Source organism: Variovorax sp. PBS-H4 (assembly GCF_901827205.1).
Classification (GTDB): Bacteria; Pseudomonadota; Gammaproteobacteria; order Burkholderiales; family Burkholderiaceae_C; genus Variovorax.
Map to the genome: position 1 here is coordinate 2343514 of NZ_LR594675.1, position 230686 is coordinate 2574199.

184 protein-coding genes and 2 pseudogenes (2 of these 186 running past the window's edge) are annotated in these 230686 nt (G+C 68.5%); 99 read left to right on the plus strand and 87 right to left on the minus strand.

Annotation, left to right across the window (positions count from 1 at the left end; genetic code table 11):
- The 3 genes from E5CHR_RS11245 to E5CHR_RS11255 all read left to right on the plus strand — a co-directional run.
- A protein-coding gene (locus E5CHR_RS11245) for a Bug family tripartite tricarboxylate transporter substrate binding protein (RefSeq protein WP_162579746.1) crosses the window boundary here: on the plus strand, positions 1–256 show its end. 719 nt of this gene lie to the left of the window's left edge; the window shows 256 of its 975 coding nt (coding positions 720–975); its start codon lies beyond the left edge, outside the window; its stop codon occupies positions 254–256.
- Between the two features lie 163 nt (positions 257–419).
- The gene (locus tag E5CHR_RS11250; protein ID WP_443083113.1) at positions 420–1367 is read left to right on the plus strand and encodes a Bug family tripartite tricarboxylate transporter substrate binding protein; all 948 of its coding nucleotides are present in this window, start codon (positions 420–422) and stop codon (positions 1365–1367) included.
- Positions 1368–1494: 127 nt separating this feature from the next.
- Positions 1495–1908 carry a YbaN family protein gene (locus tag E5CHR_RS11255; RefSeq protein WP_162579748.1) on the plus strand — a complete coding sequence of 138 codons (414 nt, stop codon included), beginning with the start codon at positions 1495–1497 and terminating at the stop codon, positions 1906–1908.
- Positions 1909–2012: 104 nt separating this feature from the next.
- Here the strand turns inward: E5CHR_RS11255 and E5CHR_RS11260 are convergent, their stop codons facing one another.
- Together E5CHR_RS11260 and E5CHR_RS11265 are read right to left on the minus strand one after the other, a co-directional pair.
- Positions 2013–3461 (minus strand): amidase family protein, encoded by a 1449-nt coding sequence (locus tag E5CHR_RS11260; protein WP_162579749.1) that lies wholly within the window; start codon positions 3459–3461, stop codon positions 2013–2015.
- Positions 3448–4452, minus strand: coding sequence for a LysR substrate-binding domain-containing protein (locus E5CHR_RS11265; protein ID WP_162579750.1), 1005 nt, complete (start codon positions 4450–4452; stop codon positions 3448–3450). Before E5CHR_RS11265 ends, E5CHR_RS11260 begins: the two co-directional genes overlap by 14 nt.
- A 261-nt stretch (positions 4453–4713) precedes the next feature.
- On the opposite strand from E5CHR_RS11265, the gene E5CHR_RS11270 reads away from it, so the two are divergent.
- From E5CHR_RS11270 to E5CHR_RS11305, 8 genes are read left to right on the plus strand one after another with little or no spacing between them, the layout of a single operon-like run.
- Positions 4714–5100 carry a RidA family protein gene (locus E5CHR_RS11270; RefSeq protein WP_162579751.1) on the plus strand — a complete coding sequence of 129 codons (387 nt, stop codon included), beginning with the start codon at positions 4714–4716 and terminating at the stop codon, positions 5098–5100.
- A gap of 28 nt (positions 5101–5128) precedes the next feature.
- Entirely contained in the window at positions 5129–5578 is a 450-nt protein-coding gene (gloA, locus tag E5CHR_RS11275) for a lactoylglutathione lyase (protein ID WP_162579752.1), read from the plus strand.
- A 23-nt stretch (positions 5579–5601) separates the two neighbouring features.
- Entirely contained in the window at positions 5602–6615 is a 1014-nt protein-coding gene (locus E5CHR_RS11280) for a Rieske 2Fe-2S domain-containing protein (RefSeq protein ID WP_162579753.1), read from the plus strand.
- A gap of 33 nt (positions 6616–6648) precedes the next feature.
- Positions 6649–7695: an ABC transporter substrate-binding protein gene (locus E5CHR_RS11285; protein WP_162579754.1), complete on the plus strand. Its 1047-nt coding sequence runs from the start codon at positions 6649–6651 to the stop codon at positions 7693–7695.
- Positions 7692–8867, plus strand: a complete 1176-nt coding sequence (locus tag E5CHR_RS11290) for an ABC transporter ATP-binding protein (RefSeq protein WP_232062039.1) — start codon at positions 7692–7694, stop codon at positions 8865–8867. The genes E5CHR_RS11285 and E5CHR_RS11290 overlap by 4 nt, the downstream gene beginning before the upstream one ends.
- A gap of 33 nt (positions 8868–8900) precedes the next feature.
- On the plus strand, positions 8901–9905 hold the full coding sequence (locus E5CHR_RS11295; protein WP_162579755.1) for a Rieske 2Fe-2S domain-containing protein: 1005 nt from the start codon (positions 8901–8903) through the stop codon (positions 9903–9905).
- Positions 9906–9922: 17 nt separating this feature from the next.
- Entirely contained in the window at positions 9923–10813 is an 891-nt protein-coding gene (locus E5CHR_RS11300; RefSeq protein WP_162579756.1) for an ABC transporter permease, read from the plus strand.
- Between the two features lie 4 nt (positions 10814–10817).
- Positions 10818–11618, plus strand: a complete 801-nt coding sequence (locus E5CHR_RS11305) for an ABC transporter permease (protein ID WP_162579757.1) — start codon at positions 10818–10820, stop codon at positions 11616–11618.
- 30 nt (positions 11619–11648) lie between these two features.
- Here the strand turns inward: E5CHR_RS11305 and E5CHR_RS11310 are convergent, their stop codons facing one another.
- Together E5CHR_RS11310 and E5CHR_RS11315 are read right to left on the minus strand one after the other, a co-directional pair.
- Positions 11649–13070: an FAD-binding oxidoreductase gene (locus E5CHR_RS11310; RefSeq protein ID WP_162579758.1), complete on the minus strand. Its 1422-nt coding sequence runs from the start codon at positions 13068–13070 to the stop codon at positions 11649–11651.
- Positions 13071–13212: 142 nt separating this feature from the next.
- Positions 13213–16581 (minus strand): PAS domain-containing hybrid sensor histidine kinase/response regulator, encoded by a 3369-nt coding sequence (locus E5CHR_RS11315; RefSeq protein WP_162579759.1) that lies wholly within the window; start codon positions 16579–16581, stop codon positions 13213–13215.
- A gap of 214 nt (positions 16582–16795) precedes the next feature.
- On the opposite strand from E5CHR_RS11315, the gene E5CHR_RS11320 reads away from it, so the two are divergent.
- Entirely contained in the window at positions 16796–17077 is a 282-nt protein-coding gene (locus tag E5CHR_RS11320) for a hypothetical protein (RefSeq protein WP_162579760.1), read from the plus strand.
- An 84-nt stretch (positions 17078–17161) separates the two neighbouring features.
- Here E5CHR_RS11320 and E5CHR_RS11325 read toward each other — a convergent pair whose 3' ends face one another.
- Positions 17162–17566, minus strand: coding sequence for a hypothetical protein (locus E5CHR_RS11325; protein ID WP_232062040.1), 405 nt, complete (start codon positions 17564–17566; stop codon positions 17162–17164).
- 205 nt (positions 17567–17771) lie between these two features.
- Here E5CHR_RS11325 and E5CHR_RS11330 point away from each other — a divergent pair, with 205 nt between their 5' ends.
- The gene (locus tag E5CHR_RS11330; RefSeq protein ID WP_162579761.1) at positions 17772–18854 is read left to right on the plus strand and encodes an ATP-dependent DNA ligase; all 1083 of its coding nucleotides are present in this window, start codon (positions 17772–17774) and stop codon (positions 18852–18854) included.
- 78 nt (positions 18855–18932) lie between these two features.
- Positions 18933–20912 carry a hybrid sensor histidine kinase/response regulator gene (locus tag E5CHR_RS11335; RefSeq protein ID WP_162579762.1) on the plus strand — a complete coding sequence of 660 codons (1980 nt, stop codon included), beginning with the start codon at positions 18933–18935 and terminating at the stop codon, positions 20910–20912.
- A gap of 5 nt (positions 20913–20917) precedes the next feature.
- On the opposite strand, the gene E5CHR_RS11340 is transcribed toward E5CHR_RS11335, so the two are convergent.
- Complete coding sequence (locus tag E5CHR_RS11340; RefSeq protein WP_162579763.1) at positions 20918–21289, minus strand: response regulator; 372 nt, start codon at positions 21287–21289, stop codon at positions 20918–20920.
- Positions 21290–21710: 421 nt separating this feature from the next.
- On the opposite strand from E5CHR_RS11340, the gene E5CHR_RS11345 reads away from it, so the two are divergent.
- Genes E5CHR_RS11345 through E5CHR_RS11365 form a run of 5 tightly spaced genes read left to right on the plus strand, consistent with a single transcriptional unit; the run spans position 21711 to position 38763 of the window.
- Entirely contained in the window at positions 21711–32555 is a 10845-nt protein-coding gene (locus E5CHR_RS11345) for a cadherin-like domain-containing protein (protein WP_162579764.1), read from the plus strand.
- Positions 32556–32593: 38 nt separating this feature from the next.
- Positions 32594–34501, plus strand: a complete 1908-nt coding sequence (locus E5CHR_RS11350; RefSeq protein ID WP_162579765.1) for a TolC family protein — start codon at positions 32594–32596, stop codon at positions 34499–34501.
- Entirely contained in the window at positions 34498–35295 is a 798-nt protein-coding gene (locus tag E5CHR_RS11355) for an efflux RND transporter periplasmic adaptor subunit (RefSeq protein WP_162579766.1), read from the plus strand. The genes E5CHR_RS11350 and E5CHR_RS11355 overlap by 4 nt, the downstream gene beginning before the upstream one ends.
- A gap of 25 nt (positions 35296–35320) precedes the next feature.
- A complete protein-coding gene (locus tag E5CHR_RS11360; protein WP_162579767.1) occupies positions 35321–36673 on the plus strand; it encodes a biotin/lipoyl-binding protein in 1353 nt (450 codons plus the stop codon).
- Positions 36667–38763: an HlyD family efflux transporter periplasmic adaptor subunit gene (locus tag E5CHR_RS11365; protein WP_162579768.1), complete on the plus strand. Its 2097-nt coding sequence runs from the start codon at positions 36667–36669 to the stop codon at positions 38761–38763. Before E5CHR_RS11360 ends, E5CHR_RS11365 begins: the two co-directional genes overlap by 7 nt.
- A 48-nt stretch (positions 38764–38811) precedes the next feature.
- On the opposite strand, the gene E5CHR_RS11370 is transcribed toward E5CHR_RS11365, so the two are convergent.
- Both E5CHR_RS11370 and E5CHR_RS11375 read right to left on the minus strand, forming a co-directional pair.
- Positions 38812–39141 carry a hypothetical protein gene (locus E5CHR_RS11370; protein ID WP_162579769.1) on the minus strand — a complete coding sequence of 110 codons (330 nt, stop codon included), beginning with the start codon at positions 39139–39141 and terminating at the stop codon, positions 38812–38814.
- Positions 39138–39494 carry a hypothetical protein gene (locus tag E5CHR_RS11375; RefSeq protein ID WP_162579770.1) on the minus strand — a complete coding sequence of 119 codons (357 nt, stop codon included), beginning with the start codon at positions 39492–39494 and terminating at the stop codon, positions 39138–39140. Before E5CHR_RS11375 ends, E5CHR_RS11370 begins: the two co-directional genes overlap by 4 nt.
- A 323-nt stretch (positions 39495–39817) precedes the next feature.
- On the opposite strand from E5CHR_RS11375, the gene E5CHR_RS11380 reads away from it, so the two are divergent.
- Genes E5CHR_RS11380 through ftsH form a run of 4 tightly spaced genes read left to right on the plus strand, consistent with a single transcriptional unit; the run spans position 39818 to position 46703 of the window.
- Positions 39818–40534 carry a response regulator transcription factor gene (locus E5CHR_RS11380; RefSeq protein WP_162579771.1) on the plus strand — a complete coding sequence of 239 codons (717 nt, stop codon included), beginning with the start codon at positions 39818–39820 and terminating at the stop codon, positions 40532–40534.
- Positions 40524–42245, plus strand: a complete 1722-nt coding sequence (locus E5CHR_RS11385) for a FecR domain-containing protein (RefSeq protein ID WP_162579772.1) — start codon at positions 40524–40526, stop codon at positions 42243–42245. Before E5CHR_RS11380 ends, E5CHR_RS11385 begins: the two co-directional genes overlap by 11 nt.
- Positions 42246–42284: 39 nt before the next feature.
- Entirely contained in the window at positions 42285–44612 is a 2328-nt protein-coding gene (locus E5CHR_RS11390; RefSeq protein ID WP_162579773.1) for a CHASE2 domain-containing protein, read from the plus strand.
- A gap of 51 nt (positions 44613–44663) precedes the next feature.
- Positions 44664–46703, plus strand: a complete 2040-nt coding sequence (gene ftsH / locus E5CHR_RS11395; protein WP_162579774.1) for an ATP-dependent zinc metalloprotease FtsH — start codon at positions 44664–44666, stop codon at positions 46701–46703.
- Positions 46704–46840: 137 nt separating this feature from the next.
- Here the strand turns inward: ftsH and E5CHR_RS11400 are convergent, their stop codons facing one another.
- Complete coding sequence (locus E5CHR_RS11400) at positions 46841–47110, minus strand: GlsB/YeaQ/YmgE family stress response membrane protein (protein WP_162579775.1); 270 nt, start codon at positions 47108–47110, stop codon at positions 46841–46843.
- Positions 47111–47137: 27 nt separating this feature from the next.
- Positions 47138–47452: a hypothetical protein gene (locus E5CHR_RS11405; RefSeq protein WP_162579776.1), complete on the minus strand. Its 315-nt coding sequence runs from the start codon at positions 47450–47452 to the stop codon at positions 47138–47140.
- Between the two features lie 263 nt (positions 47453–47715).
- Between E5CHR_RS11405 and E5CHR_RS11410 the strand changes: the two genes are divergently transcribed.
- A complete protein-coding gene (locus E5CHR_RS11410; RefSeq protein WP_162579777.1) occupies positions 47716–47961 on the plus strand; it encodes a hypothetical protein in 246 nt (81 codons plus the stop codon).
- A 14-nt stretch (positions 47962–47975) separates the two neighbouring features.
- On the opposite strand, the gene E5CHR_RS11415 is transcribed toward E5CHR_RS11410, so the two are convergent.
- Complete coding sequence (locus E5CHR_RS11415) at positions 47976–49190, minus strand: MFS transporter (RefSeq protein WP_162579778.1); 1215 nt, start codon at positions 49188–49190, stop codon at positions 47976–47978.
- Positions 49191–49288: 98 nt separating this feature from the next.
- Between E5CHR_RS11415 and E5CHR_RS11420 the strand changes: the two genes are divergently transcribed.
- Positions 49289–49918 carry a TetR/AcrR family transcriptional regulator gene (locus E5CHR_RS11420; protein ID WP_162579779.1) on the plus strand — a complete coding sequence of 210 codons (630 nt, stop codon included), beginning with the start codon at positions 49289–49291 and terminating at the stop codon, positions 49916–49918.
- Here the strand turns inward: E5CHR_RS11420 and paoC are convergent.
- The 4 genes from paoC to E5CHR_RS11440 form a co-directional block, all read right to left on the minus strand.
- Positions 49867–52080 (minus strand): aldehyde oxidoreductase molybdenum-binding subunit PaoC, encoded by a 2214-nt coding sequence (paoC, locus tag E5CHR_RS11425; protein ID WP_162579780.1) that lies wholly within the window; start codon positions 52078–52080, stop codon positions 49867–49869. The two genes, E5CHR_RS11420 and paoC, sit on opposite strands and share 52 nt — an antisense overlap.
- Before the next feature lie 3 nt (positions 52081–52083).
- On the minus strand, positions 52084–53034 hold the full coding sequence (locus E5CHR_RS11430) for an FAD binding domain-containing protein (RefSeq protein WP_162579781.1): 951 nt from the start codon (positions 53032–53034) through the stop codon (positions 52084–52086).
- Positions 53031–53672 carry an aldehyde dehydrogenase iron-sulfur subunit PaoA gene (paoA, locus tag E5CHR_RS11435; protein ID WP_162579782.1) on the minus strand — a complete coding sequence of 214 codons (642 nt, stop codon included), beginning with the start codon at positions 53670–53672 and terminating at the stop codon, positions 53031–53033. Before paoA ends, E5CHR_RS11430 begins: the two co-directional genes overlap by 4 nt.
- Positions 53673–53797: 125 nt before the next feature.
- The gene (locus tag E5CHR_RS11440) at positions 53798–54790 is read right to left on the minus strand and encodes a GlxA family transcriptional regulator (RefSeq protein WP_162579783.1); all 993 of its coding nucleotides are present in this window, start codon (positions 54788–54790) and stop codon (positions 53798–53800) included.
- Between the two features lie 112 nt (positions 54791–54902).
- Between E5CHR_RS11440 and E5CHR_RS11445 the strand changes: the two genes are divergently transcribed.
- The 4 genes and pseudogenes from E5CHR_RS11445 to E5CHR_RS11455 all read left to right on the plus strand — a co-directional run bounded on the left by E5CHR_RS11445 (position 54903) and on the right by E5CHR_RS11455 (position 57681).
- Positions 54903–56093: an MFS transporter gene (locus tag E5CHR_RS11445; protein ID WP_162579784.1), complete on the plus strand. Its 1191-nt coding sequence runs from the start codon at positions 54903–54905 to the stop codon at positions 56091–56093.
- A gap of 43 nt (positions 56094–56136) precedes the next feature.
- Positions 56137–56256, plus strand: a pseudogene (locus tag E5CHR_RS31730) (cupin domain-containing protein); the annotation flags it as partial.
- A gap of 24 nt (positions 56257–56280) precedes the next feature.
- Positions 56281–56736, plus strand: coding sequence for a carboxymuconolactone decarboxylase family protein (locus E5CHR_RS11450; RefSeq protein WP_162579785.1), 456 nt, complete (start codon positions 56281–56283; stop codon positions 56734–56736).
- A gap of 75 nt (positions 56737–56811) precedes the next feature.
- Positions 56812–57681, plus strand: a complete 870-nt coding sequence (locus tag E5CHR_RS11455; protein ID WP_162579786.1) for an aldo/keto reductase — start codon at positions 56812–56814, stop codon at positions 57679–57681.
- 69 nt (positions 57682–57750) lie between these two features.
- On the opposite strand, the gene E5CHR_RS11460 is transcribed toward E5CHR_RS11455, so the two are convergent.
- Complete coding sequence (locus tag E5CHR_RS11460) at positions 57751–59235, minus strand: nucleobase:cation symporter-2 family protein (RefSeq protein ID WP_162579787.1); 1485 nt, start codon at positions 59233–59235, stop codon at positions 57751–57753.
- A gap of 745 nt (positions 59236–59980) precedes the next feature.
- Positions 59981–60892: a LysR family transcriptional regulator gene (locus E5CHR_RS11465; RefSeq protein WP_162579788.1), complete on the minus strand. Its 912-nt coding sequence runs from the start codon at positions 60890–60892 to the stop codon at positions 59981–59983.
- A 108-nt stretch (positions 60893–61000) separates the two neighbouring features.
- Between E5CHR_RS11465 and E5CHR_RS11470 the strand changes: the two genes are divergently transcribed.
- Genes E5CHR_RS11470 through E5CHR_RS11480 form a run of 3 tightly spaced genes read left to right on the plus strand, consistent with a single transcriptional unit; the run spans position 61001 to position 63782 of the window.
- Complete coding sequence (locus E5CHR_RS11470) at positions 61001–62386, plus strand: acyclic terpene utilization AtuA family protein (RefSeq protein WP_162579789.1); 1386 nt, start codon at positions 61001–61003, stop codon at positions 62384–62386.
- The gene (locus E5CHR_RS11475) at positions 62383–62757 is read left to right on the plus strand and encodes an AtuA-related protein (protein WP_162579790.1); all 375 of its coding nucleotides are present in this window, start codon (positions 62383–62385) and stop codon (positions 62755–62757) included. The genes E5CHR_RS11470 and E5CHR_RS11475 overlap by 4 nt, the downstream gene beginning before the upstream one ends.
- A gap of 53 nt (positions 62758–62810) precedes the next feature.
- Positions 62811–63782, plus strand: coding sequence for a Bug family tripartite tricarboxylate transporter substrate binding protein (locus E5CHR_RS11480; protein ID WP_162579791.1), 972 nt, complete (start codon positions 62811–62813; stop codon positions 63780–63782).
- 381 nt (positions 63783–64163) lie between these two features.
- On the opposite strand, the gene E5CHR_RS11485 is transcribed toward E5CHR_RS11480, so the two are convergent.
- A complete protein-coding gene (locus tag E5CHR_RS11485; protein WP_162579792.1) occupies positions 64164–65561 on the minus strand; it encodes an FAD-containing oxidoreductase in 1398 nt (465 codons plus the stop codon).
- 354 nt (positions 65562–65915) lie between these two features.
- Here E5CHR_RS11485 and E5CHR_RS11490 point away from each other — a divergent pair, with 354 nt between their 5' ends.
- The gene (locus E5CHR_RS11490; RefSeq protein WP_162579793.1) at positions 65916–67016 is read left to right on the plus strand and encodes a glycosyltransferase WbsX family protein; all 1101 of its coding nucleotides are present in this window, start codon (positions 65916–65918) and stop codon (positions 67014–67016) included.
- Positions 67017–67037: 21 nt separating this feature from the next.
- Here the strand turns inward: E5CHR_RS11490 and E5CHR_RS11495 are convergent, their stop codons facing one another.
- The 4 genes from E5CHR_RS11495 to E5CHR_RS11510 are packed head-to-tail and all read right to left on the minus strand — an operon-like array spanning position 67038 to position 71686.
- Positions 67038–68270 (minus strand): M20 family metallopeptidase, encoded by a 1233-nt coding sequence (locus E5CHR_RS11495; protein ID WP_162579794.1) that lies wholly within the window; start codon positions 68268–68270, stop codon positions 67038–67040.
- Positions 68267–70045 (minus strand): 2-oxo-4-hydroxy-4-carboxy-5-ureidoimidazoline decarboxylase, encoded by a 1779-nt coding sequence (gene uraD / locus E5CHR_RS11500; protein ID WP_162579795.1) that lies wholly within the window; start codon positions 70043–70045, stop codon positions 68267–68269. Before uraD ends, E5CHR_RS11495 begins: the two co-directional genes overlap by 4 nt.
- Position 70046: 1 nt before the next feature.
- The gene (gene puuE, locus E5CHR_RS11505; protein WP_162579796.1) at positions 70047–71000 is read right to left on the minus strand and encodes an allantoinase PuuE; all 954 of its coding nucleotides are present in this window, start codon (positions 70998–71000) and stop codon (positions 70047–70049) included.
- A gap of 8 nt (positions 71001–71008) precedes the next feature.
- The gene (locus tag E5CHR_RS11510) at positions 71009–71686 is read right to left on the minus strand and encodes a GntR family transcriptional regulator (RefSeq protein WP_162579797.1); all 678 of its coding nucleotides are present in this window, start codon (positions 71684–71686) and stop codon (positions 71009–71011) included.
- A gap of 93 nt (positions 71687–71779) precedes the next feature.
- Between E5CHR_RS11510 and uraH the strand changes: the two genes are divergently transcribed.
- Positions 71780–72142: a hydroxyisourate hydrolase gene (uraH, locus tag E5CHR_RS11515; RefSeq protein ID WP_162579798.1), complete on the plus strand. Its 363-nt coding sequence runs from the start codon at positions 71780–71782 to the stop codon at positions 72140–72142.
- Positions 72143–72308: 166 nt separating this feature from the next.
- Here the strand turns inward: uraH and E5CHR_RS11520 are convergent, their stop codons facing one another.
- Positions 72309–72821, minus strand: coding sequence for a hypothetical protein (locus E5CHR_RS11520; RefSeq protein ID WP_162579799.1), 513 nt, complete (start codon positions 72819–72821; stop codon positions 72309–72311).
- 53 nt (positions 72822–72874) lie between these two features.
- Between E5CHR_RS11520 and xdhC the strand changes: the two genes are divergently transcribed.
- The 3 genes from xdhC (at position 72875) to E5CHR_RS11535 (ending at position 76430) form a co-directional block, all read left to right on the plus strand.
- Positions 72875–73684 (plus strand): xanthine dehydrogenase accessory protein XdhC, encoded by an 810-nt coding sequence (xdhC, locus tag E5CHR_RS11525; RefSeq protein ID WP_162579800.1) that lies wholly within the window; start codon positions 72875–72877, stop codon positions 73682–73684.
- A 171-nt stretch (positions 73685–73855) separates the two neighbouring features.
- Positions 73856–75064 (plus strand): urate hydroxylase PuuD, encoded by a 1209-nt coding sequence (locus tag E5CHR_RS11530; RefSeq protein ID WP_162579801.1) that lies wholly within the window; start codon positions 73856–73858, stop codon positions 75062–75064.
- Positions 75065–75101: 37 nt separating this feature from the next.
- Complete coding sequence (locus E5CHR_RS11535) at positions 75102–76430, plus strand: glycerate kinase type-2 family protein (protein ID WP_162579802.1); 1329 nt, start codon at positions 75102–75104, stop codon at positions 76428–76430.
- On the opposite strand, the gene E5CHR_RS11540 is transcribed toward E5CHR_RS11535, so the two are convergent.
- Entirely contained in the window at positions 76425–77330 is a 906-nt protein-coding gene (locus E5CHR_RS11540) for a LysR family transcriptional regulator (protein WP_162579803.1), read from the minus strand. The two genes, E5CHR_RS11535 and E5CHR_RS11540, sit on opposite strands and share 6 nt — an antisense overlap.
- Positions 77331–77437: 107 nt before the next feature.
- Between E5CHR_RS11540 and E5CHR_RS11545 the strand changes: the two genes are divergently transcribed.
- From E5CHR_RS11545 to E5CHR_RS11565, 5 genes are read left to right on the plus strand one after another with little or no spacing between them, the layout of a single operon-like run.
- Positions 77438–78313, plus strand: a complete 876-nt coding sequence (locus E5CHR_RS11545) for an HpcH/HpaI aldolase/citrate lyase family protein (RefSeq protein ID WP_162579804.1) — start codon at positions 77438–77440, stop codon at positions 78311–78313.
- A 52-nt stretch (positions 78314–78365) separates the two neighbouring features.
- Positions 78366–79373, plus strand: a complete 1008-nt coding sequence (locus E5CHR_RS11550) for a tripartite tricarboxylate transporter substrate binding protein (protein WP_162579805.1) — start codon at positions 78366–78368, stop codon at positions 79371–79373.
- Positions 79373–80248, plus strand: a complete 876-nt coding sequence (locus E5CHR_RS11555) for an amidohydrolase family protein (RefSeq protein ID WP_162579806.1) — start codon at positions 79373–79375, stop codon at positions 80246–80248. The genes E5CHR_RS11550 and E5CHR_RS11555 overlap by 1 nt, the downstream gene beginning before the upstream one ends.
- A gap of 22 nt (positions 80249–80270) precedes the next feature.
- On the plus strand, positions 80271–81251 hold the full coding sequence (locus E5CHR_RS11560; protein ID WP_162579807.1) for a Bug family tripartite tricarboxylate transporter substrate binding protein: 981 nt from the start codon (positions 80271–80273) through the stop codon (positions 81249–81251).
- A 27-nt stretch (positions 81252–81278) separates the two neighbouring features.
- On the plus strand, positions 81279–82481 hold the full coding sequence (locus E5CHR_RS11565) for a CaiB/BaiF CoA transferase family protein (RefSeq protein WP_162579808.1): 1203 nt from the start codon (positions 81279–81281) through the stop codon (positions 82479–82481).
- Between the two features lie 18 nt (positions 82482–82499).
- Here E5CHR_RS11565 and E5CHR_RS11570 read toward each other — a convergent pair whose 3' ends face one another.
- Positions 82500–83201, minus strand: coding sequence for a TetR/AcrR family transcriptional regulator (locus E5CHR_RS11570; RefSeq protein ID WP_162579809.1), 702 nt, complete (start codon positions 83199–83201; stop codon positions 82500–82502).
- Positions 83202–83307: 106 nt separating this feature from the next.
- Between E5CHR_RS11570 and E5CHR_RS11575 the strand changes: the two genes are divergently transcribed.
- The 7 genes from E5CHR_RS11575 (at position 83308) to E5CHR_RS11605 (ending at position 91384) form a co-directional block, all read left to right on the plus strand.
- On the plus strand, positions 83308–84333 hold the full coding sequence (locus E5CHR_RS11575; RefSeq protein ID WP_162579810.1) for an HlyD family efflux transporter periplasmic adaptor subunit: 1026 nt from the start codon (positions 83308–83310) through the stop codon (positions 84331–84333).
- The gene (locus tag E5CHR_RS11580) at positions 84333–86087 is read left to right on the plus strand and encodes an ATP-binding cassette domain-containing protein (RefSeq protein ID WP_162579811.1); all 1755 of its coding nucleotides are present in this window, start codon (positions 84333–84335) and stop codon (positions 86085–86087) included. The genes E5CHR_RS11575 and E5CHR_RS11580 overlap by 1 nt, the downstream gene beginning before the upstream one ends.
- Complete coding sequence (locus tag E5CHR_RS11585) at positions 86084–87385, plus strand: ABC transporter permease (protein ID WP_162579812.1); 1302 nt, start codon at positions 86084–86086, stop codon at positions 87383–87385. The genes E5CHR_RS11580 and E5CHR_RS11585 overlap by 4 nt, the downstream gene beginning before the upstream one ends.
- Positions 87386–87395: 10 nt before the next feature.
- Entirely contained in the window at positions 87396–88526 is a 1131-nt protein-coding gene (locus E5CHR_RS11590) for an ABC transporter permease (protein ID WP_162579813.1), read from the plus strand.
- Between the two features lie 13 nt (positions 88527–88539).
- Entirely contained in the window at positions 88540–90051 is a 1512-nt protein-coding gene (locus E5CHR_RS11595) for an efflux transporter outer membrane subunit (RefSeq protein ID WP_162579814.1), read from the plus strand.
- 109 nt (positions 90052–90160) lie between these two features.
- Entirely contained in the window at positions 90161–90607 is a 447-nt protein-coding gene (locus tag E5CHR_RS11600; protein ID WP_162579815.1) for an SRPBCC family protein, read from the plus strand.
- A gap of 57 nt (positions 90608–90664) precedes the next feature.
- The gene (locus tag E5CHR_RS11605; protein ID WP_162579816.1) at positions 90665–91384 is read left to right on the plus strand and encodes an aspartyl/asparaginyl beta-hydroxylase domain-containing protein; all 720 of its coding nucleotides are present in this window, start codon (positions 90665–90667) and stop codon (positions 91382–91384) included.
- 12 nt (positions 91385–91396) lie between these two features.
- Here the strand turns inward: E5CHR_RS11605 and E5CHR_RS11610 are convergent, their stop codons facing one another.
- From E5CHR_RS11610 to E5CHR_RS11625, 4 genes are all read right to left on the minus strand, one after another.
- A complete protein-coding gene (locus E5CHR_RS11610) occupies positions 91397–91837 on the minus strand; it encodes a CBS domain-containing protein (RefSeq protein ID WP_162579817.1) in 441 nt (146 codons plus the stop codon).
- Positions 91838–91880: 43 nt separating this feature from the next.
- The gene (locus E5CHR_RS11615; protein WP_162579818.1) at positions 91881–92936 is read right to left on the minus strand and encodes a 2-oxoacid:ferredoxin oxidoreductase subunit beta; all 1056 of its coding nucleotides are present in this window, start codon (positions 92934–92936) and stop codon (positions 91881–91883) included.
- Positions 92933–94747 (minus strand): 2-oxoacid:acceptor oxidoreductase subunit alpha, encoded by a 1815-nt coding sequence (locus tag E5CHR_RS11620; protein WP_162583689.1) that lies wholly within the window; start codon positions 94745–94747, stop codon positions 92933–92935. Before E5CHR_RS11620 ends, E5CHR_RS11615 begins: the two co-directional genes overlap by 4 nt.
- 160 nt (positions 94748–94907) lie before the next feature.
- Positions 94908–96794: an FAD-dependent oxidoreductase gene (locus E5CHR_RS11625; RefSeq protein ID WP_162579819.1), complete on the minus strand. Its 1887-nt coding sequence runs from the start codon at positions 96792–96794 to the stop codon at positions 94908–94910.
- 327 nt (positions 96795–97121) lie between these two features.
- Between E5CHR_RS11625 and E5CHR_RS11630 the strand changes: the two genes are divergently transcribed.
- Positions 97122–97334: a hypothetical protein gene (locus E5CHR_RS11630; protein WP_162579820.1), complete on the plus strand. Its 213-nt coding sequence runs from the start codon at positions 97122–97124 to the stop codon at positions 97332–97334.
- 18 nt (positions 97335–97352) lie between these two features.
- On the opposite strand, the gene E5CHR_RS31970 is transcribed toward E5CHR_RS11630, so the two are convergent.
- Positions 97353–102596 (minus strand): autotransporter-associated beta strand repeat-containing protein, encoded by a 5244-nt coding sequence (locus E5CHR_RS31970; RefSeq protein ID WP_174255715.1) that lies wholly within the window; start codon positions 102594–102596, stop codon positions 97353–97355.
- A gap of 225 nt (positions 102597–102821) precedes the next feature.
- A complete protein-coding gene (locus E5CHR_RS11640) occupies positions 102822–103757 on the minus strand; it encodes a LysR family transcriptional regulator (RefSeq protein ID WP_162579821.1) in 936 nt (311 codons plus the stop codon).
- A 121-nt stretch (positions 103758–103878) separates the two neighbouring features.
- On the opposite strand from E5CHR_RS11640, the gene E5CHR_RS11645 reads away from it, so the two are divergent.
- The 4 genes from E5CHR_RS11645 to E5CHR_RS11660 are packed head-to-tail and all read left to right on the plus strand — an operon-like array spanning position 103879 to position 107426.
- Positions 103879–105039 carry a CaiB/BaiF CoA transferase family protein gene (locus E5CHR_RS11645; RefSeq protein ID WP_162579822.1) on the plus strand — a complete coding sequence of 387 codons (1161 nt, stop codon included), beginning with the start codon at positions 103879–103881 and terminating at the stop codon, positions 105037–105039.
- A 13-nt stretch (positions 105040–105052) separates the two neighbouring features.
- The gene (locus E5CHR_RS11650) at positions 105053–106042 is read left to right on the plus strand and encodes a hydroxymethylglutaryl-CoA lyase (protein ID WP_162579823.1); all 990 of its coding nucleotides are present in this window, start codon (positions 105053–105055) and stop codon (positions 106040–106042) included.
- Positions 106039–106419 carry a VOC family protein gene (locus E5CHR_RS11655; protein WP_162579824.1) on the plus strand — a complete coding sequence of 127 codons (381 nt, stop codon included), beginning with the start codon at positions 106039–106041 and terminating at the stop codon, positions 106417–106419. The genes E5CHR_RS11650 and E5CHR_RS11655 overlap by 4 nt, the downstream gene beginning before the upstream one ends.
- A 38-nt stretch (positions 106420–106457) precedes the next feature.
- Positions 106458–107426, plus strand: a complete 969-nt coding sequence (locus tag E5CHR_RS11660; protein ID WP_162579825.1) for a Bug family tripartite tricarboxylate transporter substrate binding protein — start codon at positions 106458–106460, stop codon at positions 107424–107426.
- Between the two features lie 21 nt (positions 107427–107447).
- Here the strand turns inward: E5CHR_RS11660 and E5CHR_RS11665 are convergent, their stop codons facing one another.
- Together E5CHR_RS11665 and E5CHR_RS11670 are read right to left on the minus strand one after the other, a co-directional pair.
- Positions 107448–107768 carry a hypothetical protein gene (locus E5CHR_RS11665; RefSeq protein ID WP_162579826.1) on the minus strand — a complete coding sequence of 107 codons (321 nt, stop codon included), beginning with the start codon at positions 107766–107768 and terminating at the stop codon, positions 107448–107450.
- A gap of 167 nt (positions 107769–107935) precedes the next feature.
- Positions 107936–109774: a tannase/feruloyl esterase family alpha/beta hydrolase gene (locus E5CHR_RS11670; RefSeq protein WP_162579827.1), complete on the minus strand. Its 1839-nt coding sequence runs from the start codon at positions 109772–109774 to the stop codon at positions 107936–107938.
- Between the two features lie 331 nt (positions 109775–110105).
- Here E5CHR_RS11670 and E5CHR_RS11675 point away from each other — a divergent pair, with 331 nt between their 5' ends.
- Positions 110106–112778 carry an excinuclease ABC subunit UvrA gene (locus E5CHR_RS11675; protein WP_162579828.1) on the plus strand — a complete coding sequence of 891 codons (2673 nt, stop codon included), beginning with the start codon at positions 110106–110108 and terminating at the stop codon, positions 112776–112778.
- A gap of 46 nt (positions 112779–112824) precedes the next feature.
- Here the strand turns inward: E5CHR_RS11675 and E5CHR_RS11680 are convergent, their stop codons facing one another.
- From E5CHR_RS11680 to E5CHR_RS11695, 4 genes are all read right to left on the minus strand, one after another.
- Positions 112825–113238 (minus strand): acyl-CoA thioesterase, encoded by a 414-nt coding sequence (locus E5CHR_RS11680; protein ID WP_162579829.1) that lies wholly within the window; start codon positions 113236–113238, stop codon positions 112825–112827.
- Positions 113239–113245: 7 nt separating this feature from the next.
- Positions 113246–114259 (minus strand): Bug family tripartite tricarboxylate transporter substrate binding protein, encoded by a 1014-nt coding sequence (locus tag E5CHR_RS11685; RefSeq protein WP_443083114.1) that lies wholly within the window; start codon positions 114257–114259, stop codon positions 113246–113248.
- A gap of 25 nt (positions 114260–114284) precedes the next feature.
- On the minus strand, positions 114285–115886 hold the full coding sequence (locus E5CHR_RS11690; protein ID WP_443083069.1) for an indolepyruvate oxidoreductase subunit beta family protein: 1602 nt from the start codon (positions 115884–115886) through the stop codon (positions 114285–114287).
- A 72-nt stretch (positions 115887–115958) separates the two neighbouring features.
- Positions 115959–118112 (minus strand): thiamine pyrophosphate-dependent enzyme, encoded by a 2154-nt coding sequence (locus E5CHR_RS11695; protein ID WP_162579831.1) that lies wholly within the window; start codon positions 118110–118112, stop codon positions 115959–115961.
- Between the two features lie 163 nt (positions 118113–118275).
- On the opposite strand from E5CHR_RS11695, the gene E5CHR_RS11700 reads away from it, so the two are divergent.
- The 11 genes from E5CHR_RS11700 to E5CHR_RS11750 all read left to right on the plus strand — a co-directional run bounded on the left by E5CHR_RS11700 (position 118276) and on the right by E5CHR_RS11750 (position 132903).
- A complete protein-coding gene (locus E5CHR_RS11700; protein WP_162579832.1) occupies positions 118276–119184 on the plus strand; it encodes a LysR family transcriptional regulator in 909 nt (302 codons plus the stop codon).
- Between the two features lie 123 nt (positions 119185–119307).
- Entirely contained in the window at positions 119308–120282 is a 975-nt protein-coding gene (locus E5CHR_RS11705; protein ID WP_162579833.1) for a FecR domain-containing protein, read from the plus strand.
- 61 nt (positions 120283–120343) lie between these two features.
- Positions 120344–121216 carry a c-type heme family protein gene (locus tag E5CHR_RS11710; protein ID WP_162579834.1) on the plus strand — a complete coding sequence of 291 codons (873 nt, stop codon included), beginning with the start codon at positions 120344–120346 and terminating at the stop codon, positions 121214–121216.
- Between the two features lie 14 nt (positions 121217–121230).
- A complete protein-coding gene (locus tag E5CHR_RS11715; protein WP_162579835.1) occupies positions 121231–122745 on the plus strand; it encodes a serine/threonine-protein kinase in 1515 nt (504 codons plus the stop codon).
- A gap of 5 nt (positions 122746–122750) precedes the next feature.
- Positions 122751–124079 carry a type VI secretion system-associated FHA domain protein TagH gene (tagH, locus tag E5CHR_RS11720; RefSeq protein WP_162579836.1) on the plus strand — a complete coding sequence of 443 codons (1329 nt, stop codon included), beginning with the start codon at positions 122751–122753 and terminating at the stop codon, positions 124077–124079.
- Positions 124061–124801, plus strand: coding sequence for a PP2C family protein-serine/threonine phosphatase (locus E5CHR_RS11725; protein ID WP_162579837.1), 741 nt, complete (start codon positions 124061–124063; stop codon positions 124799–124801). The genes tagH and E5CHR_RS11725 overlap by 19 nt, the downstream gene beginning before the upstream one ends.
- A 261-nt stretch (positions 124802–125062) precedes the next feature.
- A complete protein-coding gene (locus tag E5CHR_RS11730) occupies positions 125063–125266 on the plus strand; it encodes a hypothetical protein (protein ID WP_162577773.1) in 204 nt (67 codons plus the stop codon).
- A 69-nt stretch (positions 125267–125335) separates the two neighbouring features.
- Positions 125336–131629, plus strand: a complete 6294-nt coding sequence (locus tag E5CHR_RS11735) for an RHS repeat-associated core domain-containing protein (RefSeq protein WP_232062042.1) — start codon at positions 125336–125338, stop codon at positions 131627–131629.
- Positions 131626–131988, plus strand: a complete 363-nt coding sequence (locus E5CHR_RS11740; RefSeq protein ID WP_162579838.1) for a hypothetical protein — start codon at positions 131626–131628, stop codon at positions 131986–131988. Before E5CHR_RS11735 ends, E5CHR_RS11740 begins: the two co-directional genes overlap by 4 nt.
- 164 nt (positions 131989–132152) lie before the next feature.
- Complete coding sequence (locus E5CHR_RS11745; RefSeq protein WP_162579839.1) at positions 132153–132374, plus strand: DUF6984 family protein; 222 nt, start codon at positions 132153–132155, stop codon at positions 132372–132374.
- Positions 132375–132630: 256 nt separating this feature from the next.
- Positions 132631–132903, plus strand: coding sequence for an energy transducer TonB (locus tag E5CHR_RS11750; RefSeq protein WP_162579840.1), 273 nt, complete (start codon positions 132631–132633; stop codon positions 132901–132903).
- A gap of 114 nt (positions 132904–133017) precedes the next feature.
- Here the strand turns inward: E5CHR_RS11750 and tagF are convergent, their stop codons facing one another.
- The 11 genes from tagF to E5CHR_RS11805 all read right to left on the minus strand — a co-directional run bounded on the left by tagF (position 133018) and on the right by E5CHR_RS11805 (position 144727).
- On the minus strand, positions 133018–133593 hold the full coding sequence (gene tagF, locus E5CHR_RS11755) for a type VI secretion system-associated protein TagF (RefSeq protein ID WP_162579841.1): 576 nt from the start codon (positions 133591–133593) through the stop codon (positions 133018–133020).
- Positions 133587–136910 carry a type VI secretion system membrane subunit TssM gene (gene tssM / locus E5CHR_RS11760; RefSeq protein ID WP_162579842.1) on the minus strand — a complete coding sequence of 1108 codons (3324 nt, stop codon included), beginning with the start codon at positions 136908–136910 and terminating at the stop codon, positions 133587–133589. The genes tagF and tssM overlap by 7 nt, the downstream gene beginning before the upstream one ends.
- On the minus strand, positions 136907–138001 hold the full coding sequence (locus E5CHR_RS11765; RefSeq protein ID WP_162579843.1) for a DotU/TssL family secretion system protein: 1095 nt from the start codon (positions 137999–138001) through the stop codon (positions 136907–136909). The genes tssM and E5CHR_RS11765 overlap by 4 nt, the downstream gene beginning before the upstream one ends.
- Positions 137998–139191: a type VI secretion system lipoprotein TssJ gene (gene tssJ, locus E5CHR_RS11770; RefSeq protein WP_162579844.1), complete on the minus strand. Its 1194-nt coding sequence runs from the start codon at positions 139189–139191 to the stop codon at positions 137998–138000. Before tssJ ends, E5CHR_RS11765 begins: the two co-directional genes overlap by 4 nt.
- A 158-nt stretch (positions 139192–139349) precedes the next feature.
- Positions 139350–139970, minus strand: a complete 621-nt coding sequence (locus E5CHR_RS11775; RefSeq protein WP_162579845.1) for an OmpA family protein — start codon at positions 139968–139970, stop codon at positions 139350–139352.
- Positions 139971–140038: 68 nt separating this feature from the next.
- On the minus strand, positions 140039–140833 hold the full coding sequence (locus E5CHR_RS11780) for a GIN domain-containing protein (protein WP_162579846.1): 795 nt from the start codon (positions 140831–140833) through the stop codon (positions 140039–140041).
- Positions 140834–140860: 27 nt separating this feature from the next.
- A complete protein-coding gene (locus E5CHR_RS11785) occupies positions 140861–141295 on the minus strand; it encodes a hypothetical protein (RefSeq protein WP_162579847.1) in 435 nt (144 codons plus the stop codon).
- A complete protein-coding gene (locus E5CHR_RS11790) occupies positions 141279–142946 on the minus strand; it encodes a DUF4384 domain-containing protein (protein ID WP_162579848.1) in 1668 nt (555 codons plus the stop codon). Before E5CHR_RS11790 ends, E5CHR_RS11785 begins: the two co-directional genes overlap by 17 nt.
- Positions 142947–142975: 29 nt before the next feature.
- Positions 142976–143305, minus strand: a complete 330-nt coding sequence (locus E5CHR_RS11795; RefSeq protein ID WP_162579849.1) for a hypothetical protein — start codon at positions 143303–143305, stop codon at positions 142976–142978.
- A gap of 70 nt (positions 143306–143375) precedes the next feature.
- Positions 143376–143948 (minus strand): hypothetical protein, encoded by a 573-nt coding sequence (locus E5CHR_RS11800; protein ID WP_162579850.1) that lies wholly within the window; start codon positions 143946–143948, stop codon positions 143376–143378.
- A gap of 206 nt (positions 143949–144154) precedes the next feature.
- Positions 144155–144727 (minus strand): hypothetical protein, encoded by a 573-nt coding sequence (locus tag E5CHR_RS11805; RefSeq protein ID WP_162579851.1) that lies wholly within the window; start codon positions 144725–144727, stop codon positions 144155–144157.
- A gap of 180 nt (positions 144728–144907) precedes the next feature.
- Between E5CHR_RS11805 and E5CHR_RS11810 the strand changes: the two genes are divergently transcribed.
- Positions 144908–145867 carry an alpha/beta fold hydrolase gene (locus E5CHR_RS11810; RefSeq protein ID WP_162579852.1) on the plus strand — a complete coding sequence of 320 codons (960 nt, stop codon included), beginning with the start codon at positions 144908–144910 and terminating at the stop codon, positions 145865–145867.
- A 109-nt stretch (positions 145868–145976) separates the two neighbouring features.
- On the opposite strand, the gene E5CHR_RS11815 is transcribed toward E5CHR_RS11810, so the two are convergent.
- The 9 genes from E5CHR_RS11815 to E5CHR_RS11855 form a co-directional block, all read right to left on the minus strand.
- Complete coding sequence (locus E5CHR_RS11815; protein WP_162579853.1) at positions 145977–146828, minus strand: caspase family protein; 852 nt, start codon at positions 146826–146828, stop codon at positions 145977–145979.
- 5 nt (positions 146829–146833) lie between these two features.
- Positions 146834–147451 carry an anti-sigma factor family protein gene (locus E5CHR_RS11820; RefSeq protein WP_162579854.1) on the minus strand — a complete coding sequence of 206 codons (618 nt, stop codon included), beginning with the start codon at positions 147449–147451 and terminating at the stop codon, positions 146834–146836.
- A 78-nt stretch (positions 147452–147529) separates the two neighbouring features.
- Complete coding sequence (locus E5CHR_RS11825; protein WP_162574094.1) at positions 147530–148126, minus strand: RNA polymerase sigma factor; 597 nt, start codon at positions 148124–148126, stop codon at positions 147530–147532.
- A 67-nt stretch (positions 148127–148193) separates the two neighbouring features.
- The gene (locus E5CHR_RS11830; protein ID WP_162579855.1) at positions 148194–148982 is read right to left on the minus strand and encodes an IclR family transcriptional regulator; all 789 of its coding nucleotides are present in this window, start codon (positions 148980–148982) and stop codon (positions 148194–148196) included.
- Between the two features lie 73 nt (positions 148983–149055).
- Positions 149056–150033 (minus strand): D-2-hydroxyacid dehydrogenase family protein, encoded by a 978-nt coding sequence (locus tag E5CHR_RS11835; protein WP_162579856.1) that lies wholly within the window; start codon positions 150031–150033, stop codon positions 149056–149058.
- A 9-nt stretch (positions 150034–150042) separates the two neighbouring features.
- The gene (locus E5CHR_RS11840; RefSeq protein ID WP_162579857.1) at positions 150043–151032 is read right to left on the minus strand and encodes a Bug family tripartite tricarboxylate transporter substrate binding protein; all 990 of its coding nucleotides are present in this window, start codon (positions 151030–151032) and stop codon (positions 150043–150045) included.
- A gap of 30 nt (positions 151033–151062) precedes the next feature.
- On the minus strand, positions 151063–153156 hold the full coding sequence (locus E5CHR_RS11845) for an acetate--CoA ligase family protein (RefSeq protein WP_162579858.1): 2094 nt from the start codon (positions 153154–153156) through the stop codon (positions 151063–151065).
- The gene (locus tag E5CHR_RS11850) at positions 153153–153950 is read right to left on the minus strand and encodes an enoyl-CoA hydratase/isomerase family protein (RefSeq protein WP_162579859.1); all 798 of its coding nucleotides are present in this window, start codon (positions 153948–153950) and stop codon (positions 153153–153155) included. The genes E5CHR_RS11845 and E5CHR_RS11850 overlap by 4 nt, the downstream gene beginning before the upstream one ends.
- Before the next feature lie 13 nt (positions 153951–153963).
- The gene (locus E5CHR_RS11855) at positions 153964–154968 is read right to left on the minus strand and encodes a tripartite tricarboxylate transporter substrate binding protein (protein ID WP_162579860.1); all 1005 of its coding nucleotides are present in this window, start codon (positions 154966–154968) and stop codon (positions 153964–153966) included.
- A gap of 348 nt (positions 154969–155316) precedes the next feature.
- Between E5CHR_RS11855 and E5CHR_RS11860 the strand changes: the two genes are divergently transcribed.
- The 6 genes from E5CHR_RS11860 (at position 155317) to E5CHR_RS11885 (ending at position 169604) form a co-directional block, all read left to right on the plus strand.
- Positions 155317–157008: a ShlB/FhaC/HecB family hemolysin secretion/activation protein gene (locus tag E5CHR_RS11860; RefSeq protein ID WP_162579861.1), complete on the plus strand. Its 1692-nt coding sequence runs from the start codon at positions 155317–155319 to the stop codon at positions 157006–157008.
- A 25-nt stretch (positions 157009–157033) separates the two neighbouring features.
- Entirely contained in the window at positions 157034–166378 is a 9345-nt protein-coding gene (locus E5CHR_RS11865) for a two-partner secretion domain-containing protein (RefSeq protein WP_162579862.1), read from the plus strand.
- Positions 166375–166791 (plus strand): hypothetical protein, encoded by a 417-nt coding sequence (locus E5CHR_RS11870; protein WP_162579863.1) that lies wholly within the window; start codon positions 166375–166377, stop codon positions 166789–166791. The genes E5CHR_RS11865 and E5CHR_RS11870 overlap by 4 nt, the downstream gene beginning before the upstream one ends.
- 44 nt (positions 166792–166835) lie before the next feature.
- Positions 166836–168116 (plus strand): DUF637 domain-containing protein, encoded by a 1281-nt coding sequence (locus E5CHR_RS11875; RefSeq protein WP_162583693.1) that lies wholly within the window; start codon positions 166836–166838, stop codon positions 168114–168116.
- Positions 168113–169048 carry a PoNi-like cognate immunity protein gene (locus E5CHR_RS11880; protein ID WP_162579864.1) on the plus strand — a complete coding sequence of 312 codons (936 nt, stop codon included), beginning with the start codon at positions 168113–168115 and terminating at the stop codon, positions 169046–169048. Before E5CHR_RS11875 ends, E5CHR_RS11880 begins: the two co-directional genes overlap by 4 nt.
- 226 nt (positions 169049–169274) lie before the next feature.
- Positions 169275–169604, plus strand: a complete 330-nt coding sequence (locus E5CHR_RS11885; RefSeq protein ID WP_162579865.1) for a four-helix bundle copper-binding protein — start codon at positions 169275–169277, stop codon at positions 169602–169604.
- A gap of 50 nt (positions 169605–169654) precedes the next feature.
- On the opposite strand, the gene E5CHR_RS11890 is transcribed toward E5CHR_RS11885, so the two are convergent.
- From E5CHR_RS11890 to E5CHR_RS11905, 4 genes are all read right to left on the minus strand, one after another.
- A complete protein-coding gene (locus E5CHR_RS11890) occupies positions 169655–171853 on the minus strand; it encodes a heavy metal translocating P-type ATPase (protein ID WP_443083115.1) in 2199 nt (732 codons plus the stop codon).
- Positions 171854–171971: 118 nt separating this feature from the next.
- Positions 171972–172391: a Cu(I)-responsive transcriptional regulator gene (gene cueR, locus E5CHR_RS11895; RefSeq protein ID WP_162579867.1), complete on the minus strand. Its 420-nt coding sequence runs from the start codon at positions 172389–172391 to the stop codon at positions 171972–171974.
- An 88-nt stretch (positions 172392–172479) separates the two neighbouring features.
- On the minus strand, positions 172480–173754 hold the full coding sequence (locus E5CHR_RS11900; protein WP_162579868.1) for a c-type cytochrome: 1275 nt from the start codon (positions 173752–173754) through the stop codon (positions 172480–172482).
- Between the two features lie 4 nt (positions 173755–173758).
- A complete protein-coding gene (locus E5CHR_RS11905; RefSeq protein ID WP_443083070.1) occupies positions 173759–174487 on the minus strand; it encodes a c-type cytochrome in 729 nt (242 codons plus the stop codon).
- A 40-nt stretch (positions 174488–174527) separates the two neighbouring features.
- On the opposite strand from E5CHR_RS11905, the gene E5CHR_RS11910 reads away from it, so the two are divergent.
- Positions 174528–175175: a DUF1345 domain-containing protein gene (locus tag E5CHR_RS11910; protein WP_162579869.1), complete on the plus strand. Its 648-nt coding sequence runs from the start codon at positions 174528–174530 to the stop codon at positions 175173–175175.
- A gap of 59 nt (positions 175176–175234) precedes the next feature.
- Here the strand turns inward: E5CHR_RS11910 and E5CHR_RS11915 are convergent, their stop codons facing one another.
- The 3 genes from E5CHR_RS11915 to E5CHR_RS11925 form a co-directional block, all read right to left on the minus strand.
- Entirely contained in the window at positions 175235–176170 is a 936-nt protein-coding gene (locus tag E5CHR_RS11915; RefSeq protein WP_269474080.1) for a DMT family transporter, read from the minus strand.
- 68 nt (positions 176171–176238) lie between these two features.
- Positions 176239–176736: a methylated-DNA--[protein]-cysteine S-methyltransferase gene (locus E5CHR_RS11920; RefSeq protein WP_162579870.1), complete on the minus strand. Its 498-nt coding sequence runs from the start codon at positions 176734–176736 to the stop codon at positions 176239–176241.
- Between the two features lie 35 nt (positions 176737–176771).
- Positions 176772–178319, minus strand: coding sequence for a DNA-3-methyladenine glycosylase 2 family protein (locus E5CHR_RS11925; RefSeq protein ID WP_162579871.1), 1548 nt, complete (start codon positions 178317–178319; stop codon positions 176772–176774).
- 113 nt (positions 178320–178432) lie between these two features.
- Here E5CHR_RS11925 and E5CHR_RS11930 point away from each other — a divergent pair, with 113 nt between their 5' ends.
- Together E5CHR_RS11930 and E5CHR_RS11935 are read left to right on the plus strand one after the other, a co-directional pair.
- Positions 178433–179815: a phosphomannomutase/phosphoglucomutase gene (locus E5CHR_RS11930; protein ID WP_162579872.1), complete on the plus strand. Its 1383-nt coding sequence runs from the start codon at positions 178433–178435 to the stop codon at positions 179813–179815.
- Between the two features lie 23 nt (positions 179816–179838).
- Entirely contained in the window at positions 179839–181206 is a 1368-nt protein-coding gene (locus E5CHR_RS11935) for a 3-deoxy-D-manno-octulosonic acid transferase (protein WP_162583696.1), read from the plus strand.
- A gap of 14 nt (positions 181207–181220) precedes the next feature.
- Here E5CHR_RS11935 and E5CHR_RS11940 read toward each other — a convergent pair whose 3' ends face one another.
- On the minus strand, positions 181221–184205 hold the full coding sequence (locus E5CHR_RS11940) for a galactose oxidase-like domain-containing protein (RefSeq protein ID WP_197893854.1): 2985 nt from the start codon (positions 184203–184205) through the stop codon (positions 181221–181223).
- Between the two features lie 650 nt (positions 184206–184855).
- Between E5CHR_RS11940 and E5CHR_RS11945 the strand changes: the two genes are divergently transcribed.
- Positions 184856–185068, plus strand: a complete 213-nt coding sequence (locus E5CHR_RS11945) for a hypothetical protein (protein ID WP_162579873.1) — start codon at positions 184856–184858, stop codon at positions 185066–185068.
- On the opposite strand, the gene E5CHR_RS11950 is transcribed toward E5CHR_RS11945, so the two are convergent.
- From E5CHR_RS11950 to E5CHR_RS11975, 6 genes and pseudogenes are all read right to left on the minus strand, one after another.
- Positions 185058–186581, minus strand: coding sequence for a TolC family outer membrane protein (locus E5CHR_RS11950; protein WP_162579874.1), 1524 nt, complete (start codon positions 186579–186581; stop codon positions 185058–185060). The two genes, E5CHR_RS11945 and E5CHR_RS11950, sit on opposite strands and share 11 nt — an antisense overlap.
- Before the next feature lie 22 nt (positions 186582–186603).
- Positions 186604–186942, minus strand: coding sequence for a rhodanese-like domain-containing protein (locus E5CHR_RS11955; protein ID WP_162579875.1), 339 nt, complete (start codon positions 186940–186942; stop codon positions 186604–186606).
- Complete coding sequence (locus E5CHR_RS11960; RefSeq protein WP_162579876.1) at positions 186942–187625, minus strand: protein-L-isoaspartate O-methyltransferase family protein; 684 nt, start codon at positions 187623–187625, stop codon at positions 186942–186944. The genes E5CHR_RS11955 and E5CHR_RS11960 overlap by 1 nt, the downstream gene beginning before the upstream one ends.
- Before the next feature lie 40 nt (positions 187626–187665).
- Positions 187666–190994: pseudogene (locus E5CHR_RS11965) on the minus strand (efflux RND transporter permease subunit).
- A gap of 4 nt (positions 190995–190998) precedes the next feature.
- Positions 190999–192147 (minus strand): efflux RND transporter periplasmic adaptor subunit, encoded by a 1149-nt coding sequence (locus E5CHR_RS11970; protein ID WP_162579877.1) that lies wholly within the window; start codon positions 192145–192147, stop codon positions 190999–191001.
- Entirely contained in the window at positions 192144–192821 is a 678-nt protein-coding gene (locus tag E5CHR_RS11975; RefSeq protein ID WP_162579878.1) for a TetR/AcrR family transcriptional regulator, read from the minus strand. The genes E5CHR_RS11970 and E5CHR_RS11975 overlap by 4 nt, the downstream gene beginning before the upstream one ends.
- A 100-nt stretch (positions 192822–192921) precedes the next feature.
- Here E5CHR_RS11975 and msrA point away from each other — a divergent pair, with 100 nt between their 5' ends.
- The 3 genes from msrA to E5CHR_RS11990 all read left to right on the plus strand — a co-directional run bounded on the left by msrA (position 192922) and on the right by E5CHR_RS11990 (position 196056).
- Positions 192922–193476: a peptide-methionine (S)-S-oxide reductase MsrA gene (gene msrA / locus E5CHR_RS11980; RefSeq protein WP_162579879.1), complete on the plus strand. Its 555-nt coding sequence runs from the start codon at positions 192922–192924 to the stop codon at positions 193474–193476.
- Positions 193477–193496: 20 nt separating this feature from the next.
- Positions 193497–193871: a hypothetical protein gene (locus tag E5CHR_RS11985; protein WP_162579880.1), complete on the plus strand. Its 375-nt coding sequence runs from the start codon at positions 193497–193499 to the stop codon at positions 193869–193871.
- A gap of 79 nt (positions 193872–193950) precedes the next feature.
- Positions 193951–196056 (plus strand): TonB-dependent receptor, encoded by a 2106-nt coding sequence (locus E5CHR_RS11990; RefSeq protein WP_162579881.1) that lies wholly within the window; start codon positions 193951–193953, stop codon positions 196054–196056.
- A 56-nt stretch (positions 196057–196112) separates the two neighbouring features.
- On the opposite strand, the gene E5CHR_RS11995 is transcribed toward E5CHR_RS11990, so the two are convergent.
- Together E5CHR_RS11995 and E5CHR_RS12000 are read right to left on the minus strand one after the other, a co-directional pair.
- On the minus strand, positions 196113–197381 hold the full coding sequence (locus tag E5CHR_RS11995; protein WP_162579882.1) for an amino acid kinase family protein: 1269 nt from the start codon (positions 197379–197381) through the stop codon (positions 196113–196115).
- Positions 197382–197561: 180 nt separating this feature from the next.
- On the minus strand, positions 197562–198572 hold the full coding sequence (locus tag E5CHR_RS12000; RefSeq protein WP_162579883.1) for an aldo/keto reductase: 1011 nt from the start codon (positions 198570–198572) through the stop codon (positions 197562–197564).
- A 109-nt stretch (positions 198573–198681) separates the two neighbouring features.
- On the opposite strand from E5CHR_RS12000, the gene E5CHR_RS12005 reads away from it, so the two are divergent.
- A complete protein-coding gene (locus E5CHR_RS12005) occupies positions 198682–199629 on the plus strand; it encodes an AEC family transporter (protein WP_162579884.1) in 948 nt (315 codons plus the stop codon).
- A 61-nt stretch (positions 199630–199690) separates the two neighbouring features.
- Here the strand turns inward: E5CHR_RS12005 and pdxH are convergent, their stop codons facing one another.
- Positions 199691–200338, minus strand: coding sequence for a pyridoxamine 5'-phosphate oxidase (gene pdxH / locus E5CHR_RS12010; protein ID WP_162579885.1), 648 nt, complete (start codon positions 200336–200338; stop codon positions 199691–199693).
- Positions 200339–200379: 41 nt separating this feature from the next.
- Between pdxH and E5CHR_RS12015 the strand changes: the two genes are divergently transcribed.
- Entirely contained in the window at positions 200380–200946 is a 567-nt protein-coding gene (locus tag E5CHR_RS12015; protein WP_162579886.1) for a nucleotidyltransferase family protein, read from the plus strand.
- 7 nt (positions 200947–200953) lie between these two features.
- Here the strand turns inward: E5CHR_RS12015 and E5CHR_RS12020 are convergent, their stop codons facing one another.
- Together E5CHR_RS12020 and E5CHR_RS12025 are read right to left on the minus strand one after the other, a co-directional pair.
- Positions 200954–201493, minus strand: coding sequence for a superoxide dismutase family protein (locus E5CHR_RS12020; RefSeq protein ID WP_162579887.1), 540 nt, complete (start codon positions 201491–201493; stop codon positions 200954–200956).
- 2 nt (positions 201494–201495) lie between these two features.
- Complete coding sequence (locus E5CHR_RS12025) at positions 201496–202173, minus strand: gamma-glutamylcyclotransferase (RefSeq protein ID WP_162579888.1); 678 nt, start codon at positions 202171–202173, stop codon at positions 201496–201498.
- Positions 202174–202293: 120 nt separating this feature from the next.
- Here E5CHR_RS12025 and E5CHR_RS12030 point away from each other — a divergent pair, with 120 nt between their 5' ends.
- The 4 genes from E5CHR_RS12030 (at position 202294) to E5CHR_RS12045 (ending at position 206304) form a co-directional block, all read left to right on the plus strand.
- Complete coding sequence (locus E5CHR_RS12030) at positions 202294–202827, plus strand: OmpA family protein (RefSeq protein WP_162579889.1); 534 nt, start codon at positions 202294–202296, stop codon at positions 202825–202827.
- Between the two features lie 200 nt (positions 202828–203027).
- Complete coding sequence (locus E5CHR_RS12035; protein ID WP_162579890.1) at positions 203028–204947, plus strand: dihydroxy-acid dehydratase domain-containing protein; 1920 nt, start codon at positions 203028–203030, stop codon at positions 204945–204947.
- Positions 204938–205582 (plus strand): bifunctional 4-hydroxy-2-oxoglutarate aldolase/2-dehydro-3-deoxy-phosphogluconate aldolase, encoded by a 645-nt coding sequence (eda, locus tag E5CHR_RS12040; RefSeq protein ID WP_162579891.1) that lies wholly within the window; start codon positions 204938–204940, stop codon positions 205580–205582. Before E5CHR_RS12035 ends, eda begins: the two co-directional genes overlap by 10 nt.
- Positions 205579–206304 (plus strand): haloacid dehalogenase type II, encoded by a 726-nt coding sequence (locus tag E5CHR_RS12045; protein ID WP_162579892.1) that lies wholly within the window; start codon positions 205579–205581, stop codon positions 206302–206304. The genes eda and E5CHR_RS12045 overlap by 4 nt, the downstream gene beginning before the upstream one ends.
- A gap of 20 nt (positions 206305–206324) precedes the next feature.
- On the opposite strand, the gene gloA (E5CHR_RS12050) is transcribed toward E5CHR_RS12045, so the two are convergent.
- The 5 genes from gloA (E5CHR_RS12050) to E5CHR_RS12070 all read right to left on the minus strand — a co-directional run bounded on the left by gloA (E5CHR_RS12050) (position 206325) and on the right by E5CHR_RS12070 (position 211015).
- Positions 206325–206735: a lactoylglutathione lyase gene (gene gloA, locus E5CHR_RS12050; protein WP_162579893.1), complete on the minus strand. Its 411-nt coding sequence runs from the start codon at positions 206733–206735 to the stop codon at positions 206325–206327.
- 42 nt (positions 206736–206777) lie between these two features.
- The gene (locus E5CHR_RS12055) at positions 206778–207467 is read right to left on the minus strand and encodes a glutathione S-transferase family protein (protein WP_162579894.1); all 690 of its coding nucleotides are present in this window, start codon (positions 207465–207467) and stop codon (positions 206778–206780) included.
- Between the two features lie 98 nt (positions 207468–207565).
- Positions 207566–208240 carry an ABC transporter ATP-binding protein gene (locus E5CHR_RS12060; RefSeq protein WP_162579895.1) on the minus strand — a complete coding sequence of 225 codons (675 nt, stop codon included), beginning with the start codon at positions 208238–208240 and terminating at the stop codon, positions 207566–207568.
- The gene (locus E5CHR_RS12065; protein ID WP_162579896.1) at positions 208237–209877 is read right to left on the minus strand and encodes an ABC transporter permease; all 1641 of its coding nucleotides are present in this window, start codon (positions 209875–209877) and stop codon (positions 208237–208239) included. The genes E5CHR_RS12060 and E5CHR_RS12065 overlap by 4 nt, the downstream gene beginning before the upstream one ends.
- An 85-nt stretch (positions 209878–209962) precedes the next feature.
- A complete protein-coding gene (locus tag E5CHR_RS12070; protein ID WP_162579897.1) occupies positions 209963–211015 on the minus strand; it encodes a Fe(3+) ABC transporter substrate-binding protein in 1053 nt (350 codons plus the stop codon).
- 296 nt (positions 211016–211311) lie between these two features.
- Here E5CHR_RS12070 and E5CHR_RS12075 point away from each other — a divergent pair, with 296 nt between their 5' ends.
- The 6 genes from E5CHR_RS12075 (at position 211312) to E5CHR_RS12100 (ending at position 217372) form a co-directional block, all read left to right on the plus strand.
- A complete protein-coding gene (locus tag E5CHR_RS12075; protein WP_162579898.1) occupies positions 211312–212862 on the plus strand; it encodes a class I adenylate-forming enzyme family protein in 1551 nt (516 codons plus the stop codon).
- A gap of 127 nt (positions 212863–212989) precedes the next feature.
- Complete coding sequence (locus E5CHR_RS12080; RefSeq protein WP_162579899.1) at positions 212990–213943, plus strand: NAD(P)H-dependent flavin oxidoreductase; 954 nt, start codon at positions 212990–212992, stop codon at positions 213941–213943.
- 35 nt (positions 213944–213978) lie between these two features.
- Entirely contained in the window at positions 213979–214707 is a 729-nt protein-coding gene (locus E5CHR_RS12085; RefSeq protein WP_162579900.1) for an SDR family oxidoreductase, read from the plus strand.
- Positions 214708–214732: 25 nt separating this feature from the next.
- The gene (locus E5CHR_RS12090) at positions 214733–215353 is read left to right on the plus strand and encodes a 2-hydroxychromene-2-carboxylate isomerase (protein WP_162579901.1); all 621 of its coding nucleotides are present in this window, start codon (positions 214733–214735) and stop codon (positions 215351–215353) included.
- A gap of 16 nt (positions 215354–215369) precedes the next feature.
- Entirely contained in the window at positions 215370–216350 is a 981-nt protein-coding gene (locus tag E5CHR_RS12095; RefSeq protein ID WP_162579902.1) for a Bug family tripartite tricarboxylate transporter substrate binding protein, read from the plus strand.
- 32 nt (positions 216351–216382) lie between these two features.
- On the plus strand, positions 216383–217372 hold the full coding sequence (locus tag E5CHR_RS12100) for a Bug family tripartite tricarboxylate transporter substrate binding protein (protein WP_162579903.1): 990 nt from the start codon (positions 216383–216385) through the stop codon (positions 217370–217372).
- On the opposite strand, the gene E5CHR_RS12105 is transcribed toward E5CHR_RS12100, so the two are convergent.
- Positions 217373–218188 carry an IclR family transcriptional regulator gene (locus tag E5CHR_RS12105; RefSeq protein ID WP_162579904.1) on the minus strand — a complete coding sequence of 272 codons (816 nt, stop codon included), beginning with the start codon at positions 218186–218188 and terminating at the stop codon, positions 217373–217375.
- Positions 218189–218335: 147 nt separating this feature from the next.
- On the opposite strand from E5CHR_RS12105, the gene E5CHR_RS12110 reads away from it, so the two are divergent.
- Entirely contained in the window at positions 218336–219538 is a 1203-nt protein-coding gene (locus tag E5CHR_RS12110) for an iron-containing alcohol dehydrogenase (RefSeq protein WP_162579905.1), read from the plus strand.
- A gap of 6 nt (positions 219539–219544) precedes the next feature.
- Here E5CHR_RS12110 and E5CHR_RS12115 read toward each other — a convergent pair whose 3' ends face one another.
- On the minus strand, positions 219545–220084 hold the full coding sequence (locus tag E5CHR_RS12115) for a PaaI family thioesterase (RefSeq protein ID WP_162579906.1): 540 nt from the start codon (positions 220082–220084) through the stop codon (positions 219545–219547).
- 57 nt (positions 220085–220141) lie between these two features.
- Between E5CHR_RS12115 and E5CHR_RS12120 the strand changes: the two genes are divergently transcribed.
- Genes E5CHR_RS12120 through E5CHR_RS12135 form a run of 4 tightly spaced genes read left to right on the plus strand, consistent with a single transcriptional unit; the run spans position 220142 to position 224017 of the window.
- On the plus strand, positions 220142–220609 hold the full coding sequence (locus E5CHR_RS12120) for a MarR family winged helix-turn-helix transcriptional regulator (RefSeq protein WP_162579907.1): 468 nt from the start codon (positions 220142–220144) through the stop codon (positions 220607–220609).
- Complete coding sequence (locus E5CHR_RS12125) at positions 220602–221861, plus strand: MFS transporter (RefSeq protein WP_162579908.1); 1260 nt, start codon at positions 220602–220604, stop codon at positions 221859–221861. Before E5CHR_RS12120 ends, E5CHR_RS12125 begins: the two co-directional genes overlap by 8 nt.
- A gap of 13 nt (positions 221862–221874) precedes the next feature.
- Positions 221875–223278 carry an MATE family efflux transporter gene (locus E5CHR_RS12130; RefSeq protein WP_162579909.1) on the plus strand — a complete coding sequence of 468 codons (1404 nt, stop codon included), beginning with the start codon at positions 221875–221877 and terminating at the stop codon, positions 223276–223278.
- 37 nt (positions 223279–223315) lie between these two features.
- Entirely contained in the window at positions 223316–224017 is a 702-nt protein-coding gene (locus E5CHR_RS12135) for an SDR family oxidoreductase (protein WP_162579910.1), read from the plus strand.
- On the opposite strand, the gene E5CHR_RS12140 is transcribed toward E5CHR_RS12135, so the two are convergent.
- Genes E5CHR_RS12140 through E5CHR_RS12155 form a run of 4 tightly spaced genes read right to left on the minus strand, consistent with a single transcriptional unit; the run spans position 223999 to position 228118 of the window.
- A complete protein-coding gene (locus E5CHR_RS12140; RefSeq protein WP_162579911.1) occupies positions 223999–224766 on the minus strand; it encodes an aldolase in 768 nt (255 codons plus the stop codon). The two genes, E5CHR_RS12135 and E5CHR_RS12140, sit on opposite strands and share 19 nt — an antisense overlap.
- Positions 224767–224824: 58 nt before the next feature.
- On the minus strand, positions 224825–225466 hold the full coding sequence (locus tag E5CHR_RS12145) for a 2-dehydro-3-deoxy-6-phosphogalactonate aldolase (RefSeq protein WP_162579912.1): 642 nt from the start codon (positions 225464–225466) through the stop codon (positions 224825–224827).
- Complete coding sequence (locus E5CHR_RS12150; RefSeq protein ID WP_162579913.1) at positions 225463–226356, minus strand: 2-dehydro-3-deoxygalactonokinase; 894 nt, start codon at positions 226354–226356, stop codon at positions 225463–225465. The genes E5CHR_RS12145 and E5CHR_RS12150 overlap by 4 nt, the downstream gene beginning before the upstream one ends.
- Before the next feature lie 25 nt (positions 226357–226381).
- Positions 226382–228118, minus strand: coding sequence for an IlvD/Edd family dehydratase (locus tag E5CHR_RS12155; protein ID WP_162579914.1), 1737 nt, complete (start codon positions 228116–228118; stop codon positions 226382–226384).
- A 435-nt stretch (positions 228119–228553) separates the two neighbouring features.
- Between E5CHR_RS12155 and E5CHR_RS12160 the strand changes: the two genes are divergently transcribed.
- Together E5CHR_RS12160 and E5CHR_RS12165 are read left to right on the plus strand one after the other, a co-directional pair.
- The gene (locus E5CHR_RS12160; RefSeq protein WP_162579915.1) at positions 228554–229300 is read left to right on the plus strand and encodes a FadR/GntR family transcriptional regulator; all 747 of its coding nucleotides are present in this window, start codon (positions 228554–228556) and stop codon (positions 229298–229300) included.
- Between the two features lie 69 nt (positions 229301–229369).
- Positions 229370–230686, plus strand: the 5' portion of a protein-coding gene (locus E5CHR_RS12165) for an ABC transporter substrate-binding protein (protein WP_162579916.1). The gene runs 60 nt beyond the window's last position; only the first 1317 of its 1377 coding nucleotides appear in the window; the start codon lies at positions 229370–229372; its stop codon lies beyond the right edge, outside the window.

The window sequence follows — 230686 nt, forward strand, 5'->3', positions numbered from 1 at the left end:
GGAAAGCGGCCTTCGCAACTTCAACGCCATTTCGTGGATCGGCCTGCTGGCGCCTGCGGGTACGCCGCCCGACCTCGTCGAGCGCATCGCGGCGGACGTTCGTGCCGTGCTGTCCGACGATGCGGTGAAGGCCCGGTTCGCAGCGCTGGGCGGCGTTCCCCGCGCCACGTCTCCGCAAGAGTTCGCCAAGCTGATTGCCGATGACCGGGGCCGTTACGGCCAGATCGTTCGCACCCGCAACATCACGATCGACTGAGGGCACTGGCGACGGCCGGCGTCTTTGCACCGGGCCATATCGCCGCGCTGCCGCTCGATGTCCATGCGCTTCGTCGTTCGAGTCGGAACCCTACCGGATCTTTCCGTGCCTCATCATCAAAGTCGAGGAGACAACCGTGCTACGCATTTCAGTATCCAAGCTCCTGGCCGCAGCGCTCACCGTGGTGCTGGCGGGCAGCTCCGTCGCTGCCGACAGCTATCCCAGCCGTGCGGTCAAGATCATCGTGCCCGCGCCGCCGGGTGGTGCCATCGACATCCTGGCCCGCGTGGTCGGCAACAAGCTCTCCATCTCGATGGGTCAACCGGTCGTCATCGACAACCGGCCGGGCGCATCGAACAACCTGGGCACCGAGGTGCTCGCCAAGTCAGCGCCTGACGGCTACACCATCGGTATCGTCGGTGGCAGCCACACCATCAACAAGTACCTGTTCAAGAACCTGGGGTGGGACCCGGAGAAGAGTTTCGAGCCGATCGTCTACTCGCACGAGGTCCCGCTGGTCTTCGCTGTCTATCCCCAGATCCCGGCCACGACGCTGCCCGAACTCGTCACGTGGATGAAGGCCCATCCGGACCAGGCGAAGGTGGCAACTTCGGGCCGCGGCAGCGCCCAGGAAATGGCGGCGGAGCTGTTTCGGCTCGCGAGCGGTGTTCCCATGCTGATGGTCCCCTACAAGGGTTCGTCCGCGGCCCAACCGGATCTGCTGGCGGGGCGGACCATTCTGTACATCGACACCGTGAGCGCGATCCAGGCACAGGTGAAGGCCGGCTCCGTGCGTGGCGTGGCGGTGACTTCGCTCAAGCGGGCCTCTTCGCTTCCCGAGATCCCCACCGCCGACGAGCAAGGCCTCGCGGGCTACGAAGCCAACACGAACGGCGGCTTCCTCGCCCCGGCCGGCACACCGCAACCCATCCTCGCCAAGCTCAATGCCGAGATCAATGCCGCCCTCAACCTGCCCGACGTGCGCGAGAAGCTGAAAGCGGCCGGCATCGAAGTGCAGGGCGGGACAGCCCAGGCGTACGGGGCGCGAATGAAGGCCGACTTGATCAAATGGGGCAAAGTCGTTCGAGACGCCGGGATCCAGCCGGAGTGAGATCGCGAGCGGCAGGCCGTCATTTATGATCCCGCGGACCATTCACTTCGACGGCCCGGCGATTCCTCGATGCGCCGGGCGCGCTGTCGGATTCACTTCCGATCGACTCCAACTCCTGGCACCGGGCATGTCCTCTCCAAAAAAACCCAGGCGCCTGCGCTTTCGCCTGAGCCTGTCGGCCCGTGTTGCGCGCCTGCTGTGGCGGATGTTGGCCATCCTCTTCATGGTCCTGGGCGTGCTCGGGGTGCTTCTTCCGATCGTCCCGACGGTGCCCTTCCTGCTCGCCGCCGCGTGGGCGGCCGGCCGCGGCTGGCCGGCGCTGGAGCAATGGCTGCTCGGTCATCCGCGCTACGGCGAGCCTATCCGCCAATGGCGCAGTGGCGGCGTGGTTCCACGCCGCGCCAAGTGGGGCGCCACCCTGATGATGTTCTGCAGCGCCATCCTCCTGGCATTGACGCCAGCACCCCTGGCGTTGAAGGCCAGCGTGCCGGCAGTCATGGCGATGGTCGCGATCTGGCTCTGGAGCCGGCCGGAGAGCTGATCATCGCGGCGGGCATCGCGCCCGTGCTCGCGATCGCCGGCTGTTCTTCGCTTGTGCCGCAGGATCTCCGCGGCTTCTCCCCATTGAGCTGAGGCTACGCGGGCTCAGAGCACAAGCGACATCCGCAGGCCAAGCGCCAGCAAGGCCTCGTCGTCGCCTTGTCGCGCGGCAAGCTCGATGCCCACGGGCAAGCCGTCAACGCTGCACCCTGCCGGCAGCGCCAGTGCCGGGAGTCCCAGCGCCGCAGCGAAGCGCGCGTTGCGCGAGACGACGGCGCCGAGCGGCACCCGGGCGCCCAGATGGAGGATCGAATCGTCCGGTTCGCCGCGCGCCTGCGAAACCAAAGGCGCGGTCACCGGCGTGGTCGGATACGCGACGGCATCCAGCGCGTGGCCGTCCATCAGCGCCAGCCAGCGTTGCCCGAGCACGGCCAGATGCCGCCTCAGCGTCGCGGCTTCTGCGGCGGCCTGGTCGTTGTCGCCCGCCGCGTCGGCCACATAGATGGCGCGCACGTCGCGGCTGCGGATCGCCTCGACGAAGGCGTCGAACGGAATGTCGTGGCCGCGGGCCGCCAACCAGGCGCGCAGCTCGCTTCGGCGTTGCAGGCGCCCCAGCGAGATCTGCAAACGCACCGCTTCGCCGACCAGCGTACCGGCGTCGAACTCGACCAGTGCCGCGCCCGCTGCACGGAATCGCTCGAGTGCGCCGATGCACACGGCGTCGACGGCGGGCGCGAGCGCCTCCCACAGGCCGCCGCGCGGCACGCCGATGCGCAGCGTGCCGGCCTCCGGCGGCGGCCCGACCTTCTTCCTCGCGATCACTTCGTGCAGCAGGACGAGATCGTCGACGCTGCGCGCCATCGGTCCTGCGGTGTCGAACGCGGCGACCAGCGGCACGATGCCTTCGAGGGAATACGCCCTCCGCGGCCCGGTGGATGGCCGCAGGGCCGCGATGCCGCAGAAGGCGGCCGGCGTACGCAGGGAGCCGGAGGTGTCGGTGCCGAGCCCCGCCGGCGCCAGGCCTGCTGCGATCGCCGCTGCCGTGCCGCCGCTGGAGCCGCCCGGGATGCGATCGGTCGTTCGCGGATTGCCGACCCGGCCGAAGACCGGGTTGTTCGAGGTCGCGCCGGCGGCCAGTTCGTGCATGCTGGACTTGCCGAGCAGCAGGGCGCCGGCTTCTTCCAGCGCACGCCAGACGGGCGCCGGCCGGGGCGGCAGGTCGCGACGAAGCCAGGCATTGCCGGCTGAAGTCGGGAAGCCCGGCGTGTCGATGTTGTCCTTGACGACGAGCGGCAGGCCCGCGAGCCTGCCGGCCGGTTCACCGGCGGCCAGGGCGCGGTCGAGCTGGCGCGCCTGTTCGAGCAGGCGCGGCGTGGCTTGCCAGCTCAATGCGTTCAGGCTGTGTTGCGCTTCGCACCGCCCGAGGAGTTGCCGGCACCGGCTTTCTGCGGAGAAGCTCGAGGCGCCAGCCGGGATGCCGCGGCCATGGGCAGTCACGCCGTCGACCAGGGCGCGCGCCGAGTCCGGCACGCCGGCGTCGTCAATCTCCGGCAAGGCTCAGATCTTCGAGGGGCCGGCCTGCGGGCGCCCCCGCCGGGTTGCTGCTCCCGTCGGCGCCCGCGGCCTCGCGCTGCGCGCAGTCGAGCAGGAATTCGCGCAACGCCGCGATCTTCGGCAGCTTCGACTTCTCGACCGTGCTCACGACGAAGTAGGAGGACATGATCGGCTTGCTCCAGTCCTTGAACGGCGCCACGAGCCGGCCGGCGCGCAAATGGTCGCGCACCAGCATGCTGCGGCCCAGCACCAGCCCGCGCCCGGCAACGGCCGCGCGCAGGATCAGCAAGGGGTCGCTGAAGCAGGGCCCGCTGTGGATGCCCGAGCTGTCGAAGCCGGCTTCCTCGAGCCAGAGCTCCCAGGACATCCACGGCTCGTGCACCATGCGCTGCGAGGAGTTGAGCAGGGTAAAACGCGACAGGTCCTGCAAGCCGAGGCTGCCCGCGGGCTGATCGAGGATGGACGGGCTGCAGACCGGAAAGACGCGCTCCGTTGCCAGCAGGTCCGCCCTCAGGTCCGAGGCGAAGCCGGCACGGCCGAAGCGGATTGCGATGTCGACTTCGGAGTTGGCCAGGTCGACCATCTTGTAGTCGGTGAGCACCATCACGTCGATCTCTGGCCGGTGCCCGCGGAACGCCTCGAGCCGCGGCATCAGCCATTCCTGCGTGAACGAAGGCAGGGCGCTGATGACCAGCGTCTCCGCCGGCCGCGGCTGCGGACGCGGCAGCAGCGCCATGGCCGCTTCGAAGTGCTCGAAGCCGGCCACGATGCCGGGCAGGATGGTCTGGCCCAGGCGCGTCAGCACCAGTCCGCTGGGCGCCCGCTCGAACAGCAGGCCGCCGATGAATTCCTCCAGCATCTTCACCTGGTGGCTGACGGCCGTCTGCGTCACGCAGAGTTCCTGGGCGGCACGCCCGAAGCTGCCCAGTCGTGCGGACACTTCGAAGACCTTCAGCGCCTTCAGCGGCGGGAGCTGCTTTCGTTTTCGCATGGGATGGATCGCGGTTGTGGACATGGAACACGGCACGGCCGCCGCATGCCCCCGTTTTGGGGCGCTGCGGCCTCCGGAAGATAGCGCCGGCAGCGCCATTGCGAAATCCGGGCCAGCCCTTGGCGTCCGCAGCGAACGCAGCGGCCCCAAGTTTTCCGGGGGCCGAACCCAAGATTTATTCGTTTGCTCCCGGCGGCCCTTGCGGCAAATATCGGTGCCCATCGGATCTCGATGCACACACACCATCCAAAGGAAACAAGCATGAGCCTCATCAAAGTCAACCCGGCGTCCATGGGCGGCGAGCCCGGCACCTACAGCAACGGCCTGATGGCCGAGGCGCCGGCCCGGACCCTCTACATCGCCGGCCAGATCGGGATCGACGCCAAGGGCGTGGCATCGTCCGACTTCGGCGAGCAGTGCCGCCAGACGTGGTCGAACATCGAGGCCATCCTGGCCGAGGCGGGCATGGGCATCGAGAACATCGTCAAGACCACGATCTTCCTGGTCGATCGTGCCGACTATCCCGCGTTCGTCGAAGTGCGCAAGGGGGTGCTCAAGACGCACAAGCCGGCCTCCACGCTGGTCTACGTGTCGGGCCTGGTCAAGCCCGAGTGGAAGGTGGAGATCGAGGCCATCGCAGCGAAGTAGCGCCGCCCGGCCTGCCGCCCCCACGCCCATGGACTACGAACTGGCGCTCCACGAATCGCCCCAGCCGCGGCTCGACCCGAGCGAGCGGCCGACGCGGCTGCTGCACGTGATGCTGCGGGTGCGCAACCTGGCGCGCTCGATGGATTTCTACATCGGCGCGCTGGGGCTGCGGATGCTGCGCCGGCAGGACTACCCGAGCGGCCGCTTCACGCTGGTCTTCCTCGGCTACGGCGAGGAAGCCGCCCACACCGTGCTCGAGCTCACCCACAACTGGGACCAGGACGAGCCGTACGAACTCGGCACCGGCTACGGCCACATCGCGCTGGCGGTGAACGATGTCCACGCCGCCTGCGGGGAACTCGCCGAAGCCGGCGTGAAGATCACCCGGCCCCCGGGGCCGATGAAGCACAGCGACACGCTGATGGCCTTCATCGAGGACCCGGACGGCTACCGCATCGAACTGATCGGCTGCTCCTGACCGACGGCACGCCAAGGCACACGATGAACACCACCACCACGATCCCGCCCCCGCCCGCCGCCCGCGCCCGGCCCACGCCGCCGCGCGCCCTGGCGATCCCGAAGGAGGGCGAAGACGGCCTGTTCCGCCAGTCCTGGTATCCGCTGTGCCTGTCCAGCGAGGTGGCCCACGGGCAGGTGCTCGGCTGCAGCTTCCTCGACGGCAAGGTGGTCGCGTTCCGCGGCGACGACGGCGTGGTGCACGTGACCAGCGCGTACTGTCCGCACGTCGGCGCCGACCTGTCGGTGGGCAAAGTGGTCGGCAACAACCTGCGCTGTGCCTTCCACCATTGGGAATACAACGGCGACGGTGTCTGCGAGAAGACGGGCATCGGCGACCCGCCGCCGCGCTCGGCCTGCCTCTTCGTGTTTCCGTCGCAGGAGCACTGGGGCATCGTATGGGTCTTCAACGGCGAGGAACCGCTGTTCGACCTGCCCGACATGGGTTATCCGGAGGACACGCTCGAGATCTGGCCCTACAAGTTCCCTCGGCCGTTCCACAGCGATCCCTGGGTGTTCGCCGCCAACACGCCCGACATGCAGCACCTGAAGGCGGTGCACGGCGTGAAGTTCGAGCACGGCGATCCACACGACCTGATCGAGTGGGACGAATGGGGCCTGCGCTACAACGTGAAGGCGAAGCACCAGGGCGGCGTGCCCATCGACTGGACGCTGGGCCTGCGCGGCACGGGCTTCTTCTGGCGCACCGGCACCTACGGCGATTTCTGGTGCGCCGCGGTCACCGGCTTCGGCCTGCCGTCGCCCGGCATGCACCAGGTGTTCGGCGCCGCGATGGTCCTGAAGGGCGAGCACGGCAAGGAGCGGCTGGCGAAGATGCGCGGCATCACCGAGCGGACCATCGGCGAGGACGAGCAGATCCTCGACACCATCCACTACCGGCAGGGCACCTTCACCGTGGCCGATCGAACGCTGGCGAAGTACCTGCGCATCGTGCGCGACTTTCCGCGTGCGCATCCGTCGGCCGCATTCATCCGATAGCCGCACAGCCTTCTCAATCCCACGGAGCTCCCGATGAAATTCTTGAAGACCCTCGTGCTCGGCGCGGCTGCCGCGCTGGCGCAGGTGCCGCTTGCATCGCAGGCCCAGACCACCTTGACCTTCGCCGGCTTCGGCGGTCCGCTGCAGGAGGCGATGGTCAACCAGATGTTTGCCGACGCGGGCAAGCTCAACATCCGCATCAAGGAAGACCGCAACGGCTTCTGGACCGGCATCAAGGCCCACCTGATGGCCAAGGCACCCGGCTGGGACCTGACCGAAGTGGGATTCGCGCGCTGCGAACAGGCGGCGCAGGCCGGCCTGATCCAGGACATCGACTACACGGTGGTCGACAAGAGCAGGATACCGGCCGCGCTCGCGCAGCCGAAGTATGTCGGCGTCTACACCTTCACCTACGGCCTGACCTACCAGACCAAGAAGTACGGCGCCAATGGGCCCAAGAGCTGGGCCGACTTCTTCGACGCGCAGAAATTCCCCGGCCGCCGCACGATGCTCGCCGATGGGCTCTACGCGCTGGAGGCCGCGCTGCTGGCCGATGGCGTGCCCGCGGCCGATGTCTACAAGCTGCTTCGCACGCCGGCCGGCGTGGACCGTGCCTTCGCCAAGCTCGAGAAGCTCAAGCCGCACGTGGCGGTCTGGTACAAGTCCAGCGGCCAGGCGATGCAGCTGATGCGCGACGGCGAAGTGGACATGGGCCTCATCTCCAATGCCCGCGCCCAATCGGTCGTGAAGGACGGCACGCCGCTGACCTTCGTCTGGGACCAGGCCTTCGTCGACACCGAGTGCCTGATGGTGCCCAACAACGCGCAGAACACCAAGGCGGTGATGCAGCTCATCAACTCCGCGCTCGACACGAAGAACCAGGCCGCGTTCGCCACCGCCAGCTACTACGGCCCGACCAACCTCAAGGCTTTCGAGGGCGGGCTGATTCCGGCCGCAGCCATGGAGTGGCTGCCGAGCGCGCCGCAGAACCTGCCGAGGCAGGTCTGGGCCGACCAGCGCTGGTATGCGGCGCCGGAGACCGAGGCGGTGCTGCAGCGCTTCGCCAAGTTCCTTCAATGACCGCCGTCCTCGAACCGGCGGCGGGCATGCGCGCGGATTCGGGCGCATCGCCTGCAGGCATGGGGCCGCAAGGCGCGGCGGCATTCGCAGGCCACCTGCCCGGACCCGCTTCAGCCGGCGTCCGCGTCGAGGCGCTGTCCAAGCGCTACGGCAGTTTCACCGCACTGGACCAGGTCGGGCTGGCGGTGAAGCCGGGCGAGTTCCTGACCCTGCTGGGCCCGTCGGGCTCGGGCAAGACCACGCTGCTGAACATCGTGGCGGGCTTCATCCGGCCGGACGCGGGCTCCCTGTGGTTCGGCAGCGAGGACGTGACCGGGATGCCCGTGCACCGGCGCGAGCTGGGCATGGTGTTTCAGAACTACGCGCTGTTCCCGCACAAGAGCGTGTACGAGAACATCGCCTTTCCCTTGCGGGTCCGCAAGATGCCGCAGGCCGAGATCGAGCGGCGGGTGCGGGCGGTGCTCGAGCTGGTGCAGCTGCCGCAGCTGGGCGGGCGCAGCATTGCGGCGCTCTCCGGCGGCCAGCGCCAGCGCGTGGCGCTCGCGCGCGCCGTGGTGTTCTCTCCGCGCATCGTGCTCATGGACGAGCCGCTCTCGGCGCTCGACAAGAACCTGCGCGAGCAGATGCAGGTCGAGATTCGCCGGCTGCACGAAAAGATCGGCGCCACCACCCTCTACGTGACCCACGACCAGCGCGAGGCGCTGACCATGAGCGACCGCATCGCGGTGATGAACAAGGGGCGCATCGAGCAGTGCGACAGCGCCTCCGTCATCTACGAGAAGCCCGCCAGCCGCTTCGTGGCCGGCTTCATCGGCGAGACCACGCTCGTGCCCGCCGCGGCGAACGCCTCGCGTTCGGTGATGCTGCCGGGCGGCACGCTGCTCGGCGTCACCGATCCGCTCCCGGCGGTGGCCTCCCTGCACGTCGCGCTGCGTGCCGAGCGGCTGCTGCTGCCGGGCGAGTACGACGCCAGCGCCAACCGCATCCCGGCCGTCATCCAGGATGTGATCTACCAGGGCGACAGCCTGCTCCTGGTCGCCGGCATCGAAGGCGGCCACCGCGTCTCCGTTCGCAAGCCCTTGCGCGGCGCTGCCGGCACGCACGGCTTCGCGGCCGGGCAGCCCATCGTCCTGGGGCTGATGCCGGCCGCGACCATCGTCGTGCCCGACTGAGCCCGGCGTCGCCTATCCCACGGGAAGTACCTCATGCAACAGACCATCGCCCCGCCTTCCTCCACCCGCACGCGCCCGCAGCCGCCGCGAACCCAACCGATGCCGCCGGAAGGCGAGGGCGGCTTCTCGCAATCGTGGTTCCCGGTCGCGCTCTCCACCGACCTGGCGGAGGGCCAGGTGCTCGGCGTTCCGTTCCTCGACGGCAAGATCGTTCTCTTCCGCAAGGAAGGCGGCGTGCCGCAGGCGATGAGTGCGTACTGTCCGCACATCGGAGCCGATCTCTCGGTCGGGCGGGTCGTCGGCCATCGCGTGCAGTGCGCCTTTCATCACTGGGAGTACGACGGCGAAGGCGTCTGCGTGAAGACCGGCATCGGCGATCCGCCGCCGCGGTCGGCCTGCCTGTTCGTCTTTCCGACGCAGGAGCGCTTCGGCATCATCTGGGTCTTCAATGGCGAAGAGCCGCTGTTCGACCTGCCGGCGCTGCCCTATCCCGACGCCGAACTGGCGAGCGGCTCCTACCGCATGGGCGAGCCGCTGCACTGCGACCCATGGGTGTTCGCCGCCAACACGCCGGACATGCAGCACCTGAAGGTGGTGCACAAGATTCGCTTCGACGCCGACGATCCGCACGAACTGGTGCGCTGGCATCCGCACGGCATGGAGTTCAGCTACACCGGCCTGCACCAGGGCGACGTGCCGATCGCGAACACGGCCGGCATCCTCGGCACCAGCGTGTTCTACCGCTGGGGGATGTACAACGGCTACTGGCGTTGCAACGTCACGGGCTTCTCCCTGCCGCGGCCGGGCCGGCACGAGGTCTTCAGCTGCAGCCTGGTCCGCGCCGGTCCGGACGCGCCCGCGCAGTTGGCCGACGTGCTGGCCATCAGCCGCCGCACCGTGGGGGAGGACAAGGACATCCTCAACACCATCCATTACCGGCAGGGCCTGCTGACCCGGGCCGACACCACGCTCGCCCGCTTCCTGCGCTACCTGCGCAGCTATCCGCGCGCGCATCCGTCCGGCCCCTTCATCAACTGAGCGGAGCCGGGTCTTCCATGTCCGCGCACACCCTTCCGTCGTCCCTTCCGGCCGCGGCTGCCGCCGACAGCAGCCGCGACGAGCAGCGCTGGATGCTGCTCGACATCGCTCCCGGGGCGGCCCTCGTCGCCCTGCTGCTGGTGGTGCCCCTGCTGTGGCTATTCTGGATGTCGTTCTCGGACGGGCAGGGCGGCCTCACCCTCGGCAACTACACGCGCATCTTCGCGGACGGCTCCTATGCGCGCGCCTTCAACCTCACGCTGTGGATGGCGGCGGCCACCACGCTGATCTGCGCCGTGGCCGGCTACACGCTGGCCTACGCGCTGACGCTGCTGCCGCGCTGGGCCGTGACGATCGCGATGGCGCTGATTGCGCTGCCCTTCTGGACCAGCGTCCTGGTGCGCACCTACGCGTGGCTCGTGCTGCTGCAGAACCGCGGCATCGTGAATTCGCTGCTGCTGAAGTCCGGCCTGCTCGACGCACCGCTGCCGCTGATGCACAACGTGACGGGCGCGCTGGTCGGCATGGTGCACATCATGCTGCCCTTCATGGTGTTTCCGCTTTACGCCGCGCTCCAGAAGGTGGACCCGGACCATGTTCGCGCAGCGGCCGGCATGGGCGCCTCTCCCACGTACACCTTCTGGCGCGTGTTCTTTCCGCAGACCGTGCCCGGCATCGTCGCGGGCTGCGTGCTGGTGTTCGTGCTGTGCCTGGGGTTCTACATCACGCCGGCCCTGCTCGGCGGCGGCCGGACCGTCGTCATGTCGATCCTGATCGAGCACGAGATCAACGGCAGCATGAACTGGGGCGTCGGCAGCGCCGTGGCCGTGTTCTTCGTGGCCGTCGTGCTGGCGGTCTTTGCCGTGGCCGGGCGCTGGATGCCGGTGGACCGGCTGTTCCAGAGGTAGCGCGATGCAGCCTCTCGTTTCCCATTCGCGCCGGGCCTGGCTCTACCTGCTGGCGCTGGTGGTCGTGCTGTTCCTGGTGCTGCCGGTGCTGATCGTGGTGCCCATGTCCTTCTCGGATTCGCGGATGCTGGATTTTCCGCCGCGCGGCTGGTCGCTGCGCTGGTACGAGCGCTTCTTCACGGCGATGGAATGGTCCGGCGCACTGGTCGTCAGCCTGAAGGTCGCCGCCTGCACGGTGCTGCTGGCGACGCCGGTGGGTGTTGCCGCGGCCTACGGCATCCACTGCGGGCGCAAGGCCGCGGTGGGACCGCTGCAGACCCTGCTCCTGTTGCCGCTGATGGTGCCGCACATCGTGGTGGCGGTGGGCATCTTCTATGTGTTCGTGAAGCTGGAAATCCTCGGCAGCTTCTTCGGGCTGGTGCTGGCGCACACGATGCTGGCGCTGCCCTTCGTCGTGGTCACGGTGCTGGCGGGCCTGCGCTCCTACGACATGGCCCAGGAGATGGTGGCCCGCAGCCTCGGCTGCACCCGGCTGCGGGCCTTCCTGACGGTGACGCTGCCACAGATCAGGGTGAGCGTGCTGTCGGGCGCGCTGTTCGCCTTCGTCACCTCGCTGGACGAGGTGGTGGTGTCGCTCTTCATTGCCGCAGGCGACAACGCGACGATCACCAAGGTCATGTTCGGGTCGCTGCGCGACGAGATCGATCCGACGATCGCCACGGTCAGCACGCTGCTCATCCTGTGCAGCTTGCTGGTGGTGGTGCTGAGCGCGGTCCTGTCGCGGCGGCCGGTGCCTGAGCGATGAGCTCCCGCGCCGCCCTCTGCCCTCCGACGCTCAGGCCTGCGGCCGGATGTTCTGGTTCTGGCTGAACAGGTTCTTCGGGTCGAACCTTGCCTTCAGGGCGGCCAGCCGCGCATAGTTCGGGCCGTAGGCGCCGCTTGCCACGCGCTGCGTCTCGTCCTCCGACATGAAGTTCACGTAGACACCGCCGGTCGCATGCGGCGCGAGCGCATCGAACAGCGCGCGTGCCCAAGCGATGCACTCGCGGTCGCCACCAGCCTCGCGCCAGCGCGTGTGCACGTTGACGACGAACTCGGCATCGCGGTGCGGATAGGCCGTGGCGCCGGCCTCGATGCGGTTGATCTGCCCGCCCAGTTGGCCGATGAAGATTTCGCACTCGTCGCTCGGCAACCGGGCGGTGGCGTCGCACACGATGCGTTCGACCTCGGCGTTCAGCGCCTTGAAATCATGCGACTTCCAGTAGTTGCGCGCGCCCGGCTGCAGCAGCGGATCGAAGGCGGTCTGCCAGGTGGCGAAGGGCATGGGCCCGACGTGCTCGCCGGCAGGCGTGCCCCAGCTGCGCAGCGCGCCAGCGAGCTTCTCGCCGCGGGCCCTCTCGCCGATCCAGCAGAAGGCGATGACGACGACTTCCTTCCCATGCACATCCGCCGGAAGGAAGGGAAGCGGGGGCGCCTTGCGCAGCACCATCCAGGCCGTCATCTCGTCGCCCGCGTCTGCCGTGAACCTGCGATAGCCGTCGAACACCTGCCTCGCCTGTTCGAGCGGATAGACGATCAGCCCCGCCAGCACCTCGGGGCCGAGGGGATGCAGCCGGTACTCGAACGAGGTGACCACGCCGAAGTTGCCGCTGCCGCCGCGCACGGCCCAGAACAGGTCGGCGTTCTGCGTTGCATTCGCCTGCACCAGCTCGCCGGACGCGAGCACCACGTCGACGCCCGTCAGGTTGTCGATGGTCAGCCCGCGCTTGCGGCTCTGCCAGCCGAAGCCGCCGCCCAGCGTGAGCCCGGCGATGCCGGTGGTCGAATTGATTCCGGTGGGCGTCGACAGACCGAACGCCTGCGTCTCGCGATCGAAATCCGACAGCAGCGCTCCCGGCTCGACACGCGCGAGACGTGCCACCGGGTCGACGCGTACCGACTTCATCCCCGACAGGTCGATCATCAGCCCGCCGTCGCAGGCGGCCTTGCCGGCGATGTTGTGGCCGCCGCCCTTGACCGCCATCAGGAGCTGGTGCTCGCGCGCGAAGTTCACGGCCTGGATCACGTCGGCTGCGCCGGCGGCACGCACGATCGCAGCCGGCCGGCGGTCGATCATGCCGTTCCACAAGGTGCGCGACACGTCGTAGCCGTCGTCTCCCGCCATCACCAGTCCACCGCGCAGCGCTGCGCGCAGCGCCGCGACCGGTTCGTCCGCGATGCCGACCGTGCCGCCTTGGGCGGTTTGAAAGTCAATCATGAAATGTTCTCCTTGATTTGCCGCCAGCCGGCAGGAAGGCGCGGTTTTCAACGGCTGGGAAGAAGTCTGCGAGCCGTTGGTAATCACCGCGCGTCGCGGCGACTCGCCTTTGTATCGACCTGGTAAACGGATGGGGGGAGCTTCAGCCGCCGTGGGAGGGGCTGCTGCGGTCCCTTCGAAGCCACGATTCCATCAGCGTGCGGAGTGCCTGGTGGTCGACGGGCTTGTGCAGCACGTTGCTGACGCCGTGCGCTTTCGCCTTGGCTTCATCGATCTCGTCGGCATTGCCGGTGTACAGCAGGACCGGCAGGCCCGGGCGCAGCTCGGTGGCCCGCCTTGCGAGCTGCAGGCCGTCGAGCTGTGGCATCGTCTGGTCGGTGATCAGCAGATCGAGCGGCCGACTCAGGTCGTCCAGCCAGGCCAGCGCCTCCAGGGGGCTGCGATGCAGCACCACCTCGATGCCCCAGCCCGACAGCAGTTCGACCATGAAGTTGCCGACCATGACTTCGTCGTCGACGACCATCACGCGCGCGCAAAGCGCTTTGCCGGCCGCTGCAACGACGGGCGCGTCGGTGACGTCGACCTCCGCGCCGCTGGCGGGCGGCAGCATGACGCGGAACACGGAGCCAACGCCGAGTGCTGTCTCGACGATGACATGGCCACCGTGGTCATGCACGATGCCGTGCACCATCGCCAGGCCCATGCCCGAGCCACGCCCGACCTCCTTGCTGGATGTGAAGGGTTCGAAGATGCGATCGATCAGGTCCGGCGCGATCCCGCTGCCGCTGTCAGCCACGCTCAATTCGACCCACCGCCCGCTGTCGACCGTGGCGCGGCACGAGGCGCAGGTCCAGCCGCCGCCGCTGCGGCCCAGCCGAACGCGGATCCACCCGGAGCCGGTGATCGCGTCGCGCGCATTGATGCACAGATTGAAAAGCACCTGTTCCAGGTGCACGGCATCGACCGCGACGTGCAGCTCCTGGGCCCTCTTCGTGGGTGCTGCGGTGGATTCGAGCGATACCGAAGAGGGCAGGGTGGCGCGCAGCAGTTGCAGGGTCTGGTCGACCAGCGGGGCCAGTGCCAGGGTCCGGCGCTGGCCCCGCTGGCGTCGCGCAAACGCCAGCATCTGCGCGATGAGCTCGCGGGCCCGCTGGGCAGCGATGTGAGCCTGGCCCAGCTGGTGCTGCAGCCTGGCGTCGCCCAGCGTCGCGGCGCGCTCCTGCCCGAGGACCAGGTAGCCGATCACGCTCGTGAGAATGTTGTTGAAGTCGTGCGCGATGCCGCCGGTGAGCTGGCCGATGGCCTCCATCTTCTGCGCCTGGCGCAGCTGGGCCTCGAGGCGCTCGCGCTCGGCCTCGGCGGCGCGGCGCTCGGTGATGTCGCGGGCCGCATACAGGACATGCGGCTCGCCTCGGTAAGTCACCGGCATGCCGGTGACCTCGAGGTAGAAGTGGCTGCCGTCCTTGCGCACACCCGGCACCTCGAAGCGGACCGCCTCACCGGCCAGGATGGCGCAGTGCTGTTCCCGGTGGCGCTCCTGGAGCGTCGGGTCGGGTTGCGTCAGGACGCGGGTCGCGCTCAGCACTTCCTCGCGGGAGTAGCCGCTCATGCCCAGGTAAGCGGGATTCACGTCTACCGCGCGGTACTCGGCGTCTCGTACGACCAGGCCGTCGGCAGACGCGTTGAAGATCGCCCGGTATTGTTCCTCGCTGTTGCGCAGCGCCCGCTCGGCACGCTTGCTTTGCGTCATGTCGCGGCCGATGTAGAGCACATGCGGTTCGCCATGGTGGAGGATCGGAACCCCTCGCAGCTCCAGGTCGTAGCGCTGGCCATCGCGCCGCACGAGCTCGGTCTCGAGCCGGATCGGCTCGCCGGCCAGCGCCTGCTCGTGCAGCTGGCGGATCGTGGCCGCGACCTCGGGTGGGTTGGCCAGCACCCGGGCCACCCCCAGGACCTGGTCGAGCCGGTAGCCGCTCATCCGCTCATAGGTGGCGTTGGCGTCGACGATGCTGAAATCGGAGGCGCGCAGCACCAGGGCGTCGGCCGATGCGTTGAAGATGCCGCGGTACTGCGCTTCGTTCGCCCGCAGCGCGCGCTCGCTGACGATCCGCTCGCTGACGTCGCGCCCGACGCCGAGCACATAGGGCGTATCGCCCAGCTGAACCGGCAAGTAGCGCAGTTCGATGTGGAACGAGCTGCCGTCCCCCCGCGTCACCGGCTCGACGGCCTGTGTCTCGCGTCCTTGCAGCGCGGCTTCGACGTAGCCGATCAGTCGCCGCATGTCCTGCGCGTCGGGGCGTTCGGTCCAGTGCTTGCCGATCACCTGCTCGCGTGTCATGCCGGTCATGCGCACGAAGGCCTGGTTGATGTCGACGGTGCGCAGATCCCGGCTCCACAGCACCATCGAATCGATACTGCCGTCGAAGATGGCCCGGTACTTCTGCTCCTGCGCCTGCAGCGCCGCAAGCGCTGCCTTGCGCTGCGTGATGTCTCGCCCGACCGCCAGCACGTGCGGGGTGCCTGCGTAGCCGATCGGCAGATAGCGCAGCTCGATGTCGAAGGTGCTGCCGTCCTGGCGCACGCCGCGCGTCTCGATCGATCCCTCCTGGCCGGCCAGCGCAGCCCGGATGCGCTGGATGCGCCGCTCGCGCTCCTGGGCATCGATGTTGGGCGGGAGCGAACTGCCGATGATCTGCTCGCGCGCATAGCCGAACATGGAGACGAAGGCCGGATTGATGTCCACGATGCGCAGCGCGTCGTTCCAAAGTGCGAGCGCATCGGCGCTGCCGTCGAAGATCACCCGGTACTGCTCCTCGCGCGAGCGCAAGGCCTCGAAGATGGCGCGGTAGCTGACCTCCGGCCGTTGCGGCGGCTGGCGCGGGCCCGCCTGGTCGATCTCGCAGGCGGCACGTCCACCTGCGAGGCGCAGCATCGACTCGAGACGCTCCGCCGCCGCGGGCGCGGCCAGCGTCGCAGCACGCACGGCATCGTCTGCGCTGTTGCGCTCGATCTCCCCAAGGATGCGGCTCGCGAAGATCTTCAGCAGGGCCTCGGCCAGCCTGGGATCAGGAAGCGGGTCGCGATCCATGGCCACCAGCAGCCCGAGCGGACTGCCGCGCGCGTCGTCGAGTGCAAGAGCGGCATACGCATCCATGCCCTCCAACGGCAACATCGCCACGGGGTTTGTTCCTGCGTCAACGCTGCGTGCAACGAAGCGGTGAGCGCGGCCGGCGACCTGCGCCCCGGGCGAATCCTCCAGCGTGTATTCGAAGTCGTCCAGCGGCCTGCCATCGAGCACCGCTGCCAGCGTTCGCAATGTGCTGCGCGAGCTGTCGGTGAAAACGGCCACGAACACGCAGGCCACTCGCAGGATCTTTGCGAGCTCTTCCACCAGCTCGGCCAGGGTGCCGGGGCCGCCGGCGACGGCCTGCGCGGCCAGGTACATCGCTTCGGCCGCGTCGGTCCACGCGGGTGCGTCGGCGCAGCGAAGACGGCGTTCCGGGGCAGCCATGGCCGCAGTCTAGACCGCCGCAACGTCGTGCGCAGGGTCATTGCCTGGGTGATACCGGGCGGATACATGCGTGACACACGCCGGCGCTGACGCGCGCGTGAGCAACTATCTGTCAATCTAAAGCGTTGCTTGCGCCTGCTTGCATCGCGTGTTCTTGCCGACAGTAGTTGGCATCAGGGCAGCTTCAATCCACCCGTTATCCAGGAACACAGACATGTTCGGAAGCTACAAGAAAAAGATCGAGGCGTACTGCGAGGCCGCCGGAATCGAGATTCCCATCGGGTTCGACCGTCATTCGCCGGGGCGGTATGCAGCCATCGACCTGGACTCGGATCCGCCGAAGCTGGTGGCCACGACGTGGTCAAGCGTCCAGGATGCCGTGAACTACGTGGCCAACCTGGCAGCAGGCCGCAGGACCCGAATGCTGGATTTCCTGAAAGGCCGCGAGCTCACCTTCAATGGCAAGGACAGCCTGGTGCCCGGCAAGCTCTTTTGAGGCGCGGCGCGATGGGATGGGCGGTGCCAAGCCTTGCCGCGGTGCGGGCGACCGGGCAGGGAGTTCCTGCAGCGGACAGCGGGTCTAGAGATCCTCAATGACCAAGGTGCGATAGCGTTGCGCGACGGAGTAGGGGCCGCGGCGAACGACTTCCATCATCCGTTGCGCCGTTTCTGCGTCCGGCGTCTTGACCAGCAGGCCGTGGTGGCCTTCCCTTGCCAGCTTGGTGTAGACCCTCACCGTGGCGCCCTCGGTCCCCGCCGAAGGCAGCGGGTCGTCGGCATCGCTGACCGTCGGCGTGATCTGCGAGAGGATCGCGGCTGGCGTGAGCAGGTAGACCTCGCTGTCCTCGAGCTGCGTGCTGAGCTCCTCGCCTACTGAAACGGCGGTCGCTTCGTCCGGGAACATGACCATGGAATATCCCGAGGGATAGAACGTGCCGCCCAGCGTGGAAATCATGGACGGATCGAGGCTGAAGGACATCAACATGGCTGTTTTCCGGAACTGAAGTGGGCCAGCCCTGACGTTGCGGCAAGGTGCTCGCGGCGGCTGGTAGGACGAGTCCGGTAGTGCTCGACGGCCGTCACCGTTTACGGCGTGGCAACGATCCAGATGGATTGACCGGAAGAAAGATTTCCCCATCACGGGCGAGACCCCTTCAACGCACACACCGGCACAGTGCTTCATTGCGCACATGGAGTCTCCAGAAGCAGTGTTCGAGCCGATCCTGCCGATGCTCGCCAAGATCGCAGCGAGCCTGCCGGAGGGCGCTGAATTCCTTTTCGAGCCGAAGTGGGACGGCTTCCGGGCGATCGTCTTCCGCCGCGACGGCAAGGTCCTGATCCAGAGCCGCGAGGGCAGGCCGCTGGACCGCTACTTTCCCGATCTGCACGAGGTCTTCTTGGCAGCGTTGCCCGAAGGGTGCGTGCTCGACGGCGAGATCGTGATCGCCACGCCGGGCGGCCTCGACTTCGATGCGCTCCAGCAGCGCGTGCATCCTGCCGCCTCGCGGGTGACGCGGCTGGCTGCCGAGACGCCCGCGTCGTTCGTCGCCTTTGATCTGCTGGCGTTGGACGGACAGGACCTGACGGCGCGGCCGCAGGCGGAACGCCGCCTCCTGCTGGAGGCGCTGCTGGCAGAGTCGGTGCCGCCGATTCATCTCACGCCCATGACCACGGATCGCGCGCTTGCGCTCAGCTGGCTGCAGCATTTCGAAGGCGCGGGCTTGGACGGCGTGATTGCAAAGTGGGCAGACCAGCCCTACCTGCCGGGCAAGCGCGCGATGCTGAAGGTGAAGCACCAGCGCACGGCGGACTGCGTGGTTGCAGGCTTTCGCTGGCACAAGAGCGGATCGGATGCGGTGGGCTCGCTGCTGCTGGGCCTCTACGACGAGCACGATGTGCTGCAGCACGTGGGCGTGACCTCGTCCTTCGACATGGCAACGCGCAGGAGACTGGCCGACGAGTTGCAGCCGCTGCGCGACAACGCGCTGCAGGGACACCCCTGGGCCGGATGGGCAGAGGCCGCCGACGGCGGGCCGCAGCAGCGGATGCCAGGCGCGCGCAGCCGCTGGAGCGGGAGCAAGGATCTCACCTGGGAGCCCGTGCGTCCCGAGCGCGTGTGCGAGGTCCGGTACGACCACCTCCAGGGCGACCGTTTCCGCCACGCCACCTTGTTCCTTCGATGGCGTCTCGACAAGCCGCCGAGTGCTTGCCGCTACGACCAGTTGGAGGTCACGCCGCCTTATGAACTCGCTCGCGTGTTTTCGCAACGGTGACGAACCACGTCCCGAAATCCCGGCGCCGCGCCTGCCACGCCTTCTGGAAACACATGGAAAAGGCGACACAATCAATGGATGAGCGAAGTCAATTCTTCAAACGACGACCACCTGTCTGATCTGCACCGCTTCCAATTATTGGTATCCGCGATTCACGACTATGCAATCTACATGCTCGACGTCGATGGACGTGTCGTGAGCTGGAATGCGGGGGCCCAGCGGTTCAAGGGGTATTCCGAAGCCGAGATTCGTGGGCAGCACTTTTCGCGCTTCTATACAGCCGAGGATCGGGCTGCAGCTTTGCCTGAAAGGGCACTGAAGGCCGCAGCGGAACATGGAAAGTTCGAGGTTGAGGGTTGGAGAGTTCGCAAGGACGGTTCGCGCTTCTGGGCCAGTGCCGTCATCGACCCGATTCGTGCCGAGGATGGTCGGCTGCTGGGCTTCGCCAGGATCACCCGGGACATCAGCGAGCGCAAGGCGGCGGCCGACGCCTTGCAACGCAGCGAGCAGGAATTCCGTTTGCTGGTCCAGGGCGTCAAGGACTACGCGATCTACATGCTCGACCCGCAGGGCCGTGTCACGAACTGGAATGCGGGCGCGCGGCGAATCACGGGTTACGAAAAGGAAGAGGTACTGGGCCAGCACTTCTCCCTCTTTTACACGCCGGAAGATCGTGCAAGCGGCCTCCCGGACGAAGCCTTGCAGACGGCCGCCACGCAAGGCCGCTTCGAGCATGAAGGCTGGCGCTTGCGCAAGGACGGCTCCAGGTTCATCGCCAGCGCCTTGCTCGAGCCCATCGCCGACCCGGATGGCAAACTGATCGGATACGCCAAGATCACCCGCGACATCACCGAGAAGCAGGAGGCAGCCGCTGCTCTGAAGAAGGCCGAGCTTGCCCTGCTGCAGGCGCAGAAGATGGAGGCCATCGGCAAATTGACCGGCGGCGTCGCGCACGACTTCAACAACTTGCTCCAGGTGATCGCCGGGAACCTGCAACTGCTCTCCCGCGACATCGCTGGAAACGAGCGCGCCGAGCGCCGGGTGCAAGGAGCTTTGGCGGGCATCCGGCGAGGGGCCAAGCTCGCCAGCCAGCTCCTTGCGTTCGGCAGGCGCCAACCGCTCGAGCCGAAGGTCGTCAACCTCGGACGTTTGCTTGGCGCGACGACAGACTTGTATCGGCGCACGCTGGGCGAGGCGGTTGAAGTCGAGACCGTGATCGCCGGCGGCCTTTGGAACACATCGGTCGATGTGGTCCAGGTCGAAAACGCGTTGCTCAACCTGGCCATCAATGCCCGCGATGCGATGAATGGCGTTGGCAAGCTCACCATCGAAGTCGGCAACGCTTTTCTCGACGAGGCCTACGCCCGGGTGAATGCCGATGTCGTGGCAGGGCAGTACGTGCTGATCGCCGTCTCCGATACGGGCGCGGGGATGACGCCGGAGATCATGGCCCAGGCCTTCGAGCCATTTTTCTCGACCAAGCCGGAGGGCCAGGGCACCGGACTTGGCTTGTCGATGGTCTATGGTTTCGTGAAGCAGTCCAACGGGCATGTGAAGATCTACAGCGAGGTGGGGCATGGCACGACAGTCAAGCTCTACCTGCCGCGCTCGCAAGAGGCCGAGGACCTGCCGGCACCCGCGGATGCACGTGTCGTGAGCGGCGGCACGGAGACCGTGCTCGTCGCGGAAGACGACGAAGAAGTCTGTGCGACGGTGCTGGAAACGTTGACCGAACTGGGCTACCAGGTGCTGAAGGCGCACGACGGAGAGAGCGCCCTGGCGATCATTCAAAGCGGCATCAAGATCGATCTTCTTTTCACCGACGTCGTCATGCCCGGACCGCTGCGCAGCCCGGATCTTGCGCGCAAGGCCCGCGAGCGACTTCCGGACATTGCCGTGCTCTTCACGTCCGGCTACACGCAGAACGCCATCGTCCACGGCGGGCGGCTGGATCCCGGCGTCGATCTCCTCACCAAGCCCTATTCACGCGAGGATCTTGCGCGCAAGGTCCGGCAGGTGATCGAAAAACAGGCGCGAAACAAAAAGACGGGGCCGTAGCTCGTCTACGCCGTTCGATCCGCGCAGTAGCGGAAGAAGTCGTCGAGTTCCGTCGACTTGTCGAAGATCGCATCTGCGCCGAGTTGCCTGCATCGCGCGCGCGTATCCGCGGTGGCGAAGTTGGTGAGCATGACGACGCGCTGCGATGAAGCGCGTCGCGCGCAAAAAGCCAGGACCCCCAGGCCCGAGCCCTGCTTGAGGAAGAGATCCACCACGGCGAGTTGCCACTGTGCAGGATGGCTGGCGAGCCACTCGCAGGCTTCTGCCTCCGATTCCGCCGTGCCGGCGACCTGGGCGGAAATCAGCTCCTCCAGCGCCGAGCTCAAGTGCTGACGAATCCTCTGGTTGTCCTCGACGAGGAAGACTGAACGTTCCATGTCACCTCACGCAAATGGGCCACTTGCCGGCGGCTTCGGTGGAACAGGCAGCGCTGGCCCATCGGGCGGGAATGTAGGCGTTCCCAACGTCTTGAACCATCGAATTGACAATGCTTGAGATTTTCTTGTAGTCAGAAAGTGCTCTCCAGCTAGGCCTCGTTGCGACTCGTGTACATACAAGCGGTAACTTTGCTTAGCCACATTTAGCATCGCGCTCGCTTCTCGCTGCCGCCAACTCGGCTGCGCTTTTCTTCAGGGGTGGGAAGGTTCCGGCAGAGGCAAAACGCCCGCCGGGCCCATTGATGTGGTTGAGCTTGCATTCCTTCGTTGACCCGCCCTGCGCCCCGATGACAGCCGCGTGTGCATTCACGCGCCTCCAGTCATATCCGATGCCAACGTCCCCCGAAAGCTGAAAGCCCAAATGCCAGATTCAAAGGTCGACTTCCTTCGCCCGCGCACGCATCGCTTTGCGCTGGAGAGCCGTCAGCTGTTCGACGGCGCTGCCTTCGTCGAGGCAGCCACACACGCGGCCGACGCGCCCCAGGCGGCCAGCGCCCCGGCGGAAACGCAACACCACGCGGAGCCTGCGCATCCGGCACCGCCGCAACGTGAACCGGCCCCGTCGGATGCGGCGCCCGCTGCGCAGCCCGCACCGAGCGCGCCGCACGAGGTCTATGTGGTCGACCAGAACGTCGCGAACTGGCAGCAGCTCGCCGCTGCGGTTCCGCAAGGGGCCGAACTGATCCTGCTGGACAGCCGCTCTTCGGGCGTCCAGCAGCTCGCGGACGCCCTTCGTGGCGACACCGGCATCACCGCGCTGCATATCCTGAGCCACGGCAGCACCGGCGAAATCACCCTCGGCAACGAGCAGGTGGATGCAGCCGGCCTCGCGCGCTCGGCCGAGGCCTGGAGATCCATCGGCGCGAGCCTCACCGCCGACGCCGACATCCTGCTCTACGGCTGCGACGTCGCTGCCGATGGCGCGCAGTTCTCGCAAGCGCTCGCCAGCCTGACCGGCGCCGACGTGGCCTCGTCCACCGATGCCACCGGCGCAGCCTCCCGCGGCGCGGACTGGACGCTCGAATCCGCCACCGGGCACATCGAGGCGCGCAGCTTCGTGGACACCGACTACGACGGCGTGATGGCCGCGCCGACGGTCAGCACCACGGCGACGCGCCTGGTCGTCGCGGAGCCGAGCAGCCTGAATGCACCCGGCGCCGATCGCGGCACGCTCAGCGGCTGGACCCTCACCGACGACGGCTCCGGCAACGTGACCGTCACCGCGGTGGTCGAAGATCCGGCCAAGGGCACGCTGTCCTCTGCCAGCACCACCGGCGTCACCGGCATCGCCGGCGGCTACAGCTTTACCGGCAGCGTGGCGGCGGCGAATGCCTGGCTGAACCAGCTGGTGTTCGCCGCAGCCGATGTCGAGCTCGGCACCACGGCGGCCAGCACCCGCATCGTGGTCACCGTCACCGACTCGGAAGCACCCGCGCTGACCGCGACACGCGCGCTGGACGTGACGGTGACGCCGTCGAACGACCCCGTATCGGTGGCTGATGCGACCCAGTCCGTCAACGAGATCGGCAACACGGTCCTGACCGTCGCGACGCTGAACGCGATCGATCCGGAAGTGGCGCTCGGTACCCAGGTGCCCAGCCAGGTGGTGTACGCCCTCACGGCCGACACCGTGCATGGGTATCTCACGCTCGACGGCACGCGCCTGGGCATCGGCGCGGTCTTCACGCAGCAGGACGTGATCGATGGCCGCGTGGTGTATGTCCATACCGCCACGGGCGCCGACCAGAACACGCAGGACGGCTTCGCGGTGCAGATCAACGACGGCGCGACGCCTTCGAACCGGTCCGACACAGCCGCCATCACGCTCAACGTCACGCCGCTCAACCAGGCGCCGACCGTCAGCGGCTCGGGCACCATCCTCGAAGGCCAGCCTGCCCATGCGCTCGACGGCGGCGGCAACCCGGCGTCGGTGGTCGGCAACTTCATCGTCGCCGCAGGCGGCGGCGACGATGCCGATGGGGCGCTCACCGTGCGGCTGACCAGCCTGCCGACCGATGGCACGCTGTTCTTCACCGGCACGGTCGCCATCGGCGGCGTGTCCCAGGCTGTCACCAACCGCGCGGTGACGCAGGCCGACATCGATGCCGGCTTCGTCTTCGCCTATGGGGCGCGTGGCGGCCTGACCTATGCCAACAACGGCAACCGCGACATCAACCCCGCAACCCCATACCCGTACGCAGACGGCTTCGGCGTCGCAATCAGCGACGGCGGCGGCGGCGCAGGCGTCGGCGCCGCGCTGACCACCAACGCGACGATCGCGCTGACCATCCAGCCCACGGACGACGACCCGACGCTGGACCCGGCGAGCAGCCTGGTTGCCACCGTCACCGCATCCGGCGACGGCAGCGGGCCCTATACGGTGACGCTGACCGAGGCCATGCTGAATGCCTTCGATGTCGACTCGAGCGACGATCGCCTGACCATCGCCGTGACCTCGCAGGCCCTGCTCGACCAAGGCCGCCTGCTGCTCGACGGGCAGGTGCTGCCGAACGGCGGCACCTTCACCATTGCCGATGTCAAGGCGGGGCGCGTGCAGTACGTGCAGCAGACCGGCGCCGGGCCGAACCAGACCGACGCCTTCCAGTTCCAGGTGCGCGACAACACCACCAGCGTGCGCTGGAACCCCGACGGGACGCGAGTCGAGCGCGACGGCGGCCAGTACGACGACGGCGGCACGCCCGGCAACTACAACGACGACAGCCTGCGCAGTTTCAATTTCACGATCAACCTGGTGGAGACGCCCACCGGAAACAACGGCAGCTTTCCGCCCCTGGACAACGCCACCGCCCACGCCGACTCCAACTACGCAGGCACCAACGACAGCGGTGTGTCGCGCGGAACCCTGAGCGAGGGCGGCACCATCGTCCTGGCCGGCACCGGCAGCGATTTCAGCGTCACGCCAGGACTGAGCTACACGGCCGACGGCGTGCCGGCCGAGCAGGTGGTCTACACCATCCTCGGCTTCGACGGCGTGACCGGCGGCGCATGGAACGGCGTGCTGCAGCGCTTCAACGGCTCGACGTGGATCAGCATGGGGGTGTACGACACCTTCACCCAGGCCGATCTCGACGCGGGCAGCATCCGCTTCCAGCACGACGGCGCCAGCGAAGACTTCGAGTCGAGCGTGCGGCTCTCCGCATCGGCCGGCGTGCTCGTCGATGACGGCGCAGGCGGGCTGACCTCGGATTCTTGGGAAACCAGCTTCACCTTCTTCATCACGCCGGTCAACGACGCGCCGGTCACGGTCGGCTCGTCGAACACGGTCATCCCCGAAGGCGGCACGGCCTACATCACGACCGGGCAGCTGCAGATCACCGACCCGGACGACGTCGCCAGCGAAAGCTACCTCGAGTCCTCGACCACGCTGCCCGGCGGCGGCAGCAACTACGCGTTCGACAACGCGGCAAGCGGCGCCGGCGCGCTGCAGGTCGAAGTGCTGACGCTGCCACCTGGCGGCACGCTGCAGTATTCGACCGACGGCGGCACGAACTGGCTCAACGTGAGTGCGGGCCAGCGCATCGATGCGGCGCTGATCACCGGCAGCGCCGGCACCACCGGGCTGCGCTTCGTGAGCGACGGCTCGGAGCTGCGCAGCACCAGCTTCGACGTGCGCGCGGTCGACCGCTGGAACGCCACCTCGAACACGGCAACGGTCGGCATCCAGATCACCAACGTCAACGACGCGCCGCAGATTGCGCCGGACCCGACGCAGGCCGACCCCGGGACGTCGGCCAACAACCCGCTGACGGTGGCGGAGGGCGGCTACGCGCAGGTCTCGACGGCCATGCTGTCGGCCTTCGACACCGACAGCAGCACGACCCAGGTTCAGTACACCATCACCGCAGCCACGACGCACGGCAGCATCGCGTACTCGACCGACGGCGTCACCTTCCTGCGCCTGGGTGTCGGATCGTCCTTCTCGGAAGCCGACGTGCGGGCCGGGCGCATCTACTACCTGCATGGCGGCGACGAGTCCGACGGTGCCACCTATCCGAATCCGCCCAGCGACTCCTTCACCTTCAGCCTGGGCGATGGCGACAAGGAGCAGCCCGGCAACCAGTTCTGGATCTACGTCACGCCGGCCAACGATGCGCCGGTGGTCACGGGGCCGGCCGGTCCGATCCCGATCGACAGCGCGACGGCCGTCAACAATCCGGTGCCGGGCTTCAGCGTGGCCGATTCCGACATGGACACGCCGACGGCAGGCGAGAGTGATTTCGTCCAGGTCACCGTGCGCCTGCTCGATGCGGGCGGCAACGCCTTCAACGCCGGCGCCTACGCGGGCGTGACCATCGGGTCGACGTCCTTCGGAGGGGTGACGGTCGACGGCGACAAGAACGGCGCCGCCGACTTCCTGACGCTGCGCGGCACTCGCGCGCAGGTCAACGCGGCCCTCGCCGGCCTGACCGTGACCTTCGGCGACGACCGCGACGCGGTCTATCAGGTGCAGGTCATCGCGGACGACCGGCTGCGCGACGCGGCCGGTACCCTCCAGGCCGGTGCCAACGGGGGCCCGGTCAACGAATCCGTCCCGCCGGGCACCGCCGGCATCGCCGTCCCGGCGACCGAGTACGACTGGTACAGCGCCGGCGTTCCGACGGCCGGCGCCATCACCGGCAATCTCTCGGCGGCGTCGGTGCGCATCCAGGCCTCGAGCGACAACGACCCCGCGACGTTGACGGCGCCGCCGAGCGCGAACGTGGTCGAGGACCAGGCGACCTACATCGGTGGCGGCTTCGTAGTCGCCGACCCCGAGTCCGCCGCGTTCGACACGCCGGTCACCGTGCGGCTGTCGGTGCCCAGCGGCACGCTCGGCATCGGCGGCGCCGGCGCGCAGGGCAGCGTCACGCCCGGCGGCGGCCAGGCGGTCACGGTCACGGGCGACAACACCGGCCTGCTCGTCCTCACCGGCCGTGCGAGCGACATCCAGGCCCTGATCAACAGCGGCACCTCGACGGGCCTCACCTACCGCAGCGCGGCCAATGTGAACCACGACACCAACGGCGGCGATGCCGGCGACGTGACGCTCACCGTCTCCTTCGACGACGCCGGCTCGCGCATCGGCGGCGACGTGGGTGCCGGCAGCGTTGCCGACAACCCGCCTGACGTGACCATCGCACTGACCATCGCGCCGGTGAACGATGCGCCCACGGTTTCGCTCGGCGGCGGCGTCACCCCGGGTACACCCGTCGTCCTGACCGGCGGCGCCACGCCCACCGCGGTACCCGGCTTCGTGGTCGGTGACGTCGACATCGACGGCGACATCGCCGGCAACGGCGGCGCATCGGACGTGACCGATGGCGAGAGCGACTTCCTGCAGCTGACCCTCCGCATCACCGATGCCGCGGGCAATGCCTTGCCCGCCACCTACTACGACGGCACCAACGGCGAGGTCACCATCACCTCGAGCAACGCCGGCAGCTCGGGCGTGACGGTCGACGGCGTTTACGACGGCACCGGGAGCGCGCTGGTCATCAGCGGCACCCGAGCCCAGGTGCAGGCCTACCTGGACGGCCTCGCCGTCGCGCTGACTGGCGAGCTGGCCAACGGCGACGTGGGCTACCGGGTCGAGGTCATTGCCGACGACCGCGTGCGCGACGGCGGTGGCGTGGTGACCGGCGCCGACGGCGGCCAGAACGACAACGCGGGCAACGGCACGGTGCTCCCCCCGGCAACGGCCATCAACCCCTACGCGGCCACCCCGGGCGGACTGGCGAGCAACGTCGCATCGACCTACCGCAGCTTGTTCCCGTCGTCCGTGAACGATCCGGCGCACATCGCGGCCGGCAACCTGAATGCCGGGGAGGGCGGCGGCAGCGTCACCATCACCGGCATCACGGTGACCGACCAGGACGCGCTGGACACCAGCATCCTCACCACCACCGTGTCGGTACCCGCCGGCTTCACCATCACCGGCATTGGCGCGGGCAGCGGCGGCAGCGCGGTGATCGCGGGCGACGGCCGTTCGGTCACCCTCACCGGCACGCTGGCCGAGATCAACAGCCGCATCAACACCATCGCCGTGCAGCTGCCCGACGCGCCCGGCGTCGCGGGGCGGCCGGACTGGAACGGTTCCTTCACCGTCACCGTGGTGGTCGACGACGAGGGCAACACGGGCGGGCGGCCAGCGACGGTGGCCCCGGGCGACAACAGCACGACCGGCACCTTCGCCTACCAGGACGGCGTGGCCGCCGACCTGGTCACCACCCGCACGTTCAGCGTCACGGTCGACCCGCTCAACGACGCTCCGGTCGTGGTCGGCGGCAATGCCGAGACCCTGCCGGCGGTGAACGAGGACGCCGGCAACGCGGCCGCCGGCAGCACCGTCGCTGCACTCTTCGGCAGCCACTTCAGCGATGCGGCCGACCTGATCGACAACAGCGCCACCGGCGCGACCGGCGGCAGCGCGTCCGACGGCTTCTTCGGCGTGGCAATCACCGGCTTGGCGTTGAATCCGGCGCAAGGCGAATGGCAGTACTCGCTGGACGGCACGACCTGGACAGCGGTGGGCGCACGCCGCGATGCCGGCGCGCTGGTGCTCGCATCGAGTGCCCAACTGCGCTTCGTGCCGGCCGCGAACTTCCACGGCACGCCCAACGTGCTCACGGTTCGGCTTGTCGAGACCGATGCCAATGCCGACAGCGCGACGCCCGATCCGGTATCCGGCTCGACCGTGAACGTCGCAGGCGCCGGCAACGGCGGCACCACCGTCTACAGCGCGGGCACAGTCGTGCTGTCGACCAGCGTGGCCAACGTCAATGACCGGCCCACCGCGACCGATGCCGTGCTCACTGCCGGCGTGGAGGACCAGCAGGGCCAGCCCGCGCCTGCAGCCACCGCGGCCGGCCTGTTCGGCGGCGGCTACGCCGATGCCACCGACAACCAGACCGGCATCACCGGCGGCGGCAATGCGGCCACGCCCTTCGGCGGCATCGCGATCGTCGGCAATGCCGCCACCGCGGCACAGGGCACCTGGCAGTACTCGACGGACAGCGGTACGAGCTGGACGGCGGTGCCGGCGGGTGCATCGGACGGCAGCGCGGTCCTGCTGGCGCCCGATGCGCAACTGCGCTTCGTGCCGGCCGCCAACTACAACGGCACGCCCGGCGCCTTGACCGTGCGCGTGTCCGACACCGCCGTAGTCGCAGGCGCGGGCGACATCAGCGCCACGGTCGACGCTCCCACCAGCCCATGGTCGGTGACGCACACGCTGTCCACCACCGTGGCGCCGCGCAACGACGCGCCGGTGCTCGCGGGAACGCCCACCAACGCCGATGCGGTCGAGAACGGGCAGACCGGCACCGGGGTCAGCATCCCGCCGGTCGCGCTGCTCGGCGGCGGCAGTGTGTCCGATCTCGACCTCGCCACCACACCGGGCTTGGGCGCCGGCATCTTCGGCGCGGGCCGCGTCACCGTCAGCCTCGACGGCTACCAGCCGGGCGACCTGCTGCTGGTGGACGGCGCGCTGCCGGCCGGTGCCATCGTCTCCGGCGGCAACGGCACGCCGCTGGTCGTGCAGTTCGATGCGGACACCACGCTGGCCGAAGTGCAGGGCGTGCTGAATGCGCTGTCGTACCGCAGCACCGGCGACAACCCCACCAACTTCGGCGCCGACCCGGACCGGGTCTACACCATCGTCGTCAACGACGGCAACAACGTGCAGGCGGGTGGTGATGCGGGCGGCCCCGCGCTCGACAGCAACGTGCTGACCGGCACGCTCACCATCGTTGCCGCGAACGATCTGCCCACGGCCAACGACGACACGCACAGCATCGTCGAGGACACGCCCTCGGTCGGCGCCAACGTCGTCACCGGCCGCCTGGGAGGGCAGGGCGACACCGATCCCGACAACGCAACGCTGACCGTGAGCGCCGTGCGCACCGGCACCGAGGCCGGCACCGGCACCGCCGGCAGCGTCGGCAGCCCGCTGGCGGGCACCTACGGCAGCGTCGTCCTCAATGCCGACGGCAGCTACACCTACACGCTGAACAACGCCGACCCGCGGGTGCAGGCGCTGACGGCCGGCGAGACGCTGACGGAGGTCTACACCTACACCATCTCCGACGGCGCGGGCGGCACCGACATCGCGCAGCTCACGATCACCATCAACGGGGCTGCCGATGGCGGGCCGGGCGATGACATTCCGGGCATCGTGGTGAACGACCAGAACGGTGCGGCGACCGGCCAGCTGAGCGTGAACGAGGCCGGCCTCACCAGCGCCGGTGACACCAGCGAAACGGGCGGCAGCAGCTTTGCGATCACCGCCGCGGATGGCCTGAGCGGCATCGGCATCAACGGCACGGCCCTGACGCTGGCACAGCTGCAGGCCGCGACCCCCGGCGCGCCGCTGGTCATCACGACTGCCGACGGCGTGCTGAACATCACCGGCTTCACGCCGACCGGTACGGTGGGCGCGCTCACCACCGCCGGCAACGTGAGCTACACCTACACGCTGCTGCAGCGGCAGGACCACAGCGGCGGCGAGGTCGTCGACCCGTTCGCGCTGACCGTGACCGACCGCGATGGTGATGTCGCCAACGGCACCCTCACGGCGCTGATCGTCGACGACGTGCCGCTGGCGGCGAACGACACGAACAGCATCGACGAAGACGCGGGCACGAACACGGTCAGCGGCGACGTGAAGGCCAACGACCGCAACGGCGCGGACGACGGCAACGGCGTGCCCCTCACGGGCGTCAGCTTCGGCGCCACGGCGGGCACGCTGGGCAGCCCGCTCGCCACCGCCTACGGCAGCATCGTCGTCAACGCGGACGGCACCTACACCTACACGCTGGACAACGACAACGCCCTCGTCAACGCGCTCAAGGACGGCGAGACGCTGACCGAGACGCTGAGCTACACGATCGTCGATGCCGACGGCGACACCTCGACCGCCACGCTCACCCTCACCATCAACGGCCGCACCGACCCGGGCGGGCCGGCGATCGTTCCCATCGACGGCAACGGCGCCGCGGCCGGCCAGGCCGAGGTGCATGAAAGCGGCCTGGTCGACGGCCCCGGCGGCGTGGATTCGCGCGAGACCACCAACGGCACCATTGCCATCAGCGCGGCCGACGGCATGACTTCGGTGACCGTCGGCGGCACGACGCTGACGGTCGCGGAACTGCAGGCGCTCGGCACCACGCCGCGCAGCATCGACACCGGCGAGGGCACGCTCGTGCTCACCGGCTTCACGGCCACCAGCACGGTCGGCGGCGTGCCGACCGCCGGCGAGCTGAGCTACACCTACACGCTCAAGAACCCGCTCGGCCAGCCCGGCGCCGCCGAGAGCTTCGATCCCGTCGCGCTGCAGGTCACCGACGCAGGCGGCGGCGCGGGCACGGGCACGCTGCAGGTGCGCATCGTCGATGACGTGCCGGTGGCGGCGAACGATGCTGCCAGCATCACCGAGGACGCCACGCCGAATACCGTGAGCGGCGACGTGAAGGCGAACGATGCCAACGGCGCCGATGACGCCAACGGCGTGCCGGTCACCGGCGTAGGCTTCGGCGGCACGTCGGGCAGCGTGGGCAGACCGCTCGCGACCGCCTACGGCAGCATCGTCGTCAACGCCGACGGTACCTACACGTACACCCTGGACAACGCCAATCCGGCCGTCCAGCATCTGCTGCCCGGCGAGACGTTGACCGAGGCGGTCAACTACACCATCACCGACGCGGACGGCGACACCTCGACGGCCACCATCATCATCACCCTCGGGGGCGCCAACGACGGCGTGTCGCTGGGGGTCGACGACGGCAACGACCCCGGCAGCGCCGGCGAGGCCACCGTCAGCGAACGCGGATTGGATGACGGCGGCGACCCGAGCGAGACCACCACCGGCCGCTTCGTGATCCGCACGCCGGACGGGCTCGGCAACCTCGAGGTTGCCGGTACCACGCTGACGCCGTCGCAGCTGGCGCAGCTCGGCGCCGCGCCGATCACCCTCGTCACCGACAAGGGCCTGCTTACGCTTACCGGCTACGACCCGGCAAGCGGCGAAATCACCTACAACTACACCCTGACGCACCGGCAGGCGCACGCGGGCGGCGAGACGACGGACGACATCGCCATCGTCGTGCGCGACCGCGACGGCGACACCCGCACGGGCACGCTGCGCGTGCTGGTGATCGACGATGTGCCCACGGCGCACGACGACGCCGCGGCGGTCGACACCACGCGGCCGGGCGCCTCCACCGTCGGCGGCAACGTGTTCGGGCCGAACGGCCGGGGACCGGGCGACGTCGGCGACCGCATCGGCGCCGACTACGTGGCCGAGCCCGTGACCGCCTTCTCCTTCGAGGGGCGCTCCGGCGTGATCGGCGGGGGTGCACTTGCCGGCGCCTACGGCAGCCTGCGCATGAATGCGGATGGCGGCTACAGCTACGCGGTGGACACCGGCAATTCGCGCGTCGCCGCGCTCAGCGACGGCCAGACGCTGACCGAGGTCTTCAGCTACACCATCACCGATGCGGACGGCAGCACGAGCACCGCCCAGCTGGTGGTGACGATCCGCGGCGCTTCGCAGTTCCGCCCGCCCGAGGGCAACCAGGTCTTCCCGATCGAGTACCCGTCGCAGCAGCGCGTCATCTCGCAAGGCATGGCGCCCGCGCTCTTCGTGCAGTTCTCGGTGCAGGAATCGCAGCGGGTCAGCCAGGAGGCACTGGCATCGATCGCGGCACGCGTGGCCGGAGGCGCGTCGTACAGCGCTTTCGAGCAGGACACGCTGTCCGGCATCGGCCAGGGCATGAGCAACATCCAGCACGTCAGCCGCGACGGCGTGGCCGCCTCGCTTCGGCTGCTGGAGGACCTGCGGCAGAGCCTGGCGCTGCGCGGACTCGCTGCCGGCCTGCCGGGTGGCGGCAATGCGCTGTTCGGCGACTTCCCTCTATTCGCCGCGCCGGAAGAAAAGGCGCCTGTGCCTGCACAGGGCGGTGGCGAGCGCATCGTGGTGCCCGGGGCCAAGACCTCCGCCGCGCCGCTCGACGCGCTTGCACCGCATGCGGAAATCATCCGCCTGCCGGCCTCAGCCCACGCTGCCGAAACCCCGCTGCGCCCGGCCGATGCGCGTTCCTTCTCCGACCGGCTCGCTGCGAGTGCTGCCGAACGCGGCACCGTGCGCGACGTCGTTCGCGTCCAGCAGCACGAGGCCGTGCGCGTCACGGTGCCGGGAGCCCGTTCGTGATGGCAGGCGCTCCCTCGGACCCATCTTCCAAACCCGACATGAGAGACCCCAAAGTGAAGCAATCGAAGCACTCGAAACTCCCCGGCGTCGCCAGCCTGACGGCAGTCGCCGTTGCCATCCTCCTCGCCGGCTGCAGCGTCAATCCGGTCCAGGTGACCCCGGAAGAGGTGGCGCAGCGCGTCGCCAGCGACCAGGCGCAGATGTACAAGGACCAGGTGCCGGTCGCGGCACCCATCGGCTATTCCGACGCGCTGGCGCGGGCGCTCAAGTACAACCTCGACTACCGGCTCAAGCTGATGGAAAGCGCGCTCGCACGCGGCCTGCTCGACGTCTCGGCCGCCGACATGCTGCCCAAGCTGGTGGCCGATGCCGGCTACAACGACCGCAGCAACGATTCGGGCGGCACCAGCATCGGCATCGAGGACCGCGTGGTGAGCCTGCGGCCCTCCACCTCCGAGGAACGCTCGCACTACTACGGCCGCGCCACGCTGTCGTGGAACGCGCTCGACTTCGGCCTGGCGTACTTCCGCGCCAAGCAGGCCGCCGACGAGGTGAACATCGCCGAGGAACGCCGCCGCAAGATCCTGCAGAACATCGTGCAGGACGTGCGCAACGCCTACTGGCGCGCGCTCGGTGCGCAGCGGCTGCTCGCCGACGCCGACCAGCTCGCCACCCGCATCGAGGATGCGCTTGCGAAGTCGCGTGAAGCCGAGCGCGCCGGCGTTCTGCCGCCTGCGCAAGGCCTCGCTTACCAGCGCGCGCTGCTGGACGCGATGACGCTGGTCAACCTCAAGCGGCAGGAAATGCAGTTCGCCAAGCGCGAGCTCGCCGCGCTGATGAGCCTGCCGCCCGGCACCGAGTTCACCCTGGTCGACGGCCCCGTGGACATGCTGGCTCCAGCCACGCTCGACATCGACAAGCTCGAACGCGCCGCGCTGGAAAATCGGCCCGAGCTGCGCGAGGAGGACTACAAGTCCCGCGTCGGCGTCAACGAGACCAAGAAGCAGATCGCCGCGCTGTTCCCCAGCCTCAACCTGTATGCGGGCCCGCGCTACGACTCCAACGACCTGCTCTACAACAACAGCTGGAGCGATGTCGGCGTGAGTGTCTCGATGGACCTCTTCCGCCTCGCCGCGATCCCGGCGATCAAGCGCACCAACGAAGCGCGGGTGCGCAACGACGAGGCGCGCCGCCTCGCGCTTTCGATGGCCGTGATCACGCAGGTGCGCGTGTCCGTCGAGCGCTACAAGCTGGCCCTGGTGGACCAGGAGCTCGCGGCCGAATCGAGCCGCGTGGACCAGCGCCTGGCGAGCGTGTCGCGCGCCGGCAGCAGCCATCGGCTCGAGAGCGAGCTCGAGTCCCTGCGCACCGATTCGCGTGCGCTGGTTTCGCGCTTCTACCTGGCCACCGCCTATGCCGCGACCCAGGCCTCCTATGCGCGCGTGCTCAATTCGGTCGGCATCGACCTCCTGCCCGACACCGTGACGGGCACCGACCTGCCGACCTTGGCAAAGGCCATCGACAACAGCCTGGCCGAAGGCGAGAAAGTGGCCTTCGTGCAGACCGTCGCGGTGCAGACCGCGAGCCGGCCGATCGTCGTGCGCGTTCAGAACCTGCCGCAAGGTGTGAGCGAAGACGCGGTGCGCGGCGCGGTCGAGCGCATCGTGGCACGCAACGATCTGCAAACCGCGCAGGGCGGCGACGCGCTGGCGCTGACGCTCGCATTCGAGCGCATGGATTCGCGCGCCACGGCGCGCGCGCAATGGCGCGTCACGCTCTCCGAGCCCGGCGGCCGGCAACTGCTGTCGCAGCGCTATGCGAGCTTCCTGCCGAACGCGCCGACCGAACGCGCGCTCGGCGCCTTCGCCGAGGCGGCGACGCTGTCGGTGATCTCCGACGTGCGGCGCCTGTCGCGCAGCGGTGCCTCCGTGGCGCAGAAGCCGTGAAGAGGATCGCCAGGCCGCTCGGTCTCCTTGCGCTCTTCCTCTGCGTGCACGGGCTCGGCCTCGGCCTCGGCCTCCAGCAGGCTGCTGCCGAACCGGTGCCGGCGCGTGCGCCCCTGCAGGGCGCGCCCACTGCCGCGCCGGTGCGCTTCCTCGTCGTTGCATCGCAGGAAAGCATCCTCTCCGCGTCGGTCGCGGGCCGCTTCGCCAAGGTGCCGGTGCAGCTTGGAGACAGCGTGCGCGCAGGCCAGGTGCTGGCCGCTTTCGATTGCGCCGAGATCCAGGCGCGGCGCGATGCGGCACGGGCCGAAGCCGAGGCCGCGCGGGTGCAGTACGAGGCCAAGATGAAGCTGCAGGGCCTGCAATCGGCGGCCGAGGTCGAAGTCGAGCTCGCTGCCGCCAACGTGAACAAGGCGCAGAGCCAGATCCGCATCTTCGACGCGCAGCTGGCCCAGTGCGCCTTCGTCGCTCCGTTCGCGGGCAAGGTGGCCCGCGTGCATGTCAAGGTGGGGCAGGGCGTGAATCCCGGCGCGCCGGTGGTGGAGCTCGTCGGCAGCGGTCCGCTCAAGGCGCGGATGAACGTGCCCTCGCAATGGCTGGCCTGGCTCAAGCCGGGCGAGCGCCTGGAAGGCACGGTCGACGAGACCGGCGGCGCCTGTGGCCTCAAGGTCACGCGCGTGGCCGGGCGCGTCGACGCGGTGAGCCAGACGGTGGAGATAGAAACCGAGCTCGCGAGCGCCAGCGGCCAGGTGCTGCCCGGCATGAGCGGCCAGGTTCGCGCGCCGGTGCGGCGTTGAGCCCCGCCCCCTGCGGAAAGAAGCCATGACCGACCTGGCCTTCCATGCGCTGGCCGCAAAGGTGCGCGCGGCCACGCGCGCAGCCGATCTCGCCTTCGTCATCTGCAACGAGACCCATGCGCTCGCCAGCTACCGGCAGGCGGCGCTCGTTGGCTATTTCGGCGCGCGGCGCACCCGGCTCGTGGGCCATTCAGGGCTGGCCGATGTCGAACCGGATTCCCCCTACGCGCTGTGGCTCGCTGAAGTGGGCGACCATCTGCGGCCGCAGCTCGATGCGCTGCCCGCCGGGGCACCGGTGCTGGCGCTGGCGCCCGCGATGCTGCCGCCGGCGCTCGCCACCTCCTGGGCCGACTGGCTGCCCGACCATGTGTGGGCATTGCCGCTCGCGGGGCCTGATGGCCGGGTGCGGGCGGTCCTGTTGCTGGCCCGCGAAAACCCGTGGCCTGCCGAGTTCGACGCCGGGGCACCCGAGTACCTGCTGCTGCAGGCTGCCGGGACCTATGGGCATGCCTGGTGGGCGCTGACGGGCCGCCGGCGCTCCGTCGGCGCGCTGTGGCAAGGGCTCTGGGCCCGCAAGGCGCTGCGCTGGTCGCTGCTCCTTCTTCCGCTGCTGCTGCTCGTGCCCGTGCGCGAATACGCGCTGGTGCAGGCCGAGGTGGTCTCCCTGCGCAGCCAGGTGATCGCCTCGCCCCGCGACGGCGTCATCAAGCGCATGGTGGTGCGTCCCAATACACCCGTCGAGGCCGGGCAGACGCTCGCCGAGCTCGACGACACCACGCTCTTCAACCGGCTGGCCGTCGCGCAGGCCGCACTGGCCAGCGCGCGCCTCGAACTGCACCAGGCCTCTCAGCGCGCCATCGAATCGCAGAGCGCCAAGGCCGAGCTCAACCTCGCCGAGGGCAAGCTGCGCGAGCGCGAGGTCGAAGTGGCCGGCCTGCAGCGCGAGGTGGCGCAGCTGTCGATCAAGGCGCCGGCCCGGGGGGTGTTCGTCTACTCCGATCCCGACGACTGGGCCGGGCGGCCGGTGCAGACGGGTGAACGCGTGGGGCTGCTGGCCGATCCGGCCTCGCTCGGCGTGCAGGCGTGGGCACCGGTCAGCGAGGCGGTCAACCTCGCGCCAGGCGCGCCGATGACGCTGTTCCTGCGCGTCGCGCCGCTCGACCCCGTCTCCGCGCGGCTCGACTACGCCGGCTACCAGGCGGTCGAAGCGCCGAACGGGATTGCGAGCTACCCGCTGCGCGGACATCTCGAAGAGACGGCCGCCGTCACCCGGATCGGGCTGCGCGGCACGGCGCGCGTGTCGGGCGACTGGACCGTGCTGGGCTACCTGATGTTCCGGCGCCCCTTTGCTGCCGTGCGGGAGTGGTGCGGATGCTGAGCCCTGCCGCCGCCGCCGTGCCCCCGCCCTGGCCTTCGCTGCGGGAAGAACTGCAGATCCATGCGGCGGGCGCGAACCGCGACGGTTCGCCCGCTTGGCACATCTGCGATCCGGTGCGCAATCTTTTCTTTCGCATCGGCTGGCTGGAGTTCGAGATGCTGCAGCGCTGGCGCCTCGCCGATGCGCAACGTATCGCCCACGAGGTCGCGGAGGCCACCACGCTGGCGCCGGAGGCCGACGACGTGGACGGTTTCCGCAGTTTCCTGGAGCGCCATCAATTGCTGCGCGCAGCGCGCCAGAAGGCGCCGATGCCGATCTGGCGATGGCTGCTCAACAACTACCTCTTCATCCGCATTCCGCTGGTGCGGCCGGCGTTGTGGCTGGCGCGGCTCCTGCCCTGGGTGGGTTGGCTGTTCACGCGCTGGTCCGCCGGCCTGAGCGCACTTGCCGCTGGCGGAGGCCTGGTGCTCGCAGCCCGGCAGTGGGACACCGTGGAAGCGAATCTGCGCGGCGCGCTGAGCTGGGAAGGTGTGGCGGGCTTCGCCGGCGCGCTGATCGTCTCGAAGCTGCTGCATGAGCTGGGCCATGCGCTGGTCTCCACCAGGCTCGGCGTTCGCGTGGGCCACATGGGCGTGGCGCTGCTCGTGATGTGGCCCATGGCTTACACCGACACCGGCGAGAGCTGGAAGCTGGAGCGTTCGCGCCATCGCTTCGCGATCGCCTCCGCGGGCATCGCTTCCGAGCTGGTGCTGGCGGCGTGGGCGACCCTGCTCTGGGCCTTCCTGCCCGATGGCGACCTGCGCAGTGCGCTGTTCTTCCTCGCCACCACCGCGTGGGTGATGACCTTGCTCATCAACGCCAGTCCCTTCATGCGCTTCGACGGCTACTACATGCTCGCCGACGCGATCGACTTTCCGGGCCTGCACGAACGCGCAGGGCAGCAGGCGAGGCACTTTCTGCGGCGCTGGCTGCTCGGCCTGGACGATCCGCTGCCGGAGACCCTGTCGCCCGGCTTTCGCCGCCTGCTGATCGCGTTCGCCTTCGCCACCTGGATCTACCGGCTGGTGCTGTTCGTCGGCATCGCGGTGGTGGTCTACCACGCCTTCTTCAAGGCGCTCGGCGTGTTCCTCTTCTTCGTCGAGATCGGCGTCTTCGTCGGCCGCCCGGTATGGACCGAACTGCGTGCGTGGCGTGGGCGCCGCGCCGAGATCCCGCGCCGGCGCAAGCTCGCATGGCTGTTCGCCGCCGCGGCGTCGTGGCTGGTGCTCTGGCTGCCTTGGCACACCGGCATCACGGCGCCGGGCGTGATCAAGGCCGGATCGGAGCAGCCGGTCTATTCACCCTTCGCGGCACGCGTGAGGGCACTGGACATCGCGGACGGGGCTGAGGTCCAGCCAGGTCGCGAACTGCTGACGCTCGATGCGCCGAGCCAGGCCGAGGAGCGCGACAAGGCACGCGTCCTCGCGCTGGCCTACACGCGCACCGCGCGCGGTGCGCTCGGCCTGGACGAAGGCCCGGCGGCGCAACTCGCCGTGGCCGAACAGCAGGCGAGCCGCTGGGACGCCGAGCGCCGCGCGCGTGAAGCCGAGTTGCTCCGGCTGCAGTTGGTCGCCACACAAGCCGGTGAAGTGCGCGACGTCGATCCGCTGGTGGGCCAGGGCACCTGGGTGGCGCCCTCGCAGCTCATCGCGATGGTGGTCGACGGCCGGCGCTGGCGTGTCGAGGCGCTTGTGCCCGAGCACGACCGGCAGCGCCTGGCGCGCGGCAGCACGGCGACGGTCATCGTGAAGGGGCGCACGCGCAAGCTGGAAGGACAGGTCCGCGCCATCGACAGCAACCCCGTCAAGCGCCTGCCGCACATGCTGTTGGCGAAGGATCACGGCGGCCCCATCGCGCTCAACCCGACACGGCCGAAGACAGAACTGAGGCCGGCGGAAGCGTGGTTCCGCGTGCTGGTCGAGGGCGAATCGGACACTCCGCTGGCCACGGTGCGCGAGGTGAAAGTGCACTTCGAAGGCACGCGCGAGAGCATTGCGCGCAATTGGATCGACAACGCGCTGTCGGTCGTGATTCAGCAGTCGGGCTTTTGAATCATGTGCGCGCGCCGAGAGACGAACACGCGCCCCTGCGTCCGGCGGTCACGATCGGTTCGCGCGCGGGTCGCGCAGGCACTGCCACGACTTCCTGAAGCGCTGGACCATCCGGGTCTTGCAAGCGCTGTCGCGCTCGGTCTCGAGCACGGCGATCACGATCCACTGGGCCGGATCGAGATGAAGGTCTTCGGCCAGCGCGCCCGCGATCACGGGCGACAGGCGACCCCTGCTTCGCGCGGTGCGCAATGCTTCTTCCGACAGGCCCAGGCGAAGTGCCCAGGCGCGCAGGTTGTCTTGCTCCAGCGCCTTGTCCAGGAGATCCATGGTTGTGGGCGCGGAGCAGCCGGAGGGAGACTGGTCGAAGACGCTGGTCATGGTCGAAGGGCGTGCGCTGCCTGCAGGCAGCGCGCCGCCGAACGGGCCAGTGTTCTTTCAGGAGACGGGGCGGCAAAGCGCTCGAGCAGCTTTCTGCCCAGCCGGGTGATCTCGTCGACCTTCGCCGGCAGTTGCCGCGGGCTTCGATGCAGCCCGCCTGGGGGATGTGCGGCTTCCGGAATCGCAGCCTTGATGGAGCCCGCCAGTTTCAGGATCCTCAAGGTCTCGATCTCGCCATGGTCGACGACGTGGATGGGCAGGCTCGTGTTCGCGAGGCGCCGAAGCAATTCGAGGGGTTGCGGGAAGGCGCCATTGGGCGCTTCGTTCCTGGGTGCGATGTGGGACGTGTGCATGCGTTGCGAAAGATTGAGAAGTTCAAGAGGGCAGGCGTCTGACCTTGCCTGCACGCACCCGTGGCGGGTGTGTCTGGAGCGTGAATGTAGGCACGCCCTCCACGCCGCACAACCGAATTGACAATGCATAAGAATCTCGCGCGAAGGGAAGGAGCGGCGCCATCCACATTGGGAGATTGGTGGGCGTGCAGTCCTACATAAGCGCGCCCGAAATTGACATTCCTTGACATTCCGCCGCGGCTTCGGCGTCAATGTGACCGCTACACTTTCTTGTTCATCGAAGCCCGGCTGCATTGCGGGCGCTCAACAAAAAGGTAGTACAAATGCGAGTTGCTGCACTGGACGACGACGTCGATCAGCTCGACCTCGTCAGGTGCACTTTGCAATCCATCGGGCACGACTGCCACGTCTTCTCGGAAGGGGCCGCACTGCGGCGCGAGCTGCAGCGCGAGACCTTCGACCTCCTGGTCCTGGACTGGCACCTGCCCGACATCACCGGACCGGACATCGTGCGATGGGTCCGGGCCAACCTGCAGGCCCGCATCCCGATCCTCTTCGTGACCAACCGCCACGAAGAGCGCGACGTGGTGGAAGGGCTGAGCGCGGGCGCCGACGATTTCATGGTCAAGCCGGTGCGTGTGGGCGAACTGGCTGCGCGCGTGCGAGCGCTGCTGCGGCGGGCCTACATGGACCCGGCGCCCGAAGAGCAGGTGTGGGGACGCTACCGCTTCGTCATTGCGAGCCGGCAGCTGGAGATCGAGGGCAAGCCGGTCGCGTTGACGCAGAAGGAGTTCGACCTGGCCTTGTTCCTGTTCAGGAACGCGGGGCGCCTGATCTCGCGCAAGCACCTGCTGGAGACGATCTGGGGCGTTGCCAATCCCCCCGGGACCGAGCTCATGTCAAGGTCGCTCGACACGCACATCTCACGCGTGCGAACCGTGCTCGGCCTGCGGCCCGAAAGCGGCTATCGGCTGGCTTCCATCTACGGACAGGGTTACCGCTTCGAAGTGCTCGGCAGCGATGAGAACCATGTCGCGTGAAGGAGCGGCGCGAGCCGCACGTCTTCACGCGAGCTGCATCGGGCGGTGCGTCGCCGCAGCGCTGCTGGCCCTGGTCTTCTCGTCACCGCCCGCCGTCGCTGCCGAGCCGGACCTGGTGCATGCCGTGCAGGCCGGCGAGACGCTCTACGGACTGGCCGAGCAGTACACGGGCCGCTCCGATCGCTGGCCTCTGCTGCAGCAGCACAACAGGATTGCCGATCCGCATCGCATCGAGCCGGGCACCCACGTGCGCATTCCGGCTGCGCTGCTGGTGTTCGCGCCGAGCTTTGCGACCGTGGCGTACGTCACGGGCGAGGTGCACCAGTTCGCCGCGCAGGACATGCAGCCGCAGCCTGTGCAGGCAGGCGACCGACTGCCGGAGGGCACCCGCATCGAAGTCGGGACCGACGGCTACCTTCGCCTTGCGCTGAGTGACGGCTCCGTGGTGCGCGTGCCGGCAAACTCGACGGTGCGGCTCGCCGGCGTGCGACGCCAGGAGACGCTGCAGGCGAACGAAACCCTGATTCAGCTGGATGCAGGCCGGGTCGATGTCTCGGCACAACCGCTGCGCGGCGCAGCGGGCCGCTTCGAGATCCGTACGCCGCTGGCGGTGGCCAGCGTGCGGGGTACCGAGTTCGGCGTTGCCATCCAGCCCGATGCGGGCGTGACCGGCGAGGTCACGCATGGGGCAGTCGATCTCAAGGGGCGCGCGCGCAGTTCGGGGCCGCGTGGCTCGCGCGAGCAGCGGCTGCAGGCAGGAGAGGGCGCGCGCGTGAGCCGTGCCGGCACGGTGGGGGCGGTGCGCCGCCTGCCGGAGGCCCCCGAGCTCGAAACCCTGCCGGCCACCATCACCGATGCCGACTTCGTTCGGCTGCCCCTGCCTTCAGCGCCCGGCGTGGCCGCCTACCGCGTGCGCATCGCGAGGGATGCGGCAATGGAGCAAGTCGTGCGCAACGGCGTGTTCGAGGCCGGTGAGCTGCGGTTCGCCGGCCTCGACGATGGCGACTACACGCTGGGCGCCCGCGGCATGGACGCGGAAGGTCTCTCCGGCCTCGAGAGCACGCGTGCGATCCGAGTCAAGGCGCGGCCGGTCGCGCCACTCTCGCAAGCGCCTGCACCCGGCGCAAGAATCGTCGGCAGCACGGTCGAATTCAGCTGTGCGCAGCCGGCTGGCATCCGGCGCTTCAGGCTGCAGGTCGCCAGCGACGAGTCCTTCAAGGACTTGCGCGTCGACGACGCCGAACTCCGGGAATGCCGCCGCTCGGCCCAGTTGCCCGTGGGGCGCTACTTCTGGCGCGTGGCCTCCGTTGGCGTGGCTTCGGACGGAAAGACCGACCAGGGGCCCTTTGGCGGAGGCCGGCGCTTCGACGTCGTGGAGCCGCCGCCGGTGCCCCCACCGCCCCGGTTCGGCGACGCCGATGGGACGCTGCAGCTCTACTGGTCCGCGCTGCCCGGCTACCGCTACCGCGTCGAGGTGGCGCGCGACAGCGCCTTCGTCGACCTGGTCGGGGCAGAGACGCGCTCCGAAGCCTCCCTGCAGCTCGAGTCGCTTCCGTCCGGCACCTACTACGTGCGGATGCAGGCCATTGCCCCGGAAGGCGACGCGGGGGCCTTCTCGGTGCCGCAGGCGGTGCGCATCGGGCCCGTCCTGCGCGACGCGAGCGGCGGCGCCGTTCATGACGGCGACGGCCGGCCCATCGGCCGGCAGTAGCGCTGCACTGCATCTTCCGCAAAGACGTATTCGCCGCGAATGCCGGGCCGCCGAACCACCGCCTCCTCGTCATCTCGCTTGCCGTGGCGCTGGCTCGAATGGCTGGGACTGGCGATCCTCGTCGCGAGCCTGGTGCTGGTCGTGGACCGCGCAGGCTGGCTGCAGGGTGCGAATCGGTGGCTGCAGGATGCGCTGATGTTCCTGCAGGCGCGGCCGGCCGAGCGCAGCGAGGTGGTGATCGTCGCGATCGACGACAGGAGCATCGCGGCCCTGGGCCGGTGGCCGTGGCGGCGCTCCTTCCATGCCCAGCTCGTCGACCGAATCGACAAGGAGGGGCCTCGCGCCATCGGCATGGACCTGCTCCTGATCGAGCCGGATCTGCGCTTTCCGGCGGACGATGCCGCGCTTGCCGCCGCACTGGGCCGCAGCGGCAAGGTGGTGCTTCCGCTGATGATGCAGAGCCACAACGGCGAGCCTGTCGTGGTGGAGCCGCTGACCGCGCTGCGCCGCCGCGCCGGCGCGCTCGGGCATGTGCACCTGGCCATCGACGACGACGGCGTGGCCCGCAGCGTGTACCTGCGCGAGGGCTTCGCCGGTCGCGAGTGGGACCACTTCAGCGTCGCCATGCGCAAGGTCGCCGAAGGCCGGGGCGACGCAGTGCCTCGCAAGGGCGACGCCGACATGGGCGATGCAGACGGCGTGCCCGCCTGGCAGCGTTCGAACCGGCTGACCATTTCCTTCGCGGGCCCGCCCGGGCATTTCCGGCAGGTGTCCTATGTCGACGTGCTGGACGGCACGGTGGCACCGGGCAGCTTCAAGGGCAAGTACGTGCTGATCGGCGCCACCGCAGCCGGGCTGGGCGACCTGTACGCCACGCCGGTGTCGGATCGCTCGAAGCTCATGTCAGGCGTCGAGCTGTCGGCCAACGTGCTCGACAGTCTCGAGAACGGACGCAGCATGGCGCCGGTGCCTGCGCGGCTGAACGAGGCGTTCAATCTTCTTCCGGCGCTGCTCGCGCTGGCCGGCATGGCTTTCATCGGGCCGCTCGCGGCACTGCTGCTCACGCTGGCGCTGGTGCTGCTGCCGGTGGCAGCCGCCGCGGGCGCCGCGCGCTTCGGCCTGCAGTTCGCGCCGGCCGCGGGCATGCTTGGCGTGGCGGTGGCCTACGGGCTCTGGAGCTGGCGAAAGCTCGACGCCGCCACGCGCTACCTGATGGACGAGTTCGGCCGCTTGCACGCGGACAGCCGCATGGCGGGCGGGTCCGGCACCGCGCTCGGCACCGGCGATTTCGTCGGCCGTCGCATCGATGCGCTGGGACAGGTCGCGCAGCAGCTGAGAAACCTGCACCGCTTCGTGCGCGACAGCCTGGAGGGTCTGCCCGATGCGACGCTGGTGTGCGACAAGGTGGGGACCGTCCTCCTGGCCAACGCGGCGGCGGCGCGGCACTTCGGTGTCGACACCGGCGGCAAGCTGCGAGGCGCGCAGGCGCAGGTGCTGATGGAAGACTTGCTGTCGCGTGCGGATCATTCGCCGGTCGTGACTGCAGAGCGCTTTGGAGCGGGTGCCGAGGCGTTTTCCGCCGCGGCGCGCGATGGTGCCGAGCGCGAGCTGCTGGTGCGGCAGGCTCCTTCCTTCAGCGGCGACGGAGAGCACCTGGGCTGGATCGTCTCGCTCGTGGATGTGACGCCGATGCGCCAGGTGCAGCGCCAGCGCGACGACGCCATGCGCTTTCTCAGCCATGACATGCGCGCGCCGCTCGCTTCCATCCTCGCGCTGCTGAACCTGCAGCGAGAAAATCCCTCGGCGCTCGCGCCAGCGCAGGTCCAGGAGCGCATCGAGCGCCATGCCAGGAAGGCGCTGGGGCTTGCGGACGATTTCACGCAGCTGGTACGGGCGCAGTCGCACAGCTACCACTTCGACGCCTGCAACCTGGTGGACGTGCTGCTCGAATGCGTGGACGACGCGTGGGAAACAACCCGGCGCCGCGGCATCGAGATCGTCATGCTGCCTGCGCCGGACGTGGCGCACAGCCGCATCGACCGGGACCTCGTGGCCAGGGCAATCGCCAATCTCCTGGGCAACGCGCTCAAGTTCTCACCCGCCGGCTCGTCGATCCGCTGCGCCATCGAGCCGCTCCCGCTCGAATGGGCGGTGCTCGTGCAGGACGAAGGACCCGGCATCGACGAGGAGCTTCGGTCGCATCTCTTCGAGCCTTTTGCACGAGGCCGTGCAGGGTTTCACGTCGAGGGTGCGGGCCTCGGGCTGGCCTTCGTCAAGACCGTGGCCCAACGGCATGGAGGCAGGGTGGTGCTGGAGAGCGTGCCGGGGCGGGGCAGCGCATTCCGGCTGATCCTGCCGCGGGCCTGAAGCGAAAGCCAAGCATGGGTAACATGGGTTCCGCACTTCGGAGACCCGCACATGGCCTGGCCGACGCTCTCCCGCGACAAGCAAGCTCCGCGCAGCACCGCGCCGCCAGGCCGGCCGCCTGCGCCGGACAAGCAGCCCGCGATGCCGCCGCGCAAGGCGTGGCTGACCTTCGCCTTGATCCTGCTGGCGAACTACTTCGTGATGCGGTGGCTGTTCCCCGATCCCGACGCGCCGGCGACGGTGCCGTACACGGCCTTCAAGGAACAGGTCGCCAAGGGCAACGTGCAGTCGATCTTCAGCCAGGGCGCCAACATCGAAGGACGCTTCGTCGAGCCGGTGACCTGGCCGCCGCCCGGCGAAGCGCCCGGACCCCGCGCGAAGCAGGCGCCGGTTCCGGTGCAGGTGAAGCCGCATCCGGTGGAGACCTTCAAGACCACGCTGCCGACCTTCGTCAGTCCGGGTCTCGAGACTTTCCTGATCGAGCACAAGGTCGAGATTCGCGCCGATCCCATACAGGCGGGCGGCGGCTGGGCTTCTCTGCTGTTCGGCTTCGGTCCGGCGCTGCTGATCATCCTGTTCTACGTGTGGATGTTCCGGCGCAGCGCCGGCGGCGGCATGGGGCTGATGGGCCTCGGCGGCAGCAAGGCGCGCCGCTATGACCTCGAGACGCAGACCCGCGTCACCTTCGCCGACGTGGCGGGCATCGACGAGGCGGAAAACGAGCTCGTGGAGGTGGTCGACTTCCTGAGGTCGCCCGAGAAGTACACCCGTCTCGGCGGCACCGCACCCAAGGGTGTCCTGCTGATCGGCGCGCCGGGCACCGGCAAGACATTGCTGGCCAAGGCCGTTGCGGGCGAGGCCGGCGTGCCCTTCTTCTCGATGAGCGCGGCGGAGTTCGTCGAGATGATCGTCGGCGTCGGGGCAGCGCGGGTGCGCGACCTTTTCAAGCAGGCGCGCGAGCACGCGCCCTCGATCATCTTCATCGACGAGATCGACTCCATCGGCCGTGCCCGCGGCCAGATCGCGGTCGGCGGCGCGGGCGAGCAGGAGCAGACGCTGAACCAGATCCTCACGGAGATGGACGGCTTCTCGGGACGCGAGGGCATCATCGTGCTGGCCGCCACCAACCAGCCCGACGTGCTCGACCGCGCGCTGTTGCGGCCTGGCCGCTTCGACCGGCGCGTGGTCGTGAACCTGCCCGACAAGAACGGGCGCGAAGCGATCCTGAAGGTCCACACGCGCAAGGTGCCGCTGGCGCGCGATGTCGACCTGTCCAACATCGCGTCCACCACGCCCGGACTGTCGGGGGCGGACCTGAAGAACCTGGTCAACGAGGCTGCGCTGCTGGCGGCGCGGCGCGGCCAGGACGAGGTCGCGCAGAAGGACATCCTGGATGCGCTCGAGAAGATCGTGCTCGGCCCCGAGCGGCCGCTGCTGCTGAGCGCGGAGGATCGCGAGCGCATTGCCTACCACGAGAGCGGGCATGCCATCCTCGGCCTGGTGGTGGCCGGCGCCGACCCGGTGCACCGGGTCACGATCGTGCCGCGCGGGCAGGCCCTGGGCGTGACCTACCAGCGCCCCCAGACCGACCGCTACAACTACCCCGAGGCCTACCTGCGGGCCCGCATCATCGGCATGCTCGGCGGCCGCGCGGCCGAGGAGATCGTCTACGGCAGCCGCACCACCGGCGCGGAAAGCGATATCGAGCAGGCCAGCCAGCTCGCGCGCAACATGGTGACGCGCTGGGGGATGAGCGACAAGCTGGGCATGGTGCAGCTCGCCCCGCGCGAGAACCGTTACCTGGGCGCGGGCTTCGGCGAGGCGCGGCCCTACGGCGAGGAGACGGCGCGTTTGGTGGATGCCGAAGTGCAGGGCATCATCAGCGAGTGCCACGACTCGGCGAAGCGGCTGCTCATCGAGCACCGGCGCGCGCTCGATGCGCTGGTCGCCGCGCTGCTCGAGCGCGAGACCCTCGGCGAGCAGGAAATCCTGGAGGTGACCGGGTTGCCCGGCGCGCCAGAGCTCGAGAACAAGCCATTGCGGTTGGCGAAGGCCGCCGCTTCAATGATGGAGCCCGACCATGAAGGATGACTCACCTGCCATGAACAAGCGCCAGGCCCTGTGGATCCTTGCAGCCGACAGGAACACACCTGACCACGGCGCAGGGCCTGGCCAGGTAGCCACTTCGGAAAGCGAGGCGGCGCCTGAGCCAGCGCCGCCTGGGTTCGTTATCGGACGCGCCCGCGCCGGAACAGGTTGACGATCGCGAGCAGGATGATCGCGCCGATCAGCGAGGCCACGAGCCCCATGATGCTGAAGTCGTTCTGATTGACGGTTGCGGAACCCAGCAGTGGCGCAATGAGCCAGCCGCCGATCATCGATCCGATGATGCCCACCACCACGTTGAGGATCATGCCCTGCTGCGCATCCGTCCTCATGATCATGCTGGCAATCCAGCCAATGATGCCGCCGACGATCAGCCAAATGACAATGTTCATCTTGTTCTCCAGTCAGTAGTAAAAAACTCAGCGGCGGCCGCGCATCGCGCTCACGAGCAGCGCACCCAGGATGGCGCCGCCTGCCGCTGCGATCGCGACGGCACGTCCGGGTTGCTCGGTCATGTATTGGGTGCCTTGCTCGGCGGCTTTGCCCATCTGCTCCTTCGCGGCCGTGAGCTTCTTGCCGGCGGCGTTGACTGCGTTCTGGGCGTACTCCTTTCCGGAGTCGATCACCTGGCGCGCTGCCTGCCTCGCGAGTTCCGCGGCGTTGGCCTTTTCTTCAGCGGTCTGGTTGATCGGCTGCGCCGAACCGGACGACATTGATTCGGGGTAGTTCTCCATGGCGACTCCTTGGATGAAAGGATGAAAAAGACGGTCGACTGACCGGCAGACCCATTGATACGACGCCACGCACCGTTGCCATCGTCGGCGCTCAGGTGCAGCGCGTGTAGGGCGGCGGCCTATTGGGATCGTCGCGCGGCGGGCACCACTTGCGAGGGTGCTCGGGCCGCGCCTGCGGACGTGCTGCGTCCCCTCCTACGCGGGCACATCGAAGCAGCCTCCACCCTGGCTTTCCACCCCTCGAACGACTGAAGGACGCCGCCATGCAAGACCCATCGAAGACGCCGCAGCAGAACACGCCCACGCCGGCGCAGAAAGCCATGAAGCAGGAGTCGAAGACGCCAGCCGAGCGCGGCGACATCGTGGGCCCCAACGATGGGCCCGCGACAACGGCCCGGAATCAGCCGGTGCCGCCCGGCGACGCGGACGCCGGCCCATCCGGAAACCAGGTCAGCTCTGCGGACCGGGCCCGACGCCGGACCGAGGAGTCCGACGGCGAGAACGATTGACGCGCTTTGCGAACTCAGTCCGTACGCCGGCCGATCATCATCAGCAAGGCCGTCAGCGCCATGAGCGTCAACAAGGCGCCAAGCCCCATCGCCGTGGCAGGCAGCCCGAAGAACCCCGTGCTCAGTCCGGCGGCGATGGCCGGTACGCTGAAGGCCAGGTAGCTCAGCACGTAGAAGCCGGCCATCAGCGCGGCACGTTCATGCGGTGCGGCCAGCGACACGAGGCTGCGCAGCGAACCGTTGAAGGCCGAGCCGAAGCCCAGGCCCGCGACGGCAGCGCCGATGAAGAATGCGCCGGTCGAATGCAGCGCAATGCCTGCAAGGCTCGTGACGAGCCCCAGCGTGAGCGCGGCGGCGCCGACGGCGAGCGCCCGGCGCGGCGGCCACTGGCGCACGGCGAGGATGGCCGCCGCGCTGCCGAGCACCATGACCCCGATCAGGCTGCCACCGACCAGGGGCGCATCGTTGCCGGTGACGACGCGCGCCAGGGTGGGTCCGAGCGAGAGATAGAAACCGCCAAGCGCCCATTGCGCCGTATTCACGGGCAGCACCTGCCACAGCATCGGGCGAGCCCGTGGCGGAATCGCGATGCTGGGCCGAAGCGAGCGCCACGCGCCTGGCCGGCGGACGACCGTTTCCGGCAAGTACAGCGCGGCGAGCATCTGCAATGCGAAGACGAGCATCAGCAGATCGAAGACGAGGCGCGTCGGTGAGGGCGCAAACTGCGCCAGCACACTGGTGCCGAACGCGCCTGCCGCCATGCCGACCATCGGAGCCACGCCGTTGACGAGGGGCCCGCGCTCGCGGTGCAGGTCGAGCAGGCCCGCGCTCAGCGCACCGGTCGCGATGCCGGTGGCGACGCCCTGCAGGACGCGCGCCGACAACAGCCATGCGACCGAGTCTGCGCGCCAGAACAGCATCGTCGCGGCAAATTCCAGCACCAATGCGCCCAGGATCACCTCGCGCCGACCGCGGTGATCGGACAGGCTGCCGAAGACCAGCAGGGCGCTCAGCAATGCGAACGAATAGCTCGAGAAGACGACCGTCAGCGTCAGGGCGGAGAAGCCCCACGCTTCGCGGTAGAGCGCGTACAGCGGAGAAGGCGCCGTCGACGCCGCGAGGAAACTGACCAGCAGCGAGGCCTTGAGCCAAAGCGCCCGGCCATGGCCCAGCCGCGTTGAAGGCCAGCCGGCGGCAAAGGGCGGGTGGGCGGTCGGGACGGTCTGCATCGAAGTTCCTCGGGGCTGCACAAAAGCAAAAAATTCGCGTTTGCGGATTGTGAGGGTATGGCGTGCTTAACGCAAATCCTTTGCTTTAAAATGGTTTCATGAGCTCACTCCCTGTTTCCCGCCCCGGTGGGCGCAGCGCCCGCGTCCAGGTCGCGGTTCACACCGCGACGCGTCAACTGATCGATGAGCAAGGCCGCGCATCGGTCACCGTGCCGATGATTGCGGCGCGCGCAGGAGTCACGCCGTCGACGATCTATCGCCGCTGGGGCGACCTCGCGGAGTTGCTCGCCGATGTCGCCGTCGAGCGCCTGAAGCCGGACAGCGAGCCGGTCGACACCGGCACCTTGAAAGGGGACCTGCTCGCGTGGGCCGACCAGTTCCGCGACGAGATGTCCTCGGAGCTCGGGCGCGCGATGGTGCGCGATGTGATCTCTGCGAGAGGCGCGGAGGGCATGGGCGAGCCTTGCCCGTGCGCGCAGTTCGCCCGGAGCCAGCTCGGTGTCATCGTCGAACGTGGCAAGGCGCGCCGGCAGCGGGTTCCTGCGGTCGATGGGCTCATGGACCGCGTGGTCGCGCCCATCGTCTACAGGATGATGTTCGGGCTGCCTGCGGCTTCACAGGCAGACGTTCGCACCTGGGTCGAGGCTTGCCTGAAAGAGGCAGCGCCGGCCGGGCGTCACGCCACCCGCGGCAGGCGCTCCAGCAACTTGTCGAGCGTGATCGGATAGTCGCGCACCCTGACGCCGGTCGCGTTGTAGATGGCGTTGGCCACGGCCGCGGCGACGCCGCAAATGCCAAGCTCGGCAACGCCCTTGGCCTTCATCGGCGAAGAGATCGGGTCCGTTTCGTCCAGGAAGATCACGTCCTGGTGCGGGATGTCGGCATGGACCGGCACCTCGTAGGCCGCGAGGTCGTGGTTGACGAAGAAGCCGTGCCGCTTGTCGAGCGCGAGGTCTTCCATCAGCGCGGCGCCGACGCCCATCGTCATGGCGCCGATCACCTGGCTGCGCGCACTCTTCGGATTCAGAATGCGCCCGCACGCGCACACGGCAAGCATGCGCCGGATGCGGATCTCGCCCGTGCCGGCATCCACGCCGGCTTCCACGAAGTGCGCGCCGAAGGTCGACTGCTGGTACTTCTTGTCGAGGTCCCCGTATTCGATGGCGTCCTCGGCCACCAGGCCGCTCGGTCCGGCGGCCTCGGCGAGCGGGACCACGCGATCGCCGGCGCGCACCATCCCGTCGGTGAAGGCCACATCGGCCGACGACGCAATGCCGAGCTTCTGCACGATCGCCTCGCGCAGCTTCATGCAGGCCGCGTAGACACCCGAGGTGGAATTGTTCGCCCCCCACTGCCCGCCGGAGCCGGCCGAGACCGGGAAGGCCGAGTCGCCAAGGCGCACGAGCACCTTCTGCAGCGGCACGCCCATCGTCTCCGCCGCGGTCTGCGCGATGATCGTGTACGAGCCGGTGCCGATGTCCGTCATGTCGGTCTCCACCGTCACCACGCCGCGGTTGTCCAGGCGCACGCGAGCACCCGACTTCGTGAGCAGGTTGTTGCGGAAGGCCGCCGCCACGCCGATGCCCACCAGCCACCGCCCATCGCGAACCTGGGCCGGCTGGGAATTGCGGCGGTTCCACCCGAAGCGTTCTGCGCCGGTGCGCAAACAGTGGATCAGCTGGCGCTGCGAGAAGGGGCGCTCGGGCTTCTCGGGATCGACCTGCGTGTCATTGAGGACGCGGAACTCGATCGGGTCCAGGCCGAGCTTTTCCGCCATCTCGTCCATCGCGATCTCGAGCGCCATCATGCCCGGCGCCTCACCCGGGGCGCGCATCGCGTTGCCCTCGGGCAGGTCGAGCACCGCGAGCCGCGTGGTCGTCAGGCGGTTCGCACCCGCGTACAGCAGCCGCGTCTGGTTGACGGCGGTCTCGGCCTGGCCATCGGGCAGGTCGCCGGACCAGCCCTCGTGCGCGATCGCGGTGATCTTTCCGTCGCGCGTGGCGCCGATGCGGATGCGCTGGATCGTCGCCGGCCGGTGGGTGGTGTTGTTCATCATCAGCGGCCGCTGCAGCGCCACCTTGACGGGCCGCCGTGCCGCTCGCGCGCCCAGCGCGGCCAGCACCGCATCCGCGCGCACGAACAGCTTGCCGCCGAAGCCGCCGCCGATGAAGGGCGAGACCAGCCGCACATTGGCCTTCGGAATGCCGAGCGTCTTGGCAACGTCGCCGACCCCCCAGTCGATCATCTGGTTCGAGGTCCAGACCGTGAGCTTGTCGCCCTTCCAGGCCGCGATGGAGGCATGGGGCTCCATCATGGCGTGCGACTCGTCCGGGGTGGTGTAGGCCGCGTCCAGCTGCACCGGGGCCGCGGCGTAGGCGGCTGCAAAATCGCCGGCCTTCGTCTCGGGCGGCCCTGCGAACTCGGTCGGCTTGGGCATCTGGGCCGACGCCTTCTGCGCGGCCAGGTCGAAGCGCCCCTCCGAGCGCGTGTACTCGATGCGCACCAGCTGGGCAGCGGCACGGGCCTGCTCGAAGGACCTTGCGACGACCAGCGCCACGGCCTGGTGGTAATGGTCGATCTCTGGCCCGCCCAGCAGCCTGGCCGTGTTGAAGTCGCCCTTTCCGAGCTTGCCGGCGTGGTCCGCCGTGACGATGGCCAGCACGCCGGGCGCCGCGCGCGCGGCGCGCAGATCCATCGAGGCGATTCGGCCTTTTGCAATGCCGGCCCCGACGATGTACCCATAGGCGGCATCGGGTGCCACGTCGTGGCGCTCGTAGGCGTAAGGAGCCGTGCCGGTGGTCTTGAGCGGGCCGTCGATGCGGTCCGTCGGCTTGCCGATCACCTTGAGCTGGTCGATCGGGTTGGTGGTGGCGGGGGTGTCGAACTTCATGGCTCAGGCCCTCGCTTGTGCCAGCACCGCGGCGATCGTGCGCTCCGCCAGCGGCAGCTTGAATGCGTTGTCGTGTGTCGGCTGGGCGCTGGCCAGCAGCCGGGTGGCCACCGCCTCGGCGCCTTGCGGCAGCGCAGCGTCTGCGGCCTCGTCGCGCCACGGCTTGTGCGCGACGCCGCCCAGCGCGATCCGGCCCGCGCCATTGCGCTGCACGATCGCGGCCACCGAGACCAGCGCGAAGGCATACGAGGCGCGGTCTCGCACCTTGCGGTACAGCTGGGTGCCGCCCGCGGGCCGGGGCAGCGTGACCGAGGTGATCAGTTCGCCGCGTTCCAACGTCGTCTCGATGTGCGGGGTGTCGCCCGGCAGCCGATGGAAATCGGCGATCGGGATCACGCGGGCGCGGCCATCGGGGCGCACCGTCTCGACGGTGGCATCGAGGACGCGCATCGCAACCGCCATGTCGCTGGGATGGGTGGCGATGCAGGCCTGACTGCTGCCGACGACCGCGAGTTGCCGGCTCACACCCCCGATCGCGCTGCATCCGCTGCCCGGCTGGCGCTTGTTGCACGGCTGGTCGGTGTCGTAGAAGTAGGGACAGCGCGTGCGCTGCAGCAGGTTCCCGGCGGTGGTCGCCTTGTTGCGCAACTGGCCCGAGGCCCCGGCCAGCAGCGCCCGCGAGAGCACGCCGTAGTCGCGCCGCACGCGCTCGTCGGCGGCCAGCGCCGTGTTGCGCACCAGCGCCCCGATGCGAAGCCCGCCTTCCGGTGTCGGCTCGATCTTGTCCAGTGCGAGGCGGTTCACGTCCACCAGGTGCGTGGGTGCCTCGATCTGCAGCTTCATGAGGTCGAGCAGGTTGGTGCCGCCGGCGATGAATTTCGCGGAGGGGTCGCGGGCCACCGCGGCGGCGGCTTCTGCCGGCGATTTCGCGCGTTCGTAGGTGAAGGGCTTCATGTCTTCACTCCCGCGACTTCCGATACTGCTTCGATGATGTTCGAGTAAGCGCCGCAGCGGCAGATGTTGCCGCTCATGCGTTCCCGCAGTTCGTCGGCAGACAGCAGCGGTCGTGCAGTGAGGTCCGCGCTCGCGTGGCTGGGAATGCCCTGCCGCATCTCGTCGAGCGCGCCCACGGCCGAGCAGATCTGGCCCGGTGTGCAGTAGCCGCACTGGTAGCCGTCGTGCCTGACGAAAGCGGCTTGCAGCGGGTGCGGGTTCGCGGGCGTGCCGAGCCCTTCGATCGTGGTGACCTTGCTGCCTTCATGCATCACGGCGAGCGTCAGGCACGAATTGATGCGCACGCCGTCGACCAGCACGGTGCAGGCGCCGCACTGTCCGTGGTCGCAGCCCTTCTTGGTCCCAGTGAGGTGCAGGTGCTCGCGCAAGGCGTCGAGCAAGGTGGTCCGCGTGTCGAGCGCGAGCTGGCGGGCGGTGCCATTCACCTCGATGGAGAACTTGGCCATCGGCACCGCGCCGCTGGCGGACGCTGCCGTGGCGGCACCGGCTTCAGGGGAGACGCCGGTGGTTGCCGCCGTGGCCGCTCCCACGATCAGCAGGTCACGGCGGGAGATGGTCAGGTCGCTTGGACTGTCCATGGTGTTCGATCCTCGTGGATAGCGCGGCGCGAAACAGCCCGCGGCCGCGAAGGCTCGTCGCCGGTTCCGGCGCAAGGGAGGGGAGGATGAACTGGTCGACCCCGGCAGCCTTGTAGGCCCCCGGCTCACGCAAGAGTAGTCGGCGCGACATCTCCGGTCGCCTCGGAGGTGCTCGACCCCGCGCGACCCTCCCTGCCCAGCCGGCGGATCGATTGCGGCGGCTGCCCGAGCGTTCGCAGGAACGCGCGCCGCATGCGTTCGCGATCGCCGAAGCCGACCTCGTCGGCGATCACGTCCATCGAGAGGCGCCCCTGCTCGAGCCTCAGTCTTGCGGCTTCGACACGCAAGAGCTCGACGGCCTTGGCAGGCGACTGGCCCGTCTCGGTGCTGAAGGCCCGGCTGAACTGCCGCGGGCTGAGGCCCGCGACATCGGCCAGGTCTTCGACGGGCAGCGCCTCGCGCAGATGCGCATTCGCGTAGTCGAGCGCCTTCTGGATCCGGTCGGACTTCGGCTCGAGCTCGAGCAGTGCCGAAAACTGCGACTGCCCGCCCGTGCGGCGGTGATAGACGACGAGCTTGCGCGCGACCGTGCGGGACACGTCCTTGCCGAAGTCCTTCTCGATCATGGCAAGCGCCAGGTCGATGGTGGCCGCCATGCCGGCCGAGGTCCAGATCGGGCCGTCGACGACGAAGATCTGGTCTTCCTCGACGGCCACCTTCGGAAAGCGGCGCTGCAGGTCGCGCGCGAAGCGCCAGTGGGTCGTCGCCCGGCGACCGTCCAGTACACCGGCTTCGGCAAGGAGGAAGGCGCCGGTGCAGGGCGCTGCGACCCGCCTCGAGGTGTCGAGCGCGCGCTTGACGAAGGCCAGCAATCCGGGCGAGCTCAAGTCGGTCTCGAGACCGGAGCCGAACATGACCGTGTCGAAGACGGCGTCGCCGAAAGGCTGGGTCTCGACACGAAACCCTGCGGATGCGGCGACGAGCCCGCCCGTTTCCGACAGCAGGGTCACCTCGTACGCCGGCTCTTCGACCACGAGGTTGGCCGTCTCGAAGGCTGTGACGGCGGCGAAGCCCAGCAGGTAGAAGTTGGGAAAGACGACGAATCCGATCCTGTGCATGTGCCACTCCGTGCGATGTCTCGAATCTGCAGTATTTACGACATTTGAGACATGGGCAAGCGCGCCTATTCTCAGGACTCTTCTCCATCGAAACCACCGAAAGTTGATCGATATGGACCGTCGACTCCTCATGCTGGCGCTTGGCATGTTCGCCATGGGAACGGACAACTTCGTTGTCGCCGGAATCCTTCCGGGCGTCGCCCAGTCACTTCACACCACGGTCAGTCTGGCCGGCCAGATGGTGACCGTCTACGCGCTTTCCTACGCCGTCATGGCGCCTGTGATGGCCGCGGTCGCCGGAGGGTGGCCGCGCAAGGTTCTGCTGGTCGCTGCACTGGGGGTCTTCGTTGCGGGCAATGTCATCAGCGCCCTCGCGACCGACCTGAACACCGTGCTGTTGAGCCGCGTGATCGCTGGCCTGGGTGCCGCCATGTTCGCACCCACGGCACTCGGCGTGGCCACTGCGCTGGCGGAGCCGGCAAGGCGAGGGCGTGCACTCGCCACCGTGACTGCCGGCCTGGCCGGCGCCACCGCACTTGGCGCGCCGATCGGCACCTTCATCGGAGGGTTCGGAAGCTGGAGAGCCACGCTGTGGTTCGTTGCAGTCCTGGGGCTCGCCGCGATGATCGGCGTCTGGACGATGCTCCGCTCCGTTCCCCAGCCTGCGCGCATCGCCTTGCGGGACCGGCTGGCACCGCTACGCGACATCCGCATCGCGCTGACCCTGCTGACCTCCCTGTTCGCCTTCGGCGGATTCCTGATGGTCTATACCTACGCAGGGCTCGTGCTGCGGCGCGTGACCGGCGGCGATGAACGCGTGCTTGCCGGCATGCTTCTGTTCTGGGGCATCGCAGCGACGATCGGGAACATGCTGGCGGGCCGGCTGGTCGATCGCTTCGACAGCCGCAGGATCGTCAACGCCGGCCTGCTCATCGGAATCGTCAACTTCTGTGCCTTGCCGTGGACCGCCGCCCATCCGGCCACCACCCTCATCGCGCTGGTGATCTGGGGCGTGTGCGGATGGGGCCTCCTCGTGCCCCAGCAGCACCGGCTCGTGAAGATCGCGCCCGAGGTCGCGCCGCTGCTGCTCGCCCTGAACAACACGGCCACCTATGGCGGGCTCGCCTGCTCGGGCGTCATCGGCGGCGTCGTGCTCCTGTACCTGGACCCGCAATACCTCAGCCTGGTCGGAGCCGGCCTGATCGCGATCGCCTTCATGCTCGCCGAGGCGGCCCATCTCTACATCCGGCGCGAGCGCGTCGTCAACCATGCGGCGCAAGGCAGGGCGCACGGCACGGCATGACCGATCGCCCGCACTGCTGATGACCCATGACACTCGGAGCCGCGAACCGCCGGGCTCCAGGCATCCGGTCAGCAGGAATGCAAGCACGACGCAGCCTGCGAAGCTGCTCGCTGTTTTCGTCGTCGACTCGAACGACAGGGCACTCACCACACCCGACAACTGATCACTGAAGCAAAGGAAATTCAATATGAGCAAGCGTCTCGATTACAACCAGGTCGCGCCGGCCGGCGCCAAGGCCCTCGGGGGCGTGTACGGCTACGTGACGCAGAGCGGCCTCGCGCCCGCGCTGGTCGACCTCGTCTATCTGCGCATCTCGCAGATCAACAACTGCGCCTACTGCCTCGACATGCATACCCGCGAACTGCTGAAGAAGGGGCTGAAGGTCGAAAAGCTGGCGCTGGTGCAGGCGTGGGCCGAAGGCGGAAGCCTGTTCGACGAACGCGAGCGTGCCGCCCTGGCCTGGGCCGAAACCGTGACGCGCGTGGCAGAGACCGGCGTGCCCGACGAGGCCTACCAGGCGGCGCGTGCGATCTTCAGCGAGCGGGAACTGGTGGATCTCACGATCGCGATCAGCCTGATGAATGCCTACAACCGCATGGCGATCAGCTTTCGCAACACGCCAGCGGCAGTGCTCGAGGCCTGAAGCAGTCCCGCATCGGACCGGCGAAGCGGTAGACGGCGCCGTTAACATGAAAGGCCGAATTCCGGAGTGCAGCACATGGCCTTGCCCACGACCCTCGACATTCCCACCGGCAACGGCCGGCTGCCCGTGCTCGGCCTGGGCACCTGGCGCTTCGGGGAGGACCCCACCGAGCGGCGCGCGGAAGTCGCCGCAGTGCGCTCGGCCCTCGCGATGGGCTACCGCCTCATCGACACGGCCGAGATGTATGGCGAGGGCAGTGCCGAGGAGGTGGTGGGCCAGGCCATCGCCGAGGCGCTGCGCGCCGGCGACGTGACGCGCGAGCAGCTCTTCGTCGTCAGCAAGGTCTATCCGCACAACGCCAGCCGCAAGGGCACGCCGGCCGCTTGCGCGCGCAGCCTGGCGCGGCTCGGGCTGGACCGCATCGACCTGTACCTGCTCCACTGGCGTGGCGAGCATCCGCTTGCCGAAACCTGCGACGCGATGCGCCAGCTCGTGGCCGACGGCCGCATCGCGCACTGGGGCGTCAGCAACTTCGACACCGACGACATGGAGGAGTTGGCCACGGTATGCGGGGGTCGGCTCGACTGCGCAGCGAACCAGGTCTACTACTCGCTGACCGAGCGCGGGCCGGAGTTCAGCCTGCTGCCGTGGCAACGCCAGCGCGGCATGCCGATGATGGCCTACAGCCCGATCGACCAGGGTGCCTTGGCCGGCGACGCGGGCCTGAAGAAGATGGCCCAGCGGCTGGGCGTGACTGCGGCGCAGCTTGCGCTGGCCTGGGTGATCGCGCAGCCTGGCGTGGTCGCCATCCCGAAGGCCGTGCGCGAATCGCATCTGCGCGAGAACCTGGCCGCCGCCGACCTGCGGCTCAGTGCGGACGACCTCGCGGAGATCGACCGCTTGCACCCGCCTCCGCGGCGCAAGAAGCCGCTGGCGATGATCTGACGCAGGCCGGGGCGCGGCGCCGGCGCTTGATGCACGCGCGTCTTGCCCGCCGTCGGCACTCGCGTTCTCTCAGTGCGCCTCGGCCTGCTTGGCCGCAGCGATCACCGCGCCTTCGTCGTGCTTCGCGCCGTTGAGGAACAGGTTCAGCAGCACCGCCGCCATCGACGCCAGCAGGATGCCGGACTCCACCAGCGAGTGGATCGCGTGCGGCATCCACTGCTTGAAGTTGGGAGCGATCAGCGGAATCATGCCGACGCCGATCGACACCGCGACGATCATCGCGTTGTGGCGGTTGCCCTTGAAGTCCACGCCCGAGAGGATGCGGATGCCGGTGGCCGCGACCATGCCGAACATCACCAGGCCCGCGCCGCCCAGCACCACCGTGGGCAGCGACTCGACCAGCGCGGCCATCTTGGGCAGCAGGCCCAGCACGATCAGGATCACGCCGCCGGCCACGCAGACGAAGCGGCTCTTGATGCCGGTGACGGCCACCAGCCCGACGTTCTGCGAGAAGCTCGTGTAGGGAAAGGTGTTGAACACGCCGCCGATCAGCGTGCCCAGGCCGTCGGTGCGCAGGCCGCGCGCCAGGTCTTTCTGACCGATGCTGCGGCCGGTCATTTCCCCGAGCGCAAGGAACATGCCGGTGGACTCGATCATCACGACGATCATGATCAGCGTCATGGTGAGGATGAGGATCGGGTCGAACTGCGGCATGCCGAAATGGAAGGGCAGCACCACGTCGACCCAGGCGGCCTTGGCCACCTTCTCGAAGGTCATGAAGCCGAAGAGCGTGGCGACGACCGCGCCGATCACGATGCCCAGCAGCACCGAGATGTTGGCGACGAAGCCCTTGGCGTACTTGACGATCACCAGGATCGACACGAGCACCAGCGCAGCGATGCCCAGGCCGCCGAGATCGGCGTACTTCGGATTCGGGACCGAAGGCACGATGGCCAATCCCTTGGGAATCGGCGGCACCGAGCTGCCGGGCGAGGTGACCTCGGCCAGCCACTTCGCGTAGACCGGGTCGACGAGCGCCGGCGCGGTCGGACCCACGGGGTTGCCGAAGATCCAGTTGATGCCCACACGCATCAGGCTGATGCCGATCACCGCGATGATGGTGCCGGTCACCACCGGAGGAAAGAAGCGCAGCATGCGCGAGACCAGCGGCGCGATCAGGATCGAGATCACGCCTGCGCCGATGATGGCGCCGAACAGCAGCTGCGCTCCGTTCTGGCCAGGGTTGGCGTTCGCGATCGCGACCATGGGCGCGACCGAGGCAAAGGTCACGCCCATCATCACCGGCAGCTTGATGCCGAACCATTGCGTGGCGCCCAGCGCCTGGATCAGCGTCGCGATGCCGCAGCAGAACAGGTCGGCCGAGATCAGCAATGCGACCTCGTCAGGGCTGAGCTTGAGCGCGCGGCCGACGATGAGCGGCACGGCCACTGCGCCGGCGTACATCACCAGCACGTGCTGCAGGCCGAGGACGGTGAGCTTGCCGGCGGGCAGGCGCTCGTCAACGGGGTGGACGGGGGTAGGGGAAGCAGTCATGCAGGAAGCTCCTGGCGGATGGCGAGTGGCAAGCCAGGCTGGTTTGCAGCGGCTCACAGGTTTGTACGCCAAACTGTATACAAAATATCGTGATGACTGTATGGCGGAAAACCCGGGCCCCTTGGGGGCTGTTCAGTTTCGGGAACTGGTGCGGCGTATGGCGTGCTTGGGTGCGGGTGCGGGTGCGGGTGCGGGTACGGGGTGCGTGGTTCCTGCGCGGGCGCGGAGGCGTGCGGTATGCCCTGGGCCGGCCGACGTCGCCGGCCGCTTCGCGGCTGCCCTGCGCTGCTCGCGTCAGGCGGGGTCCGCGCAAACTCGCCTTCGGCTCAAACACGCGCGGCCCTGATCCGCCTGCCGCTGCGCTGCTCGGCGGCGCCTCAACGGCCAGCCCAGGGCATACCGCACGCCTCCGTGGACAGGTCCGGTGCCCTCAACCCGTCCTCTCCTCCGGGAGAGACGGCCAGGGTGAGAGCACCGGACCTCCAAGGTGCACGCAAAGCCCGAACACCCCCAAGCCCGGTATGCGGTGTGGGCCGGGCGACCCCTCTGCGGCGCCGAGGAGCGCAGCCTTTCGCGGATCAGGGCTCGCGATTGTCTGAGCGAAGCGAGTTCGAGCGAGACCCCGCGAAAGGCGAGCACCGCAGGGAAGCCCCGAAGGGGCCGCCGCAGTGGGGTCGACCGGCCCGCACCGCATGCCGGGCGTGCGTCCAACGACCTGCATTCCCGTGCAGCAAAAGACAAGCATTCAAACAGACAACGACCCGAGCCGCTCCACCACCATGTCATGCAATCCCTGCGCCGCCGCCGACAAGCTGCCCTCGCGCCGCTGCACCAGGTAGATGCGCCGCGTCAGCTGCGGCAGCGCCAGCGGCCGGATCGCGATCGTCTCGCGCCTGAACTGGTAGAGCGTGAGCGTGGGCACCACGCTGATGCCGAGGCCCGCCTCGACCATGCCCATCACCGTGGCCAGTTGCTCGACCTCCAGCACGGTGTTCATCGCCAAGGGATGAAGCGCGACCTCGAGCGCCTGCCGCACGCTGCTGTTGCGCGTCATGTGGATGAAGGAGAAGGGCTGCAGCTTGCGCAGCGTGAGCCGTGGTTCTGTCGCCAGCGGGTGATCGGCGCGGCACACCAGATGGAAGCGGTCGGTGCACAGCACCCGCATGCGCAGCTCCGCGAGGTCGGCCGCGCGGCTGCCCGCGGCGGCCAGGGCGAAGTCGGCTAGGCCGCCGCGCACGAGGTCGATGCAGGCGTCCGACAGCTGGTCGCTCAGCTGCAGCTCGATGCCGGGCCATTGCCCGTGAAAGTCAGAGAACAGCGTGGGTAGCCAGCCGGCCGCCAGCGAGGGCAGGGCGGCGACGTGCACGCGGCCCTTGCGCCGCTCCACGTGGTCGCCGAGGTCGCCGATCGCGCGCTCGACATCGGCCAGCAGCCGCCGCGCCGAGGCTTCGAACAGACGGCCCTCGGGCGTGAGCTGCACGCTGCGCGTGTTGCGGTCGAACAGCCTCGCGCCCACCTCCTGCTCCAGCGACCGGATGAGCGTGCTGAAGGCCGGCTGCGACAGATGGCAGGCCTGCGCGGCGCGGGTGAAGTTGGGGAGGTCGACCAAAGCAACGAAGGCGCGCAGCTGGCGGGTGGAAAGCTCCGTGGCAGCCATGATTCGTCTGTTCCTCTATTGATCTGGAAATCGAATAAGCCGATCCGAAGTTTCGATTTTACGGATCACCGCGGAGTGCCTACATTCACTTCACGACATGAGACACCCATGAGCCCATCGCCCGCCCCCTCCCTGCTCATCGGCTGCGCCGCCGGCTTCTCGGGTGACCGCACCGACGCTGCAGTCGCCGTCGTTGACACGCTCGTCGCCCGGCTTGCCCGCGGGCCTGCAGGCCAGCGCGGCTTCCTCATTTTCGAAACGCTCGCCGAGCGCACGCTGGCCCTGGCGCAATTGCGCCGCCGCGCTGATCCCGAAGCGGGCTACGAGCCCCTGCTCGAAGCCATGCTGCGCCCGGTGCTGGCGCGTTGCCTCGCGCACGGCATCCGCATCGTCAGCAACTTTGGCGCTGCCCACCCGCGTGCGGCGGCGCGCCGTATCGCTCGCCTGGCCCGCGAGCTCGGCGCGCCGGCACCGCGTGTTGCGGTGGTGGAGGGCGACGATCTCTCGGGCCCCTCGCATCGCGCCTTGTTGCGCGAGCAACTGGGCTCGGCGATGGACGGAATGCGCGTGGTCAGCGCCAACGCTTATATCGGCGCGGAGCCGATCGCCGCCGCGCTCGATGCCGGCGCGCAGATCGTGGTCTGCGGGCGCGTGGCCGATCCCTCGCTCACGGTGGGTCCTGCGATGTCGCATTTCGGCTGGCGCGCCGACGACTGGCAGCGCCTCGGCCGCGCCACCATGGCCGGCCACCTGCTCGAATGCGGCGCGCAGGCCTGCGGCGGCTACTTTGCCGACCCGGGCTACAAGGATGTCCCGGGACTGGATTCGATCGGCTTCCCGATCGCCGAGATCGACGCCGATGGCGGGTGCACGCTCGGCAAGGCCGAGGGCACCGGCGGCTTCGTGAGCCAGGCCACGGTGAAGGAGCAGCTGCTCTACGAGGTGCACGACCCCGCGGCCTATCTCACACCCGACGTGGTGGCCGACATCGGCGAGGCCGAGGTGTGCGCCGCCGGTGCGGATCGCGTCACGCTGTCGGGCGTGCGCGGCCACGCGCGCCCGGCGCACTACAAGGTCAACGTCTGCTACGAGGGCGGCTGGCTGGCCGAGGGCGAAATCTCCTATGCCGGCGCACGCGCCGAGGGCCGCGCCAGGCTCGCGGCCGATATCCTGCGCAGCCGCCTCGCCGGCTTGCAATTGCGCGTCGACCTGATCGGTGCCATCAGCATCCTGGCCGACGACGCCGGCCGCGCACTGTCGGCCACGCCCGCGGGCAGCGCGCGCGATGTGCGGCTGCGAGTGGCGGCGGTGCACGATGAACGCACGCAGGCCGAGCGGCTCACGCGCGAGGTGATGGCGCTCTACACCTGCGGTCCGGCCGGCGGCGGCGGCGTGCGCACCGCGCTCACGCCGCGCCTCAACATCCACTCGTGCCTGCTGCCTCGCGAGCTGGTGCCGGTGCGCTTCGAAATGCTCGAGGAGGAGCAGCCATGACAGGCACGCAGCCGCTGCATCGCGTCCCGCTGTTCCGCGCGGCCCATGGCCGCACCGGCGACAAGGGCGACCGCTCGAACATCAGCGTGATCGCGTGGCATCCGGAGCTCTATCCGTTGCTGGTCGAGCAGATCACCCAGGAGGCCGTGGCCGCGCAGTTTCGCCACCGCGCGCCCAGCCGCGTGCAGCGCTTCTTGCTGCCACGCCTCGGCGCCATGAACTTCGTGCTCGACGGCGTGCTGGATGGCGGCGTCAACGATGCGCTCAACCTCGATGCACACGGCAAGGCGTTGTCCTTCCTGCTGCTGGACATGCCGCTCGAGGTCCCGGATTCGCTGCTGCACCGGCTGGTCGGCCCACCCGAAGGCTGAGCGCCACGCCCGTTTTTATTTTTTCATTCAACGACCCCAAGGAGACAACGAGCATGATCCGATTCCGAGTGCCTACCCTTACGCTGATCCTTGCCGCGCTGGTGGCCACAGGCGGCGCGGCGGCCCAAGGCTTTCCCGAGAAGCCCATCACCTTCGTCGTGCCCTTCGCGGCCGGCAGCGCGACCGACCAGATCGCCCGCGCGCTGGGCAACGGCGTCACGGCCGAGACCAGGCAGCCCGTGGTGATCGACAACAAGGCCGGCGCGAGCGGCTTCATCGCCTCTCAGCAGGTCGCCAAGGCGGCGCCCGATGGCTACACGGTGCTCATCACCACCAACACCACGCACGCAGCCAACGAGCACCTGTTCAAGAAGCTGCCCTACGACCCGGTGAAGGACTTCGCGCCGGTGGCCGCACTGGGCAAGGGCGGCCAGATCATGGTGGTCCGGCCCGACTTTCCGGCCAAGACGGTGGCCGAGTTCGTCGCACTCGCGAAGAAGGAGCCGGGCAAGCACAGCTTCGGCAGCGGCAGCTCGTCGAGCCGCATGGCGGGCGAGCTGTTGCAGCAACTGGCGGACATCAAGCTGCTGCACGTGCCGTACAAGAGCAACCCGCTGGCCGTGACGGACCTCCTCGGCGGGCAGATCGACATGATGATTACCGACACCGCGACTGGCCTGCCTCAGGTCAAGGCCGGCAAGCTTCGCGCACTGGGTGTCTCCGGCGCCAAGCGCTCGCCGCTCGCGCCCGACGTGCCCACCATTGCCGAGGCTGGCGTCAAGGGTTACGAGATGGGCTACTGGTTCGCGGCCTATGCGCCTGCGAAGACGCCGCCGGCAGTGGTGAAGCGGCTCAACGAGCTGCTGGTCAAGGCGGCGAAGAGCGATGCCGCCAGGACCGCCTTCTACGAGCCGACCGGCACCGAGGTGTTCACCGGCACGCCGGAGGAGCTGGCGAAATTCCAGGCGGCCGAGTCGCAGAAGTGGGGCCGCATCGTGAAGGCGGCGGGCATCGAGGCCGAGTAGACCTGTCTCTGCTTGTAAGGCGCGGTGAGTACTTAAGTTTCGAAAATACCCCTGGAAGGGGGTGACTTGATGCGAACGCGCCACGGGGAGTCCATGGATGCCTGTTTGACGGGCATTCCGTCGGAACGCCCGCAGGGCCTCGCACGGATGAGTTGCTCTCTGGGTTTTCCACAACGTTATCCACGGGCCCGGGGGATAAATTTCCCTCTGACCGGAGCTCTCGAAGGCGGGCCCGGCTCGGGACTTAGCCACACGCCCGGCTAACAAATAATTCACGGCCTGACAAGCGCGTTACCGACAAAAGACACAGGCGAGAAATGGGGTCCGGCAGTGGCCTCCGTCGTCGTCCAGCAGCCCCAAACTCCTAAACGTCAGAATTCATCAGTTTTGCGCTGGCTCCGCCTCCAACGGCCGCAAGCTGCCCAGCACCGTCGGCAGCAGCTCCGACACCGTGGGATGGATGAACACGGCGCGCTGCAGGGTGGACACCGGCCGCCGCGCATACATCAGCGTCAGCAACGCGTGCACTGCCTCGTCGGCTTCCACGCCCAGCAGCGTGGCGCCGACCAGGTGACGCGTCTGCGCATCCACCAGGACGCGCAGGAAGCCTTGCTCCTCGCCTTTTTGCACCGCACGCCCGACCCGGGACATGGGACGCTCGCCGATCAGCGTCGGCCGGCCCGACCGCAGCGCCTCGCCGACGGTGATGCCGATGCGTGCGAGCGGCGGATCGGTGTAGAGCGCATAGGCTGGAATGCGATCCCCCACGCGCCGCGGGTCGTCGTCCAGCAGGTTGGCGGCGACGATCTCGAAGTCGTTGTAGGCCGTGTGCGTGAAGGCGCCGCGGCCGTTGCACTCGCCAAGCGCCCAGATGCCTCGTACCGAGGAGCGCAGTTGGTCGTCGACTTCGATGAACCCGCGTTCGTCGATCTTGACCCCGGCATGCTCCAGCCCGAGGTCGTCGGTGTTGGGACGGCGGCCGGTGGCGTTGAGCACGTGCGTGCACTGCAGCTCGTCCTGGTCATCGCCGCATCGCCAGCGCGCTGCAATGCGCTCGCCCTCGCGCCGCAGGGCAAAGCATTCGGTACCCGTGCGGATCTCGACGCCCTCGCGCTCGAGGATCTCCTGCAAGGCGGCTGCGACGTCCGCGTCCTCGCGCGGCACGATCTGCGCGCCGCGCTGCAGCACGGTCACGCGCGAGCCGAAGCGCCTGAACATCTGGGCGAACTCCAGTCCCACGTAGCTGCCCCCTACCACGCCTAGATGTTCGGGCAGGCGGTCGAGCGCCATGAGTGACGAGTTGTTCAGCACGTCCACGCCATTGCGGATGTCGGGCGCCAGCTCGCTCGCGCGGCCGCCCACGTTCACGAAGACGCGTTCGCTGAGCAACAGCCGATCGCCCACGCGGACCGCGCCCGGCCCTTCGAAGCGCGCATGGCCCTGGATCACCGTGACGCCTGGCATGCCCCGCAGCCATTTCTCGACGTTCTCGCTCGATTGGCCGGAGATCCGGCTCTTGCGCGCCATCACCGCGCCGAAGTCCACCGCGGCCTCGCCCCGGATCGAGATGCCGTAGTCCTCGCTCCGATGCATCAGCGCCGCCACGTGCGCGCTCGCCACCATCGCCTTGGTCGGGATGCAGCCGGTGTTGACGCAGGTGCCGCCGAAGCGATGGCGTTCCACCATCGCGACGCGCTGGCCGGCGCGCGAGAAGCGATCGGCCAGTGCGGGACCGGCCTGGCCAGCGCCGATGACGATGGCGTCGAATTGCTCTTGCATGTGCATCTCCTTGCAATGCGGGCAGTGTCTCAGGGCGTGCGCGCCCTGACCAGATCCAGTTGCCCGTTGCTCGGCATCCGGAGTGCGCGCCACCACGGAACGCCTTGCCTCAGTAGGTGCGCGCCTACAAGCAAAACGTACGCACGTGAAGGGCTGTCCGCCCACGCATGCCTCACGATGAAAGCCCGAGCATCTCGCCTGGCGCGTGGCGCCTGGCGCTTGGCGCTTGGTGCAGGCGTACACACACGAACATGAGGAAACGAGTATGGGAATCGACCTAGGCCGAACCGAGGCGCAAGCCGGTGTCGCACCGCACGCACATTGGACTGCGCCGCTTGAACGCGGGTCGCGCTCTTGAACAGTCCGCAACTGCTGGCATTCCTGCTGCCGCAATTTCATCGCATCCCGGAGAACGACCAGTGGTGGGGCGAAGGCTTCACCGAATGGACGAACGTCAGGAAGGCACGGCCGGGGTTCCGCGGGCACCGTCAGCCCCGCGTGCCGCTGCACGGCCGCTACTACGACCTGCTGGACCCCAACACACAGGACTGGCAGGCCGAGCTCGCCAAGTCCCACGGCCTGGGCGGCTTTTGTTACTACCACTACTGGTTCGCTGGACGCCAGCTGCTGGAACGGCCGGTGGATTCGATCCTGCGGCGGCGGGCGCCCGATTTTCCGTTCTGCCTGGCATGGGCCAACGAGCCGTGGACCCGCGCGTGGGACGGGGGCGACCGCCACGTGCTGATGCCGCAGAGCTATGGCGACAGGACCCATTGGGAGGCTCACTTCCGCTATCTCGAGAAGTCGTTCCGGGACCCCCGCTACATCCAGGTCGACGGCTGTCCGGTGATCCTCATCTACCGAAGCGGCAGCATCGCCGAGTGCGGCGACATGCTGGATTGCTGGCGCAACCTGGCGGTGAAGAGCGGCTTCGCAGGGCTGCACGTGGTGAGCATGCTGACCGTGTTCGGGCGCGACGAGCGCAGCCATCTTTTCGACGCCTACGTCGAGTTCGAGCCCTTCTACACGCAGGCGCACCTGCCGGTTCACCTGAGGATTTCGGAGAAGCTCGTGAACGGGGCCAGCCGGCTGTGCTGGCGCTACCTTGGAAAAGGGCCCTACGCGCCGCGCAGCAGGGACTACCGGGCGATGTGGCGGGCGCTCGCCAGCCGTCCGGTGCGGCCTGACCAGTACCCCGGCGCCTTCGTCGACTGGGACAACAGCCCGCGCAGGCGACTGGACACGAGCCTGGTCATGCGCAACGTGGATGTCGATACATTCCGCAGCGGCTTCTCGCAGCTGTACGAGAGAGCCACCAACGCCGGCGCCCGCTTCATCTTCATCAATGCCTGGAACGAGTGGGCCGAGGGCACCTACCTGGAACCGGACGAGGACATGGGCACCGCCTATCTCGAAGCCATCCAATCGGTGGTGGCGCGCAACGCCAGCGGTTGAGCCGCCGCGCCCCGGCGCAGCTCAGGAAAGCAGGTCGTGCAGGGTGCGCGCGATCACCTGGGTCGCGCGCCGCAAGTCTTCCAGCACCACGCGCTCGTCGCTGCGCTTGGCATGCGATTCGAGCACGCTGCGCGGGCCGGCGCCGTAGATCACGCCCGGGATGCCGGCTTCGACATAGAGCCGCACGTCGGTGTAGAGCGGCGTGCCCATGGCCTTGATCGGCTCGCCGAAGACCACGTGGCCGTGCTTCTGGATCGCATCGACCAGCGGCTTGTTGCCGGGCAGTGGCTTCATCGAATTGGCCAGCAGCAGGCGCTTGATGTCGACGGTGATGCCCGGCACCTGCGCCGCGGCATCGGCGATGACCTGGCGGATGGCTGCCTCGACCTCGGCCGGATGCTCCTCGGGGATCATGCGGCGGTCCAGCTTGAACGTGACCTTGCCGGGTACGACGTTGGTGTTGGTGCCACCCTCGATGCGGCCCACGTTGAGGTAAGGGTGCGTGATGCCCTCGACCTTCGACGTGACCTCCCGGTAGAGCGTGTTCTGCGCATAGAGCGCCTCGAGGATGCGGACCGCGCCCTGCAGCGCGTCGACGCCGGTGGCGGGCACGGCCGCATGCGCCATCTTGCCGTGCACGGTGACTTCCATCTGCAGGCAACCGTTGTGGGCCGTCACCACTTCGTAGCTGAAGCCCGCCGCGATCATCAGGTCGGGCTTGGTGAGGCCGTTCTTCAGCAGCCACCCGGGGCCCAGGATGCCGCCGAATTCCTCGTCGTAGGTGAAGTGAAGCTCGACGCTGCCCTTGGCGGGCTTCGCCACCGCCTCCAGCGCGCGCAGCGCGAAGGTGAAGCTCGCGAAGTCGCTCTTGCTCACGGCGGCGGCGCGGCCGTAGAGACGGCCGTCCTCGATCTCGCCGCCGTAGGGGTCATGCGTCCAGCCTTCGCCGGGCGGGACCACGTCGCCATGGGCATTCAATGCCACGGTGGGGCCTGTGCTGCCGTACTTGCGCCGCACGATCAGGTTGGTGATCGACTCCAGGCCGTAGTCCTTCACCTCCTGCGCGGGCACCGGATGCTTCTCGGCCGCGAAGCCGAAGTCTTCCAGCAGCTCGGCCGTGCGCTCCGCATGCGGCGCGTTGTTGCCGGGCGGCGTGTCGGTGGGCACGCGCACCATCTGCTGGAGGAAGCGCACCTCCTCGTCGAAATGGTCGTCGATCCAGGCATCGAGCCGGTCGTAGTCGGTGGTCGTCATGTCGTTGTCTCGGAGGCCAGGTTGTCGAGCAGCAACTGGAAGGCTTCGACCGCCAGCTGCATGTCGTTGTTGGTGCTCGATTCGAGCGGGTTGTGGCTGATGCCCGAATTGATGCCGCGCACGAAGAGCATGGCCTGCGGCATCACTTCGTGCAGCTTCATCGCGTCGTGGCCGGCGCCGCTGGGCATGCGGTGCAGGGGCACGCCGAGTGCGTCGACCGCTTTCTCCCAGCGCTGCTGCCACTCGGGGGCGCTCGGCGCGGCGGAGGCCTTCATGCTCTCTTCGATCGTGTGGCGCACACCGCGGCGATCGCAGATCGCCACCAGCTCGGCCAGCACGTCGGCGGTCAGCTTGTCGCGCTGCGGATTGTTGGGCGCGCGCAGGTCCAGGCTGAACTTGCAGCGGCCCGGCACCACGTTGATCGAGCCGCTGGGCACTTCCAGCATGCCGACGGTGGCGACCGAATCGCCATCCCTGGCGGCGCGCTTCTCGGCGTAGAGGATCAGCTCTGCGACCGCCGCGGCGGCATCGCGCCGGCGGTTCATCGGCGTGGTGCCGGCGTGGCTGGCCATGCCGATCACCTCGCCGACATAGCGGACGCCGCCGTTGATCGAGGTCACGATGCCCAGTGGCAGGTCGAGCTCGGTCAGCACCGGTCCCTGCTCGATGTGCACTTCGACGAAGCCCAGGTAGCGCGACGGGTCTCGCTTCAGCTTGGGGATGTCTTCCTCCTTCAAGCCGGCGATCGCACGCGCCTCGCGCATGCTGATGCCGTCGGCGTCCTTCTGGTCGAGCCATTTCGGGTCGAAATGCCCGGTCAGCGCACCCGAGCCGAGGAAGGTGGCCTTGTAGCGCTGGCCTTCCTCTTCCGCGAAGCCGACGACTTCGAAGGCGAAGGGCAGGCGGCGGTTCTGGCGCTTGAGCTCGCGCACGCAGGCGATGGGCACGAAGATGCCGAGCCGCCCGTCGTACTTGCCGCCGTTGCGCACGGTGTCGTAGTGGGACCCGGTGAGCAGCGCCTTGGCATCGGGCGTGGTGCCCTCGTAGCGGCCGACCACGTTGCCGACGGCGTCGATCTGCACGCTGTCGAAGCCGGCCTCGCCCATGCAGTCGGCGATCTGCTGCGCGCAGGCGCGGTGCGCCTCGGTCAGGTAGGTGACGGTGAGCTGGCCCTTCTCGGCATAGCCGGGATCGGTGTGCACGGAGAGCTGCTCGTGCCAGTCCCACACGTCATTGCCCAGGGTGGGCGTGACGCCGAACTTGTCGTCCAGCCGTATCTCGGCGATGCGGTGGATGTTGCGCAGCGCCTCGGCGCGCTCGAAGTCCGCGGGGTGGTGCAGTCGGCGCTCGAAGGTTTCGATGATCTCGCGCTTGCCGAGGCCCGTGCCGCGCGGCCCGCGCACCGCGAGGATGAAGGGAAAGCCGAACTTGGCGTTGTAGTCGGCGTTGAGCTGCTGGATCTTCGCGAACTCCTCGGGCGTGCAATCGGTGAGGCCGGCCTTGCCCTGCTCGTGGGTGGACTCGGCGGTCAGCGTCTTGCTGACCATGGCCTTGCCGGCGAGCTCGGGGTGGGCGCGGATCAGGCCGAGCTGTTCGTCTTCGGTCGCGCTGGAGACCGCCTGCACGAGCGCATGCTTGAGATGCGCGAGCGAGCGGAAGGGGCGTGCCGCGGCGGCGCGCTGCGCGATCCACGGCGAATGCTCGTAGGTGCCCTCGAGCAGGGCCGCGAACGGGTCGGGGGCGGCGGCGTTCAGTTGTTCGATGCTCAGCGCCATTTCAGGCTCCCTTCGATTCGGTGTAGGGGTGCGCCGCCTTCCAGTGGCGCGCGATGTCGAGCCGGCGGCAGACCCAGACGCGGTCGTGCCGCGCGATGTGGTCCAGGAATCGCTGCAGTGCGGTGATGCGGCCGGGCCGTCCGAGCAGGCGGCAATGCATGCCGATGCTCATCATCTTCGGCGCCTCGTCGCCCTCGGCGTAGAGCGCGTCGAAGCTGTCCTTCATGTACTGGAAGAAGGGGTCGGCGTGCGAATAGCCTTGCGGCAGTGCGAAGCGCATGTCGTTGCAGTCCAGCGTGTAGGGGACGATGAGCTGCGGCACCACGGTGCCGTCGGTCTTGCGCACCTTCATCCAGAAAGGCAGGTCGTCGCCGTAGTAATCGCTGTCGTACTCGAAGCCGCCGTAGTCGGCGACCAGGCGGCGCGTGCGGGGGCTGTCGCGGCCGGTGTACCAGCCCAGGGCCCGTTCGCCGGTGAGCCTTTCGATGGCCTGCATGCCCAGCCGCATGTGCTCGCGCTCGGCGGCCTCGTCCATGGTCTGGTAGTGGATCCAGCGCCATCCATGGCAGGCGATCTCGTGGCCCAGTTCCTTGAAGGCGGCCGTCAGCTCGGGGTGCCGCTCGAGCGCCATGCCGACGCCGAACACGGTCAGCGGCAAGCCGCGCTTCTCGAACTCGCGCAGGATGCGCCAGACACCGGCACGCGAGCCGTACTCGTAGATGCCCTCCATGCTGATGTGCCGGTCCGGGTAGCTCGCCGGGTTGAACATCTCCGAGAGGAACTGTTCCGAGCCGGTGTCGCCGTGCAGCACGCTGTTCTCGCCGCCTTCCTCGTAGTTGAGGACGAACTGGACCGCGACGCGTGCACCGCCGGGCCATTGCGCATGCGGCGGGTTGCGGCCGTAGCCGACCAGGTCGCGCGGGTAGGGCAGGGTGGTGTCGTAGATGTTGCTCATGACATGCATCAGGCGGCCAGTGCGACCGAGATGTCGTGGGTAGGGACCTTGCGGTCGAAAACGAGGTTGGCCTCGACGTTCATCAGGTGCTCGGTCATCAGCCGCACGGCGCGCTCCTCGTCCTTCGCGGCCAGCGCCTTCACGATGTCGGCATGCTCGTCGTTGGAATGCTCGGCGGCACTTGCGCTCTGGTACATCAGCGTGATGAGTGCGCAGCGCGAGATCAGCTCGCCGAGGATCTGCGCCAGGACCTGGTTGCCCATCAGCTCCGCCATGCGGACGTGGAAGTCACCCAGCAACTCGGTGCGGCCGGAGACGTCTTCACCCGAGACGGCAGCCCTTTCGAGCGCGACGTGCTCCTTGAGGGCCTTGATCTTGGCGGGCGTCACGCTGCGCACGAACTCACGCGTCATTTCAGCCTCCAGCATGCGGCGCACGGCGAATACTTGCTTGGCCTCGTCGACCTCGGGGGCCGCGACGAAGGCACCACGTGCAGGCTCGAGCCGGATCAACTTGTTCTGCGAAAGCTGGAACAGCGCCTGCCGCACCAGGGTGCGCGAGACGCCGAAGTGATCGGCCAGCTTCTGCTCGGCCAGCTTGCTGCCCGGCTGCAGCCGGTGGTCCACGATGGCCTTGGTGAGCGCATCGACGATCGCGCGGGTGGTGGTCGAATCCATGTTTTTCATGATAGACCCAAAGCCGAGAAGTGTATACACTTTTGTCGACCGGAATTTCCCGAATCACTTGGAACGTGCTTGCGTTCCTGAAGGAGCATCACCATGGGCCTGAGCACCCACGTTCTCGACACCATGCATGGCGGCCCCGCGGCCGGCATGGAGGTCGCGCTCTACACCACCGAGGGCACCGGCGAGGACGCGCGCGCCACGCTGGTCAAGCGCTTTGCACTCAATGCGGACGGACGCAGCGATGGGCCGCTCTATGCGGACGGTGAATTGAAGGCGGGCACTTACCGGCTCGTGTTCGACGTGGCGGGCTATTTCAAGTTGCGCGGCGTGAAGCTGCCCGAGCCGAACTTCCTGAACCGGGTGGCGCTGGATTTCGGTGTTGCCAACGCAGAGCAGCACTACCACGTGCCGCTGCTGGTCAGTCCTTGGAGCTACTCGACCTACCGCGGGTCCTGAGTGCTCTTGCGCCATGGGGTACTTGGGAAAGCCGATGGATCTGTCGTCCTGGCTTGGGTGTGTTTCTTCTTCAAGCTCCGCACTCCGGCCGATCTCCGCACCCTCGCGCAACTCCACGTCCGCACCCCCGAGCAGCCCCATGTGCTGCAAGGCCTGGACCGCTGCACTAAAACTGCGAGGCCTGCCCCTCGCTCAAGGTGTCGAGCTGAAAATGCCCGCTCTTGTCCCACAGCCAGGTGTCCGTCCAGGTCAGCTTGCCGATGCGGCTTGCGGCCGGGTAGGGCGCCGCGCTCAGCACGGTGCGTTCGATCTCGGCGATCACCTCGGGGGCATGCTTGGGCGCGCGCATCCAGTTCATGCTGGTGACGCGGCCATTCGCATCGAGGCTGACCGAGAGTGTGCCGATGGCGTAGAGCAGGGGCGGCAGCTTGCCGGCGTAGATGCGATTTCCATTGCGCGCGTAGATGTGCCGGGCGGCGTCCTGCTTGTATTCGCGCGGGGTTGCAGCATTCGAGGGGCGTGGCGCCGCGCCGGAGCCTTGGGCGGTCGCATCGCTGAGCTGGCCGGGCACGGCGCCCGTCGAGCCCGGAAGCCCGCCGCAGCCGGCGAGGCCGAGGGCCATGGTCAAGGTGGCCGTGAAGGCGCGGCGCAGAGGCGTGGCGAGCAGCGTGAATGTCATGCAGGGATTTATACCGTGGGCGCAAGCCCCTGGCGCAACCGGAGGTTTCGCGGATGAACGGCATGGTCGACGAACTGCTGGCGCGCCTCGCGCGCGGCGAGGAGGGCGTGCTGGTGCGCGTCGAGCAGACGCAGGGCTCCGCGCCGCGCGAAGCCGGCACCTGGATGGCCGTGTGGGCCGACGGCCTCACCGCCACCATCGGCGGCGGGCAGCTGGAGTACCAGGCGACGGAGGAGGCGCGCGGCTGGCTGCTCGGCGGCGCGGCTGTCGAAGGCGTGCGGCGTTACCCGCTCGGCCCGAGTCTCGGCCAGTGCTGCGGCGGCGTGGTCTTCCTGTCGTACCGGCGCATTTCGGCGGCCGATGCGAAGTCGCTGCAGGCCGAACTGCTGGCGCATCTGGAACCGGTGGCCCTGTTCGGCGGCGGCCACGTGGGCGCGGCATTGGCGCGGCTGCTTGCGACGCTGCCCTTCAAGGTGCGCTGGATCGACAGCCGCGATGGCGTGTTCCCCGACGCGTTGCCGGCCCAGATCGAGACCGAGCATTCCGACCCGGTGCACGATGCCGTGGCGCAACTCGAGCCCGGCTCGCGCGTGCTGATCATGAGCTTCAGCCATGCGGAGGACCTGGACATCGTCATCGCCTGCCTGAAGCGCCTGCGCGCGCGAAACGACCTGCCCTACGTGGGCTTGATCGGCAGCAAGACCAAGTGGGCGACCTTCGGCCACCGGCTCGAGGCGCGCGGCTTCACGGCCGAAGAGCTGGCGCGCATCACATGCCCGATCGGCGTGCCCGGCATCACAGGCAAGGAGCCCGAGGTGATCGCGGTCGCGGTCGCGGCACAGTTGTTGCAATCGCCGGGCTAGGGTTTTCATGCAGGCCTCGCCCGCAAAAAATCCTGCGAACTCATCTCAAAAGTGTATACACTTCAGTCCACAGCCGCAGCGGAGCGAGGTCTTTTCAGGGGCCTGCGTTCGCGGCCTTTTCTCTGCTTACAGCGCCCGCAGTGGTGAGCAGTCCAAACCAAGGTTGAGCACATGGAAAGCTACTACCTCGACTGGGCCAATCTGCTGCTGCGCTGGGTCCACGTCATCACCGCCATCGCGTGGATCGGCGCCTCCTTCTACTTTGTGATGCTGGACAACAGCCTCGAGAAGCCGCAGGACCAGGAATCGCTCGACAAGGGCGTCGGCGGCGAGCAGTGGGCGGTGCACGGCGGCGGCTTCTACAACATGCAGAAGTACGCGCTGGCGCCCAGGAAGCTGCCGGACCACCTGCACTGGTCCTATTGGGAAAGCTATTCCACATGGCTGAGTGGCTTCGCGCTCTTCACCATGTCCTATCTGTGGAACGCGAGCACCTACCTGATCGACAAGTCCAAGATGGACTGGCAGCCCGGCGCCGCGATTGGCGTGGCGCTGGCCTTCTTCGTCGTCTTCTGGATCGTCTACGACGGCATCTGCCAGATCTTCGGGCAACGCAAGAATGGCGACACCCTCGTGGGTGTGCTGGTGGCGGTGTTCATCGCCTTCGCCACCTGGCTGGCCTGCCAGTGGTTCGCCGGCCGCGCGGCCTTCCTGTTGGTGGGCGCGATGATGGCCACCACCATGAGCGGCAACGTGTTCTTCTGGATCATCCCGGGCCAGCGCAAGAACGTGCAGGCGATGCGCGAAGGCCGGCCGGTGGACCCGATCCACGGCGCCCGCGGCAAGCAGCGCAGCGTGCACAACACCTATTTCACGCTGCCGGTCCTGTTCGCGATGCTAAGCAACCACTACAGCTTTACCTACACGCACAAGTACAACTGGATCGTGCTGCTGCTGATCATGCTGGGCGGCGCGGCGATCCGGCAGTTCTTCGTGGTGCGGCACCGCTTCAAGCTCGGCAATGCGGGCAACCCGCTGCCGTATGCAATGGTCGGTGTCGTGGTGCTGGGCCTGTCGATCGTGTGGATGCAGCCCGAGCCCGCCGCCGCGCCGATGGCCGGCGCCGCCGCTTCGCAGAAGGTGGCCTTCGGCGACGTCAAGAAGGTGCTGGAGCAGCGTTGCTACATGTGCCATGGCGCCCAGGTGCAGATGAAGAACGTGCGCCTCGACACGCCCGAGCAGGTCGCCGCGCATGCGCAGGGTGTGTACCAGCAGGCGGTGGTGACGAAGATCATGCCGATGAACAACGCAACCGGCATGACCGACGCCGAGCGTGCGCTGGTCGCGAAGTGGTTCGAGGGTGGCGCCAAGACCCAATAGTGGGCCGTGGACAATCCGGCAACGGAGACTGTAAGCAATGAACTCATCCCCAGCCCTGCCCGATCCGCACGCCGCACCGCGCGATTTCCTCGAACAGCTCTATCGCGTCGCAGTCCGGCGCGCGCTGCCGCTGGACAGCATGGGCGCGTATCTCCCGAAGCCGCCCAGGGGCCGCACGCTGGTGCTCGGCGCCGGCAAGGCGGGCGGCTCGATGGCGCAGGCGCTCGAGGCCCTGTGGCCGGCCAAGGCGCCGCTGTCGGGCCTGGTGGTCACGCGCTACGGGCACATCCCGCCGCGTGCCGAGGGGTTGGCGCAGCGCATCGAGATCGTCGAGGCCGCGCACCCGGTGCCGGACGAGGCCGGCTTGAAGGCGGCCGAGCGCATCCTTGCGCTGACGCAGGGCCTGACTGCCGACGACCTGGTGCTCTGCCTGATCTCCGGCGGCGGTTCGGCGCTGCTCACGCTGCCGGCCGAGGGGCTGACGCTGGCGGACAAGCAGCGCATCAACAAGCAATTGCTCGAATCGGGCGCCCACATCGGCGAGATGAACTGCGTGCGCAAGCACCTGTCGCGCATCAAGGGCGGGCGGCTGGCTGCCGCCTGCGGTGCTGCAAAGGTGGTGACGCTCACCATCAGCGACGTGCCCGGCGACGACCCCGCCGTGATCGCCAGCGGGCCGACTGTGCCCGATGCGACGACGTGCGCCGACGCGCTGGCGATCCTCGATCGCTACCGCATCGAGGTGCCGCCGGCCGTGCGTGCGCAGCTCGAAAGCGGCGCCCTCGAAACGCCGAAGCCGGATGACGCCGTGTTCAAGGGCCATGCGACGCACCTCATCGCCACGCCGCAGCAGTCGCTCGAAGCGGCGGCCGAGGCGGCACGCGCAGCCGGTATCGAGGCGCACATCCTCAGCGACGAGATGGAAGGCGAATCGCGCGAAGTCGGCAAGGTGCATGGCGCACTGGCGCGTGCCGTTGCGCTGCGCGGTGCGCCGTTTGCAAGGCCCTGCGTGATCCTGTCGGGCGGCGAGACGACGGTCACCATCCGGCCGCGGCAGCCGGGGCAGGCGAAAGGCCGCGGCGGGCGTGCCGGCGAGTTCTGCCTCGGCCTGGCCGGCGCTCTGGCGGGGCAGAAGAACGTGTGGGCACTGGCCGCCGACACCGATGGCATCGACGGCGTGGAAGACAACGCGGGCGCCTTCGTCACGCCCGACACCCTGGCGCGCGCCCAAGGGGCGGGCCGCAAGCTGGCCGATCACCTCGATCGCAACGATGCGTATGGCTACTTCGATGCGATCGGGGATCTCTGCGTGACGGGGCCGACGCACACCAACGTCAACGACTTCCGGGCCTTGCTGGTGCTATAGCGGCCTTTTCCCCCTGGCCCGACCTGCAGCCATCGGAAACAAGGCCATCGCCTCGTCCCGCACAGCTTCCACCAGCCGCAGCCTGAGCGAGGCGCGCGACCAGATCAGCCCGACCCGCCGTGGTTCGAAGGGCAGGGGGAGCGAGATGCGCGCCACCCGCAAGCCCTCGGGCCAGGGGCGGATCCAGTCCGGCACCAGCGAGACGCCCAGCCCTCGGTCCACCATCACCGCGATGGCGCCCAACGCGTTGAGCTCGAAGCGCTCGCGTGGCTTGATGCCGGCCTTGCGCAGGTACTGCTCGGCCTGCCGGCCGCCCCACTGCGTCCGGTCATAGCGGATCAGCGGCTGGGTCGCCAGCAGTTCGTGCGGATCGGCGCTGGCCCACTTGGAAGGCGCCAGCACCACCAGCGGTTCCTCGCGCAGCAACTGCCAGCCCAGGGCCTTGGGCAATGCCACCGGCGACTGCAGCACGATGGCCGCGTCGAGATCACCGCGCTGCACCGCCGGGTGCATGTCCATCGAGTAGCCGGGCTGCACGTACACGCTCACGCCCGGATAGCGCTTCACCAGCCCGGCCAGGATGTCGGGCACCATGCCCAGCAGCGCGTTGGGGCCGGCGCCCAGGCGCAGGTCGCCTGACAGCGTCGCGTCGTTGGCCACCGTGCGCAAGTCGGCTATCTGTCCCAGCAGTTCGCGAGCGCGCTCGATGATGCGATCGCCCGACTCGGTGGGCGTCACCGTGCGGCCGAGGCGCTTGACGAGTGAGGTGCCCATTTCACGTTCGAGCGCGCGCACCTGCTGGCCCACCGCGGCGGGGGTGAGGTTGAGCCTGCGGGCGGCTTCGGCCATCGAGCCATGCTCGACCACGGCCACGAACGTCTTGAGGAAATCTGTGTTCAAGGCGCGCTCCCGACCATGAAGAGAAACTATCTTCTGAAGATAGCACCGGGCGGTTTTTCTTTTCGATGCAAGGGCGCAGACTCCCGCAATTCTTCTGGAGACAACGGATGCGCAGCAAGCTCTTCGTTCCCGGCTCGCGCCCGGAGCTCTTCGCCAAGGCTTTGTCGGGCGCCTCCGATGCCCTGTCCTTCGACCTCGAGGATGCCGTGGCCGAGGCGCGCAAGGCAGAGGCGAGAGGCCTGGTCGCCGAGCTCCTGCGCTCTCCGGCGGCGCAAGCCGCGGGCAAGACGCTGATCGTGCGTGTCAATGCCATCGACACGGCGCATTTCGAGTCCGATGTCGCCGCCGTCGTGTGCGAGGGGCTGCACCTGCTGAACCTGCCCAAGGCCGAGTCCGTCGAGCAGGTGCGCGCCGCGGCGGCTGCGCTGGAAGCGGCCGAGCGTGCCAACGGCGTCGTTCGGCCGGTGCGGCTGCTGCTCAACGTGGAGTCGCCACGCGGCCTGCGCGAGGCAGCCGCGATGGCGCAGGCGCATGGGCGCGTGGCCGGTTTGCAGCTCGGCTTTGGCGACTTGTTCGAGCCCCTCGGCATTGCGCGTCGCGATGCAGCCAATGTGCATGCCGCCATGTTCGCGATGCGCATGGCCGCCGGCGAGGCCGGCGTGTTCGCGTGCGACGCGGCCTTCGCTGATGTGGAGGATGCCGAAGGCTACCTGGCCGAGGCGGAGATGGCGCGCCGGCTCGGCTACATCGGCAAGAGCTGCATCCACCCGAGCCAGGTAGCGCTCGCGCACCAGGTGTTTCGGCCGCCTCGGGCGGAGATCGAGCGCGCGCTGCGCATCGTCGAGGCCGCTAGGGAGGCCCGGGCGCGAGGGGTCGGCGCGTACATGGTGGACGGCCGCATGGTCGACGGGCCGTTCGTGCGCGGCGCCGAGGCCGTGCTCGCGGACGCGCGCCGCCTGGGCCTGCTGCCGCCCGAGGGCTGAGCGTCACGAGACCGCCCCGACCCTGAACTGAAGGCATACAACCGGAGACGACATGAACTTTTCCCGCCCCTTTCCTTCTTTTTCGGCCCACCGCCGCCGCGCGGCAGGCCTGCTGATCGGCCTGCTCGGCGCCACGGTGTTCTGCGCGGATGCGCCCGCACAGGACGCCTGGCCTTCGCGCCCGATCACCATCGTCGTGCCTTATCCGGCCGGGGGCTCCAACGACGTTTTCGCACGCGCCATCGGCCGGCAGCTTGCGGAGGCGCTGGGCCAGCCAGTGCTGATCGACAACAAGCCGGGCGCCGGCGGTACGCTGGGCACCGGCATCGTCGCCAAGGCGCCGGCAGACGGCTACACGCTGGCCGCGGTCTCGTCCAGTTTTGTCACCAATGCGGCGGTCCAGCCGCGCCTGCCCTTTGATCCCGTGAAGAGCTTTGCGCCCGTCGCCATGATGGCGCAGGGACCCTTCGTGGTCGCGGTGCGCGCCGACTTGCCAGCGAAGACCCCGGCGGAGCTGGTGGCGCTGGCCAAGCAACGGCCCGGCAAGCTCAACTACGCCTCCTCGGGTCCGGGCAGTACCAACCAGTTCGCGACCGAGCTGCTCAAGTCGAGCGCAGGTGTCTTCATCACCCACATTCCCTATCGTGGCATGGCGCCCGCGACCACCGACCTGATGGGCGGCAACGTCGATGTGCTGATCGCGAGCGGCCCCTCGCTGCAGCCGGCGCTGCGCTCGGGCAAGGTGCGCGCGGTCGGCATCACCAGCGCGAAGCCTTCGGCCACGGCGCCTGATCTGGTGCCGATGGCGCAGGCCGTTCCCGGCTACAGCTTCGGCATCTGGTGGGGCATGCTGGCGCCGGCGGGCACGCCGGCTGCCGTGGTGCAGCGCCTCAACACCGAGATCAACAAGATCGTTGCGGGGCCGGAAATGAAGGCCTTCCTGCTGCGCGAAGGCGCCGAGCCCGCGGGCCTGACGCCGGCGCAGTTCGCCGCGCAGATCCAGCGCGAAATTCCGTACTGGCAGAAGGTGGCCAAGGAGGCCGGCATCTCGACCGAGTGATGGCGAGCGAACCCTATCCCAACTCGGCCGGCAGCGCCGTGCCACGCGATCCGGTTCCGGCCGACGCCTGCGATGCGCACATCCATGTGTTCGATGCGCGCTTCGAGGAGGCGCCGGGCGAGAAGCTGACAGCCACGCCCGCGCACGCCACCGCCGCCGACTACCGCGCGATCCAGCGACGTCTGGGCACCCGCCGTGCGGTGGTGGTGCAGCCACGCGCCTACGGCACCGACAACAGCGCAACGCTGGACGCCATCGCGCAGCTGGGTGCGTCCGACACGCGCGGTATCGCGGTGCTGACGCCCGGGGCGAGCGATGCGGAGCTGCGCCGCCTGCACGCCGGCGGTATTCGCGGACTGCGGCTCACGCTGCACGCGGCCGCGGGGGCGCCCACCCGCTTCGACATGCTGATGCCACTGGCCGAGCGCATCGCGCCGCTGGGCTGGCACCTGCAGCTGCACTTCCAGGCGGCGCAGATCGTGGCGCACGCGGCCGTGTTGCGGCAGGTGCCCTGTCCCATCGTGTTCGATCACCTGGCGCGCCTGCCCGTGGGCGGCAAGCACGCCGAACCCGCCTTCGCCCTCGTGCGGGAACTCCTCGAGCAGGAGCGCGCCTGGGTCAAGCTGAGCGGTGCCTACCTCAACACGCACTCCGGCGCCCACGGCTACGCGGACACCGTCGAAACCGCCCGGGCGCTGGTGCGCATTGCGCCCGACCGCCTTGTGTGGGGCAGCGACTGGCCGCATGCCACCGAGGAAATCCACAAACCCGACGACGCTGAGCTGATGGACCTGCTCGGCGTCTGGGTGCCGGACGCCGCCACGCGCAACGCCATCCTGGTCCACAACCCGGCGCGCCTCTACGGCTTTGCCTGAACCTTTACCGAGAAACCAAATCATGTTCCTGACCCGCCGTCATGCCTTTCTGGCGCTCGCGTCCTGCGCGCCGCTGCTCGCGCTCGCGCCCCGCGCCCACGCTCAGCCCGACTACCCCAGCCGCCCGGTGCGCCTGATCGTCCCGATCGCGGCCGGCCAGGCCACCGACATCCTCGCGCGGGTCGTGGCCGAGCAGCTCTCTCGCTCGCTGGGGCAGCCTTTCGTGGTCGAGAACAAGGCCGGGGCCGGCACCACCATCGGCACCGACTTCGTGGCCAAGGCGGCGCCCGACGGCTACACGCTGGTGATGGCCACCAGCGCCGGCTTCGCCGCGGCGCCAGCGCTGTATGCCAAGCTGCCCTACGACCCGGTGCGCGACTTCGCGCCCATCTCCAATGTGGGGCTGGTGATCCAGACCCTCGTCGCTCGCCGGGAGGCGCCCTTCGACAACCTGCAGCAGTTCGTCGCCAAGGCCAGGGATGGCTCGATGAGCTATGCCTCGGCGGGCAACGGCTCCACCTCGCACCTCACCACCGAGATGTTCCTTCACCAGGCCGGTGTGCAGGCCGTGCATGTGCCCTTCAAGGGCGCGGCCGAGGCGCAGCCGCAGTTGATCGGCGGCCAGGTGCAGTTCATGTTCGATGCCTTGCCCGCGGTGCTGCCGCAGGTGCGCGCCGGCAAGCTGAAGGTGATCGGCGTCGGGTCGGCGCAGCGCACGCCGCTGCTGCCCGAGGCGCCGACGCTGGCGGAGCAGGGGTTGAAGGGCTTCGACGCTGTCGGCTGGATCGGCCTGGCGGCACCGGCAAAGACGCCGCCGGCCGTGCTGGACAAGCTCAACCAGGCGGTGCACCGCGCGATGGCCACGCCCGAGATGCAGGAGCGGTTGAAGGCGCTTTCCTTTACGCCCGCGGCGGATACGCGCGAGCATTTCGGACGCTTCATCGCGGGCGAGATCGGCAAGTGGGGCCAGGCGGCGAAGACCGCCAACATCGCTCCGCAATGACGCTCCCATGAACACAAGGACATCGCCATGACGACCCACCAGGAGCAGCGCGGTCCGCTGACCGGGATCCGCGTGCTGGACCTCAGCGCCTACATCGCCGGGCCCTACGGCTGCACGCTGCTCGCGGACATGGGCGCAAGCGTGGTCAAGATCGAGCCGCCCTCCGGCGACAACCTGCGCAAGTACCCGTCGACGCTGGAAGCCGAGAGCCGTGCCTTCATCGGCGTCAACCGCAACAAGAAGGGCCTGGCGCTGGACCTCAAGAAGCCGGAGGGCCTCGAGGTGCTGCATCGGCTGCTGGCGCAGGCCGACGTGCTGGTGCACAACTTCAGGCCGGCCGTGCCGGCTCGCCTGGGCATCGGCTACGAGCAGCTGTGCGAGCGCTACCCGGCGCTGGTCTATTGCGCCGTCACCGGTTACGGCGAGGAAGGGCCGCTCAAGGACAAGGCCGGCTACGACCAGGTGCTGCAGAGCATGACCGGCATCTGCGCGATGCAGGGCAAGGCGGGCGGTCCGCCGGAGATCGTGTATGGCTCGGTGGTGGACTATTACGCGGCCTCCATGCTGGCGATGGGCGTGAGCGCCGCGCTGGTGGAGCGCGCGCGCAGCGGCCGCGGGCAGTACGTGGGCGTGTCGCTGCTGCGCAGTGCACTCGCCATGCAGTCGGCGCGCCTGGTGTGGGCCGACGGCGAGGGCCGCGAGGTGGGCCGCGACATGCGCTCGGGCGGCGTGACCGGCCTGCATCCCACGGGCGAAGGCTACCTGTACCTGTCGGCCAACACCGCACATTTCTGGACGGCGTTGTGCGAGCGCACCGGCCTGCAGGCCCTGGCTGCCGACCGGCGCTACGACACCGTGCGCAAGCGAGCGCAGCATGCGGGGGAGATCGTGCCGCAACTGCGCGCCGCACTTCAGCGGCACAGCGCGCTCGAGTGGGAAGCGATCTTCGGCGAGGCCGTACCCTGCGCGGCAGCGCGAGCAGTGGAAGACATGTTCGTGCACGAGCAGGTGCTGGCCGAGCGCATGGTGTCGCACTTCAGCCATCCGGACGTCGGGGGCTACCGCGGCTTCGACAAGCCGGTCAAGTTCGGCAGCACGCCGGGGCCCAGGCCTTTTGCGTCGCCGGGTTTCGGGCAGCATGCCGCGGACATCCTGGCGGCGCATGGCTACGGCGACGAGGAGATCGCGCGCCTGCGTGCGCTGGAGGTATTGCCCGACCGCATGGTTTGACATGCGGCTTCGGGGCTGTCAGCTCGCGGGCCTCTTCTTCCCGACCCGATGCGCCTGCCTCAGCGCGTCCAGTCCCGCGAGCACGTAGCGCATCAGGTCCTCGAACACGCCCTCGCTGTCTTTCGCCATGGCCGGCAGCACCTTGAGCGGGATCTCCTTCGGGGCAACCAGCATCACGATGCACGGCAGCACGGAGAACACCAGCGCCCGCTGCACCGCCGGATGATCGGCCGGCAGTTCGAGGATCTCGGCCAGCAGCCCCAGCAGCAGTTTCGCCTTCGGACGCACGGCCTTGTCGACCAGCGCCGGCGCCAGCGGTCCGGGAGCCATCATCTCGCGCAGCACCACGCGAAAGCCCCAGCGCGTGGCCTCGCGCGAAGAAGGCGCCAGCATGTGCCCGAGCAATGCGCGCAGCTTGTCGCGCGGATCGCCAAGCGCGCGCGTCATCTCGACCAGCTCGTCCACGCTGACGATCTGGCGGTGCGCCTCGATCAGCACCTCTTCGTACAAGGCCTCGCGGCTGCCGAAGTGGTAATTGACGGACGCCATCGGCGTGCCGGCGCGCTCGCAGATCTCCTTGCTGGTGGCGTCGGCATAGCCGCGCTCGGCGAACACCTGCCCCGCGGTCTCGAGCAGCAGCGCGCGGGTGGCAGCACCGTCGGGTCGGGGTGCACGCATCGCGCGTGCGGCAGGGGCTTTCTTTTTTGTGGCGGTGGGCATGGCGAAACACTCGAAGGGCGCGGCACTCTAATTAGTTTGAATTTAAATTCAAATTCGTTAAGATCCAGTCTACTGCATCGACGACCGCAGGCGTGAAAGCCCACCCATGAACAAGAAACCCCTCATCCTCGGCGGCATCGTGGTCGTGGCGGCGCTGGCCGCTGGCGCGTGGTACTTCAACCGCAAGCCCGTGGATACGTCCAGCCTCGTCCTTTACGGCAACGTCGACCAGCGGCAGGTCTCGCTGGCCTTCAACGGCAGCGATCGCATCGGCAAGCTCAACGTGGAGGAGGGCGACCACGTCAAGGCCGGCCAGGTGCTCGGCGAGCTCGACACCCGCACCCTGAAGCTGCGCGCGGCGCAGGCCCAGGCGGAGATCGGCGTGCAGGAGCAGGCCCTGCTGCGCCTGAAGACCGGCAGCCGCCCCGAGGAAGTCGCGCAGGCCCGCGCGAGCGTGGCGGCGGCGCAGGCGGACGCCGAGCTGGCCGGCCAGCAGCTGGAGCGCCTGCAGGGCATCCGCCAGACCACCGCCGGCCGCGCCGTCAGCCAGCAGGACCTGGACAGCGCCCTGGCCCGCCGCAAGGTCGCGCAGGCACAGCTGGAGAACGCGCGCAAGGCGCAGCAGCTGGTGGTGAGCGGCCCGCGCAAGGAAGACATCGCACAAGGGCAGGCACGGCTCGAAGTGGCACGCGCCGAGCTTGCACTGCTCGACCGCCAGCTCGAGGAGGCCGAGCTGCGCGCCCCGATCGACGCCGTGGTGCGCGCCCGGCTGATGGAGCCCGGCGACATGGCCTCGCCCCAGCGTCCGGTCTACACGCTCGCCATCACCGACCCGAAATGGGTGCGCGCCTATGTGGCCGAGGCCGACCTCGGCCGCATCAGGCCCGGCATGGCCGCCACGCTCTCGACCGACAGCCATCCCGGCCAGCCGCTCGCGGGCAAGGTCGGCTACATCTCGTCCGTGGCCGAATTCACGCCCAAGACGGTGCAGACCGAGGAGCTGCGCAGCAGCCTGGTCTACGAAATCCGCGTGCTCGCCGACGACAAGGAGGACCGCCTGCGGCTGGGCATGCCGGTGACCGTGCGCCTCGCGCTGGACGGCAACGCGACCCCGGTCGCCACGGGGCGCTGATGAATGCCGCCGCGCCCGCGCTCGCGGGCCACGGCCTGCACAAGGGCTTCGAGCTCAAGGGCACGAAGCGCACGGTGCAGGCGCTTGCCGACGTCTCCCTGGAGATCCCCGCCGGCACGCTCAGTGCGCTGGTCGGCCCCGACGGCGCGGGCAAGACCACACTGCTGCGCCTCGCGGCCGGCCTGATGCGCGCCGACCAAGGCACGCTGCGCGTGCTGGGCATCGACGTGGCGGCCCACCCCCAGGCCGTGCAGGACCGCATCAGCTACATGCCGCAGCGCTTCGGCCTCTACGAGGACCTCAGCGTGCAGGAGAACCTCGACCTCTACGCCGACCTGCACGGCGTGCCGAAGAAGGAGCGCAGCGAGCGCTATGCGCGGCTGATGGAGATGACCGACCTCGGCCGCTTCACCGCGCGGCCCGCGGGCAAGCTCTCGGGCGGCATGAAGCAGAAGCTGGGCCTGGCCTGCACGCTGGTGCGCTCGCCGCAACTGCTGCTGCTCGACGAGCCCACCGTGGGCGTGGACCCGCTCTCGCGCCGCGAGCTGTGGGAGATCGTGCGGCAGCTGGTCGACGACGAGCGGCTCAGCGTGATCGTCAGCACCGCCTACCTGGACGAAGCGGAGCGGTGCTCGCAGGTCTTCGTGCTGCACGACGGCCGCCTGCTCGCGCAGGGCACGCCGCAGCAGCTCCGCGACCAGGCGTGCGATCTCTGCTTCATTGCGAAGCCGCCGCAGGGCATGGCCGCGCGCACGCTGCAGGCGAAGCTGCTGGATGCGCCCGGCACGATCATCGACGCCGTGCCGCAGGGCGGCGAGGTGCGCCTGATCCGCCAGCCCGGCGCCGACGGCCGGGCGCTGGCCACGCTGCTGGACGGCGCGCCCTGCGAGCCCGTGCCCGCGCGCCTGGAGGACGGCTTCATGGTGCTGCTGCGTGCCCGGCAACAGCCGAAGGCCGCAGCGCCGGGTGCGGCTGCAGGCCCCGTGGCGGTCGCCGGCGACGTCGGCGAAACCGTGATCGAGGTCAAGGACCTGGTGCGCACCTTCGGCGACTTCACCGCCGTGGCCAGCACCAGCTTCAGCGTGCGCCGCGGCGAGATCTTCGGCCTGCTCGGACCCAACGGCGCCGGCAAGACCACCACCTTTCGCATGCTGTGCGGCCTGCTTCCGGCCAGCAGCGGCTTCCTGCAGGTGGCCGGCGTCAACCTGCGCCATGCGCGGGCGCAGGCGCGCGCGCGCATCGGCTACGTCTCGCAGAAGTTCGCGCTCTACGGCAACCTGACGGTGCAGGAGAACCTCGAGTTCTTCGGCGGCGCCTACGGGCTGCGCGGCGCACGGCTGCGCGAGCGCATGCAGGCCGTGCTCGACCAGTTCGATCTCAGGGGGCAGGAGCAGTCGGCCAGCGGCCTGCTGCCGGGCGGCTTCAAACAGCGCCTGGCCATGGCCACCGGTCTGTTGCACCAGCCCGAGATCCTGTTCCTGGACGAGCCCACCAGCGGCACCGATCCGCTCGCGCGCCGCGAGTTCTGGCGCCGCATCACTGCGCTGGCCGCGGCCGGCGTGACCGTGATCATCACCACGCACTTCATGGAAGAGGCCGAGTACTGCGACCGCATCGTGATCCAGGACGCCGGCCGGGTGCTGGCCATCGGCACGCCGCAGGAGGTGCGGCTGCAGGCCGGCCGCGCGCCCGACATGGAAGAAGCCTTCATCGGCATCGTGACCCAGGCGCGCGAACGGAGAGCTGCGCCATGAGCCGCACGGCCGCTCCGAAGGCGAATAGCACGGTAGCCGAAGGCGAAGGTACTCCAGTGAGCCGCACGGCCGCTCCGAAGGCGAATAGCACCGTAGCCGAAGGCGAAGGTACTCCAGTGAGCCGCACGGCCGCTCCGAAGGCGAATGGCACCGTAGCCAGAGGCGGAGGTACTCCAGTCAGCGGATTCGGTTCGCGCGTGGCCGCCCTCACGCGCAAGGAAACCCGCCAGCTGCTGCGCGACCCGAGCAGCATCGCGATCGGCGTGCTGCTGCCCATCATCCTGATCCTGATCTTCGGCTTCGGCCTTTCGCTGGACGTGAAGAACGCGCCGCTCGCCGTGGTGATGGAAGACAGCTCGCCCACCGCGATGGATGCCGTCGCGGGCCTGCAGCTCACGCCTTACATCTCGCCCGTGATGCTGGGCTCGATGCACGATGCCGAACTGCTGATGCGCGAGCGCCGGGTCGACGGCATCGTGCGCGTGCCCGGCGACTTCTCGCGCCGGCTCGCGGCGGGCGATGCGCGCATCCAGCTCCTGGTGCACGGTGCCGACGCCGGCCGGGCCAGCATCGTGCTGCGCTACGCCTCGGCCGCGCTGCAGCAGAACGCGCAGCGCCTGGCCGATCGCGGCCAGCCCGGCGCGCGCATCGGTGCGGTCTCGCTCGAACAGCGGCTGTGGTTCAACACGGCGAACACCAGCACCTGGTACCTGGTGCCCGGCCTCATCGTGCTGATCATGACTTTGGTGGGCGCCTTTCTCACCGCCCTGGTGATGGCGCGCGAATGGGAGCGCGGCACGCTGGAGGCGCTGTTCGTCACGCCCGTGCGGCCGATCGAGATCCTGCTGGCGAAGATCATTCCCTACTTCGCTGTCGGCATGGTCGGGCTGGCGCTGTGCCTGCTGGCCGCGCGCTTCCTGTTCGAAGTGCCGATGGTCGGGTCGCTCGCGCTGCTGGTGCTGTGCGCCATGCTCTACATGCTGGTGGCGGTGGGCATCGGGCTGGTGATCTCCGCAGTCACGCGCAACCAGTTTCTGGCCAGTCAGGTCGCGTTGCTCGCGAGCTTCCTGCCTTCGCTGATGCTGTCGGGTTTTCTCTTCGACCTGCGCAACGTGCCTGCCGTGGTGCGCGTGGTGGGGCAGGCGCTGCCTGCGACCCACTTCATGGAACTGATCCGGACGCTCTTCCTGGCCGGCGACGTCTGGCCGCTGGTCCTGCGCAACGGAGCCATCCTCATTGCCTATGCCGTGCTGCTGCTCGGCGTGGCGCGCGCGATGACGCGCAAGACGCTCGATTGAGGCGACCACCATGAACGCTTCACTCGTCGACGCCGTTCTGCGCATTCTCAATTTGTGCCGCAAGGAATTCCTCGCCGTGCTCAAGGACCCGGCCAGCCGCGCCATCCTGATCGTGCCTGCTCTCATGCAGAGCCTGCTGTTCGGCTATGCCGCCACCTACGACCTCAACCGGGCCGACTACGCGCTGCTCGACCAGAGCCACAGCGCTGCGTCGACCGCGCTGGTCGCCAGGCTCGACGGCACCGGCGTCTTCCACCGCAGCGCGACCTTGCGCACTGCTGCCGACATCGAGCGCGTCATCGATGTGCAGGACGCGCTCTTCGTGATCCACATCGGCCCGCGCTTCGAGCAGCAACTGCAGGCCGGCGAAGACGCCGCGGTGCAGCTCATCGTGGACGCGCGCAACTCCAACACCGCCGGTTCCGCGGCCGGCTACGTGAGCGCCGTGGTGGCCGACTTCAATGCCCGGTGGCGGGTGCAGCACGGCGGGGCGCAGCCGCCGGTGCGCATCGAGTCGCGCGCCTGGTACAACCCCAACCTCGAGACGCGCTGGAACCTGATGCCCGGCATGATCGCCGCGCTCAGCATGCTGCAGACCTTGCTGCTCACCGCGCTCTCGGTGGCGCGCGAGCGAGAGCAGGGCACCTTCGACCAACTGCTCGTCACGCCGCTCACACCCACCGAGATCATGATCGGCAAGGCCGTGCCGCCGGTGCTGATCGGGCTGGTGCAGTCCACCATCGTGCTGCTGGTCACGCTGCTGTGGTTCAAGGTGCCGATGGCCGGGTCCCTGGTGACGCTCTATGCGGGCCTGGCCTGCTTCACCATCGCCAGCGTGGGCATCGGGCTGTCGATCTCGGCGGTGTCGGCCAACATGCAGCAGGCCATGCTCTACACCTTCGTGCTGATCATGCCGCTGATGCTGCTGTCGGGGCTGACCACCCCGGTGCGCAACATGCCCGAGGCGTTGCAGATCGCAACGCTCGCCAACCCGCTGCGCTTCGCCATCGATCTGGTGCAGCGTGTCTACCTCGAGGGCGTGGGCCTGCCGACCGTCTGGCACAACCTGATCCCGCTGGTCGTCATCGCCGCCGTTACGCTGCCGCTGGCGGCCTGGCTGTTTCGCAATCGTCTTGTCTGAAAGAGAGCGCGACATGAAGAACCCGCAACGCTCCTCGTCGTTCCTGTTGCGCTGTGCGCCGTGCCTTGCGGCGCTGATGCTGGCCGGCGGTTGCGCCGTCGGGCCCGAGTTCAAGGCGCCCACGGTTGAAGCGCCGGCCGATTTCTCGGCATGGCACGGCGGCTCGGCGGCATTGCTCGATGCGCAGGCCCGCGATGCCGCGGGCGCGTCCGTCAGCTGGGCCGCATTCGCGGACCCGATGCTCGACGCCTTGATGGCGAAGGCGATCGACGCCAACCACGACCTGCAGGCCGCCGCGTTGCGCTTCGCCCAGAGCCGCGTCCAGCGCCAGCAGGCCGAGGCCGGGCGCGGGCCCCAGCTCAACGCGAGTGCCGCAGCCGCACGCCAGCGTCAGAGCGAGTCCGGCTCCGGCACGCGGCTGATCGACGCGCTCAATCCTTCGAACCGCGAGCAACTGATCGGCGCGCTGAGCGAACCGCACAACCTCTACCAGGCCGGCTTCGATGCCTCGTGGGAGCTCGACCTCTGGGGCCGCGTGCGTCGCACCATCGAGGCGGCCGATGCCGATGTCGTTGCATCGCAGGCCACGCTGGCGCAGGTGCAACTGGCCGTGCAATCGGAACTGGCGCGCAACTACTTCGAGCTGCGCACGGCGCAGCGTCAGTTGGGCATCGCGCGCGCCGACATCGCCGCGAGCGAGGAGACGCTCACGCTGGTGCGGGCCCGCGCCGATGGCGGCCTGACCACCGACCTCGACGTGCGGCGGCAGGCGGCGCAGGCGGCGGACCTCCGCGCGCGCCTGCCGCAATTGCTGGCGCAGGAGGCGCGGGCGACCAACCAGATCACGCTGCTGCTCGGAGAACGTCCCGGCGCACTGCAGGCGCAGCTCGCGGTGCCGGCCGACGAGCCTGCGAGCGCCTTGCCCGACCTTTCGCCGGGCCTGCCTTCCGAGGTGGCGCTGCGCCGACCCGACATCCGGCGCGCACAGGCGCAGCTGCATGCGGCCACCGCAAGCATCGGCGTGGCCGTGGCCGACCTGTACCCGCGCATCACGCTGGGCGCGAACTTCGGCTTCGAATCGGTGGGAAGCCGCAACTTCGGCGAGTGGGGGAGCCGGCAATGGTCCGTCGGCCCCAGCCTGCAGTTGCCGATCTTCGATGGCGGCCGCCGTCGCAGCACCGTCGCGCTGCGCGAGCTGCAGCAGCAGGAAGCCGCGGTGGCCTACCAGCAGACCGTGCTGAAGGCCTGGCACGAGATCGACGATGCGCTGAGCGCCTATGCCGCCGAGCGGCAGCGTCATCTTCAGCTGGCCGACAAGGAGCGGCAGAGCCGGGATGCGTGGCAGCTCGCGCGGGTGCGCTACGAGCACGGGCTGACCGATTTCCTGGTGCAGCTCGATGCGCAGCGCACGCTGCTGCAGGCCCAGCGCGACCAGGTGGACAGCGGAGGGCGGCTGGCGATGGACTTGGTGGTGCTGACCAAGGCGCTGGGCGGGGCGCAGGACCGGAACGCAGCCCAGCGCTAGTACGATTCACGATTCGCGCGGTTGGCAGAATTCGCGGTTCCCTGGTCCTTGTGGCGCAGGCTGATCCTTCGTAGGCTCGGAGCTTCGCGTCCATCATTCAAGGAGAACCATGAGCACCAACACAGTCAGACTGCATCGTGTCATCGCCGCGAAGCCGGAGAAAGTCTATCGGGCCTTCCTCGACGCCGACGCCAAGGCCCGCTGGCTGCCGCCGAACGGCTTCACCGGCAAAGTCCACAGCATGGACGCCCGAGTCGGCGGCAAGTACAAGATGTCGTTCTCCAACTTCACGACCGGCAACAGCCACTCGTGGAGCGGCGAATTCCGCGAACTGGTGCCGAATGAGCGGGTGCGGTACACGGACGTGTTCGACGACCCCAACCTGCCCGGAGAGATGAACGTCACCGTCACGTTGAAGCAGGTCCTGGTCGGCACCGAGTTGAACATCGTCCAGGAGGGCATCCCCGAGGCCATACCCGTAGAAGCGTGCTACCTGGGCTGGCAGGAGTCGTTGCGCAACCTGGCGAGGCTGGTCGAACCCGAGATCAACGATTAGCCCCATGGCCCTGCCACCTTTGCCGCATCGCATCGTGCGCAATGCGTCCTCGCGCCCATGCTGAGGAACCTTCCCGCCCGCCTCCTGTTTCGCACGCTCATGGCCGCCGAGCGGATGAACCGGCGTCATTCCTTGCTCGGCGACCAACCCTTCTTCCCGCCGGCCGAGCTGCCGTGGCCCCGGCTTCTGGAAGCCCGAAGCGATGAGATCCGCGCCGAACTGGACGCCTTGCTCAAGGACGTCCAGAGGCTGCCGAATTTCCAGGAGATTTCGCCGGACCAGGCGACGCTGACCAACGACGCCGGCTGGAAGACCTTCTTCTTCAAAGGCTACGGCGTCGACTTCCCGAAGAACATGCAACGCTGCCCGCGGACTGCCGAAGCCCTGGCGCTCATTCCCGGCATCAAGACGGCCTTCTTCTCGATCCTCGCTCCGGGCAAGGTCATCCCCGAGCATCGCGGCCCGTACAACGGCGTTCTCAGGTATCACCTCGGCCTGCGCGTTCCGGCATCCGACGAGACTTGCGCCATTCGCGTCAACGGCATCGTCAGGAACTGGTCCGAAGGCGGGTCGCTGGTCTTCGACGACACCTTCATGCACGAGGCCTGGAACCGGACGCCGCATTGGCGCATCGTGCTGTTCGTGGATTTCCTGCGGCCCTTGCCGCTCGTGCCACGCCTCGTCAACAAGCTCATGATGGAAGTCATGCAGCGCACGGCCTTCGTGAAAGTCGCGGTGAAGAACCAGGCGCGGTGGGAAGACGGGTTCTACAGCTGAAGGCGCCCGGAGTCAGCCGAGCACATCGTTCACCTGTGCATGGAACTCCGCCTGTCCCAACGCGACCCCGATCTCCCGCGGCAACGCATCCCTCACCGAAAACACCCCGAGGATCTTCGTCCCCGACACCAGCGGCAGGTGGCGGAAGCCCCGCTCGAGCATCAGCACCACCGCATCCGACACCAGCGTCCCTGGCGACACGCAGATCGGGTTGGGCGTCATCACCTGGCGCACGGCCGTGCGATCCGGATCAACGCCTTTCGCCAGCACCCGCGTCATCAGGTCGCGCTCCGTCAGGATGCCCAGCAGGATGTCCGGCGGCTCCATGATGAGCACGCTGCCGCAGTTGGCGCGGGTCATCGCGCCGGCCGCGTCGCGCACGCTCGCATGCGGCCCGAGGCTCAGCACATGCTTGCGCGATATGGACTGAAACACAGTACGTTCTTCCGCCATGTCCGCCCTCCGGCAAAAGCGCGATGTTGCGACGTGACGGCGCTCAGCGCAAGGAGGCGTTGAGTTTTTCCAGCGCCGCGGCCCCCGGGCACAACTCGCCGGGCTCCAGCACGTTGAGCGGCCGGGCACTGGTGTTGAGTGCCGTGTGCAAGTCGGTGGCCAGCGGGTCGACGTAGAGCAGCCCGGTCACCACCTCGCCTCTTTCCTGGTGCCTCTGCATGTGTGCCATGGCCGCGTGGCGGTCGCCGGGGTTGTAGCCGGCGTGCAGGCTGCGCAGCCGCAGCAGCGTGCCGTCGTGCTGGCGCACGTCCATCACCTCGCCCGGCGCGACATCCGCGGTGATCGCCTCGCGTTGCTGGATGAAGTCGATGCGGCTCACCGCCTCGTTGTGTTCGCGCACATAGTCGTAGCTCTTGGTGCTGCCCGGGTGGTTGTTGAAGGCCACGCAGGGGCTGATCACGTCGATGAAGGCCGCCCCGCCATGGCTGATGGCGCCCTTGATGAGCGGCACCAGCTGTGCCTTGTTGCCCGAAAAGCCACGGCCGACGTAGGTGGCGCCCAGCTGCAGGGCCATCGCCACCAGGTCGACCGGGCTGTCGGTGTTGATCGCGCCCTTCTTGCTCTTGGAGCCTTCGTCGGCGGTGGCGGAAAACTGGCCCTTGGTGAGGCCGTAGACGCCGTTGTTCTCGACGATGTAGGCCATGCGTACGCCGCGCCGCATGGCGTGCGCGAACTGGCCCAGTCCGATGGAGGCCGAATCGCCATCGCCCGACACGCCTAGATAGAGCAGGTCGCGGTTGGCCAGGTTGGCGCCGGTCAGCACGCTGGGCATGCGGCCGTGCACGGTATTGAAGCCGTGCGATGCGCCCAGAAAATAGTCCGGCGTCTTGGAACTGCAGCCGATCCCCGACAGCTTGGCAACGCGGTGCGGCTCGATGTCCAGCTCCCAGCAGGCCTCGATGATGGCGGCCGAGATCGAGTCGTGGCCGCAGCCGGCGCACAGCGTGGAGATCTTGCCTTCGTAGTCGCGCCGGGTATAGCCCACCTTGTTGGTGGCCAGGGTCGGGTGCCGCAGCTTGGGCTTGGCGAGATAGGTCATGCAGTGTCCCCCGTCATGTGCGCAGCGATCGCCCCGATGACGAAGCGCGCCGTGATGGGCGTGCCGTCGAAATGCAGCACACGGACCAGCCGGGCCGGGTCGATGTCGAGTTCGTTGATCAGCAGGCTGCGCATCTGGGCGTCGCGGTTCTGCTCGACCACGAAGACCTGGCGGTGCTCGGCCAGGAACTGCACCACGCTCTGCGGAAAGGGAAAAGCGCGCAGGCGCATCGCATCCAGGTGGATGCCCTGCGCCTCGAGTGCTTCAAGTGCTTCGTGCATGGCCGGGCTGGTCGAGCCGAAATAGATCACGCCGAGGTCCGTGGCCCGCGCCGCCGGCCGCAGCACGGGCTGGGGCACCATCGTGGCGGCAGTCGCGAACTTCTTCAGCAGGCGCTCCATGTTGTAGACGTAGTCGGGGCCGCGCTCCGAGTAGCGCGCGTAGGCGTCGCGCGTGGTCCCGCGCGTGAAGAAGCTGCCCTTGGTCGGGTGCGTGCCGGGCAGGGTGCGCCACGGGATGCCATCGCCGTCCACGTCCTTGTAGCGGCCGAAGTCGCGGCCGGCCTCCAGCTCCTCGGCGGTCATGACCTTGCCGCGGTCGTAGGCGCGGCTGTCGTCCCATACGAAGGGCGCGCACAGGCGCTGGTTCATGCCGATGTCCAGGTCGGTCATCAGGAACACGGGGGTCTGGAGACGGTCCGCCAGGTCCAGCGCGGCCGCGGCATGCTCGAAGCATTCGTGCGGGTCCTCGGGGAACAGCAGCACGTGCTTGGTGTCGCCGTGCGACGCGTAGGCGCAGCACAGAATGTCGGCCTGCTGGGTGCGCGTGGGCATGCCGGTGGAAGGCCCGCCGCGCTGCACGTTGATGAGGGTCACCGGGATCTCGGCGAAGTAGGCGAGACCGATGAACTCGGTCATCAGCGAGATGCCCGGCCCCGAGGTCGCGGTAAAGGCGCGCGCGCCGTTCCATCCCGCGCCGACCACCATGCCGATGGAGGCCAGCTCGTCTTCCGCCTGCACGATGGCGAAGCGGTTCTGGCCGGTGGCCGGGTCCACGCGGAACTTGGCGCAATACTTCTGGAAGGCCTCTGCGACGGAAGAGGAAGGCGTGATCGGGTACCAGGCCGCGACCGTGGCGCCGCCGTAGACGCAGCCCAGGGCCGCGGCGCTGTTGCCGTCGACGAAGATGCGATCGCCCACGCGGTCGGCGCGCCGCACCTGCAGGCCCACCGTTTCGCGCAGGTGCTCGCGTGCGAAGTCGCAGCCCAGGTGCAAAGCCTGCACGTTGGAGGCCAGCAGCTTCTCCTTGCCTTTGTACTGTTCGCCGAGCAGCTTTTCGACCACCTGCGGCTCGATGCCGAGCAGCACGGCGAGCGCGCCCACGTAGACGATGTTCTTGAACAGCTGCCGCTGGCGAGGGTCGTGGTAGACCGCGTTGCAGATCTCGGTCAGCGGCATGCCGATGACCCGGATGTCGTCCCGGAACTTCGAAGGCGGCAGCGCGCGCGTGCTGTCGTAGAACAGGTAGCCGCCGGGTTCGAGCTCGGCCACGTCGGCATCCCAGGTCTGCGGATTCATCGCGACCATCATGTCGGTGCCGCCGCGCCGCCCCATGTGGCCCTGCTCGGAGACGCGCACCTCGTACCACGTCGGCAGGCCCTGGATGTTGCTCGGGAAGATGTTGCGCGGACTCACCGGCACGCCCATGCGGAGGATCGCCTTGGCGAAAAGCTCGTTGGCTGAGGCCGAGCCCGAGCCATTGACGTTGGCGAATTTGATGACGAAGTCGTTGACTGCCGTGATCGTGGGCATCGCTTCGCGTGCGTCGCCGGATTCAAGGGCGGGCTTTGCGCCTCGAGGTGGAAGCGTGGCGCTCATGGGACAAGCTCCATGCCGGGCGCTGCGGTGATGCGGTCTTGCTCCCTCTCCCGCTTGCGGCAGAGGGCTGGGGTGAGGGTACGGGCGCGGCGTCTCATGCCGGCACCCGCTGTTTCGGCGCAAGCTTCGCATCGCGGCTCGCCGGACCCGCCTGCGTCGTTTTCAGGAGGAACTTCTGCATGTCCCACGCCCCGGTGGGGCAGCGTTCTGCACACAGGCCGCAGTGCAGGCAGACGTCCTCGTCCTTGACCATGACCCGGCCGGTCTTCAGCCCGCCGGACACGTACAGGTCCTGCGCCAGGTTGAGTGCCGGTGCCTTGAGCCGTTGCCGCAGATCGGCCTCGTCGCCGTTGGCAGTGAAGCTGATGCAGTCCATCGGGCAGATGTCCACGCAGGCATCGCATTCGATGCACGCGGGCTCCGTGAAAACGGTCTGCACGTCGCAGTTGAGGCAGCGCTCCGCTTCCTTGAAGGCGGTGGCGGCGTCGAAGCCCAGTTCCACCTCGACCCGGATGCTCGCCAGCGCCGTTTCGGCATTGGCCCAGGGCACCTTGAAGCGCAGGTCGTTCGTGATGTCGTTGTCATAGCTCCACTCGTGGATGCCCATCTTCTGCGACATCAGGTTGGTCATGGGGGCAGGGCGGACCTGGATCGATTCGCCGTGCAGCAGCCGGTCGATCGACACCGCGGCCTCGTGCCCGTGGGCCACGGCCTCGATGATGTTCTTGGGTCCGAAGGCCGCGTCGCCGCCGAAGAACACATGGGGCACGGTGGACTGGAAGGTGCTCTTGTCGAGCACCGGCAGTCCCGACGGGCCGAAGGCAATGCCGCAGTCGCGCTCGATCCAGGGAAAGGCGTTCTCCTGGCCAACCGCCACCAGCACGTCGTCGCACTCGAAGAAGGCCTCGGGCTCGCCGGTGGGCACCAGCGAGCGGCGGCCCTGGGCGTCGTACTGCGCACGCACGATCTCGAAGCGCATGCCGACCAGCCTGCCGTTCTCGTGGACGAAGGCCTTGGGCACGTGGAAGTTGATGATGGGGATGCCCTCATGCTGCGCATCCTCCTTCTCCCAGGGCGAGGCCTTCATCTCCTCGAAACCGCTGCGCACGATCACCTTGACGTCGTTGCCGCCCAGGCGGCGCGCCGACCGGCAGCAGTCCATGGCCGTGTTGCCGCCGCCCAGCACGATCACGCGCTGGCCGATGCTGGTGATGTGGCCGAAAGAGACGGAGGCCAGCCAGTCGATGCCGATGTGGATACCGGCCGCGGCCTCGCGCCGGCCGGGCAGGTCGAGGTCGCGTCCGCGTGGCGCGCCGCAGCCGACGAAGATCGCATCCCAGTCCTGCGTCATCAGCGCGCTCATCGAGTCGATGCGTGCGCCGCTGCGGAAGTCGACGCCGAGGTCCAGGATGTAGCCGGTCTCCTCGTCGATCACCGATTCGGGCAGGCGGAAGTGCGGGATCTGTGTCCGCATGAAGCCGCCGGCCTTGGCCTCTTCGTCGAACACCGTCACCTCGTAGCCCAGCGGCGCCAGGTCGCGCGCGACGGTGAGCGAGGCCGGACCCGCGCCCACGCACGCGATGCGCTTGCCGTTGCGCGGCTCGAGCGCCGGCATGCGCGCGCGCACATCGCCCTTCATGTCGGCGGCCACGCGCTTGAGCCGGCAGATCGCGACCGGCTCCGGCCGGGCATCGCCGTGGCCCCCCGGGGAGGCGCTCCGGGCCAGGGGCGGCCCATCGCCAGGCAAATTGCCTTGCTCCACCCGTCCCCGCCGGCAGGCAGGCTCGCACGGCCGGTCGCAGGTGCGCCCCAGGATGCCTGGGAAGACGTTGGAGGCCCAGTTGACCATGTACGCGTCGCTGTAGCGGCGCTGCGCGATCAGTCGGATGTACTCGGGGACGGGGGTGTGCGCCGGACAGGCGTACTGGCAATCGACGACCTTGTGGAAATAGGCCGGGTTCGCGATATCGGTTCGCTGCAAAGCTTGTCTCCTTGCTGCCGCCCGTGGCCCTCGTGGGTGGCCGATGCGGGCTTTTGCGCCAGTATGCGCCGCGTGCGGGGCAGAGTGGGCTCGGTGAAAGCCCTCAGCACGTCATGGTCCCGCGGCAGGCGAGGGCGGTTCAGGCTCGCCGCGGCCCCTGAGTTGCCTGGGTGCCTTCGACACCGCGGGCGGCTTCAAATTGCCGATCCGGCCTTGGGGCGTATCGTTTGCGCCGGCCTACAGAAGCGGAGGTTCTTCGACGACGGCGAGCACCTGTCGTGGCTTTAGGCTTGGATGCATCCAAACTGCACAGCCGGAGTCGACAACATGGCCGCCAACGCGATGCTAAAGGGAGAGGTGAATTACCGCGCCGGTGATGGCCCCATGATCCGGATCCCCGAAGGGCCGGTGGAAGTAGACGTGGCGGACGACAGTGCGGTGCTCAGCTGGGGCGACGAAGGCAACACGCAAAGCGCCGCGTTGCCGATCGCCGAGTACGAGCGCTACGTGCGCGACGGCCTGATCACGCCAAAGAACTAGCAGCGCCTGCCCACCAGGCTACCAGCGCACCCGCAGCCCCGCCGAGGCATTGAGCTGCGACTTCACGCGCGTATCTCCGCCTGATGCCCACAGCTTGCCGACCTCCCCGTAGAGGCTGGTCGACTCGCTCAGCCCGAGCGTGAAGCCCGCGGCCAGCTCGGTCGAGGTGCTGCCCCTGCTGCTGGCAATGGCGGTGCTGGCCGCCGGGTTGATGAAGCGGGTGACATCGCTGCCGCCCGAGATGCGGTACAGGTTCACCCGCGCATAGGGCTGCAGCCGGCCTGCGCTCGTGGCGATGTCGCCCTTCACGCGCACGCCCACGCGGGCGAGCCAGCCGCCTTCTCGTTCCTGATGCACGCGCGCGCCGGCGATGTCCACGTCGTCGAAGTCCAGGCGCTGATGCACGAGTTGCGCCTGCGGCTGGATCTGCCAGCCCTTGCCCAGCGCGAAGGACTGGCCCAGTTCCAGCGAGGCACTCAAGCTGCTGGCCTTGCCCTTGGTGCGCAGGTTGGCCTGTGGCTTGACCTCGTAGCGGTGGCGCCCGGCCTGCAGCACGCCATCGGCGTAGAAGCCGCTGGTGTCGCTGTAGGTGGCGTAGCCGCCCAGGTACTGGCTGCGCAGGTCGTTGCTGCCCACCGTGAGGTTGGCGATGCCGCGCGCGAAGCCCTGGACCTGCATGTCGCCGTCGAGCTGGCCGACGTAGAGGCCGGCACGCCAGTTCGCGTCGGTCCAGAGATCGGTGCCCGCTTGCAGGCCGTTGAGGCGGCCGTCGCTTCGCGGACTAACGGTTCCGCCTTGCCGGATGTTGCGGCCGGTGCTGAGCACGCGGCCCCAGGCGCGGCGCTCGCCGGTGGGCGCTCCGACAGTGCCTTGAGCCTCGGCAGCCGTCTTCATGTCGTCGCCGCCGATTCGCTGGTGCAGGTTGCCGAGCATGGCCAGGTTGCCCTGGCGCAGTTGCTCAGGCAGGGCTGCGAACAAGGGGACCTCAGCGCGGTAGGTGGGCACCTGAATGGCCACGGGAGATGAGATAGGCGCGGAGGCGGGCGGTGGCAATGGCGAGCCGGCGGGAGCGGGCGCCGGTGGGACTGGCGGTGCAGGTGGCGCAGGTGGCGCAGGTGGCGCAGGTGGCGCCGCAGGAGCCGGTGGCAACGGCGGCGGCGGCGGCGGCGGCGGCGGCGGCGGGGGCAGTGGGGGTGGGGGCGGCGGGATGACGATCGTGCTGGTCGAGCGCAGGTACCAGTTCTCTCCGGCACCTGCGGCATCGCCCGCCTGCAGGCGGTATTCGTACGCCCCTGCATCCACGTGCCCGCCCTGCAGTGCGAAGGCGTCCTTGGTGCTCTGGGCCGTTGTCGCAGCGCCGTTCAGCGCACTCACCAGCTCGATGCCATTGCCCGTGGTCAGCGCCCCCAGCCCGCCGAGATTGACGACCTGCACGGTGGTGCGCCCCCTGGCCGTGGCGGTGGGGCCGTCGAGGACGAGCCGGTCGCTGGCGCTGGCACTGTCTCCCAGGAAGGTGCCCAGGCGCAGCAGGCCATTGCTGCCGGCATAAGGTCCGGTGACGGTGAGCGTGGTGCCCGGCGTGCTGCCGATGAGGGAGACCGTGCCCGCGTTGTCGAGGGCGGCGATGCTCTGGCTGAAGCCGGCGAGGTCGAGGGTGGCCCCCGAGGCAACGCTGTGCGCCGATGCAGCGCTGAAGGTGTTGGCAGCACCTGCGCGCAGGGTGCCTTCGTTGACGGCAGTGGCGCCGCTGTAGCTGTTGGCGCCCGAAAGAACAAGCGTTCCGCTTCCGATCTTGCTCAGGTCGCCCGGCCCGGTGATTGCGCCCGTGAGGGTGGCGGTGAAGGGGCCGGTGTCGATGGTGGGGTCGACGGCATCGGTGAAGACAATCGGATTGGCCACGCTCAGGTCCTCCGCAGCGAAGCGCAGCGTGGTGCCTTCGTGCATGGCGAGCTCGCCCGTGCCCAGCGCATGGCTGTTGCCGATGGCAAGCCGCCCCTGCTTGAGCTCGGTGCCGCCGCTGTAGCTGTTCTCCCCGGTGAGGCTCAGGGTGCCGGCGCCGGTCTTGGTGAGCGCCCCCACGCCGCTGAGCGTGCCGCTTGCCGTGAGGTCTGCGTCCGTCTGCAGGGTCCCGCCGTTGCCGCCGAAGTTGACGTTGCGCGCGGTGGCAAAGGCGCCGGTGGTGCGCAGCGTGCCGCCGTCGAAGGCTACGGCCCCCGAGGCGCGGCCCAGGTTGCGGTCTTCGGCAACGGACAGCGTGCCTTCCACAATGGCGGTGCCTCCGCGGTAGGAATTGGCGCCGGTGAGCGTCAAGATGCCGGCGCCGGTCTTGATGAGGGCACCCCTGCCGCTGACGACGCCACTCGCCGTGAGGTCGGCATCGGTCTGCAAGACGATGCTGCCGCTGCCCAGATCGATCCTTCGCGCCGTGGTGAACGCACCGGTGGTGCGCAGGGTGGTTCCCCCATCGAGATTCAGCCAGCCCGAGGCGGCGCCCAGGTTCTCGTCTTTGGAGACCGACAAGGTACCCTGCAGGACGGTGGTGTCGCCGATGTAGGTGTTGGCGCCGGTAAGGGTCAGGGTGCCGGCACCCGTCTTGAACAGACCGCCATCGCCCGAGACCACGCCCGTGGAGCTCAGGTCGGCATCGGTCCAGAAGCCGCCATCGAAGGCTCCGAGGGTGATGGCACGCGGTGTCGTGATGGGCGCGGTGTTGCGCAGCGCGCCGCCGTCGAGGGTCAGCGCGCCGGAAATGGCCCCCAGGTTCGCGTCTGCGGAAATCGAGAGCACGCCCTCTTCGACCGAGGTGCCGCCGGCGTAGGAGTTGGCACCGGAGAGCGTCAGCGTACCCCCACCGACCTTGACCAGATTGCCGCTGCCGCTGATGGCCTGGGTGACGGTGCCATCGCCCGGCTCCTCGAACACCAGCGTGCCATGGTTGGTGATGCCGCTGCCGCTTCCCACCCCGGCCGTCGCCGTGTTCAGCGACACGCCGGCATCGATCGTCGTCGTTCCGGTGAAGGTATTGGCGGCTTCGAAGACGATGGTGTTGGTGCCAGCGATGGTGACGCTGTCGCCGCTGATGGTGCCGGCCAACGTCAGGCTGCCGCCGTTGTTGCGGATGGTGTTGGTGCCGCCGGCGCCGAGGTTGACCGTGCCTGTCAGCGTGGCCGCGCCGGCGCTGTTGGCCAGCGTGCCTCCGTTCAGGTCGATGTGTTGCCCAACCCCGTCTTGCCCACCCAGGTCCAGCGTCGCACCGGCGTTCACGGCGGCCGTGGCGGTGCTTCGCCCCAGCGCGGCGGTGTGGCCCAGGCGCAGCGTGCCCGCGTCGATCGCGGTCGAACCGGTGTAGTCGTTGGCGCCGGAGAGCGTCAGGGTTCCAGTGCCCGTCTTGATCAACCCGCCGCTGCCCCCAATGAAACCGCTGAAGGCGGTGCTGGTGTCGTCGCTTCCGGTCGTCAGCACGCCGCTGCCCAGGACGAGGGCGCCCGAGCCTGCGAGGCTGCCGACGCTTTCGTCGAAGTTGTTCAGGTCGAGCGCGGCGCCGGCAACGATGGTGACCGCGCTGCCGTTGCCGAAGGCGTTGGTGGCGGTTCCGGCCCTCAGGATGCCCGCGCGGACCGTTGTCGTCCCGGTGTAGCTGTTCGTGCCGGAGAGCGTCAACGTCGCCGCGCCGCTCTTGTCGACGTTGCCGTCCCCGCCGATGCTGTTCGCGAAGAAGACGTTGTCGCTCCGGTCGAAGCGCAGGGCCGCGCCGCCGCCGATCGACACTGCGCCGCTGCCCAAGCTGCCGGTGGCGCCGCCGTTGCCGACCTGCAGCGTCCCGCCGCTGATCGTGGTGCCTCCGCTGTAGGTGTTGTCGCCCGCAAGGATGAGCATGCCGGCGCCGCTCTTGCCGATACCGATGCTGCCGGCTCTGTTGCCCGTACCGCCGGAGCCCGTCTGGTCCGCAATGACGTTGGCGACCGTTTGAGTGGCACCTTCGCCGGGCGCGAACGTGAGTGCCGAGTTGGCGCCCTGCAGGAAGATGCCCGAACCGAAAGCTGATCCTGCGCCGGTTCCGTTCGCGTTCGGGGCGGCCCCGCCGGCGACCGAATTGCCATTGAGGGTGAGCGAACCGGTGATCGTGACGCTCGCGTTGTCCATCACGAATATTCCGCCGCCCATGCCGGCGCCGGAGCCGCTGCTGTTGGTCGCGCCGGCTCCTCCGCCGAACCCTGCGGCGCCGCCGCCGCCGTTGGCCGATCCATTGCCGCCGCCGCCGCCGAAGCCGCCGGCGCCGCCGGCGCCGGCATACGCGCCGCCGCCGCCGCCACCAAAGCCGCCATCTCCGGCGATGCTCCGGTACGAGCCGCCGCCGCCACCGCCAAAGCCGCCGACTGCCCCGCCGGTACCTTCGACCCCACCGCCTCCGCCGGTATAGTCGCCCCCCCGCTCGGCGAGGGTGAGGGAAGGAGGGACGAAACGAAGGACGGCTCCGGCGCCTCCGTTCGGACCGCCTCCCGTCCCGCCGATCAGAAAACCTGGGACTGCTCCGGCGATCGCGCCGCCGCGTTCGTACAGCCCGCCTCCACCTTGCCCGACGTTCTGGTTGTCCGATGCCGGGTCAGCGCCGCCGTCGCCTCCCATGCCTCCGCCACCGCCGCCATTGAGGCGCACCACGCCGCCGGGCAGCGGAAAACTCGTGGAGACGTAGCCGGCGCCGCCGGCTGCGCTGTTGTCGATCAACGACACATTGTCCAAGGTCAACGCCACGCCGCTGCGTGCAAACACGGCACCGCCGGCTCCCATGCCGCCGCCACCTACGGCCACCTCCCTGCCGCCATTGCCTCCCTGGGCCCTCAGGTTCTTGAGCAGTACGTTGCTGATGGTCACCGTGCCGGAGCCGATGAAAAACCCGCGATAGTTGTTGGCGCCATCCAGCGTGTGGCCGTCGCCGTTGATGGTCGCATCGCCCTCGATCACACCGATGTTGCCGTTGAGGGCGATGTCGGCCGTGAGCGTGATCGTGCTGTCGGTCGCGATGTTTGCAACGCAGTTGACCAATGACGCAGTGTCGCCTGCACTGCATGCGAAGGCCGATGGTGCCGCGCACGCCAGCAGGCTGGCCAATGCGAGCAGACGAAGGCGAGGGGTCGGCACGACGCCGGGCAGCGCGCGGGCCCGCCGGATGCTGCCGCCCTTGCCTCGCGCAACGGCGTGCTCGGGCACGGCGACCCAGGCGCCCAGTGCGGAGTTCCAAATGCTTCGGTGCGTTCTGTTCATGAGGGATGTCGAGGGGCGTTGGAGGCCATGCGCTGTTCGCACGGGCAGGCACGCAGCCCCGAACGGTGACCATCCTTTCGCGTAGGCGCATGGCGTTCCGGCTGTACCGCGCGAAGCCCGGGATCGGCAAATGCTAGGAATGGCCGGCGGCGCTGTCGGGATGCCGCCACAAAAAGCGAGAATTCATTCGCAACTCGCCGGCCCTTCGGAAGGACCAGCGAAAGGTCAGGCGCGTCCAGGCCCCTTGTCTGCCGCAGACAAGCTCGCCAGGTGGTTCACCAGCAACCCTGCCGCGGCCGAGAGAGCCTCTCCCTTCTTCGTCGCCATCAGCAGCCGCCGCGTCGCCCACGCGTCCTTCAGCCGCAGCACCCGCAGGTCCAGCACGCTGACCTGCGCCGAGCAGGCCGCGAGCGGCACCACGCCGATGCCCAGGCCTGCTGCGATCATGTGGCACATCGCGTCGAAGCTGCGCACCTGCACGCGCAGTCGCATCGGGATGCCAGCCTGCTCCGCGGCGCGCGAGGTCAACTCCAGCAGCGAGCTGCTTCGATTCAGGCCCACGAACTCGTAGCCGAGGCACGTCTTGAAGTCCACCCGCTTCAGGCGCGCCAGCGGATGCTGCCGCGCGCACAGCACCACCAGCTCGTCGGTCTGGAAGGGCGCGATGTCCAGCCCGTAGGCCGGCGTGTTCTCGGCGAATACACCCACGTCCGCCAGCCCGTCGACCAGGGCCCGCACGATGTCGCCGCTCAGTTGCTCTTCCACCTCGACGCGGATGTCGGGATGCCGCTCCAGGAAGGTCGCGAGCGCTGCCGGCAAGAACTCGGTGAGTGCCGACATGTTGGCCCACAGCCGTACGTGGCCGCGCACGCCGCTCGCGTAGTCGCCCAACTCGCTGCTGAATTGCTCGAAGCCCTGGAACAGGCGCATGGCGTGCTGCATGGCCACATGGCCGGCCGGCGTCAGGGCGATCCCCTGGGCACTGCGTTCCAGCAGCCTCGAGCCGGTGGCGCTCTCGAATTCCGAAAGCCGCCGGCTCGCCGCCGACAGCGCCAGGTGGCAGGCCTCGGCGCCCTTGGTGATGCTGCCGGTTTGCGCCACGGCACAGAACAGGCGCAGGGTGACGAAATCGACGCGAGCCGGATTGATGGTGCGGGCCATGGAAGAGATTCTAGAGAGGGCCTTCGCATTCTGCGAAGGCCTGCTGCCGTCAAAGCAATTCCGCTCGCGACGCGGCATTCCTACAGTGGACGCCATTCCACTCGAGAGACAACGCATCGCCATGAACGCACTCGAAGGCCTCAAAGTCCTGGAGCTCGGCCAGCTCATTGCCGGCCCCTTCGCGGGCAAGACACTGGCCGAATTCGGCGCTGACGTGATCAAGGTCGAGCCGGCCGAGACAGGCGACCCGTTGCGCAAGTGGCGCATGCTGCGCGCCGGCACCTCCGTCTGGTGGGAAGTGCAGTCGCGCAACAAGCGTTCGGTCTGTCTGGACCTGCGCAGCGCCGAAGGCCAGCAAGCGGTGCGCGATCTTGCGCTCGAGGCCGACGTGCTCATCGAGAACTTCAAGCCCGGCACGCTGGAGGCCTGGGGACTGGGCTGGGAGCAGCTGCATGCGCTCAATCCGAAGCTGGTGATGCTGCGCATCTCGGGCTACGGGCAGACCGGCCCGTACCGCGACAAGCCCGGCTTCGGCGTGCTCGGCGAGTCGATGGGCGGGCTTCGCTACCTCAGTGGCGAGCCGGGCCGGGTGCCGGTGCGGGTCGGTGTCTCGCTGGGCGACACGCTGTCGGCACTGCACGGCGTGATCGGCGTGCTGATGGCGCTTTACCACCGCGCAGCCCACGGCGGCGAAGGGCAGTTCATCGACGTGGCGCTGTACGAGTCGGTCTTCAACGTCATGGAGAGCCTGCTGCCCGAGTACGATGCCTTCGGCGCGGTGCGCGAACGCGCCGGCAGTGCGCTGCCGGGCATCGCACCCACCAACGCCTACCGCTGCAACGATGGCCACTATGTGCTGGTGGCGGGCAACGGCGACAGCATCTTCCGCCGGCTGATGCGCGCGATCGAACGGCCCGACCTCGAGAACGATCCGGCGCTGCGCCACAACGACGGGCGCGTCGAGCAGGTCGAGATGCTCGACGCCGCCATCGAAGCCTGGACCTTGCAGCGCAGCTGCGACGACGTGCTGGCCGCGCTCGATGCTGCCGGCGTGCCGGTCGGGCGCATCTACACGGTGGCCGACATCGCACGCGACCCTCAATACCTGGCGCGCGAAATGATCGTCGAGGTGCCGACCTCGGACGGCCGCACGCTCAAGGTGCCCGGCATCGTGCCCAAGCTCAGCGCCACGCCGGGCCGCATCGCGCATCCGGCGCCGCGCCTGGGCGAACACGACGATCAACTGCAGCCCGGCGCCGGCTGGCCCGAACGCACTCGCTGAAAAGGAAACCGACATGAACACCGGCAACGGCACGCGCCTCTTCATCAACGAGGTCGCCACGCGCGACGGCTTCCAGATGGAAAGCCGATTCATTCCTACCGAGGACAAGATCGCGCTGATCGATCGGATGAGCGGCCTCGGGTACGCGAAGATCGAGGTGACCTCCTTCACTTCCGCGAAGGCCATCCCGGCGCTGCGCGATGGCGAGGAAGTCATGGGCCGCATCGCGCGCCGCCCTGGCGTGGTCTACACCGCGCTGGTGCCCAACCTGCGCGGCGGCGAGCGGGCGCTCGACAGCCGTGTCGAAGAGTTCAACGTCGTGATGTCCGCCAGTGAGACCCACAACCTGGCCAACCTGCGCATGACCCGCGCGCAGTCCTTTGCGCAACTGGCCGAGGTCATCGCGTTGGCGCGCCAGGCAAGGGTGCCGGTGAACGTCTCGCTGTCGTGCGTATTCGGCTGTCCGATGGAGGGCGAGGTCCCGCTCGAGGGCGTGCTGGGCTGGATCGAGCGCTTCGCCGAGCGGGGCGTGGCCGGCATCACGCTGTGCGACACCACCGGCATGGCGTATCCGACGCAGGTGCAGGACATCTGCGCGAGTGCATTGGCTCGCTTTGCTTCGCTGGACTTCACCGCGCACTTCCACAACACCCGCGCCATGGGCCTGGTCAACACCATGGCGGCGGTGGAAGCCGGCGTGCGCCGTTTGGACATGTCGCTGGGCGGCATCGGCGGCTGCCCCTACGCGCCCGGCGCCACGGGCAATGTCGCAACCGAAGACGTGGTCCACATGCTGCAGTGCATGGGCTACGACACCGGCATGGATCTCGACGGCCTCGTCGCCGCGGCGGCAACGCTCGAAGCGCTGGTGCAGCACGCGCTGCCGGCCCAGGTCTCTCGCGCCGGCCATAGGCTCACCCGCCACGCGCCACCTGCCGATTTCGCGGAGATCGTCGAGCGTGCGAAGGCGCGCGATGCAGGCACGAAGGAACTGCAGACATGATCGACCACCTGGACCACCTCGTGCTCACCACCGCCGACGAGGCTGCCTGCGTGCGCTTCTACGTCGAGGTCATGGGCATGGCGCTCGAGACCTTCGGCGAAGGCCGCAAGGCCTTCCGCTTCGGCAACCAGAAGATCAACCTGCACGTGAAGGGCCGCGAGTTCGAGCCCAAGGCGCAGGTCCCGATGCCTGGCGCGCTGGACCTGTGCTTCATCGCCACCGTGCCGCTCGACGAGGTGATTGCGCGGCTTCGCGAAAAGCAGGTGCCGATCCTCGAGGGCCCCGTGATGCGCACCGGCGCGGTCTCGCGCATTCGCTCGGTCTATGTGCGCGATCCCGATCTCAATCTCATCGAGATCTCGGAACTGAAGACCTGAGCACCACACCGTTTTCGCAATCGACAAGGAGACATGACATGAAACTCGCCCCCCGCCTGTTCGCGGCCTGCGCCGCATTCGCCGTGATGGCCTCGCACGCCGACACCTGGCCCTCGAAGCCCATCACCTTCATCGTTCCCACCGCGCCCGCCGGCTCCACCGACATCATGGCGCGCCTCGTCGGCGATCCGTTGTCGCGTGCGCTCGGCCAGCCTGTGGTGGTCGACAACAAGCCCGGTGCCAGCGGCAACATCGGCACCGAGGCCGTCGCCCGCGCCGCGCCCGACGGCTACACGCTGCTCATGCAGTACTCGGGCTACCACGTCGGCAACCCTGCACTGTTCCAGCAGATCAAGTGGAACCCGACCAAGGACTTCGTGCCGGTCGCGCTCGTGATGCGCGCCCCGCACGTGGTGGCGGTCAGCGGCAAGCTGCCCGTCAACTCGATGAAGGAGCTCCTCGAGTACGGCAAGAAGAAGGGCGATGGCGGCCTCAACTACGCGTCTTCCGGCAACGGCTCGATCCAGCATATTGCGGGCGAGCTGCTGTCGCGCCAGGCGAAGCAGCCGATGACCCACGTGCCCTACAAGGGCTCGGGCCCTGCAATCAACGACCTGATCGCGGGAAACGTCGACATGTTCATCACCACGCCGCCCTCGGTGATCGGTCATATTGCCAGCGGCAAGCTCAAGGCACTGGCGTATACGGGCACCCAGCGGCATCCGTCGATGCCCACGGTGCCGACTTCGGCCGAGGCCGGGCTGCCGGGGTACGAGGTGGATTCGTGGTTCGCGGTGTTCGCGCCGGCGAAGACGCCACCGGAGGTGGTGGCCAGGCTCAGCGCCGAGATCCGCAAGATCGTCGAGAGCGAGAGCTTTCGCAAGAAGGTGGACGACCAGGGCGCCTTTGCCGTCTACATGGACCCGCCCGCGCTGGGCAAGTTCGTCGACCAGGAGCTGGCGAAGTGGTCGAAGGTGATCAAGGCGGCGGATATCAAGGCCGATTGACCGGCGCCGCCGTCGGGCGATTCAGTGAGCTGCCACGGCGTCGGCGATGAACTTCAGCAGGTCGTGGTAGCCGGGGCCGAATTCCTGCGTGTCCACACCTGCCAGTAGCCGCAGGCTCCTTGCGCGCGCGCTGCCGACGACACCGCGCGTGGTGCGCACCGGCAGCTCGGCGTCGAGGTCGCCGTTGTCGTGCTCCGACATGCAGATCACGACGATCGAGCCGGCATGCAGCGCCAGGTCACCGCGGCGAAATGGCCGGCGCGCATCGGCAGGACGGAACACCAGCCTCGGAGCGCGCCGGGTGGTGGTGGCGGGCGATTGCGCGACGGTGGTATTGGCCATGAAAGTGCTCGCTGGGCGTGCTGTTGCTGGGATGGCTGCAATGGTCTCGCATAAAAGGGGGAGGACGGCCCTCCCGGCAGAGGAGAAGGCCATCGAACTGTGGCATTAGTCTCTACCGGACGCAAGAAATCGTCCGCCATAGGCCGCCGGTGCGCGCGGGAACCCCTTTACGAGCAGACATACGAGCTTGCAAGCCGAGGGTCGCCACCCGTGAGCGTGGCCTTTGTCGGATACATGCAGATCGGCCGGGAACTGGCCGGCGCGCTGCCGCTTGCAGGCGCCGAGATGTCGATGCGCTCGGGGGAATTGCCTTCTTCCACCCACAGCGTCAGCGCGAGGTAGAGCTGCGCGTTGGTTGGCAGCGGCGGGTTGGCGGCCGGGTTGGTGGTGCCGTTGCTGAAGCCGTGGGCCATGGCCGGGACCAGGAACAGCCGGTAGAAGTTGCGCGCCACTGTATTGCCGCCGGCGCGGGACGCCAGGCGTGTGTAGTAATTCACGGTGCCCTGCGGCGGAATCAACGTGTCGGCGAGGCCGTGGTAGACCAGCATCTTGCCGCCGCGCGCAGCGAAGCGGTCGATGTTCGGATCGTCGGTGTTGATGTTGGCAAAGGCGGGCTGCAGCGCGACGCCCTGGTCGAAAGCGTTGGAGAGGTCCGCATAGGACAGCGTCTTCCACCGATCCGTGCCATTGCCGGTGGCATTGATGAAGGTCGGCGTGGCCCACGTCGGGTTCTGCAGCTCCAGCGCCACCATGTCGGTCGCGATGGTGAAGGGCGTCGGGCCCGCCAGGCCGGCCATGTTGGTGCCGCGCGCCAGCCCGTACCAGCGCTGGTTGGCCGACGTGGCCGGCGCGGTCGAAAAGCCGTTGTCCGCGGAGGGGGAGGGCACGGAGCCGTCGCTGGTCTGGCCGTACCAGATCTTGTTCATTGCCAGCGCCTGCGCCGCGGTGACGCAACTGCCCGCCGGGCCCGTGCCGCCGCTGCTCGGGCACAGCACGGCCGAATCGAGCTGCGGGTCGTAGCGGCACTGCGATGGATCCGGGATGTAGCCCAGGTGCTGGTTGTTCACCACGTCGCACGCGTTGATGGCGGCATTGCCCATCAGCGTCAGCTGGGCTGCCGTGAGCGGCACGCCCGCGAGGTCGCGCTGGTAGACGATCTGCGGGTACAGCTCGGCAGTGATGAATTTCGTCCAGTTGATGGCCGGCGCGCCCGCCAGGATGCCGTCGAAATCGGCCGGATTGGCCTGTGCCTCCATGTGGCCCTGCCGGCCGCCGGTGGAGAAGCCGTTCCAGTACGAGAACTTGGGCGCCGTCCCGTAGAAGGCGGTGGCCAATGCCTTGGTCTTCACCGCCATCTCGTGGATGCCGCGCTGCGCGAAGTCGTTCCACAGCGGCCCGTTGACGGTGCCGTCGGGCCGCATCGCAAAGGAACCGCCGTTGGCCGTGTTGGCGTGGCCGGTGTCGGTGCTGGCCGAGACTGCGCCTTCCACCATGGCGGTGTCGGCCGGTGAGCCGGCGCTGCCGCCCGAGACGCCGGCCAGCGCAGTCAGCGAGGTGTGCACGCCGCCGGCCCAGCCGCCGCCGCCCTTGACATGCACCCGGCGATTCCACTTGGTCTCGCTGGGCAGCCACACCTCGATGCCGATGCCGGGCGAGGTCGAAGGCGCATCCGCCGGCCCAGGGTTGCCCGGTCCCACCAGCAGCTTCACGACGCAGACATCCGTGGTGGCAGTCGGCGTCGACGGCGTGGGCGTACCGGTCAGCAGCAGCGGATCGCCGGTCTTGAAGGACTTGACCAGCAGCACGCTGGTGTCGGCGTCCGGCTTGAAGCCGCTCTTGATCGAGTCGTCGCAGCTCAGCCTGGCTTGCCCCGGGGGAGGAAGAACCACGCCCCCGCCGTGCCCGCCGCCGCCGCCCCCACAGGCCGAAAGGCCCGCAGCCGCCATGATGCAAGCCACAAAGCTCGAAGTCTTGGCCCACCGCTGCGATTGAGTGCGTGTCTGCATGATGTCTCCTGTCGATGGGCTCCGGCTGTACAGGGAGCGGAGCGCCAAGGGTCATGCGCCGCAGAAGGTATGCGCCCGGTAGGACGAGGCCGCGACGCGCGAACGGCGGCCGCCTACGCCAAGACCCGTACGCTGAGATAACGAGGCTCACCCGGCCGAGCGCATGGTCCGCGCGCGCTGCCATGCCCTGGCTCCATCGCCAGGCCGCCCCTCCCTTCACGGATCAAACCGCGAAGCCGTCCGACTCGCCGTCAGGGCACCGGCCCGCGCCAAGCGACACCGGCCGCGCCATGCTGCGGGCGATGGCCGTTCGTGAAGCAAGGACAAACAGGTGAAGAACCCTGACGAGGTAAATCCGTCCGGCATCCCCGCGCGCGACCGCTTCGTCCGCGTCCGCGGCGCGCGCGAGCACAACCTGCGCAACGTCGACGTCGACATCCCTCGCGATGCCTTGGTGGTCTTCAGCGGGGTTTCCGGCTCCGGCAAGTCGTCGCTGGCTTTCGGCACGATTTACGCCGAGGCGCAACGGCGCTACTTCGAATCGGTGGCCCCGTACGCGCGGCGCCTCATCGACCAGGTCGGCGTGCCGGCCGTCGACGCCATCGATGGCCTGCCCCCTGCGGTGGCCCTGCAGCAGCAGCGCGGTACCCCGAGCGCGCGGTCCTCCGTCGGCAGCGTGACCACGCTGTCCAGCCTGCTGCGCATGCTCTATTCGCGTGCGGGGAGCTATCCACGCGGACAGCCGATGCTCTATGCAGAAGACTTCTCGCCCAATACGGCGCAGGGCGCCTGCCCGGCCTGCCACGGCCTGGGGCGCGTCTACGAGGTGACGGAGGTGTCGATGGTGCCCGATGATTCGCTGAGCATCCGCGAACGCGCCATTGCCGCCTGGCCGCCGGCCTGGCACGGGCAGAACTTGCGCGACATCCTCGTGACGCTCGGCTATGACGTCGACAAGCCCTGGCGTGAACTGCCCAGGAAGGCGCGCGACTGGATCCTCTTCACCGAAGAACAGCCGACGGTGCCTGTCTATGCGGGTTTCACGCCGGCAGAGACTCGCGCCGCGCTGCGCAGCAGGATGGAACCGAGCTACCAGGGAACCTTCATCGGCGCACGCAAGTACGTGCTGCATACCTTCGCGACCACGCAGAGCGCGTTGATGAAGAAGCGGGTGTCGCGCTTCATGGTCGGCAGCGTTTGCCCTCGGTGTCAGGGCAAGCGGCTCAAGACCGAGGCACTCGGCGTCACTTTCGCGGGCTACGACATCGGTGAGCTTTCACAGATGCCGCTCAGCCAGCTCGCGCGCGTGCTGGAGCCGGCGGCGCAGGGCAGGCTGGTGCCATTGGAGGGCAAGCAGGCCGTGCTCAGCCGCGCCGCCGCCCGTCGTGACACCGAGCGGCGAGTTGCTGCGGGCGGCGCTTCGCACGAGGCCGCGCCCGATGTGCGCCGCACGCCCAATCTTTCCGAGGAAAAGCGCATCGCAGCACAGCGCATCGCGCACGACGTGCTCGAGCGCGTGAGCACGCTTCAGGATCTCGGCCTGGGCTACCTCTCGCTGGACCGCAGCACCCCGACGCTCTCACCTGGGGAACTGCAGCGCCTGCGGCTGGCCACGCAGATCCGCTCGAACCTGTTCGGCGTCGTGTACGTGCTCGACGAGCCCTCCGCCGGTCTTCATCCCGCCGACGGCGAGGCCCTTCGCGTCGCGCTCGACCGGTTGAAAGCGCAAGGCAATTCGATCTTCGTCGTCGAGCACGATCTCGATGTGATGCGCCATGCGGACTGGCTCGTCGACGTCGGTCCCGATGCCGGCGAGCAGGGCGGCCAGGTGCTTTACAGCGGCCCGCCCGCGGGCTTGCGCGCAGTCGCGGGATCGCACACGGCGCACTATCTTTTCGCGGGGTTCCCGCGCCGGCCGCGAGCGCCCCGCCGGCCGCGCGGCTGGTTGCAGCTGGAGGGAATCACGCGCAACAACCTGCACCGGATCGATGTCTCTTTCCCGATCGGTGCCTTCACCTCGGTGAGCGGTGTCTCGGGTTCGGGCAAGTCCAGCCTGGTGAGCCAGGCCCTGGTCGAGCTGGTCTCCAGCCACCTCGGGCATGAGCCTCCGCCGCAGGAAGAGGAGGGCGACGAACTCGCGTCCGCCGCCGTAGGCATCACGGCCGGGCGCATCGCCGGCGGCATGGACGCCATCCGGCGCCTGGTGCGCGTGGACCAGAAGCCGATCGGCCGAACGCCGCGGTCCAACCTCGCCACTTACACCGGACTCTTCGACGCGGTGCGCAAGCTCTTTGCATCGACCCGCGCCGCCCGCGCGCGCCGTTATGACGCCGGGCGCTTTTCGTTCAACGTCGCCAAAGGCCGGTGCGAGACCTGCGAGGGCGAGGGCTTCGTCAGCGTCGAGCTGCTCTTCATGCCCAGCGTGTACGCGCCCTGCCCGGATTGCCACGGAGCGCGCTACAACGAGCAGACGCTCAAGATCACGTGGCACGACAGGAACATTGCCGAGGTGCTCGGCATGACCGTGGACCAGGCGCTCGGCTTCTTCGCCGAAGAGCCTGCAGTGGAACGGCCGCTGCGGCTGCTCCAGGCCATCGGCCTGGGCTACCTTCGCCTCGGTCAGCCCGCGACCGAGCTGTCGGGGGGCGAGGCGCAGCGCATCAAGCTCGCCACCGAGCTGCAGCGCGCGCAGCGTGGCGACACGCTCTACGTGCTGGATGAGCCCACCACCGGCCTTCATCCGGCCGATGTCGACAAGCTCATGGTGCAGCTCGATGGACTGGTGGAAGCGGGCAACACGGTGATCGTCGTCGAACACGAAATCCGCGTCGTTGCCGCGAGCGACTGGGTGATCGACATGGGCCCCGGGGCCGGAGGCGAAGGCGGGCGGATCGTGGCGGCGGGAATGCCGGAAGAAGTGGCGCGCGTCTCATCGAGCCGGACTGCGGCCTACCTTGCGAAGCTGCTCACTGCCGATCCGGCAGATGCCTGGCCACGTCGGTGAAGCCACGCCTGCGCAATTGCACCGCCCAGCTCCTTTCAGCGCCTCCTCACTCGCACAGCCGCCGGATCTCCGGCGGAATCGGCACGGCGCGGATGCCGCCGCCCTCGCGCTTCGCTGCGAAGATGCGCACCTCCTCGCATTCGAGGATCAGGTCTTCGCCGCGCTTGACGCGATAGGTCTGGAGAAAGCTCTTGTCGCGCCACTCGGGGATCGCCACGGCGATCGTGAGCGTGTCGCCATAGCTCGCACTTTTGACGAAGCGCGTGTGGGTGTCGACCAGCGGCGTGCCGATCACGCCCAGCGTCTGGGCCGTTTCCTCCCAGCGCGGCACGCCGCGCTCGGCAAAGAAGTGGCGCGAGGCCGCATCGATCCAGCGGAAGAAGTTCGGAAACCAGACGATGCCGGCCGGGTCGCAGTCGCCGAATTCGACGCGGACGGTGTAGAGGACTTGTTCGCTCATTCGATGATCAGTCGGCCAGGATCTTTCGTTCACGGATGATGGCACCGAAGCGCGCGGAGTCGGCCATGGCGCGGTCGTGGAAGGCCGCGGGCGTGCCCGGGACGGCCTCGCCGCCCAGGTTGGCGATGCGCTCCTTCACCGCCGGCGTTGCGAGGATGCGGTTGATCTCGCTGTTGAGCCGGTTCACGATCTCGGGCGGCGTGTGCGCCGGCGCGTAGAAGCCGAACACCGTGTCGGCATCGAATCCCTTGAGGCCAGTCTCGTCGAGTGTCGGCACGTCCGGGAACTGTGGCGAGCGCCTGGGGCTGCCGACGGCGAGCAGGCGCAGCTTGCCCGCGCGCACCTGGTTCAGCCCGATGCCCGGGTCGAAATAGAAATCGAGCTGGCCGGCGAGCAGGTCCTGCAGCGCAGGGGCGGCACCGCGGTAGGGCACGTGCAGCGCATACAGGCCAGCCTGGCTCTTGAACATCTCCCCGGCCAGGTGAGGCGAGCTGCCGGTGCCTGGCGAGCCGTAGGACAGCTTGCCGGGGCGCTCCTTCACATAGGCGATGAAGTCCTTGATGTTCTGCGGCGGCAGCGAGGGCTTGATGACCAGGAACACGAGCACGCGCGCCGCGGCGGCCACGGGCACCAGGTCCTTGGCCGGGTCGAAGGACATCTTCGGGTACAGATGCGGATTCACCGACACCATGCCGCCGGAACTCATCAGCAGCGTGTAGCCGTCCGGCTGCGCGCGGGCCACGTTCTCGCCGCCGATGTTGCCGTTGGCGCCGGCGCGGTTCTCGATCAGCACCGGCTGGCCGAGGGCGTCCTGCAGCGGCTGCGAGATCGCGCGCGCGATCGTGTCGGCGGCGCCGCCGGGCGGGAAGTTGACCACCACCTTGATGGGCTTGGCGGGCCAGCTGCCTTGTCCTTGCGTGCCTTGCGCGTGGGCGGTGGGTAGCGCCACGGCGCCGCCCACCATCAGCGCGAGCAGCGCGCGGCGCAGCGGCACAGGGCGGCGGTCTTCGGGTCTTGTCATCATCGGCGGTCTCCTTCTCTGTTGTTCATGAAGCCCTCGCGGGCGGGCGCTTCATCCATCGGATCGGCTGAGCCACGACCGGCCGCGCCGGCGCGCCGTGCCGAACGAGCGCGGCGTCGAGCGCCTTGCCGGCATCGTCGGCCAGCGCGGCCTCGCGCGCCGCGGCAATGGCGTCGGCGCGCGCCGCGGCGGAAGCGCCGGGCAGCTCGGCCAGATGGCCGATCACGTGCAGCAGGTTCTGCTTGCCGCGCTCGTTGGTGCTGCCGTAACCCTTGATGAGCCGGCCGCACAGCGCGATCTCGTGGCCCAGGCGCCAGTCGCCGCGCGTCCCCTTCAGGACGGCCGCGAGCCAGCGCTCGATCAGCGACTGTTCCTCGGCGAAGCGGCTGCCGCGCCGGCGCAGCCAGCGCAACGAGGCCAGCACCCGCAGCGACGCCATGCCGAAAACCGAGTGGCTGCCGACCTTCAGCGGCAACGCCCAGGGCGCCTTGCGGCGCCGGTCCCAGGCGGTCAGGCGATGGGCGAGGGGAGCCGGAAGCAGTGCCGCGAACTCCGGCGTGCCCGGCTTGAAGTGGTCATAAACCTTGACGATGTCCTCGTCCCCGGCCCGCACTTCGCGCCTCACGCGCGCTGCGCGGCTCCTGCGGCTCTTGAGCTCGGCCACCCGCACGATGTCGTCGAAGGCCATCCACAGCGCGAGCCAGCGCGCCATCTCGTGGGTGATGGCGTACCCGTGGGCACCGGCCGGGTCGGCCGCGCGCTCGGCCGCCAGCACCTGCTGCAGCCGCTCGATGTAAAGCTGGGCATAGGAAGCGTCCTGGTAGTCGAGCACGCGGGCGTAGCCCAGCGCCAGCAGCCCCTGCACCTGCGGAGGGAACCGTTGCGCGACTGCATGCGGCAGGGCGTGGGGAGCGGGTTCGTCCTGCGCGGTGGTGGCGAGCAGCCGGCTCACCATCGCGGCCTGCTCGCGCGGCGCGCGCACCGTCTCGAAGGCCTGCGCGAAGCCGCGAAGGCTGGCCGCTGCCATCTTGCTTGCCTTCTCGGGCGCGGTCCCTGCGCGCACCACGTGCTCGTAGGCTTCGCGCGGGAAGGGAAACAGCCCACTGCCCGCGACCGCACCCAGCATCACGGCGCTGACCACCGTGCCGGCCTCGCGTGCCACCGTTGCCATGTCGAACACGTGGTGCTCGCGGCTGAAGGCCTTGACCACGTCCAGCAGCCGCTCGCTGTCGGCGCGTCCGTCGCCCAGCGTCATGCGCTCCGCGGTCGTCAGCGTTCGGCCCGAGGAGCTGATGACGAGAGTGCGGCCCGGCGCGCTCATGCCGTTGCCGATCTGGCGAGCCGTCTCGAGCAGCTCGGACGAGACGATCGCATCCAGCGTTCCCGGCACCGGGCTCAGGCTGAACACCGGCCGCCGCCCGCCGAGTTCGGCCACCGGCACCGGAAACACCTCGATGTAGTAAGTGGTGGCCCCGGTGCGTTGCGCGACCCCGGGAATGGACGTGCTCTGGGCGGCATAGCCGGCGTGCCGAGCCGTCTCGACCAGCCATTCGGTGAGCACCCCTCCCCCTTCGCCGCCGAGCGCGCAGACCAGCAGGGTGATCGGTTGTGTCGTATGGATATTCATCGTGTCAGCAAATCATTTGGTGGGACAGCATCCGCGGAGCCGCGGGTGCCTTCGCAGAGGTCTCGGGAAGCCTCACGCAGGCTGCAACGCGCGCACCACTGCCGAGCGCAGCGAATGCATCAGCCGCTCGTGCCACTTGGGGTTCTGCACCACCTCGGCACGGTAGAAGCTGGGACACAAGGTGGCTGCGTGCGCGTTGGCGCCGCACAGCCCGCAGCCCACGCAGCCGTCGATCACCACCGCGACCGGGTCGACCTTCAGCGGGTCCGGGTTGTCCTTGATGGTGAGCGTGGGACAGCCCGACAGCCGGATGCAGGCGTGGTCGCCGTTGCATACATCCTCGTCCACGCCGTACTTTACCCGCACCACGCGCTGGCCCTTCTTCAGCAGGCCGGCAATCCACGGCTTGATGCGGCGCTGGCGCTCCAGCTGGCATTCGCCCTCCGCGACGATCACCTTGAGCCCGTTGAAGTCGGTCGTGAAGGCCTCGTTGAGCGTGGTGCGCATCGTGTCGACGTGGTAGGTGTGCACGGTGCGCAGCCACTGCACGCCCAGGCCCTTCAGCGTCGATTCGATGGTGTTGTTCTTGTCGACCAGGCTCTGCTGCTTGTCGACCGCGCGTTCCTTCACCTCGTCGTCGGGCGTGGAGATGATGTCCTGCGTGCCGGTGGCCGAGGTGTAGCCGTTCTTGAAGATCAGCAGCACCGCGTCGTCGCCATTGAACAGCGCGCTCTGCACGCCGGTGAGCAGCCCGTTGTGCCAGAAGCCGCCGTCGCCCATGATCGACAGGGCCCGGCGCTGCATCATCGGGGACACGCCCGCGCGGCTCGCCAGGCTCATGCCGTAGCCCAGGATCGAATGGCCCATCGAGAAGGGCTCGAAGGTGCCGAAGGCATGGCAGCCGATGTCGGCCGCGATGTGCACCGGCCCGCTGTCCTGCTGCGCCAGCTTGAGCGCCGCGAACACCGGACGCTCGGGGCAGCCGATGCAGAAGCTCGGCGGGCGCGCGGGCAGCGGCGCGTCCAGCTTGGCCGCCACCGCGGCGCGGCGCTCGCGGTTGCCGGTGAGCCAGGCCTGGGCCGAGTCGTGCCCGTGCTGCGGCAGGTAGCGCTGCGCGAACTGTGCCAGGCCGGTGGCCAGCACTTCCACCCCGTACTCGCCCGCCGCAGGCAGGAGGTCGCAGCCGTGCAGCGGCGTCTGGATGTCGCGGCGGCGCAGCAGCGTCGCGATCTCCTGCTCGATGTACTCGGGCTGGCCTTCTTCCACCACCAGCACCGCGCGCTTGCCCACGCAGAAGTCGGCGACCTGCTCGGGCACCAGCGGGTAGGTGACGTTGAGCACCAGCAGCGGAATGTCGGTGGTGCCGAAGGCATCGGCCAGGCCCAGCTGCTGCAGGCTGCGGATCAGCGCGTTGTAGAGGCCGCCCTGCACGATCAGGCCCAGGTCCCCGTGCTTGCCGGGGATCAGCTCGTTCAAGCCCTGTTCGGCGATGTAGCGCCGCGCCGCGGGAATGCGCTCCTCGCCCTTCAGCTTCTCATGGCGGAAGGTCACGGGCGGATGCGCGAGCCGCATGTAGTCGAAGCCGGCCGGCTCCTCCATCAGCGCGCGCGTGGAGACCGCGGGTGGCAGGTTGTCCCGGCACTCGAAGCTGCCGCGCACATGGCAGGTGCGGATGCGCAGCTCCATCATGCAGGGCATGTTGGAGGTCTCGGACAGGCGGAAGCCGTGTTCGACCATGTCGACCATGCGGCCCAGGTCTGGCCGTGGGTCGAGCAGGCACATGCCGGACTTCAGCGCATAGGCATGCGTGCGCTCCTGGATCACGCTGGCGCCTTCGCCGTAATCCTCGCCCACGACGATCAGCACGCCTCCCTTGACGCCGGGAGACGAAAGGTTGGACAGCGCATCGGCTGCCACGTTGGTGCCAACGATGGACTTCCAGGTCACCGCGCCGCGCAGCGGGTAATGGATGGAGGCGCCGAGCATGGCCGCGGCCGAAGCCTCGTTGGAGCACGCCTCCACGTGCACGCCGAGCTCGTCCATGTAGGGCTTGGCCTGCACCATCACGTCGAGCAGGTGCGACACGGGAGCGCCCTGGTAACCGCCCACGTAAGCCACGCCCGACTGCAGCAGGCCCTTGGTGATGGCGAGGATGCCCTCGCCGTGAAAGGTGTCGCCGGCGCCGAGGCGCAGCGCCTCGATCTCCTTGCTGAATGAAACTTCCAAAACGCTTCTCTTTCTCTGTTTGATTCGTGGGGAGGGCTGGCCGGGGACAAGGGCCGGCAATTCAGACCTCCTGAGGACCGTGCGCGACCGGGCCGCTGCGACGCCGGCTGGCAGTGTGCGAGCCGCCGCACCAGGCATCAATAAAATATTCGTGCTATCCGATATGAATGCTATGCATATAGACGCCATCGACCTTAACCTGCTGCGTCTCTTCGACGCCGTCTATCGCGCCCGCAGCGTGAGCCGCGCGGCCGACGCGCTGGGCCTCACCCAGCCGGCGGCCAGCCATGGCCTGGGCCGCTTGCGGCTGCTGCTGAAGGACGCGCTTTTCACCCGCGCGCCGGGCGGTGTCGCACCCACCCCGCGCGCCGAGCGGCTCGCAACCGCCGTCCAGTCGGCGCTGGGCACGCTGGAGGAGGCGCTCAATGAATCCGACCGTTTTGACCCTGCTGCGTCGCGCAAGACCTTTCGCATCCACATGAGCGACATCGGCGAGAGCCGCTTCCTCCCGGCGCTGATGGCGCGCCTGGGCGCGCTGGCCCCCGGCGTGCGGCTGGAGACCCTGCCCTTCGCGCCCAACGAGGTCGCGCCGGCGCTCGACAGCGGCCGCGTCGACTTCGCTTTCGGATTCCTGCCCAAGGTGCGCGACACGCAGCGCATCCTGCTGTTGAAGGACCGCTACATCGTGCTGCTGCGCACGGGCCACCCCTTCTCGCGCGGGCGACGCAGCGGCCAAGCCCTGCTGGAGTCGCTGCAAAAGCTCGAGTACGTGGCGGTGCGCACGCACGCCGAGACCCTGCGCATCCTGCAACTGCTCAACCTGGAGGACAGGGTGCGCCTCACCACCGAGCACTTCATGGTGCTGCCGGCCATCGTGCGCGCCACCGACCTGGCGGTGGTGATGCCACGCGACATCGCGCGCGGCTTCGCCGAGGAGGGCGGCTACACGATCGTCGAGCCGGCCTTTCCGCTGCGCGACTTCGCGGTCTCGCTGCACTGGAGCAAGCGATTCGAGGCAGACCCTGCCAACACCTGGCTGCGGGGAGTGATCAGGGAGCTGTTCTCGGAATAGGCTGTACCGACGTTCTATATCGCTTGTGCAGTCCCAAAGACGGTCGCGCGGGATAACAATCGACGCTGCTTCATCGGTTGATCACCGGGTTCAGTCATGCCAGCTGGCGGCAGGGAGTACGTCTTGCGGCTCACCAAGGTTTTGTTCAGGTTGGTCCTGTCGGTCGCGGCTTTGCTCGTGTTGTCGCCGGCGTGGGCGCAGTCCGCCAGCATCGTCGGCATCGTCGAAGGCGGCGCCACGCTGATCCGCCAGACCACGCGCTACACGCTTGCCGAAGGCGTGGCCTTGAACGAGCAGGACATCATCGAGACCGGCCCGGGCGCCTTCGTCCAGATCGAGCTTCCGGGGCCCGTGCTCGTGGGCCTCGGCGAATCAACGCGCCTGATGCTGCGCCCGCGCGTGGGCAAGGGGCTCGCGGCGACGCCGTTGTACCTGCTCCAGGGCTGGGTCAAGACCAGCAGCGGCGGCGCCTTCGGCTATGCAAGCCCCGCCTTCGAGATCGCGACCCAGGCCGCCAGCACGGTGGTCTACACGAACGGTGCGCAGTACGAGGTGTTCGTCGAAAGCGGCACGGCCAAACTGACGCTACGGGACAGCCCCCCTTCGACCTCGCAACTGTCCGGCGGAGATTTCGCGCAACGGCGCGAGGGCGCCACGCCGACGGTGGCGCGGCGCGCACCGCCCGAGTTCCTTGCCAGGGTGCCGCGCCAGTTCCGCGACCGCCTGCCCGCGCGCGGCGAGCAGTTTGCAAAGCGCCCGGTTGCACCGAAGCCCGTCGGCGAGATCGCCTACTCCGATATAGCCGCCTGGCTGCACACCGAGGCGGCCTTGCGTCTTCCGCTGCTGCCGCTTTGGCGCCCGCGGGCTGCGGCTGATCCGGCCTTCCGCGCTGCGGCCAAGGCGGAGCTGCCGCGGCACCCCGAGTGGGAGCCCTACGCAGACCCCGAAGGCTATGCGCGGCGCATGGCCGAAGAGGCCGAGCGCCGCCGCGCCCGGGAGGCGGAGCGCCGGCGCGCCCGAGAAGCTGCCGCCGCCGCAGCAGCAGCAGCAGCGGCAGCGGCAGCAGCAGGGTCCAGCGGCGGGGCGGGCAAACCCTGATGAACCATCGCGCGCTCTGCTGCAACTCAAGCGTCACGGACAGCCAGGACTGGAGAACCTCATGCGCCTTCTATTCAAGTTCAATCTGATCTTCCTGGTGGTCTTCATCGCGGGGGTCATCGGTGCCGGCAAGGTGTCCTACGACCTGCTGCAAAGCAACGCCAAGGAGGAGGTGCTCAACCACGCGCGCCTGACGATCGAAAAGGCCTCGGCGGTGCGCACCTACACCAACGACCAGATCCGACCGCTGCTCGAGACGCAGATGAAGTACACCTTCCTGCCCCAGACGGTGCCGGCCTATTCCGCGACCGAAGTGCTGGCGACGCTGGCCAAGAGCTTCCCCGACTACACCTACAAGGAAGCGACCCTGAACCCGACCAACCCGCGCGATCGGGCTGCCGACTGGGAAGCCGACATCGTGAACCGCTTCCGCACCCAGGGCGACAAGAAGGAGTTTGTCGGCGAGCGTGAGTCGGGCACCGGGCGTTCGCTCTACATCGCGCGCCCGCTGCGCATCACCAATGCCGCCTGCCTGGCCTGCCACAGCACCGTCGAGGCGGCGCCGCGAACGCTGATCGACAAGTACGGCCCGGCCAACGGCTTCGGCTGGCAGCTGAACGAGGTGATCGGCGCGCAGGTGGTGTCGGTGCCCATGGCCGTGCCGCTGGCGCGTGCCGAGCAGGCGTTCAAGGTGTTCATGGCTTCGCTGATAGGGATCTTCGTCGCCATCGGCATCGTGTTGAACCTGATGCTCTACCTGCTTGTCATCCGGCCGGTGACGGGGCTGTCGAAGCTGGCCAACCGCGTCAGCCTCGGCGAGCTCGACGCGCCGGAATTCAAGACGCATGGCCGTGACGAGATCGGCATGCTGGCCCAATCGTTCGCGCGCATGCGCCACAGCCTCGACCACGCCATCAAAATGCTCGAGACCTGAGGCCAACCGCTGCAATGTCCGCACCCATCCCTTCCCATGTCGGTCCATACCCCATCCGCGGCGTGGTCGGCTCGGGCGCGATGGGGATGGTGTACCTGGCGCACGACCCGGCCATCGACCGGCCCGTGGCCATCAAGACGATCCACCGCCGCCTGCTCGAATCGAGCGACGACGATCCGAGCGTGGTTGCCCGATTCCGCGTGGAGGCCAAGGCGGCAGGGCGCCTGACCCACCGCAACATCGTGCCGGTGTACCAGTTCGGCGAAGACACCGACTGCGCCTACATCGTGATGGAATACGTCGCCGGGCGAAACCTGCGCGACTACATCCATGCGCCGCGCAAGCTTGACGTGCCGCAGGTGCTCTGCCTCATGCTGCAACTGCTCGATGGCCTGCACTACGCCCACGAGCGCGGCATCGTGCACCGCGACATCAAGCCGGCGAACCTGCTGGTTGCCGACGACGGTCGACTCAAGATCACCGATTTCGGTATCGCGCGGACCGAGTCATCGAACCTCACCCGCGGCACTTCCGTCATCGGATCTCCCGGCTACATCGCTCCCGAGCAATACACCAACAGCGACGTCGACCGGCGCGTGGACGTGTTCTCGGCAGGCGTGCTGCTCTACCAGATGCTCAGCGGGGCGACACCCTTCGTCGGCACGGACGAAGCGATCATGTACAAGATCGTCTACGAGCCGCACAAGCCGTTGAGCGAAGTGACGAACGACCCCACGCTCGAGCCTATCGATGCGGTGCTCGACCGGGCGCTGGCGAAGGACCCGGCGCAGCGCTATGCGAGCGCTTTGGCGATGAGGACCGCGCTGCAGGCGCTCGCCACCGAGGCCGTGCCGGATGTGCTCCCACCGGCCGTCCTGCTCGCGCCCAGGCTCAAGGGCGTCGACCCGACGCCGGCCGCAGGCAAGGAGCGCGACCCGTCGACGCCCTCCAAGTCCGGGGCTGCATCGGCCCCGCCGGCCATCGACCCGGCGACCACGCCCCTGACGCCCTCGAAGCCGATGCCCGTCACCGGCCCGCCTTCGGTCCCCGTGCCCACTGGATGGGACAGTGCGGCGCTGGCCGATGTGGAGCGCGAGCTGGCCCAGCATGTCGGTCCGGTGGCGCGCGTGCTGGTGCGGCGCGCCGCGCGCGGATTGACCTCGCTCGGCGCCGTCCGCCAGGCGGTCGCCGGCGCGATCGACGATTTCGAAGCGCGCGAGCGTTTCCTGGCGAAGGGCGGTGCGCCGCCCACCCGGACCGGAACGGGGCTCCCGTCGGCGGGCACGCAATCGAGGTCCACCCACGCAGGGGGCGAGGCGCCCGTTGGCGCGCCGCTTCGCGATGGGGACGTCGACAAGGCGGCCACCGCGCTCCTGTCCTCGCTCGGACCCATCGCGCGTGTCGTCGCCAAGCGCTGCGCCGCGAAATCGCAAACCCGCGAGCAGTTTGTTGCCCAGGTGGTCGAGCAGCTCACGCCGGGCATGGATGCCCGGCGTGTGCAAGCCGACCTGTGGCGAGCCTTCGGCTGAATGCCGTGATCGCGCTGCGTGTCACGCGCCGCCCCGGCGCCATCGAACCCGATGCGACGGCGCTTGCGATGCCGCCCGAAGGCCTCACGATCGGCCGCTCCGTTGATTGCGCACTGGTGCTGTCCGACCCATTGCGCCTGGTCTCGCGCCAGCACGCGCAAGTGATTGCAGTCGGCCAGGCCGCCCGCGTGCGCTGCATCAGCAGCAGTGCGCCCTTGTGGGTCAACGGCATGCAGCTCGATCCGGGCAGCGAGCGCGCGCTGATCGTGGGCGACCGCCTGCGCATCGGCGGGTTCGAAATCGCGGTCGAGCCCGCGGCAGCGACGGCGGCGCAGCGCTCGCGCCTGGACCGCTGGTTCGACCTGGAAGATGCGCCCGATCCGCTCGCGGCCGAATCCCCGTTGCCCGCCCTTGCGGCTTCGCCGGAGGCGGAGCCGGCGACACCCAGCGCGGTGGTGTCGTGGCAGACCAGCCGGCACGTCGTGCGCACCGGCGCGCCGATGCAGCCCAGCGCGCACCCAATGCCGCCGGCACCGGTACCCGCAGCCGATGCAGCCGATGCAGCTGATGCAGCTGATGCAGCCGATTTGACGGCACCCACACCTCTTTCGGAAGCGCCGCCGCCGCCCGCTGCCAGGCGAGGCGATCGCCGGCCCGCAGACCTGCCGCCCGAGCTGCACGAGCTCGCAGCGGCCTTCTGCCGCGGCGCCGGGTTGGGCCCCGAGGCTGCGCCGCTCACGCCGCAATGGATGGAACACCTCGGCGCCTTGCTGCGGGCCACGGCAGAGGGCACGCTCGCGCTGCTGCAAAGCCGCGCCATCACCAAGCGCCAGATGCGCGCCGAGGGCACGCGCATCGCGCCGCGCCAGAACAATCCGTTGAAGTTCTCGCCCGATGCGACCGAAGCGCTGAGTCGAATGCTGCAGCGCGAGGCGAGCCCCGGCTTCCTCGACCCGGTGGCGGCGCTGCACGACGCGCATCGCGACCTGCTGGTCCACCAGGTCGCGATGGTGGCCGGCATGCGGGCGGCGGTGTTCGAGCTCTTCTCTCGGCTGGGCCCCGAGGCGGCTGAAAACGGGGAGGGGCCGGCGCACGGCATTTCGCGCCTTTCCTTGGTTCGTGCCGCAGCGCTCTGGCATCGCCATCGCATGCAGCACGCCCAGTTGCTCGAGCACCTGGACGATGACTTCCAGACCATCTTCGGACGCGAATTCCTGCGCGCCTACGAGGCCCAGTCGCGCCTGAATGCCGATGCTGGCACCGACGCCAACCGCGACATTGCCGGCAACCCGGGCCCCACTTCGACGGAGGCGCCATGGCCGGGCGCGCGCTGACCGTTTCCGTCGCCGCCCTGTCGCACACGGGGCAGCGCGAGTGCAACGAGGACGCCTTCGGCTATTGGGAAGGCGCGGGTTCGCTCGTCGCCGTCCTGTGCGATGGCGCAGGGGGCCATGGCGGCGGCCAGACGGCATCGCGCGCGGCGGTGACGCATGTGCTGGAAGCCTTCGCGCTTCACCCCGAAGTCAGCCTGAACGCGCTGCAATGGCTGGTCCAGGGCGCCAACGACGCCGTCGTCGCACAGCAGGTCGGCGGCACCCTCACGGCCGACATGCGCACCACCATCGTGGTGCTGCTGCTCGATCTCCACAGCGGCGCGGCGCTCTGGGCCCACGTCGGCGACTCGCGCCTGTACCGCTGGCGCGATGCCCGGTTGCTCGGGCGCACGCGGGACCAGAGCCTTGAACAGCGCTTGCGCGACGCGGGCCTGAGTGCGGCCGGCGCCAGGTCGGGGCAGCTGACGTCGGCGCTCGGCTCGCCCGAAGGCTTCGACTTCGAGACCCTCGAAGCCCCGCAGATGCTCGCGTCCGGCGATGCGCTGCTGCTGTGCACCGACGGCCTCTGGTCGGCCTTCGACGAGCAGGCGATGGCGTGCAGCTTGCTCGGCTGCAGCGGCGTGCAAGCCTGGCTGGATCGCCTGGAGGCGGGCGTGCAGCAAGCCGGACGCAGCGACCAGGACAACTATTCGGCGCTCGCGGTCTGGTGCGCGGCGGGTTGAACCGGAATTTTTTCGAGGATCGCGGACACATTCGAGAGCGTGTGAGATTGGCAACTCGCGTGTATGGCGCGAGCAGGTAACCATCGCGCGACAAAAAGCGAGTTTTGGTTTCTTGCGCTTCGACTACAGTCCGCCGCATCCAAAAAAAAGGGAGCTTCCCCAGTGAATAAAAAGACCGCTGCATTGCCAGCGCACGCATCGACATCGCGCGCAGCGATGCCCTTCGATCGCCAATCCGATCGCCATGTTTCGGCTCGATTCTTGAGCCGCACAGTCTTCGCCGCTTGCCTGTGCGCCGCCGCGCTCGCAGGCGTTCCCGCGCAGGCGGGTTCCGTGAGCTACACCTACGACGCCCTGGGCCGCCTGGCCAGTACCGTCTACAGCGACGGCACCTCCACCACCACCATCACCTACAGCTACGACGCCGCAGGTAATCGAACTTCGGTCGCGGCCACCTCGTCGTAGCCCGCCGGTTCCCGCTGCACGCCCAGCGTGTGCAGCCAGTTCTCCAATAAAAAAACTCAGGGAGTTCCCATGTCCAAGCTCGCGCGCGCGTGCGCCGTTGCCGTGGCCGTTGCCACGTCGCTTGCAGGCGGTATTGCTGCCGCACAGATCCAGAGCGGCGTTGCACGCAAGGCTGCACCTCCATCCATCGCTCTCGGCGTTCCCGTTGCCAAGTCGGGTGTCAGCCTGCGCTCCTCTTCCAGCAGCACGTCAGGCGCTGGCAGTCCACTGAGCTTCACCAGCGGCCAGCCCGCGCTGCGCTACCAGGCAATCGACCTGCCCAGCACCAAGGACCCGGTGCGGCGCGAGGCCGTCAAGGACGGTGCCAAGGAGGCCAACGTCTCGGCCCGCGGGGCAGGCGCTACCGGCACCCGCAGCACCCCCGGCACCCCCGGTCAATTCGCTCCCGCCCCTGGCGTCCTTCGCGCCAACATGCCTCCGGTCCGCTTCGCCGACGCGCAAAGCATCCTGAAGGCCCGAGTCCTTCCGGCCAACGTCAATCAGGGCGTCACCGCGGCGCCCGCGATCAAGAGCGCCAAGACGTCGACGTCGACCTCCGCCTCCACCTCCACCTCCACCTCCTTCACCAAGATCGCCGGCGACGCCGCCGCCTCCGGCCCCGCCTCCATCGCCGAGCTCGCGCGGTCCCTGCGCAACCACCCCGACCTCATCTACCAGTACATCCGCAACAACATCGAGTACTACCCCACCTTCGGCCTCCAGAAGGGCGCCCTCGGCGCAGTCCTCGACAACCAGGCCACCGCCCACGACCAGGCCACCTTGATGGTCGAGCTCCTGCGCGCCTCCGGCCTGGAGGCCAACTACGTGCGCGGCATCGCCAAGCTCAGCGCCGCCCAGCTCGCCGAGTGGTGGGGCGTCAACACCGCCAACGCCTGCGGTGTCCTCTCGCTGCTCGGCCAGGCCCAGATCCCCGTCTACGAGATCAACGCCACCACCGCCGGCACCTGCCCCGGCACCGTGGCCGCATTGACCGACGTCTCCATCGAGCACGTCTGGGTCAAGACCAGGATCAACGGCAGCTGGTACGTCTTCGACCCCAGCTACAAGCCCCACACCTTCAAGAGCGGCATCGACCTCGCCAGCGCCGCCACCACCGGCTACGACGCCGCCAACTACCTGTCATCTGCCCAGAGCGGCGCCACCGTCGCGGCCGACTACGTCCAGAACCTCAACCGCACCAACATCCGCAACAACCTCGCCACCTACGCCACCCAGCTGGCCGGCTACCTGCGCGCCAACAAACCCGCCGCCACCCTGGACGACGTCCTCGGCGGCAAGGCCATCACCCCCTTCTACGGCGCCTTGCGCCAGACCGCGCTGCCCTACCAGAACACCGCCTGGGGCAGCGAGGAGCTCGCCGAGCTCCCCGGCTACATGAAGCCCACCCTGCGCGTGCAGTACCAGGGCATCGACCAGACCTACACCTCCGACGCCATCTACGGCAAACGCCTGAGCATCACCTACAACGGCGCCAACCAGCCCGTCCTCAAGCTCGACGGCCTTGCGGTCGGCGCTCCCGGTACCGCAGTGACCCCCGGCACCTCCGCCCCCATCACCTTCACCGTCACCCACAACGCCTACGTCTCCACCTGGGCCAACCACAGCTTCACCCAGAGGATCAGAGGCGGCGGCACCAACACCTTCCTCATCGCCAACGGCTGGGGCCCCGCCGGCCGCGGCCCTGCCGAGAACTACCGCAGGACGCTCAGCGACCTCAAGGCCTCCGGCGCCGCCGACGCCTCCGAACCCTTGCTGGGCAGCACCCTGGGCGTCATCGGCGCCCAGTGGATCGCCCAGAACACCCACGCCGGCACCCTCACCGAGCGCATCGCCGACACCACCCTCTTGCACCAGCACCAGGTCGGCATCGTCGGCTACACCGGCAGCGCCTACGTCGACCTCCCCAGCAACGTCCTGGCCGTGGCCAACCTCGCGGGCAACCTCGACAAGGAGAGTGCCGCCTTCGCCAACTGGGCCATGCACCTGAGCATCCTGGAGTCCACCGCCGTGCAGCAGACCACCGGCGTGCCGGCCGTCTCCACCGTCAAGCTCATCGACCTCGCTTCTGCCAGTGGCCAGCGCATCTACAACGCCACCTCCGCCAACTACGCCAGCGCCGTTCAACCCAACCTGGTCAACTGCGGGGCGCACCTCGGCAACTTCAGCAGCTACCTCGCCTCCGGCCTGCGCCTGATCCTGCCCGCGCGCTGCGACATCGCCGAGAACAGCTGGGCGGGGGCCGGCTACTTCACCGTCGGCTCCGGGTTGTACCTGGGCTCCGTCATCAGCGATGGGCTGTCCGGTGGTTACGGCACCCAGCCGCAGGCCGCCGTCTTCGCCAACACCATCGTCGGTGCTGCCATGCCTTCGCCGCCCACCGTCGAGAACTACTCCGGCTCCGCCTACGGCGACCCCATCGACATGGTGCAGGGCCACTTCCTCTACAACCACGAGGACCTCAACGTCGGCATCGGCAGCTTCCCCCAGAGCCTGGGCTTCCAGCGCCTGTACAGCTCCGGCCTGCGCAACCAGAACGGCCCGTTGGGCAAGGGCTGGACCCACAACTTCAACGCCACCGCGGCCGTCAACTCCGATGGCTTCCAGGCCATGGGCGAGGACTCTGCCCTGGATGCCGTGGGCACCCTCGTCGAGCACAAGGCCTCCTTCGACCTCCTGATGGACCCGGCGCGCCCGCTCGCCAAGCTCGTCACCGCCACCCTCGGCCAGCGCTGGTTCGGCGACCAGCTCATCGACAACACCGTCGTCGTCACCCAGGGCCTCAACGGCGAAGTCTTCGTCAAGCTGCCCGACGGCAGCTACAACCCGCCGCCAGGCAAGCCCATCAAGCTCAGCAGGAACGCCGCGGACAACACCTACAGCTATGAGGCCCTCAACCGCGCCGTCCTCAAGTTCAACACCGCCGGCAAGGCCGAAACCTACACCGAGCCCAGCGGCATCCAGGCCAGGTTCACCTACTCGGGCAGCGACCTCACCCAGGTGCAGAACAGCCTGGGCCGCACCCTCAGCTTCACCAACGCCAGCGGGCGCATCACCCAGGTGAGCGACGGAACGCGCTCCGTCAGCTACGGCTACGACACCAACGCGAACCTCAAGACCTTCACCAACACCCTGAGCCAGGCCACCACCTTCGCCTACGGCCTGCCCGGCCAGATGACGAGCCTGTACTACCCGAGCTTCCCCACGGTGGCGGCCGCCACCAACGTCTACGACAGCCTGGGCCGCGTCAAGACCCAGACCAACGCGCGCGGCAAGACCTACGAATACTTCTTCGCCGGCTCGCGCACCGAGGAGGTCGGCCCGGGCGGCACTGCGCGCACCAACTACATCGACGCCCAGGGCAACACCGTCCAGTCCAGCACGCCCGCGGGCAACTGGACCACCAACACCTACGACGGCCAGTCGCGCCTCATCCGCAAGCAATTCCCCGAGGGCAACGCCACCGAGTACGCCTACGACGACGCCCCCTGCGCCGTGGCCCCCGCCAAGCGCTGCACGCACAACGTCAAGACCCTCACCAGCATCGCCAAGCCCGGCAGCGGCCTGGCCAACCGCGTGCAGAGCTTCACTTACGAGAGCGCCTTCAACCAGGTGGCCAGCGCCACCGATGCCCGAGGCAAGACCACCAGCTACAGCTACATGCTGGGTCTACCGCTGACCATCACCGCGCCGGCCGATGCTGCCGGTGCGTCGCCGCAGACCACCTACGCCTACAGCGCCTTCACGCCCAGCGGCTTCACGACCTTCTACCTGCCGAGCTCGAAGACCGTCAAGACCAGTTCCAGCAGCACGGTGCTGACCGCCACCACCTACAACGCCGCCAACAAGTACGTGCCGCAGACCAGCACGGTCGACAGTGGCGCCGGCAAGCTCAACCTGACGAGCACCTTCACCTACGACGCCGTCGGCAACCTCACCGGCATCGATGGGCCGCGCACCGATGTCGCTGACACCATCGCCACCACCTACGACGCCGAGCGCCGGCCCACGCAGGTCACCGATGCGATGGGCAAGCAGACGCGCACGGCCTATGACGCGGATGGCCGTGCGGTCCAGAGCGCAGCGCAGCAGGGCGCCCAATGGCTCGTGAGCTGCAGCCGCTACAGCGAGACCGGCAAGCTCACCCGGGCCTGGGGCCCGGGCGTCACCGCCGCGGCCACCAGCTGTCCCACCGAGGCGGCGCCAACGCCCATCGCCGACACCGCCTACGACGACCTGGATCGGCCCTTCCGGGCCACGCAATACCTCCCCGCAGTCGACGGCGGCAACCGCGTCACCGAGACCGCCTACAACCTCGACGACAGCGTGCGGGCCGTCAACAAGGCCGTGGGCACCAGCCTGGCCCAGGCCTACGTCAGCTACACCTACACGCCCAACGGCAATGTCGATTCGGTCAAGGACGCCAAGAACAACCTCACCGTCCACACCTACGACGGCTTCGATCGCCTGGCGCGTACCTACTACCCGTTGCCTAACCAGCCGCTCTATGCCAATGCGAACGACTACGAGGAGAACGCGTACGACGCCAACGGCAACGTCACGAGCCTGCGCAGGCGCAATGGCCAGACCATCACCCAGGGCTGGGACAACCTCAACCGCCTGACCGCCCGGTCCTATCCGAACACGGCGGACAACGTCCAGTTCGGCTACGACCTTCGTGGCTTGAGAACTGCCGCCCAGTTCGCCAATGGCAGCCATGCCATCAGCTACGCCTGGGACAACGCCGGGCGTCTCACGAGCACCACCGCAGGCGGCAAGACCCTCAGCCACCAGTACGACGCCGCCGGCAACCGAATCCGCAGCACCTGGCCCGACGCGTTCTACACGAGCACCAGCTACGACGCCCTCAACCGGCCGAGCGTCATCCAGGAGAACGGCAGCGTCAACCTCGCCAGCTACGCCTACGACGACCTCGGCCGGCGCACCACCGTGACGCTGGGCAACGGCACCACCGTGCAGCGTGCCTATGACAACCAGGGCGCCTTGGCCACGCTGAAGAACTTCCTGGCCTCACCATCGCAGGAGGTGCAGTACGCGTATACGCGCAACCAGCTCAGAGAACTCAAGAGCGTTGCCTGGACCAACAACCTGTACCAGTGGAGCGGAGCCACACCGGGCACGAAGAGCTACACCAGCAACGGGCTGAACCAGTACACCGCCGCTGCAGGCGCAGCGCAGAGCTACGACGCCAACGGCAACCTCACGGGCGACGGCATCTGGAGCTACGGCTACGACCTGGACAACCGGCTGAAGACGGCGAGCAAGACGGGCACCGCGGCGACCCTGAGCTATGACGCCGAAGGAAGGCTCAGGCAGACGGTGATCGGGGCCAGCACGACGAACCTGCTGTACGACGCCGCGAACCTGATTGCCGAGTACGACGCGGCGGGCACGACGCTGCAAAGGCGCTATGTGCATGGACCGGGCACCGACGAGCCGATCGTCTGGTACGAGGGCGCAGGCACCACTGCGAAGAACTGGTTCTATGCGGACCACCTGGGCAGCATCGTGGCCACGGCCAATGCAACCGGGGCCTCCACGGGCATCTACAGCTATGGGCCCTACGGCGAGCCGAACACCACGACGGGCCCGAGGTTCCGCTACACCGGCCAGCAGCTCCTCGGTGATCTGGGGCTGTACCACTACAAGGCGCGCTTCTACTCGCCGAGCCTGGGGAGGTTCCTGCAGACGGACCCGATTGGCTACAAGGACGATGTGAACCTGTATGCGTATGTGGGGAACAACCCGGCGAACAGGACAGACCCTTCGGGGTTGATCGCCAGCCAGGCTGCGGCGCTGGCTGCAGGTGTTGGCGGTGCGTCCGCATTTCCTGTTGCTCCACAGTCCAACGTGCAAGGCACTTCTCTTGGAAACTGGATCGACAATTCGCCAATCTACGATATGCCGCTTGAGGGGGTCTATCCTGAGCAATATCTGGTTGGCGGACTTGGGCTACTAAGAGGAGCGGGACAGACGCTTGCGAAGGGAGTAGGTACCGCAACGGCACAAGAAGTACGGCTTACGATCGAGCAGGCCAAGAATATCGCTCGGTTTGAAAAGAAGCTGCCAGCGAATGCAAAGGACGGCGTAGGCGTGAGGCCACTTCCCAACGAGGGGGTCGCTGTTCAAGCGACCTCCCCTGGCCGAGTGCCTGGGTCATCAGCCGTCTACGAAAAGCAAATAGATGCTGCGGGAACCACTGTCCAGTACTCGAAGACAACCTACGATCCTGCTGGCAACATCGTGCACGTCAAGGACAAGATCAATGGAGGAGTGTTCCCATGAAGATGGATGAAAAAAAGCGCCTTTCTCTCGTGCACGACCTACTTGAAATGACAGCGCCACTGGCGAAAATTGTTCGCGAACTCTCTACGATGACTTGGGACTACGAAGGCGAAGGCATCGAGATGACAACAGGTCATCTGGCCGGCGCGTTGCAGCGGTATCTGCGGGATGAGGTGTCGACAGCTGAAATTGAGCTATGGGCGAACCAAATCGAAGGACGAGATGATGTCCGGTTTGAAGCTTGCTCGGAGTCAGTGATCGAGGAAGTTCTCCACGAGCTTGCCAATCCGCTACTTACCCAACCATTCGACCGCATCCGAGCAGCACAACTCCTAAGCAGTTTGTCTGGTTCTGCATAATTCCTTCAGTTGCATTCGAAGACAACGAACAAGACTTGGCTGGTGCAGCCCTGCGTTAGGGCGTGACACCACCACCAAGAACTGGCTGTGCGCCCATCAATACGGCGGCTACTCGACATACTTCCCTCTTATTGAAAAGCAAATCGCTACTTGCAAAGTTAGTGATGTCCGATGGCGGCATGGGCAGCGTGAAATTCATTGCCCGACCTCCGCACCGCGGACAGCATCCCTTCGGCGTTGAAGGAAGGATGCTTGACAGTGACGGCACCAAATTGTCTGTGCTGCTTCACGCCGACGAGAACGGCCGTTTGCTTGAACTGGAATTCATACGCTGGGATTCGGGCGATCTTCTCGGGCCGCGTTGGGAAACGCTCAGTTTGCGGTAGTCCATTGCTCAACGGGACGTGCTCACGCCCAGTTCCTGCATCACTCTATACCCCGTGCAAACCCACGACGAGACTTTCTCTGTTCTTGGTCGTCTTTACTTCTATTCTGTCCGGCTGCGCAATCAAATCCCAGAGATATTCGATAGCAGGTTCGGAATTCCTGAGCTACGAACAAGCTGTAGCAGCCCTTGTGAAGGAGCCCCCGCCGGGTACGGATGCACGTGGACTGGACCAGCCGACCTGAATCCAGCACGCCGTGCCATACCCATACCCATACCCCAGCGAAGCAAAGCGAGCAGGCATTGAAGGAAGAGTCATGGTCGGAATCGAAGTTGACGAGCGTGGAAATGTTGCGAGCACGACGATCATCGGCGAGTCCCCCAAGGTGCTGGCAGACGCGGCCGTCGCCACTCTCAAGCAATGGAAATTCCGACCTCACACGTATCGTGGGGTACCGGTCAAGGCGCGGTTTCGTCAGCCAATTACTTTCAAACTGACTCCTCCGGACGACCCGGCACCTTCGCAGTAAGAAAGTCGGACCTGTCCGCTCCTTACGTCTCCCCGCCTTCCATCATTCATGTGCGCGGACCGCGTCGCTTGAGGGCACCGGGGCGGCGCCTGGTGATCAGCCCCTTCCCAGCGGTCAATTGCCGGAAGCAGCCTGAATATCCAACAACTCCAGCACCAGCCCCGGCTCCGGCGGCCAGGCCGCCATCCGGGGAATGCCATCGTGCGCAGCGGCGAGCGGCCACCACAGACTGGCCGGTTGCGGTGGCCAGGGCTCGGCAGGCTGGAAATCCTGGTCGTTGGCGTGCGGAGGCAGGGCGGCGATCGCGGTCTCGAGTGCCTCGGGTCCCTCTGCAGCCGCATCGAGCAGCGAAGCAAGCCGCGTGGCACTTTCGGCCGGCGACACCGGGCTGCCCAAGCGCTCGGCCAGCGTCAGCGGAAAGGCCCGGCCGACGCGATCGTGCGAAGGCACGAGGATGCCGCACCAGATCTCTCCGGGTGCCGGCAGCGCCAGGTAGCGCCACGGCGAGAAGGCGCGAAGGCGTTCGCGCAGCGCGGCGCTGTCGAGCGTGGCCGCGGCAAGGGCCAGGCCCTGCTGCAGCCAGCCGTCCCAGTCGCTGCGCCAGCCTGGCGGCAAGCCGCGGCCGACGAAGTCCCCGCGCGCGGGCAGCTTGCCGTACCAGCACACGCGACGCGACGGCAGCTTCACCATGTTGCTTGCGGGCAGCGGAACCGCGCCAGCTCCTGGAGCGTCCAGACATCGGCCTCGGGCGCGCCGGCGGCGCTCGCCACGACGTCGAGAGTGCGGCTGTCGACCGCGAGGGAAAGGCGCGCCGGCGCCCCGTGCTCGCCTTTCCACTCGCCGCGCAAGAGCACCCGTACCCAGGCGAACGCGCCTTCATGGACCTCGGCGCCGACGCCGCTCGGGCCCGGCGGCAGGATGCGCATGAGCACCTTCTGGGTCGAAGCCGGCCCCGGCCAGACCACCTCCTTCGCGCGCGGCGGGCCGTTTTCGAAGCGCAGCAACTGCCCATCGACATCGACACTGAACTGCAGCAGCTCGGCGTCCATCCGCTGCGGCGTGAGGCGCAGCTTGAGCTCCGGCATCGGCGCACCTCCTGGGAAGAACAGCGCGCCAATAGCCGCCGCACGCTCGAATGCGTCCGGCATGGCAGCGTCGCCGGAAGTGGCGCGGGCCTTCCACGGACGACTCGACGTGTCGACACGTTCGCTCAACTGGTCGCGCCGGAATTCCTCGAAGAGGCCGCCGGGTCCGAAGAGCCGCGCGAAATCGGAGGGCGCCATGTCGCGCAGCGTGGCGGCACCGAAAGGGAAGCGCTCGCGCGTCAACGTGCTGCAGGTCTGCGCGAGTTCTGCGAGCGCGGCGTCGAAGCTTGGCTTGGCGCCGCCGCGCGAGCGCATCAAGGCCCCGAGTCCGCCGTAGACCTTGCGCAGCGCGGCCGGCGCACGGGCGGCCTCGGCGCGCAAGGTCGTGTCGAGCTCGGCGTTGGCGGCTTCATCGCGCTTGGCCGTGGCCAGTTCCTGAAGGCGGTCGAGGGCCTGCGGCCCGGCGCCAGCAGCGTAGTCGCCGAGGGCCCCGAAGCGCGCCCGCAGCGCGGCATCGAAGGCGCCCTCGGCTGCGCCGGCGCCCTGGGGCGTCGCGCTGAACTCGTCGGCCAGGCGTGTCAGCAGGCGGCGCAGCGGCGAATCGGGTGCGGTGAGGGCCAAAGCCTGGCGGGAGGCGCTGTCCGCATCGATGCCGGGCGCCAACGCAAGGGCATCGAGCTGGCGCGACCAGGCCGCGATCACGCGCTGGGCGTGGCGCTTGCCGACCTGCGTCGCAATCTCGTCGCGCCAGGCGCGGTCTTTTTGAAGGCGCCGTACTTCGCTGCCGGAATCGCCGAGCACCCAGTCGGCCTCGTTCGCGAGTTCGTCCAGCGTCGCGTCGAGCGCCGGGACGAGCCGGCGCCGCCAGTCGGTAGCGCTCGAATGTTCCGGCATGGGCCCGGTGTTCGAGGCCGCGAACACGCGCGCGCCAGCAGCGCCGAGCCGCGCCGGCAGATCCTGCTGCGGCTCGGGGTCGGCAATGCGCCGCAGCAGGCGCTCGTGCACGCGCTGCGCCAATGGCACTGCCGCCAGCGCGGTGCGCGCCGCGCGCACGCCGGCCTCGTCGGAGCGCATCGCCTCGGGCAGCCCGTTGCGTTCGAGCAGGGTGGCGACATGGCGCGCCCATTCGGCGCGTTCCGCGGCGCCGCCCGCCTGCGCGAGCGTCTGCTCGGCCCAGGGCCTCAACTCGCCGCGCACCAGCCGCGCCGGGCTGGCCAGCATCAATGAAGCGCGCAAGGCCTCGTAGCGCGTCGCGCTGTCGTCGGCTTCGCGGAGGTCGTGGCGCAAGCGCTCGATGAGCAGCGGCGCCAGGCTGCGGTCGAGCATCTCGCGGTAGGCCTGTTCGGCCGAGCGTGCCAGCCGCGGCCCCTGGAACAGCCCGAATCCGAAACCGGCGGGGGCGACGTTCGGATCGATGCCATCGTTCGCCGCCAGGCGCTCGAGCAGCGAATAGAGCGGCAGCACCTGCTCGAGCTTGGCCGATTCCAGCGAGCCGATCCGCTGGGTCAGCTGCTCCACGCGCATGCGCACGCTGTCGACATAGTCGAGGTTGCGACGGTAGCTCTGCCACCAGAGGGCCGAGGCGGCGAGCAAGGCCGCGCCGGCCAACCCGGCACTGAAGAGCGTGGCTCGCCGGCGCCAACGCATCCGCTGCAGCCGCTGGCCTGCCAGTGGCGCTTCGGCGATCACGAGTTGCTTCAGCAACGAATTCAGGAAGAAAGACTTGCCGCCGGCATCGGGCCGCACCAGCGGCTTGAGCGCCAGGCCGTGGCTGCGGGCGAGTTCGCCGATCACCCGGTCGATCGGATTGCCCTCCTGCGTGCCGCTCGTCAGCGCGATCGCACGCAGGCGCTGCGCCGGTTGGGCAGCAATGCCGGCAAAGGCCTTGCGCGCGAACCTTTCGAGCGGCGCGAGCAGGGCATCGAACTGGGCCGGGAAGGCATAGATCGGCAGGCGACGCTGGGGCGTGTGCTCCTGCTGCAGCAGCTCGCGACTGCGCCGCGCGAGGCGCTGGGACAGGTCCGACAGGCGCGGCCCGAGATCGGCCGGGATCCCGGCGGCGTCGGCATCGAACACCAGCCCCCAGAGCTGCTCGCGCTGCGCGGCGTCGAGGTCGCCGAAGCTTTCGACGAAGCCCGCCAGCAGGTCTGCCTTGGTTACCAGCAGGTAGACCGGAAAGGCCAGGTCGAGCTCGCGGCGCAGTTCGTCCAGGCGCGCCGCCACCGCTGCCGCCTGGCGCGCGAGTTCCGCGCCACCCTGAAGGAGGTCGGGCACGCTCACGCTGACGATCACGCCATTGATCGGCTGCACCGGCCGGTGCCGGCGCAGCAGCGCGAGGAATTGCTGCCATTCGCGCGCGTCGGCCGCGGCGTCGCTGTCCTGGGTCGTGTAGCGGCCCGCCGTGTCGATGAACACGGCGTCCTGGCTGAACCACCAGTCGCAATGGCGTGTGCCGCCGGTCCCGGCGAGCGGGTCGCGCCCGAGACGTTCGGCGAGCGGAAAGCGCAGGCCCGAATGCAGCAGCGCCGTCGTCTTGCCGCCCCCGGGCGCGCCGATGATCAGGTACCAGGGCATCTGCTGCACCTGCCGCCGGCCTTGCCACCAGCGCTGGCGGCCTTTCGCCTCGATGCCCTGCCGCAGCATCGCGAGCGCTTGCCTGAAACGCTGGCTCAGCTCGGGACCGGCATCGCCGGCTTCGAGGCTCTTCAACAGGCGCTCGTTGCGCCGCCGGGCCAGCAGCAGGCGCAGTGCGCGCAGGCCGAGCAGCAGGAGCGCGGCCAGCGCCAGCAGCGCGATCCGCGCGCGCACCTCGTCGAAGGGGTGCCACGTGCCCAAGGCCAGCAGCGGTGCCGCGAACCACAACAGGGCGGCTGCCGCGCCGAGGTTCACGGCGCCTTGCGCCAGGCGGATCGACGGCTTCATTCCGGAAACAGGACGATCTCGACCCGGCGCGGCGGCTTGCTGCCCGAGGCGTCGACACGGGCCTCGACCGCCAGCCGCGCATCGCCGAGCTGGGGCCGCACGACATCGGCAGCGCCGCGCGCCCATTCCATGGCCTGGTGCCAGGCCGAGGGCGTGCGCGCCGTCGGGGGGTCGCTGCCATCGGTGTAGCCCACGACGACGACCTTGCCCGGCAGCTTCGCAAGCGCTGCGCCGAGGCGCGTCAAAGGGCCGTTGGCGTCGCCCAGTGCATCGGCTCCGAGCACGGCCACGCTGCGCAGCGCCTCGTCGCGCACCGACAGGCGGCCCGCCGCGATGTCGTCGCGCAGCTTCGAGGCCAGTCGCGGCGGCGCCTCCGGCGCGGCGGCCGTGGACGTTGCCGTGGCGCTGGCAGCCGGCACGAGTTTCTGCAGAGACGCCAGCACGCCGTCGACGCGCGCCGCCAACTGCAGCTGGGTTGCGCTGTAGATGCCCAGGGCCAGCACGCCCAGCAACAGCACCGCCGGCAGTGCGCCGCGCGGCGCCCGCGGCGGGCTGGCCGCTGCCGCTGCGCACTGCCACGGCGCCACCAGCGCCGGCGCAGGCGCCACCTGTTGCAGCGCGAGGTGCACGCGCGAGCGAAGGGCTTCATGTTCACGGTCGCCGAGCTCCCTGCGCCCGCGCAGCCCAAGACTCAGGCAGGTGTGGAAGAGCTCCAGCAGCGCGCGGTGCTCGCGCGGCTTCTCGGCCAGCCTGGTCAGCAGGCGCAGCAGCTTGTCGCCGGCCTGGGCCTCGCCGTGGAAGCAGCGCAGCAGACCCGCGCCTTCGCCGCCCCAAGGCGCTGTGTCGAACTGCTCGTCGCCCCAGGCGCACAGCACGTAGCTCGCTGCTGCGATGTCGGGTTCGGCGATGCCGGCCGCGCGTGCGCCGGCTTCGAAGCGATTTACCGCCTCGGCCAGCGTGCGGCGCAACGCGGCTGGGTCGGCAGGCGTGGCGTCGCGCAGGCCTGCCAGCAACGCGACCAGGGGCAGCGCCTGGGCGCGCAGCGCAAGTGCGGCGGCCGGTTCGTCGGCGCCGTCGGGATCCCGGCTCATTTCGCCCATCCCAATTGCAGCTGGCGCGCCTGCGCGTCGATGCGCGCGCGCGGCGCCAGCGTCCCCGCAGGCAGTGGCAGGATGGCACGCCACTGCGAGTGCTCGATCTCGCGGAATGCACCGAACACCGCAACGGCCCGTGCGTCGCCGCTCAGCTCGAGCGCCAGTTCTCGCGCCTCGCCGGGGCGCAGGTGCAGGCTTTCACGCACCAGCACGTTCGACCCCAGGGTCGCCTCGTCGTCGTCGTAGAGACTGTCGAAACTCGCCTTCTCGAACCCGCCCGGATCGCGCAGCACATACACGCGCAGCGCCAGCGAGGCCGATGCGTTGCGCGCATCGGTGTTCAGGCTGCGCTGCGCCTGCACGAGCAGCTGGAGTTGGCGCGTGGCACCCGCCAGTGCCGGCGCCGCACCGGGGTTGAACATGAAGTTCACCACCATCGAGGTGTTGACCCAGGGGATCTGCCGCTGGCCGGTGTCGCGCAGCACCTTGATGCGCACGGCCTTCATCATGTCCTCGACCTCGACGCCCACCGAGCGCAGCTCGGCGGCCAGGTACTTCGTGTAGATGCTGTTGCCACCGATCGGGCCGTCCTCGGCGACCCCGCCCGGCGCTGCCGAGAAGGCGATGAGCGCGCCGGGTGCCGCCATCTCGGCCAGGCCGTTGGCGCTGCGCGACCCCCTGCGGGCAGCGAAGGGGTCGTTGCGGCAGGCGTCGATGATGAAGATGCGGGCGCGCGGGCGTACCCGGTCGACATGGGCCAGCAGCGCTTCCTGCAGGTCGATCGCCTCGTCGCGCACTTCGGCCTCGTCGCGCAGCGCAATATCGACCGGCAACAGGTAGTTGCGCCCGCCGATCTGCACGCCATGGCCGGCGAAGTAGAAGACCGATGCCACCTGGTCGTCGTCCATGCGGCGCGCGAACTCCCGCAGCACCCGCTTGAAGTCGCGGGCCTTGAGGTTGAGGTGCTCGCCGACCTCGAAGTCGAGCGAACGCAGGGTCTGGGCCACGAGGCGGGCGTCGTGCTCGGGGTTGTTCAGCGGGATCTCGGGGTACCGGCCGTTGCCGATGACGAGGGCGACCCGGCGTTGGCGGGAGGCTTCGACCTTGGGCTGCGGCTGGGAGAGGCATCTCGTGCTCCACAGCGCGGGGGCCAGGGCCATGCAGGCGAGGAGGGGACGGCGGCTCAAGCCGACGGGCTGCTGGACCCGAGGGAGGGAGCGAGACGCCGCAGCAAGAGATGCAAGATTCGACACAGCCTGAGCACCTCCACTGGCGACCGGTCCATTCTCCGTGCTGCGCATCCGCGGCACAAGGGGAGCGCACCGCCGGCGCCCGCGGTGCCTGTTCAACTGCCGCGGAACTGCACGCGGCGGTTGATCGCGGCGGTCGGATCGGCCGCGTCTGCCAGGCGGGCTTCGCCGTAGCCGACCGTCTTCAAGCGGGCGGCGTCGATGCCGTGCCGCTGCACCAGGTAGTCGCGCACGGCACGTGCGCGGGACCGGGAAAGCTCGAGGTTGTAGGCATCGCTCCCGACGGCATCGGTGTGGCCTTCGACCGTGACGATGCTGTTCGGCGAAAGCAGCTTGATGCCTTCGGCCAGTGCATCGAGCTGCGACCGCGCCGCCGGGAGGACGTCGGACGAATCGAAGGCGAAGCGAACCGGCAGGGACAAGGCCGAGGCGTCGGCGGGACCATCGTCGGGCGCTGCGGGCGCACGGGCCGGCGAGCGTGCCGAGGTCTTCGCCAGGGCGGCAGCTGCGGCCGCAACGTACTTCGTCGGGGTGGCTGCTGCCGGCGCGTCGTCGAGCAGGCGGATCGAACGGGTCTTGTTGCCGAGCACTGCCGCGACGTCGTGCGGGTTCACGAGCTGTCCTTCGCGGTACATGATCACCTTCTCGGCCTTGACCTGGGGCGTCAGGAAGGCGGCGGCGAGGGCAAGGGCGAGGGTGCTGAGGTAGCGGGTCATGGCGGAACTCCTTGAGCGTGGCGTTGAATTCGTCGATGCCCATGGGTTGCGAGCGCGGCGAGGCCGGTTCAATCTTTCTCGACGGTCCCGACACCGCGGATGGAACGGGTCACCGCCGGGTCGCCGGCATAGCGCACATGACCGACCCCGCTGATGCGCACTGCCAGCGTGCTGCTCGCGGCGAGGTGCACTTCGCCATTGCCGTCGATCGCGACCTCGGCCCGCTCGCTGGCAAGCCGGGGCGCCGAATAACGGCCCATGCCCGTGATGGCCAGCTGCTGCGCGACCACCTTGCCAGCGCCGACAGCGACGTCACCGGCGCCGCTGATCTGCACATCGAGGCGGCGTGCATCGTCCAGGCGAGCCAGGCGGATCGAGCCGCCGCCTGCGAGCAGCAGCGCCAGCGCATCCGTGCGGAGTGCGCCGATGCTGATCTCGCCTGCAGTGCGCGACTCGAAGGCGCGCAGCGTCCGGACACCGAGCTTCATCCGAATCGGCTGCCGGGTCTCGATCCGGCCGGGCGCCAAGCCGATGAACAGGCGCCGATCGCGGACCTCGGTCGTGATCTTGCGCAGCACTGCGGGCTCGGCGTCCAGTGTCAGCGTCTCGCCGGAGCCCTGTTCGATGCTGACTTCACCGGCAACGGCGAACACGACCTGGTCGAAGTCTGCGACGCTGCGGGACTCGGTGGCCGCCTGGGCCGGGTCGGCGAGCGCCACGGCAAGTACCGCGGCCGAGCCGGCGGACAGGGCCGATGCGCGCAGCGCCCCCCACGCCGGGAACACACGGGAGAACCACCTCGCCGGTTGACCTTCGCCTTCGGCTGCCGTGTCATTCGCCTTCGGAGCGGCCGCGCGGTTCATGACGGTTCCTGGTGGCGGGCCTCGGCCTCAGCGCGGGAGCGCGAGGTTGGGCTCCGGAGGGAAAGGGCGCGCCTGGCAGGTGGTCCAGCCGGAGTCGGTGACGATCACCGATCCGCCGTTGCGATCCGTCGCCACCAGCTTCGCGGCCTGCCGTGCCTCGGGACCCAGGGTGACCGGCCCCTCGTCGAACAGCAGGCGGCCGTACTGCCAGCAGCGCAGCCGATAAGTGCCCTGTCCCTTCTGCCTCGGTGCCGGCGCCGAGGCGGGGGGCGGGGGCGCCGGCGGCAGTGCGGAAACGACGCGATCATCGGTGGCAGCGGTGGCGGTCGTGACCCCTGCATTCGCCCCGAAGGGCAGGTGCAGGAGACCGACCACCGCGGCCAGGGCGACCCCGCTCACGGCGGCCAGGCGGACTCCGAGCCATTTCGCATGGCCAGCGGGTGTTTCATTGGGCTTGGACACGGAAGTTCTCCTGGGCGAGCGTGCCGCCGCTGGCTTTGACGAAGGCGGCACGGATCGACTCGAGCGTGGCGCCGGGGAGGGGTTCGAAGTCGGTGCCGACCAGGGCTTGCGGCAGCGAGGCCATCACGTCGCGCTGCGTTGCGAAGCAGGAAATGGTCTCTGGCACACCCTTCGTGTTCATCGTGAGCTGGAAGCGCATGGCGCCGGGCAGCGACAGCGGCTGTGCCGCGGCGATGCGCGAATCCCGGGCGAAGCGGTTCGGGAAGAAGCGGATGACCTTGGCTTCCTCGTCCTGCAGATAGCAGTAGACATGCGCATCGTGCGACGGTGCGAGCGAGAGGTTTATCGACTCGCCGCGGGCGAACCGGCTCTTCTGCTTCGGCGTCGTGAGCGACAGCTTGAGCGGGGCCGGTGCCGGGTGTGCCGCCGGCGCAGCGGGTGCGGCCGGTGCAGCGGGTGCGGCCGGTGCAGCGGATGCGGTTGCTGCCGCCGGTGCAGGCGCCGCCGCGCTCGCCGCGACCGGAACGGATGCGGGCGCGCCGGCCACCGAAGCCGGCGCGACGTAACGTGCCGGCTGCTCGGGCCGCTTGATCTTGGTGTGGTCGGCGGCGAGGAAGGCGTAGAAGAACTCCTCGTTGAGCACCGCTTCGCGGCTCAGGCCCAGTGCCGCGCGGTAGTTCGCGATCGCCTCGTCGATGGCCGGATTGAACTCGCCGTCGATCGGGCCGTCGTAGAACGCGCGCCGGCGCATCTGGTTCTGGAAGTAGGCGATCAGCTCGATGCGCGTCGCCGCCATCGCGTGGTACCAGTCGAACATCTCCAGGCGCGTCTCGTCGTTCTTCTTCGGGTCGGCCACGCCCAGGCAGCTCCAGTAGGGCGTCTTGGTGAGCTTGCCGATGAGTTCGACCGCGGCCAGCTCCACCAGTCCGCGCAGCGCCTGGGTCTGGCCTTCGGCCTTGGCCAGATTCATGCTGTAGTTGATGCCGAACTTGTGGTACGCGGCGTCGCCGTCAATGCCGCTGCCCTGCTTCAGGATCATCACGGAGTTGCGCGAGGTGACGCCCGCGAGCACTGCCATGTCGCTGGTGGTCAGCACGCTCAGGTCGAGCGCCAGCATGCTGGAACCCGCGTCCTTTGCCGCGCCGAGGTTGAGGAAGGGCGCGAAGCCGATGCCCATGTCCTTCTGGTTCTTGACCAGGTTCTCGTCGAACTGCGAGACGGAGCCCTTGATGTCGTAGAGCGGAATCGCCTGGTAGGCCGCCGCGTTCTGCGCCGAAGCCAGATAGCTGATGACGTTCGCCGTGTCCTTGCCGAAGGCGACCAGGCGCACCGCGCGGCTGCGGCGCGACATGTCGGACACCGACGAGATCAGCATGTCGCGCGTGCCGGCGTTGAGCTTTTTCGTTTCGTCGCTGATTTCCTCGGTCAGCATCGTGATGTCACGCACGCCATAGTCGAGCAACAAGGTGTCCATGCAGCGCAGCGCATGCGAGAAGCCGGTGATCGAACGCTGGGGCCGGTCTTCGGGGCCTTTGCGGATCTCGTTGGTCTGGTCGATGGTGGGTTGCTTGACCTCGAGCGTCTGGCAGCCGGCCAGCGCAGCGACGGTGGCGGAAAGCGCGAGGAGGCGCGCGACCTTGGGCGGTTTCATGACATCTCCCTTTTGGCGGGGCGTTTTGTTCAGCGGCAGCCGCCGCGGCCGACGATGTTGATCGCGTTGGGCGCGAACACGAAGACCTCGCGCGGCGAGGCGCCGATGCGCCCGCCGGTGTCGATGTTGCCGATGTTCTGACTCCCGCAGGTGCTGGAGTCCGAGGAGTTTCCCTGTGACTTGCCCTGCTCGTCGGCCTTGCGCTCCTGCGCGGCGATGCGGATCTTTTCCTTCGCGATCTTCGCGCGGAAGCGCGTGTCGACACCCATCAGCTCCTGCCCCGCCAGTGCGTGGGCGCCGGCGCCCAGCGTGGCGGCGGCGAGAACGATGCGGGCGGTGAGGGCGAAGCTTGCATTCATGGTGGTCTCCTGGGTGGGAAAGGCGCCGGCGAGGGAAGCGCCGGCGCGGGGAAAGAAGATGGACGAGGTGTTACTTCGCGACGCCGACGCTCTGGTCGGCGGTCGAGAGGAAGCCCGCGGCGGTGTTGACCTGCGCCGTGGCGAGCACCGTCGAGTTCGTCAGCTTGCCGCTGCCTTGCGCGCCGCCGATCTGCTGGCGCGCCGTCGACAGGAAGCCGCCGGCCACGTTGCTCACGCCCGTGGCGCCGACGAAGCTGCCCTGGACCTTGCCGTCGTCCTTCGCGAAGCCGACGTCCTGGTTCGCCGTGCTCAGGAAGCCGGCAGCGGTGTTGTTCACGCCTTGCGCGACGATGGCGGTCTGGCTGATCTGGCCGTTCTGGGTGGCGCGGGCGATGTTCTGGTTGGCCGTCGACAGGAAGCCCGCCGATGTGTTGACCGCGCCGTTGACGATCACGGCAGTGTTCTTGATCTTGCCGTTCTGCTCGGCCACGCCGACGTTCTGCCGCGCCGTGGACAGGAAGCCTGCCGAGGTGTTGACCGTGCCGGTCGAGAACACGCCGGAGTCGGTGATCTCGCCGGCCATGGCGGCACCGAGGACGAGGCTGAGCGCGGCGAGGACGGAAAGTTTGGAAGCGGCTTTCATGATGGATCTCCTGAAGGGTTGGCGGTTGAGGGTGGGTGGCATGCGCTTGCTTGCCTTCCGCTCCATGGGTTGCTGCGGGTTCCGAAACGGTTCAAGGGAATTCACGTTCGCAGCAGCAGGCGTGAGCTCACGCAATGAAAAGGCCCGCCGGCGCAGGTGCGCGGGCGGGCCGAACCGAGGAGGCCGGAACCTAAGCCGGCAGCGGCTTACTTGGCGACGCCGATGCTCTGGTCGGCGGTGGACAGGAAGCCGGCGGCGGTGTTGACCGAGCCGGTGGCGATCACCGTCGAGTTCGACAGCTTGCCATTGCCTTGGGCGCCACCGATCTGCTGGCGAGCCGTCGACAGGAAACCGGCCGCGGTGTTGCTGGCGCCGTTGGCGATCACCGTCGAGTTCTCCACCACGCCGTTGTCCTTGGCGAAGCCCACGTCCTGCGTGGCGGTGCTGAGGAAGCCGGCCGCCACGTTGTTCAGGCCGTTGCCGATGACCGTGCTGTTCTTGATCTGCCCGTTTTGCGTGGCGCGGCCCACGCTCTGCGTCGCCGTCGACAGGAAGCCGGCGGCCGTGTTGTTGGCGCCATTGACGATCACGGTACTGTTGGTGATCTTGCCGCTCTGCTCGGCCACGCCGATGTTCTGGCGCGCCGTGGACAGGAAGCCGGCCGAGGTGTTGACGGCGCCGGTGGACAGCACGGTGGACCCCGTGATTTCCCCGGCCATGGCGCCGCCGAACACGAGACCGAGAGCGACGAGGACGGAAGCTTTGCGGACGATTTGCATGATGATCTCCTGAGAGTGAAGGAACGAGGTTGGTGGTGGGGCTTGCCGATTTGCCTGCCTTCCCGCTCCATGGGTTGCGGCCGTTTTGGAAACGGTTCAAATGATTTTGGAGATGGATCGTCGCGAGAAGGGTTCGAGCCGATTTCGGGCGGGATGCGCGCCAGCGTAGGATGGCCCGCCATGCTCGACAGGGCTCCGCCAGACCCGCCTCCCCACCCGCCGCGCCTGACGGGCTTGCGCGGCACCTTGAACGCGTTGCGCAACTTCGGGCTGGTGAATCTCGGCACGCCGGCTGCCGGCGAGTTCGACAGCTTCACGGCCAGCGACGGCCAGGTCGTTCCCGTGTACGTCCTCGGCAGCGGCCCGCCGCTGGTGCTGGTGCATGGCGTCGGGTGCTCGCATCGGGACTGGATGCCGGTCGCCCGACGGCTGGCGCGGCGCCATTGCGTCCTCGCCTGGGATGCGCGCGGCCATGGCCATTGCCGGCCGGTGCGCGGCAGCATCACGCTGGCGCGCCTCGCCACCGACCTCGCCGAGATGCTCGACCACTTCGGGCTGCAGCGCGCGGTGCTGGTCGGGCATTCCATGGGTGCACTGACGTTGATGCAGTACCTGCATCTGCACGGCACCCGCCGGGTTGCCGCCGTGGCGCTGGTCGACCAGTCGCCTCGCATCGTGACGGACGACAGCTGGCGCCTCGGCCTGTTCGGCGGCTGCAGCGCGGCGATGCTTTCGGGGCTGATCGCGGGCGCGCGCCAGGACGTGGCCGAGGCGCTGCTGAACGAGGTCGGCGCGCTCGGAGGCGCCTGGCTCAGGCGCCAGCTCGGCGTCGAAAAGGCGCTCGGACGGATGCTGCGCCGGCGCCTGGGCAGCATCGACATCCAGCCGCTGCTCGATCTTGCCGAGTCGATGGCGCAGGCCGACTTCCGCACTTCGCTGTCGCGCCTGGACGCGCCGCTGCTGGTCGTGCTCGGGGCACGCAGCCCGCACTACGCCGGGTTGCCGCTCGACGCCTGGTATCGCGAGACGGTAAAGCATGCGCAGATCTCGGTCTACCCGCGTGCCGGCCATTCGCCGCATGTCAGCGAGCCGCTGCGCTTTGCGCGGGAGCTCGAGCGATTCCTGGATGATCACGCGTGATCGCGTCGATCTGCGGAGGGAGTGCGCAGGGAGTGCGGAGGCGCACCGCATGCCGGGCGTGGGTCCGGCGACCGGGATTCTTGTTGAGGTTTGCGAAGGCGGAACAACCCTACCCGCACCGCCCCTTGTCGTTCGACTTGAAGCAGAAGTCTGCCGTCAGGCTCGACGACTCCCACGGCACCTGCACGCGCCCGGTGTCTTCGGCCACGCCGATGCGCACCCGTTTGAAGAGCTGCTCGATCTGCAGCCCCGGCGTCGGCAGATTGGCCAGCAGGTGGCGCGCATAGACGCTGTGCTTGCCGCTGGCGCCGTCGAGCGCCACGCCGTTCGGCGCGGTCGAGAAGGCCACCAGCGTGCCGACAGGTGCATCGAGCGTTGCCAGCCCCCCTGGCGTTGCGCCGCGGAATTTCAGGCGCCGACCATCCGGCCCGACGATCACGCCGCCGGCGAACGGGTTCACGCGGCAGGCGTCGAGCACCACGATGTTGATGCCGGTGCGGATCGCGCTGAGCCGGTCGACGAACTCGCCGACATCCGCGCTTTGCCGCTGGATGTCCTCTTCGGTCAACGGGTCGGCGTCGATCGGCACCAGGTAGTTGCGGCCCTTTACCTGGACGCCGTGGCCGGCATAGAAAAGCATGCGGACCGACGCCTTGGGCGCGCGCATCGAAAACTCGCGCAGCGACTCGATCAGGTCCGGCAGCCGCGTGTCCTGGCGCAGCGTCACGTCGTAGCCGAGGCCGCGCAATGCAGTCGCGACCGCCGCCGCATCGCCCGGCGGGTTCTTGAGCGGTGCGGCGCGGTACGCGCCGTTGCCGATCACCAGGGCGATGCGCGGCTCGGTGCCGTTGCCGTTTCCGGTGGCATTGGCAGAGGCGCCCATGGCGCGACCGACAAGTGGCAGCGCTGCGGCACCCAAGGCGCCTTGCAGCAGCGTTCGGCGGGTCAGCAGCGGGGTCATCGCGGCTACTCCCGAGGCGGCACGCCGGGCGCCAGCGAGGCGGCCTGGACGATCGGCGCGCTCTGCACCTTGGCGAGCGCCGCTGCCTCGCTGCCCGCCGGCACCCGCAGGTAGTAGTCACCGAGCTGTCCCGGGCCACCCGCCAGTTCGCCGCCGACCTGGACCACCAGCATCCGGATGTCGGCCTCCTTGGCCTCGGGCGCAAAGCTGATCTTCAGCATCGGGCCCTCTTCGACGCGAACCGCGTTCAGGGCGCGGATCTGGTCGGCGTCCTCGCGGGCGTTGCCCAGCAGATTCAGGATCACGCCGCCTTGCACCATCACGAGCGCCAGCCCGGCGATCGCATAGCTCGGGCGCATGCCCAGGTTGCCGAAGAAGGCGCTGATGCGCTCGGCCAGGGTCGGGCGGTCGCCCTGGATCAGCCGCATGGCCCGGGCCAGGCCGATGGTCGGCGGCACGGCCGGGGCGCTTTCCTGGACCCGCGCCTGCAGCGAGCGGTACCAATCCAGCTCGCTCTTGGCCTCGGGGTGCTGTTGCAGGTAGGCATCGACCCAGGCACGGTCTTCGGCTCCCAGCGAACCGTTGGCGTACCAGGGGAGCAGTTCTTCGAAGCGTTTGTTCATGATGCCGCTGGGTTGCGCGAGCCTTGCGGATGGTTCACTTTATTTTTGCGCGCGTGCCGGGGAGATCGCAAGCGCCGCTCAGGAGGCGAGGGCACCCTTGCCTTCGGGCGCGCTTCCTTCGCTGCGCAGCAGGGACTGCAGGCATTTCTTGATCTTCTGGCGGGCGTGGAACAGCCGCGTCTTGACGGTGCCCTCCGGGCAGTTCTGTATCTCTGCCACTTCGGCCAGCCCCATGCCTTCGTAGAAGACCAAGTGCAGGCATTCGCGGTGCTCGTCCGACAGCTTGCCCATGCAGTGTTGCACGCCTTCGCGCCGCTGCTTGCCCGCCAGTTCCGCGTAGCCGTCGGGCGTGTCCGAAGCGGTGACCTCGGCGATGTCCTCGAGATCGGCATGCACCTCGTCGGGCCGGCGCGCGCGGTAGACCATCAGCGCCTTTCTCCGCGCGATCCCGATCAGCCAGGTGGAAAACTGCGAATCGCCCCGAAATCGATCGGGATGGCGCCAGACCTCGTAGAGCGTGTCCACCAGCACTTCCTCGGCCCGCGCGTGGTCGCTCAGCATGTTGAGCGCATAGGCATAGACCCGCTGGCTGAACGCCTTGTAGAGCTGGCGAAACGCCGCCTGGTCTTCGCGGCCGATGCGTACGAGCAGCTGGTTGACCTCGTCGTTGTCCATGCAGGGTGATGGTGGCGGTGGCGGTGGCGGTGACGCAATATAGCGTCTCTGCCCGGATTTCCGGCACTCATGTCACGCCTTGCTTGGCCAGCGCGCCCTCGATATCGGCCGCCAGCGCCAGCAGCGCGCCCGACAGCTCCTGCTCGACGCTGTGCACCGTCTCTGCCGTGGAGACGCTCAGGTTGAGTGCGTAGCGGGGCTGCCCCTCCCAGCGCAGCGGCACCGCGAGTGCCACCACCTCGGGCTGCCAGGCGGCGGCGCAGTAGCCGCGCTGCCGGACGCTCTGCATCGCGAGCTCGATCTCCTCGGCCAGCGTGGGCCATTGCCCCTTGCGGCGCTTCCTGAACAGCGCGAGCAATGCCTTGCGCCTGGGCTCGGGCGCGACGGCCAGGTAGGCGCGCCCGAGAGAGGTGAGCTCCATCGGCACGCGCTGCCCCGACACCACGCTGCGCAGGGAGACGCGCCGGTTGTAGCGGATCGACTCCAGGTACACCATCTCGTCTCGATCCGGCGCCGCCAGGCCGATGTTGATCCGGCGGGCCTCGGCCAGCGCGCGCATCTTCGGCGCGGCGATGCCCAGGATGGTGGAGCCCGAGCGCATGGCGTGGGCCAGGCTCAGCACTGCCGGGGCCAGCCGGTAGGCGCGGCGGCGGGCATCCAGGTGCAGCAGGCCGGTGCCCACCAGCGTCTGCGTGAGCCGGCTCACCGTGGAGCGCGACAGCCCGGTGCGGTCCGCCAGCTCGGCATTGCCCAGCAGCTCGGAGCCCGGCCGGAAGGCGCGCAGGATCTCCACGCCGCGCTCCAGCGACCGATTCGCGGGAGAGCGTCCCGGCTTTTCTTCAAGCGGATCCGTCATGCGTCGCCTGCACCTCGTGTCACGCACATGCAGGCAATGATGGCACCGCTTCGCACGGACCGGCCCTGCGGCCTCAGCGGCGAGCCGATGCCAGCGCTTCCGGATTGACGACCTCCACCAGGGTGCCGTCGGCGAACTGGTTGATGTGATCGAAGGCGATGCCGAAGTAGCGCTCGTAGTTGTCGCGCTCCACATAGCCGATGTGCGGCGTGCACAGGGCATTGGGCAGGCCCAGCAGCGGATGGCCGGTGCCTTGCAGGGGCTCTTCCTCGAACACGTCGACGGCCGCGAAGCCGGGGCGGCCGCGCCGCAGCGCGCGCTCCAGGGCGCCGGGCGCGATCAGCTCGGCGCGGCTGGTGTTCACCAGCAGGGCGTCGGGCTTCATGCGGTCCAGGTCTTCCTCGCGCACGATGCCGGCAGTGTGCGCGTTCAGCCGGACGTGAAGGCTGATCACGTCGCTCTCCGCGAAGAAGGCCTCGCGCGAGGGAGCGCACTCGAAGCCGTCGGCCAGCGCCGCCTGCGTCGAGGCCTCGCGGCCCCAGACCCAGACCTTCATGCCGAACACGCGGCCGTAAGCGGCCACCTGGCGGCCGATGCGGCCGTAGCTCCAGACGCCCAGGCGCTGGCCGCCGAGCTGTTGCCCCAGGTGCCCCTGCCAGAGTCCACGGCGCAGGCGGTGGGCTTCGTCGACCAGGTGGCGGCGGCTGGCCAGCGTCAGCGCCCAGGCCAGCTCTGCCGTCGAGGCGCCGGCGCCGCGGCCCTCGGCCACCACGATGCCGCGCGCGGTGCAGGCCGCCAGGTCCACGTGGTCCGCCAGCTTGCCGGTCTGGCTGATCAGGCGCAGGCGGGGCAGGCGCTCGAGCAGGGCGGCGTCGATGCGCGTGCGCTCGCGCGTGAGCACGATGGCATCGGCATCGGCGAAGCGCGCCGCGAGTTCGTCGGTGCCCTTCACCGTGTCGTTGAAGATGTGGACCTCGTGGCCCGCGAGCTTGGCGAAGCAGGCGAGCGTGCGGACACAGTCCTGGTAATCGTCGGGAATGGCGATGCGCATGAAAGGCTTTTATTGCAGTGTGATGCCCAGTTGCTGCACCGTACGCTTCCAGAGCGCCAGGTCATCCCGCACCAGCGCGGCGAACTCGGCCGGCGGCATGCCGCCGGGCTCGATGCCCTGGGCCTGGAAGATCTCTCGCACCTCGGTCGTGTCGAGCGCCCGCCGCACCTCGTCATAGACCCGCTGCATCACCGGCGCCGGCGTGCCGGCCTTGAGCAGCAAGCCATACCAGCCATGCACGTCGAAGCCCGGATAGCCCTGCTCGGCGACCGTCGGCACGTCGGGCAGCCCGGCAAAGCGGGCCTTGGGCGCCACCGCCAGCGCGCGCAGCTTGCCGGCCTTGATCTGCGCGAGCGCGGAGCTCATGTCCAGGAACATGAACTGGATCTGCCCGCCGAGCAGGTCCTGCACCGCCGGGCCCGCGCCGCGGTAGGGCACATGGGTGGCGCGGATGCCTGCGCGCTGCGCGAAGAGCGCGGCACCCAGGTGCGCCGAGGTGCCGTTGCCCGAGGAGCCGTAGGACAGGCTGTCCGGCTTGGCCTTGCCCATCGCGACCAGCTCGGCCAGCGTCTTGGCCGGGAATTCGGGCCGCACCACCACCGCATGCGGGATGAAGCCCACCACCGTGAGCGGCGCGAAGTCGCGCAGCGTGTCGAAAGGGTAGTTGGCCATCAGCGCCGGGTTGGTGACCGCGAGGATGGACGGAAAGACCAGTGTGTAGCCGTCGGCCGGCCCGCGCACCACCTCGCTCATGCCGATCACGCCGCCGCCGCCCGGCTTGTTGTCGACGATCACCGGCTGTCCCAGGCTCGTCGCCATGGTCTTGCCGATGGCGCGTGCCATCAGGTCCGTTGGGCCGCCGGCCGCGAAGGGCACGACGATGCGGATCGGTTTGGACGGGAAGTCCTGCGCACGCGCCGCCGGCGCCAGTGCTGCGAGCGCAAGGCCCGCGCCCAGCGAGGCGTTGAAATGGCGGCGCGAGAGGTGCATCGGGTTCATGGGTGGTCTCCTGTTGTTGTCGAGTGATGCTCAGGCTGCGAGCACGGCCACGCCGTCCGCGGCGACGACGCCCTGGCCTTGCGGCAGCACGAAGAGCGGATTGATCTCCGCTTCCACCAGCCGCTCGCCGAGTGCCGCCGCCATCTGCGAGAAGGCCACGATGGCCGAGACCAGGGCTTCGACGTCGCACACCGGCCTTCCGCGAAAGCCGTCGAGCAGCGGCCAGGTCTTGAGCTCGTGCACCAGCGCCAACGCCTGCTCGCGCGTGAGGCCGCCGGGCGGCAGCATGCGAAGCGCGGTGTCCTTCAGCAGTTCGGCCGTCACGCCGCCCATGCCCAGCAGCACGGCGCTGCCCAGCGGATCGCGGTGCAGGCCCAGGATCAGCTCCACGCCGCCGCTCACCCTCTGCTGCACCAGGAAGCGTTGCGGCCGCACGCCGGTGTGCGTCTCGACCTCGAGAGCCATGCGCTCGAGGCGGGGCCCGATCTGCTCGGCGGGCACATCGACGGCCACGCCGCCCACGTCGCTCTTGTGCGTGATCTCGCTGGAAAGGATCTTCAGCACCGTCGCGCCGCCCAGTTCGCGCGCGGCCTGCTGCGCCTGCTGCGCGTCGGCGACCACGATTTCGCGCGCGCAGGGCACACCGAAGCGCGCGAAGAGCTGCTTGGCCTGCTGCTCGTCCAGCGATCCGCCGGGCAGGTCGCCAATCTCCGGCAAGGCTTGATGCGCAGGCGCGGCGGCCGGGGACGTCCAGCCGGCATGCGCATGCATCGCGGCCAAGGCGCTGGTGCAGCTTTCAGGTGCCATGAAGGCCGGCACGCCGCGCTGGTTCAGCTGGCTCGCGATGGCCGGCGCGTGCGGGCTCACGTAGACCAGCAGGGGCTTGTCGCTGCCGGGCAGGCTGTCGTGGATGGCATCTGCCATCAGCTGCGGCATCGCAAGGCCGGAGGAGCCGACGATCACGACCGCCGCGTCGTAGGAGGGGCTGGCGAGCAGCGCGCGGATCGCACCGCGCAGCAGTTGCGGCTGCAGGCCGGCGAGCGTGACGTCGATCGGGTTGCGGTCCAGCACGGCCTGCTCGCCGGACTGCAGCGCGCGCAGGGCCGCCGCCGTCTGCGCATCGGGTGCCGGCGTCTCGAAGCCCGCGCTGCCGAGGCTGTCGGCCACCAGCGTGCCGGCGCCGCCGGTGGAGGTCAGCACCGCAACACGCCGCCCGCGCGGCGCGCGACGGGTCGCGAGCGCGGCCGGGATGTCGAGCAGGTCTGCAAAGGTCTGGGCGCGGATCACGCCCAGCTCGCGGAACAGCGCGTCGTACATGCGGTCGGCGCCCGCGAGCGCGCCGGTGTGCGACACCGCTGCGATCGCCCCTGCCTCGGAGCGGCCGACCTTGAACACGACGACCGGCTTGCCGTTGCGCGCCGCCTTCAGCGCCGCCGCCCGGAATTTGTCCGGGTGACGCAGCCCCTCCATGTAGAGCGCGATGACGGAGGTGGCTTCGTCGTCCGCCAGATGGTCCACGAAATCGGCCAGGTCGAGGTCCACCTCGTTGCTGGTGGAGACGAGTTTCGACAGACCGATGCCGCGCGCCGCAGCCCGCGAGAGCAGGGCGCCCAGGATGCCGCCGCTTTGCGACACCACGCCGATGGGCCCGGCCTCGAAGCCTTTCATTTCGAGCGCGCCGGTGGCCGAGAGGGTGATGCCGTCGGTCAGGTTGACCAGGCCGATGGTGTTGGGGCCGAGGATGCGCATGCGGCCCGCGGCCTCCAGCAACTGCTGCTGCCGCCGCGCGCCTTCGTCGCCGACCTCGGTGTAGCCGCTGGCCAGTACGATCGCGGCGGCAGTGCCGCGTGCGGCCAGCGCACGCACGGCCTCGTGCGCGCGCTCGGCGCCGAGCAGCACGATGCCCACGTCGGGCGCCTCCGGCAGCGACGGCACGTCGGGGTAGCTCTTCAGCCCGGCGATCTCGGCAGTGCGCGGGTTGACCGGATAGATGGCGCCTGCAAAGCCGTGGCGCTGCAGGTAGGCGACCGGACGGCCCGCGGTCTTGGTCGGGTCGGCCGAGGCGCCGATCACCGCGACGCTGCGTGGCTTGAACAGGCGGGTGATCGGGTTGTCTTCGCTCATGCCGACTTCTCCTTGCCTGCATTCAGAAAGGCCAGCACCGCGTCCCGGTGCTCCTGCGTGGTGTAGCAGATGCCCTGTGCCTGGCTTCCCTGTGCAAAGACCTGCTCGGCCGGCAGCTCGAAGCTGCGGTCGATGATGGACTTGCCCAGCGCCAGTGCCGCCGCCGAGCCCTGCGAGAGCTCGCGCGCCCAGGCCTGCGCCTGGCGCAGCAGCGCGTCGGCGCCGCAGACGCGGTCGGCGATGCCCAGCTGCAGCGCCTCCGCGGCTTCGACCTTGCGCCCGGTGAAGATCAACTGCTTGGCCCGCGACAGCCCGACGCGCCGCGGCAGGAAGTACATGCCGCCGCCATCCGGAATCAGGCCGCGCTTGATGTAGCTCCACGCGAAGCTGGCTTCCTCCGAGGCCATCACGAAATCGCAGGCCAGTGCCATGTCGGCGCCCAGGCCGTTGGCCGAACCGTTCACTGCCGCGATCACCGGCTTCGGCATCGTGTGCAGCAGGTCGACCGAATGGTGCACGCGCTGCTGGCGCGTCCAGCCGTTGAAGCCGATCGCGCCGGCGGGCGCTTCCATGCGCCGCTGCATGCCGCTCACGTCGCCTCCGGCACAGAAGCCTTTGCCGGTGCCGGTCAGCACCAGGGCACGGATGGCCGCGTCGGCCGCGACCTGCTCCAGCGCCGCGATCAGTTCGGTGCGCATGGCGTCGCTGATCGCGTTGCGCTTCTCGGGGCGATCGAGGGTCAGGGTGGCAATGCCGGCCTCGACGTCGAGCCGGATCTGGGAACGGGTGGTCATGGTTGTTCCTTCTTCAATCGGTGGTGATGTTTCCGTCCTTGACGACCTTGCGCCAGCGCACCTCTTCGGCACGCACATAGCGCTCCAGCCCTTCCGGCGTGCTGACGTTGACCGCCAGGCCCTCCGACTGCGTCTGCTTCACGAAGGGCTCGGCTTTCGTGGCCTGGCGCACGGCGTCGTTGAGGCGGGCGATCACGTCCTTGGGTGTGCCGGCGGCGGCATAGAGTCCGTACCAGCTCTCGGCCGCATAGCCCGCCACGCCGGCCTCGGCCAGCGTCGGTACTCCCGCATAGGCCGGCGAGCGCTGCGCCGTGGTGACCGCGAGCGCGCGCATCTTTCCCGCGCTGACGAAGGGGCGCGCCGCCGCCGCCGTGGCGAACATCATGTCCACCTGGCCGCCCAGCAAGTCGGTCATCGCAGGCCCGGCGCCGCGGTACGGTACGTGCGTGATGTCCACCTTGGCGAGGCTCTTGAAGAGCTCGCCCGCGAGATGCGCCGAGGTGCCGTTGCCCTGCGAGGCGAAGGTCAGCTTGCCGGGCTTGGCCTTGGCCGCAGCGATGAGATCGGCGACGCTCTTGTAGGGCTGATCGGCGCGAACCACCAGCACGTTGGGCGAAACGCCGACCAACGCGACCGGTGCGAAGGCCTTGTCGGTGTCGTAGGGCAGCTTCGGCTGCAGCGCCGGATTGACCGCATGCGCGAAGGTGGCCATCACCAGCGTGTAGCCGTCGGGCGCGCTCTTGGCGACGGCGTCGCTGCCGATGATGGTGCCGCCGCCCGGCTTGTTGTCGACGATCACCGGCTGGCCCAAGGCCTGCGCCATCCCGATGGCCAGCGAGCGTGTGATGGCATCGGTGCCGCCTCCCGGCGCGAAGGGGACGACGATGCGCAGTGGCTTGTCGGGGAAGGCCGCGGAGGCAGGGACGGGGGCGGCTCCCAGCGTGAGCAGCGCTGCCGCCGCGGAGAGCTGGTGAAAACGCCGGCGGTTCAGGACAGGCAGTGGATGGGGTACAGGCATGGTGTCTCTCTCTTTCTTCCGCGTGATCGAGGCATGGCCGAAGCTTAGGTCGCATGCTCCTCCGGCGCAGCTACCGAATTCCACTGGGTGGAATTAGAGAACTGATCGCTGGCTGTGGCCGGCGCGCTGGCACAAGCGCCGGGATGCATTCATCCACCGCGGCACGCCGGCCTGCTTTCGATCGTTGAAATCTGAAGCTTTCTGTCGAGGCGATCGATATTTCCGAGCCGCGCAGCAGAATCCGCCCCTTCAAGAAGAACAAGGGTCGAGATGAGTGACAGGGGAGGTTCCGGGCCAAAGGCCCGGAAGAGCGCGCGTGCCTCTTGGAGGAAGCGCAAGACATGGACGATGGTCTTGCCGGCTGCGCTGGCAGCCGTGGCGCATGCCCAGGCGCCGCTGCTGCCTGCGGCGGCCCATTCGTTTGTCGAGGATCACCGGCTGCAAGAACGCGAGCGCGCCGTGCGTCGGCAACAGGAACGCGCCTTCCGCAGTCCGACGCTGGCAGACACCCCGCCGGAACAGCGCCGGCTGCCTGCGGACGCGCCGTCGTGCCTGCGCATCGATCGAATCGTGCTGGCCGGCGAGCGCGCCGAAGACTTTCATTGGACGCTGGCCGCAGCCGCCGGCGCGGACGGCGGCGACGATCCGCGTGGCCGCTGCCTCGGCACCGAAGGCATCGACATCGTGATGGCTCGGGTGCAGCGGGCCTTGGTCGCGGCCGGCTATGTCACCACCCGCGTGCTCGCCGCACCTCAGGCGCTGGGCCAGGGCACGTTGACCCTGGTGCTGATCCCCGCCCGCGTGGCCGCCGTCCGGTTCGCCGAGGGAAGCCAGGCCCGTACCAGCCTTGCTGCCGCCATTCCCGCGCGTGCCGGCGATCTGATCAATGTGCGCGACATCGAGCAGGGGCTGGATAACCTCAAGCGCGTCGTTACCGCCGAGGCCGACATCCAGATCGATCCTTCGACGGCCGCGGACGCGAGGCCCGGCGACAGCGATTTGGTCGTCAGATACGCGCAGCGCTTTCCTTTGCGCGCCGCCCTGAGCCTCGACGACAGCGGCACCAGGTCCACCGGCAGGACGCAGGCGGGCGCCACCGTCGCCTGGGACAACCCGCTGGGCCTCAACGACCTGTTCTACGTCAGCCTCAACCACGATGCCTTCAACCACGCGGGGCAGGGCACCAGCGGCCGGACCTTGCACTACGCATTGCCCTGGGGCTACTGGCTGGCGAGCGCTACCGCGACGCGGGGCAAGTACCACCAGACGGTGCGCGGAGCCGACCAGGACTACGTGTACGCCGGTGAATCCTCCAACGCGGAGCTTCAGCTCTCGCGGCTGCTCTACCGCGACCAGCGCCGCAAGACCACGCTGAGCATGCGCGCGTTCCGGCGGAGCACGCACAACATCATCGAGGACGACGAGGTCCAGGTGCAGCGCCGCGCCACCGCGGGCTGGGAGCTGGGCTTGGCGCACCGCGAAGTCATCGGTGACGCCACGCTCGATGCCAACCTGGCGGCGCGGCGCGGCACGGGCGCGTTCGGCGCTCTGCACGCGCCGGAAGAGCGTTTCGGCGACGGCACCTCGCGCTTCCGGATCGCCACGGCCGAGCTCCGCGTGAATGCGCCCTTCCAGCTTGGCGCGCAGAAGCTGCGCTACACCGGCGTGTGGCGCGCGCAATGGAGTCCCGGTGCGCTCACACCTCAGGACCGCTTCGCCATCGGCGGGCGCTACACCGTACGCGGCTTCGACGGTGAATCGAGCCTGATGGGCGAGCGCGGTTGGCTGCTGCGCAACGACGTCGGATGGACGCTGGACGCGAGCGGCGCGGAGCTCTACCTCGGCATCGACTACGGACAGGTCACCGGGCATTCCACGCGGCAACTCGACGGGCGCCACCTGAGCGGCGGCGTGGTGGGCCTGCGCGGCGCATGGAGGGGGTCGAGCTACGACTTCTTCGTTGGAGCGCCCATTGCGAAGCCTGAGAGCTTTCGCACGGCCAGGACAACGGCGGGCTTCAACCTGAACTACAGCTTCTGACGCGCGGATGCATGGGGAAAAATAAATGAACAAGCACCTTCACCGCATCGTCTTCAACGCCGCACGCGGCATGCGCATGGTCGTGCAGGAGACGGCCAGGAGCGCGGGCAAGGCGACGGGGGCGAGCTCGGGTGTGCTCGCAACGGCGCTGGCCGGGCTGGTCGCGGTTTCGCCTGCGCCCGCTCAGATCGTCGGCGCACCCACCGTGGCGCCGGGCCTGCGGCCCACCGTGCTGGTCGCTCCCAACGGCGTGCCCCTGGTCGACATCCAGACGCCCTCGGCTGCCGGCGTCTCGCGCAACCTCTACAACCGCTTCGACGTCCAGCCGCGCGGCGTCATCCTCAACAACAGCCGCACCGATGCGCAGACCCAATTGGGCGGCTGGGTCCAGGGCAACCCCTTCCTCGCCACTGGACCGGCGCGCATCATCCTCAACGAGATCGTCAGCGGCAACCCCACGCAGCTGCGCGGGGCCATCGAGGTGGCCGGCCAGCGCGCCGAGGTCATCGTGGCCAACCCGGCGGGCATCGCCGTGGACGGCGGCACCTTCATCAACGCCAGCCGAGCGACCCTGACCACCGGCACCCCGCAGCTCAATGCGCTCGGCGGCCTGGACGGCTACGTCGTGCGCGGCGGCACCGTCAGCATCGACGGGGCTGGATGGGATGCGAGGAGCACCGACTACGCGGCTGTCCTGGCGCGCGCCATCCAGGTCAATGCGGCGCTCTGGGCCAACGAGCTGAAGGTGGTGGCCGGGGCCAATGAAGTCTCGGCCGATCAGGGGCAGGTGAGCCCGGTCGTCGGCGCGGGCAAGGCACCCGCCTTCGCACTGGACGTCGCGCAGCTCGGCGGCATGTACGCCGGCAAGATTTTTCTGATGGGCACCGAGGCGGGTGTCGGTGCGCGCAATGCGGGAACGATCATGGCAGCGGACGGCTCGGGTCCGCTCTCGGGGCCGGGCGAGTTCGTCATCACCGCGGCGGGGAGGTTGGAGAACATCGGGACGATCCAGGCCGCGAGGCGCGCCGGCATCACTGCGGAGAGCCTGGCCAACAGCGGGCGCATCGCCAGCGGCGGGGAGCTCGGGATTGCGACGGCGGGGAAGCTCGGCAACGCGGGCGGCACGATCGAGGCGCAGAGCCTGCAGCTTGCGAGCGGTGGGGACATCGACAACCGTGGCGGCATGATGCGCCAGACCAGCGGGGTGGGCCTGGCGATCCAGGCGCCGGTGTTGAGCAACACCGGCGGGGGCGTGATCGGGGCCGAGCCGGTGCCCGACGTGTCCGCGCCGCCGGGCGCTGGCACGGGCAGCGGTGGCACCGGGGCTGGTCCCGGAAGCGATACCGGTGCCGGCACAGGCACGGGTACGGTCACTGACCGCAGCAGCAGCGCGACGCCATCGCCAGGCTCTGTGCCCGCGCCCGGTCACCTCACCGCCGTCGGCAACGTCCTCAACGGCGGTGGCCGCATCTACGCAGGCGGTGCCATCCGGCTCGACACGCCGCAAGTCAACAACAACGGCGGCGCGATCACCACGGCGAGCCTGGCCGCCAGGGGACCGAGCTTCAGCAATGCCGGAGGTACGCTCGACGTTGCGGGCGACTTCAGCGCCAGCGTCGGTCGCTTCGACAACACCGGCGGCACGGTGCGCGCAGGCAGCCTGCAGATCGCGAGCACGGGCGACCTGGTCAACAGGGACGGCCAGCTGCAGAGCAACGAGGGCGTGGCCGTTGACGCGCAGGCGCTCGACAACAACCACGGCAGCATCCAGTCGTCCACCGCCGACAGCCGCATCACAGTCGCAAGGCAACTGCTCAATGCCGATGGCGCCATCGGCGCCGCCAAGGATCTCGCCATCCAGGCGGAGCGTCTGAACAACAGCGGCGTGGTGCGCGCCGGCAACGATGCGACGCTCAATGTCAGCGCTGCGCTGGCCAACGACGGCAGCATCACCGCCGCTCGCCGCATCACCATCACGGCTGGCAGCCTGCAAGGCGGCAGCACGAGCGTGCTGGGCGCCGGCATCCAGGCCGACGGCAAGCGGGGCACGGCGGGCGACCTGCGCGTGAGCACCACCGGCGCGCTGGGTGCCAACGGCACGAACCTCGCTGCTGGCGATGCCGTTCTGCAGGGCGCGAGCATCGACCTGTCCTCGAGTACCACCAGCGCGGCCAACGTTGCGCTCATCGCCGCGCACGGCAACGTCATCAGCAGCGGCGCGGCGATCACCACGCCGGGAACGCTGAACGTCACGGCCCACAACCAAGCCAGCCAGACGCTCACCAATCAAGGCGGCAAGCTCAATGCAGGCCAGCTGACCCTGAGCGTCTCGAACCTCGCCAACACCCGAGGCGGCGAGATCGTGCAGACCGGCAAGGGCGCAACGACCATCGCCACCTCGGGCGCCCTCGACAACAGCGGTGGACGCATTGCTACCAACGGGCAGCAGCTGACGCTCGATGCCAGCGCTGGCCTCGCCAACACCGGCGGCACGATCGAGCATGCAGGCAGCGGAACGCTCACCATCGCCGGCAACAGCTACAGCGGCGCCAACGGCGAGATCCTCGGCAACGGCGCATTGGCCGTGAAGGTTGCAAGCCACTTCAACCAGGACGGCGGCAGCACCTACGCCCAGCAGATCACCATCGATGCCGGGGCCCTCGGCAACCAGGGCGGCAAGCTCGTGCAGGGCGGCTCGGCGGACATGCGCCTCACGGTGGTGGGCGCCTTGAACAACAACGCAGGCGTCATCGCGAGCAACGGCCACACCGCCGTTGCCGCGGGTCGCCTGGCGAACCGAGGCGGCACCCTCCGCGCCGCCGAGGCCTCCAACCTCGGTCTTGCCATCGCCGGCACGCTGGACAACAGCCACCAGGGCGAGATCGGCGCAGGAGGCAAGCTCACGCTCGATTCGGTCGGCCTGAACAACGATGCCGGGCGCATCACCGCCGTGGGCGACCTGAGCGCCACCGTCGGCGGCGCGGCGAGCAACCAGGCCGGCGTCATCGCCGCGAACGGCAACACAGGACTGAGCGCCGCCAGCCTCGACAACAACGGCGGCACCGTGGCCGCTGTCAATGGAAAGCTCGACCTCGCTACTTCGGGCATCACCGCCAACGTCGGCGGCACCTTGCAAGCAGGCGGCACCATCACCCTGCGCAACACAGGCTTCGACAACAGCAGCGGCAAGGTCTTCGGCGACAGCTTGAGCATCGACACCGGCGGCCAGGCGCTCGGCAACGTGCAGGGCACCCTCGCCGCCATCGCCACTGTCAACCTTCAATCGGGCGCCTTGAACAACAACGCCGGCCTGATCCAGTCCGGCGCAGCGATGGTCATCAACACGCACCGCCAGGCGCTCACCAACACCGACGCTGCCGGCTACGCCAACGGTCAAGGCGGCATCGCCAGCGGCGGCACACTCACGCTGTACAGCGGCACTCTCGACAACACGGCCGGCTTCATCGGTGCCAAGGCCGCGCTGGTCGCCAGGACCGGCACGGTCATCAATGCGGCCGGCGGCCTCATCCTCGGCCAGGACAAGGTCAGCATCGACACCCAAGGCGCCGGCTACGACAACCGCGGCGGCCAAACTCAGGCAACGGGTGACCTGCGCATCGACGCCGGCGCCATCGACAACACCGGCGCACTGATCCGCTCGCAGGGCACCATCACCTTCAACGCCGGCAGCGTCACCAACGCCGCCACCCTGGGCCCCGGCCAGGGCATCGAAGGCAGGAATGTCAGCATCGCCACCGGCGCGCTGATCAACAAGACAGGTGCCATCCGCGCCGATGCCGACGCCACCCTCACCAGCAGCGGCGGCATCGACAACACTGCCGGACTGGTCTCCGCGGGCAACACCCTGCGCATCGTGGATCCGAACGCCGCCAACCCCGCGGCCAAGACCCTGGGCCTGGTCAACACCCGCGGCAAGCTGGTCGCCAACAAGGACCTGCGCATCGACGCCGCCACCTTCAGCGCCGACGGCGTGGTGGCGTCGGGCCAGGACCTGGGCATTGCGCTCACCCAGGACATCGTGAACAGCGCTGAGCTCGCCGCGAACGGCAACCTCAGCTATACCACCACGGGCGACTTCATCAACCGCGGCAAGCTGCTGGCGGGCCAGACCCTCACCGTTGCCGGCAACAACGTCGATAACACCGCCGGTGCCGAGATGTCCGGCGTCGACACCATCGTCAGCGCTGCGGGAACCCTCACCAACCGAGGCCTGATCGACAGCCAGGGCAAGACGCAAATCAGCGCCAGCAGCGTCGACAACATCGGCACCGGCCGCATCTACGGCGATGCGATCTCCATCGGCGCGAGCACGCTCATCAACGACGCCGAGACCGTCAACGGCGTCACCCACTCGGCCAGCATCGCCGCGCGCAGCGCGCTCGACATCGGCGCGGGCACCGTCGACAACCGTGATCGCTCATTGATCTTCAGCGCCGGTGACCTGTTCATCGGCGGCGCCCTGGACATGAACCGCTACGCCACGGGCCAGGGTGCAACGCTCGACAACCTCAGCGCCGACATCGAATCCCTCGGCAACATGGCCCTCTCGATGACGCAGGTCAACAACCACGACATCCACCTCCAGATCGGCCAGCAGACCACCCACGCGACCACCTCCCGGCTCGCCACCATGGACGGCAAGTTCTGGGACCGCGGCGACACCTGGGGCGACGACGCCAGCCGCTACGTGTTCCACCGCAACCCCGACGGCACCGTCGCCGTCGTCGGCCAGGGCTGGGGCATCTGGGACGAGAGCATCGACACCACCCGCGACCTTGCCACGCACACCGACCCGGCGCGGCTGGTGGCCGGCGGCAACCTCGAAGTGAACGGCTTCCTGCACAACCGCGACAGCCACGTGCTCGCCGGCGGCACCCTCGGCGCTGCAGGCGTGAACAACGAGGCGACCACCGGCACCCAGAGCACCACCGTCACCACGCTGGTCACCGGCTACATGGCCAACAAGCCGGGCACCGGGCCCAACAACTTCAATGTGCTGGGGCCGGTCACCTCGAACAGCACTATTGACATCGGAGCCTTGCGCTTCGAGGCCAACACCAATGCCACTAGCCGCAAGGCGCCGGAGCTGACGGGCAGCAGCGCCAATGTCGACGCCCCTGCCGATGCTGCCGGTGGGGTGAGCGGCCCTGCGCGTGCGGGCGCCATCGTCGAGGTATCGGCCAATGTGGGCGCGGTCGTCAAGACTTCGGGCAGCGGTGCCGGCACCGCGACTGGCGCGAGCGGTCCCGGCGCAACGGCGTCCACCCCAACGGGCAGCGAACCCGGCGCCTCGGGAAGGCCGGGCAACCCCGGAGCGACCATGCCGATCGTCGTGCGCACCAGCGCGCCCAACGCCGCGATCCCCACCGCGAGCCTCTTCAATACGCGCCCCGACCCGGGCAACCGCTACCTGGTGGAGACCGATGCCCGCTTCGCCAATTACCGCAGCTGGCTCGGCAGCGACTCTCTGCTGGACCGGCTGGGCCTGAACCCCGACCTCGTGCAAAAGCGCCTGGGCGATGGCTTCTACGAGCAGCGCCTGATCCGCGAGCAGATCGCCCAGCTCACCGGCTCCCGTTACCTGGACGGCTTCTACAGCGACGAAGAACAATATGCCGCGCTGATAAGCGCAGGCGCCACCTTCGCCAGGGAATACGGCCTGCGCCCCGGCATCGCCCTCACGCCCGCGCAGATGGCGCAGCTCACCAGCGACATCGTCTGGCTGGTGGAGCAGACGGCCACCCTGCCCGACGGCAGCACCCAGCGCGTGCTGGTGCCACAGGTGTACGTGCGCGTGCGGCCCGGGGACATCGATGGCTCCGGGGCCTTGCTCAGTGCGGACGCCCTCAGGATCAAGAGCGCGGGCGATGTGACGAACACCGGCACCATCGCCGGGCGGACCTTGGTCGCCATCAACGCCGAGACCCTCGACAACCTGGGCGGGCGCATCAGCGGCGGCAGTGTTGCCTTGGACGCCAGAGCGGATCTGAACGACATCGGCGGGACCATCGACGCGCGAGACAGCCTCTCCATCCGGGCAGGGCGCGACATCAACATCCGCACCACGACCACGACGAACCAGGCCGGGCTCAACAGCACCACCCGCATCGACCGCGTGGCGGGCCTTTATGTGACCAACCCCGGCGGCACGCTGGTGGCCAGTGCGGGGCGTGACGTGAACCTGGTCGGGGCCATCGTTTCCAACCAAGGGCCAGGTGGCACCACCTCGATCAATGCGAAGAACGATATCCACCTCCAAACGGTGCGCGAAGCTTCGACCCTGGTGGGCAGGGGCATCGACAACAACAGCGCGATGGTCGCGTCCTCCTCGCGCGAGCTCGGGACCACCATCGCCACCGATGGGGCCACGTTCCTCACCGCCGGCCGCGACATCAACGCACGCCAGGCCACGGTGGAGGCCGGCACGGCCCTGCTCAGCGTTAATGCGGGGCGCGACATCCACATCGAATCGGGCCAGCAGCAAGACGCCGGCAGCTTCTCGATGCAATGGAGCGACAAGGGCCTGGTGAGCCGCACGGCCACCACCGCGAGCGGCCAGCACGACAGCAGCACCCGCGTCGGCAGCCGCTTCTCGGGCGGGCTCGTGGCCCTGGGTGCGGGCAACGACATCGGCATCGAAGGCTCGCAGCTCAGCGGCACGCAGGGCGTGATGGTCGATGCCGGGCGCATGCTCGACATCGTCGAAGGGCGCAACACCCGCAATGCCCGCGTCGACTTCGACCGCAAGCGCTCCAGCCCGATCCACGACCCGGTGTTCATGCAGAACAGGGCCTCGGGCACCGGCATCGACGTCGGAAGCGACACCGCTGCTGCGAGCACCATCACCAGCAGCCAAGGCGGCGTCCTGCTGCGCGGCGGGGCGGTGAACCTGCAGGGCGTGCAAGTCTCCGCTGCCAGGGATATCGCGATCGAAGGCGGCAGCGTGAACATCGCCGGGGCCATCGAGCGCAGCGAAGTGCATGGCGAGCAGCGCCAGCGCGGCGGCGACTTCGGCCCTCTGGGGCTGCACGACCTGGGCCACGGCCTGGGCGCCAAGAGCGGCGACACCCTGGATGCAGAGACCACCCGCCTTGCGCGCACGACCCTCAGCGGCGTCAACGTCAGCCTTACCGCCACGGGGCCCGATGGCAAAGGCGGTGACCTGCACATCGCCGGCACCACCATCGACACCCCCGGCACGCTGAGCCTGAACGCCGGCACGCTATCCCTGGACACCCAGAGCACCGTCGCCACGCTGGAGACCGGCAGCCAGGGCAAGGACTTCTCGTGGCAGCAGCAGCGATCGCGCGGCACGAGCGATGAGAGCACGCACTACAACCGGTTCAATGCAGGCACCCTGGCGGTCAACGCCAACCGGGTGCAGGCCGGGCTGGGGGCGCGGGACAGCCTCGAGCAGCTGGCCAGGCAGCCGGGCATGGGCTGGGTCGGCCAGCTCAGTAACGATCCTGCGCTCAGCGGCAAGATCGACTGGGTGCGGCTCGAGGAGGCGCACCGCCACTGGGACTACCAGCAGCAGGGCCTCACGCCCGAGGGCGCGGCGATCGTGACGCTGGTGGTGTCGTACTTCACGGCCGGGACGGCGTCGGGGCTGGGTGCCAGCGCGGGCGCAGCCGTGGGTGGGACCGCCGGCACGGTCGTCGGGGGTGCGGTCACAGCCGGGGTGACAGCGCTGGCGAGCCAGGCGAGCGTGGCGCTGATCAACCACCGGGGCGACATTGGCGCAGCGCTGAACGACCTGGGGTCGAGTGCCAGCGTCAAGAGCCTGCTGACGGCGATCGTCACGGGCGGGGTGCTGGCGGGGCTGGATCTCAACCCGACCGGGTTGCCCACAGCAGGAGGTGGTGCGCAGCCCTTCATTGCGCAGTTGCGGCAAAACCTCACCGCCGGCGCCGCCAGAGCCGTGATCGGTGCGGCCATCAACGGCGGCAGCATCGAGGACAACCTGCGAGAAGGCATCAAGTCAGCGCTGCTGGACACGGTGGCGGCACAAGGCGCCCACGCGATCGGCGACCTCACGCTCGCTGGCGCGCTGGATGACTTCACCAACAAGGCCGCGCATGCGATCGCGGGGTGCATGGTGGGTGCGGCCAGAGCCGACAGCGCGAGTGGCTGCGCGGCAGGCGCGTTGGGTGCGGCGATCGGCGAACTGGCGGCCGAAGGCTACGGCCGAAGAGACGACACGGTGCAGTTCGCTGCCCTCATGAGCGGGCTGGCTGTGGCCATCACCGGCGGGGATGCCAGCCAGATCAATCTCGCCAGCCAGGCGGGGAGCAATGCGGCGGCGAACAATTTTTTGGCTCACGAGGAAAACCAAGCCAGAAAGAAGGCCATCGTTGCTTGCGATCGCGGCGATCAGCTCGCCTGTGCAGAGCGCGATGCGTGGAACGCCAAGGACAAGGCGCGCGACGAGAAGCTGCGTGCGGCGTGCTACGCCGATGGTGCGAGCAAGCTCTGCAGCGACTGGATCGGCTTTGCGAAGGCAGCAGAGGCCACGTACCGAAGCACCCCCGACAACGCTGCGCTGCGCGACGAGATTCGCTTCGGCCTGTACTCGGACGCGGCCGAGCGCACCGAGATCCAGCGCCTGATCAACAGCACGCCTCACGCCTCACCGATGGGCCCTGCGGGCGAAGCGGTCTTCAGATCGCTGGCCAGCCTCGCCCTGGATCTCACGCCGGTCGTTGGCGACATCAAGGGCTTTGTCGAGGCTGAAACGCCCTTCGACTACACCTTGGCCTTGGTCGGGGCGCTGGGGCCCGCCGGCGATGCGGCCAGGGCGCTGATCAAGGAGGCCAAGGCGCTGCTGGACGTCGGCGATGCCGCAGGGGCAGCATCCAAGCTGACGCAAGCGCAGGGCTCCATCCGGGCCAGTGTCGGCAGCAAGGGCGCGTGGGACACGGCCTTGAACGGTCAGCTCAAGCCTGGCGCCGTCTACGAACTGAGCAATGGCCACAAGTACATCACGGACGCGTCCGGCCGGGTGGAGAAGGTCGAGGGCACGTTGTCGTTGAACGCGATGGATCGCAATGGCTACCAGCAGTGCGCGACGGGGAAATGCGGTGCGGCCAAGGATGAAGGTGGGCACCTGATTGCCGCCAGTTTGGGAGGCGCGGGTGACAAAATCAACATCGTGCCGCAGGCTTCCACGCTCAATAGAGGCGACTGGCGAGCGATGGAGAACGAGTTCAGGAACGCACTCAAGGAAGGGAAGACTGTGACGGTGAAGATTGAGGTGGGGTATCCGGCCGGGGACGCAATCAGGCCCAATGAATTTTTTGTGGCAGCCATTATCGATGGCATAGAAGTGACCAAGAGGTTCAAACAATGAGTGACATCACGACAGCGGAAGTAGCCTACCAGGCGCTTGCGCGAGCAGTACATAGGTTCCCGGCGCACAGAGCCTGGGATTCGGCCTTTGCAAGATTTGCAATCTTCAATCAGATGGTTTCGGTGCAATGGGGTGCAACGTGTAATGGCGTCGTCGATCGGACAGGGAGCAGCCCACCGCGAGGTTTAGTCAGTGAGTCAATGGATGCGGCTCTTTTCCTCCGCGAGGATCTTCTAAAGTCCACGGGCCAGCGCATTTGGGGCTTGACGTTTACGCTGTATCCCGACGGCAAGTTCAACATCGAGTACGACTACAACAAGCCCCTGGATTACGAGGAAACGGACGAGACTGTAGATCTCTCCCATGCACTGGAGGATTTGCAGAACCAAGGTGTGCGCGTTTCAAAGAAGTAAGCCATACGCAACGGTTCAACTGGGTCAAAGCCTAAGCTGCGGGGATCTCGAGAGCTGGCCATCACGGCAGCAGCTTCGAGGACAACCTGCGAGAAGGCATCAAGTCAACGCTGCTGGACACGGTGGCGGCACAAGGCGCCCACGCGATCGGCGACCTCACGCTCGCTGGCGCTTTGGATGACTTCACCAACAAGGCCGCGCATGCGATCGCGGGGTGCATGGTGGGTGCGGCCAGAGCCGACAGCGCGAGTGGCTGCGCGGCAGGTGCGCTGGGTGCGGCGATCGGCGAACTGGCGGCTGAAGGCTACGGCCGAAGAGACGACACGGTGCAGTTCGCCGCCCTCATGAGCGGGCTGGCTGTGGCCGTCACCGGCGGGGATGCCAGCCAGATCAATCTCGCCAGCCAGGCGGGGAGCAATGCGGCGGCGAACAACTATCTCAGCCACTCGCCCTTCGCCAATGTGCGCGGCATCGTCGCAACAGAAAACGCCCGTCTGGCTGCGCGGTGCGGTGCCGACTGCACGCAGGCGGACTTCGATCGCATCGACGCGCAGATGCAGCAACTGGATCGCGCGGCCCAACTGGTGGAACTCAGCCGACATTCCGGGCTGACGACCGAGCAGGCCCTGCGGCTCGGCGAAAACATCGCGTCGTTGCTGCCCGTCTATGGCACGCCGATCGCCCTGTACCAGGCCCTCACTGGCGAGAGCCTGACTGGCCAGAACCTCACGACGGTCGAGCGCTTCTTCAACGGAGTTGCTGCGGCCGTGCCGCTCGGAAGTGCGGCCTACCGTCTCATCAACGGCGCCATGGCGGACTTGCGACTGGCGGCCAGCTTCGGCGGCTTCGGCGCGGACGGCAAGGCACTGATGGACTTCGGCCAGCTGTCGAGCCATCAGAAGGGCATCGTCGGGGAACTGCTGGGCGCCAATACAGTGCAAAACGTGCTGCCAGGGGCCACAAGGCTGGGGAGAATGGGTGAGGTGGGCAGCAATGGGATCGATGACCTGTACAAGGTCACGAGTGCCAATGCCGACTATGTGATCGTGGAGTACAAGTTCGGAACTTCGACGCTGGGGAAAACAGCTGACGGGCTGCAGATGAGTGACGGGTGGGTATTGGGCTCGAACCGGCTTATCCAAGCCGCAGGAAGTGAGGCCGAGGCAGCACTCATTCGAAAGGCCTTCGAGAGCGGGCGAGTCGAAAAGCGGGTCGTACATACCGATCCGGCGGGAGGGACCTCGGTCTGGCTTGTCGATGCAGCGGGCAAGGTCGTTAAAGCTGACTCTAATTTGAGGAGTATGTTGTTGGGAGCCAAGAAGTGATACGAGACTGTTTAAAAGATAAGGAATGGTTTGATCGATGGATTATGTTCGTTGAGACGGCCATTGCTGAAGATGTTTCGACTATCGCCAAACCATCAAAGAACCCTGCCTATCGCCCCCAGTATGTAAAAGATTTAGCGTTTCATCATTTCAAGCTGATGATGCGCCGCTACTCTCGCGGTGACCCAAGCGGTGTGCTACCTCAGTACTTCGAACCGCTCATTCACTATTGGGAAAAATCTCAGCGTTTGGGTGCGGAAATGTGGACACCGGAGCAACAACATAGCCGTCATACATGGGCAGTGAATCTTGACTACTACATCGACTGCTTCTGGTTGGTAGGCTTGGCACTTGCGCTCAAAGTTTCCGACGTGCAATGGCACCGCCTCCTCGACCTGATTGGCAATGAGGGCGAAGACTTGCTGCTCGACCGGATGATTGCTACCAGGTGGCCAAATCGCATGATCGGCACGTCGCTGTGCTATCCGAAACCCTACGCTCGACTGTTGAAGGCGATCGATGCGCCTGAGGCAAGGCAAGCTGTTCTATTGAATGAATTTGTCGAGAGTTGGTACAAGGAGGTTGGCGGCGCCGCAAGATCTGGGCGTCAGAAGCAGGCCGTTCCCTTCAAGACTCCTTACTGGCACAACTATCACCGCCTTGAAGGGGGCTATTTCGGCTACTGGTGTCTGGAGGCCGTAGCCGCCGTCAAGGCGTTCAACCTGGACGACAGTCTGTGCGTGGGTCACCCCCACTACCCGGGCGATCTACTTCGTCCCGAGCAGGTCACTGCCCCCGACATGTCGCGCCTGCTGCCCGAGCTCGCGGCAACCATCGGCGCACCACCTGAACCGCCGTTCACAGGTGAGCCAGTCCACCTTACAAAATGGGAGGCGCTCAAGATGCTCGTCAAGAACAAGCTGACCTCCTAGCAATGAACAGCATCCGCATCCACCGCACGGCGACGTCGACATAACGGACGGCGGGCACCTGATTGCCGCCAGCCTGAGGAGCGTGGGGGACGACAAAAGCAACATCGTGCCGCAGGCTCCCACGCGGAAACGTGGGCAGCGACGCAAGTCGCACACCTAGCCGCGTCAATGTCCGACAAACACCCAGCCCCTTCCTTCCCAACCTGTCCTTTTCAGGAGAGCCGCCATGCCCCATGAGAAGTACGCAGCGTGCATCGCTGCCTGCAACGAATGTGCGATGGCGTGCAGCCACTGTGCTGCCGCCTGCCTGCACGAGGACGACGTGAAGATGATGGCCGCCTGCATCGCGCTCGACACGGATTGCGCCGCCATGTGCCAGCTCGCCGCGGCGGCAATGGCGCGCGACAGTGCCCACGCGCCGGCCATCTGCCGCCTCTGCGCGGAGATCTGCACGGCCTGCGGGGACGAGTGCGCGAAACATTCGCACGCGCACTGCCAAGCGTGCGCCCAAGCCTGCCGCCGCTGCGCGGAGGCTTGCCGGCAGATGGTCGCCTGAGTACCGGCAAGCCTCGGCGCGGGCCGGCCCCGGACCTGAGCTGCGGCTCATCAGCCCGCGGCCGCCTTCCAACGCCGCAGCAGGAGCGCGTTGCCCACCACGCTCACGCTGCTGAAAGCCATGGCTGCGCCCGCGATCACCGGGCTCAGCAGGCCGAAGGCGGCCAATGGAATGCCCACGACGTTGTAGACGAAGGCCCAGAACAGGTTCTGCCGGATCTTGGCGTAGGTGCGGCGTGAGATGTCGATCGCGTCGCCGACCAGCGCGGGATCGCCGCGCATCAGTGTGATGCCGGCCGCGTGCATGGCCACCTCGGTGCCAGTGGACATGGCGATGCCCACGTCGGCCGCGGCCAGCGCCGGCGCATCGTTGATGCCGTCGCCGACCATCGCGACACGCATGCCTTGGGCCTTGAGTTGCCCGACGATGGCGGCCTTGTCCTCGGGCAGCACTTCCGCATGCACGATGCCAATCCCCAGCAACCGGGCCACGGCTTCTGCACTGCCTCGGTTGTCTCCCGAAACAAGCGCGGTTCGGATGCCCTGTGCGTGCAGCCGCCGGATGGCTGCCGCGGCGTCCGGCTTGAGCGTGTCGCCGAAAGCGAGCAGCCCGAGCAGCCTCGGGCTGGCGCCGGTCTCGGCCAGCCAGGAAACAGTTCGGCCTTCCGCCTGGAGTCGAGCGGCGCGCTCGGCTAGCGCGCCCAGGGGCACCGAGAGTTCGCTCATGAAGTGGCTGCTGCCCAGCCGGAGCGCGCGGCCTTCGACTTCGGCAGCCACGCCGCGGCCTGCGTGCGCGCGTACCTGGCTCGCGGCCGGGATCGCCAGCCCCTGCTGTCCGGCTGCGGCGAGCACGGCATGCGCCAGCGGATGCTCGCTACCGGCCTGGATGGCCGCGCTGGCCCGGAGCAGGGCAGCGGTGTCGCCATCGACGGCCTCGAAAGCGACGAGCTCCGGGCGGCCCTCCGTCAGTGTGCCGGTCTTGTCGAACGCGACAATGCCGACGCTGTGCGCAACCTCCAGCGCCTCCGCGTCCTTGATCAGCACGCCATGCCTCGCTGCCACGCCGGTGCCCGCCATGATGGCGGTCGGCGTTGCCAGCCCCAGGGCGCACGGGCAGGCGATGACCAGCACGGCCACCGCGTTGAGGATGGCGGCTTCCCAGTCGCCCGTGGCCACGCCCCAGCCGGCCAGCGCAGCCAGGGCAATGGCGATCACCACCGGCACGAACACGCTGCTCACGCGGTCGACCAGCCGCTGGACGGGCGCCTTCTTCGCCTGCGCCGACTCCACCAGCCGCACAATGCGCGCGAGCGTGGATTCCGCACCGACGGCGGTGGTGCGCGCCGCGAGCAGGCCTTCGCCATTGACCGACCCGCCGGTGACGGCATCGCCGGCATGCTTGGCAACCGGCAGGCTCTCGCCGGTGATGAGCGACTCGTCGACATCGCTGGCCCCTTCGAGCACGGTGGCGTCCACGGGGATGCGCTCGCCGGGGCGCACCACCACCACGTCGCCGACCTTCACCTGCGCGAGGGGGAGCTCTTGTTCCAGCCCGTTGCGGCGCACCCTTGCACGTTCCGGCCGCAGCGCGTTCAGCGCGCGAATGGCTTCCGTGGTTTGCCGCTTGGCCCGCAGCTCCAGCCATTTGCCGAGCAGCACCAGCGTGATCACGACAGCGGACGCCTCGAAGTACAGATGCGCCGGCATGCCGTGGCCCGCCTGCGCGAGCAACAGGTAGAGGCTCAGGCCATAGGCAGCCGATGTGCCGAGCGCGACCAGCAGGTCCATGTTGCCGGCGCCTGCTTTCGCGGCCTTCCAGCCCGCGCGGTAGAAGCGCGCGCCGAGCCAGAACTGAACCGGCGTCGCCAGCGCCAGCTGCGACCAGCCCTCGAGCATCCAGGCACGGCCGACGAGCAGGCCGAACATGGGCAGCAGCAGCGGCGCCGACAGCAGCGCGGCCAGCGCGACCGGCCACCAGTCCGGCCATCGGTTTGACGCCGGGGCGGCCTGCGGCTCGTCGGCAGGGCGTGCCTCGTAGCCTGCCTTGCGCACGGCGGCCAGGAGGGCGGGAACGTCCACGTCGCGGCCGGCGAATCTGACCTCGGCCTTCTCGGTCGCCAGGTTCACGGTGGCCGAGTCGACCCCCGGTACGCCGGCCAGCGCCTTTTCCACGCGCGCCACGCAGGAGGCGCAGGTCATGCCCTCGATCTGCAGCGACCGTTCCTGCTGGCCGCCGGCGGGCGCCGGCATCGTCAAGCTGTTGTCCATCGGCATGGGTCGTTCCCGTGTATTACAGATGGGTCTACTGTCGACCCTCCCATCATGGGAAGGTCAAGGCTTTCTGGCGGACCCCTGCCAGCACAGGGTTTCAGTGCTCGGCCAGCTCCTCGAGGATCGGGCAGTCGGGCCGCTGGTCGCCGTGGCAGCAGTCGGCGAGGCGCTCCAGCGTGCGCTTCATGCTTGCCATTTCCTCGATCCGGCGATGCAGGTCCGCGGCATGGGCCAGGGCGATGCGCTTCACGTCCGCGCTGGCGCGGCGCTTGTTCTGCCACAGCTTCAGCAGCTGCGCGATCTCGACCATGCTGAAGCCGAGGTCGCGTGCGCGGCGGATGAAGCGCAGCGTGTGCACGTCCTTGTCGCTGTACTGCCGGTAGCCGGCGTCGGTGCGGCTGATACGGGGCAGCAGCCCCAGCGACTCGTAGTGCCGCACCATCTTGGCCGACACGCCGGAGCGTGCCGCCGCCTCGCCGATGTTGAAGGGTTCCTTGCCGGGGAGGGCCTGGTTCATTGCGCTTTCCTTTCTTCCTCCGTACTGCCGAAGGCACGGAAAGCATCGACCCTACCATGATGGGAAGGTCAAGCAGCGCGCGTGGACATCAGGGCCGCATGATCTGGCTGCGGGTGACCGGCGGCGCGTCGTTGCCCCACGAGCCTCGGATGTAGCTCAGCACAGCGGCGATGCCGTCGTCATCGAGCACATGGCCGAAGGGCGGCATGCCGTACGGTCGTGGATTGCCGGCAGTGGAAGGCAGGAAGCCCCCGTGGCGCAGCACCTGCACGAGGTTGACGGTCGAGTCCATGGTGACGGCGCGGCTGCCCGCCAGCGCCGGGTAGGCCCCTTGGGCACCCTGGCCCGCGTCGCCGTGGCAGTAGGCGCATTGCTGGTCGTAGATCTTTGCGCCACGCGCCATCACGCCGGCATCGCGGCGCACCGGCGCTGCGGGGGCGGGCGCGTCCGCTGCCTTGGCTTCGGGCAGTTGCTTGAGGAACACCGCCATGGCGTTCAGGTCGACGTCGCCGAGATGCTGGGTGCTGCGGTAGACCACGTCGGCCATCGGTCCCATGACCGATCCGCGCGGCGAGGTGCCGTTCTTTAGCAGCGCGATGACGTGTTGCGTGTCCCAGTCCGAGACACCGGCCTCGCGCTTTGAATTGAGCGAAGGCGCATACCAGTTCTCGACGGGGATCAGCCCGCCGGAGAGACCCAGCTTCTCTTCGGTGGCGCCCAGCACGTTGCGCGTGCCGTGGCACGCGATGCAATGGCCCAGGCCCTCGACCAGGTAGGCGCCGCGGTTCCATTCGGCAGGCTTGGCCGGATCGGCGACGAAGCTGCCGGGCGCGAAGAAGAGCGCGCGCCATACGGCGAGCGCAGCTTGTGTGTCATAGGGAAAACGCAGCTTGTGGGCGGCGCTGGGCGTCGGAGCGGGCGGCACGGTACGCAGGTAGGCGTAGATCGCGTCCGAATCCTCGCGCGTCACGCGCGTGAAGCTCGGGTAGGGAAAGGCGGGGTACAGGAGGCGCCCGTCCATCGAGCGACCGTTGTGCAGGGCGCGCCAGAAATGCGCGGCGCTCCAGCGGCCGATGCCGGCTTCGTCGTGCGGCGTGAGGTTGCTCGCGAAGACCGTGCCGAACGGCGTCTCGATGCCCACGCCGCCGGCATAGGCTGCACCGCCGCGCGCGGTGTGGCAGCCGGCGCAGTTGCCGGCCAGCGCGAGATAGCGGCCGCGTTCGACCTGGGCCGGCGTCGGGTTGAAAGCGACCGGTGTAGCGGGAAGCGGATCTTCGCCGCGCAAGTTGAGGGCCACGAGCCCCGAGGCCCCCAGGAGCAGCAGCACGACCAAGGCGAGCAGGGTATAGAGGGTGCGTCGCATCGCGTCAGCTCCCCATGGCACTGCAGGGCATCGGCAGCGGTCCGGGTGGCGCGGCCGCGGGCTTGGGGTCCGCCGGCACCGGCTGCAAGGCCAACCAACTCGCGACGGCGTTGATGTCGTCCGCGTTGAGCTTGCGCCCGACTTCCGCCATGCAGTCGGGCGGCAGGGCGTGGCGCCCGTTGTTGAGCCAGTCGCCCAACTGCGAGGCGAGGTACAGGCGCGGCAGGCCGAGCAGCGAGGGAATGGCGGGCGCGATGCCGGTCAGCGCCTGGCCATGGCATTGCGCGCAGGCCGGAATGCCGCGCGCGGCATCGCCCTGGAACGCCAGCTCCTTCCCGCGCGCGAGACTCTGCGCCGAGGCATCGGTGCGCGCGGACACGGGCGGATAGGGCAGGTCGAGCGCCGCGAAGTACTGCGCGATCTCGCGCAGGTAGGCATCCGACAGGTGCCGCACCATGTGCACCATGTCGCTGTTGAAGCGGCGCCCGTCGCGAAAGCTCAGCAGCTGGTTGTAGAGATAGCCTTCGGGCTTGCCGGCCAGCCGCGGGAAGTAGCCGGCATTGGTGCTGGCACCCTCGCGCCCATGGCAGGCGATGCAGGCCGCGACGCGCTGCTCGATGGTGTCGGGTACGCGTGCGGGCGCGGGAGAAGCGGCATGGGCCGGCGGCATCAGCGGGGCCAGGCCGAGGGCGGCGAGCAGCGCGCCTCGCCAGAAAGGTCGGATGTTCATCATGGTGCGAGCGCGATTGTCGCCGCGCGCTAAAGTGCCCTGCATGCATATGCGATTTACGCGAATGATGGGCTGGCAGCGGCTGCTGTTCGGCGCGGTGGTGGGTGTTGCCATCGGCCTCCTGCCCTGGCACTTCGGCGCCGTAGCCCGCGGACTTCTGGGCTGGTGCTGTGGCGCGACGGCCTACCTGCTGCCTGCCTGGTGGCTCGCCGAGACCTCGGACGCTTCGAGCACGCGGGCGCGCGCGCGGTCGCTCGACCAGCCCAGCGTGCTGATCCTGGCCGCCATGGTGGCCGGCGTCGGCGCCAGCATGGTGACGATCTCGCTGCTGCTGAAGCAGGTCGGGGAGATGGGAGAGGCTGCGCGCATCGGCCACATCGCGCTGGGACTGCTGGCGCTTGCGGGCTCATGGCTGATGATCCACACGATCTACGGGTTTCATTACGCACACCGCTATTACCGCGCGGAGCCGGACCGCCACCCGGGCCTCGACTTTCCGGGCAAGCTCGACCCGGACTACTTCGACTTTCTCTACTACGCCTTCGTGATCGGCATGTGCTCGCAGGTGTCCGACGTGCAGGTGCGCTCGCGCGAAATGCGCCGCATCACGCTCGTGCACAGCGTGCTGTCCTTCGCCTTCAACATGCTGGTGCTGGCGATGTCGATCAACGTGGTGGCGGGAGCGATTTGATTCGCTATGCGCAGCCGGAAGAGCTCGCGATCCACGTGCGCGTCGCCATCAACAATCGATCAGCGGCGCTCCTGTACGGTCGCCGCCGGCCGTCGCCCCAGCCTCACCAACCCCGTCGACAAGGCCACGCCGCACACGATCACCACCGCGCATGCCAGCATCCACTGCGTGATCTCCTCGCCCAGGAAAACGGCGCCGTAGAACAGCGCGAACACCGGCACCAGGAAGGTCACGGTCAGCGCGCGCGCCGGGCCGGCGCGCTCGATCAACCGAAAGAACAGGATGTAGGCGAGTCCGGTGCACGCCGTGCCCAGCACCACGAGCGCGAGCCAGGCCTTGAGGCTCGGCATCCGCGCCGGCCACAGCCAGAGGGCCGGAAGTGCCAGCGCGAGCGTAGCGCCGATCTGGCTGCCGGCCGCGGTGGCGAGCGTCGGCACGCCCGTGAGGTGCTTGCGCGTCAGGCTCGCCGAGACCGCATAGCAGATGCAGGCCGCGAGGCAGGCGGCGATGGCCCAGCGTGCTGCGGTTTCGTCCGCGCCTGACTGCAGTCCCGCGCTGCGCCCGGCCAGCATGGCGACTCCCGCGAAGCCGATCACCAGGCCCAGGGTGCGCGAGCGATCGGGCCGCTCGCCGAAGAAGCCCCACGCGACGAGCGCACCGAACATCGGCACCGTGGCATTGAGGACGGCACCGAGTCCGCTGTTGATGGTGAGCAGCGCAAAGGCGAAGAAGGCAAAAGGCAGCCCGGAATTCAACACGCCGATGCTGAGCGCCGGTTTCCAGTACTGCTTCAAGCTGGACCATTGGCCGCGCATGAACAACAGCGGCAGCAGGAAAAGCATGCCGATCCCGACCCGCACTGCGGCCGTCGGCAGCGCGCCGAATTCCGCCGCGCCGATGCGCATGAACAGGAAAGAGGCGCCCCACAGCATGCCTAGCAACACGAGATCAACCAGCCAGCGCTTGGCCGGGCGTGCCGGCGGGATGGGAGTGATGGGCGAACCGGGCCCGCTGGTCGCGGCCACGTTGGCCACGGCGTTCGCGGCCGTGCACTCGCCTTCGCTCACAAGGCGCCTTCCAGCTCGAGCAGTGCGCTCTTGCGTTCGAGTCCGCCCGCATAGCCGGTCAGTGAACCGTTGGTGCCGAGCACGCGATGGCAGGGAACGATCACGCTGATGGGGTTGCGGCCCACCGCCGCGCCCACCGCACGCACCGCGGCGGCATTGCCCAGGCCCGCGCTGATTGCGCCATAGCTGGTGGTGCGCCCCACGGGAATGGCCAGCAGCGCCTGCCACACCGACTGCTGGAAGGCCGTGCCGTGCGACAGATCGAGCGGGAGGTCGAAGTGCTGGCGGCGGCCGGTGAAGTAGTCGGCGAGCTGGGCCGCAGCTTCGCGCAGCACCGGATGCTCCGGGTTGTGCTGCCAGCCGTGCGTGTCGGGCCAGTGGCGCTGCTGGTCGAACCAGGCGCCGGCCAGGCCTGCATCGGTGGCCGCAAGCGTCACGGCGCCGAGGGGGGTTTGCATCGTGCAGCTGTGGAGGGTGGCGTTCTTGAATTTCATGATGTCGTCTCGCGATGTCGTGTCTCGTCAGACATTCAGGCGGCAACGCTTTCGAGGGCGGGCGGCGCGGCGGAGGATTCCCCGGCGGGCAGGGGACTGTGCCATGCGCGCAGCACTGCGTAGCTGCGCCACGGACGCCAGGCCTGCGAGGCCTCCGCCGCTGCGCGTGCGGAACTCACGCGCAGCGCTTTCTGCAGCGCGACGTCGCCGGCAGGGAAGGCATCGGGCCAGCGCAGCGCGCGCATGGCGATGTATTGCGCGGTCCAGTCTCCGATGCCGGGCAGCTGTTGCAGGGCGGCGAGGGTGGCGGGCACATCGGCGCCGGCATGCAGGGCGAGCCGGCCTTCCAGCACGTTGCGCGCGAGGGCGATCAGGGCCGACTGCCGCTGCCGCACGATGCCCAGCTGGCCCAGCGCATCGCCGCTCGCCGTCGCGAGGGCGGCAGGGGTCGGGAACAGCCGGTCCAGCCCCGCGACCGGCGTGGCGATGGGCTCGCCCAGCGCCTGCACCAGCCGCGTGCCCAGCGTGCGCGCGGCGGCGACGGTGATCTGCTGGCCCAACACGGCCCGCACCGCGAGCTCGAAGCCGTCGACCGTCCCCGGCACGCGCAGCCCGTCGCCCTGCGGGAAGCTGGCGTGCAGCGTGGCATTGATCGCCATCGGGTCTGCGTCCAGGTCGAGCATCGCGCGCACCCGGCTGATCACCGTCGGCAGCACCGCGGCCAGCGAATCGCCGACCTGCAGCAGCAGTTGCTCGCGCTCGCCGTCGAAGCGCAGCTGCAGCCAGCCCGTATGCATGCGCTCGCCCTGCGCGACGCGCAGCGTGCGAGCCAGCCGGGGCGTGCCGCCCGCGTTGTCGATGGCCTCGACGCCGCCCAGCGCGCGGCGCGCGAAGAAGCCCAGCATGGCCGCGGCGTCATAGGGCGGGCGGTAGCCCAGGCGCACGCTCACCGAGCCGCCGCCGCGCTCGCCGGCCGCGGCGCCGGCCCGCCGCAGCGCGCTCGGGTTCAGGCCGTAATGCGAAACGAAGGCCGCATTGAACCGCCGCACGCTGGCGAAGCCGCTGGCCAGCGCCACCTGCGTCATCGGCAGCCGCGTGTCGGCGATCAGCTGCTTGGCCGCCAGCAGGCGGCGCGTCTGCAGGTACTGCAGCGGCGACACGCCGAACTGCGCCTCGAAGATGCGGCGCAGGTGGCGGTCGCTCACGCCCAGGCGAGCGGCGATGCGGGCGGCGCCGGGGCCGTCCTCGTCCCAGGCATCGGGCTCGTCGATCAGGCGCGCGGCCTGCAGCGCAAGGATGCGCGATGCGTCTTCCGTGGACCAGCTCGCGGCCCGCGGCGCCAGCTCCGGCCGGCAGCGCAGGCAAGGGCGGAAGCCGGCGGCCTCGGCCTGGGCCGCATGCCGGAAGAAGCGGCAGTTCTCGCGCCTCGGCAGCTTGACGCGGCAGACCGGCCGGCAGTAAACGCCGGTGGACGTCACGGCAGTGAAGAAGGACCCGTCGAAGCGCGCGTCATGGGCCTTCATGGCGAGGTAGCAGGCGTCGCTTTCAAGTCCAGCGGCGGGGGAGGCGGTCGAGAGGGGCATGCCTTGGATGATACGGAGCGCCACGCGCATGAATAGCCATTTCCGGACATCTGGCAGCAGGAGCGCATGCCTACAATGGTCTTCATTTTTCGAACTCACCCGAAGGGAAGCCCATGCAGCTCAGCGCATCGATCTTCAAGGCCTATGACATTCGCGGCGTCGTGCCCACCACGCTCGACGCGGAGGTCGCCGAGGCGCTCGGCAAGGCCTTCGGCAGCGCGGCACGCGCGGCCGGCGAGAAGGCGGTGGCGGTCGGGCGCGACGGGCGCCTGTCGGGCCCGGCGCTGGCGGAGGCGCTGATCCGCGGGCTGGTCGCCACCGGGATCGAAGTCATCGATGTCGGCGCGGTGACGACGCCGATGCTTTATTACGCGGCCCACACGCTGGCCACCAGCGGCATCCAGGTGACCGGCAGCCACAACCCCAAGGACTACAACGGCTTCAAGATGGTGCTGGCCGGCCGCGCCATCTACGGCGAAGAAATCCAGGGTTTGCGCCGCGTGATGGAAGCCGGCAGCGCCCAGCTCGCGGCCGGGGGCAGCGTGCGCAAGGCAGACGTCATGGAGGCGTACACGAAGCGCATCGTCGAGGACATCAAGCTCGCGCGCCCCATCAGGATCGTGGTCGATTCCGGCAACGGCATCGCGGGCGCATCGGCGCCGGCCATCCTGCGCGCCATCGGCTGCGAGGTGACGGAGCTCTACAGCGAGGTCGACGGCAATTTCCCCAACCACCATCCCGACCCGAGCAAGCCCGAGAACCTGAAGGACCTGATCGCGGCGTTGGCAACCGGCGACGCCGAGCTGGGCCTGGCCTTCGACGGCGACGGCGACCGCCTGGGCATCGTCACCAAGGACGGCCAGAACATCTTCCCTGATCGCCAGATGATGCTGTTCGCGCAGGACGTGCTGTCGCGCGTGCCCGGCGGCACCATCGTCTACGACGTGAAATGCACGCAGCGCCTGGCGCCCGCGATCGAGGCCGCGGGCGGCAAGCCGATGATCTTCAAGACCGGCCACTCGCTGATCAAGGCGAAGATGAAAGAGATCGACTCCCCGCTCGGCGGCGAGATGAGCGGCCATATCTTCTTTAAGGAACGTTGGTTCGGCTTCGACGACGGCACCTATGCCGGTTGCCGGCTGCTGGAAATCCTCAGCAAGACACCCAACGCGAGCGACACCCTCAACGCGCTGCCCACCAGCTTCTCGACGCCCGAGCTCAACGTGAAATGCGCCGAGGGCGAGCCGCACGCGCTGGTCGAGCAGTTGGTGCAGACGGCCAAGTTCGATGCACAGGCCAAGGTCTCGACCATCGACGGCCTGCGCGTGGACTGGCCCGACGGCTTTGGCCTGATCCGCGCCTCCAACACCACGCCGGTGCTGGTGCTGCGTTTCGAAGGGCAGACGCAGGCCGCACTCGACCGCATCCAGCACGACTTCCTCGCGCTGCTCAAGGGCGTGAAGCCCGATGCGACGCTGGCCGAAGCTGCGCACTGAGCCCCGGATTCTTTTTGTTGAGCGTGCGTTCGCTGCTGCTGCGCCTGTACGGCGTCTTCACCACCCTTGCGCAACCGCTGGTTCGGCGCAAGCTGCGCCGCCGGGCCGTGGCCGAGCCCGGCTACGCCCACGCGGTCGAGGAGCGTTTCGGCCGGTATGACGAGGCCACGGCCGGCACCGGCTGGTGCTGGGTCCATGCGGTCTCGCTGGGCGAGGCGAGGGCTGCCGGCATCCTGATCGCCGAGCTGCGCCGCCAGTATCCGGGCATTCCGATTCTGCTCACCCATGGCACCGCGACCGGGCGCGAAGAGGGGGCCAAGCTGCTGGAAGAAGGCGACCTGCAGGTCTGGCAGCCCTGGGACGCGCCCGCCGCGGTGGCCAGCTTCCTCGACCGCTTCCAGCCACGCATCGGCGTGCTGATGGAGACCGAGGTATGGCCCGAGCTCACCGCCGCGTGTGCCGAACGCGGCATTCCGCTGGTGCTGGCCAATGCGCGCCTCAACGAGAACTCGCTCGCCTCCGCGGAGCGCCTGGGCTGGCTGGCGCGTCCCGCGTATTCTTCGCTGGCGGCGGTCTGGGCCCAGACCGAGGCCGATTCGCATCGCCTGGTTTCGCTGGGCGCCAAGGTCGCGGGCGTCTACGGCAACCTCAAGTTCGACGCGACGCCCGATCCCCGCCAGCTCGCGACGGCAGCCCGGCTGCGCGGCCAGCTGCCGCGGCCGGTGGTCATGCTTGCGAGCTCGCGCGACGGCGAGGAGGCGCAGTTGCTCGACGTGCTTGAGCGCTTCGGCGCGCTGTCGCCCGTGCCGCCGGCGCAGGATGCGGTGCAGTCCATCGCCAGGCGGGTGCATGAAGTGCAGTGGATGATCGTGCCGCGCCACCCGCAGCGCTTCGACGAGGTTGCCGCCCTGATCGAGGGGCGCGGCTTCGCGGTGGCGCGGCGCAGCGCGGCCGGTGCGCCGGCCAAGTCGGAAATCTGGCTGGGGGATTCGCTCGGTGAGATGGCGCTCTACTACGGCCTGGCCGACGTGGCGCTGCTGGGGGGCAGCTTCGAGGCACTGGGGGGCCAGAACCTCATCGAGGCGGCCGCCTGCGGCTGCCCCGTGATCATGGGACCTTCCACCTACAACTTCGCCGAGGCCGCGGAGCTCTCGCTCGCGGCAGGCGCCTCGCTACGGGTGAACGACATGGAGCATGCGGTCACGGCGGCGCTCAAGCTGGTCGAACAGCAGGATCGCCGCGAGGCGATGGCCGAGGCAGCGCAGGCCTTCGCCGGCGCCAACCGCGGGGCGGCGCAGCGCACGGCGGCGGCAGTGCTCGCGATTGCAGAAGCCGTATCCGACACTGCACCCGCCGTGCTGGAGGAGCGGGCCGAGCCCACTCTCGAATAGGTTGAGCTTTCGGCTCAGCCTGCGACGCAGGACTTCACGGTGTACGGCGCAGGATCGGTGCCGAAGTAGGCGTTCGTGCAGCTCACCGTGCCGCTGACGGTCTTGGTGATCCAACGCGTATCCGCCCCGTACTTGACCACCGTGGGACTGGACACCGTAAAGCTGCCGCCCTCTGGTGCGAGCACCGTGCCGGGCGCTGGTGCAGGTGCCGGCGCTGGTGCAGGTGCAGGTGCAGGTGCAGGTGCCGGTGCCGGTGCCGGGGCAGGTGCCGGGGCAGGTGCAGGTGCAGGTGCAGGCGCAGGTGCAGGCGCTGGTGCCGGCGCTGGTGCAGGTGCAGGTGCAGGTGCAGGTGCAGGTGCTGGTGCTGGTGCTGGTGCAGGTGCAGGTGCTGGCGCAGGTGCAGGTGCTGGTGCTGGTGCTGGTGCTGGTGCTGGTGCAGGTGCAGGTGCAGGTGCAGGTGCAGGTGCAGGTGCTGGTGCAGGTGCTGGCGCTGGTGCTGGTGCTGGTGCAGGTGCAGGTGCAGGTGCGGGCGCTGGCGCAGGCGCGGGAGCAGGCGCGGGCGTGGGCGCGGGCGCCGGCGCCGGTGCGGGTGCGGGTGCGGGTGCGGGTGCGGGTGCGGGTGCGGGTGCGGGTGCAGGGGTCACGCACGACTTCGCGGTGAAGGGCGCGGGGTCCGTCCCGAAAAACGTGTTGGTGCAGCTACCGGTGCCGCTCACCGTTCGCTCGGTCCAGCGCGAATCGGCGCCGTAGCGAACTAGCGTGCTCGTGGGAACCGTGAAGTTCTCCCCTTCCTTCGCCAGCGTTATGTAGGTAGGCGCGGGCGCAGGTGCAGGCGCAGGTGCAGGCGCAGGTGCGGGTGCGGGTGCAGGTGCAGGTGCAGGCGCAGGCGCAGGCGCGGGCGCGGGCGCGGGCGCGGGCGCGGGCGCGGGCGTAGGTGCAACACTCGCGAAGCACGATTTCGCAGTCATCGGCGCTGGATCGACGCCGAAGAACGTGCTGGTGCAACTCGCACTTCCCGAAACGGTCTTGCTGATCCAGCGCGTGTCCGCGCCGAAGCTCACCAGTGCGGCGCTCGCCATGCTGAAGTTGCCGCCTTCGTTGGCGACCAGCTTGTCGCCGGAAGCCGGCTGGTTGCCGGGAACCACGCCCGCAACTTGGGGCGTCAGCACCTCGCAGGTCTTGGCCAGGCCGGGTGCCGGATTGGCGCCGAAGAATTCGTTGCTGCATGCGACGGTGCCGGTCGCTGTCTTTTGTACCCACCGGCTGTCCGCGCCATAGCGCACCGTCGTGGCCGCGGGCAGCGTAAAGCTCTTGCCTTGGTCGACCGCCTTCGACCACTTGGCATCCACCTTCATGATCTTGGCCACCGACGGCACGCCGGCGCTGTCGATGACGAAGAGCATGTAGTGGCCGATCGGCACCGTGTTCGGCCCTTCGTTCAGCGTGATGCTGACGTTGGAACTGCCCGCCGCCTGCGTGAAGGGCAGCTCCAGGAAGCGCTGCTCGAAGTTGGTCGAATGCGTCACCGAGCCGGTTCGGATCAGCGTCACGCGCTGGATCGCACGGCCCGACGCCACCGTGATGCCGAAGGTCGAGCCCAGGTCCACCGCGGCGGGTGCCGAGTTGATCAGGGGGCGCGCCTGCTTCTGCCCGGTGCTGTCGAAAAGGTAGGGCGGCGAGTAGATCTCGGCGTTGAGGTTGATCACGGGCCCCGGCGAGCCGCCGCCCACCGAAAGCACCGTGGCATCCGGCAGCAGGATTGCCGACGAGTGATAGAGGCGCGGCTTGGCGGCCGAGGCGCCGGTCGTCCACCCGTTGGTCTTCGGATCCCAGATGAGGGTGGAAAGGGCGGTGTCGACCAGCACGTTGTCTTCCGACGAGCCGCCGGTGACGGCCACCTTGCCATCGGCCAGCACGGTGGCGGTGCTCCAGATGCGGTTGGTGCCCGGCCCGGCGATCGGCGTGATGACCGGTGTCCGGCCGTTCACGTCGACCACCATCGCACCGCCTTCGTCGTCGACCATCATCATGCGGCCGCGATCGAAGAGGGCCCAGGGCAGCATCCAGTCGGTGTTCTTGGGCAGCGTGCCGATGGTGTCCATCGTCTCTGCCTCGACGTCGAGGCTGTACAGCGTGCTGCCGCTGGCGATCAGGACCTTGCCGTTCGGCGCGAGGAAGCCGCGCGGGTAGTACCAGTCGGCCGGCCAGTTGGCAATCTTGGACAAGGTCCTCCAGCCCGATCCGGGCGTGTAGAGCTCGGGCGGTCCCGCGCCGGCGCCGGTCTCGTCGATGCCAGCGGCGGTCAGGACCCGGCCGTCTGCCAGCGGGTACAGCGAGCCGTACCAACGCGCGTATTGCATGGGCGTGCCCGAGGCCTTCAACTCCAGCAGCGTCGGATCGAACAGGTTGGTGTCGCGCACCCCCAGGTTCACTGGGGTGCCGTTGTTCAGGCCGCGGGTGTCGCCGCCGGCGAGCAGCACCTGGCCGGTGGTCGGCAGCACCACCTGCGCATTGCAGAAGAGGTCGGTGCGAGTGGAATGCTGCAGCAGGTTGTGCGCGTTGGTGGCCGGGTTCCACACGTCGTAGTAGAGCTGCGCGCCCTGATTGCCATCAGGGTCGGTGCCGTAGCTCATGATCTTGCCATCGGGAGTCAGGATGGCGTGAATTGCATTGATCGGCCAGCTGCTCGCGGAGGACCATTGGCCCAGGCTTGCGGGACCGGCGGCGGCACCCGTCTGCAGTTCGGTCTTCTTGGGCTTCGGGCCGTCGCCTCGGTCGATCGGGGCAGGTACGTCGCGCTCGCGTGCGCGCTCGCGCTCGATGTCGAGCAGTGTGCGAACAGCGCGCCGGATCTTCTCGGGCTTTCCCGCGGCCTCGGGAGCGCCCGCGCTGGCCGGGCCGCTGCTGCTGCCCTCTGTTGCTGCGCTGGATGCCGCCGCAATGCTGGAGGCTGTGCCGCCACCGCCACCCCCACCGCATCCTGCTATCAAGGCCGCCACCGAGACTGCAATCAGGGTAAGGCGAAAGGAAGAAGAAACGGAGGAGGAGCGCTGCGACGGCATCGAGGAAAGGTCTGTGAAATGAATGCTTTGTAGTTATATCCTGACACCATCGCCATATCTTGAAGACGCGGTGCACTCCTACACCCTTCGTGGGCCTCGCGGAAGGAGGGGAAACGCCTGACGACCAGGCCAGTAATCACAGCAGTAAATCGTGCGTTTCTCGTCGCGTTGCGTTCCTCGTTCCGGAACCCACAGGCCGACCCAGCGACTGACCGGTGTCTACTTCATGAAGGCCGAAAAAGGCTCCATGTACACGACGTCGAGCAGCGAGTACCTTGCCGCCTCGCTGTTGTCCTGTCTATCTCGAAGGGGCTGCCTTGCTACCCTCCACAGCCGTTCGGCACCCGCGCCTGCGGGCACTGCACACTGCACCCTACGACCGCGGGTTGATGCCCGGCTTCGTCACGTACGGCGTGACTGCGACGATGGTCTCGGTCCATCCGAGCTATCGCTTGTTGGTGTCCTCCCGGACTCGGCTCCTTGCATCTTCGGCTCCCCCATGTGCCGCGGCAACGGTTTCGCCAAGCTCACTCGAGCCGTCAAAGACCTCGGACCCCTTCGATTGGGAGAAGCGCCCACTCGAGGAAATGAGGTATCGCTACGAGGTCTGGAACGCGCTTGGACGGAAAAAGCGGCCCCAAGTCGAATTTTTCTGGAAGGCGTCCCCGGAAGAGGGCAGGACCGTCACTCCTCGCAATATCGACGCGAAGGGCTTGTCGTTCAGCGCCGTCGATGTCAACGGCAACGAGGAACAGATTTCGTTCAGTGACGTGAGCCGTTTGCGCGTGCTCAGCGCGTAGGCGGCAGGATCACCGGCGGCGGAGGCGGCGAAGGCATCGTCGGCGCCGTCGGTGCAAAAGGTGGTGTCTGGACCGGCGGCACCGGCGGGATGATGACCGGCGCGCCAGGCGGCCGCCCCGTGATTGCCGGCTGCGAAGCCGGCGCTTGCGGTGGCGTCGCGGTCATGTCGACCGCGGCCCGGCCATCGGTAGCGAGCGTGCCGTTTATCGCGCGCAGGTCGTCCGCCGTGAGCGTGCCGTTGGCCTGGCGCAGCTTCAGATTGCCCAGCAGAACGTTGTAGCGCGCCACGGCCAGGTCGCGCTTGGTCTGGTAGAGCTGGCTCTGCGAATTGAGCACGTCGATATTGATGCGCACACCCACCTGGTAGCCCAGGCGGTTGGCATCGAGCGCACTTTGGCTGGAGGCTTCGGCGGCTTCGAGCGCCTTCACCTGCCCGGCCCCGGACACCAGGCCGAGGTAGGCCGCCCGGGTCGCCTGGGTCACGTTGCGGCGCGTGGATTCGAGCACCGAGCGCGACTGCTCCTCGAGCGCCAGCGTTTCCTTGACGCGGTTCTCGATCGCGAAGCCGGCGAACAGCGGCATGCTGAAGGTGACGCCGACAGTCCCCGCATTGATGCGCGAGCGCCCGGTGGTCGTGCTGGTGCCTTGCGGGTTGTTGCTGACGTTGTAGCCCAGGTTGGCATCGATGGTCGGCTTGTGCCCGGCCTGCGCCTTCTGCACCTCGAGCGATGCCACGTCCAACCCGAGGCGTGCCTGGCGGATGGAGGGATGCACGTCCTCGGCCTGCGCCACCCACGCGTTCATGTCGGCGGGCGCCACCTCGGGCAGCTGCACCGGCGCGGCCAGCGGCACCGGGACGCTGCCGGGGCGGCCGACCAATTGGTCGAGCGCGATCTTCTTGACCTGCCGGTCGTTCTCGGCCGCGATCTCTTGCGACACGACCAGGTCGTAGCGCGCTTGCGCCTCGCGCGTGTCCGTGATGGTCGAGGTGCCGACCTCGAAGTTGCGCTTGGCGGCCGCCAGCTGCTCGGCGACTGCGGCCTTCTGCGCGCGCACCAGCGACAGCGTGTCCTGCGCGGACAGCACGTCGAAATAGGCCTGGCTCACGCGCACCACGAGATCCTGGTCGGCGATGGTGAGCACCGCTTGTGCGATATCGACCTGGCGCTTGCCCTGCTCGTAGGTGGCCCAGTTCGCCGGCCTGTAGAGCGGTTGGATGGCGTTGATGCCCGCGCTCTGCGTGTTGAAGCCGCGCGAGGCGTTGCCTGCGGGCGTGTGCACGTCGAGCTCGGTGCGCGAAGCGCCCGCTGACAGCCCCACGCTGGGCAGGATGCCGGCCTTCGCCTGGGCGGCGCGCGCCAGGTTGGCGTCGTACTGCGCGCGCGCGGCCTGGTAGGTCGCGTCATAGCCGCGGGCCGATTCATAGAGTTCGACAAGGCTCTGGCCGTATGCCGGCAATGCGATCGCGGCGGCGAGGGCCGCCGTGAGGGGAAGAAGCCGGAACACGGGCATGAAGAGGTCCTTGGTCAGCTGGTCAGTAGCGCGGAACGGAGGCGTCGTGCTGCGTCGACCAGGCGTCGATGCCGCCGGCGACGTTCGCCACCTCCACGAAGCCGTTCTGGGCGAGGAAGGCGGCCACGCGCTGGCTGCGCGCGCCGTGATGGCACAGGCAGGCGATGCGCTGGGCCGGGTCGAGCTCGGCGAGGCGAGCCGGGACCTCGTTCATCGGGATGGCGACGAGCGTGAAGCCCTGCGGCGCGACGCTCGCGGTCTGCCGCTCCCAGGGCTCGCGCACGTCCAGCAGCACCGGGGCCGCGGCGGTGTCGAGGGCGAACCAGTCGGCCAGCCGGGCCGGGGGAACCTGGTCGACCATCAGAAGACGAAGCGCGAGGGCGCCGGAAAGTTGAGCAGGCGCGGCGCGACCGTGTCCCAGGGCTGGGTGATGTCCCACTTGCCTTCTCCCACGCGGGTGACGAAGTGGGCCCGCATCATCGGCTCGTCGCCCACGATCGCGGCCAGCCGGCCGCCCATCTTGAGCGAGCCCATCAGGCCTTGAGGCAGGCGCGCGACCGAGCCGCTGAGCACGATCACGTCGAAGGTGGGTCCGCTGGACAGCGGCACCGAGCCGTCGGCATTCCGGACTTCGACGTTGTCCACGCCATTGCGGCGCAGGTTTGCGGTGGCTACGGCGGCGAGGCCGGCATCGATCTCCAGCGTCAGCACCTGCGCGGCGCGGTGCGCGAGCAGCGCCGCCATGAAGCCGGAGCCGCTTCCGATCTCGAGCACCGTTTCGTGCTTCTTGATGTGCAGGTCCTGCAGCATGCGCGCCTCGACCTTCGGAGAAAGCATGCACTGCCCGGATTCCTTCCGGGTGGCACCTTCCAGCGGAATTTCCATGTCGAAGAAAGCGAGGCTGCGATGGGCCTTCGGCACATAGTCCTCGCGCCGGATCTGCGCGAGCAGATCGAGAATCTCGAGGTCCAGCACATCCCAGGGACGGATCTGCTGTTCGATCATGTTGAAGCGCAATCGCTCCAGGTCGTGAGTGGCGTTCATGGGGGTGTTCCTCGTGCCTATCGGGTATTGGGGGGTCGCTTCAGGACAAACTTTCAATTCTAGGGGCCGGCTTTGCCGCGTCCGCGGCGGTGCCTTGCACCGGGTGTGCGGGCTTCTTCTCGCCGCGCCAGATCCGCGTCGCCCAGGTGGCGAGATCGTCCATGTAGCAGTAGACGACCGGTACCACCACGAGCGTTAGCAGCGACGAGGTGATCACCCCGCCGATCACGGCCTGTCCCATGGGCGCGCGCTGCTCGGAGCCCTCGCTGAGCGCGAATGCCAGCGGCACCATGCCGAAGATCATGGCCAGCGTGGTCATCAGGATCGGGCGCAGCCGAACACGGGCAGCCAGCAGCAGGGCCTCGGCACGCGGCAGGCCCGGGGTGGTGGTGCCGTCGGGGGCGACGGCGGGTTGGCGCGCGCGGATGGCAAAGTCCACCAGCAGGATCGCGTTCTTGGTCACCAGGCCCATCAGCATCACGATGCCGATGATCGAGAACATCGAGAGCGTCGAGCCGAAGAGCATCAGCGCCAGCACCACGCCGATGAGCGTCAGCGGCAGCGCCGTCATCAGCGCAAGCGGCTGAAGGAAGCTCTTGAACTGGCTCGCCAGGATCATGTAGATGAAGATGATCGCCAGGGCCAGTGCCGACACCGCATAGCCGAAGGATTCCTGCATGTTCTTGGTCGAGCCGCTGAACTGCCAGCCGTAACCCGGCGGGAAGGCGATCCCCGCCAGTGCCGTGCGGATGTCGGCCGAGACCTCGCCGGCCGAACGGTTCGCGACGTTGGCGTTGATGCTGACCTCGCGCGCGAGCGCGCGCCGGTTGATCTGGTTGGGTCCGGTGGTCTCGCGCACCTCGGCCACCTGCTGCAGGCGCACGATGCGGCTGGAGCCGTCGGCATTGGCGCCCATGGCCGTGCTGACGAAGGGCAGGCGCGCAAGATCAGCCGGCGAGTTGCGCACCTCCGGCGCGAGGCGCACGTTGACGTCGTAGGTCTGGTCGTCGGGCGCACGCCAGTTGCCCACGGTGGTCCCGGCCACGAGGGTGCGCAGCGCGGCGGCAATCGGCGCCACGCCCAGTCCCAGGTCGGAGGCGGCGTCGCGCTGCAGCACCACGCTGACGGTCGGCTTGTTGGGCTTCTGGCTCGAGTCGAGATCGACCAGGCCCGGAATCGGGCGAATGGTTTCCATCACGCGCTGCGCGAGCCGCTCCAGCTCCTGCAGGTCGGGGCCCTGCAGCGAGAACTCGATCTGCTTGTTGCCGCCGACCGTGTCGCGCAGGCCCACGTGGGTGACGGTGATGCCGGGGATGGCCCGCAGGCGTTCGCGCAGCACCGTCGACATCTGGTCCACGCTGCGGGTGCGCTCCTTGCGGTCGACCAGCCGCACGTAGATGCTCGCGTAGATCTTGCCCTGCGCGTCGCCGGTGTTGATGGTGCTGAGCGTGTAGCGCACCTCGGGCATCTCGCGCAGCACGCCTTCGACCTGGCGGGCCTTGGCCTCGGTCACTTCGAGCGACGACCCGACCGGGGTGTAGAAGTTGATGGCGGTTTCCGAATAGTCGGCCTTGGGCACGAACTCGGTGCCCAGCAGCGGGACCATCGTCACGCTGAGGACGAAGATGCCAACGGCCGCGATGAGGGTTGCAATCTTGTGCGCGAGCGACCAGCGCAGGATCGATTGGTAACCCTCGCCGAGGCGGTGGGTCGCGCGGTCGAACCAGCCAGTGACGCGGCCGATGGTCCTGTCGTAGAGACCGGCCGGACGACCCTGGCGCTGCCCATGCGTGTCGATGGATGGGTCGTGCCACACGCTCGACAGCATCGGATCGAGCGTGAAGCTCACGAACATGGAGATCAGCACGGCCGCCACGATGGTGATGCCGAATTCGTGGAAGAACTTGCCGATGATGCCTTCCATGAAGCCGATGGGCAGGAACACCGCGACGATGGACAGCGTGGTTGCCAGCACCGCGAGCCCGATTTCCTGCGTGCCGTCGAGCGCGGCGGGGTAGGGCGCCTTGCCCATCTGCACGTGGCGCACGATGTTCTCGCGCACCACGATCGCGTCGTCGATCAGCAGGCCCACGCACAGCGACAGCGCCATCAGGGTCACCATGTTGATGGTGAATCCGAACATGGCCATGAACCAGAAGGTACCGATCAGTGCAATGGGCAGCGTCAGGCCGGTGATCACCGTCGAGCGCCAGGAGTTGAGGAACAGGAAGACGATCAGCACCGTGAGCAGGGCTCCCTCGAGCAGCGTCTTGCGCACGTTGTCGACCGCGACGCGGATCGGCCGCGAGGCGTCGCCGATGGGCTCGAGCTTCATGCCGGGCGGCAGCTGCGGCTGGATGTCTGCGAGCGCCTTGCGCAGGCCGTCCACGACCTGGATGGTGTTCTCGTCCTGCGCCTTCTGCACCGACAGGAGCAGCGTGCGCTGACCGTTGTAGAGCGCGAGGCTGTCGATCTCCTGCGCGCCGTCGCTCACCCGTGCCACCTGGTCGATGCGGATCGGCGCGCCGCCCTTGCGCGCGAGGATGATGCGGCCGAAGTCCTCGGGCCGCTCCATGCGCGCGTCGATCTGCACCACGCGCTCCTGCTCCAGCGAGCGCACCGCGCCCACCGGCAGCGCCTGGTTTTCGCTGCGAACCGCCTCCACCACCTGCTGCGCGCTGACGCCGAAAGCCTCCATCGCCTGCGGGTTGAGGTAGATGTTGATCTCGCGCTTGGTGCCGCCCACCAGCGTCACGGAGCCGACGCCGCGCACGTTCTCCAGGCGCTTCTTCAGAACCTGGTCCGCCCAGTTGGTCAGCTCGACGGCAGTCGGTTGGCTGGACCTGGCCCCCACGCTTGCCGCTGCGCGTGCTGCGCTGCCCCCGCGGGGGCGCTCGCGCCTTGGGGCGGCCCGGCGGCGCTCGTTCCGCCATCCGGCAGCACTGCCACCGACCACACCGGCCGTGAAGCCGGATCGAAGCGCAGCACGCGAGGCTCCTTGACCTCGTCGCGGAACAGCGGCCGCACGGCGGCCACCTTCTCGCGTACGTCGTCCGCCGCCTTGCGTCCGTCCACGTAGAGCTGGAACTCGATGATCACGACCGACTGGCCCTCGTAGCTGCGCGAGGTGAGGGCGTTGATCCCGGCGATGGAGTTGACGCCTTCCTCCACCTTCTTGGTCACCTCGCTTTCCACGATCTCGGGCGAGGCGCCGGGGTATTCGGTGATCACGACCACGACCGGAAAGTCGATGTTGGGGAACTGGTCGACCTGCAGCCGCTGGTACGAGAAGATGCCCAGCACCACCAGCGCCAGCATCAGCATGGTCGCGAAGACCGGGTTCTTCAGGCTGACGCGGGTGAACCACATGGCGTCAGGGCGCAGCGGAAGGCGCCAGGCGAACGGCCGTGCCTTCGCGCAGCGGCCCGACGCTGCCGGCCACCACGACGGCCCCGTCGTCGATGCCCTGCACCGTCACCAGCGTCTGGCCGCCGACCTGGCCTCGCGCGCCGGTCTTGACCTGGCGATGCGCAATGCGGCCCTCGATCACCATCTGCACATAGGGTGCGGGCCTGTCGATGCGCACCGCCGTCAGCGGCAGCGCGAGCCCCTCGGTGCGCCCCACATCCAGCGTGCCCTGCGCGAACAGGCCCTGGCGGAAGCCCTCACTGCGATCCAGCCGCAGGTAGACCAGCAGGCTGCGGCTGCCGGCCTGCGCGCTCGGATTGACGCGCACCACGGTGGCTCCCACGCTGCGCTCGGCGCCGGCGGAGAGCCCGCCGCCGCCTTCGATCTGGAGCGCCGCCCGCTGCCCCACCTGCACCGCGACCGAGTCGGCGGCCGACACCGTGGCCTCGACTTCGATGCGGCTCAGGTCGACCACCTCGATCACGCGCGCATCGACCGAGACCCGCTCACCGTTCTGTACCAGGCGCTGCGCCACCTGGCCGCCGAGCGGGCTCGTGAGCACCGTGTCGCCGAGCGACTTGCGGGCCATGTCCACCGCTGCGAGCGCCGCCCGATGGGTGGAGCGCGCGGCGTTGAGGTTCGACTGCGAGGTGTCGAGGGCCGTGCGCGAGATGAAGCCTTGCTCCACCAGCGCCTTGTTGTTGTCGTAGGTGCGCTGCGCGACCTCGGCCTGGGCGCGGGCGCTTTCGGCTTGTTCCTGGGCCTGGCGCACGCGCGAGTGGTATTCGGTGGGCTCGATGCGGGCGATGACCTGGCCCGCCTTCACCGTGTCGCCTTCGCGCACCGTGAGGCCCACCAGCTCGCCGGCCACGCGGGCCTTGACCACGGCCGAGTCGACCGCCCTGAGCGTGCCCGAGACGGCCAGCGTCTGCGCCAGCTCGCGCCGTGCCGCGCGCACCACGTCGGTCGGGCCCAGTTGCACCACGGCCTCGACCGGCGCGCCTGCGGAGGCCGCGGCCTGCTGCATGCGGCGCGCCTCGAGCGCGCGCAGCACGCCCGCAACGAGAAGCACCAGGGCCAGCGCAGCGGCGGCCCATTTCAAAGCGCGTTTCATGGACCCGCCTTGGGCGGCATGCTGAGGCCGTGCAGCACAGTCTCGGCCTGGATCGCAAGGTATTTTTCGGGATCGATCTCGGACTGGCCGTCGACGCAGATCATGGCCGAGTGCTTCCACAGCATCAGGAAGATCATCGGTGCGATCACCGCGTAGATCGCATGGTCCACGTCGACCGGCGCGAACTCGCCGCTGTCGATGCCGCGGCGGATGATGCGCCGCAGGAGCGCGTGCCCAGGTCGCACCACCTCCTGGCGGTAGAACTCGGCAAGCTCGGGAAAGTTGCGACCCTCGCTCAGCATCAGCTTGGTCAGGCCGGAGGCCTTGGTCGACCCCACGCGCTCCCACCAGACGCGCATGCAGTAGCGCAGCATGTCGCAGGTGCTGCCTTCGAAGACCTCGAATTCGGCGTTCCACTCGGTGAAGCGGCCCGCGAGGTTCTCGAGCACCACCGCCTTGAAGAGTTCTTCCTTGCTCGGGAAGTAGAGGAAGAGGGTGCCTTTGGAAACCCCGGCGCGCGCCGCCACTTCTTCCGCGCGGGTGGCCGCGAAGCCCTTGTCGACGAAGAGATCCAGCGCCGCCTGCAGCAGCTCTCCGGGGCGCGCCTCCTTGCGGCGCTCGCGCTTGGCGCGCTCGGGAAAGAACTTGTCGCTGATGAAGCGGGAGGGGGGCATCTAAATATTAATGACTGGCGGGTTAGTAATGTAGTGAGCGCATCCCGCGCCGTCAAGCCGCGACAATGCGAGGTTCCGCATTTCGAACTCGGAGAAATTCATGTCCACGCCATCATCGAACACCGAGACCATCGTGCTGGGTGGCGGCTGCTTCTGGTGCACCGAGGCGGTGTTCGACCGCGTACAAGGCGTGATGGACGTCGAATCGGGTTACAGCAACGGCGAAACGGTCAACCCCAGTTACGAGCAGGTCTGCACCGGCCGCACCGGGCATGCCGAGGTCGTGAAGCTCGCTTTCGATCCGGCGCAGATCACGCTGCGCGAAGTCCTCGAGATCTTCTTCGTGGTGCACGACCCGACCACCTTGAATCGCCAGGGCAACGACGTGGGCACGCAGTACCGCAGCGGCATCTACTACGTCGACGAGGCGCAAAAGCAGATCGCCGAAGAAGTCATCCGCGAGATCGAGGCAAGCAAGACCTATCGGGCGCCGGTCGTGACCGAGGTCAAGCCGCTGGCCAATTACTCGGCGGCCGAGGCCTACCACCAGGACTACTTTCTCAACAACCCGAACCAGGGCTACTGCGCTTTCGTGGTCGGACCCAAGGTCGAGAAGTTCCAGAAGACCTTTGCGTCCAGGGTCAAGAAGGCCTGACCCTGCATTCCATGCCGTCGATGCGACTCGCAACCCACACTGCCTCCGCGCGCGCGCTGTTGTGCATGTTGGCGTTCGCGCTGTGGTTCGCGGCCACGCTGGGCCTGATGCACCGGACGGTCCATGGCCATGCTGCGCCGGCGACCCCCGTGGTTGCAGTCGCAGGGGACGCAGCAGGCGATGTCGCCCACGGGCTTTCGGCGCTCTTCGGCTCGCACACCGACGCCGAGTGCCGGCTCTACGATCAACTGTCCCATGGCCCGGCCGCGCTCGGCGTGCCGGCCGTGGTGCTGCCGGTCATGCTGCCGGCGGCCGTCTTCCTCTATCTCGAAGGCGAAGTACTCGCCCGCTGGGTCGCGCTGTTCGACGCGCGCGGCCCGCCTTCCGCTCGCTGAATCCGCCTTGCCTGCCGGTTGCTGCGCTCGCTTGCGAGCTACGGCCGGCTTTTCCATCGATTCAACGAGCTTCAATCACATGTCATCCCTTTTCACGCGCAGCGCCGTGGGCATTGCCGTTCTTTCCTTCGTGTCCTGCGCCGCCTGGGCGCAATCCGACGGCGCTGCCGCACCCGACCGCGCCGCGCTGCCCGAGATCACCGTGACTGGCAACCCGCTGGGTTCGAGTGACCTGATCGTGCCCACCACGTCGGTGTCCGGAGACTCGCTGCTGCTGCGCGCCCAGCCGACGCTGGGCGAGACGCTGAACAACCTGCCCGGTGTCGGCAGCAGCTACTTCGGGCCCAACGCCAGCCGGCCCACGATCCGCGGCCAGGACGGCGATCGCATCCGCATCCTGCAGAACGGCGCCGCGGCGCCCGATGCATCGTCACTGAGCTACGACCACGCGGTGCCCGTCGATGCGCTGGTGACCGAGCGCATCGAGGTGCTGCGGGGTCCCTCGGCCCTGCAGTACGGCGGCAGCGCGGTGGGCGGGGTCGTCAACATCATCGACAACCGCATCCCCACCGAGCCCCTCGACGGCTTTGGCGGCCGCGCCGATGCCGGCTACGCGACGGGCAGCCGCGAAAAGAGCGGCGGCATCGTGCTCGAAGGCGGCACCGACCGCTACGCGCTGCATGTCGATGCCTTCAGCCGCGATGCGGACGACACCCGGGTGCCGATCGAGCTGGGCTGCGAAAGCCCGCGCCGGTTCGGCCTAGCACGCAGGATCTGCAATTCCGCCAACCGCGCGGACGGCGGCGCGATCGGGGGCACGCTGTTCTTCGGCCAGGGCTGGATCGGCGCCTCGGCCAGCACGTACCGCAGCAACTATGGCACCGTCGCGGAGGACGACGTCACCATCGACATGAAATCCGATCGCTATGCGCTCGAAGGCGAATGGCGGCCGGGCGGCTTCTTCACCAGCATTCACGGCAAGCTCAGCCAAACCGACTACCGCCACACCGAGTTCGAAGGTTCGGAACCCGGCACCGTTTTCGCCAACAAGAGCAACGACGTGCGCGTCGAGGCAAGGCACCGCAAGATCGGCGACCTGGACGGACTGGTCGGCTTCAGCAGCGAGACCAACCGCTTCTCGGCAGATGGCGAGGAGGCTTTCGCGCCGCACAGCCGCACGCGCTCGGATGCCCTTTTTCTTCACGAGGAACTGGGAACGTCGTGGGGCCGCCTGAGCTTCGGCGCCCGCACGGAGCGGGTGAAGGTGCGGTCGATGGGCTCGCCCGATCCGGATGTCACACGGTTTGCAATCGGCGAGCGCGACTTCCGTCCGAAGAGCGCGGCACTGGGTGCGCTCGTCAACCTGACGCCGCAATGGCAGCTGACGTCGAACCTGGCTTACACCGAGCGTGCGCCCAAGGACTACGAGCTCTTCGCCAACGGGCCGCACGTCGCGACGGCGGCCTGGGAGGTGGGCAATCCTGACCTGCAGAAGGAGAAGTCGGTGGGCTTCGACCTCGGCGCGCAATGGAAGTCGGGGGCCGACAACGCGCGTGTCAATGCCTATGTCACGCGCTTTCGCAACTACATCGGGCAGGAGGCCTCGGGCAACGTGCGCGACGCGGAAGGCAACATCAACCCGGGCCCGATGGAAACCGCCCAAGGCCTCGTGTTCCCCGACGTGGTGGACGAATTCGTCTACCGCGGCGTGCGCGCGCGCTTCAGCGGTCTCGAGGCCAGCGGCAACTTGCGGCTGCTCGGGACCGACGGCTTCGCCCAGCCAGCCGATGGTTCGACGCTGGACCTGCAGTGGCGTGGCGACCTGGTGCGCGCGAAGAACACCGACACCGGCGAGCCGCTGCCGCGCATCTCGCCGCTGCGCGTGGGCGCCACGCTGGCCCACGGCAACGGCCCGTGGATGGCGCGGCTGGGCTTTGACCACTACGCGGCCCAGCGCCGCGTGCCAAGCATGGGCGCCCGGCCAACCGATGCGTTCACGCTGTGGAATGCGGCCATCACCTACCGCATGAAAGTGCAGCGTGCCAGCCTCACCTGGTATGCGCGCATCGACAACCTGGCCAACAAGCTGGCCTACAGCGCGACGTCGATCCTCACCACCACGGCCTTCCCTGACGCACCGCTGCCGGGGCGCAGCCTGAAGGTGGGACTGCGGGCGAGCTTCTGATCGAGTGCTGCAGGAGCACGCCGCGCCTTGGCGCGGCGGCATCCGAGCACGGCTGCTCAAGCATGGCTTGGGATTTGCGCATGGGCCAGAACGGCCAGTCGTGCGCTCAGCGGCTGCGCGCTCGACGAGGGCGCGTGTGTCTGTGGCGGCGTTCGCGGCAAGCCCGGCGTGCAATGGATGTCGTGCAGCTCTCGTGCCCGGGCGGCCAGTGCAGACGGCGAAACCAGTTCGCGTTTGACGCCACCGTCGAGCCTCACGCGGGTCAGCAGCAGCGTGTTCTGCCTGGTCACGGGCAACTGGCACTCGATCGCAAGGAAGTGCCAGGCATCGAAGAAGCCGGAGGTGACGACCACGCGCCGCATGCCTGCGCGGGTGCCGGGCATCAGCACATGCGGTACCTCGACGGCGGCCAGTTGGCGCGCCGCGTCCTCGGCAGTGCCGATATCGGCTTCGAAGGTCTGCGAACGCGCGTCCGGCACGACGGCTGGCTGGAACGCGGCGTCGGCCACCAGCACGGTCCCGGCCTCGAACTTGGCATGGTTGCGCCGGCACACGATGCGCAGCCGGTTCTGCAGTGCATGTTCGAGGGCACGGTGGTGCAGCATCTTCGCGCCTGAGGTCGACATCTGGATCGCCTGCGAATAAGGCAGGCGCGGAATGAGCGTCGCGCTGTCGACGAGGTCCGGGTCGCAGCTGAACACACCCGGCCTGTCGGAATAGACCTCCACCTCCTCCTGGCCCAGTGCAGCGGCCAGCGCGATGGCCGAGAGAGCGGCGCTGTTCCTGCCCATCCACATCGTCTGCCCGCCTCGGGCGGCCGACCCTTGCCCGCCCGGCACGACCACCAATGAATGTTGCAGCAGTTGCCGGCGCAGCGCTGCGAGGCTGATGCCCTGCAGCCGAGCGCGCGTGTAGTTGGTGTCGGTGCGAAGGCCGATCTGGTTGCCCAATGCGACCGTGGCGCGGATGCCGTGGGCCTCCAGCGCCGCCGCGAACAGCACCGCGCCCATGCTGTCTGCCAGCGGCAGGCCCGCATCGACCAGCCGGTCGCTCGGGGCCTGGTTCAGGGCCAGCAGTGTGTCGTGGTACTGCTCGGTCAGCCCTGACGGGGCGCTGACCACGCAGAGGATCCGATGGCGTGGTCCGCCTTCGTCGAGGCGCCGCCGCAGCCACTCGCACACCGGTCCGAAGTGTTCGCGCGTGGCGAATGAGGAACCGTCGAACATCATCACGCTCGTGCTGTCGCACGCGCCCGGGAGGGGCTGGAGTGCAGTCGGCCGGGTCCATGCGCTGCGTTCCTGCATGTTCGTATTTCCCTTGTGCATCGGCGCGCTCCTGTGTAAATCCGGCCTCGGCGACGCAGGTGTCCAGCGGCCATCGACAGTGGCCGGTGGCTCGGTTCCGTGGCGTTGTGGGCGGATTAGGCCGGCAGGCGTCGCCGCCCACAACTACCAACATTGGTAGCTAGGGTGGACCCTGATATGCCTGGCGCGTCGGGGTTCTCTTCAGCGCGGTGCGTCACCCTTGCGGTACTCGGCAGTGAGTTCGTCGAGGCGCCGCTTGAGCGCAGGGTCCAGCGTGTAGGCGGCTGCCGCGATCGTCGCATCCAGCTGCTCCGGCCGGCTGGCGCCCAGCAGCGGCGCGGTGACCAACGGGTTGGCCATGACCCACGCCACCGCCAGCGTCGCAAGCGGCACGCCGGCTTCCTGGGCCAGCGCGTGCAACTGCGCCACGGTCGCGAAACTGCGCTCGTTCCAGTAGCGGTCCTGGTACATCGAGCCGGCCGTGCCGAGCTTGAAGCGCGTGTTGTCTTCCGGCTGAACCTCGGGCTTGTACTTGCCCGTGAGCAGCCCGCCCGCAAGCGGGTTGTAGGGAATCACGCCCAGGCCTTCCTCGTCCGCAAGGGGCAACAGCTCGCGCTCGATCTCGCGGAACAGCAGGCTGTAGCGTGGCTGCACGCACACGATGCGCGTCAGCTTGTGCAGCTCCGAGACCCCGATGGCACGCGCGAGCCGGTAGGCCAGAAAATTCGACACGCCCACGTAGCGCGCGCGGCCCGAGCGGACGATGGTGTCCAGGGCCTCCAGGCTCTCGTCGAGCGGCGTCGTGCGGTCGTCGCTGTGCAACTGGTAGAGGTCGACGTGGTCGGTCTGCAGGCGCGCAAGCGAATCATCGATCGCATCGAGCAGGTGCTTGCGCGACGCGCCCTGGTCCCAAGGGTTCGGGCCAACCTTGCCGACCGCCTTGGTCGCGATGACGAAGCGCCTGCGCGCACCCGCGCCTTTCGATTGCAGCCAGCGCCCGATGATCTCTTCGGTACGGCCGGTGATGTCGACGGTGCCACCGAGTGGATAGACGTCCGCGGTGTCGAGGAAATTGATGCCGGCCTCGGTGGCCTTGTCGAGGATGCGGAACGAGACCGCCTCGTCGGTCTGCAAGCCGAAGGTCATGGTGCCGAGCGCGAGGCGCGAGACAGTCAGGCCGGTGCGGCCGAGGCGTGTGGTTGAGATGCTCATGAGGGTCCTGGGGCAGGGCGAGGAAGGGAGCGGTCCATCATAGTCAGCCGTGCAGAAACGTGCAGCCGGTGCCGGCGTTGCGCAGCCGGCCCCTTGTATGCTCGGCGCGGTGAATTCATCGGTCCTTTCGTCGCTCGTGCCCGTGGTCCTGCTCATCGGCGCTGGTTTCATCGCAGGGCGGCGGGGCTGGGTGACCGGCGGCGCCGTGCGCGACCTGTCCAATCTGATCTTCCTGCTGCTGGCGCCCGCGCTGCTCTTTCGCACCATGAGCACGGTGCACGTGGAGCAACTGAGGCTGGGACCGGTGGCGGCCTACTTCCTCGCGGCCGGCCTGATCTTCGCGGGGACGCTCGTGGTGCGTGGCTTCAACCGGGCCGCGGCCGTGATCGCGCTGGCCAACACCTTCAGCAACACGGTGATGATCGGCATCCCGCTGGTGGGCCTGGCCTTCGGCCCCGAAGGCATGGTGGTGCTGCTGACGCTGATCTCGCTGCACTCGCTGGTGCTGCTGACCAGCGCGACCCTGGTGCTGGAGCTCGCAGTGGCGCGCGAACAGGCGCGCCAGCCCGGCGGCGAGCGCATGCCGATCCTGCGCACGCTGGGGCGTGCTTTCTACAGTGCCATCGTCCATCCGGTGCCGCTGCCGATCATCGCCGGGCTGCTGTTCGCGCAGACCGGCCTGACGCTGCCCGAGCCGATCGACAAGCCGATCGCATGGCTCGGCCAGGCCTTCGGGCCCATCGCACTGGTGATGGTCGGGATCACACTGGCCGCCACGCCGATCGGCCACCAATGGCGCGCGGCCCTGTCGCAGGCCTTGATCAAGAACCTCGCGCACCCCGCGCTGGTCGCGCTGCTGGGCGGGCTGCTGGGATTGCGCGGGCTGCCGCTGCAGGTGATGGTGGTGGCGGCGGCGCTGCCGATCGGCGCCAACGTGTTTCTCTTTTCTCAGCGCTACAAGACGGCGGAGCACCTGGTGACGGCGAGCGTCGCGGTGTCCACCGCGCTGGCGCTGCTCACCGTGTCGATCGTGATGGCGCTGGCGGGTCTGCTGTAGCGACTACTTGAATTCGTGATCGGCGTCCGGACGCAGTGGTGGGCCGCTGAACTTGTTTTCTTCAAGGCGCCAGCCGCTCGCGTACCCACGCGTCGTCCTCGCGCCGATAGCGCAGCCGGTCGTGCAGCCTGCTCTTGCGGCCCTGCCAGAACTCCCAGCGGTCGGGCACCAACCGGTAGCCGCCCCAGTGCGGCGGCCTCGGCGGCGAGAGCATGTGCCTCGCGGCCTGCAAGGCCGCGTTCTTCACCAGCACGTCCCGCCCGCTGATCACTTCGCTCTGCGGGCTGGCCCAGGCGCCGATGCGTGAATCGAGCGGGCGGCTCGCAAAGTAGGCATCGCTCTCGGACTCTTCGACCTTGCCGACCCGGCCTTCGATGCGCACCACGCGCTCCAGCTCGACCCAGTGGAACTGCAGTGCCGCCCACGGATTGCCCGCGAGCTCCTGGCCCTTGCGGCTGTCGTAGTTCGTGTACCAGACGATGCCGCGCGCGTCGTAGCCCTTGATCAGCACGATGCGGGTCGAGGGGCGCAGGTCGCTGCCGACCGTGGCCAGTGTCATGGCGTTGGGCTCGGGCAGCTGGGCGTCGATGGCCTCTGCGAGCCAGCGCTCGAACTGCATGAGCGGGTCGGGCGCGCTGCTCGCCTCGTCCAGCTCGGCGCGCTCGTAGCTCTTGCGCAGAGCGGCCAGGGTGTCGTTGGGAAAACTCATGAGGCGGATTGTTGCGCACGCCGGGCGTGGATACTGCGGGCATGGAATTGCGTGCTCCCACCGTCATCGTGCTCGCCTCCGGGCGCGGAGAGCGCTTTCTCGCCTCGGGTGGCACGGCGCACAAGCTGTGGGCCTTGCTGGACGGGCGGGCCGTGCTGGAGCACACGCTGGCAGCGGTGCGGGAGAGCGGACTGCCGTGGCACCTGGAAGACGCGGGCCATCCTGGCATGGGCGATTCGATCGCGGCGGCTGTTCGGGCGACGGCGGATGCGGGCGGGTGGCTGATCCTGCCTGCGGACCTTCCGCTGGTGCAGCCCGCGACATTGCGGCGCATCGCCGATGCCTTGTCGCCATCCTCCTCGCAATGGCAGGCGGTGCAGCCCGTGCATGCGGGTGCGCGCGGTCATCCGGTGGGGTTCGCGGCATCGAACGGGCCCGCCCTCATGGCGCTGTCCGGACCCCTGGGTGCGGCGTCCGTGCTGCGCGGCTTGCGCGCGACGAATGCCGTGCGAGAACTGGAGGTCGACGATGCAGGTGTCGTGACGGACATCGATACGCTGGCGGACCTCGCGCGGGCGGAGGCGCTGCTGCTGTCGCGGCGCGCCTGAGAGCCGATCAGCGCCGCGTGATCAGTGCGCAGGCGATGCGCGGCCCCGAATTGCCCGCCGGCTGCGAGGTGAAGTCGTCACGGTCTCGGTGCACCACCAGCGCGCGGCCGACCACGTTGTTGGCGGCGCCGTCCGTCAGCGAGATCGAGTGCACGTCGACGCTGAAGCGCGCAGTGCCGCTGGCATCGGCCACCAGGCTGGGCAACTCGCCGGCGTGGCTGCCCGGTCCGCCGAACTTCCCGTGCGTGCCACCTGCAGGATTGAAGTGGCCGCCAGAGGCATTGCCGTTGTCGCCGCAGTCGCCCTTTTCATGGATGTGAAAGCCATGTTCCGTGCCCGGCGCGAAACCACGCACCTCGCCCGCCACGCGTACGCCGTGATCCAGCGCGGTGAAGGTCACATTGCCTGCGGTCGGGTTGGGCGAAATCGCCCCGGTGGGCGCCAGGCTGGCGACGGCGCTCGCCTTCCCTCCCAGCGTGCCACAGCCTGCCAGCAGGGTGGCTGCTGTTGCGACGGCAAGGGCGGGGACGATGAGGCGACGGGACATGACTACTCCTTGGTTGAAGAATCGGATGAAGATGCCGCAGGGTATACCGGAGCCGTCGGCTCGCCGCAATCGGGTGGCACCGTCACCCGTTGTGCTGCCGCACTGGCTTGCGCCAGCTTCACCAGGCGCGCCAGCGCCGCGTCGTGGATCGAGTGACGCCTCAGCTCCAGCAGGGTCTGCTGCGCGTAGTCCAGCGAGCTGCCGTAGCGGCCTATCGCGTTGGCGAAGATGTGGCGGTAGCGCTCGTCGTCCAGGGTGCCGGTGAAATTGGGGCTGCGCCGGGAGAGCGTGAAGGCCAGCGCCCGCACCGAACCGTGCGCAGTGGTGCAGTCGAGCCACTTGGGGTCGTACACGCCGGTCGGCATTTCGCGCAGCCACAGCCGGCCCAGCGTTTCCAGGCCGTCGGCCGCAGGCACCCGGAACACCATGCCGCGGCAGCTGCCGCCCGAGAGCAGACCGAACACCAGGCCGGGGTTCTCCACCGTGCCGCGATTGACGCGGCTCCACATCTTGAGCGCGCGGTGCCAGCCGTGCACCCGCGCCGGATGTCGCTCGATGAAGCCGAACTCCGGGCGCCAGATCAGCGAGCCATAGCCGAACACCCACAGATCCTCGTGGCCGCCCCATTCGTCGATCACGCGATCGAGCATCGGTTTCGGGTCGCGCAGAGGCTTGGGCATCGGATCGAGGCCGGGCGGACCGGGGCTGCCTGGGGGCTGCGACGCGGGCGCGCCTAGAATTTCGCCGTCATGGTTCACCGCACCATTATTTACCGGCCCCTCAGCTATGGAGATCGACCGATGTCAGGAGTCGCCGACGACGACAGCCAGCAGAATTTTGTTCTTGCGCTCGTGCTGGGGCTGATCGCCCTGGTGATCATGTTCGTGATCGGCATCGTGCTCTACAGCCACAACCACAAGGCGCGACCTGCCGCTGTCGGGGCGGCCGCGCCCGCGACCACGGTGGCCCTCGTGACCGAAACCGTGTCGGTGGTGATTCCCGACGGCGCCAGCATTCGCGTCGTGGGCGACACGGTGAACTTCTATTTCGCCACGGCCAGCGCCGACCTGGCGCCGCACGCGGCCGAGGCCCTTGCGGCGGTGATCAAGGGCGTGGAAGGCGGCCGCCGGGCGGTGGTCTCCGGTTTTCATGACACCACCGGCGACCCGGTCCTCAACGAGCAGCTGGCCCGCAAGCGGGCCGAGATGGTGCGCGACGTTCTCACCGGCCTGGGGGTCCCGGCCTCGAAGATCGACCTGCGGCAACCTGCCGTCACCGCCGGTTCCGGCAGCGATGCGCAGGCGCGCCGCGTCGAAGTCAAGCTGGTCGACTGAAGGCGACTTCCCGACGCAGATACAAGCCCGTCGCCCCGGGCTTTTCCGTCGCCGGGCCGCCCCAAGGTGGAAAGCGCCCCCTTCGGGGGCAGCGATCCCGCGAAGTGAGGGAGCGTGGGGGCCTTTTTTCATTTGGGCTTGTTACCATGCTCCTCCGGGCCGCTCGTCCGCTGCGGCCCAGGTCCAGAGCGACATACCCCATGACTCCACATCCCACCGTCCGCGATGTCACCGAGCGCATCCGTGCGCGCAGCCGTGACTCGAGAAGCGCCTACCTCCAGAGACTGACCGAAATCCGCCAGCGCGACCGCGGCTCCGACCGCCTGGGCTGCGCCAACGTGGCGCACGCGGTCGCCGGCATCCCGGCATCCGACAAGATCAAGGTGGTGGCCGAGCGCGCGCCCAACATCGGCATCGTCACCGCCTACAACGACATGCTCTCGGCCCATGCCCCGTACCAGGGCTATCCCGACATCCTCAAGCATGAGGCGCGCCGCCTGGGCGCCACCGCGCAGGTGGCGGGCGGCGTGCCTGCGATGTGCGACGGCGTCACGCAGGGCACGCCCGGCATGGAGCTGAGCCTGTTCAGCCGCGACGTGATCGCGATGGGCACGGCCGTGGCGCTGACGCACGACATGTTCGACGCGGCGCTGCTGCTCGGCATCTGCGACAAGATCGTGCCGGGGCTGCTCATCGGTGCGCTGCACTTCGGGCACCTGCCCACGGTGTTCGTCCCCGGCGGGCCGATGCCTTCGGGGCTGTCGAACAGCGCCAAGGCCAAGGTGCGCGAACAGGCAGCGCAGGGCCTGGTCGGCCGCCAGGGCCTGCTCGAAGCAGAAATGCAGGCCTACCATTCACCGGGCACCTGCACCTTCTACGGCACCGCGAACAGCAACCAGATGCTGATGGAAGCGATGGGCCTGCACGTGCCGGGCGCGGCCTTCATCCAGCCCGGCGATGCGACGCGAGAGGCGCTCACGCGGGAGGCGGTTCGCACGGTACTGGGCCATGCGGCGGAGAAGCCCACTTTCGCCGCCGGGCCGCCCCAAGCCGAAAGGCGCCCCCTCGGGGGGCAGCGAGGACGCGAAGTGCCGAGCGTGGGGGCCTGGAAGGTACCGCCCATCGGCGAACTGGTCGACGAGCGCTGCATCGTCAACGCCATGGCCGCGCTGCTCGCCACCGGCGGCTCGACCAACCACCTCATCCACTGGGTCGCGGTCGCGCGCGCGGCCGGCATCCTGATCGACTGGAACGACTTCTCCGAGCTGTCGGAAGTGGTGCCGCTGCTCACGCGTGTCTACCCCAACGGCAGCGCCGACGTGAACGAGTTCCAGGCCGCGGGCGGCCCGGGCTTCGTTATCGGCGAACTGCTCGATGCCGGGCTGATGCACGAGGACGTGCTCACCGTGCGCCCCGGCGGACTGCGCGAGTACGCGAACATCCCGAGCCTGGCCGGCGCGCCATCCGAGGAGCACGCGCTGCGCTGGCATCCTGCTGCACCTTCCGGGAACGAGGCCGTGGCGCGTCCGGCTTCTGCACCCTTCAACCCGACCGGTGGCCTGAAGCTGCTGACCGGCAACCTGGGCCGCAGCGTGATCAAGGTGTCTTCCGTGCCCGATGACCGGCATGTGATCGAAGCGCCGGCGCGGGTCTTCGATTCGCAAAGCGCGCTGCAGCAAGCCTTCAATGCCGGCGAACTGGAGCGCGACGTGGTCTGCGTGGTGCGCTGGCAGGGGCCGCAGGCCAACGGCATGCCCGAGCTGCACAAGCTTACGCCGCCCTTGTCGGTGCTGCAGGGCAAGGGCTTCCGCGTCGCGCTGGTCACCGACGGACGCATGAGCGGCGCCTCGGGCAAGGTCCCTGCAGCGATCCACGTCTCGCCCGAAGCTGCCGCTGGCGGCCCGCTCGCCAAGGTGCGCGACGGGGACCTGATCCGGCTCGATGCGGTAGCCGGCACGCTGACCGTGCTGGTGCCGGGCGACGAATGGGCCGAGAGAGAAACCGCAACCATGCCGGACAGCCTGCGCACCGAGAACGGCCACAGCCTGGGCCGCGATCTGTTCGCCGGGATGCGGCGCAATGCCTTGACCGCCGAAGAAGGAGCCTGCACATGGCTGTAGAAACAAAGACGCTCACCGCCATCGAGGTGATGCGCGACGCGCCCGTCATTCCCGTGATCGTGCTGCACGACGTCAAGGATGCGGTGCCGCTGGCGCGTGCGCTGGTGGCCGGCGGCATCCGCATGCTCGAGGTGACGCTGCGCACGCGCGAGGCCCTCGAATGCATCGAGATCATTGCCAAGGAAGTGCCCGACGCGGTGCCCGGGGCCGGCACCATTCGCAGCGCCGCCGATGCCCAGGCTTCGGCATTGGCAGGCGCGAGGTTCGGCGTGAGTCCCGGCTACACGCGCGCGGTCGGCAAGGCCTGCCACGACCTCGGACTGCCGCTGCTGCCCGGCGTGGCGACCGGCAGCGAGATCATGCTGGCCGAGGAAGACGGCTTTACCGAGCTCAAGTTCTTCCCGGCCGTTCAGGCCGGAGGGGTCGCCATGCTCAAGGCCTGGCAAGGTCCGTTCTCCGAGGTGAAGTTCTGTCCCACCGGCGGTGTCACCGCCGCCAATGCGCACGAGTTCCTGTCGCTCGCCAACGTGGCCTGCGTGGGTGGGTCGTGGATCGTGCCCACCGACGCCATTGCCGCGGGCGACTGGGGACGTATCGAAGCGCTGGCCCGCGAGGCCAGCCAGCTGGCACGATGAACGGCAACTTCGATTCGGGCGAGCTCAAGGTCATCGCGTTCGACGTCTTCGGCACCGTGGTCGACTGGTACAGCGGCATTGCTGCCGAGGCCGAGCGGCTGCTGCCCGGCATCGAGGGCGGCGCCTTTGCCCTGGCCTGGCGCGCCGGCTACCAGCCGGCGATGAAGAGCGTGATGGAGCGGCTGGCGGCAGGCGAGGGCGGCTTCACGCTGCTCGACGAACTGCACATGGGCATCCTTGAAGGCGTGCTGCGCGACTTCGGCGTCGAGCAACTCGACGTGGCCCGCAAGCGCGAGCTCAACAAGGCCTGGCATCGGCTGCCGGCCTGGCCCGATGCGGTGGAGGGCCTGGCGCGGCTCAAGCGCAAGTACATCATCTGCACGCTGTCGAACGGCAACATCGGCCTCTTGACCGAAATGGCCAAGAACGCTGGCCTGCCCTGGGACTGCGTGCTGTCGGCCGAGGTCTTCAAGGCCTACAAGCCCGATCCGCGCACCTACCTCGGCGTGGCCGCCGTCTTCGACGTGACGCCCAGCCAGGTCATGCTGGCCGCGGCGCACCACGACGACCTGGCCGCGGCGCGCGGCTGCGGCCTGCGCACCGGCTACATCGAGCGGCCTTGGGAGTTCGGACCGGATCGGCCCAAGGACACCTCGCCGCATGCGGACAACACGCTGCATGCGCGCGACATCGGGGCGCTGGCGGATCTGCTGGGCTGCTGACTGACGAAAGGGCGCGCCGCTCAGCGCAGCCCCGCGCCTTCGGCCTCGCTGGCGCGCTGGATGAGCTCGATCTTGTACCCATCCGGATCCGTCACGAACGCGATCACCGTGCTGCCGCCCTTGACCGGCCCGGGCTCGCGGGTGACGTTGCCGCCCGCGGCTTTGATCTTCTCGCACGCCGCGTAGGCGTCGGGCACGCCCAGCGCAATGTGGCCATACGCCGTGCCCATCTCGTATTTGTCGGTGCCCCAGTTGTAGGTCAGCTCGATCTCGGCCTGCGCCGGGTTGCCCTCGTAGCCGACGAAGGCCAGGCTGTACTTGTATTCGGGGTTCTCCGAGGTGCGCAGCAACTGCATGCCCAGCACGCGGGTGTAGAAGTCGATCGAGCGCTGGAGGTCGCCGACGCGCAGCATGGTATGGAGGAGTCGCATGTCGTGGAATGTGAAGAGTTGTCGTGGCTCCGGATTGTCGTGTCAGTTGCGGCGGGCAAGTGTCAGCAGATGCGCCTCGTGCTTCTCCAGGAAGGCGCGCAGTTGCTCCCGGTACTCGGGCTCCACCGCGTCGCGCACGCTGGGGCGCTCTTGCAGCGCGTTCCGCCAGGCGTTCACCTTCGGCGTTCGTGCGAAGACGTGCGAGTCGTGCAATGCGTCGAAGAGCTCGAAGTACCGAAACACGGGCGCGAACACCGCGTCCACCAGGCTGAAGCGCTCAGCCGCGAAGAAGGGCCCTTGGCCCAGCGCGGCCTCGATGCGCTCGAACTTGGCGGCCAGGGCCTGGCGCTTCTGCTCGAAAACCTCGGCATCGCGGGTCGTCTCGTAGCCCCACAGGTCGGCCAGGATTGCGGAGCCGAACTCCATCCATGCGCGATGCTCCGCGCGCTGCAGCGGATCTTCGGGATGCAGCCGCGGGCCGGGCTGCGTTTCCTCGATGTATTCGCAGATCACGTTGCTTTCGAACAGGATGCTTTCGCCGCCTTCGGGGCGCGGCACGCGAAGCAGCGGCACCTTGCCGAGCGGCGAGATCTGCACGAACCAATCGGGCTTGTTCGCGAGGTCGATCACCACGCGTTCGAAAGGGACCTTCTTTTCGCGCAGGGCGATGGCGGCGCGCTGCACGTAGGGGCACAGCAGGTGGCTGACGAGGGTGAGGGCGGGTCGGGACATGTTCGCTTCCGTAGAGGTGGAGGAGTCGGCAAGCGCGATTTTTCCGAGCCTCGAAAACCTTATCTAGAAAAGCTCATCCTTAAAAAGCAGGCGTTGTGCTATGCCGTCCAACGCGTGAGTCTGCCGCCATGCATGAGGCCGACGTGATCGGCCATGGCCTGTGCCTCGGCTTCGTTGTGCGTGACGAGCACGGCCGTCTGTCCGGCGGCCTTGAGGATGTCGCGCACGTCGACGGTGAGGCGCTCGCGCGTCGCGGCATCCAGGTTGGAGAAGGGTTCGTCCAGCAGCAGCAGCGCAGGCGAGGGTGCGAGTGCGCGGGCCAGCGCAATGCGCTGCTGCTGGCCGCCGGAGAGCTCGTGCGGATAGCGCCTGCCGGACTCTGCCAGGCCCACCAGCGCAAGCATCTCGGCCACGCGTGCGTGCTGCTCTGCATGCGGTCGACGCCGCAGGCCGAAGCCGACGTTCTGCGCCGCCGTGAGGTGGGGAAACAGTGCGTACTCCTGGAACATCATGCCGACCCGCCGCTCCTCGGGCGGGAGATGGACGTTGGTGGAGGACAGCAGCCGATCGCCGAGGCGGATGCTGCCCGCGCGCAACGCCTCGAAGCCCGCGATCGCGCGCAGCACCGTGGTCTTGCCGCAGCCCGAAGGGCCGAGCAGGCAGGCGATGCGGCCCGCATCCAGCGCGAGCGAGAAGCCGTCGACCACGGTGTGCAGGCCTCGTGCGCCTTCGTAGGCGAGCCGCACGTCATCGAGCTGCAGCGCTGCGCTCATTCCGAACGCTCCTCGGCGCGCCCGCCCAGACCATTGCGCGCCAGCAGCACCACCGGCACCAGCCCCGCCGCAACAATCGCCAGCGCGGCTATCGCGCCCTCCTCGTAGGTGCCGCGCGCGGCCTCGGCGTAGAGCCAGGTTGCCAGCGTGTCGAAGTTCGCGGGTCGCAGCAGCAGAGTGGCCGGCAGTTCCTTCATGGCATCGACGAAGACCAGCAGCGCACTGGCGGCGATCGCCGGCCGCAGCAGCGGAAGGTGCACGCGGCGCAGGGTGCCGGCCGCGCTTTCGCCGAGCAGCCTCGAGGCCTGCTCGAGCGCAGGCGGGATGCGCGCCAGCCCCGCCTCGATGCCGCCCACCGGCATCGCCAGGAAGCGGATCGCGCAGGCGACCACCAGCACGATGCCGGCACTCATCAGCGGCAGGCCGTCGCGGCCCAGCAGCGCGCCCAGAAGGGCGTCGACGCCCAGCGCCGGCGTGAGCAGGCCGATGGCCAGCACCGTGCCGGGCAGCGCATAGCCCAGCGTGGCGGCGCGCGCCTGCCAGCGCGCGCGGCTGACCGTGGAGCCCTGGCTGCGCACCGCCCAGGCCACCACCAGCCCGGCGGCAACGGTCGTCACTGTCACGCCCGCCGCCAGCGCCAGCGTGTTGCCGAGGCTGGCGAGCAGGCCGTCGGAAATGCCGCCTCCCAGGCGCAGCCGCTTGGCGGTTTCCCAGAGCAGGTAGAGCGCCGGCGCGACGAAGCCGACGGCGACCGGCAGCGCCGCTGCGGCGCAGGCGACCCAGGCGGCCGCGCCTCGCAAGCGGCGCGGCTCGATGGCGCGCATGCGCTGTGCGGAGCCGAAGCGCTGGTGGCGCCGGCCATGGCGCTCGAGCAGCACCAGCCCCACCACGACGAGCAGCATCGCGCAGGCGATCTGCGCGGCGCCCGCCAGGTCGGAGCGCGTGATCCACGTGGTGTAGACCGCCACGGTCAGCGTCTGGATGCCGAGGAACTCGGAAGCGCCGATGTCGTTGAGCGTCTCCAGCAGCGCCAGGCTCACGCCGACGGCGAGGGCCGGCCGCGCCAGCGGCAGCGCGACGCGGAAGAAGGCGCCGGCCGCGCTCTCGCCGAGCGTGCGGGCCGCCTCCATCAGGTGCGCCGGCTGGGTCATGAACATGGCGCGCGCCGTCATGTAGACATAGGGGTAGAGCACGAAGCCGAGCACCAGGATCGCGCCCGGCATCGAGCGCAGGTCCGGCAGCCGGAACTGCCGCGGACTGTCGAAGCCCAGGGCCCAGCGGACCGCGCCCTGCACCGGGCCGATCGGATGCAGCAGGTCGAGGTACGCGAAAGCCACGATGTACGTCGGCATGGCCAGCGGCAGCAGCAGCGCCCAGTTCAGCACCCGGCGGCCGGGAAAATCGCAGACCGTCACCAGCCAGGCGCAGCCCGTGCCGATCAGCAGCACCAGCGCGCCCACGCCGGCGAGCAGCAGCGCGGTGTTCAGCGCGGCCTGCGGCAGCACGTGCCGGGCGAGGTGGGTCCAGTGCGAGAAGTCGGCGCCGAATGCCAGCCAGGCCAGGCTGAGCACCGGCGCGAGCACGCCCAGGGCGATGAGGGCCGACGCAGCGCGCCAGACGGGCCCGACTGCCTTCATGCCGATGCCCGCACGCTCGGCACCGCCAGACCGCGGGGCCCCTGCAGAGGGCCGACGCGCCCGGCGGCGGCCCGTCGGCGTGGCGTCACTGGTCGAAGCCGACCTTGTCCACGAGCGCGCTGGCCTGCTTTCGGTATTTGGCAATTTCCGTGATGGGCAGCGGATCGACCTTCAAGTCGCCAATGCTGGAGGCGGTGATCGAGTCGAGCGCCACGCCCTTGCGCACCGGGTATTCGAAGTTGGTCTCGGCATAGAAGGCCTGAGCCGGCTCGGACACCAGGAACTCGAGCAGCTTGACTGCGTTGGCGCGCTGCGGCGCGTTCTTCGCGACTGCCGCGCCGCTGACGTTGACGTGCGTGCCGCCGCTCTTCGAATTGGCGAAGGTCGGGCGGATCACCTTGATGGCCTCGCCCCACTTGCGCGCGTCGCTGCCTTCCTTGGCGCTCTTCATCTGGCCCACGTAGTAGGAGTTGGCGAGGCCGACGTCGCAGATGCCGCCCAGGATGTCCCGCGCCACGTCGCGGTCGCCACCGGTGGCCTTGCGCGCCAGGTTCGCCTTGACGCCGCGCAGCCACTGCTCGGCCTTGGCCTCGCCGTCGTGCGCGATCAGCGAGGCGACCAGCGCCGTGTTGTAGGGATGCTGGCCGGCGCGGATGCAGACCTTGCCCTTGTACTTGGGGCTGGCCAGGTCTTCATAGCGGAAGGAGGTGATGGGCAGGCTCTTGTCGGCATACAGCACGCGCGCACGCATCGACAGCGAGAACCATTGCCCATCGGCGCCGCGCAGGTTGGCGGGAATGGCCGACTCCAGCGCCGCCGATTTCACAGGCTGCGTGACGCCGCCCTCGACCAGGTCGATGAGGTTGCCGATGTCCACCGTCATCAGCACATCCGCCGGGGAGCGGGCGCCCTCGGCCTTCACGCGTTCGAGCAGCCCGTCCTTGATGAACACCGTGTTGACCTTGACGCCGCTTTGCGTGCTGAAAGCCGTGAGCAGCGGCTGGATGAGGCCGGCCTCGCGGGTGGTGTAGATCGTGACTTCTTCCGCCGCAAAGGCCGGGGCGGCGAGCCAGCCGGTACCCGCGAGGGCGACGCAAGCCAGGGTGCGGGCGCCGCGGGCGCGTGAAAGGGTGCTCATGGGGTCCTCCGTGGAAATTGGATGTGCTGAAAGTGATCGGCGCGCTCCTTGGCGCTGATACGAATCATTATCACTGCGCCTCCCGCTTGCCCGCACATTGTCCTTAGGAGGCCCGTGGCGTCTCGCCGGCTTGGGGTTTTCAGATTGCGGTCGCTTCGACCCGCAGGGCCACGGCGCTGCTTGTTCCGCTCTGCAGTACTGGGTTGTGTTCGAACTCGAATCTGCAGTTCACAAAACTGCTTAGCGGAATAAGATTTTGCAAATCGCCACTTCAGGCGATACCACAGGACGGAGACATGACAAGTTTTTCTCCCGGCCCCGGCCCGGCCACCACGCGCATCCACCACCTGCTCGACGGCTGGGTGCACACACAGCCTCATGCGCTGGCGCTGAAGGACGCCGATCTCGCGCTCAGCTACCTGGACCTGAAGGAAGCCTCGGAATCGGCCGCCCGCCAGTTGTCCGAGCTGCAGGTGCGAGCCGGCGACCGCGTGCTGGTGGTGGGCGAGAACTGCGTGGCCGTGGGCGTGCTGGTGCTGGCCCTCAGCCGGCTCGACGCCTGGTCGATCGTCGTCAACGCGCGGCTGTCGGCGCGCGAAATCGACACCTTCATCGCGCACGCCGGCGCCCGCCGCGTGATCTACACCTGCCACGTCTCGGCCGATGCGCAGAAGCATGCGCACCGCCACGGCGCCGTGGCGCAGGCCTGGAACGGGGTCGGCACGCTCTGGGTCGGCCCGCTGGCCGGCGATGTGAGCCCTGAGCCTTGCGCGCCGGCGGGGCAGGAGCAGGTGGCCTCCCTCATCTACACCTCGGGCACCTCGGGCGCGCCGAAAGGCGTGATGCTCACGCACGCCAACCTGATTTTCGCCGCGGGCAGTGCGCGCGACATCCGTGGCCTCGGCCCCGGCGACCTGCTCTACGGCGTGCTCCCGATGGCCCACGTGGTGGGCCTTTCGACCCAGTTCCTCGGCTGCATCGCGAGCGGGGCGGCGTTGCTGCTGGAGGCGCGCTTCTCGCCGGCCGCCCTGGCGCACGCGCTATCGCAGCAGGGCGTGACTGCCTTCACTGGCGTGCCGGCCATGTTCGCCAAGCTGCTGGACTGGGCGCGCGAGAAGGGACAGCCGCTGCAAGCGCCGGCCCTGCGCTTCGTGTGCGTGGTCGGCTCGCCGCTCACGCCCAGTCTGAAGGCCGATGTCGAGGCTGCGCTCGGGCTGCCGCTGCACAACGGCTACGGCCTGACCGAGACCGCACCCACGGTGGCACAGACCCGCAGCGAGGACCCGCGGCAGGACTGCACCGTCGGCTTCCCGCTGCCCGGCGTGCAGGCGCGCGTCGTGGACGCAGCCTCGGGTGCCGAGCGGGCCAGCGGCGAGATCGGCGAGCTGCGGGTGCGCGGCCCCAACCTCATGAAAGGCTACTACCGCAACGAGGCGCTCACGCGCGAGGTGATCGACGCGGAGGGCTGGTTCAACACCGGGGACATGGCGCGCCGCGATGCCGACGGCGCGCTGCACATCGTCGGGCGCAGCAAGGAGTTGATCATTCGCTCGGGCTTCAACGTCTATCCCGTGGAGGTCGAGCAGGTGCTCAACAGCCATCCCGCCGTGGTGCAGTCGGCAGTGGTCGGGCGCACGGTGGAGCACAACGAGGAGGTGGTCGCCTTCGTCGAGCTGGTGTCGGACGCGCAGCCTGGCGAGGAGGCGATGCGCCAGTACCTGCGCGAGCGGCTGTCGCCCTACAAGGTGCCCAGCGAGATCCGCTTCCTCGCCCAGCTGCCGGCCGCACCCACCGGCAAGATCCTGAAGAACGAACTGAAAACCCTGGCTTCGCAGCGACTGGAATGACGCTCGCCCCCAGGTTGGCTCACTTCGTAGCCGCCCACCCCCTATCGGGGTCGACACCAGCGGCCCGGCAAAGCCGGTTCCGCGGTGTTCCCCGGATGTCCACTACCCAGGCCACCAAGGATTCCGCATGGCACTACCCGCACTGCTCAAAGACAAGCTCACGCTGCCGCTGATCGGCTCGCCGCTGTTCATCATTTCCAATCCCGATCTTGTGCTGGCCCAGTGCCTGGCCGGCGTGGTGGGCTCGTTCCCGGCGCTCAACGCGCGACCGAAGGAACTGCTGGACGAATGGCTCGCGCACATCACGGCGACGCTGGACGCGGCGCGCGCAGCCGAGCCGGCGCGCCGCGTTGCGCCGTTCGCGGTCAACCAGATCATCCATCCGTCGAACGACCGCCTCGACCACGACATGGACCTGTGCGTCAAGCACCGCGTGCCGATCGTCATCACCAGCCTGTCCGCGCCCACCGACTACGTGGCGCCGGTACATGCCTACGGGGGGCTGGTCTTTCACGATGTCACCAACATCAAGCATGCGCAGAAGGCGCTCGCGGCGGGAGTCGACGGCCTGATCCTGGTGTGCGCGGGGGCGGGTGGCCATGCCGGCACCATGAGTCCCTTCGCGCTCGTGGCCGAGGTGCGGCGCTTCTTCGACGGGCCGATCGCGCTGTCGGGCTCGATCACGTCGGGCGCGCACGTGGCCGCCGCCCTGGCGATGGGCGCCGACCTTGCCTACGTCGGCACGCGCTTCATTGCCACGCCCGAGGCCAATGCGCAGGACGCCTACAAGCAGATGATCGTCGACAGCGCCGCGGCCGAAGTGACCTACACGCCGCTCTTCACCGGCGTACACGGCAACTACCTCACGCGAAGCATTGCAGCCGCCGGGCTGGACCCCGCGCAGCTGCCGACCGCCGACAAGACATCGATGAACTTCGGCGCCAAGCGCGTCAAGCCCTGGAAGGACGTCTGGGGCGCGGGGCAGGGCGTGGGCAACATCGACGAAGTGCTGCCCACGGCAGAGCTGGTCCGGCGCATGACGCGCGAGTACCGCGGGGCCCTGGCGCAGATGGCGGCCTGAGCGCACGATCCCGAAACCACCAAGGAGACTGAACCATGAGCGACAAGAAAGCCATCCTCGTCATCGGCGCCGGCGACGCCACGGGCGGTGCCATCGCGCGCCGCTTCGCCCGCGAGGGCTACATCGCCTGCGTGACCCGGCGCCAGGCCGACAAGCTGCAGCCGCTGGTCGACCAGATCAAGGCCGAAGGCGGGCAGGCGCACGGCTTCGGCAGCGATGCGCGCAAGGAGGAAGAAATGGTCGCGCTGGTCGAGCAGATCGAACGCGAGATCGCGCCCATCGAAGTGGCGGTGTTCAACATCGGCGCCAACGTGCGCTTCGGCATCACCGAGACCACCGCCCGCGTTTACCACAAGGTGTGGGAGATGGCCTGTTTCGGCGGCTTCCTGATGGGACGCGAGGTCGCGAAGGCGATGCTGCCGCGCGGCCGCGGCACCATCATATTCACCGGCGCCACCGCCAGCCTGCGCGGACGCGACGGCTACGCCGCCTTCGCGGGCGCCAAGCACGCGCTGCGCGCGCTGGCGCAGAGCATGGCGCGCGAGCTGTGGCCCAAGGGCATCCACGTGGCACATCCGGTGATCGACGGCGCCATCGACACCGAGTTCATCCGCACCACCTTTCCCGAGCGCTATGCGCTGAAGGAGCAGGACGGCATCTTGCAGCCCGGCAGCATCGCCGACGCGTACTGGCAGATCCACAAGCAGCCACGCGACGCCTGGACGCACGAGACCGAGCTGCGGCCCTGGCTGGAAAGCTGGTGAGAGAAGAGACGAAAGGAGCAGCGCCATGACAGTCCCCTCCGTTCAGTTCCTGTTCGACTTCGGCAGCCCCAATGCGTACCTGTGCCACCGCGTGATCCCCGCGATCGAGGCGCGTACCGGCGTGAAGGTCGAGTACGTTCCCGTCCTGCTGGGCGGCATCTTCAAGCTCAGCGGCAACCGTTCGCCGGCCGAGGCCTTTGCAGGCATTCCGAACAAGCGCGCGTACGAGCAGCTGGAGCTCAAGCGCTTCGTGGCGAAGCACGGGCTGGATCGCTACCGGCACAACCCGCATTGGCCGGTGAACACCTTGCAGATCATGCGCGGCGCCGTGGCCGCGCAGAAGCAGGGCTGCTTCGAGCGCTACGTCGAGGCCGTCTACGTGGCGATGTGGGAGGAGGGCCGCAACATGGAAGACGCCGAGGTCATCGTGCGCACGCTGACAGAGGCGGGCCTCGACGGCCAGCGCCTTTACGCCGGCACGCAGGACCCGGACGTGAAGGGCACGCTCATGGCCAACACCCAGGCCGCCTTCGAGCGCGGCGCCTTCGGCTCGCCGACCTTCTTCGTCGGCGACGAGATCTTCTTCGGCAAGGACCGCCTGCGCGAGGTCGAGGAAGAGATCGTCCGCCAGCGCGCCGCCACCTAGTTCCACCGGAGTTTCCATGAACAGACGTGAGCTCATGCGAGCCATGGGCGTGCTCGCCCTCGCACATCCTTCGGCCGTTCCGCTGGCATTCGCCGGGGAAGATCCTGCCGCCTATCCCAAACGCCCTGTTCGCGTGATGATCGGCTTCGCGCCCGGTGGGTCGACCGACGCGCCGATGCGCGTGCTCGCCGAAGCCGTCTCGAAGATCCTGCGGCAGCCCGTGGTCATCGAGAACAAGCCGGGCGCGGCCGGCGTGATCCCGACCCAAGTGCTGCAGGCCGCCGCGCCCGACGGCTACACGCTGGCGATCGCTCCGTCGGGCGTCTACCGGCTGCCGTACACGACCGATCTCAAGTGGAATCCCGCCACCGATCTCAGCTACGTGATCGGCCTGAGCGGCTATGCGTTCGGCACCGTGGTCCCGGCTTCCTCGCCGTTTCACAGCCTGGCCGATTACATCGCGTACGCCAAGTCCAACCCCGAGCTGCTCACCTACAGCAGCCCCGGCGTGGGGACCACCAACCACCTGACGATGGAGCAGTTCTCGCGTGCCGTCGGCGTGAAGCTCAACCACGTACCGTACAAGGGCTCGGCCGAATCGCTGCAGGCGTTGCTGGCCGGCCACGTGCAGTCGGCCGCCGAGACGTCTGCCTGGGTCCCGTACGTCGAAAGCGGCAAGCTGCGCCTCCTCGCCGTGTGGAGCGCCACGCGCATGCCGCGCTTCCCGGAAGTGCCGACCCTGAAGGAGCTGGGCATCGACATCGTCCAGACCTCGCCCTGGGGCCTGGTCGCGCCGAGGGGCACGCCACAGAAGATCCAGGCGCGCCTGCACGATGCCTTCAAGCAGGCGATGGACTTGCCCGCCTTCAAGGAGGCGCTTGCGCGCTTCGACATGGAACCCGCCTATCGCGACCCGGTGCAGTACCAGCGCTTCGCTGTCGAATCGATGAAGCGCGAGAAAGAAATCCTCGACACCCTCGGGCTGAGCCGCAAGTAGACGGCAACGCGCCTATTCACCAGGAGACAAGCATGAAGACGACACGGCGATTCTTGGGAGCCGCGGCCATCGCGGCGCTGTACACGGTGGGCGGCCCGGCGGCCACGGCGTGGGCACAGGATGCATCGAACTTCCCCACGCGGCCCATCAAGATCATGCTCGGCTTCCCGCCGGGCGGTTCGACCGATTCGCCGATGCGCGTGCTGGCGGAGGACGCCTCGAAGATCCTCAAACAGCCGGTCGTGATCGAGAACAAGCCGGGCGCGGCCGGGCTGATGCCGGCACAACTGCTGCAGGGCGCGCAGCCCGACGGCTATACCGTGGGCGTGATCCCCGCCAATCTGTTCCGCCTGCCCTACACCGGCACCATCAACTGGAACCCGGCGACCGACCTGCGCTACGTGATCGGCCTGACCTCCTTCGTCTACGGCATCGTCGTGCCGGCGGCGTCGCAGATCAAGACCATGGACGACTACGTCGCCTACGCGAAGGCGCACCCCGGCGAGCTGACCTATGCCACGCCCGGCGCCTACCTGGCGCAGCACCTGGCAATGGAGCAGGTCGCACGCATCAAGAACATCAAGCTGAGCCACGTGCCCTACAAGGGCACGTCCGAATCGCTGCAGGCTGTCGTGGGGGAGCACGTGATGTCCGCGGCCGAGACCTCCGGCTGGGGCCCGTATGTGGAGAGCGGCAAGCTGCGCCTGCTGGTCACCTTCGGTGAGAAGCGCATGAGCCGCTTTCCCGATGTGCCCACCTTGAAGGAAGCCGGCATCGACATCCCGCCGCCTTCGGCCGCCTGGGGTCTCGCGGTGCCGAAGAACACGCCCCCCGCGGTGGTGAGCAAGCTGCACGACGCCTTCAAGCAGGCGATGGAGCAGCCGGGCTTCCGCAACGCGCTGGCGCAGTACTACATGGAGCCCGCCTACATGAGCTCGGCGCGCTACCAGCAGTTCGCCGCCGAGTCGACGCAGCGCGAGAAGCAGATGCTCGACGCGATCGGGTTCGTGCGCGAAAAGTAGTCACCGCCGCGCGCCCAGTCCCTGCTCGATCTCGCGCACCATCGCGATCAGCCGGGGCCGCACCTCGTCCCACAGCGTGTCGCGCGACATGCTTTGCGCCGGCCCTGCCGCATTGACCACCATGAGCGGCAGCCCGCCGCCCGGCTGGAAGGGCACGGCGATGCCGTTGATCTCCTTCTGCCATTCGCCGAAGGAGCCGACGGCGCCGTATTGGGCAAAGTCGCTGCAGGCTTCGCGAATGCCTTTCTCGATGCGCGGCCAGGCGATCGGGTCGAGGGCCTGGATCCGCTCTTCCAGCGCGAGCCGCACGTTCTCGGGAGCCGCTGCCAGATAGGCACGGCCCATCGCGGTGGTCGCCACCGGAATCCGTGCGCCGATGTCCAGCCGCAGCGTCACGATCGAATGGCCGCGGCAGTTCTCGATGTAGAGCATCGACATCTCGTCGCGCAGGCCGAGCGAGACCTGCGTGCCGGTGTCGATCGCGAGCTGCTGCATCAGCGGCCGGCTCATCTCCTTGACGTCGAGCCGCGCCAGGGTGGTGCCGCCGAGCATCAGCGTCGCCATGCCGAGGCGATAGCGGCCCGATTCCTCGACGTGATGCAGGTAGCCCAGCTTCGTCAGCGTGTACGTCAGACGCGTCACCGTGGACTTGGGCAGCTTGCAGCGTTCGGCAAGTTCCTGGTTGCCCAGGCGCTCTTCACCGGACCTGAAGCAGCGCAGCACATCGAGGCCGCGCGCCAGGGCGGTGACGAAGTGGCGGTCGTCGCGGCCGTCGTCCAGCACATCCGGTTCGAAGGCGGCGGGCGAATTCTTCATAAGGGCTCCTGTGTTCTGCACAGCGGTATCGGAGTTGGGTCGACAAGGGCCTGGAGACTGGCAAGTCCCGCCACGTCAACCCACAATTTCAGAATTATGAACCGCACTGCAAAACAACCGCAGATGCCCCTTGCAGGAGACAACCCCATGGATGAATCCGTCGTCACCGGTGCCAACAACTTCGCGTCGATCGAGCGGGTCACATTCGGCCAACCCGCAGCCGGTGTGATCGCAGCCGAAGCGGCAAGGCTCGGGAGCCGACGCGTGTTCATCGTCGCGAGCCGCACGCTGCGCACGCAGACCGCCGTGATCCGCGAGATCGAGACCGCGCTCGGCGATCGCCGCGCGGCCACCTTCGACGGCATTCCGCAACACACGACCCGTGGCGGCGTTGCGCGCGCAACGGCTGCAGCCCTGGAAGCGGAGGCCGACCTGGTGGTGGCTGTGGGCGGGGGTTCGGTCATCGACGCCTCGAAGATGGTGCTGCTGTGCATGCGCCACGGCATGGCCGACGAGCACCTGGAGGCGCTCGACCGCTTCGAGGTGAAGCTGGGCGAGGATGGCAAGCCGGTGCGGCCCGTCTTCGAAGGTCCCACGCTGCGCCTGATCGCAGTGCCCAGCACGCTCAACGGCGGCGAGTTCAACGGTGGCTGTCTCGTGACGGACGAGCGCCGCAAGCTCAAGCAGACCTTCTTCCACCCGCTCATGATGCCGCGCACGGTCGCCCTCGACCCGGCACTGACCCTGCACACGCCCGAGTCGCTGTGGCTGGGCTCGGCAACGCGCGCGCTCGACCATGCCATCGAGGCGCTGCTGTCGACCACGCCGACCCCGCTGGTCGATGCAGTGGTGCTCGACGGCATCGCGCGCATGGCGCGTGCGCTGCCAGCATGGAAGGCCGAGCCGCAGAGCCTCGCGGCCCGCGCCGAGTGCCAGGTCGCGAGCTGGCTCTGTTCCTACGGGCTGTCCAGCCGCGGGGCCCAGGGCGGCGTGATGATGGGTCCCAGCCACGCTATCGGCCATGTGCTGGGCGGCAGCTGCGGCGTGCCGCACTACTACTGCACGCCGGTGATGATGCCGGCGATCTTGAAATGGTCGGAGCCCGCGACTTCGGCACGCCAGCGTCGGCTGGCCGAGGCGCTCGGGAGGCCCTCGGTGAGCGCGGCCGAGGCGTTCGCAGAGCTGGTGAAATCGCTGCGGTTGCCTTCGACGCTGCGCGACGTCGGCGTCGATGAGAGTCAGTTCGAGATGATCGCCCGCACCAGCATGCGTGAGCTCTTCATCCACGGCAACGCGCGAAAGATCTCCGGACCGGCCGAGGTGCAGGAGATCCTGCGCCTGGCGGCCTGAGGGCGTTCAGCGCTTGGTCTCGAACACCAGGCAGGTGGTGGTGGCGTGCGCGTACAGCGTTCCGTCGGGACCGACCAGCCGCGCCTCGGCCGTTGCGAGCTGGCGTCCGCAGTGGATCACCTTGCCCTCCGCACGCACCCGCTGCACCCTGGGCGTGAGGCCCTTCACGTAGTTCACGCTCAGTTCCGCCGTGGTGTAGGCGCGGCCGGGCGGCATCATCGTGTGAACCGAGCAGCCCAGCGCCGAATCGAGCAGGGTGGCGACCCAGCCGCCATGGATGGTGCCCAGGGGATTGAGGTGTTGCGGCAGCGGCGTGCCCTGGAACACCGCGACGCCGGGGCTGACCGAGAGGATCGTGAAGTCCAGTGTCTTGGCGATCGCGGCGTAGCGAATGTCGCCGCGCAGCATGGCCTGCATGACTTCGAGCCCGGTCTTGCCTTCGATCTGCTCTGGGCTGGCAAGGCCCGGACCCGGGCCGGCGTCGAGGCGTGCGATGACCTCGCGCTCTTCGGCGAGCCAGGCTTCGAGTGAGTTGTTCTGCGTCAAGGGTTATCTCCGACATGAAGGTTGCATATGCAACTATTGTAGCTACAATCATTCCGTATGAATGCTACCGTGAAGCCGCAGGGCTGTACCAACTTCAGGCTGCGCCGCCTGACGCGCATGGTGTCGCGGCACTACGACGCCCACGTGGCCGCATCGGGGCTCAAGACCACGCAGTATTCGCTGCTGTCGCATGTGTTGAGCCTCGGTCCCCTGCGTCCAGTAGATCTGTCCGAGGCGATGAACGTCGACGCCTCTACCCTGAGCCGCAACCTCAAGCCCCTGCTGGCTGCCGGCTGGCTGACGCAGAACGAGGGGCCCGATGCGCGCAGCCGGCTCATCGCCATCACCGACGCCGGCCGTGCCAAGCGCGCCGAGGCGCAGCGCCTGTGGCGTGCCGCGCAGATGGAGCTCAACGAGATGCTCGGCGTCGAGCGCGTCATGGCGATGCACCAACTGATCGACGAGAGCATCGCGCTGCTGCAGCGCGCCGGATTGAAGGACGACGAGGAAAGCAACGATGAGTAATTCCAACCCCACGCCAACCGCGAGCGCCGCACCATCCGCCGTGCGCCACTATGCGCTGTGGCTCGTGCTGCTGGCGACCGCCGGCACCTTCGCCCTCACGATGGGCGTGCGCCAGACCATGGGCCTGTTCCTGTCGTCGGTCAACACCTCGACCGGGCTGGGCGTTGCCAGCATCAGCCTGGCCTTCGCCTTCGGCCAGCTGTGGTGGGGGCTGACGCAGCCCTTCGCCGGCGCGGTGGCGGACCGCATCGGTACCGGCCGCGTGATCTTCATCGGCGTGCTGCTGGTGGCGCTGGGCACCATCATCACGCCCTTCATGACGACCACCGCCGGCCTGATCTTCGCGATCGGCGTGCTGGCGGCGGGCGGGGCCGGCATGGCGGGCCCTTCGGTGCTGATGGGGGCAACTGCGCGCCTGGTGACGCCTGCGCAGCGCGGGCTGGCCACCGGCATCGTCAACGCGGGCGGCTCCTTCGGCCAGTTCGCGATGGCGCCGATCGCCATCGGCCTCACCGCAGCATACGGCTGGGCCAACGCGATGCAGGTGCTGGGCGTGCTGATCCTGCTGGCGCTGCCGGCGGTCTTCGTGCTCAAGGGAAACTCCAATGCGCTCGCCGCGGCCTCGGGCGCCAAGCGGCTGAGCGCGCGCGAAGCCGTCGGGCAGGCGCTCGCGCAGCCGAGCTTCCGCCTGCTGAGCCTGGGCTTCCTCGTCTGCGGCTTCCACGTGGCCTTCCTCGCCACCCACCTGCCGGGCGTCATCGCGGCCTGCGGCCTGCCTCCGGAAGTCGGCGGCTGGTCGCTCGCGATCATCGGCCTGTTCAACATCGTCGGCAGCCTGGCGATGGGGTGGGCGGTGGGCCGCTGGCGCATGAAGTCGCTGCTCGCGCTGCTCTATGCAACGCGTGGCGTGGCGGTGCTCGTTTTTCTGCTGGCGCCGAAGACGACGCTGGTGATGCTGGTCTTCGCCGCGGTGATGGGCGTGACCTTCCTGTCGACCGTGCCGCCGACGGCGGGCCTGGTGGCCAAGATGTTCGGCCCCGCCAACATGGCGATGCTGTTCGGCATCGTGATGCTGGCGCACCAGGTGGGCGGCTTCCTCGGCGCCTTCCTGGGCGGCACCATCTTCGAGGCCACCGGCAGCTACGACTGGGTCTGGTACATCGACATCGTGCTGGCGGCCGGCGCCGCGCTGGTCAACCTGCCGATCCGCGAGGCGCTCGTGCCGTCGCGCGCCGCCAAGGCGGCAGCCTGAGCGCCGGACAGCCATGACGACTGTCGATGCGCGCACGCGCCTGCTGCTGGAGGCGCCGATCGCGCCCACGCTGCTGCGGCTGGCCATGCCCAACGTGCTGGTGATGATCGCGCAGGCCGCCGTCGGGCTCATCGAAACCTACTTCGTCGGCAAGCTGGGCACCCATGCGCTGGCCGGCATGGCCTTGGTGTTCCCCATCGTGATGCTGATGCAAATGACATCGGCGGGGGCCGTCGGCGGCGGCATCGCATCTTCCATTGCGCGGGCCCTCGGTGGCAAGCGCCGCGCGGATGCCAACGCGCTGGTGCTGCATGCAATGCTGGTGGCGCTGGGTTTCGGCCTGGTCTTCAGCGCCGTGCTGCTTCTCGGTGGCCGGGCGCTCTATGCGCGCATGGGCGGCGAGGGCGCTTCGCTCGAAGCCGCCGTGACCTATTCGCATTGGGTGTTTGCCGGCGCCGTGCTGGTGTGGCTCTTCAATTCGCTGGCGGCCGTGATCCGCGGCACCGGCAACATGGCGGTGCCTGCCCGGGTGACGGTCGGCGGCGTGATCTTCCTGATTCCTGTGTCGCCGCTGCTGATCTTCGGCGTGGGCCCGATCCCTGCGCTTGGCATCGCAGGCGGCGCGATCGCGCTGCTGCTTTATTACCTGGTGGGGACGCTCGCATTGCTGGCCTACCTGCGCTCGGACGCCAGCGACCTGAAGCTCTCGTTCGCGGGCGTGCGCCTGCGCTGGCCGCTCTTCCGCGACATCCTGCGCGTGGGCTTGATCTCGGCCATTGCCACCGTTTGCGTCAACCTCTCCATCGCGGTCGCCACTGCGTTCGCCGGCCAGTTCGGCGCCAGCGCGATCGCCGGTTACGGCACCGGCTCACGCCTGGAATACCTGCTGGTGCCGCTTGTGTTCGGCTTCGGCGCGCCGCTGCTGGCGATGGTCGGCACTTGCATCGGCGCGGGCGAGCGCGAGCGTGCGCTGCGGGCCACATGGGTCGGCGTGGCCATGGCCTTCGCCATGGCCGAAGCGGTGGGCCTGGCGGCCGCGCTGTTCCCGCGCCCCTGGCTGCTGCTCTTCGGCAACGATGCCGCCATGCTCGAAGCCGGCACGCAGTACCTGCGTACGGTGGGGCCCTTCTATGGCTTCTTCGGCGCCGGGCTGGTGCTGTACTTCGCCTCGCAGGGCGCCGGGCGCCTCTTGTGGCCGGTGCTGGGCAACCTGGCTCGCCTGGCAGTCGCCGCGCTCGGCGGCTGGTTGGCGCTGCGCTGGAGCGGCCAGCTGGTGCATGTCTTTGCCGCGCAGGCCGTGGCGCTGGTGGTCTACGGCATCGTCATCGCCGGTGCCATCGCGGGCGGCGCCTGGTTCGGGCCGGTGGGCTGGCCGCGCAGCACTTCCGGGCTGCTGCGGCGGGTCGGGGCTTCCTGATTTTCCCGTTCATCCCCTCACACTTCTGGAGCTTCACATGCAGATCAAGGACGCTGTCGTTTTCATCACCGGCGCCAACCGTGGCCTGGGCCTGGCCTATGCGCGCGCTGCGCTCGCGGCCGGCGCGAAGAAGGTCTACGCGGCGGCGCGCGACCCGAAATCGGTCACGCTCGATGGCGTGGTGCCGGTCGCGCTCGACGTCACGCAGCCCGCCCAGATCGAAGCCGCCGCCCGGGCCTGCGCCGATGTGACCCTCGTCATCAACAACGCCGGCATCTCGCGCGGCTCGGGCCTGCTGTCGGACAACGCACTCGATGCCGCCAGAGCGGAATTCGACACCAACTTCTTCGGCCTCTGGGCCGTGAGCCGCGCCTTCGCGCCGGTGCTGGCGAAGAACGGCGGCGGCACCCTCGTCAATGTGCTGTCGGCGCTGAGCTGGATCACGTTCCCCAGCGTGGCCACCTACAGCGCCTCGAAGTCGGCCGCCTGGTCGCTGAGCAACGGGCTGCGCAACGAGCTCGCGGCGCAAGGCACGCGGGTCGTCAGCGTCCACGTGGGCTACATGGACACCGACATGGCGAGCCATGTGCCGGGCGACAAGACTTCGCCCGACGATGTGGCGCGCCAGACTTTGGCCGCGGTGGAAGCCGGCGAGCCGGAGGTGCTGGCCGATGCGACGGCCCGCCAGGTCAAGCAGGGCTTCGTCGCGACGCCGCCGGCCTACGCGGCGGCGGGCTGAAGGGCCCGGCGCTCGGCGTGAGGCGGAGGGAGCAGCCTGCGCAGCGCCTCGAAGAACAGATCGGACTGCTCGCGCTCGCCCTGGATCTGTGCCGCCACGTGCGCGGCCAGCTTTGGGTCGACTGGCGCCAGCGGACGGCCGGTGGATTGCGCAATCACCTGGTGCAGGCAGGCGCGCTCGACGTAGTAGAGATCGTCATAGGCATGGGCGATGCTCGCGCCCGCAACGATCACGCCGTGGTTGGCGAGGAAGGCGATGTCCTTGCCCGCCATCGCGCGGGCGATGCGCTCGCCCTCGCGGTCATCGAGCGCGAGGCCGTTGTAGGTCGCATCGACGGCGACGCGGTCCATGAAGCGCATCGCGTTCTGGCTCAGCGTCGGGTCGAGCGCGCGATCGGTGGTGAGCGTGAGCGCGGTCGCGTAGGGCATGTGGCAGTGGAGCACCACGGCATGGCCGGCGATGCGGTGCACCGCGCCGTGGATGAAAAGGGCGGTGGGCTCGACGCGGTGGCGCCCGGCGAGCACTTCGCCGTGCACGTCGATCAGCACGATGTCCTCGGCGCCGATCTCGCTCCAGTGCAGGCCGCGCGGGTTGATGAGGTAGCGGTCCTGCGCGCCGGGCAGGGCCACGCTGAAATGGTTGCACACGCCTTCCGACAGGCCGTGGTGCGCGGCGGCGCGCAGCGCGAGCGCGAGGTCTTCGCGCAGGGTGCGGATGGCGGGGCTGGCGTATTCGGCGTCATGGCTCATCAGGAAACCTCCGGGCTGCGCGTTGCGGTGCTGTTCGACTTGGGAGCGGCCTGGCGTCTCATGTGCGCAGACTCCCGTTGAAAGCGGCCACGAAATCCATCGCCGCTTCGCGCACAGCTTCGGCGCTCTTGCCGGGCTTGTAGAGCGCAGACCCGATGCCGAAGCCGGATGCGCCGGCCTCGCGCCACGCTTGCATGCCGGGTGGCGTGATGCCGCCCACGGGCAGCAGCGGTGTGCCCGGCGGCAGCACCGCAAGCAGGGCCTTGACCACCGCGGGCGAGGCCAGCTCGGCCGGGAAGAGCTTGAGCCCGGCGGCGCCCGCCGCAAGTGCACCGAAGGCCTCGGTCGGCGTCATCACGCCTGGCAGGCTCACCAGGCCGAGGCGTCTCGCCTCCGACACCACCTCGGGGTTGAAGTTGGGCGCGACGATCAGCTGGCCGCCGGCAGCATGCACGTCGCGCACCTCTTGCACGTCGAGCACTGTGCCGGCACCCACCAGCGCGCCGGGGAAGCGCTCGCGCAGCAGCGCGATGCTCTTGAGCGGCTCGGGCGAGTTGAGCGGCACCTCGAGCAGGCGGAAGCCGGCGCCGACAATGGCATCGCCGATCTCCGGCGCCTCGGCCGGGTTCAGCCCGCGCAGGATGGCCACCAGCGGCAGCTGCTGCATGGCGGCGGAGAAGGTCTCGAAGAGAGATGTCATGGCCTGGACTTGTTTGCGAGGTGATAGGCCCCGAGCGCATGCAGCCCGGCCCAGGTGGCTTCGGCTCCCAGTGTGCGCGCCGTGTTGCCGGAGATCTCGAGCGCCAGCAGGTAGCGCTGGGTGAGTGCGGGACTGCCGATCAGGACCAGGTCGCCGGCGTGGATGGACTGCGTGCGCAGCTCCTCGCCGATCAGCAGCCCTGAAAGATAGCTCGCCAGTTCGCTGGCGGGCATGCGATCGAACAGCGCGAGCGTGCGTGCGCCGAAAGCGTTGTGCAGCAGCCCCTGGCCGTTGTCGGCCTGCGTCACGCCCTCGAGGAAGGCGACTTCGTCCAGCGGCGCCTGCGCATCGAGCGTGCGCGCCAGGATCGAATGCTGGCTCAGCAGCGCGTAGAACTCGCCCGTCATGAAGGTGCGGAAGCCGGTCACCCGTCCACGCTTGACCGTGGCCCACTTGTTGTGCGTGCCCGGCAGCACGAACAGGCCATCCGACAGCCCGGTGAGCGCCATGGCCCCGAAGATCTGCACTTCTTCGCCGCGCATCACGTCGGGCACGCCGTCGTGCAGGTCGCTGAGGCCGGGCACGATCGCGATCCGGCCCGGCTCGATCTCGACGATGGCGTTGCCCACCTCGACCCGGCCGGAGGGGCAGGCGCAGTAGGGCGCCTCGACCCAGCCCTGCTTGCTGCCGGCCATGCCCGAGATCAGGCAGAAGCTGCCGGTGGGGCGCATCCAGTCGCCGAACAATTCCTCGAAGAGCGCGGGGAACCCGCCGGCGGGCACCGTGAGGATGCCGCGCGGATGGCTGCGTTCCTCCAGCACGTGCCCCTTGCCGTCCAGCAGTGCGCCGCGCAAGGAGCTGGTGCCCCAGTCGATGGCGATCAGATGCATACGCGCGGGTGGCAGTCGTTGAAACCTAGTGATTGTCCCTGGGAACGAAAGAGCCGCGCTTGCCGCGCAGGAATCCGAGGTCGGCGCCCTGGTCCGCCTGCAGCACGTTGTCGACGTAGAGCTTCCAGTAGCCCGAGTCCAGCGCCGGCTTGGGCGGTGTCCACCGGGCCAGGCGGCGCGCCAGCTCTTCGTCGCTGACGTGCAGGTGCAGCAGGCGCCGCGGCACGTCGAGCTCGACGATGTCGCCGTCCTGCACCACCGCGAGCGGCCCGCCCGCCGCCGCCTCGGGCGCGGTGTGCAGCACCACCGTGCCGTAAGCGGTGCCGCTCATGCGCGCATCGCTGACGCGGACCATGTCGGTGATGCCTTTGCGCAAGACCTTGGGCGGCAGCGGCATGTTGCCGGCTTCGGCCATGCCGGGATAGCCCTTGGGCCCGCAGTTCTTGAGCACCATGATGCAGTGCTCGTCGATGTCCAGCGCTTCGTCGTCGATGCGCTTGTGGAAGTCGTCCGCGCTTTCGAACACCACGGCGCGGCCCTTGTGCACCAGCAGCTCCGGCGTTGCCGCGCTCGGCTTGATGATCGCGCCGTTGGGCGCCAGGTTGCCGCGCAGCACACAGATGCCGGCCTTGTCCTTGAAGGGCTTCGACAGCGGCTGGATCACCTGCGGGTTGTAGTTCTCGGCGTCCTTGATGTTGTCCCACACGCTCTGGCCGGTGGAGGTGACGATGTCCCGGTGCAGGTGCTGCGCGATCTCCTTCATCACCACCGGCACGCCGCCGGCGTAGCAGAAGTCTTCCATCAGGTACTTCCCGGATGGCTGCAGGTTGGCCAGGCAGGGCAGGTCGGACGCCAGGCGGTCGAAGTCGTCCAGCGAGAGCTCCACTCCGATGCGCCCGGCGATGGCCAGCAGGTGGATCACCAGGTTGGTCGAGCCGCCGACTGCCGCGTTGACCTTGATCGCGTTTTCGATGGCCTCGCGCGTGAGGATCTTCGACATCAGCAGGTCTTCGTGCACCATGTCGACGATGCGGCGCCCGGCCATGCGCGCCAGCACGTTGCGCCGGCCGTCCACCGCCGGGTAGGCCGCATTGCCCGGCAGCCCGATGCCCAGCGACTCGACCATGCTCGCCATGGTGCTCGCGGTGCCCATCGTCATGCAGTGGCCGTGGCTGCGGTGCATGCAGCTCTCGGCCTCGAAGAACTCCTGCAGCTTCAGCGTGCCGGCACGTACCTGCTCGCTCATCTGCCACACGCCGGTGCCCGACCCGAGCTCCTGCCCGCGCCACTTGCCTGAAAGCATCGGACCGCCCGAGACGCCGATGGTGGGCAGGTCCACGCTCGCCGCGCCCATCATGAGCGCGGGCGTGGTCTTGTCGCAGCCCATCAGCAGCACCACGCCGTCGATCGGGTTGGCTCGGATGCTCTCTTCCACGTCCATGCTGGCGAGGTTGCGGTAGAGCATGGCGGTGGGCCGAAGCAGGGTCTCGCCCAGCGACATCACCGGGAACTCCAACGGAAAGCCGCCGGCCTCGTAGACACCGATCTTCACCTGCTCGGCCAACGTGCGGAAGTGCGAATTGCAGGGCGTGAGCTCGCTGAAGGTGTTGCAGATGCCGATGACCGGGCGTCCATCGAACTGGTCGTGCGGCACGCCCTTGCCCTTGACCCAGCTGCGGTAGATGAAACCGTCGCGGTCGTGGCGGCCGAACCATTGCTGGCTGCGCAATTCGTGGGCGGGTTTTCGGCGTGGACTGCTCATGTGTGTCTGTCTCCGGCGAGGTGCCAATCGGGGCCTCGGCGAATCAGGGTTTGTCCTGCCGGGCCTGCTTTTCAATCATCATATGATAAGGCTGGCCTCGTAAAAACAGACAGGGTTTTCGATAGCGTTTTGCTTCCCGGAAGCCGGCCCCAAGCAGGAGACGAACGATGCCCCAGGGCGATCACGGGTATTTCAGGCAGTTGGTGCTGAAGGTGGGCATCAAGGCATGAGTGCTGCTCGGCCGTTCGCTGTCTGGCTCACTCGCCCGCTTGCGGGAGAGGGTTGGGGTGGGGGCACTGGGCACTTGTTTCGGCGGTGTGGTTGTTGTGAGGCTGGAGCCGGGGCCGGCCCCAGCCTCAAACCAAGCACCCAGTCCCAATCGAAGGCCCGGTGCCCCCACCCCAGCCCTCTCCAAGAGGGGGAAGGGGCAAGACCATGAGCAAGAACATCCACGGCCGCACACTCGATCTGCTCGGCGAAGCGATCGTCTCGCGCCGCTATACGATCGGCGCGCCGATGCCCGCCGAGCCTTTGCTGTGCGAGGAGTTCGGCGTCAGCCGCACGGTGGTGCGCGAAGCGGTGAAGTCGCTGGTCGCCAAGGGGCTGATCATCACCGGCCCCAAGGTCGGCACGCGCGTGCTGCCCGAAGACCGCTGGAACTGGTTCGACCCCGACGTCATCACCTGGCAGGCGCGCGCCGGCCTCACGCCCGAGTTCCTGCGCGACCTGCTGGACCTGCGCAGGGTGGTCGAGCCGGCAGCCGTGCGGCTGGCCGCCGAGCGCGCGACCGCGGCCGACATCGAGGCCATCGAAGAGGCCTATGCGGGGATGAAGCGGGCGATTGACCACGGCGGCGATTACGTCACCAGCGACCTGCGCTTTCACCACGGCCTGCTCGCGGCCGCGCAGAACCGCATGCTGGCGCAGATGAGCAAGGCGCTGGACGCGCTGCTGCGCACCAGCTTCGAGCTCTCCACTGCCAAGCAGGACGGACCCGCGCTGTCGCTGCCGCTGCACCGGGCAGTGCTCGACGCCGTCATTGCTCACAACCCGGCGCGCGCCGAGCGCGCGATCGTCAAGCTGATCGACGGCGCACGCGAGGACATCGAAGAGGTGCTCTCGTCGCGCCGGCGGCTGCCGCGCCTCGGTCGCCCGCCGCCCCGGCTCAAGGCCGCCGCATGACGCCCGGCACCCGCCCGTTTTCTTAGCCCCGCTCGTGGATCGAGCATTCCATCGAAGAGGAGACAAAGCATGAAGTTCAAGGCACTCGTGATTCCGGCCCTGGCCGCGCTGGGGCTGGCTGTTGCCGGCCAGGCGGCAGCACAGGAAAAGCTCACCGTCTGGTGGGTCAAGGGCTTCTACAAGGCGGAGGACGACGCCCTGTTCGCTGCCATCAAGAAGTTCGAGGACAAGCACAAGAACGTGAAGGTCGAGCTCTCGCAGTACCCGGTGCAGGACATGATCCCCAAGACCGTGTCGGCACTCGACTCCGGCAGTCCGCCCGACGTGGCCTATGCCGATGTCTACGACTTCCAGGTCACCGGCAAGTGGGCCTTCGACGGCAAGCTGGAGGACATCAGCAGCGTGATCTCGCCGATGCAGGCACGCTTCGCACCGAACACGGTGGAGACCACCTTCCTCTACAACGACCAGACGAAGTCGAAGGCGTACTACGCCTTCCCGATCAAGCAGCAGACGATGCACATCGAGTACTGGAAGGACATGCTGGAGGAGGCGGGCTTCAAGGAATCCGACATCCCGACGGGCTGGAAGGAGTACTGGTCCTTCTGGTGCGACAAGGTGCAGCCGGCCAGCAGGCAGAAGACCGGCAAGCGTGTCTTCGGCATCGGCATGCCGATGGGCGTGGACTCGAGCGACTCCTTCTACTCCTTCCTGACCTTCATGGACGCCTACAACGTCAAGCTGGTGAACGACAGCGGCAAGCTGCTGGTTGACGATCCCCAGGTGCGCACCGGGCTGATCGGCGCGATCACCGACTACACCACGCCCTACACCAAGGGTTGCACACCCCCGTCATCGACGAGCTGGAAGGACCCGGACAACAACGTCGCCTTCCACAACAAGACGACCGTGATGACGCACAACGCGACCATTTCGATTGCCGCGAAGTGGCTGGACGACATGAACAACGCGTCGCTCACGCCGGAGCAGCGTGACGAAGCCAAGAAGAACTTCACAGAGCGCATCCGCACGGCGGGCTTCCCGAACAAGCCCGATGGCAGCAAGATGGTCTATCGCACCGCGGTGAAGACCGGCGTGGTCTTCAAGGATGCGAAGAACAAGCAGCGTGCCAAGGAGTTCGTGACCTTCCTGCTGCAGGAGGAAAACCTCACGCCCTATGTCGAAGGATCGCTGGGCCGCTGGTTCCCGGTGACCAAGGCAGGCCAGGCGCGCGACTTCTGGAAAGCCGATCCGCACCGCCAATCGGTGTTCAACCAATACGCCGCCGGCACCGTTCCCTTCGAATTCACCAAGAACTACAAGTTCACCATTCTCAACAACGAGAACGTGTGGGCGAAGGCGATGAACCGGGTCATCAACGACAAG

What these genes read in the sequence shown, in the direction of transcription:
- E5CHR_RS12090 (WP_162579901.1), top strand. Translation starts at nt 214,733, where the DNA reads ATGACAGTCCCCTCCGTTCAGTTCCTGTTCGACTTCGGCAGCCCCAAT.
- E5CHR_RS11990 (WP_162579881.1), top strand. Translation starts at nt 193,951, where the DNA reads ATGTCATCCCTTTTCACGCGCAGCGCCGTGGGCATTGCCGTTCTTTCC.
- E5CHR_RS11400 (WP_162579775.1), bottom strand. Translation starts at nt 47,110, where the DNA reads ATGAACATTGTCATTTGGCTGATCGTCGGCGGCATCATTGGCTGGATT.
- E5CHR_RS11460 (WP_162579787.1), bottom strand. Translation starts at nt 59,235, where the DNA reads ATGACTGCTTCCCCTACCCCCGTCCACCCCGTTGACGAGCGCCTGCCC.
- E5CHR_RS11860 (WP_162579861.1), top strand. Translation starts at nt 155,317, where the DNA reads ATGGTCTTGCCGGCTGCGCTGGCAGCCGTGGCGCATGCCCAGGCGCCG.
- E5CHR_RS12000 (WP_162579883.1), bottom strand. Translation starts at nt 198,572, where the DNA reads ATGAGCATCTCAACCACACGCCTCGGCCGCACCGGCCTGACTGTCTCG.
- E5CHR_RS12100 (WP_162579903.1), top strand. Translation starts at nt 216,383, where the DNA reads ATGAAGACGACACGGCGATTCTTGGGAGCCGCGGCCATCGCGGCGCTG.
- gloA (WP_162579893.1), bottom strand. Translation starts at nt 206,735, where the DNA reads ATGCGACTCCTCCATACCATGCTGCGCGTCGGCGACCTCCAGCGCTCG.
- E5CHR_RS11620 (WP_162583689.1), bottom strand. Translation starts at nt 94,747, where the DNA reads ATGCCCACGATCACGGCAGTCAACGACTTCGTCATCAAATTCGCCAAC.
- E5CHR_RS12155 (WP_162579914.1), bottom strand. Translation starts at nt 228,118, where the DNA reads ATGAGCAGTCCACGCCGAAAACCCGCCCACGAATTGCGCAGCCAGCAA.
- E5CHR_RS11255 (WP_162579748.1), top strand. Translation starts at nt 1,495, where the DNA reads ATGTCCTCTCCAAAAAAACCCAGGCGCCTGCGCTTTCGCCTGAGCCTG.
- E5CHR_RS12080 (WP_162579899.1), top strand. Translation starts at nt 212,990, where the DNA reads ATGGCACTACCCGCACTGCTCAAAGACAAGCTCACGCTGCCGCTGATC.
- ftsH (WP_162579774.1), top strand. Translation starts at nt 44,664, where the DNA reads ATGGCCTGGCCGACGCTCTCCCGCGACAAGCAAGCTCCGCGCAGCACC.
- E5CHR_RS11970 (WP_162579877.1), bottom strand. Translation starts at nt 192,147, where the DNA reads ATGAAACGCGCTTTGAAATGGGCCGCCGCTGCGCTGGCCCTGGTGCTT.
- E5CHR_RS31970 (WP_174255715.1), bottom strand. Translation starts at nt 102,596, where the DNA reads ATGAACAGAACGCACCGAAGCATTTGGAACTCCGCACTGGGCGCCTGG.
- msrA (WP_162579879.1), top strand. Translation starts at nt 192,922, where the DNA reads ATGTCCACGCCATCATCGAACACCGAGACCATCGTGCTGGGTGGCGGC.
- E5CHR_RS11835 (WP_162579856.1), bottom strand. Translation starts at nt 150,033, where the DNA reads ATGCGCATCGCCATTCCCGACGATTACCAGGACTGTGTCCGCACGCTC.
- E5CHR_RS11820 (WP_162579854.1), bottom strand. Translation starts at nt 147,451, where the DNA reads ATGAACAAACGCTTCGAAGAACTGCTCCCCTGGTACGCCAACGGTTCG.
- E5CHR_RS11305 (WP_162579757.1), top strand. Translation starts at nt 10,818, where the DNA reads ATGCAGCCTCTCGTTTCCCATTCGCGCCGGGCCTGGCTCTACCTGCTG.
- E5CHR_RS11950 (WP_162579874.1), bottom strand. Translation starts at nt 186,581, where the DNA reads ATGCCCGTGTTCCGGCTTCTTCCCCTCACGGCGGCCCTCGCCGCCGCG.
- E5CHR_RS11960 (WP_162579876.1), bottom strand. Translation starts at nt 187,625, where the DNA reads ATGAACGCCACTCACGACCTGGAGCGATTGCGCTTCAACATGATCGAA.
- E5CHR_RS11570 (WP_162579809.1), bottom strand. Translation starts at nt 83,201, where the DNA reads ATGCCCACCGCCACAAAAAAGAAAGCCCCTGCCGCACGCGCGATGCGT.
- E5CHR_RS11370 (WP_162579769.1), bottom strand. Translation starts at nt 39,141, where the DNA reads ATGACCAGCGTCTTCGACCAGTCTCCCTCCGGCTGCTCCGCGCCCACA.
- paoC (WP_162579780.1), bottom strand. Translation starts at nt 52,080, where the DNA reads ATGAAGTTCGACACCCCCGCCACCACCAACCCGATCGACCAGCTCAAG.
- E5CHR_RS11560 (WP_162579807.1), top strand. Translation starts at nt 80,271, where the DNA reads ATGTTCCTGACCCGCCGTCATGCCTTTCTGGCGCTCGCGTCCTGCGCG.
- E5CHR_RS11640 (WP_162579821.1), bottom strand. Translation starts at nt 103,757, where the DNA reads ATGGCCCGCACCATCAATCCGGCTCGCGTCGATTTCGTCACCCTGCGC.
- E5CHR_RS11775 (WP_162579845.1), bottom strand. Translation starts at nt 139,970, where the DNA reads ATGACCCGCTACCTCAGCACCCTCGCCCTTGCCCTCGCCGCCGCCTTC.
- E5CHR_RS11550 (WP_162579805.1), top strand. Translation starts at nt 78,366, where the DNA reads ATGAACTTTTCCCGCCCCTTTCCTTCTTTTTCGGCCCACCGCCGCCGC.
- E5CHR_RS11725 (WP_162579837.1), top strand. Translation starts at nt 124,061, where the DNA reads ATGGCCGGGCGCGCGCTGACCGTTTCCGTCGCCGCCCTGTCGCACACG.
- E5CHR_RS11510 (WP_162579797.1), bottom strand. Translation starts at nt 71,686, where the DNA reads ATGAAAAACATGGATTCGACCACCACCCGCGCGATCGTCGATGCGCTC.
- E5CHR_RS11650 (WP_162579823.1), top strand. Translation starts at nt 105,053, where the DNA reads ATGAACACCGGCAACGGCACGCGCCTCTTCATCAACGAGGTCGCCACG.
- E5CHR_RS11430 (WP_162579781.1), bottom strand. Translation starts at nt 53,034, where the DNA reads ATGAAGCCCTTCACCTACGAACGCGCGAAATCGCCGGCAGAAGCCGCC.
- E5CHR_RS11715 (WP_162579835.1), top strand. Translation starts at nt 121,231, where the DNA reads ATGTCCGCACCCATCCCTTCCCATGTCGGTCCATACCCCATCCGCGGC.
- E5CHR_RS11520 (WP_162579799.1), bottom strand. Translation starts at nt 72,821, where the DNA reads ATGACATTCACGCTGCTCGCCACGCCTCTGCGCCGCGCCTTCACGGCC.
- E5CHR_RS12045 (WP_162579892.1), top strand. Translation starts at nt 205,579, where the DNA reads ATGAACGGCAACTTCGATTCGGGCGAGCTCAAGGTCATCGCGTTCGAC.
- E5CHR_RS11365 (WP_162579768.1), top strand. Translation starts at nt 36,667, where the DNA reads ATGCTGAGCCCTGCCGCCGCCGCCGTGCCCCCGCCCTGGCCTTCGCTG.
- tagF (WP_162579841.1), bottom strand. Translation starts at nt 133,593, where the DNA reads ATGGTGAAGCTGCCGTCGCGTCGCGTGTGCTGGTACGGCAAGCTGCCC.
- E5CHR_RS11415 (WP_162579778.1), bottom strand. Translation starts at nt 49,190, where the DNA reads ATGCAGACCGTCCCGACCGCCCACCCGCCCTTTGCCGCCGGCTGGCCT.
- pdxH (WP_162579885.1), bottom strand. Translation starts at nt 200,338, where the DNA reads ATGAGTTTTCCCAACGACACCCTGGCCGCTCTGCGCAAGAGCTACGAG.
- E5CHR_RS11590 (WP_162579813.1), top strand. Translation starts at nt 87,396, where the DNA reads ATGAACGCTTCACTCGTCGACGCCGTTCTGCGCATTCTCAATTTGTGC.
- E5CHR_RS11885 (WP_162579865.1), top strand. Translation starts at nt 169,275, where the DNA reads ATGCCCCATGAGAAGTACGCAGCGTGCATCGCTGCCTGCAACGAATGT.
- E5CHR_RS12065 (WP_162579896.1), bottom strand. Translation starts at nt 209,877, where the DNA reads ATGAAGGCAGTCGGGCCCGTCTGGCGCGCTGCGTCGGCCCTCATCGCC.
- E5CHR_RS11710 (WP_162579834.1), top strand. Translation starts at nt 120,344, where the DNA reads ATGCGCCTTCTATTCAAGTTCAATCTGATCTTCCTGGTGGTCTTCATC.
- E5CHR_RS11685 (WP_443083114.1), bottom strand. Translation starts at nt 114,259, where the DNA reads ATGACAAGACCCGAAGACCGCCGCCCTGTGCCGCTGCGCCGCGCGCTG.
- E5CHR_RS11605 (WP_162579816.1), top strand. Translation starts at nt 90,665, where the DNA reads ATGCTGAGGAACCTTCCCGCCCGCCTCCTGTTTCGCACGCTCATGGCC.
- uraH (WP_162579798.1), top strand. Translation starts at nt 71,780, where the DNA reads ATGGGCCTGAGCACCCACGTTCTCGACACCATGCATGGCGGCCCCGCG.
- E5CHR_RS11345 (WP_162579764.1), top strand. Translation starts at nt 21,711, where the DNA reads ATGCCAGATTCAAAGGTCGACTTCCTTCGCCCGCGCACGCATCGCTTT.
- E5CHR_RS11270 (WP_162579751.1), top strand. Translation starts at nt 4,714, where the DNA reads ATGAGCCTCATCAAAGTCAACCCGGCGTCCATGGGCGGCGAGCCCGGC.
- eda (WP_162579891.1), top strand. Translation starts at nt 204,938, where the DNA reads ATGGCTGTAGAAACAAAGACGCTCACCGCCATCGAGGTGATGCGCGAC.
- E5CHR_RS11295 (WP_162579755.1), top strand. Translation starts at nt 8,901, where the DNA reads ATGCAACAGACCATCGCCCCGCCTTCCTCCACCCGCACGCGCCCGCAG.
- E5CHR_RS11840 (WP_162579857.1), bottom strand. Translation starts at nt 151,032, where the DNA reads ATGAACCCGATGCACCTCTCGCGCCGCCATTTCAACGCCTCGCTGGGC.
- E5CHR_RS12135 (WP_162579910.1), top strand. Translation starts at nt 223,316, where the DNA reads ATGCAGATCAAGGACGCTGTCGTTTTCATCACCGGCGCCAACCGTGGC.
- E5CHR_RS11565 (WP_162579808.1), top strand. Translation starts at nt 81,279, where the DNA reads ATGACGACCCACCAGGAGCAGCGCGGTCCGCTGACCGGGATCCGCGTG.
- E5CHR_RS12020 (WP_162579887.1), bottom strand. Translation starts at nt 201,493, where the DNA reads ATGTCCCGTCGCCTCATCGTCCCCGCCCTTGCCGTCGCAACAGCAGCC.
- gloA (WP_162579752.1), top strand. Translation starts at nt 5,129, where the DNA reads ATGGACTACGAACTGGCGCTCCACGAATCGCCCCAGCCGCGGCTCGAC.
- puuE (WP_162579796.1), bottom strand. Translation starts at nt 71,000, where the DNA reads ATGAGCAACATCTACGACACCACCCTGCCCTACCCGCGCGACCTGGTC.
- E5CHR_RS11870 (WP_162579863.1), top strand. Translation starts at nt 166,375, where the DNA reads ATGAGTGACATCACGACAGCGGAAGTAGCCTACCAGGCGCTTGCGCGA.
- E5CHR_RS11335 (WP_162579762.1), top strand. Translation starts at nt 18,933, where the DNA reads ATGAGCGAAGTCAATTCTTCAAACGACGACCACCTGTCTGATCTGCAC.
- E5CHR_RS11850 (WP_162579859.1), bottom strand. Translation starts at nt 153,950, where the DNA reads ATGACCACCCGTTCCCAGATCCGGCTCGACGTCGAGGCCGGCATTGCC.
- E5CHR_RS12060 (WP_162579895.1), bottom strand. Translation starts at nt 208,240, where the DNA reads ATGAGCGCAGCGCTGCAGCTCGATGACGTGCGGCTCGCCTACGAAGGC.
- E5CHR_RS11975 (WP_162579878.1), bottom strand. Translation starts at nt 192,821, where the DNA reads ATGCCCCCCTCCCGCTTCATCAGCGACAAGTTCTTTCCCGAGCGCGCC.
- E5CHR_RS11300 (WP_162579756.1), top strand. Translation starts at nt 9,923, where the DNA reads ATGTCCGCGCACACCCTTCCGTCGTCCCTTCCGGCCGCGGCTGCCGCC.
- E5CHR_RS11325 (WP_232062040.1), bottom strand. Translation starts at nt 17,566, where the DNA reads ATGTTGATGTCCTTCAGCCTCGATCCGTCCATGATTTCCACGCTGGGC.
- E5CHR_RS12075 (WP_162579898.1), top strand. Translation starts at nt 211,312, where the DNA reads ATGACAAGTTTTTCTCCCGGCCCCGGCCCGGCCACCACGCGCATCCAC.
- E5CHR_RS11800 (WP_162579850.1), bottom strand. Translation starts at nt 143,948, where the DNA reads ATGAAAGCCGCTTCCAAACTTTCCGTCCTCGCCGCGCTCAGCCTCGTC.
- E5CHR_RS11535 (WP_162579802.1), top strand. Translation starts at nt 75,102, where the DNA reads ATGAACTCATCCCCAGCCCTGCCCGATCCGCACGCCGCACCGCGCGAT.
- E5CHR_RS11645 (WP_162579822.1), top strand. Translation starts at nt 103,879, where the DNA reads ATGAACGCACTCGAAGGCCTCAAAGTCCTGGAGCTCGGCCAGCTCATT.
- E5CHR_RS12140 (WP_162579911.1), bottom strand. Translation starts at nt 224,766, where the DNA reads ATGAGCCATGACGCCGAATACGCCAGCCCCGCCATCCGCACCCTGCGC.
- E5CHR_RS11495 (WP_162579794.1), bottom strand. Translation starts at nt 68,270, where the DNA reads ATGACGACCACCGACTACGACCGGCTCGATGCCTGGATCGACGACCAT.
- E5CHR_RS12030 (WP_162579889.1), top strand. Translation starts at nt 202,294, where the DNA reads ATGTCAGGAGTCGCCGACGACGACAGCCAGCAGAATTTTGTTCTTGCG.
- E5CHR_RS11690 (WP_443083069.1), bottom strand. Translation starts at nt 115,886, where the DNA reads ATGAATATCCATACGACACAACCGATCACCCTGCTGGTCTGCGCGCTC.
- xdhC (WP_162579800.1), top strand. Translation starts at nt 72,875, where the DNA reads ATGAACGGCATGGTCGACGAACTGCTGGCGCGCCTCGCGCGCGGCGAG.
- E5CHR_RS11330 (WP_162579761.1), top strand. Translation starts at nt 17,772, where the DNA reads ATGGAGTCTCCAGAAGCAGTGTTCGAGCCGATCCTGCCGATGCTCGCC.
- E5CHR_RS11285 (WP_162579754.1), top strand. Translation starts at nt 6,649, where the DNA reads ATGAAATTCTTGAAGACCCTCGTGCTCGGCGCGGCTGCCGCGCTGGCG.
- E5CHR_RS11825 (WP_162574094.1), bottom strand. Translation starts at nt 148,126, where the DNA reads ATGGACAACGACGAGGTCAACCAGCTGCTCGTACGCATCGGCCGCGAA.
- E5CHR_RS11410 (WP_162579777.1), top strand. Translation starts at nt 47,716, where the DNA reads ATGCAAGACCCATCGAAGACGCCGCAGCAGAACACGCCCACGCCGGCG.
- E5CHR_RS11985 (WP_162579880.1), top strand. Translation starts at nt 193,497, where the DNA reads ATGCGACTCGCAACCCACACTGCCTCCGCGCGCGCGCTGTTGTGCATG.
- E5CHR_RS11575 (WP_162579810.1), top strand. Translation starts at nt 83,308, where the DNA reads ATGAACAAGAAACCCCTCATCCTCGGCGGCATCGTGGTCGTGGCGGCG.
- E5CHR_RS11955 (WP_162579875.1), bottom strand. Translation starts at nt 186,942, where the DNA reads ATGGTCGACCAGGTTCCCCCGGCCCGGCTGGCCGACTGGTTCGCCCTC.
- E5CHR_RS11660 (WP_162579825.1), top strand. Translation starts at nt 106,458, where the DNA reads ATGAAACTCGCCCCCCGCCTGTTCGCGGCCTGCGCCGCATTCGCCGTG.
- E5CHR_RS12145 (WP_162579912.1), bottom strand. Translation starts at nt 225,466, where the DNA reads ATGACATCTCTCTTCGAGACCTTCTCCGCCGCCATGCAGCAGCTGCCG.
- E5CHR_RS12120 (WP_162579907.1), top strand. Translation starts at nt 220,142, where the DNA reads ATGAATGCTACCGTGAAGCCGCAGGGCTGTACCAACTTCAGGCTGCGC.
- E5CHR_RS12130 (WP_162579909.1), top strand. Translation starts at nt 221,875, where the DNA reads ATGACGACTGTCGATGCGCGCACGCGCCTGCTGCTGGAGGCGCCGATC.
- E5CHR_RS11900 (WP_162579868.1), bottom strand. Translation starts at nt 173,754, where the DNA reads ATGCGACGCACCCTCTATACCCTGCTCGCCTTGGTCGTGCTGCTGCTC.
- E5CHR_RS11945 (WP_162579873.1), top strand. Translation starts at nt 184,856, where the DNA reads ATGAGGTATCGCTACGAGGTCTGGAACGCGCTTGGACGGAAAAAGCGG.
- E5CHR_RS11810 (WP_162579852.1), top strand. Translation starts at nt 144,908, where the DNA reads ATGCTCGACAGGGCTCCGCCAGACCCGCCTCCCCACCCGCCGCGCCTG.
- E5CHR_RS11390 (WP_162579773.1), top strand. Translation starts at nt 42,285, where the DNA reads ATGCCGGGCCGCCGAACCACCGCCTCCTCGTCATCTCGCTTGCCGTGG.
- E5CHR_RS12015 (WP_162579886.1), top strand. Translation starts at nt 200,380, where the DNA reads ATGGAATTGCGTGCTCCCACCGTCATCGTGCTCGCCTCCGGGCGCGGA.
- E5CHR_RS12070 (WP_162579897.1), bottom strand. Translation starts at nt 211,015, where the DNA reads ATGAGCACCCTTTCACGCGCCCGCGGCGCCCGCACCCTGGCTTGCGTC.
- E5CHR_RS11910 (WP_162579869.1), top strand. Translation starts at nt 174,528, where the DNA reads ATGCATATGCGATTTACGCGAATGATGGGCTGGCAGCGGCTGCTGTTC.
- E5CHR_RS11845 (WP_162579858.1), bottom strand. Translation starts at nt 153,156, where the DNA reads ATGAGCGAAGACAACCCGATCACCCGCCTGTTCAAGCCACGCAGCGTC.
- E5CHR_RS11655 (WP_162579824.1), top strand. Translation starts at nt 106,039, where the DNA reads ATGATCGACCACCTGGACCACCTCGTGCTCACCACCGCCGACGAGGCT.
- E5CHR_RS12035 (WP_162579890.1), top strand. Translation starts at nt 203,028, where the DNA reads ATGACTCCACATCCCACCGTCCGCGATGTCACCGAGCGCATCCGTGCG.
- E5CHR_RS11350 (WP_162579765.1), top strand. Translation starts at nt 32,594, where the DNA reads ATGAGAGACCCCAAAGTGAAGCAATCGAAGCACTCGAAACTCCCCGGC.
- E5CHR_RS11700 (WP_162579832.1), top strand. Translation starts at nt 118,276, where the DNA reads ATGAATGCTATGCATATAGACGCCATCGACCTTAACCTGCTGCGTCTC.
- E5CHR_RS11470 (WP_162579789.1), top strand. Translation starts at nt 61,001, where the DNA reads ATGAGCCCATCGCCCGCCCCCTCCCTGCTCATCGGCTGCGCCGCCGGC.
- E5CHR_RS11615 (WP_162579818.1), bottom strand. Translation starts at nt 92,936, where the DNA reads ATGACCTATCTCGCCAAGCCCAAGCTGCGGCACCCGACCCTGGCCACC.
- E5CHR_RS11805 (WP_162579851.1), bottom strand. Translation starts at nt 144,727, where the DNA reads ATGCAAATCGTCCGCAAAGCTTCCGTCCTCGTCGCTCTCGGTCTCGTG.
- E5CHR_RS11340 (WP_162579763.1), bottom strand. Translation starts at nt 21,289, where the DNA reads ATGGAACGTTCAGTCTTCCTCGTCGAGGACAACCAGAGGATTCGTCAG.
- E5CHR_RS11600 (WP_162579815.1), top strand. Translation starts at nt 90,161, where the DNA reads ATGAGCACCAACACAGTCAGACTGCATCGTGTCATCGCCGCGAAGCCG.
- E5CHR_RS11360 (WP_162579767.1), top strand. Translation starts at nt 35,321, where the DNA reads ATGACCGACCTGGCCTTCCATGCGCTGGCCGCAAAGGTGCGCGCGGCC.
- uraD (WP_162579795.1), bottom strand. Translation starts at nt 70,045, where the DNA reads ATGGCGCTGAGCATCGAACAACTGAACGCCGCCGCCCCCGACCCGTTC.
- E5CHR_RS12105 (WP_162579904.1), bottom strand. Translation starts at nt 218,188, where the DNA reads ATGAAGAATTCGCCCGCCGCCTTCGAACCGGATGTGCTGGACGACGGC.
- E5CHR_RS12095 (WP_162579902.1), top strand. Translation starts at nt 215,370, where the DNA reads ATGAACAGACGTGAGCTCATGCGAGCCATGGGCGTGCTCGCCCTCGCA.
- E5CHR_RS11375 (WP_162579770.1), bottom strand. Translation starts at nt 39,494, where the DNA reads ATGCACACGTCCCACATCGCACCCAGGAACGAAGCGCCCAATGGCGCC.
- E5CHR_RS11665 (WP_162579826.1), bottom strand. Translation starts at nt 107,768, where the DNA reads ATGGCCAATACCACCGTCGCGCAATCGCCCGCCACCACCACCCGGCGC.
- E5CHR_RS12160 (WP_162579915.1), top strand. Translation starts at nt 228,554, where the DNA reads ATGAGCAAGAACATCCACGGCCGCACACTCGATCTGCTCGGCGAAGCG.
- E5CHR_RS12150 (WP_162579913.1), bottom strand. Translation starts at nt 226,356, where the DNA reads ATGCATCTGATCGCCATCGACTGGGGCACCAGCTCCTTGCGCGGCGCA.
- E5CHR_RS11445 (WP_162579784.1), top strand. Translation starts at nt 54,903, where the DNA reads ATGGACCGTCGACTCCTCATGCTGGCGCTTGGCATGTTCGCCATGGGA.
- E5CHR_RS11485 (WP_162579792.1), bottom strand. Translation starts at nt 65,561, where the DNA reads ATGCAAGAGCAATTCGACGCCATCGTCATCGGCGCTGGCCAGGCCGGT.
- E5CHR_RS11890 (WP_443083115.1), bottom strand. Translation starts at nt 171,853, where the DNA reads ATGCCGGCGCCCGCCGGCGGCCAGCAGGAACGGTCGCTGCAGATCGAG.
- E5CHR_RS12110 (WP_162579905.1), top strand. Translation starts at nt 218,336, where the DNA reads ATGGATGAATCCGTCGTCACCGGTGCCAACAACTTCGCGTCGATCGAG.
- E5CHR_RS11745 (WP_162579839.1), top strand. Translation starts at nt 132,153, where the DNA reads ATGTCCGATGGCGGCATGGGCAGCGTGAAATTCATTGCCCGACCTCCG.
- E5CHR_RS11450 (WP_162579785.1), top strand. Translation starts at nt 56,281, where the DNA reads ATGAGCAAGCGTCTCGATTACAACCAGGTCGCGCCGGCCGGCGCCAAG.
- E5CHR_RS11595 (WP_162579814.1), top strand. Translation starts at nt 88,540, where the DNA reads ATGAAGAACCCGCAACGCTCCTCGTCGTTCCTGTTGCGCTGTGCGCCG.
- E5CHR_RS11610 (WP_162579817.1), bottom strand. Translation starts at nt 91,837, where the DNA reads ATGGCGGAAGAACGTACTGTGTTTCAGTCCATATCGCGCAAGCATGTG.
- E5CHR_RS11790 (WP_162579848.1), bottom strand. Translation starts at nt 142,946, where the DNA reads ATGAAACCGCCCAAGGTCGCGCGCCTCCTCGCGCTTTCCGCCACCGTC.
- E5CHR_RS11480 (WP_162579791.1), top strand. Translation starts at nt 62,811, where the DNA reads ATGATCCGATTCCGAGTGCCTACCCTTACGCTGATCCTTGCCGCGCTG.
- E5CHR_RS11780 (WP_162579846.1), bottom strand. Translation starts at nt 140,833, where the DNA reads ATGAACCGCGCGGCCGCTCCGAAGGCGAATGACACGGCAGCCGAAGGC.
- E5CHR_RS11905 (WP_443083070.1), bottom strand. Translation starts at nt 174,487, where the DNA reads ATGATGAACATCCGACCTTTCTGGCGAGGCGCGCTGCTCGCCGCCCTC.
- E5CHR_RS11925 (WP_162579871.1), bottom strand. Translation starts at nt 178,319, where the DNA reads ATGCCCCTCTCGACCGCCTCCCCCGCCGCTGGACTTGAAAGCGACGCC.
- cueR (WP_162579867.1), bottom strand. Translation starts at nt 172,391, where the DNA reads ATGAACCAGGCCCTCCCCGGCAAGGAACCCTTCAACATCGGCGAGGCG.
- E5CHR_RS11795 (WP_162579849.1), bottom strand. Translation starts at nt 143,305, where the DNA reads ATGAATGCAAGCTTCGCCCTCACCGCCCGCATCGTTCTCGCCGCCGCC.
- E5CHR_RS11530 (WP_162579801.1), top strand. Translation starts at nt 73,856, where the DNA reads ATGGAAAGCTACTACCTCGACTGGGCCAATCTGCTGCTGCGCTGGGTC.
- E5CHR_RS11585 (WP_162579812.1), top strand. Translation starts at nt 86,084, where the DNA reads ATGAGCCGCACGGCCGCTCCGAAGGCGAATAGCACGGTAGCCGAAGGC.
- E5CHR_RS11465 (WP_162579788.1), bottom strand. Translation starts at nt 60,892, where the DNA reads ATGGCTGCCACGGAGCTTTCCACCCGCCAGCTGCGCGCCTTCGTTGCT.
- E5CHR_RS12055 (WP_162579894.1), bottom strand. Translation starts at nt 207,467, where the DNA reads ATGTCCCGACCCGCCCTCACCCTCGTCAGCCACCTGCTGTGCCCCTAC.
- E5CHR_RS11930 (WP_162579872.1), top strand. Translation starts at nt 178,433, where the DNA reads ATGCAGCTCAGCGCATCGATCTTCAAGGCCTATGACATTCGCGGCGTC.
- paoA (WP_162579782.1), bottom strand. Translation starts at nt 53,672, where the DNA reads ATGGACAGTCCAAGCGACCTGACCATCTCCCGCCGTGACCTGCTGATC.
- E5CHR_RS11670 (WP_162579827.1), bottom strand. Translation starts at nt 109,774, where the DNA reads ATGCAGACACGCACTCAATCGCAGCGGTGGGCCAAGACTTCGAGCTTT.
- E5CHR_RS11475 (WP_162579790.1), top strand. Translation starts at nt 62,383, where the DNA reads ATGACAGGCACGCAGCCGCTGCATCGCGTCCCGCTGTTCCGCGCGGCC.
- E5CHR_RS12125 (WP_162579908.1), top strand. Translation starts at nt 220,602, where the DNA reads ATGAGTAATTCCAACCCCACGCCAACCGCGAGCGCCGCACCATCCGCC.
- E5CHR_RS11380 (WP_162579771.1), top strand. Translation starts at nt 39,818, where the DNA reads ATGCGAGTTGCTGCACTGGACGACGACGTCGATCAGCTCGACCTCGTC.
- E5CHR_RS11630 (WP_162579820.1), top strand. Translation starts at nt 97,122, where the DNA reads ATGGCCGCCAACGCGATGCTAAAGGGAGAGGTGAATTACCGCGCCGGT.
- E5CHR_RS11855 (WP_162579860.1), bottom strand. Translation starts at nt 154,968, where the DNA reads ATGCCTGTACCCCATCCACTGCCTGTCCTGAACCGCCGGCGTTTTCAC.
- E5CHR_RS11315 (WP_162579759.1), bottom strand. Translation starts at nt 16,581, where the DNA reads ATGGCTGCCCCGGAACGCCGTCTTCGCTGCGCCGACGCACCCGCGTGG.
- E5CHR_RS11545 (WP_162579804.1), top strand. Translation starts at nt 77,438, where the DNA reads ATGCGCAGCAAGCTCTTCGTTCCCGGCTCGCGCCCGGAGCTCTTCGCC.
- E5CHR_RS11320 (WP_162579760.1), top strand. Translation starts at nt 16,796, where the DNA reads ATGTTCGGAAGCTACAAGAAAAAGATCGAGGCGTACTGCGAGGCCGCC.
- E5CHR_RS12085 (WP_162579900.1), top strand. Translation starts at nt 213,979, where the DNA reads ATGAGCGACAAGAAAGCCATCCTCGTCATCGGCGCCGGCGACGCCACG.
- tssM (WP_162579842.1), bottom strand. Translation starts at nt 136,910, where the DNA reads ATGAAGCCGTCGATCCGCCTGGCGCAAGGCGCCGTGAACCTCGGCGCG.
- E5CHR_RS11265 (WP_162579750.1), bottom strand. Translation starts at nt 4,452, where the DNA reads ATGCGAAAACGAAAGCAGCTCCCGCCGCTGAAGGCGCTGAAGGTCTTC.
- E5CHR_RS11735 (WP_232062042.1), top strand. Translation starts at nt 125,336, where the DNA reads ATGTCCAAGCTCGCGCGCGCGTGCGCCGTTGCCGTGGCCGTTGCCACG.
- E5CHR_RS11815 (WP_162579853.1), bottom strand. Translation starts at nt 146,828, where the DNA reads ATGACCCCGCTGCTGACCCGCCGAACGCTGCTGCAAGGCGCCTTGGGT.
- E5CHR_RS11765 (WP_162579843.1), bottom strand. Translation starts at nt 138,001, where the DNA reads ATGAGCCGGGATCCCGACGGCGCCGACGAACCGGCCGCCGCACTTGCG.
- E5CHR_RS11290 (WP_232062039.1), top strand. Translation starts at nt 7,692, where the DNA reads ATGACCGCCGTCCTCGAACCGGCGGCGGGCATGCGCGCGGATTCGGGC.
- E5CHR_RS11420 (WP_162579779.1), top strand. Translation starts at nt 49,289, where the DNA reads ATGAGCTCACTCCCTGTTTCCCGCCCCGGTGGGCGCAGCGCCCGCGTC.
- E5CHR_RS11440 (WP_162579783.1), bottom strand. Translation starts at nt 54,790, where the DNA reads ATGCACAGGATCGGATTCGTCGTCTTTCCCAACTTCTACCTGCTGGGC.
- E5CHR_RS11310 (WP_162579758.1), bottom strand. Translation starts at nt 13,070, where the DNA reads ATGATTGACTTTCAAACCGCCCAAGGCGGCACGGTCGGCATCGCGGAC.
- E5CHR_RS11455 (WP_162579786.1), top strand. Translation starts at nt 56,812, where the DNA reads ATGGCCTTGCCCACGACCCTCGACATTCCCACCGGCAACGGCCGGCTG.
- E5CHR_RS12025 (WP_162579888.1), bottom strand. Translation starts at nt 202,173, where the DNA reads ATGCCCAAGCCTCTGCGCGACCCGAAACCGATGCTCGATCGCGTGATC.
- E5CHR_RS11405 (WP_162579776.1), bottom strand. Translation starts at nt 47,452, where the DNA reads ATGGAGAACTACCCCGAATCAATGTCGTCCGGTTCGGCGCAGCCGATC.
- E5CHR_RS11830 (WP_162579855.1), bottom strand. Translation starts at nt 148,982, where the DNA reads ATGACGGATCCGCTTGAAGAAAAGCCGGGACGCTCTCCCGCGAATCGG.
- E5CHR_RS11280 (WP_162579753.1), top strand. Translation starts at nt 5,602, where the DNA reads ATGAACACCACCACCACGATCCCGCCCCCGCCCGCCGCCCGCGCCCGG.
- E5CHR_RS11580 (WP_162579811.1), top strand. Translation starts at nt 84,333, where the DNA reads ATGAATGCCGCCGCGCCCGCGCTCGCGGGCCACGGCCTGCACAAGGGC.
- E5CHR_RS11680 (WP_162579829.1), bottom strand. Translation starts at nt 113,238, where the DNA reads ATGAGCGAACAAGTCCTCTACACCGTCCGCGTCGAATTCGGCGACTGC.
- E5CHR_RS11920 (WP_162579870.1), bottom strand. Translation starts at nt 176,736, where the DNA reads ATGAAATTCAAGAACGCCACCCTCCACAGCTGCACGATGCAAACCCCC.
- E5CHR_RS11865 (WP_162579862.1), top strand. Translation starts at nt 157,034, where the DNA reads ATGAACAAGCACCTTCACCGCATCGTCTTCAACGCCGCACGCGGCATG.
- E5CHR_RS11995 (WP_162579882.1), bottom strand. Translation starts at nt 197,381, where the DNA reads ATGCACAAGGGAAATACGAACATGCAGGAACGCAGCGCATGGACCCGG.
- E5CHR_RS11555 (WP_162579806.1), top strand. Translation starts at nt 79,373, where the DNA reads ATGGCGAGCGAACCCTATCCCAACTCGGCCGGCAGCGCCGTGCCACGC.
- E5CHR_RS11385 (WP_162579772.1), top strand. Translation starts at nt 40,524, where the DNA reads ATGTCGCGTGAAGGAGCGGCGCGAGCCGCACGTCTTCACGCGAGCTGC.
- E5CHR_RS11740 (WP_162579838.1), top strand. Translation starts at nt 131,626, where the DNA reads ATGAAGATGGATGAAAAAAAGCGCCTTTCTCTCGTGCACGACCTACTT.